Source organism: Gallaecimonas pentaromativorans (assembly GCF_003751625.1).
In the GTDB taxonomy this organism is placed as follows: domain Bacteria; phylum Pseudomonadota; class Gammaproteobacteria; order Enterobacterales; family Gallaecimonadaceae; genus Gallaecimonas; species Gallaecimonas pentaromativorans.
On sequence record NZ_RJUL01000002.1, the window covers coordinates 55,412 to 282,270 of the forward strand.

Genomic DNA, 226,859 nt, shown 5'->3' on the forward strand with positions numbered 1-226,859 from the left:
CTGGTCCAGGCGCTGCACATAATCGGCCATGAAGTCGAAACGCTGGGCATGGGGGCTGGCAATGGCACGTTCGAAGCTCAGCGTCTGCACGCCTTCGAGCTTGGCTTCTAAGTAGTTATTGGCGCGAGACTGGATCACCTTGGTGACGTTGGTGTCGGCCGGGCCGCCATCAGGCGGGTTGTACTTGATGCCACCGTCTTCCGGCGGGTTATGGGAAGGGGTCAGGATCAGGCCGTCAGCATTGCCCTCGTGGGCCAAAATAGCGTGGGAGACCGCCGGGGTCGGGGTCATCTGCCGGTCTTCAAAACGCACGTTGACCGCATTGGCCACCAGTACCCTAAGCACGGTGGCAAAAGCCGGGTAAGACAAGGCGTGGGAGTCAAAGCCCAGGTACAGCGGGCCGGTGATGCCCTGCTCTTTGCGATGGTCGGCCACCGCCTGGGCCACGGCCAGCAGGTGCGCTTCGTTAAAGGCCTTGCCAAGGCTTGAGCCGCGGTGGCCCGAGGTGCCAAAGCTGACCCGCTGGGCAGGCACGGTAACGTCGGGCTTTAAGGTGAAAAAGGCGGTAACCAGCTCACTTGGGTCAATCAGGCTATCGGCTGCCGGCTTCTTGCCGGCATTGGGGTGTAACGGCATTCCTCTCTCCCTAGATCTTCTCGACAAAGTGGCTAACAGCTTCCTCGTCGTAACCTAACTCCGCCATGACTTGGGCGACGATAGCGCGCTTTTTCTCGGTGTTGTTGTTGGTAACCACCCAATAAGGGCTGCCGGTAATGGCCTTGGGATTGGTGGACTTACCGGCCTGGTTGAGCGCGTCGCTGCTGGTGGCAAAGTAGAGGCGGTCGCGGCCACGGATGTTAAGCACCACCTTGAAGGCGTCGCCATGGCGCTGGTAAAGCTCGGTGAGCGAGCCGATAAAACGGCCCACGGCGCTGTTGGCATCAATGGGCGTCAGCGGGGCCTTGGGGGCAGCAGCGGCAGTCGTTGCAGCAGCGGGCGCAGCAGGTGTAGGCTCGGCGGCTGGGGCTTCTTCGCTTACTTGGGCGGCCTCGATGGGGGCAAAACCCAGCAGGCGGCGCAAAATCTCGGAGGCGTTCTCGCCAATATTTTGGGTGTTGGACGCAATGTAATGGTACAGGTCGTCATCGACTTCGATGGTTTTCATGCCTTATCTCAAGGTCTTGTTCAACTCTCTGGCGATTATACATAGGCCGAGGTGATTTGCATGCCTGCCTCGTCCTTTGCAAAATAGGCCCCCCAACACGGAGGCAGTCATGCTCAATTACCAGCAACGGGGCCAGGGCCCGGATGTGATTTTAATTCACGGCCTGTTCGGCTCACTCGACAACCTGGGTAACCTCGCCCGCAGCCTGGAAGATGCCTTTACCGTTACCAGTGTGGATTTGCGCAACCACGGCAAGTCTTTTCACTCCGGCGACACCAGCCTTGGCGCCATGGCCGGCGACATCAACGAGCTGATGACCAGCCTCGGCATCCACAAAGCCCATCTGGTGGGCCACTCCCTGGGCGGCAAGGTGGCCATGGAGTTTGCCCTTAACTACGGGCACAAGGTCGACAAACTGGTGCTAGCCGACATTGCCCCCGTGACCTACACCCACCGCCACCACGACAACGTCTTTAACGCCCTTACCCAGGTGGACATCAGCCAGATGGCAAGCCGCAAAGAGGTAGAAGAAGCGGTTGGCGCTTATATCCTCGACCAGGGCACCCGGCTTTTTATCCTCAAAAACCTGGTCAAAACCGACACCGGCTTTAGCTGGCGCCTGAACGTGCCGGTACTGGCCGGCAAGTACGAGGAGCTCCTCAAAGCCCCTGAAGGCACGCCTTTTACCGGCCCGGCGCTCTTTATCAAAGGCGGCGAGTCGCCTTATCTGACCGAAGCCCACAGCCAGGCGGTGGCGGCGCGCTTTCCCAAGGCCCAGCTCAAGGTGATAAGCGGCACCGGCCACTGGCTCCATGCCGAGAAACCGGCGGTGTTTAACAAGCTGGTCAGGGACTTTTTGAGCTGAGTGCTCCCCTTGGGTATAATCCGCGCGTTTCTTGTAAGGGCAACGGCCGCCGATGCTGGACAAGCACCACGACACCCTGGGGTCTTTGGGCCTCAACCTGTTTTTTCTGTTTATCGTCATTGCCCTTGGCCTGGCCATCAACGACGTGCTGAAAAAGAGCCAGGTAACGGCCGCCTGGCGATTCGTGGTCTGGCTGGCGATACTGGGCGCCGTGGGTTTTGCCTTTAAAACACTCATCTGGGAAAGTTCAGGTATTGGTTAATGGCCAAAGAGAGTACCGACAGAATCACCATTGACCTGTTTGCCGAGGAAAAACGCCGGGGGCGTCCGAAAACCAATCCCCTCCCGCGTCAGGTACAACTGAAGGTCAACAAACGCAATCAGATAAAAAGAGACAAACAAAAGGGCCTCAAAAGAGTCGAACTCAAGGTAGATTCGGACCTCTTCGATACCCTGAATGATTTGGCCAAAGCGCAGAGCATGAGTCGAAGCGAACTGATCGAAAGCATATTGAAAGCCGGTGTCGAGCAGCTCGACACCACCAACAGCGAGAGGAATTGAGTCGAATGGCATCTGTAGGTCTGTTTTTCGGCAGCGATACCGGCAACACCGAAGCCGTAGCCAAGATGATCCAGAAACAGCTGGGCACCCACATGGTCGAGGTCCACGACATCGCCAAGTCCAGCAAGGAAGACATTGAGAACTTCAGCCTGCTGCTGCTGGGTATCCCCACCTGGTACTACGGTGAATCCCAGTGCGACTGGGACGACTTCTTCCCTACCCTGGAAGAGATCGACTTCACCGACAAGCTGGTGGCCATCTTCGGTTGCGGCGATCAGGAAGACTATGCCGAGTACTTCCTGGACGCCATGGGCACCCTGCGCGATATCGTTGAAGCCAAGGGTGGCATCATCATCGGCCACTGGCCTACCGAAGGGTACAACTACGTGGCCTCCAAGGCGCTGGTAGACGACAACCATTTCGTTGGCCTTGGTATCGACGAAGACCGCCAGCCCGAACTCACCGCCGAGCGGGTGGAAAAATGGGTCAAGCAGGTCTTTGACGAGATGTGCCTGGCAGAGCTGGAAGATTGAAAAAAGCCCCTCACCGAGGGGCTTTTTTATAGCTCGGGCCGGTAGTGACGCTTGAGGCGGATATAAAGCGTGCGCTCAACGCGGGCCACCAAATCGCCCTGGTTGTCCTTGATGTCGGTCACCACCTCGGGCAGGTACTTCTCGCCAGTGGCGGTGGCCTGCTCAATGTCTCGCAACAGACCTTCGGTGACATGAAACTCGGCTACCACCTTGCCTGAACCCGGCTTTTCAAAGTGCACCTTGGCGCTTCTGTCCCACACGTGAAAGCGCTTGCCCACGAGCCCCATCAGCATCAACGAATAGATAGGGTCGGTCATGGCAAACAGGCTGCCGCCAAACTGGGTACCGTTGACATTTTTGGTCCAGGGGCGGTTTTTCAGCTCCACCCGGCAATAGCGAAAATCTGCCGATAACTCGGCAACACGAATGCCGGTGAATAAAAACGGCGGCCACAAATTAAGCAGGGGCCGGATCCGCGTTCCTTTTTTAAACAACCACGATTTCATTGTTCACCTAATCGATAAAATCGAAACAATACTGCTATCATGCCTCTGGAAAAGCGAAGCCCACTTGGGTACCTTTCTCCTGATAACTAACGCGGGCTTGCCCGCCCCGACACTAAAAACAGGACCATCCATGGCGGACGAGAATCAAGCGCTCAGAGACGCTGGCCTTAAGGTCACCCTGCCCCGAGTCAAGATCCTTGAATTGTTGCAGCAGCCCGACTTCCAGCACATCAGTGCCGAGGATCTCTACAAAAAGCTCATCGAGCTGGGTGAAGAGATTGGCCTTGCCACCGTCTACCGGGTGCTGAACCAGTTTGATGATGCCGGCATCGTGACCCGCCATCATTTCGAAGGCGGCAAGTCCGTGTTCGAGCTGTCCCAAAAGCACCACCACGACCACCTGGTGTGCCTCAAGTGCGGCCTGGTAGTGGAATTCATGGACGATGTCATCGAGCAGCGCCAAAAGGCTGTTGCCAAAGACAACAAGGTCAAACTGATGCACCACAGTTTGTACCTGTACGGCGAGTGTGAAGACACTGTCGCCTGTGACAAACGCCGCCGCGGCGAAGAGTAAACAAGGCCAGGTTCTCCTGGCCTTTTTCTTTTAAAGCCTTGCCGCCAGCTCCGCGCCCTGGCGAATAGCCCGCTTGGCATCAAGCTCTGCCGCAACGAAGGCGCCGCCGATAAGGTGCGCGTTAACCCCCGCCTCACTCAATGCCTGCCAAAGCCCTTTGTTGGGCTCCTGGCCGGCGCAGATGATGACGTTGTCCACGTCCAGCACCAGGGTCTGTTCACCTTTGCTGATATGCAGACCGCTATCGTCGATGCGCTGGTAGTTGACCCCCGGCCACATCTTGACCCCAAAGTCGCTGAGCGTCTGGCGGTGCACCCAGCCGGAGGTTTTACCCAGCCCCTTGCCGACTTTGCTGTCTTTGCGTTGCAGCAGCCAAATCTCGCGGGCAGCCGCCGCCTTGTGGCCCTTATCGAGGCCACCAGCGTTATTGATGGTTTTGTCCACGCCCCAGTGGACCAGCCAGCGGTCTTTATCGAGACTGACCGAACGGCCAGGCTCGGCCAGGAACTCGGCGACATCAAAACCGATACCACCGGCACCGATAATGGCCACCTTGTCGCCCACCGGCTTGTTGTCCCGCAGCACATCAAGGTAGCTCAGCACCTTGGGATGGCTGACCCCGTCAATGGCCGGGGTGCGGGGGCTGATGCCGGTGGCTATTACCAGTTCGTCAAAGCCCTCGCCCTTGAGGCTATCAACGCTTTGCATGGCATTGAGGCGCACCTCGACGCCAAGGTCGCTCAGGCGGTTTTTAAAGTAGCGCAGGGTCTCATAGAACTCTTCTTTACCCGGAATGCGCTTGGCGTAGTTGAACTGGCCGCCCAGTTCGCCAGCACCGTCCATCAGCACCACCTTGTGGCCCTTTTCGGCGGCGTAGCAGGCAAAGGCCATACCGGCCGGGCCTGCCCCCACCACGCCGATGCGCTTGGGGCTGGCAACGGTTTTAAAAATCAGCTCGGTCTCATAGCAGGCCTGGGGGTTAACCAGGCAGCTGGCGCGTTTTTGCTCAAACACATGATCAAGGCAGGCCTGGTTACAGGCGATACAGGTGTTGATGCGATCGGCACGGCCAGCGGCGGCCTTGTTGACAAACTCGGGGTCGGCCAGCAGCGGCCGGGCCATGGACACCATGTCCGCTTCGCCAGCGGCGAGGATGGCCTCGGCGACATCCGGGGTGTTGATGCGGTTGGTGGTGATTAGCGGGATGCCAAGGCCTTCTTTTTTCATCTTGGCGGTGACCCAGGAAAAGGCGGCGCGCGGCACCGAAGTAACGATGGTGGGGATGCGCGCTTCGTGCCAGCCGATACCGGTGTTAATCAAGCTCACCCCGGCCTTTTCCAGCTCTCGGGCCAGATACACCGCGTCATCCCAGCCCATGCCCTCTTCCACCAATTCGAGCATGGACAGGCGGAAGATGATGATGAAATCGCTGCCTACCCGCTCGCGGATGGCGCGGATGATGGCCAGGGCAAAGCGGGCCCGGTTTTCGATGCTGCCGCCCCAGGCGTCGGTGCGCTTGTTGGTGCGAAGGGCCAGGAACTGGTTGATGAGGTAGCCCTCAGAGCCCATCACTTCAACGCCGTCGTAACCGGCCTTTTGGGCAAGGGCAGCGGTTTTGGCAAAGGCCTTGATGGTGCCCTTTATCTGCCGCTGTGACATGGCGCTGGGTTTGAACGGATTGATGGGCGCCTTTTTGGCGCTGGGGGCCAGGGAAAAGGGATGATAGGCGTAGCGGCCGGCGTGGAGGATTTGCAGGCAGATTTTACCGTCGGCCTGGTGCACCGCGTCGGTCACTACCTTGTGCTTTTTGGCTTGAAAACCAAAGGATAACTGGCTGCCAAAAGGCGCCAATCTGCCCCTGAAGGTGGGGGCAATGCCCCCGGTGACGATCAGCCCTACCCCGCCTTCGGCGCGGGCTTTATAAAAGGCGGCCATTTTATTGAAACCGTTCTTTTCTTCCTCAAGGCCGGTGTGCATGGAGCCCATCAACACCCGGTTCTTTAAGGTGGTGAAGCCCAAATCAAGAGGTTTCAACAAGTTAGGATATGCTGCACTCATCGCTCGACGGTTCCTTATCGTTTTGCTCAAGCGTACTCATCCGATGAGTTGGAATCAACAAACCGTTACAAATTCGGCTTCGCATTGGACAGTGATTCACTTAGCATGCGAAGTATCCCCCAATACAAGGAAGCATCCGAGATTATGCTGACCATGTTGAAGAAGGTTTTCTCCATTATCTGGAAGGCCCTGAACGGCCTGCGCCGCCTGGTGATGAGCCTTATCGTGCTGGTTCTGGTGGTGGTGCTGTTTAGCTCCATCGGTGAAGACAAAGGCCCTGAGGTGCCCAAGGGCGGCGCCTTGATGCTGAACCTTGACGGTGTGCTGGTTGAAAAGGCCAAAAACGTAGACCCGGTGAAAGCCGTGGTTCAGCAGATGCAAGGCTCAGAAGAGCCGCCGGAAATTCAGCTCTCAGACGTGTTGGATGTCATTCATAACGCCAAAGACGACAGCCGCATCAAGATGCTGGTGCTGCGCCTTGACGGCCTTTACACCACCAGCCCCGACAAGCTGATGACCATCGGCGATGCCATCGAAGACTTCAAAAAGAGCGGCAAGGAAGTGGTGGCCAAGGGCGATTACTACACCCAGGGCCAATACCTGCTGGCGGCCTACGCCGACAAGGTGTACCTCAACAAGGTGGGCTTTATGTCCATCGACGGTTTTGGCCGGTACCGCACCTACTACAAGTCGTTGCTGGACAAATTAAAAGTCACCACCCACGTGTTTCGGGTCGGGACCTTTAAATCCGCCGTTGAACCGTTCATCCGCGACGACATGTCAGAGCCCGCCAAAGACGCCAACCGCACCTTCCTGAACGCCTTGTGGCAGCAGTATCAGGACAAGGTCGTTGAGCTGCGCCACCTTAAACCCGGCGCCCTGGACGACATGCTCAACAACCTGCCTGACCGCTTTGAAGCCGCTGGCGCCGACTTTGCCCAGCTCGCCCTCAAAGAAGGCCTGGTGGACAAACTGATGTCCCGCGAGGAGATGGATCAGACCCTTATCGCCCAAGTGGGTGAAGACGACGACCACCACTATCGCCGCATCAGCTTTGACGATTATCTGTCCATCATCCATCCCAAGTTCCCGGCGCCTAAAAAAGGCCCGAAAGTCGGGGTGATCGTGGCTCAGGGTGAAATCGTTGATGGCGAGGCGCCGGTCAGCATGTCCGGTGGCGACTCCATTGCCGCCCTGCTGCGCCAGGCCCGTTTTGATAAAGACATCAAAGCGGTGGTACTGCGGGTCGATAGCCCCGGCGGCAGCGCCTTTGCCAGCGAGATCATCCGCCAGGAATTGCTGGAGCTGAAAAAGGCCGGCAAACCGGTGGTGGCCTCCATGGGCACCTATGCAGCTTCCGGTGGTTACTGGATCTCCGCCAGTGCCGATGAAATCGTGGCTCACCCCACTACCCTCACCGGCTCCATCGGCATCTTTGGCCTGCTGGCCACCTTTGAAAACAGCCTGGACGCCATCGGCGTGCACAGCGACGGTGTGGGTACCTCTGAGTACGCCGGTACCGACCTTACCCGGCCGCTGTCTGCCAACCTCAAGCGCATCATCCAGGCCAATGTCGAGAAGGGTTACGATCGCTTCCTGACCCTGGTGTCCGAGAGCCGCCACATGACCAAAGAGCAAGTGAACAAAATTGCTCAAGGCCATATCTGGATTGGCGCACAAGCCAAAGAGCTGGGTCTGGTGGACAAACTGGGTGACGAGAACCTCGCCATCAAGGACGCCGCCGCCCTCGCCGGCCTCAAGCACTACAGTGTTGAGCAGGTAGAACGGCCGCTGACTCCGCGCGAGCAGCTAGTTAAAGCCCTGTTTGGCGACGCCGCCCAACTGGCTGCCAGCGTGCAGACCCAGCAGTATCCTTGGCTCAGCAAACTGCTGGCGACCCTCGATACCGAGGTATCGCCCCTGGTGGACATGAAAGATCCCCAAGGCATGTACCTTTACTGCCGCGACTGCAACTTCCAGTAAGTCACTGCACCACAGATAAAAAACCGGGCCCAGGCCCGGTTTTTTCTTATAATGCGCGCCATAGCAGCGAAGGAGCAGTTCATGGCTAAAAAACGCATTTACGTTGCCTACACCGGCGGCACCATCGGCATGCAAAAATCCGCCAAAGGCTATGTGCCGGTGCCGGGCTTTTTGGTGCAGCACGTCAAGCAGCACCCGGATTTTCAGCGCCCGGAAATGCCCGATTTCGATATCCATGAATACCAGCCGCTGATGGACAGCTCCGACATGACCCCGGCCGACTGGCAACATATCGCCGAGGACATCCTCCAGCACTACCAACAGTACGACGGCTTCGTTATTCTCCACGGCACCGACACCATGGCCTACACCGCCTCGGCGTTGTCGTTCATGCTGGAAAACCTCGGTAAACCGGTGATAGTGACCGGCTCGCAAATTCCGCTCTCGGCGCTGCGCTCCGACGGCCAGGAAAACCTGCTTACCGCCCTGTACCTGGCCGCCGAATACCCTATTGCCGAGGTGGGCCTGTTCTTCAACAACCAGCTGTTTCGCGGCAACCGCGCCACCAAGGCCCATGCCGACGGCTTTGACGCTTTTGCCTCACCGAACTTTCCGCCGCTCCTTGAAGCCGGTATCCAGATCCGAAAAGTGCCCAACAAAGATACGCTGACCACCAAGGGCGAGCTGACCCTGCACAGCATCACCCCCCAGCCCATCGGCATGGTGCGCCTCTACCCGGGCATAGACCCGGCCATCATCAGCAACCTTATCCAGCAGCCGGTCAAAGCGCTGATATTGCAAAGCTACGGGGTGGGTAATGCGCCCAGTAACCCGCGCCTCCTTGACGCCCTCAACAAAGCCTCAGCGCAAGGCATTGTGGTGATTAACCTCAGCCAGTGCTTTAAAGGGGCGGTGAACATGAGCGGATATGCCACCGGCACCGGGCTTGCGGCAGTGGGGGTGATTTCCGGTGGTGACATGACCATGGAAGCCACCCTCACCAAGTTGCATTTCCTGTTTAGCCAAGGGCTTGGCAGCGAGGAAATTCGCCGCCAGATGACCCTAAACCTGCGCGGCGAACTCAGCGCCTGAACCCAGGCCCCGCCCCAGGCTAAAAAGTCCTGCATTTAACCGCGCAGCCCCATTGACAAGGGGTTGCCGGTCTAGGCACTGTGAGCTGACACACATTTGCCCATAGGGGATCGGTTCTCATGCACACCAAGTCAGCCAAACTCAAGCACGTCTGTTACGACATCCGCGGTCCGGTGATCGTAGAAGCGGCGCGCATGGAGGCGGCGGGTGAGCAGATCCTCAAACTCAATATCGGTAACCCGGCTCCCTTTGGCTTTACTGCGCCCAAAGCGCTACTGGATGCCATTGGCGCCAACCTGCACAGCAGCCAAGGCTATTGCGACGCCAAGGGCCTGCCGCCGGCGCGCGAGCTTATCAGCAACCACTACCAGGCCATGGGCGTTAACCGCACCTCCATCGACCATATCTTTATCGGTAACGGCGTCAGCGAGCTTATCCAGATGAGCCTGCAGGCCCTGGTAGATAACGGCGATGAGATTTTGCTGCCAGCCCCCGACTACCCGTTGTGGACAGCCTGCACCGTGCTGGCCGGCGGCAACGCCGTGCACTATCGCTGCGATGAGTCCAACGGCTGGCAACCGGACCTTGACGATATCCGCGCTAAAATCACGCCGCGCACCAAAGGGCTGGTGGTGATCAACCCCAACAACCCCACCGGCGCCGTGTACAGCAAAGAAATGCTGCTGGCCCTGGTGGATATCGCCCGCGAGCACAAGCTGGTGCTCTTTGCCGACGAGATTTACGACCAAATCCTTTATGACGACGCCGTGCACCACCCCATGGCGGCGCTGTCTGACGATGTTCTGACCCTGACCTTCAATGGCCTGTCCAAAGCCTATCTGGCAGCCGGTTTTCGCCAGGGCTGGCTGATGGTGTCTGGCGACACCAGCAAGGCCCGCGACTACCTCGAAGGCCTTAACATGCTGGCCAACATGCGCCTTTGCGCCAACGTGCCAAGCCAGCATGCACTGCTGGCGGCTCTGGGCGACCCGGCCAGCATCAAGCCGCTGCTGCTGCCCACCGGGCGCCTTTGCCAGCAGCGCGATCTGGCCTTTGATCTGCTAAGCCAAATCGAAGGGGTAAGCTGCGTAAAACCCAAAGGCGGGCTGTATCTGTTCCCTCGCCTCGACCCCAAGCGCTTTGCCATCAACAACGACGAGAGCCTGGTGCTGGATTTACTGCGTAAAGAGCGCATTTTGCTGGTGCAAGGCACCGGCTTTCACTACCCGAGCCCCGACCACGTGCGCATTGTCTTCCTGCCGCCCCCTGAGGTGCTGAGCGATGCCATTACCCGCTTTGGCCATTACCTCGATGGCTTGGCCGAGTCGGTGAAAACCTCTGCCGCATAAAAAAGGGCGCCATCTGGCGCCCTTTTTTGTTGCTCTGTTATCCCATCAGTCGTTGATGACCTGCAGCATCACCGCCGCATAGTGGCAGACACTACCCCCCAGCACAAAGCAATGCCAGATGGCATGGCCATAGGGGATGCGGCGAAACATGTAGAAGATGGTGCCGAGGGTATAAAAGAGCCCGCCCCAGACCAGCCAGCTTAGCTCCATGGAGGTTAGTGCCTCGCTCATGGGCTTGATGGCCACCAGTACCAGCCAGCCCATGGCCACGTAAATGGCGGTGGAGATACCGCGAAAACGGCCGGTAAAAAACAGCTTAAAGCCGATGCCAAGGGCCGCCAGGCCCCAGACGGTGCCAAACAGGCTCCAGCCCCATACGCCGCGAAGGGCGATCAGGGTAAAGGGGGTGTAGGTGCCGGCAATCAACACGAAAATGGCGCAGTGATCGAAAATTTTCAGCCGGGCTTTGGTGTTTTCGTGGGGAATGGCGTGATAGAGGGTGGAGGCGGTGTAGAGCATCAGCAAGGCGCTGACGAAAATAGAGGCGGAGACTATCTGCCAGGCGTCACCGTACACCGCTGCCAGGGCGATAAGCACGGCGCCGCCAGCGATGGAACAGAACACCCCCAGACCATGGGTAATAGTGTTGGCCAACTCCTCATGAAAGGGATAACGGTGACCGACGGTAATTTGCATGGGCTTTCCGAACGTACTTGTTAATAACCATTCTCAGCCTACGTGAAAAAAATGATCCGGCCAAGGGCCGGATCATGAATTATTCGCGAACCTGACCGGCCCCGGTCACCACGAATTTTTCCGTGGTCAGGGCCTCCAGCCCCATGGGCCCGTAGGCGTGCAGTTTCGAGGTGGAGATGCCGATTTCGGCCCCCAGGCCCAGCTCGCCGCCGTCGGAAAAACGGCTAGAGGCATTGGCCATCACCACGGCCGAGTCTACCTGTTGCTGAAAGGCCGTTGCGGTGTCGTTATTTTCGGTAACAATCACCTCGGTGTGCTGGCTGCCAAAGCGCTCGATATGGGCCACGGCACCGTCAAAGTCCGGCACCTGACGAATGGCGATTTCCAGCGCCAGGTATTCCTGGCCGTAGTCGTCCTCGCCCATTAGCTCGGCGCCGGCAAAATAACCGGCGGTGGCGCTGTCGGCATGCACCTTGACGCCCTTTTCACCAAAGGCCTTGGCCACTTTCGGCAAGAAAGTCTCGGCGACGTCTTGGTGTACCAACAGGCCTTCCAAGGCGTTACACACCCCGGTGCGCTGGGTTTTACCGTTCATCAGGATATTAAAGGCCTTATCGAGATCGGCCTCTTTATCCACGTACAGGTGGCAGACCCCTTTAAAGTGCTGGATAACCGGAATGCGGCTTTGCTCGGTCACAAAGCGAATAAGGCCCTCGCCGCCACGGGGAATAACCAAATCGATATCGTCGATTTGCTTTAACAGCGCCAGCAGCAGCTCGCGGTCAGGGTCGTCAATCACGGTAATGGCCGCGCCGGGAATACCATGGGCGATAAGCGCCGGGCGCATGGCCTCGGCAATGGCGAGGCTCGATTGCAGGGCCTCGCGGCCGCCGCGAAGGATAACGCCGTTACCGGATTTAAGGCACAGGGCGCCGGCATCGGCAGTGACATTGGGACGCGCTTCGTAAATCATGCACACCACGCCAAGGGGAATGCGCATCTTCTCGATTTTCAGGCCATTGGGGCGGGTTTCCACCAGGCGGCGTTCACCCACAGGGTCGGGCAGGCCCACCAGAAAATCGATGGCATCGGCCATGGCGTCGATACGGGCCGGCGTCAGTTGCAGGCGGTCGAGCATGGCGTTATCAAGGCCCTTGTCGCGGCCATTGGCCATGTCGGTCTCGTTAGCCTTGAGGATGGGACCGTGGCTTTGACGAAGGGCATTGGCCATGTCGCTCAGCACGGCGTTTTTCTGCGCTGTGGTCAGCCTCGCCAAGACCTTGGCGGCTTTGGCACAGGCGGCGGCATATTCTTTGGCTTTGGCCATCATCATGAATAGTTTTCCTCCAAAATCGTCAGGTTGTCGCGGTGGATCACTTCGTCCGGGTGGCCGGGCTCAACGGTATCGTTAATGGTGCCGGCATGGCGGCCCTTAAGATAGTTAAGCTCCCAGGAGCTGTACTGACAGATCCCCTTGGCCAGGGCCTTGTCGCCCTCTCGGATGATCACCGCATCACCCCGTTCAAACTCGCCTTCCACATCCGTTATCCCGGTGCTGAGCAGCGAGGCGCCGTCTTCCACCACCGCTTGGGCTGCACCGTGGTCAACCACCACCGCCCCTTGGGCTTTGATGGTATGGCGCAGCCAGTGCTTGCGGTTGGACAGCGGCGTATGGTGTTTGCAAAACAGCGTCCCCGGGTTGTCACCGCGCAGCAGCTGCTCAAACGTATCACCATCGCGGCCGTTAACGATATAAGTATCGATGCCGTGGCTGGAGGCCTTTTCGGCCGCCTCTACCTTGGTGCGCATACCGCCAGTGGCGATGGCGTTACGGGGCGGCCCGGCCAGGGAGAAAATGTGGTCGTCAATTTCTTCCACCACCGGCAGGCGCTTGGCGTCACTAAAGACAGTGGGGTCCTTGTCGTAGAGGCCGTCCACGTCTGAGCAAATCACCAGGGTGTCGGCATCGGCAACGGTGGCCACCATGGCTGCCAGGTTGTCGTTGTCACCCACTTTCATGGCGTCGGTTGCCACGGTGTCGTTCTCGTTGACGATGGGCAAAATTTGGTTTTCCAGCAGCGCCTCTATGGTGTTCTTGATAGAGACGTAACGCTCACGGTCACCCAAGTCGCCATGGGTCAACAAGACCTGTGCGCAGGGAAAGTCGAAGAACCGCGACCAGTTGCTCATCATTTCGTTTTGCCCCACGGCGGCCATGGCTTTTTTCAGGGCCACCGGCAAGCTTTGGTGGGAAAAATCGAAATGACTGCGCCCGGCGGCCACGCTACCGGAGGAAACCAGCACGATATCGATACCGCGCTCCCGGCACTGGGTAATAAAGCGGGCAATGGCCAACAAGTATTTGGCACTGCACCCGTTGCCATCAGGGGCGATCAGGGCACTACCAACTTTGAGAACTGCTCTTCGCCAGGTAGGCGTCGACATGAGTGAAACTCCTCGAAAAAATGAGTTAATACTCTAACATCATTCGCCTACTAATGAAAATTGGTTATATAAATGCCTGATTTACAGGTTTCGCCTTATATGCTGGCTTAAACATGATTCGTAGCCAATTAAAAAGGCTCCCGAGGGAGCCTTTAGAGGGTGTCGTTGCTGTCTTTAAGCCACGCAAAGCGCGGCTTGGGGCCGTCGGCAGTGTCCACCATCTCGGTGAACATGCCAAGGGGCCTGACCCACAGCGCCCCCTCACCGTATAAGGGCCGGTATACCACCAGCTCTTCTTCGGTTTCGCTGTGCCGGGCCACCTCATACACCTGATAGAGGTTGCCTTTGTAGTGGCGATAGATACCGGGTTTTATAGCTTGGTCCTCATGATTTCCTGCTCGTCACCACCGCTAAAGGCGGCTTTGAGCTCACGCTTGGACTTTTGCACCAGTTCGCCACCGGGGCCCATTTCCATGTGCTGGTGCTCGGTCAGGCGCAGCGATTGGTAAGCCATCACCAGTTGCAGGCAATTACCGCGCTGCTCTTCGTTAAGGGCGGTGCCATCCGGCCATTTACCGGTCTCAGCGGCGTCACGCAACCGCAGGTACGTGGCTTCGTCCATACTGGCAACCATTTGCGACAACATCATCAACCCCCTTTTCGCTTGTACCAAACCATCATTACCCGGCACACGATATAGCCGGTCAGCCCCACGGCCAGCAGCGCCTTGGCCAACCACTTGATGGTGGGCTGCAGCTCCGGCACCAATTCGGGGCGCGATGACAAAAACCACAGCACTAAAAAGCCGAGGCCAGCTGCCACCAGAGCCAGCATGGAGCCGTTATTGAACTTGGAGAGTTTTATCGACTGTTGGCGAACCCGAGCCTCGGCCACCGCCTCAGGATCTGAGCTTCGCACCGCGCCACAATGGGGGCAGGACGGCGCTTTATCGGAAATGCGTTTACCGCAGGCATAACAATGAACAATGGCCATCAGTCCTCCTTTCAGGAGCGACATGGTAACAAAAAGGGGCGCTTTTCGGCGCCCCCTTTTTTATTCCTTTTCCTTGAGATTGGCCCAGTAATCCCGGACCGTCTGCTTCATCTCCCTGGCCAGCATCATGATGCCAAAGAGGTTGGGTAGCGCCATCAATACGATGGCCACCGCCGCCAGGTTCCACACCAAGGTGGTGTCGCTGACCGCCGCCCATAAGAAGCCGAAGGCATACACCACCCGGTACGGCATCACCCACTTGTAGCCCACCAGGTAGATGATGGCCCGGTCACCATAGTAGGACCAGGCAATGGAGGTTGAGAACGCAAACAACAGCAGGCCGATGGAGACAATGTATTGGCCGTAGTCCCCAAAGTAGCCCTTGGTAAAGGCCTTGGTGGTGAGCTGCGCCGAGTGCACCAGGGATTTACCGATGACATTGACGTCCGGGTCGACAATGGCCCCTTTGCTGATATCCAACAGGCCAGTGTAAGGATGGCCCCCCACCCGAAAACGCACGTCTTCGCCCACGGAGCGGGCGTTCAGCACGGTGATGGGGTCACCGCCAACCACCTTGCCCTCTTCCACTTTCACGGCGCCGTTAAAGACTTTCACGTCGCTGGGTTTGTCGTTGAGGTAGGCGTAGAGCTGCTTGACGTCGGTGTCGTTTTTATCGGAGTAATGGCCGGCAACGATGGTCATGTCGGCGCGTTCGAACTTGTTCTCGAACTTCTCGGTCCAGACCCCGGAGCAGAGGATCACCATACCGGTGAGGGTACAGATGATGATGGTGTCGATGAAGGGCTCAAGGATGGACACCATGCCTTCAGACACCGGCTCGTCGGCACGGGCCGAGGCGTGGGCAATGGGCGCCGAGCCCTGCCCTGCTTCGTTGGAAAAGAGGCCCCGGTTTACCCCGCGGTTAAAGGCGTAGGCAAAGCTCGCCCCCAAGAAGCCCCCGGCCGCGGCGGCGCCGGTAAAGGCGTCGCTTATCACCGATTTAAAGGACGGCCAGAGGTTGTCGATGTTCATGGCGATAACCGACAGCGCTCCCAGCACGTAGAACACCGCCATAAAGGGCACCACCTTGGAGGTGACCTTGGCAATGCGGTGAATGCCGCCGAGGATAACCATGGCCAGCAAAATGGCCAGCACCGAGCCGGTGATAATGGGCTTGATGCCGAAGGTGGCCTCCATACCTTGGGCAATGTTGTTGCTCTGAGGCAAGTTGCCGGTACCGAAAGAGCTGATCACGGTAGCGATGGCGAAGATCACCGCCAGCCATTTCATGTTCAGGCGTTTGTCCATGTAGTACATGGGGCCGCCGGCCATGGTGCCGTCCGGGGCGCGGTCACGGTATTTGTGGGACAGGGTCACTTCCACAAACTTGGTGGTCATACCCAAAAAGGCGGTCATCCACATCCAAAACAGCGCCGCCGGGCCACCGAGGAAAATGGCAAAGGCGACACCGCCGATATTACCGGTACCAACGGTGCCGGAAAGCGCGGTAGACAGGGCTTGAAAGTGGGAGGTGTCTCCCTTCATGTGGGAGTGATCGTACTTGCCGGTAACCACCCGCCAGGCTTGGCGGAAATAACGAATTTGCGGGAAACCAAGATAGAGCGTGAAGAAGAGGCCAACGCCCAACAGGACGTAAGGGAACCAGGCTGAGCTGCCCAGGAAGCTGTCGAGGACGAGCAGCCAGTTATTGAATGCTTCCATGGATAAAGGGGGCTCCAAATCGTTTTTATAATGAAGCCCTTACCCTGACACAGCAACAGCTCTTTAACAAGAACAAGGGCCGCTCACGCGGCCCCTTTTATCGCAATTATTTGAGGTGTCTCCAAAGTGCGGTGAGCACGTCTTCACCCAGTTGCTGAGCCCGGCTCGGCGACCAGCCGTAGTCGGCGTCGGGCAGGTCGGCGTTGTCCTTGAACGGCATCTCAAGGGTGTAGGCCAGGGCGCCAAAACGCTCGGCTACCCAGTTGGTGCACACCGTCATGTTGGCCTCGCCTGGGGCGTCGATGTCGTAGCCATATTGGGTCTGAAATTCCGGGGTTACGCTCAGCAGCGCTTCTTTAAAGCTGTCTTGGGCGGCTTTAAGATCGTCGTTAAAGCTGGGGGTCCCTTCGGAGCCTGCCAGGAAGTTATAAGGCAGGCCTTCGTCGCCATGCACATCCAGGCACAGGTCCAGGCCCTTCTCTTCCATGGCTTTTCGCACCAAGAACACCTCGGGGCTTTGCGCCATGGAGGGGTTTTGCCATTCGCGGTTGAGGTTCACCCCCACGGCGTTGGTGCGCAGGTGGCCCCGCACGCTGCCGTCCGGGTTCATGTTGGGCACCAGGTAGAAGACGTTGTCGTTAAGCAGGGCCCGGGCCACGCCGTCTTCGTCGTCCAGCAGGCGGCCGATGAAGCCTTCCATAAACCACTCGGCCATGGTTTCGCCGGGGTGTTGGCGGGCAATGACCCAGATCTTGCGCTTGGTGGCGGCTTCATCGCCCACCACCAGCATGGTCATCTCGCGGCCATCGAGGGTTTCGCCCAGGTGCACCGGGGTGCAATCAAGGCTTTGCTGGGAGCCCGCAATCAAATCCTGATGGCGCTCCCAAGAATAGGGCGCGAAGTAGGCGTAATAGCACACCGGCTCTTCGTGAAAGTGGCGGATGGTCAGGTTCTGGCCGTCAAACTCGGTGGGGACCCGAAACCAGGTCTGGCGGTCGTAGGATGCCACCGCCTGATAGCCTTCCCAGCCTTTGGGGGCATAGGCCGCGCCACCGGCGTTGGTGATCTTCATGACATATTGCTGATCGCGCTCGCCGTGCAGGCGAAAGTGAAACCACTGGTAAAAATCGGATTGGTGGTCCTTGTGGATGGCCAGCTGGATATCGTCGCAGCTGTCGGCCTTCAGCACCTGGATGTTACCGCTGTCAAAACCGGCGGAGATATGCATGTTCTCGGGTCCTTCTTGGTGAGGATAAGGGGTAAGCTTAACACGCCAAGGCACAAAAAAAGGCGCCGCAAGGCGCCTTTGATGACCCAACTGCCTATTAACGCGGCAGGCTGGGGTAGTAAAGACCGGCCATGTCCTGGGCCACACGCACCACCTGGCAGGAGTAACCGAATTCGTTGTCGTACCACACGTACAGCACGATGTGGTTTTCCTGGGCCAAGGTGGCCTGGGAGTCCACCACGCCGGCGTAACGGGAGCCGACGAGGTCGCTTGAGACGATTTCGGTAGACGTGGTGAAATCGATTTGGTCACGCAGGTCGCTGAACAGGGAAGTCTCGCTCAGGTAGCTGTTCACTTCTTCACGGCTGACATTGTCCTTCAAGGTCAGGTTCAAAATCGCCATGGACACGTTGGGGGTCGGTACGCGGATGGCGTTGCCGGTCAGCTTGCCCTTGAGCTCAGGCAGAGCCTTGGCTACCGCCTTGGCGGCGCCGGTGCTGGTGAGCACCATGTTCAGCGGGGCGCTGCGGCCACGGCGCTCAGCCTTGTGGTAGTTGTCAATCAGGTTCTGATCGTTGGTGTAGGAGTGCACGGTTTCAACGTGGCCGTACTCGATGCCGTACTTGTCGTTGATGGCTTTGAGCACCGGGGTAATGGCGTTGGTGGTGCAGGAGGCGGCAGAGATGATTTTGTCTTCGGCCAGAATCATGTCGTTGTTGACGCCGTAGACGATGTTTTTCACGTCGCCGCCGGAGGGCGCGGTCAGCAGCACCTTGCCAGCGCCTTTGGCTTCCAGGTGACGACCCAGTTGGTCGTCTTTGAAGACACCAGTGTTGTCGATAACCAGGGCGTCTTCGATGCCGTACTGGGTGTAATCGATGTCTTCGGGCTGGTTGGCGTAAATCACCTTGATGTAGCAACCGTTGGCGACGATGGCAGAGGCTTCTTCGTCCACCCAGATGGAGCCATTGAAAGGCCCGTGGATGGAGTCGCGGCGCAGCAGGCTGGCGCGCTTTTGCAGGTCGCCGTCTTTACCGCCACGTACCACCACGGCGCGCAGGCGCAGTTTGTTCTGGGGACCGGTGCGCTCAATCAGCAGGCGCGCCAGCAGGCGGCCGATACGGCCAAAGCCGTACAGCACCACGTCTTTGGGCTTCATGTTGTCGTCGTGGTCGACGATATCGCTCAGCTCTTCGCGCAAGAAGGCGTCAACAGACTTGTCGCCGTGGTTTTTCAGGTAGTTCACCGCCAGCTTGCCGATGTCGATACGGGCCGGGGCCAACTTCATGTTGGACAGGGCTTCCACCAGCGGGAAACACTCACGCAGGCGCAATTTTTCGCCTTCAAACTGACGCACCAGGCGGTGGGCCTTGATGATCTCGATGGTAGAAGCGTTGAGCAACGGTTTACCGTATACCACCAGCTCTACGCCGTAATTGCGGTACAGACGGCCGATCAGCGGTTGCATCTGTTCTGCCAGTTCCTGACGCTCTTGCCAGCTTTTCAAATAGATATCCGGTTGCGTGTTGCTCATGGGGTTTCCTTTTGTTTCACGTCGTGGGCGCCGATTTGGTCGCTTACATCTTGTAGGGGCCTGCGGAATTTCTTGGTGGTCCCGTCAGGCGGTCGCAATTTTACCCAAGGGCAATCGCTTTCGCCACACAATGTGCGAGCACCGACAGTTTTGGTATTGTCAGCCTTAACCTGCGTTGCCAAACTGACTTCCACGAAAACAACAAAAGAAGGGCGTTCATGAAAAAGTTGCTGTGCTTGGTCCCCCTTACCTTGCTTGTCGCCTGTAAAAGTGAACCCTCTTTGCAGGAGATCTGCACCGACTACCCAGCACTGTGCGCCCGGCTCAATACCGACGGCTGGTGCCGCAACGAACGCTCCGAGCTTATCCGCCAGCGCTATGATGTCAGCCAGTTAACCGCAGATCCTGGCTACCAGGGCTACCGCTTGCTGCTCGATACCGAGGCCTACCGCGACTGCATGGCCAAGGCCTCAGGGGTGGTGCACAAGAACCTCAAAGAGCGGCAAAGCGCCCGGGGCGAGGCCTATATCGAGTCGTTAAAAGATCTCAAAGCCTTGCAAGAGCAATACAAAGGCAGCCAGGACCCCCACCTTCTTTATTACCGCTTTACCCGATTTGAAGACGAACACGCCCTGAAATTGTTCCTGCTCTTGGAAGGCACCGGCGCTTTTAACACCCTGGAACTCAAAACCATGTTGGCTGGCTACTACGCCAAAAGCGACAGGGAAAAGACCTTCAGATTACTGATAGAGGGCCTGGCCCTGCCCCGGGAGTCGAGCACCATCAACCCGGAGATCTTCCAAACCCTGGCCACCTTATCGATGCAGAGTTTTCGCTACCAGGACGCCTACCTTTGGACCCGCATTGCCCAGCGTCATGGCGTGGCTATTGACCCGCGCAACCTGGAGCAATATCTGAAGAATGACGAAAAACGCATGACCGAGCTTGATGCTCTGGCCGAAGGGGTGGACGAGGCCATCAGCGAAAACCGCTTTGACCCCAAGATGGCCGAGCTGGACCCGCAGCCCGGCCAGGATAAGGCAAGTGTTAGCTCAGCGGCTCAAAGCTCAGCGCTACCGAATTAAGGCAATAGCGCTGCCCGGTGGGGGCAGGGCCGTCGTCAAACACATGGCCCAGATGGGCATCGCAGTTACCGCAACGGATCTCGGTTCTTATCATGCCGTGGCTGGTGTCCTTGAGGTAGCGCACCGCCCCGCTCGATACCGCTTCAAAAAACGACGGCCAACCACAGCCGGCATCAAACTTGGTTTCCGACATAAACAGGGCTTGTCCGCATACCACGCAGTGATAAACCCCTGGTCTATCCTCATGCAGGTACTCGCCGGTAAAGGGTCTTTCAGTCGCACCTTGCTGGGTGACCGCTTCAGCGGCGGCGCTCAGAGGGCCTTTCCAACCTTCTTTGCTCATAAAACACTCCGTTTATGTAATTTGTTTTCATAAAGACCGGCTTTGTGGCGGATAGGACTTGATAACTGCCGGCCTTTCTGTAAATTTACTACCAATTTCTTTCAGCAATAGCAGATAAGGACACTATCATGCGGGTTGCCATTAACGGTTATGGTCGTATCGGTCGCAACATCCTGCGCGCACTTTTCGAATCCGAGAAAAGCTATGACATCGACATCGTTGCCATCAACGATCTGGGCGATGCTGCCATCAATGCTCACCTGACCCAGTACGACACCATTCACGGCCGCTTTAACGCCAAGGTCAGCCACGACGAAAAAGCGCTGTACATCAACGACAAAGCCATTGCCATTTACAGCGAGCGTGACCCGTCCAAACTGCCCTGGGGCGAGCTTGGCATTGACATCGTGTTCGAGTGTACCGGCCTTTTCACCACCGGTGAAAGCGCCAAGGCGCACCTTGGAGCCGGCGCCAAGAAGGTCTTGATCTCCGCCCCTGGCAAGAACGTGGATGCCACCGTGGTCTATGGCGTCAACCATGACGTGTTGACCAAGGACATGACCATTGTTTCCAATGCGTCCTGTACCACCAACTGTCTGGCGCCCATCGCCAAGCCCCTGAACGATACCCTGGGTATCGAAAGCGGCCTGATGACCACCATTCACTCCTACACCAACGATCAGCGCCTGACCGACGTGTACCACTCGGACTTGCACCGTGCCCGCGCCGCCGCGCTCAACATGATCCCCACCAAAACCGGCGCTGCCGCCGCGGTGGGCCTGGTGGTTCCGGCCCTCAAAGGCAAAGTGGACGGTATGGCGGTACGGGTACCCACTGCCAACGTCTCTTTGGTGGATCTGACCTTCACCGCCGGTCGCGACACCAGCATCGAAGAAGTGAACGCCATCCTCAGCGAAGCGGCCAGCCATGGCGCGCTGTCCGAAGTGCTGGCCATCAACACCGCACCGCTGGTGTCCATGGACTTCAACCACGTGGCCTTTTCATCCAACTTTGACGCCACCCAAACCCGGGTACAGGGCCGCCTGGTCAAGGTGATGAGCTGGTACGACAACGAGTGGGGTTTCTCCAACCGGATGCTCGATACCGCCACGGCCATGATGGCCGCCAAGTAAAAATGAAATGGGGCCAACGGGCCCCATTTTCAATGCTCGGCCAATAACGCCGAGGCCGGTAGCGATTGGCTCTGCCACTCATCCAAAAAAGCTTCAAACTCTTCCGCTGCCAGGGCTTTTGAGCACAAATACCCTTGGTACTGCTCCCCTTGCAGGCTACGGATAAAGTCCAGCTGCTCGCGGGTTTCTACCCCTTCTGCCACCACATCCAATTGCAGGCTATGGGCCAGGGCAATCACTGCCTGAACGATGGCGGCGTCCTGGGCATCGCGCATCACCCCGGCGGTAAAGGAGCGGTCAATCTTGAGCCGGTCGATGGGGAAGCGTTTGAGCTGGGCCAGGTTGGAATAGCCGGTGCCAAAATCGTCGATGGAGATCAAAATGCCCAGCCGCCTCAGTTCAAGCAAAATGCCACGCGCCCGGTCGGGGTTTTGCATAACCGCACTTTCGGTCAGCTCCAGCTCCAAAAAGCGCGGGTCAAGGCCGGTTTCATCCAGCACCCTTTTCACCATGTCCACAAAATCGTGCTGGTTAAGCTGCACCGGCGACAGGTTCACCGCTACCGGCACCGTAATGCGCCCTTCGGCATGCCAGCGGGCGGTTTGAATGCAAGCGGTGCGCAGCACCCATTCACCCAAGGGCAAAATAAGGCCGGTGTCTTCGGCCAGAGGAATGATTTTATCTGGCGAGACTGTGCCAAGCTCTTCGTCATGCCAGCGCAGTAGCGCCTCAAGGCCGGTCAGGGCATCGTCGCTGGTGGCAATCTTGGGTTGGTAGGCAAGGCTCAAACCGCCCTCCTCCAGCGCCAGGCGAAGGCGCCGCTCCAGCACGTTGCGCTTCTCCGCCATCGAGACCATACCGGCTTCGAAAAATTGAAAGTTATTGCGTCCACCAGCCTTGGCGTAGTACATGGCGGCATCGGCGTGGATCATCAGCTCGTGGGCGTCAGCGCCGTTCTCCGGGTAACAGCTGACACCGACGCTCGAAGAGATGCGCACTTCGTTGCCTTCCAGTTCAAAGGCGGTGGCCATGGCCTCGACGATGCGAGCAGCAATGCCCACACATTGCACCTTGTCGGTACCGGGCGGGGTTAGCACCATAAATTCGTCCCCGCCGACCCGGGCGATGAGGTCGTCTTCGCGCAGGGCTTCTCTCAGCCGAGTGGCCGCCGCCTTGATAAGGCTGTCGCCGACGTGGTGGCCAAGGGAGTCGTTGACGTTTTTAAAGCGGTCCAGGTCGACGAAAAACACCGAGAACGGCAGCAAATGGCGCTTGGCGCGGCGCAGCACCGTATCGAGGTGCTCTTCAAACAACAGCCGATTAGGCAGGCGGGTCAGCGGATCGCGCAGCACCATGGATTTAAGCTCGTCATTGGCTTGCTGCAAGGAGGCGGCCATGCGCGCGTGGTGAGAGGCCAGGTGCGCGTCGTAAACCGAGAGGATAAGGCTGGTCACCATGATGCAGCCGGCCACCAGGGCAATGGTGATAGACAACTGCGCCGGCGCCATGGCACTGGCGCCAATGCCCATGCTGTGGGGCGACATGTTGGCCGCCGCCATGCCGGTGTAGTGCATGCCACAAATGGCAATGCCCATCACCACGGCTGCCGCCAGGCGATACCAAAACGGGGTGCGCCGGCTCAGGTCATTGAGACGAAACGCCAGCCACAGCGCCGCGATAGAGGCGCTGATGGCAATCACCACCGACAGCGAGAAAAGCGCCGGATCGTAGCTGATGGCAGGCTCCATTTTCATGGCGGCCATGCCCAGATAATGCATCACGCAGATGCCGGTGCCCATGGCGAGGCCCCCGCCTCCCAAGCGCAGCCAGTTGAGGCGGCCGAGGCTGACAATCTTAAGGGCGAGCGCCGACGAGAGCACCGAGGCCACCATCGACACCAAGGTCATGGTGAGGTCGTAGCCCATTCTCACCGGCAGGGTCAGGGCCAGCATGCCGATAAAGTGCATGGCCCAAATACCGGTGCCCATGGCAAAAGCGCCGCCCCAAAGCCACAGCCTGCGGGCCAGACCTTTGCTGGCACGTACCCGGCCTGCAAGATCAAGCGCCGTATAGGAAGCCATCATGGCCACAACAAAGGACAGAGCTACCAGTGCCCAGTCATAAGAACCCTGCATCTCAGTGATTCGCCTAATGTTTTTAATAAGAAAGGGCGGATATTGTTACAGTCCGCCTAACCTGGGTACAACCACTATCGTGGCTTAAAAGACGCCGTTGTGACCTCAAAGACATTCGCACGGTAGCCGTTCATGACATTTATGGGGTGAAGCACTTAAAATGGCCTTTTCGCGCCAAGATGCCACTCATGCGTATAGCCGCCCTGCTACTTTTTCTCGCCCTGCCCTTATCTGCCAAGGAGATAGCCAGTATCGTCCCGCTGGGCCAGGTGACCCTGCCGCATCTATTTAATTACGACAACACCCCGGTGGGCGGCCTTTCCGGCCTGAGTTACGACGCCAAAACCGACACTTTCGTCGCCATCAGCGATGACCGCTCAAAAAAGGCACCGGCGCGCTATTACGTGTTGAAGGCAGAGATGGATCAGGGCCGACTAAAGAAGGTTGAGCTGGTGGCCCACCACACCCTGACCGTAAAAGGCAGGGCCTACGGCGATGGCAAAATCGACGCCGAGGGCATCGCCCTTGCCGGTAAGCGGCTTTTTATTTCATCGGAGGGCGACGCGGCCAGGGGGCTGCCGCCTTTTGTGGGAGAATACGCGGCCAGTGGCGAGCTCAAACGCTACCTGCCACTTCCTGGTGCCTTTGTCCCCAAAGGACACTTTGGCATCCGCAACAACCTGGCCTTTGAGTCGTTAACAGCCAGCCCCGATGGCCACACCCTCTATACCGCCACCGAGTCGGCCCTGGTACAAGACGGCCCCGAAGCCACCTCCCGTAATACCAGCGGGGTGCGCATCCTCAGTTACAACCTCAAAACCGGCAAGGCCGGCGCCCAGTACCGCTACGACATCGACAAAGCCCCAGAGGGGGTCTTTGCCATGAACGGCCTGGCAGACATGGAAGCGCTGGATAACCAGGGCCACCTTTTGGCCCTTGAGCGCAGTTTTAGCGTGCCAGACGGCTTTGATATCCGCCTTTATCAAGTGAGTACCCAAGGCGCCACCGACATCAGCGCCCTCACCAGCCAGCAGGGCCACCAGGTAGTGCCGGTTAAAAAGACCCTGCTGGCCAGCTTTACCGCCCTTGGAGTCCCGCTGGATAACGCCGAGGGCCTGGCCCTTGGGCCCAAACTAAAAGATGGCTCGCAACTGCTGCTGATGGTGGCCGACGATAACTTTTCTGACCTTCAGCAAAGCTGGTTCTGGGCTTTTGCGTTGCGCTTTAAGCCATGAAAAAGCCGCCCTTAGGCGGCTCTTGTTATTTCGCGCTATTGATTAGCACCACTTTGCCCACATGCACCGACGACTCCATCAAGCGGTGGGCCTGGCTGGCGTCATCCAGTGCAAAGGTTTCATAAACCTGGGGTTTCACCTTGCCTTCGCCAATAAGGTGCCCGGCCTTGGCCAGCAGATCGGCCAGAATAGCCGCTTTTTGCTCCGGGCTTTGCGGGCGCAGCAAAGAGCCCATATGTTTAAGCCTTTTGGCCAGCATCGGCCAGAGGTTTAGCTCCTTGGCCGCCCCTTGCAGCAGGCTGACCTGCACAATACGCCCGTCCATGGCCGCGACCTTGTAGTTTTTGGCCACATAATCGCCGCCGATGATATCCAGCACCACATCCACCCCTTTACCGCCGGTAAACTCAGGCACCTCATTGGCAAAGTCCTGCTCACGGTAGTTGATGGCCATGTCGGCCCCCAGCTTCAGGCTCGCCTGGCGGTGGTGCTCGGAGCCCACTGTGGTGATGATGGGGCCGGCGCCAAGGGCTTTGGCCAGCATGGTGGCGGTGGAGCCGATACCGGAGGTGCCGCCATGAATAAGCAGGCTCTCACCGGCTTTAAGCTCGCCGCGCATAAAGAGGTTAAACCACACCGTCATAAAGGTTTCCGGCAGCGCCGCCGCTTCGGCCATGGAAAGGCCCGCCGGCACCGGCGCCGTTACCAGCTCGCTGGCCGCTACGAATTCGGCATAGCCGCCGCCTTGGACCAAAGCCATAACCTTGTCACCCACCTTAAAGCGGCTCGCCCCTTCGCCAAGGGCCACCACCTCGCCTGCCACTTCCAGGCCGGGAATGTCGGTGGCGCCGGGAGGCGGGTTATAAAGCCCCTGGCGCTGCTTGAGATCCGGCCCGTTCACCCCGGCAGCGTGAATGGCGATCAGCACCTCACCGGCCGCAGGCACCGGCACCGGCCGCTCGCCCGCGACCAATACTTCCGGGCCACCCGGGGTGGTAATTTCAATCGCTTTCATCATCTTGGCCATGGTTGTGGCTCCTTGGGTTTGCATCAGAGGCCCTGAGTATACGCCGCTCAACCGCTGAAAAAGCGCAGCATCTTTCCGATATACTGATGCAAATATGCATCAAAACCCAAGAGAGCCTGATGAACTGGGACGACACCCGTATCTTTCTGGCGGTACAACGAGAACGCAGCCTGCGCGCAGCAGCAAGGATGCTGGGTATTGATCAGGCAACGGTGGGCAGGCGCCTTGCCCTCTTGGAAAAAGCCCTGGGCGCCACCCTCTTTTTACGAAGCTCCCAAGGCTACAGCCTAACCGCCGCCGGTGAGCTGGCACTGCAAGCAGCGCTGGAGATGGAAAACGCCGCCCAGGCGCTGGTGTCTCGCACCCAGGGCAGCGACCAGCGCCTAGCCGGTGAAGTGCGCCTGGCCACCACCGATTCTCTGGCACTGGGCTTGCTGCTGCCGGCGTTAAAGGTGCTAAACGGCCAGCACCCCGATATCAAGGTCAACCTCAATATCTCGCCGCAGCTGCTCAACATGGCCAAACGGGAAGCAGACATCGCGGTGCGTACCATCAAGCCCGACAACCCAGACTTACTGACCCGCCGCCTCGCCTCCTGGCCTGTGGGGCTGTATGCCTCGAAAGCATACCTGGCAAGCCGCGGCGAACCGGCCAGGGGCAGCGCCTTTGCCGGGCACGATCTGGTGGTATTTGAGCCGCATCTGCATCGCCAGGAGCCGCTGAAACTCGGCGGCGAGAGCATAGCCGCCGGGCGCATCGTCTCAAGCCACCACTCCAGCCTCACCCTTAGAAGCGCCATCAGCGCCGGTTTTGGCCTGGGGGAAGTGCCCATTGTTATCGCCGAGCGAGATGGACTGGTCAGGGTCTGGCCCGAGCGCCAGCGCGCCCGGCCTTATGAGATTTGGCTGGTTACCCACCAAGACCTTCGCCACACCGCCCGCATCGACGCGGTTATCCACCATATCGTCAGCGCCTTTGCGGCCTGGGAATGAGCGCACTAGCCTTCGAGCACAAAAGAAAACCCAGCTCAAGGCTGGGTTTCTTATTGGTTGCGGGAGCCGGATAGGAACGGGGACGCCGAGTTGGGCAGCCCTGCTGCGACGGCCGTAGGTCGTACTGGATACAGTAAAAGAAAACCCCAGCCGAGGCTGGGGTCTTTATGTGGTTGCGGGAGCCGGATTTGAACGGGGGCGCCGAGCTGGGCAGCCCTGCTGCGACGACCGAAGGTCGAAATAAATTTAAAAAAAAGGCCGACTTTGCAGTCGGCCTTTAGATTTGGTTGCGGGAGCCGGACTTTGAACGGGGACGCCCAGTCCGACGGCCGCAGGTCGTACTGGATACAGTAAAAGAAAACCCCAGCCGAGGCTGGGGTCTTTATGTGGTTGCGGGAGCCGGATTTGTACGGGGACGCCCAGTCCGACGGCCGCAGGTCGTACTGGATACAGTAAAAGAAAACCCCAGCCGAGGCTGGGGTTTTTATGTGGTTGCGGGAGCCGGATTTGTACGGGCAGCCCTGCTGCGACGACCGAAGGTCGAAATAAATTTAAAAAAGGCCGACTTTGCAGTCGGCCTTTAGATTTGGTTGCGGGAGCCGGATTTGAACCGACGACCTTCGGGTTATGAGCCCGACGAGCTACCAGACTGCTCCATCCCGCGTTAATTCTGTAGCTTGGCTCTGGTATGGCGCCTTGCGTTGTCGGTGCACCTTTATACGGTGCATCTTTCTGTTCGGATGACGACCTTGGCCGTCGGTCAGCCTTGTCGAAACTCGCTGACCTTTTTAAATTGGTTGCGGGAGCCAGATTTGTACGGGCAGTCCCACTGCGACGACCTTGGCCGTCGGTCAGCCTTGTCGAAACTCGCTGACCTTTTTAAATTGGTTGCGGGAGCCGGATTTGAACCGACGACCTTCGGGTTATGAGCCCGACGAGCTACCAGACTGCTCCATCCCGCGTTAATTCTGTAGCTTGGCTCTGGTATAGCGCCTTGCGTTGTCTCTTGTGGTTAGCCCTTTAAAAAAGCACTAACTTTCAACTGGTTGCGGGAGCCAGATTTGTACGGGCAGTCCCACTGCGACGACCTTGGTCGTCGGTCTACTTATCAAAAAATAAGGAGACATCTAAGTTGGTTGCGGGAGCCGGATTTGAACCGACGACCTTCGGGTTATGAGCCCGACGAGCTACCAGACTGCTCCATCCCGCGTCTGTGGAGGCACACTATACGGACTTTCAGCGCCGTTGCAAGCGACCTTTGCTCGGCTGCCTATAAAGCCAGCAACCTGCTGTATTAGTGCTCGCTTCCAAGGGTTTTATGCCGATTTGGACGGTACAAAAGATAAATAAAGCTAATCCCCAGGCTGGCGCAGATAACCATGGCGCCGGTCATCACCACGTCGTCATGGCCGGTAACCGCTGCCACCGCCCAGCCGGCAATGGCGCCAATGCCAAAGCGCATGCTGCCGGTAAGGGACGACGCGGTGCCCGCCATCTTGGGCACCTGCTCGAGCACCAGGGCCATGACGTTGGAGCCCACCATGGACAAACAGCCCACGTAGGTCATTACGCAGGCCACCAGCAGGGCAAAGGGGCCGTGCAGCAGTACCGTCAGCAAGGCGCCGGTGGCGGCCAGCAACTGGATGCAAAGTGCCAGTACCAGCAGGCGCTCGGCGCCCCAGCGGGTAACAAAGCGGCCGTTAAAGAAGGTCAGCGCCATCAGGGACAGGATATTGAGGCCGAAGTAGTAGCCGAAATGGGTTTCCTCGACCCCGTAGATCTGGATGTAAACAAAAGAACCGGCGGTCAGAAAGGCCATCAGGCCGCTAAAAGACAACCCCGAGCACAGCATCAACGCCAGCATCGCCGGGTTGCCAAGCAGCTGGCGATAGTTGCTCATCACCTTGCCAAGGGCCAGTTCGCTGCGCTCGGTCAGAGTCTCGGGCACCTTGGTTTTTACCAGCAGGCACGTGGCTGCCCCTACCCCGCCAAGCGCCCAAAAGATAAGGTGCCAGTCACCCAGCGTCAGCAGCCAACCGCCAATCATCGGCGCCAGCAGCGGCGCCAGAGTCACCACCAGGGTGATGGTGGAAAAAAGCTTGGCCAGTTCGTTTTTATCGTCCACCAAGTCGCGCAGCAGGGCGTAAATCACCACCGCAGCGGCGGCGCCAGCAGCCCCTTGCGCCACCCGCAGCAGCTGCAAAAAGCCGATATCGGAGGTCAGGGCGCAAAGCGGGGCGATGAGGGCGAAAAACAGCGTGCCCCACAGCAGCACCGGTTTGCGCCCCAGGCTGTCGGCCAAGGGGCCTAAAAACAACTGGCCAATGGCAAAACCCGCCACATAGGCCGACACCGTGCCCTGCACGGCGCCGTTGGCAACACCAAGATCGCGGGCAATGCGCGGCAGGCTGGGCAAATACATATCGATGGCAAAAGGGGTCAGCATGGCAACCAGACCCAGGGTCACCACCAAACTGAAAGGCACACGGGACACAAGCGCTCCGCAAGGCAGAAAAGGCGGCTTATTTTGCCACAATCAAGGCGTCGCTGCGCAGGGGCGCCTGGGCATTTTCGCCATAGCGCCTGCGCCGCAGGTCAAGGGCGCAAAACGCCGTTAATCCTTTGGGGCGCTGGCCAAGGCGGCTTGGCGAAGCTGGCTGAACAGTCGCCGCAGCAGCACCGGCACGCCCTCTTTACCCCGGCGCCCGGCCTCTTCGGCGATACGAAGGGCGAGCTCGGGCTTGGATTGGCGGGAGATGGCGGCATGAATAATGGCGCTCGGCTGCTCAACGCCGCGCCAGCGGGCAAGCTGATGAAACAGCGCTTGGTAGCCTTCTTGGTAGAAAAAGTGCTCGATATCCTTCGCTGGTAGCTGGGTGAGGCTGGCCTCGGCCGCGCCGCCCAGCAGGCCGCGCACCTGGCTGGCATAGCGGTTACCGGCCTCGTCGCCGTCGCACAATACCTGTACCGCAATGCCCATGTCTCGGGCCAGATGCACCAGAGGCTTTAAGCCGCACTGGGCAAAATCAATCACCCTTATTCCTTCTGCCGCCAGGTGCACGCCACTCAGGTGCGCCAGCTCCGACATCAGCCAGATCTCGGTTTCCCCTTCTACCAGCAGCCAGCCCCTGGCAAAGAGGCTGGCCGGGCGGTTTACCCGCAGGTGAAAGCCGATGCGCCGGTAGTCATCTTCGCGAAGCGGATGCTTGAGCTGGTAGCAGCTAAGCTCCCCCTGGCGCCGCACCAAGCGGCGAATGGCCAGCAGATCCTGGGCGCCAAGCAGCTCTGCCGATTGGGTAATGAGTAGCCGGTTAAGGGGCAACTGCACCACTAGGCTCCAAAAGGTAGCCAGCATCACCGGGTGCAACCGCGCCTCAGGCATGTCCAGCAATAGTAATGGCCGTGACAGACGCGCCACTGGCTGGGCCTCGGTGCGGGTCATTAGCACCCCAAAAAGCCCCAACAGCGCCAAACGAGTCTGGCGACTGGCCGATTGGTTGATGACTTGCTCGAGGGTACGAATAGCCTCCCAGTTGATAGGCTGGCGGGCCATGGCGAGGCGGTCGCGGGGCCGCTTGGCAGGCATTGGGTCGGTAAAATAGCGCGCTAACAACGCTTTAACGGCACCAAGCCCCTGGGTGAGAGCTTGCTCTTGAAATTGTTCGGGGTTTTCCAAAAGCGTCTTGAGCCAGGGAGATTGCTCCAGGTGTTCGGTGTCGGGAAACCCGAGGCGCAGCAGCGGGTGCAGGGTTAACAGATGCCGGGCCAGGCGCACCGCCGCCTTCCCGTTTAACAGCAACTGGCCACTGGCATCAACAAAGGTCAGCTCACTGCCCTGCCCTTTGATTGCCCGCCAACAAAGGCGCAGGCGCATATGGCCGTCGGCCCGGCCCCACATCACCGAGCGCAGCGGCCGGTAGCGCAGGCGCCGCCAGTGGCCGCCATGGCGTTCGACAAAAGTCAGGGCGATGTTCAGCTGCCGGCTTTGCTGATAAAAATCGCTGTCTTCAAAGCGGGCATCAGCGCCCTGCGGCCCCATCACCTTTTCCAGGGCGTTTAAAAACGAGCGCCGCCCCCAGGCATTTTCGCCAATCAGGGTGGTGGCCTCATCCAGCGCCAACGACAAGGTTTTAATCCCTTGAAAGCCGGTAATGTCGATATGGGCCAATCGCATACCAATCCTATTGTCAGCATTTGACTATGTTATTGAGGATACTGCGCTTTATAAAATGATGGCAGCCCTTTAACGGCGCCGTTACCTCGGCGAGATTGGCGGCTATTATCGTTGATTATCCGCTGGTTACTGGCAGCACCGGCCCATCACCACCTATATAAAATGTGAAGAAAATTCAGGGTTCGCCGATATAAGAACCAGTACGCATGAAAGAGGTGGTCCATGAAAGAAAAGTCCCTGGCATTCAAGCTGTACCTGACCACAGGCCTGTTACTGCTGTTATCCATTGGCACCCTGACCCTGGTGGTGGCCTATTTTCTTAACCAAACCGCGGCCCAGGTGCGCCAAGAAAGTACCCGCCAAGTATCAGACGAGCTGATTCGCCGCTTAGAGACCCAAGCCGGGCAGTCGGGCGAGGAGATGGGCGCTTTTATCAACGAAGCCTACCGGGTGCCCCAGTCTCTTGCCGGGCAACTGGCTGCCAGCATCACCTCCACCAACCGCCTTAACCGCAGCCAGGTGGCCGATCTAGACCGCGCCACCTTGGCCGCCAACCCTGGCATGAGCTCCATCTACAGCCAGTTTGAAGCCAACGCTTATGACGGCATGGACGACATGTACAAGCAGGGTTTTGACCACTCGGTGGCCGGGGTCGGGACGCTGGAAATTTACTTTACCCGCGACCAAAGCGGCAAGATTGAGCAGCAAGTAGTGGAAGACGCCGAGGAAAAACACGTGGCAAAAATCGGTGCCAACGGTCTTCGCGAAGCCGAGTGGTACCTGTGCGCCATGGACACCCTCAAGCCCTGCCTGATGGAGCCCTACCTCTACGAAATCACCCCCGGCAATTCCCAATTGATGACCTCGCTCACCGTGCCCGTTGTCGCCCAGAACCGCTTTCGCGGCGTGGTGGGGGTGGATGTCAACCTGCCCATCTTCCAGCAAAAAGTGGTGGCGCTGTCCCAGTCTCTTTATGGCGGCAAGTCCAAGGTCATGCTGCTGTCCAAGCTTGGGCTGCTGGTGGGCGCCAGCCAATACCCCGACAAACTGGCGCAGCCCCTTAAAACGGTGATGCCGAGCCTTGCCGACAAACTGCTGGCCATGAAAGACGCCGGGCACCTGCTGACAGACGGCGCCATTTTTGTGTCCTACCCGGTGCACATTCGCGCCGCTAACCAAACCTGGACACTGATCATCGAAGTACCCAAAGCCCTGGCCATGGCGGGCGTTAACGCCATGAATCAGCAAATGGGCGACAACTTCTCCACCCTGGTGGTGACCCAGGGCGTGATTGGCCTAGTGGTGATTGTGCTGGGGCTGCTGCTGATGGTGGTGCTGGTGCGCACCATCACCCGCCCCCTTGGCACCATGAACCAGCGCATGGCCAACCTTAATAGCAGCGAGGGGGACCTCACCCAAGACGTGCGGGTCGACACCCATCAGGAGCTGATTACCCTGGCTGGCGGCTTTAACCGCTTCTTGGGGAAACTGCGCAGTATGATTGCCCACCTCAAAGGCATCAGCGTCGAGGTCGGTAGCCAGGCTGAGAGCAGCGCCAAGGTAGCCTCCGACACCCGCGCCCTGGTGGCCAGGCAGCACGCCGAGATTGACTCGGTCGTCACCGCCATGAACGAGATGAGCGCGGCGGCAACCGAGGTGGCGCAATTTGCCGCCCAGGCCGCAGACGAAGCCAGCCAGGCCAATAACGCGGTGATGGGCTCGCGCTCGACCTTGCAACACGCGGTAACCGACGTGCAGGGCCTGGCCGACGACATGTCCACCGCTGCTACCGCCGTTAACCAGGTGGCGGCCCGCAGCAACGACATTAACAGCATCCTTGAGGTGATTCGCAACATCGCCGAGCAAACCAACCTGCTGGCGCTGAACGCCGCCATCGAAGCGGCCAGGGCCGGCGAGCAAGGCCGAGGCTTTGCGGTGGTAGCGGACGAAGTGCGGGCGCTGGCCGCCAAAACCCGCACCTCGACCGACGAGATAACCGGGGTGATAGACAACCTCAACAACGAGGTAAAAGCCACGGTACAGGTGATGGAACAAGGGGTTACCCGGGCGTCCAGCACCGTTGAGCAGGCCCACAGCGCCTTTGAAGATCTCTCCCAGGTGGTGGAGCTTATCAACACCATCAACGACCACGTCACTCAAATGGCCACCGCCGCCGAAGAGCAAAGCTCGGTGAGCGACGAGATAAACCGCAACATCACCGGCATTGGCAGCGCGGCCAGCGAGCTGGCCGGCCTTGCCGAACAAGCCGAAAGTTCAGGCCGGCGCCTGCACGATTTAGTGCGCGACCTCGACGGCGAGCTTGGTAAGCTCAAAACCTGAGACTAAAACGCCCGCCAGGGCGTTTTTTATTTCCCCTTGCCCGCCCCCCGGTGCCATGGCTTACCATGGCAGTACCGTTACCAACCCCGGTGAAGCATGAACAATTTCGCATTCTCAAGCCCCACGCATATTCTCTTCGGCCAAGGCCAGATAGCGGCCCTGGCGGGGCAAATTCCCCAAGATGCCAAGATTTTGGTGACTTATGGCGGCGGCTCTATCTTTAAAAACGGCGTGCACCAGCAGGTGAGCGAAGCCCTGGCCAACCATAGCTTCGGCGAGTTTGGCGGCATCGAGCCCAACCCCCGTTATGAAACCCTGATGGAGGCGGTAAGCCTTATTCGTAACGAAGGCTACGACTACCTGCTGGCTGTGGGTGGCGGCTCGGTGCTGGACGGCACCAAGTTTATCGCCGCCGCAGTTTGCCATACGGGCAGCGACCCTTGGGACATCCTCAGCAACGACGCCCCGGTAACAGACGCCCTGCCCATAGGCGCGGTGCTGACCCTGCCTGCCACAGGCTCTGAGACCAACGGCGCCGCCGTTATTACCCGTGGCCAGGACAAGCTGGCCTTTATCAGCCCGCGGGTCAAACCCCGCTTTGCGGTGCTCGACCCCGTCACCACCTACAGCCTGCCGCCTCGCCAGGTTGCTAACGGCGTGGTGGATGCCTTTGTCCATGTGATGGAGCAATATCTGACCAACGGCGGCGCGCCGGTGCAGGACAGGTTCAGTGAAGGCTTGCTGCTCACCCTTATCGAAGAAGGCCCCAAGGCCCTGGCCACCCCACAAGACTACCCGGTGCGTGCCAACCTGATGTGGGCCGCCACCCAGGCCCTGAGCGGTTTGATTGGCGTGGGCGTGCCCCAGGATTGGGCCACCCATGCCCTTGGCCACGAGCTGACCGCCCATTTTGGCATCGACCACGGCCGCACCCTGGCAGTGGTGTTGCCGGCCATGCTGCGGGTTCGCCGCGAGGTGAAAAAAGCCAAGTTGCTGCAATTTGCCGAGCGGGTGTGGGGTATCACCGACGGTAGCGATGAGGCACGTATCGACAGCGCCATCGCCAAGATGGAAAGCTTCTTCCGCACGTTGGATGTGGGCACCCGCTTTGGCGACTACGAGCTTGGCGCCGCAGACATCGACACCTTGGTGGCCGCCCTTGAGCGTAAAGGTATGACCGCCCTTGGCGAAGACGGCGGCGTCACCCCAGCCGTTGCCCAGGCGGTATTTGAAGCGGCGCTGTAAAAGTCGCGGCCAGCAAAAAGGCGCCTTAGGCGCCTTTTTTTATTCGCCCTTTTCGGCCGGGGCCGTGTTCATGGCCAGGCGGGTTTGCAGCATGTCACCGAGGTTGTCCCAGTTGGCGGCGTCTTGGGCCCAGTAGTTGCCGCCGGCCTCGCCCTGGCGAAGTTCAAGGCTGTTCAGCACCAGGCTCGCAAACTGGCTTTCCTTCCAAAAGGGGGTGTGCAGGTACAGCACCGGCAATGCACTTTTTTGCTTGAGGGCATTGACCAGGGTCTGGGCTTCGGCCAAATCCCCTTCGGCCCCTACCACCACCAGATCGGCGGCGCCCAGGCACTCTTTAAGCCCCAGCACGTCGCAGCGCACCAAGGCGATATCCTTCATGTTGCGGCGCAGCCAGCCGGTGACTTTTTTCTCCTGGGCGCCCAAAAAGGCGGTGGCCACCACAGCGCCCGGTTTATACACAAAGCCCGGCTCGCCAGAGAGCAGCCAGCCCACCAGCTCTTGCAGGTTGGGGAAGAAGGGTTCGAATTCGTAAGTAACAGGCACGGTGCCAAAGGCAAGGTAACGGCGGCCCTGCTCGCTTACCCCGGCCGATGCCATGGGTCTGCCGGTTTTTTTGCCCAAAAGCAGCGGGAAGCTGTCTTTACCGGCCGGCACCATAAATTGGCTGTAGCGGCCAGGCGCGTAATGGAGCGGCGCGTCCAATAAGGTCATGGCCAGCGCTTGCTGGCGCGGGCTGAGCTTGTCGCTTAAGGTCGTGGCCGGCGCTGTGGGGGCCTTGGGCGGCACCTCGGCCTTCATGGTTTGGGCCGGGGCCTTAACCGGGGCACGGACCTTGGAATTGGTATCACAGCCTGAGAGCAGCAACAGGGCCATCAGGCTCGCAAGCAAAGGTGTTTTCATGATGCCAACACTTATTCTATGGGCTGATGGCAAATTAAACGGCTTGGCGAAAGGGGGGAATGTCATCTCTACCTGAACGACGCCGCGATCTGCCAAGTAGCCTTTGTGACAAAGCTAAGCTTTTGGGTTAGCGTGAAAAAAGTAACAACAGAGGACAAGGCATGAGCACCGAAGATCTGATCCTGAAAGTCCGTGAGCTCACCAAGGACGATTTTCCCCAACTCAAGCAACTGATGGACACCGTCTACAAAGACATTGGCGGCTCCTGGCCCAAGCACACCATCGACACCCTGATAGGCCAGTTCCCCGAGGGGCAAATCTGCATTGAAGACCAAGGCCAACTGGTGGCGGTGGCGCTGACGGTGCAGGTGGATTACAAGCGGTTTTCCAACCCCCACACCTATGACGACCTCATCACCAACCGCATGACCATCGCCCACGACGACAACGGCGATGCCCTCTACGGCCTGGATGTGTTTATCGACCCCGAATACCGTGGCTATCGCCTGGGCCGGCGGCTGTACGAGGCGCGCAAAGAGCTGTGCCGCAGCCTCAACCTGCGGGCCATTCTGGCCGGCGGCCGTATCGTTAATTACTGCCACCATGCCGACGAGCTGACCCCGTCCCAGTACATCGAAGAAGTGGACCGCAAAGCTATTTACGACCCCATTCTCTCGTTCCAGCTGGCCAACGATTTCCAGGTAAAAAGGCTGCTGCGCCAATACCTGCCCGAGGATAAAAAATCCCAGGGTTACGCCACCTTGCTGGAATGGTCCAACATCCTGTTTGACCCGGAAGAAAGCACCTTCAGCCAAAAGCGCCAGGTGCGCATTGGCGCCGTACAGTGGCAGATGCGCGAATTTCACAGCGCCGAAGAAGTGCTCAAGCAGGTGGAGTATTTCGTGGACGCGGTGTCGGACTACAAGTCTGATTTTGTTGTCTTCCCGGAGTTCTTCAACGCGCCGCTGATGGGCCTTGCCAACACTGCCCAGCAGCAGGAGGCCATTCGTTACCTGGCCAGTTTCACCGAGCATTTTCGCCAGCAGCTCTCGCAGATGGCGGTGAGCTACAACATCAACATCATCACCGGCTCCATGCCGCTTTTGGAGGGTAAAGAGCTCTTTAACGTGGCGTATCTTTGCCGCCGCGACGGCTCCACCGAGGTGCAATACAAGCTGCACATCACCCCCCACGAACGGCGCGACTGGGTTATTGAAGGTGGCCACAAGGTGCAGGCCTTCGACACCGACGCCGGCAAAGTGGGCATTTTGGTGTGCTACGACGTGGAGTTCCCCGAACTTGGCCGCATCCTTGCCGACCAGGGCATGGAAATGCTGTTTGTGCCGTTCTGGACCGACACCAAAAACGCCTACCTGCGGGTGCGCCACTGCGCCCAGGCAAGAGCCATCGAGAACGAATGTTACGTGGCCATTTGCGGCTCGGTGGGCAACCTGCCCCAGGTGGAGAGCCTTGACGTGCAATATGCCCAGTCGGCGGTGTTCAGCCCGTCGGATTTTGCCTTCCCCCACGATGCGGTGATGGCCGAGGCCACCCCCAACACCGAGATGATCCTGTTCTCGGACTTGGACTTGGACAAACTCAAGGTGGTGCGCTCCGAGGGCTCGGTACGCAACCTCAAAGACAGGCGCCGCGATCTGTTCACCCTGACCCTGCACAAATAACAAGGACCAGCCATGCTTGCCATGACCTTTGCCGCCGCTGCCGCCGTTGGCGGCGCCGCTCCCGGGCCCATCATCAAAGACTTTGGCCCGGTCTATGAGGTAAAAAACGCCGCCCCCATCCCGCTAAACACCCAGTTCAAGGCGGTGTTTGACGTCACCGGCGCGCCAGACCCAGGCGCCCTTTCGCGCAAGCTCGAATCGGTGGCCCGTTACCTCAACATGCACGCCCGCGCCGGCATCAAACCCGAGCGCATGGACTTGGCCATCGTGCTGCACGGCCCAGCCACCCGCCATGCCCTCAATGAGGCGGCCCACCTCAAGCGCTTTGAAGTGGCCGACGGCTCGGCCACCTTGCTGGACGCCTTGGTCCACGCCGGGGTCAAGGTCTATGTCTGCGGCCAGTCGGTGCAGGCCTTGGGCTACCAAGCCGACGAGCTGCGCCCCGATGTCAGCCAGGCGCTGTCGGCCATGACCGAGCTCACGGTATTGCAGCAGCAAGGCTATAGCCTTATCCCCTGAAAAAGGCCGCGAAAGCGGCCTTTTTTAATGGTAAATCATTGCATTAGCGATAGCTCCAGCCAGCTGGGTTAACCAACGCCGCGTTGATAAAGAAGAAGATGGCCACAAGCCGCTTAGGTTAATCCGCGCCCTGACGCCACGGCTGCCCGCCCCTTGGAACTTGTGCTAACGTATGAATCGAACATAAGTACGATAATCGCACATAGAGGTATGCAGCATGTCCATCGTGGCCGTTATCGGCGCCGGTACCATGGGTACCGCCATTGCCGCCCTGCTGGCTGGTAGCCAGCACCAGGTTACCTTGATTGACCCCATCCCCGAGGCGTTGGCCAGGGCCAAAGCCCGCCTGCCGGATACCGTTAATTGCCAGGCGGTGCTTACGGCTGCGGCCGATGCCGAGGTGGTGATTGAAGCGGTGCCTGAGCAAATAGGCCTTAAACAGCGCATTTTTGCCGAGCTGGAAAAGGCAGTCAGCACCCAGTGCATTTTGGCTACCAACACCTCGGGGCTGTCAGTTAACGCCATCGGCGAGGCCCTTAGCCACCCCGAGCGCTTGGTGGGCATGCACTTTTTTACCCCTGCCGACATCATTCCCCTGGTGGAAGTGATTCGCCACCGGGCCACCACCGACAGCGCCGTTGAGAAGGTGCTGGCCCTGCTGCAAGGCTTGGGTAAAAAGCCGGTGGTGGTGCAAAAAGACATTCCCGGTTTTATCGGCAACCGCCTGCAACATGCCCTGGCCCGCGAGGCCATGTCGCTTTTGGAAAAAGGCGTGGCCAGCAGCGAAGACATCGACTTTGTGGCCCGCTGGGCCCTTGGGGTGCGGCTGGTACTGACCGGGCCTTTGGAGCAGCGCGACGTAAACGGCCTTGACGTGCACCACGCCATTGCCGGTTACCTCTATGAAGACCTTGAAAACACCACCTCGCCCCTTGCCATCCTCTCGGACAAAGTGGCCCGCGGCGAGCTGGGGGTAAAAAGCGGCCAGGGCTTTTACCCCTGGCCCGAGCCACAGGCCAGCGAGGCCTCTGCCACCCGCGCCAAACGGCTGGCCGCCTTGGTGCAATGGCTGGATGACCAGGGGGCCTAAGCCCCCTTTTCTTTGCCTTATAAAGACCCTTTTCGTATAGTGGGCGGGTTTTTACCGGCCCGGTTGCCGGCTCACCTACAGAGCAAGCTTGATGTTCAAAGACAATCCGCTGTTGGCCCAGCTTAAGGCCGAGATCCGCGAAAACCTCAAGACCGTGGAAGGCACAATCAAAGCCTCGGACAAAGGCTTCGGCTTTTTGGATGCAGACGGCAAAGAATCCTATTTCGTACCGCCGCCCTACATGAAAAAAGTCATCCACGGTGACCGGGTACGCGCGGTGGTGCGCAGCGAAAAAGACAAAGACGTGGCCGAACCCGAGGCCCTTATTGAGCCGTTCTTGACCCGCTTTGTAGGCCGCATTCAGCAGCGCGACGACCGCCTCTACGTGGTGCCGGACCACCCAGTTATCAAAGACCGCATCCGCTGCCGCCCCGCCAAAGGCGTGAAGGGCGAGTTCACCAACGGCGACTGGGTGGTGGCCGAGCTAAAGCGCCACCCGCTCAAGGGTGACATGGGCTTTAGCGCCGATATCATGGAAAAAATCGCCGGTACCGGCGATGGCTACGCCCCCTGGCATGTCACCCTGGCCCGCCACAATCTGCAAAAGTCCGCCCCCGAATTTAACGGCGAGCTGCACCTGATTGATGGCCTGGAACGCCAGGACATGACCCACATTCCCTTTGCCACCATCGACGCCGCCTCCACCCAGGACATGGACGATGCCCTGTGGATTGAGAAGGTCGAAGGCGGCTACCAGCTGTGGGTGGCCATTGCCGACCCAACCGCCTACGTGGTGGCAGGCTCCGAGCTCGACAAAGCCGCCGAGCTGCGCGCCTTTACCGTTTACCTGCCGGGCAAAAACGTCACCATGCTGCCAGAAGTGCTGTCTGACGATCTGTGCTCCCTCAAAGCCGGTGAAAAGCGCCCTGCCCTGGTGGCAAACCTGTTTGTGGCCGACGACGGCACCCTGGGTGACAACACCGAGTTCACCCCGGCCTGGATTGAGTCTCGCCACAAGCTCGTTTACAACAACGTGTCTGACTGGCTGGACGGCACCGGCGACTGGCAACCGGCCAATGAAGACGAAGCGGCCACCATCAAACTGCTGCGCGACTTCACCGAAGCCCGCACCGCCTGGCGCCAGGCCCACGCTCTGGTATTTGGCGACCGTCCCGATTACCGCTTCGAGCTGGACGAAAACGGCAATGTGGTGACCGTACACCGCGAAGAGCGCCGCATCGCCAACCGCATTGTTGAAGAGTCCATGATCGCCGCCAACGTGGCTTGTGGTGAATACCTGCGCCGCCACGGCGGCATCGGCGTTTACAACGTGCACAACGGCTTTGAAGACGAAAAAATCGAAGACGCCAAAGCCCTGCTGGCCCAGCATGAAGTGCCGGTTGACATCGAGCAGGTACACACCCTCGAAGGCTACAGCGCCATGCGCCGCTGGCTCGACGGCAACAAAAAGCAGTTTTTGGACGGCCGCCTGCGCCGCTTCCAAAGCTACGCCGCCATTACCCTGGAAGCCGGCCCCCACTATGGCCTGGGCCTTACCGCCTACGCCACCTGGACCAGCCCCATCCGTAAATACGGCGACATGGTTAACCACCGCATCATCAAGGCCATCCTTGAAGGCAAGCAGGTGGCTAAGCCCGACGACCGCCTGGCCGAGCATCTGTCCGAGCACCGCCGCCTCAACCGCCTGGCCGAGCGCGATATGGGCGACTGGCTGTACGTGCGCTGGCTGGCCCCGCAAGCCGGAGCTGACACCCAGTTCGACGCCGAAGTCATTGATGTAAACCGTGGCGGCATGAAGGTGCGCCTGGTGGATAACGGCGCCGTGGCCTTTATCCCCGCCTCGCAGATCCATGACGTAAAAGACGAGCTGGACGTTAACTTTGAAGCCGGTACCGTGCTTATCAAAGGTGAAGAGAGCTACAAGCTCGCCGACATCATCAAGGTGCAGCTCACCGAGGCCAACGAAGAAACCCGCTCACTGGTGGCAAAGCCCGCCAAGTAAGCAAGCCAATATGAAAAACCGGCCTTTTGGCCGGTTTTTTTGTTGCCCGAAAAGAGAAAGGGCGTTTCACAAAGACGGGGAACCCAAGCCTTTGCCCAGCGTCATAATGAGTGACCTCCATTGCCTAGGAACGCAGTATGGACAATGATGCTAACCGCCTGATTGACAGCCTTTTTAGCCGCATTAACCAGGCCGAACAACAAAGCGGCAGCCGCGACGCTGCTGCCGAGTCGCAAATCAACAAACACCTTATCGCCCAACCGGCGGCGCCCTATTACATGGCCCAGACCATCATCATGCAAGAAGCCGCCCTCAAGCAGCTCAAAGCCAAGGTTGAAGCCCTAGAGCAGCAGCAAAGCCAAAGCGCCCCCGCTTCCGGCGGCTTTCTGGCCGGGCTCTTTGGCGGCGGCCACAGCCAAAGCCAAAACGCCCCGCAGCCCCAGGCAGCATCAAGCTGGAACCAAGCCGGTAGCGGCCCGCAGCCGGGCAACAACGCCTACAGCCAGCCCCAACAGCCCGCCGCCAGTGGCTGGGGCCAACGCGCCCCCAGCTTTTTGGGTGGCGCCCTGCAAACCGCCGCAGGCGTGGCCGGTGGCGTGGTGATTGGCGACATGCTGATGAACATGTTCAGCCACCACAACCCCACCGAAATTGTCGATATCATCGATGAAAGACCTGCAAGCGACCCCAGCGCCGCCAATAACCTGGGCGGCGACGACGCCGCCACCGACCCTGGCAACAGCGGCTTTGACAACAGCTCGGACGGCTTTCAAAACCAGGATAACGGCTTTGGCCAAGACAACGGTTTTGGGAACGACGACTACGGCAACGACGACTTCGGCGGTTTTGACGACGATAGCTTCTTCTAACCCCTCCCCAAAAGGCAGCCCAGGCTGCCTTTTTCATACCCTGGTCTTTTCCCCTGTTTACCACACCACTTCAATGGGTTAGCTTATGCAAGCGCAAGGCTTTTAAGGCTTTAAGTCTATATTTATGCCTAACGCTAATTTAAATTAAATGTCTATTCCATTGAATATTTCAAGTCATCACATTTGCATCCGCATGCTAAATTGTTAGACTTCACCCTTACCAAGGGAGCTGAGGGATTAGCAAAAAATGAATAAGGAAAGTCTTCCCAAGTTGCTATCATGGGCCTCCCTATTAACCATCTTAATAGTCATATCATTTTATTCTTTAGGCTCAGATACCATGACCATCTTTGCAAAGAAAGTTCCCATAAATCTGTCACCCGAGATCAATGGCGTTATCAAAGAGAAAGGTAAGCCTGTGGCTCATATTGAGGTAGAGCGCTCAGTTTATCTCAACTTCACCGGCGACTACTATACCGATAAAGCTTTGACTGACAGCGATGGGAAATTTCACTTCCCTGAAAAAACCATCGAGTTAAAAAAGCCATCCAGCATAACTACTGTGGTTAAACGCCACGAACTTTACGTTGAATATAAAAATAAACACATTCCCATATGGTTTATGAATATTCATACGCTAAACCCAGTCAATGTTGTAAGCGAAAAACTAAAAAAATTAAATTGTGATCTGGAGAACCAAGAGCAACAGTTTGATTTTGAAGATAGTGAATATCCGGCGAGCACTTTTTCAACCCTCACCCTGTGTCGATGGAATGACAATTAATTGGCAACTAAACAAAAGGAGTTGTTATGCCCTCTGTTACCCCCAGAGTAGCCTCGCAGTTAGCTCTACTGACATACGACATTGAATCGGCAGACCGTTATGGTAACTACCGCTTTACCGTACCTCCCGAAACGGCTCGTGCATTTGAGATAGACGCTAACCCTGTACTGGGGCAGTCAGGTTTTGCACTTCTTCGCAAAAAGCTGGGATTTTGCCTGGTTGGCAAAGGCATTGGAGCCTATGAGGGCGACCATGTGATTGCCCTGCGTGGCACCAACCCTGGCAACATAGTTGACGTACTCACCGATCTTAATATCGGCGTAACCACTGCTGAGAATGGCTCATTGGCACATTATGGTTTTGTGCATACTTTTGATTCTTTCAAGGCCACCTTGAAGTCGTATTTAGATAAAAATCCTGGCCGAGGCACCATCCATTGTATTGGCCACAGCTTGGGCGGTGCCCTTGCTACCCTGACAGCCGATTGGGCAAAAAAAGAATATCGTCGCAAGGTAAAACTCTACACTTTTGGTTGTCCAAGAGTTGGCTATTCAGGCTTTGCCCGTAATGTGACTGCCAATATTGATAAAATTTATCGTTGTACTCACGGTGCCGATCCTATTACGAAGGTGCCTCTGTGGCCCTTTTATCATACGCCCTATCAAGGTAGTGAATACCGATTAGACGGCTCTACCGGCTTTCGTGGTGCCGCTCATAAAATGGCCGCCGACGGTGTGCCGGGCTACCTCAACACCGCCAATAAGAGTGATTGGGATAGTGTAAAGATAGAGGCGGATAATTTTTTAAGCCGTCCAGTACAGCTTAATTACGAGAACCGTTATCAAGCCTTTTGTAGCGGCACATGGTCAGACAAGATCTCCGCCTTTTTGTTGCAAATACTGAAAGCTGCGGGTGTTACTTTCCAGTTTGCTTTAACCTCTGGCTTCTCAATTTATGATTTCCTTGCTCAACGCCTAGAAGATATTGCCAAGCTGTCAGCCAAATTTGCAAAAGATGTAAAAGCCCTACTTGGTCATATGTTGGCATTTGCTGGCCGCTTCGTGGATATCACTATCGAATTCACCAGCAAATTTATCCGTTGGGTGTTCGACATTATGCTCAAATCTCTTGGCCGTTTGGTCAAGCAAGCTCTGAAATAACCACAATAAAAAGAGTATCTACCCGCCTGATAGCCAGTGGCGGTGACCAGGGCGCCCCGTCTTATAAATGCGAGCTGGGGCCAACGCGCGCCCAGCTTTTTGGGCGGCGCCCTGCAAACTGCCGCAGGGGTGGCCGGTGGCGTGGTGATTGGCGACATGCTGATGAACATGTTCAGCCACCACAACCCCACCGAAATTGTCGATATCATCGATGAAAGGCCCGCAAGCGACCCCAGCGCCGCCAATAACCTGGGCGGCAACGACGCCGCCACCGACCCTGGCAACAGCGGCTTTGACAACAGCTCCGACGGCTTTCAAAACCAGGATAACGGCGTTGGCCAAGACAACGGTTTTGGGAACGACGACTACGGCAACGACGACTTCGGCGGTTTTGACGACGACAGCTTCTTCTAACCCCTTCCCCAAAGGCAGCCCAGGCTGCCTTTTTCATACCCTGCTCTTTTCCCCTGTTTACCACACCACTTCAATGGGTTAGCTTATTCAAGCGCAAGGCATATATGGTCGTTTTATTTGGGCATGTGCCAAGCAAAGCGCCATGTAGGGAAGACGGGGACAAGTGATAACAAGGACGCTATCAGCATGTGGGGGCTGTAACCCAGGGGCGGTAGCGTGTCTTGGATGTGTCTGGCGGCACGACTGATTGTTAGCGGGGGCGCCCAGCAGGCACGGTACTTTTACTCGGCCCATCTTTGGGCCTAGCCCTAACGGGCCATCGTCGCAGCACGCCGATATTCAAAATCGTTCCAGACGCTTTTGTGAGGACAAAAGTACCCAAAACCCAGCCCCACGCTTCGCTTTTCCTTCGCCTCTGGTCGTTCTCAGGACATCGGGCTCGTTTATCTCGGCCAGAGATAGTTAACTCACTCAGAATAAGTGATTTATCAGATGGTCCGACTTCAACATAAGACGCCGGTCCGATTAGCAAAAGGAGCCAGCGCGTTTTTTGCGCAGCCGCTTTGAAAGGGACTGATACATTCGTCCTGTAAAAGAACGAATTGCACTTATTCGGAACAGTGGCCTAATGATTGAAAACGAGCCGGCTTCATAACTATTGTTATATTTCATAGAGGTTTAGCTTGAATATCGACAAAGCTATCGAATTGGCACTGGAGAATGTCCGAAAAGAAGGGCTTACGGATATTTTTCCCACACCTTTCGAGGTGTCACTGCTGAAGAATGAACAGTTTCGGGCATTTTTATCTACTCAGGTTAAGTCTCGAATAAATTCAAACTCTTTGTCTGGCTTGAAGGTGCATCCAATTAGTCACGTCCTTTTTCCGAAGAAGGATGCCTATGACTTTCGTCGCGCAGCTCTAATTCAACCTGTCGATACAATCGCATATCTCGCACTAGTCCTGATGTACGCTGATGTTATCGAAAAAAATCGTATAGAAAAACGAAATAAGGTTGTCTTTTCATACAGATTTAAACCCAAGGGCGGCTACCTATTCGATCCGAAATTCAACTACACATCTTTTCAAGCACATGTTGCAGATCGGCAAAAAAGCCGTAGGGCAAAAGTTCTTGTTAAATGTGATATTTCAAATTTTTATGATCGACTTAATCTTCATCGGCTTGAATCAACACTGCTAAGCCTTCCCATTGATACTAAGCTTGTTAAGCTAACTAACGAATTACTGTCGTTTTGGGCAAATCGAGATTCATACAGTCTGCCAATTGGCGGCAACGCAAGTAGAATATTAGCCGAAGCTTCTTTGATCGCAGTAGATGACTATTTACGGTCGTTAAAAGTAAAATTTTGCAGGTTTGTAGATGATTATCGTCTTTTTGCCCCTGACGCGAAAACGGCCCATGCTTGGTTAACCATTCTAGTAGAAAGGTTATATTTAGAGGGGCTAACTGTAAATCCATCAAAAACGGTTATCGAAGATGTTTCGAAAAAAACGAGATCTTCATTTGCTATCGCCGAGGAAGCTAGGCAGGTTGCCAATGAATTGCGTCAAGGGCGCATAATTGTCGGTTATTCTGGAACTATTCCTACAAAATTCAGAGAGCTATCTGATCGAGAAACTACAGAATTAAAAGAGGCAGCAACCGAAGAATTAGAAGGGAAAATTACAAAAAACCAGATCTTGCAGCCTGATGATGTTAGAAGATTCCTCCGAATTGTTGTTGCTAGCGGTGACTACAGTAAATTATTCTTATATCAATCATTGGTTGAAAAGTTTCCTCAGTTTACTCCCTTGCTTATCGACCTTCTTATCAAAAAAGAGAACCTTATTCCTGACATACTAAAAGAATCAATAAAAACATATTTCTCTGATGTATTGTCAGAAGGTGTTAAATATCCGGAGTACATGCTGATTTCTATAGTTAGGCTTTTGGGTACAAAAGGGTTTTCAAATACTGCTGCGTTAATGGAGTTGTTTCGCAGCTTAAGAAGAAATTCTGGGGCTTATATTGGCCGCGCGGTGTTAGATGCTCTTTCCGGAAACACAATAAGAACCGATGTGCTGGAAATAAGGCAATACTACCCGAGGGCTGATCTGTGGGAGAAAAGGGCGATTATTCGAATAGTTGATTCCACACTTCCCGAGGAAGAAAAGCGTCCTTGGCTCAAGAACGTGAAAGTACATACATCTGAAGACTATTTTGCCATTGAGTCGTTCGATCCGAAGAAGGCAAAAAAATGAAAGAAAAAGAAAGGACATCCATCTTCTATCTTCTATCTTCTATCTTCTATCTTCTGAGTGTTGAAGCATAAGGATTTACTTATCATCCGATGTGATGATAACGAGCGCATGTCTCGCATAAAAAAGACCGCTCGCTTTTGTGGTGCCTTTCTTGGTGTTTACAAACTATCTAAAGGAGGATCAGTAGGTTAATCTTTTAATGCCGACTGATCATATGAGTGAAAGCGAGCACGTTCGCTAATAAAACTGTTATACGCATATCAAATGTCGGAGTAATAAATCATGGGAGTATATTTGCAAAATATATCTCAACTAAGTTTTTGGCTAACTGTTTTTACAACTGCAACATTCGGTATATTTTTAAAATGGTTTTTTATTCACGTAAAAGATTCATTCTTAAATATGATCAAGCGAATAAAAATTAAAGAGTTAAAAAAAATTAAAAGCATTAGGTTTAATTACAGTGCAGTTACTTACCAAATTTCTAAAACACATAGCTTAATGCTTCTTTTTTCTGGCTTATGCATATTGTATTTTTACATTCTGGGAAGTTCCCAAAATAACAGTGCAAGTGTGATAGTGATTTTAATAAAAACACTGCCATTGTATATTATTGAAATTTGGTATATTAACCAAATTTCCTTTACCAAAAAGCTAATGGTTAAAGTTGGTAAAATACGTATAGCTAAGCGCTGAAAATACGGACAAAAAAGCTGATTTGTGCTCGTTCCTCGCAAAATTTAGCCAATAATTTTATGCCGTTTAACGCGGCGCTGGGGGATCCCCTCATAAATCCACCCTGCCAGCCTGATGTACCCAGAGAATATAGTGGCGTATTGCCCAGTGGATTTGCTTGGCCGAGATAGCGTAATCGTTCGGTCTTTTCCGCACTTCACGGCCCAAGCGCAGCAGCGATAATACCGGTCGGTGGCGCAAGGTATTGCGCCTGAAAAAATAACACGGGACACCCATCTTCTGAGCAACCAAAAGTCTAAATAGCTGTGCCGAATAGTAGATCACCTTGGGCAGCCTACGAAGCCCCTGTTTTCGCGGGCTGTAGCGATATAGGGTGGCTCACAATTAGGAACAGTTATTTAGCTCTTCACATTGCATCGACAGTGCGGTATTCATCAGCCTTAGAAGGTATTTCCTTCATCCGGCAGCGTGTTTTTCTATTAAGGATACTTTTATTTTTACAGCCACTTAAAAAACTACATAGCAGTTTTATCGGGTGAAAATCAACTAAAAAATGTGGGAACGAAATGACCATTTTGACAACTCCAGAGCTTGCTGAAAAATTGGCAGGTGGAGATTCTTATATTCGAACAAAGGACAAGATCGTGAAAGGTTTAGCTATTACCACAGAGCTAAACCCCGAAGCACCTGAAATTATTGTTGTGGGAGATGGCACTCGTATCAAAGCAAATGCCAGGTTATTTTTAGAACAACAAGAATATGTACCTGTTTATCTGAAGCAGGCTGTGAATGCTTGGAAGTTCTTGGGAAAATATAAGGCAGATAGATATTCTCAAGATCCAAAAGTCATCGAAAAGCACCGACAGCATCGCCCAACTGAAAAAGTAGACGGGATACTATTTCTTTCTGCTGAGGTTAGTTATGAAGTCGATGTAACATCCGGCCGTTTTCCTGATCCAGAGAAACGTAAAAAGGTTGAGCTTGCAGCGATTGAGCATGTCGTAACCCACTATGAGAGCCAGGGTTATTCTGTCTCTGACCGCCAGAGTGACAATTGCGGTTATGACTTGTTTGTCGAAAAGGGTAAAACTGTTCTAAAAGTTGAAGTCAAAGGTACATCACTTGATGAGCAACGCTTTTTCCTTTCCAGAAATGAGCGCGTAAAGTCAGTTGATCCACAGTGGCGTTTAGCTATTGTTTCGAATGCTTTAGATAGTCCAGAGTTATCCGTATATAACACTGAAGAAATGGAAAAGGCTTTCGATTTCGAGCCTTTATGCTGGGAATGTAGAAAACCGAAAACATAACAATCGCATTAAGGGTGGACTGGACCTTACCCGCTTCACCAAACACGCATCACTCACTCACTGAGAGTAAGTCGCTGCCCGTCTATAAAAAACCCAGCAACACACCCTTAAACTCAACAATTTGGTAAGCACGGTTTTTTAAATCACTGCAGACCTAAACTGAAATTGGCCAAGGCAGACATAAGAAAGCCCCTTTACGGGGCTTTTTTATTTACCGGCTACCTACCGGCACCATGATGTGGGCGTAGGGGGTGCCCTTCCACATCACATAGGGGCCGCCGTTTGCCGGATCTGTGGGTAGGGCGTCCAGCATGGCCTTGTCAGGGGTGATGATCATCAGGTGCGGCCCTTCCTTGATCCATTGATTGTCGGCCGTTGGCCCTTCGGCGAAAGGGTCGGTGTTACTGGCACCGCCGTCACCGGCCAGCATGTAGGAAATGCCGATGGCTTTGGCGGTAAAGGGCTTTTTATTCATCCAGGCGTCCGCCCATTCCATCCAGGGGGCGTCCATGCACATGGGGGCGGTTCCCTGCAATTGCGGCGGCGTGGGGAAGCAGGTGTAGCCGCTATCTCCCTTTTGCAGCACGTTTTTGTTCCAATCCACCACCGTGACCTTATCGCGAAGGGTGGGCGGCGCCGCGCTAAGGGCGTCTTGCAGTAGGCTGGCGCTGTCGTCGCCGGCATAAACCGGCAGCAGACAACCACTGGCGACCAGGGTGGAAGTAAGCAAAATCATTTTAGTATTCATGGTGTTGCCCCAATTATTCCAACCGGAAAATGGCGCAACTAAGTGTAGTTAAGGAAATTTTAGCGATTTATAATATAAGCCTTCTAGCGCGCCGCTTTTTAGCGCAGAAGCCTCTATTGACTGGTCGCCTTTCACCCCTTTGCCGCTGGCTCCCCCCTACACTCAACCCGCTATGCTTGGCTCAGATTTGGTGACATTTATGGATTCTCTCAAAATGCCCTCATTACTGACGCTACAAGGCAGCTGTCTGTGCGGCGCCATTGGCTTTGAGGCAAAAGGCGCCTTCACCGGCTTTTATCTTTGCCATTGCCAGCATTGCCAAAAAGACACCGGCTCGGCCCATGGCGCAAACGTGTTTTTGGAGGGTGCCACCATAGAGTGGCTAAAAGGCGTGGCGGCGCTCACCACTTATACCCTGCCCGGCACTCGCCACAGCAAAAGCTTCTGCCAGCATTGCGGCTCGGCGCTCCCCACCCTTAATGGCAGTGATTTACGGGTACCTGCCGGTTGTTTGGATAAGGCCCCGCCCCTTACCCCCAGCGCCCATCTTTTTACCGCCAGCATGGCTCAATGGGAGCCGGCCCTTGGCGACATACCGCGCTTTAAGGCGCTGCCTTAATAGGGCGCGGCCCGCCTTGCATTTCACGGCCCATCTACGGTTAGATAACAAAAACGCTAATCCAAGGGTTTGTTATGGCAATCAACGCGACGCTTCTTGGCCAGTTTCTGGCGGTATTCGTTCTGGTGATGGGAGTGCTCTGCTACTGGGTTGCCCGTGGCAAGGTTAAAAACCCGGTGGTTGCTGGAATCCTTGGGGCCATTGCATCGGTATTACCGGCCGCTGGCCTGGTGTATTTGGCCATCTTATTGTTCAAAAAAGACCTGCCCCGCGCTGAGGCTGCCCAATGAAGACCATCGGCCTGATTGGCGGCATGAGCTGGGAGTCTACCGCCAGCTATTACCGCGCCATCAACGAAGGCGTAAAAGAGCGCCTTGGCGGGCTGCATTCAGCCAAAATCGCCCTCTACAGCCTGGACTTTGCCGACATTGAATCGCGCCAGCACCAAGGGGATTGGGCCGGTACCGCTACCTTGCTGCAAGATGCGGCCAGCAAGGTGCAAGCCGCTGGCGCCGAACTGGTGCTGATTTGCACCAACACCATGCACAAGGTGGCAAGCGACATAGAAGCGGTGCTTGACGTGCCACTGCTGCATATCGCCGATGCCACGGCAAAAGTGTTAAAGGCCAAAGGCATCAGCAAGGTGGGCCTGTTGGGCACCGCCTTTACTATGGAGCAGGATTTTTACCGCGCCAGGCTGACCGAAGGCTTTGGTATAGAGGTGCTGACCCCACCGGCGCCGGAGCGCGCCCTGGTGCACCAGGTTATCTACCAAGAGCTTTGCCAGGGCACCATTAACCCAGACTCCAAAGCCCAGTACTTTGGCATTATCGAGGCCCTGGCCGCCCAAGGGGCCGAAGGGGTGATCCTTGGCTGCACCGAGATTGGCCTCTTGGTAAACCAGGCCGACACCCAGGTGGCCCTTTTTGACACCGCCCTTATCCACGCCCAGGCGGCCGTTGACGCAGCCCTTGGCTGACACCAAATCTCGACACTTTGTTAAACAAAAAGCCCGTATTCAGCAGCCGGAGCTGTGGCTATACTGCCTGCCTTGTTGATTGACCCCCTGAACTATGGCGCATTCAAAAAAAGGGCTGCGAGCGGTAGCCATGCTGGAAGCCTCCAAAGGCATACTGGCGTTGTTGGTGGCCATCGGCCTGCATACCCTGGCCGGTAAAGACGTGGCCGGGCTGATGGAAACCCTGGTGCATCGCATGCACCTGAGCCCCGACGACAAAATCACCTCCCTCTTTATGGACCACCAAGGCTGGCTGACCGGCCCCAATGTCAGCCTGTTTGCCCTGGCCGCCTTTGGCTATAGCCTTATCCGCTTTGTGGAAGCCTATGGCCTGTGGCGCAGCTACACCTGGACCGAATGGTTTGCCCTGTTGAGCGGCGCCATTTACCTGCCCTTTGAGATTTACGAGCTGTGCACCCGCCCCGGCTGGCTGAGCCTGGTGGTGTTTTTAATCAACATCGTGGTGGTGAGCTACATGGCGTTTGTGCTTAGGGAAAACAAGAAAGGCCATGACAAAACAATGCCTTGATGATAAAGGTGCCAGTAAAATCCTGGCGCTTTCAAGGACGGTTTCCCATGCCCTACCCCCTGTTTGTGGTCGATGCCTTTACCCGCAGCCGCTTTGGCGGTAACCAGGCCGCGGTAATGCCCCTGGCGGCCTGGCTGCCAGAGGCGCTGATGCAGGCCATCGCCACCGAGAACAACCTCTCCGAGACCGCCTTTGTCGTCAAAGACGATAACGGCGTTTTTCATATCCGCTGGTTCTCGCCCCTGGCCGAAATCGACTTTTGCGGCCACGCCACCCTCGCCAGCGCCCATGTGCTGTTTGGCGAGAACCCACAGGCAAGCCGCTTGCGGTTCTATGCCAAGGCTGTGGGGGAGCTGGTGGTCACCAAGGGTGACGAGGGGCTGATTGAGATGTCCTTTCCCAACCGGGCGCCCCAAGCTTGCGAGGCGCCGGCGGCACTTCTGGCCGGCCTTGAGCCAAAGCCCCGGCAGGTGCTTAAAAGCGCCCAGGCCTATTTTGCGGTGTACGGCAGCGAAGCTGAGGTACGCGCTTTAAAACCCGACCTTGAGGCCCTTAAGACCCTGGCCCCTTTTGATGTGGTGGCCACCGCCCCAGGCGATAGCCACGATTTTGTCTCCCGCTATTTTTGGCCCGCCAATGGCGGCGCAGAAGACCCGGTAACCGGCTCCATTCACGCCGGGCTCACCCCTTACTGGGCCGAGCGCCTGAGTAAAGCGGCGCTGCACGCCTTTCAAGCCTCGGCGCGGGGCGGCGAGCTTTTTTGCCGCCTTGAGGGCGAACGGGTGCTGGTGGCGGGTTATTGCGTCAGTTACCTCAAAGGCAGCGTAGAGCTGGGAGAGGCGCTGTGAACAAGGTGGCCATTGTTACCGGTGCCAGCCGCGGCATTGGCGCCGCTACCGCCAAATTGCTGGCAGCCCAGGGCTACAAGGTGTGCGTTAACTACCTGAAAAACCAAGCCTCCGCCGACGCCGTAGTCGAGGCTATTCACGCCCAAGGGGGCGAAGCCATCTGCTGCCAGGCCGATGTGGCCGAGGCCAGCGAGGTCAAGCGCCTTTTTGACCAAACCGAAGCCCAGCTTGGCGCCGTTACCCATCTGGTGAATAACGTTGGGGTGCTGTTCGAGCAGGCGGCCTTTAAAGACATTTCCCTGGCGCGCTTTGAAAGGGTGCTCAAAAGCAACCTGGTGAGCTGCTTTTTGTGTTGCCAAGAAGCCATCAAGCGCATGCAAACAGGGGCTATCGTCAATGTCTCGTCGCTCGCCGCCCGCAGCGGTTCGCCCTTTGAATACGTTGATTACGCCGCCTCCAAAGGCGCCATGGATACCCTTACCCGAGGCTTGGCCCTGGAGCTTGCCGGTAGCGGCATTCGCGTAAACGGGGTGCGCCCGGGCTCTATCGACACCGACATCCACAGCGACGGCGGCGAGCCGGGCCGGGTTGCGCGCCTGGCGCCGCAGATCCCACTTCAGCGTGGCGGCACCGCCGAGGAAGTCGCAGAGGCCATAGCCTGGCTGCTTGGCGAGCAATCCCGTTATATCACCGGCACCTTTATCGACGTGGCAGGCGGCCGCTAGCCCCCTGCCATAAGCCATCAACGAAGGATTACCGTATGGCCGTTATCACCTGTATCGAGGACTTAAAACGCATCTACCGGCGCCGCGTGCCCAAGATGTTTTATGACTACGCCGAGTCCGGCAGCTACACCGAGCAGACCTTTCGCGACAACTGTGATGATTTCGCCCGCATTCGCCTCAAGCAAAAGGTGGCGGTGGATATGTCTGGGCGCAGCACCCAAAGCCAGATGCTGGGCCAAAAGGTAACCATGCCGCTGGCGCTAAGCCCAGTGGGCATGACCGGCATGCAGTGCGCCGACGGCGAGATAAAAGCGGCGCGCGCCGCCGAAACATTTGGCGTGCCCTACACCCTCTCCACCATGTCGATTTGCTCCATCGAAGACGTGGCAGCCCACACCCAGCAGCCGTTTTGGTTTCAGCTTTACGTAATGCGCGACCAGGACTTTTTGGCAGCCATTATCGAGCGCGCCAAAAAGGCCGGTTGCTCGGCGCTGGTGCTGACCCTTGATTTACAGATCCTCGGCCAGCGCCACAAAGACCTTAAAAATGGCCTCTCGGCGCCGCCCAAACTCACCCTGCCGACCATGCTCAACCTCGCCACCAAATGGGGCTGGGGCTTACAAATGCTGCAAACCAAGCGGCGCTTTTTCGGCAATATCGTCGGCCACGCCAAAGGGGTAACCGATGCCTCATCCCTGATGAGCTGGACCGCCGAGCAGTTCGACCTCAAGCTCGACTGGGACAAAATTGCCGCCATCCGCGACATGTGGGGCGGCAAGCTCATTCTCAAGGGCATCCTTGATGAAGAAGACGCCCGCCGCGCCGCCGATTTTGGCGCCGATGCCATCATCGTTTCCAACCACGGCGGCCGCCAGTTGGACGGGGCGCTGTCCAGTATTCGCATGTTGCCAGCCATCATCGAGGCGGTGGGCGGCAAAACCGAGGTGTATCTCGATTCCGGCATTCGCTCCGGCCAGGACATCCTCAAGGCCATGGCCCTGGGGGCCGACGGCTGCATGGCCGGGCGCGCCTACATCTACGGCCTGGGAGCCATGGGCGAAGCGGGGGTCAGCAAGGCGCTTGAGGTAATGCACAAGGAACTGGATATCTCCATGGCCCTTTGCGGCGAGCGCCAGCTAAGCGAGATTGGCCGCAAAAACCTGTTGATACCCAAAGGCTTTTTTAACGCTTACGAGTAACAAGGATAAATGCAGTGAAAAGGATATTACTGCCGGCCTTACTGGCCCTTGCCGGGTGCAGCGAGCAGCCCGAGCCCCAAGCCTGCCAGGGATTGGCAGCCTGCGCCGCCCAAATGCAGCAACGGGTGGTAAGCCACGCCGACTGGGTTTGCCACCCGGAGCTGGCCCAATACCTAGTAGTGGTGACGGTGCGCCTTGATCGCCAGGGCCAGGCTCTCGGCCTTGGTGTCAGCCACAGTAGCGGCAACAGCATGGTGGATAACCAATCGCTAGAAGCGGTGCAGCAAAGCCTGCCACTTTATGAGGTCAGTAGCCTAAGCGATGCCGATTTTGCTGAGGCGTCCGAGATAAACTTCACTTTTGCCGGTCTCGACAGATAAGGACTTGCGCCAGATCAGCACCTTGCCTGACAGGCTATGCTGAACTGGCGTTTTCAAGGAGCCAAGCCATGCAAACCGCCGCCGACATCATGACCAAAAACTTGGTCACCCTGCCGCTCACCGCCAGCCTCAAAGACGCTCACGCCATTACCCGCGACAAAGGCATTCGCCACCTGCCCATCATGGAGGGCGAGCAGTTCGTGGGTATGCTCACCCAAAAGCGGATGATGGGCGCCGTTATCAACCTGCTGGCTACCTATGGCGCCAACGCCCTGGAGCGCCGCGAGGGGCAAACCCCGGTACGCGAGTTGGTGGAGGTGGATTGTGCCACCGTTACCCCCGACACCCCGCTGCTGGCGGTCACCGATTTTTTTCTCAAGCACCGCCACGGCTGCCTGCCGGTGGTCGATGAAAACGGCAAGCTGGTGGGCATGCTCACCTCGTCGGATTTTGTGCGCCTGTGCCGAAACTTACTGGCAAGCCTTGCCTGACTTTACCCAAAAAGCCCTGGGCGCTAGGGTAGAAGTCTTTGATTTGGCAAGGGAGCGCCCGTGTTTGAGAAGCTGGCCTTTTTAAAACATTCCTTCCTCGGCAACCCCCTTTACGACTGGGCCGCCGCACTGACCATGGCACTTTTGGTGTTACTGGTGGCGATGGTCGTCAAATGGGTTATCAAGTCTCGCCTCGGCAAGGCGCTGGGGCATTTTGACAACCGCTTTGCCCGCATTCTGTACCGGGTGCTGGCCGCCACGCGCTTTACCCTGGTGCTGCTCTTTGCGCTGAGTTTTGCCCTGCATTATTTGGAGTTTCCCAAACGGGTTGAGGGCATTCTCAAAGGCGTTACCGCCCTTACCGCCTTTATCCAGCTCGGCATGTGGCTGACCTCGGCCCTTTATGCCGCCGTTGAGTCTACCCGCAGCTCCGGCCGCTTTGACAACAACCCCGGCGCCATGACCAACGTGGCGGCGTTTCGCTTTATCGGCGCCATGGTGGTGTGGACGCTACTGCTGCTGTTTATGCTCGACAACCTTGGTGTCAACATCTCGGCGCTGGTGGCGGGCCTGGGGGTGGGCGGCATTGCCGTGGGCCTGGCGGTGCAAAATATCCTGGGCGATCTTTTTGCCTCGGTCTCCATCGTGGTGGATAAACCCTTTGTGCTGGGGGATTTCATCGTGGTGGACCAATTTAGCGGCACGGTGGAGAGCATCGGCCTGAAAACCACCCGCATCCGCAGTTTGTCGGGGGAGCAGATTGTCTTTTCCAACAACAAGCTGCTGGGCATGGAGATCCGCAATTACAAAAGGATGCGCGAGCGGCGCATTTTGTTTCGGTTTGGGGTGACCTACCAAACCCCCGCCGATCAGCTGGAGATGCTGCCAGGGATGGTCAAAGACATTATCGAAGCCATCGACACCCTGCGCTTTGACCGCGCCCACTTTTGCAACTTTGGCGACAGCTCGTACGACTTCGAAGTGGTGTACTGGGTCACCCTGGCCGACTACGCCAGTTACATGGACGCCCAGCAACGCATCAACCTACAGATGGTGCGCCGCTTTGCCGAGCACGGCATCGACTTTGCCTACCCCACCCGCACCCTTTTTATCACCCAAGAGCCGCCGCCAGACACCGAGCAGGCGCCGCCCAATCCATCCTGACTTTACCCCGGCCACACCAAGGCGTTAGGGTGTGGCCACCTTTGACATAAGGAGCATGCCATGCTGCGTTTCGGCGTTCTCAGCACTGCCAAGATTGGCCATAAATTCGTGCTGCCGGCCATTCACAAATCCCCCCTTTGCACCCTGATGGCCGTTGCCAGCCGCGATATGGGCAAAGCCCAGCAATACGCGGCCCAGCAGGGTGCCCGCTTTGCCTTTGACAGCTACCAAGCGCTGCTGGCAAGCCCCGAGGTAGATGCGGTTTACATTCCCCTGCCCACCCATATGCACGTTGAGTGGACCTTAAAAGCCCTGGCCGCCGGCAAGCATGTGCTGGTGGAAAAACCCATGGCCCTTAAAGCCGAAGAAATTGACGCCATCATGGACGCCGCCGAGAAGGCCGGTAAACAGGTGATGGAAGCCTTTATGATTGCCTTTCACCCCCAATGGGACTGGGTAAAAGAGCTGCTGGCCGCCAACAAGCTTGGCCGCATTTACAAAGCCAGCGGCCACTTCACCTACTTCAACAAAAAAGACGGGGATTTTCGTAACAACCCAGAAATGGGCGGCGGCGGCCTGCGCGATGTAGGGGTCTACCCCATCATTGCCGGGCGCATGGCGCTGGGCGAGCCAAGGCTTATCGATGCCCATATGGAGCTGGACCCAAGCTACGGCATCGACCGCTTTGTGGATTTCAACCTGGATTTTGACGGCGCCCGGGCCAACTTTTACTGCGGCACCCAGTTGGAGCGCTGCCAGGGCATGAGCATTCACGGCGAGCTTGGCCGCATCGAGATGAACGCGCCTTTTAACCCCATGGACGGCCCCCACGGCGCCAAGGTGGATTTTTACACCGACAAAGCCAGCCATTGCGAGACCCGCTTTTTTGGCAACAGCGACCATTACCTCAATATGATCAATCACTTTTGTGAGGTCATTAGCGGCGAAGCCGCGCCCCGGCTGACCCTGGCCGACTCCCGCGCCAACCAGCAGGTGGTAGACACCATTTTTGCCCAGGCCAAAAGGTGCTAAGCCTGGCGCTGGCCGCTGCCCTTAGCCTCGATGGCGGCCCCCGGCCTTTTGCCGGGGTGGTGCTGGTGGCCAAGGGCCGGGACATAACCTTTAGCCAGGGCGATATCGACCGCCCCTATGTGGTGGGCTCGGTCAGCAAGCAGCTCACCGCCGCCCTGGTGCTGCAAGGGGTAGACGACGGCCTTTGGCAGTTGGACGACCCCATAGGCCGCTATCTCCCAACTCTCGCGCCCTGGAAGGCGCAAGTCACCTTAAAGATGTTGCTAAGCCACAGCAGCGGCGTGGTGGCGCCAGACAAACCCCTGGCCTTTACCCCCGGCAGCCAGTTTCGCTACTCAAACCTGGGTTACCAGTTGCTGGCCAAAGCCCTGGCCCGGGTGCGCGCCAAACCCTTTAGCACTTTGCTTGCCGGCCTTTACCGCCAGTGCGCCATGCTGGGCGGCAAGCCAATTGAAGGCTTTGAGGAGCAACCAGGCGGCTCGCTGACGCCGGTTGATACCCTGGCCCTGATGCCAAACGACCTTGCCTCAGGCACCATGGTGGCCAGCGCTCGCGATTTATGGCACTGGAACCTGTGCCTGCACCAGTCGCCGCTGTTGAGCCGCGCCAGCTACGCCGCCATGACCACCGCCTGGCAGCAGCGCCCCTATCGCTGGGGGCCCATGGGTTACGGTTTTGGCTTGCAGCTTAAGGGCAGCGAAGCCAGCCACAGCGGTTATCTGCCGGGGTACGAGTCATTGCTGAGCTTCGACAAGGGCCAGACCCTGGTGGTGCTGGAGAATGTCTCCTGGCAGCTCGGCGATATCGGCAGGGCTTTTTATTACGAAGATGCGCTAAGAAATGCGCTCAGCGCCGAGGACAATCATGGAACTTAACAGCCGCTGGCTAAAACGCTTCCCAGAGGGTCAAGGGGCCTTTGACGCGCTTTTGGCCCACTACAACGAGCCCCATCGCGCCTACCACAACCTGGAGCATATCCGCCATTGCCTGGCGCTTTTTGACGAGGTGAAAGCGCAGCTCGACGACCCGGACGCCATTGAGCTGGCGCTGTGGTTTCATGACGTAATTTACGACCCCAAAGCCGGTGACAACGAAGCCCAAAGCGCGCTGTGGGCCAAGGCCTGTTTGGCAAAATTGGGGGAAGAGGAAGCGCTTGGCGACAAGGTGGCGGCGCTGGTGCAGCTCACCGCGCACCCGGCGGCGGCGCAAAGCCCGGACGAAGGCCTGCTGCTGGACATCGATTTGGCCATCCTTGGCGCAGCGCCAGCCGCCTTTGAGCGCTACGAGCAGCAAATTCGCCAGGAATACCGGCATGTGCCGAGCCTGTTGTACAAGGTGGGCCGCAGCAAGGTGCTTAAATCCATCGCCCGGGCCCCGAGGCTTTATCACAGTGAGGTGTTTTACCAGCGCTTTGAAAAGCAGGCCCGGGCCAATCTGGCCAAGGCCATCAAGCGGTCGTGGCAATAACGGCGCCGCTGGCACCGCCATTATTTTTGCGGTTTAGCTCGGCCAGTTGGTTGTAGGCGTCCATCAGGGCGCCTTGCACTTGGCTAAGCTGCTGGCTTAGCGCATCCAATTGCTGGGCCTTGGCGTCAGGGTCCATGTCTTTGCTTTGCAACTCCTGGATCTGCTGTTGCAGTTCCTTGGCCTTTTTTTGCAGCTCTTTGATGTGCTGCTTGAGCTGCGCCAGAGGATCGTTGGCGTCAGCCTCGTTTTTTGCTTCTTGCTGCGCCCGAGCCTTGGCGGTGGTTTTCGCCATGGGGTTATCAAGGTGCACCTCGTCAGACCCGTTGCTTTGGCTGGTGCTCTCGCTGGCACTGCCGGTCAGATTGAGGTTGCTGTTGAGGCGGTCGGAAATGGAGAGCATCAGACAACTCCTGTTAGCTGCGCTGCCCTTGGTATCGACCCGCGGGCGCAATCCTTTAGCGTGATGCCAGCACCCGCTCAACGGTATCCACTATGGCCTGGGTTTGCGGATCAATCTCGATGTTAATGGCATCGCCCACCCCCTTGGCGCCGAGGGTGGTGCGGGCCAGGGTTTCAGGAATGAGGTTGACCTCGAAGCCGTCGGGGTGCAGATCGCCTACCGTCAACGAAATGCCGTCTATCCCGATATAGCCCTTGTGCAGCACGTACTTTCGCCAAGGCGCCGGCAGCACAAAACGCAGGGTGCGGTTATCGGGGCTGTCTTTTATCTCAGCCAGTTCTGCCACGCAGTGGATATGGCCCGACATATTGTGCCCGCCTATCTCGTCGCCAAAACGGGCAGCCCGCTCTAGGTTGACCTCGCTGCCTGGGCTTAGCTCACCCAGGTTGGTGACCTTGAGGGTTTCTTTGATGAGGTCGAACGACACTTCGTTACCCTTCACCTCGGTGACCGTCAGGCAGCAGCCGTTGTGGGCCACCGAGGCGCCCAGCTCCAGGCCGCCCAGCAGCTCGTCAGGAAAGCGCACCACGTGGGTGCGAAAATCAGTTTTGTCGGTAACCGCCACCAGTTGGCCTTTACCTTGAACAATGCCGGTAAACATTCAGGCTCCTTTGCCACGCAGCCGCGCCAGTTGCTCAAAGGCGCGGCGGATACGGATAAAGTCCTGGCAATTACCGCCCTTGTCGGGGTGATGCTGCGCTGCCAGGGACCGGTACTGGCGCCTGATCATACGCCAGTCGGCGTTTTCATCCAGCCCTAAATCCTCAAGGGCCTGCGACTGGTGCTCAAGGGCGTCGTAGCGGCGCCAAAAGCCGGTAAGCAGCGCTTCTACTTCCTCAGCGCCGGTGTTGTCGAATTCCTGCCAGTCGAGGTAATAGCTGGCCAAAGGGTCGCTAAGGGTCAGCCCTTGGCCCTCGCCTTGGCCAAGGCTTGGTTGCAATTGAATGTGCATGGCGCTGATGCCAAGGCCCCAGCCGTCTTCGGCCAGTTGCTGGCGAAGGCCATAGAGGCAATTCATCAATGCAAAGTGGCGGCGAAAAAGGCCCAAGTCTCCCCCCACATCGATTTGCACCAGGAAGGGATGTTCGGCCAGGGATTTGAGTAGCTCGTACTCGCTGATGCCCTCGGGGTGTTCGGACAGGCGGGCCAGTACGTCGCTGTTCAGGGGATTATCCATGGCGCCAGATTACCATGAGGGCTTTTAACATGGCATCATGGCCCGGCACCCAAAAGGATTGATTATTCATGCGTTATTGCCTGCCCTTTCTGTTAGGTCTGCTCTCCTTTCAAAGCCTGTCGGCCGACTGGCAAAGCCTTTTGAACCAGCGCCCTGCCGGCAGCCAGGTGGCACTTATCGTCAAACCATTGGGGCAGGGTCATTTGAGCATAGAGCACAATGCCGACCTGCTGCTGCCCCCGGCCAGTACCCAAAAACTGTTCACGGCGCTGGCCGCCGAGCTGACCTTGGGGGACGATTTTCGCTTCGACACCCGCCTTGAAGGCCGTGGCCAACGGGTAAGCGGCGCCTGGCAAGGGGATCTGCGCCTGGTGTTTAGCGGCGCCCCGGATTTAAGCCGCGCCCAGTTGGTAGAGATGCTCCAGGCGCTCAAGGGCCAAGGCATTGGCAAGATAAGCGGCGACCTGATTTTGGACGGCAGCGCCTTTGGCGGCTACGAGCGCGGCCCCGGCTGGCCCTGGGACAACCTGGGGGTGTGCTACAGCGCTCCGGCCTCCAGCCTGACCCTGGCCCACAACTGTGTGGCGGCAAGCCTTAGCGTGCAAAAGCCAGGAGAGGCCGCCCGCTTTTACGTGCCGCCCTTCCAACCGGTGCAGGTGAGCAGCGAGGTTGAGGTGGTAAGCCCATCCCAGCAGCAGCAAAGCCTTTGCCAGTTGGAGTTGCAGCGCGGCCCACAAAACCACTACCAGCTAAGCGGCTGCGTCACTGACGAGCGCGAGGTCTGGCCGCTCAATTTCGCTGTGAACGACACCAGCGCCTACATCATCGATGTGCTCAAAGACGAGCTAAAACGCAACGGCATCCACCTTGGCGGCCAGATAAAACGCCAAGATGGCGCCAACGGCCACTGGCTGCCGTTGGCGGTGGTGCATTCCAAAGCCCTGCCCAAATTGCTCGAACATATGCTGCGGGCCTCTGACAACCTCTACGCCGACAACTTCGCCAAGACCCTTGGCCGTGCTCCCGGCCAGCCAGGCAGCTTTGCCCTTGGAGTGCGGGCGGTGAAAAAGGCCCTGGCCGAGCACCTGGGGCTGAGCTTGCAACCGGCGACATTGGTGGATGGCTCGGGGCTCTCAAGGGACAATCTGGTGAGTGCCAGAGAGCTGGCCGGCGCCCTTCAGTACCTGGCCAGCCACCCGCAACTGGCGGTGTACCAAGGGCTGCCGGTGGCCGGTGTCAGCGGCACCTTGAAGTTTCGCCACAGCCTCACCCGCCCGCCCCTTAAAGGCAATATCAAGGCCAAAAGTGGCACCCTTAACGGCGCCAGCAACCTGGCCGGCTTTTTTACCGGTGCCTCCGGCGAGCGCTATTTGTTTGTGCTGATGAGCGCCAGCCTGTCGCTGGGCGACGACAGCGAAGCGGCAAAGGACACCATGACCCGCTATGAAAGAGCCCTGTTGGAAGGGCTCTACCAGGCCGGTTAAAACAATCTGCCATTGGCGGCATTTGCGCCGCCAATGGCATACAATGCCCGCCAGTTTGTTCTACCGGTCCGGATATCCCTTTTTATGTTCAAAGAAATGGGGCGCTTAACCCGTCTTGCCTCACCCATTCTGATTGCCCAGCTGTCCCAAACCCTGATGAGCTTTGTCGATACGGTGATGGCCGGCCAAGTAAGCGCCGACGACATGGCCTCTGTTGCGGTGGGCGCCAGCCTGTGGTGGCCGATGGCGCTCTTTGTGCTGGGTATATGCATGGCCCTGACCCCCATGGTGGCCAACCACCACGGCGCCAAGGACGACGGCGCCATCGCCCCCATAGTGCAGCAAGGGGCCTGGCTGACCCTTGGCATTACTGCGCTCATTATCCTGCTGGCGCCGCTCACCCCCTGGATACTGGAGCGCATGGCGGTAGCGCCGGTCCTTGCCGAAAAAACCACGCTCTATATCTATTTTGTCTGCGCCGGCCTGCCGGCCTTTGCGCTCTACAACAGCCTTCGCAACTTTGTCGAAGGCATGAGCCACACCATTCCCACCATGGTCATTGGCTTTTTAGGGCTGTTGGTGAACATTCCTGCCAATTATGTGTTTATCCACGGCCTCTTTGGCCTGCCGGCCCTGGGCGGCGCCGGCTGTGGCCTGGCCACGGCGCTGGTGATGTGGTTTATGCTGCTGGCGCTTTGGCTCTACACCGTTATCACCCAGCGCTTTAACCACATTGGCCTTTATAAAAAGCTCTATTGGCCGGATTTTTCGGTGATCCTGCACCTGGCCAAAATAGGTATTCCCATTGCATTGGCCTTCTTTTTCGAGGTGAGCTTGTTTGCTTTGGTTGCGTTGCTCATCGCCCCGTTGGGCAGCGTGGTGGTGGCCGGTCATCAAATCGCCATCAACTTCAGCTCGATGATCTTCATGTTCCCCATGAGCCTGGCCCTGGCGGTCACCATTCGGGTGGGCCACACCATGGGCGAAGGCCACCCGGCGGCGGCCCGCACCAGTTGTTACGCCGGTTTTGTGCTGGGGGTACTGGTGGCCCTGACCACCTGCGTGCTGACGGTGCTGTTCTCCAAGTACATCATCACCATCTACTCTGACGACGCGGCGGTGCTGGCCCTGGCCGGGCACCTGATATTGCTGGCCGCCATCTATCAAATTCCCGATGCCTTCCAGGTGGTAGCCGGTGGCGCCCTTCGCGGCTACAAGGACACCAAGGCGTTGTTTTTCATCACCTTTGTGGCTTACTGGGTGATAGGGCTGCCGCTCGGTTACACCCTGGGCCTGACCGACTTTCTCTTCCCGGCCATGGGCGCTTCTGGCTTTTGGATAGGCTTTATCGCCGGTTTGAGCTCTGCCGCCATCATGCTGGTGCTGCGGGTAAGGGTGCTGCACCGCCGTAACGCCCAGGCCCAGATCCCCCTTGAGGTGGTCACGTGAAATGGCTCGGGTTGTTAGCAGCGCTGCTGCTGGCAGCCTGCTCGCCACGCCCCGATGTGCTGGCCCAGTACCCGGCGCGCTTGGCGCGGGTGCTGGGCACAGATGCCCCCCAAATCACCCCGCCGCTGCTGGCAAAAGGCGGTGGCCGCCAATGGGCATTGGCGGTGCCGGAAGTAACGGTCAATCTCAAGCAGGGTTATGCCCTTCGCCACTGCGATGTCTTAGGGCTGATTGGCGAGCGCAACGCTCCTTTGGGGAAAACCGCGCCGCCGTCCCAGCGCTTTTTGTATGAGCTCAAGTTGCTAAGCGCCCTGAGCCAGTGCCACAGCGACGACCCAGAACTGACCGCCTTGGTTAGCCAACTGGTGGCCGAGAAAAAAGCCAGCCTGCCGCTGGTGGCCTGGCGCCTTGTCAGCGACGACCAGGCTTTTCTCGCCAACTGGCGCTTTGACCACAGCGCCATGGACTTTGCCGGTACCGCATCGGCCCAAACCCTCTTTTTGGATATCAGCGCCTTGCTGCAGGCGCCGGATGAAAAGCGTATGGCCCGCCTCGAAGAGGCCCTTGGCCAGTTTGAGAATGACCGCATCCTGGCCCGCCTTAACCAGCACTTGAGCGATGCCACCCTGTATCTTGATAGCGTCAGCGACCTGATTGAGCGCCACGGTAACAAACTGGTGTGCGTGAATGGCCGGCCCGGCAGCCAGGCCAAAGCGGTGCGGGATTTTTTCTTCAGCTATTACGGCAAGCAGGTTCAGCCCTATCTGGGTGAGCTGGTGGCGGCAGATCGCGCCCTAAAAGGCGCCTTGTGGCCGCTTATCAGCGCCCTGCCCCACCCGGCCGACCCCAACATTGCCTACCTGGCCGCCGACACGCCGCAAAGTTTAAGTGGCCAGTTTCACCAGGCCCTTAGGCGCCACACCCAGGCCTGGCAGCAGCTCTTGGGTCGCTGCGGCTTAAGGCCGGGGCAATAAAAAAACGCCACCCGAAGGTGGCGTTTTACCGTCGCGGCTGGTGTTATTTTTTGCCGCCTTTACCGCCGCCCTTGCCGCCGCCGGGGGTGCCGCCGGTGTCGCCACCGGTGCCGCTACCGCCACAGGCGTTGGCTTCCAAGTAATCGTATGCCGCCTTAGCCTGCACCAGGCCGTAACCGAAGTAATCGTCGCGCCCGGCCGCGCCCAGGTCTTCAGCGGTTGCGTCCAGGGCGTTACGAATGTCGGCGGCGGTGCAGCTCGGATAATGGCTCCACACCAAGGCCGCCACCCCAACCACGTGAGGCGTGGCCATGGAGGTGCCGTCGTAGTAGGCGTAGTTGCCAGGCTCGATGGCAACGGTGGCGCTCTGGCCAAGCTTGGCCAGCATGGCAGCGCCGTCGGCGGCGCTTACCCCCACAGACGGAATGCTGGTGGTGACATCGCCCAAGGTGCCGCTCAGGGCGCCCGGCTCGTTGTTGTAGATGATGGCGCCAACGCCGCCGCCGTTTTCACAGGCCAGGACCTTATCGGCAAAGCTGATGGTGCCGCGCGCAATAAGGCAAACCTGGCCAGGCGCGTTACAGGTGCTCTCGCCGGTGCCGCAATCACTAAGGGCAGCGGTAACACTGGCAACGGGCGAACCTTCCATGCCGAGGGCAGCAAAATCACTGCCGCCAACGGTGGTGCTGGCCACCAGGGCGGTGCCCATGGGCACGGTTGAGAGCACGCCAACGCCGGGAGCCGACAGCTCAACCTGGCTGGTGCGCTGGGAGAAATCGGCGTGGGCCTTGTTCTCGTCAATGGCGGCAACCGAGATAACCGAGTCGTAGGAAGCCGGATAAGAGTGGCGGGTGTTGCCGTCGTTACCGGCGGCGGCCACGCTCAGCACGCCATTGGCGTAGGCACTGGCAAAGGCCCTGTCTTCGGTGCGGCTTTTCACGCTGCCGCCAAGGCTCATGTTGATGACGTTGGCGCCTGCCGCCACGCATTTATTCAAGGCGGTGACCAGGGAAGACGAATAGGCCCAACCGTCGGCGCCGAACACTTTGACAATGTGCAGTTTGAGGGTGGCGCTGGGGTTGACCCCCACCACTCCGACGCTGTTACCGCCATAGCCGGCAATGGTGCCGGCAACGTGGGTGCCGTGGTGGTTTTCGTCGGTGTACCACCAGCCGGTGCCAGAGTCATACTCGCCGTCCACATCGTTCTGGGACAAGTCTTCATGGGAGACATCGTAGCCGGAGTCGATGATGCAGACGGTGCGGTTGCTGGCCATGGCGTCGGTCACCAGGGGCGCCTGCACCATGTCGATGCCGTAAGGCACCACCTGGGCCAGCGGGTAGCGCTTGGCGTCCGGTTCGACAAAGTCCACGTTAGGGTTGTTTTGAATGCCTTTTAAGGCCTGGGCCGGTAGCTCCATGGCTACGGCGTTTTGGGCGCTAAGTTGCAGTTTGACTTTACCGCCAAGGCCCTTGGCGGCAGACATCACCTGCGGGCCTTTGCCTTCTTTGAAGGTGACGATATAGCGCTCGTCGCCGTGGGCGGCCCCCATCAGGGCCAGAGAGACGGCAACCGCAAGCGGCGCGACATGATTGCTCTTCATGAAATGGCTTCCTCGTTATGGTTTTATAAGCCAGTCCTTTGGCGCCCCTCTTCCTTGTGCAAGCAGTATGGCATTAACCAAAATAAACTTTTAGTTAACATTTAAAAAACAAATAGCGCATTTACGGGACGCCCGCGATGCTGCTGAAGAACTTTTGCCAAGGCCGCTGCATAAAAGCTCGCCAAACAACCGCTTGGCTACGCTTTTGCACTTGCCGCCACCCGGGGGCATCGCTATTATTGGCGTCCGTTCCAGCCTGTGGCTGGCAGTACACCCGTAGCTCAGTTGGTTAGAGCACTACCTTGACATGGTAGGGGTCGGTGGTTCGAGTCCACTCGGGTGTACCAAAATTCAGACGTGTACACCCGTAGCTCAGTTGGTTAGAGCACTACCTTGACATGGTAGGGGTCGGTGGTTCGAGTCCACTCGGGTGTACCAAAAATTCAGATGTATACACCCGTAGCTCAGTTGGTTAGAGCACTACCTTGACATGGTAGGGGTCGGTGGTTCGAGTCCACTCGGGTGTACCAGATCGCAAAAGCCCCGCTCACTGAGCGGGGCTTTTTGTTTGCCTGCACCTCAGGCCGGGGATCAGGAACCTGGGCAACTCAAGGTCTTGGCTTCCTTGCCCTGGGGTTCGCCAATGGTGATGTCAGCCAGGCTCAATCTGGCGCCTTTACTGACTTCAAGGGTAAAGGGGCTGGTGACCTTGCCCCATTGGGCGGCGCTTAGACCAAAACAGGACAAGGGTATCTGATAACGCTGCCAGCCTCCTTGATGCAATTGCCCTTGCAGGCTGACGGCCTTGGTGCAGTTTTCCTGACAGATCATGGCCAGAGCCAGCTCGCCGTCTTTGGGCAAGGTTTCGAGATTGGCGGCAAAGGTCAGTACCGTCTTGGCCGGGTCGAAACGGCGCAGATCTTCGACGAAAGTGGTGCGGATACTGATCTTGCTATCGCCCGCCAGGACAAACTGCCGGGCATCTTCCTGCACGCGCCAATCAATGTTGCGTACCTCAAGGCCCCCGTCCTGCCAGACCGAGCCGGTTACCGGGTAGCTTTTGCCACCTTTGACCAACACCAGCTGCCAGGGGTGTTTGATGATCCGGTCAAACAGCGCCAGCCGCGCCGGCGGAGCGTGGCGGCTGGGCAAGTCTTCAGGCAAGCGGGCCAAGTGGCCATCGTCCTCAAAACTCAGGCCCGCGCCCATGGCAAAGAGCGCCTTGGGGCCGGGGCTGCCCTGATCGGCCGGATCGGCCGGCCAGGCAAAGGGCAGACGCCCGGTAACATCAAACCTCGGCTTGGCGTCGTGGGTCCCCACCAGCACATCGGCCACCCCCTCACCTTCGGTGCCGGGCAACCAAGCGGCCACAAAGGCGTCGGAGGCGTTGAGTTCGGGGTTGACCCAGAGCGGGCGGCCACTGAGGAACACCGACACCACCTTGAAACCTTGGGCCTTGAGGCCCTTAAGCAAGGCCAAGTCCCGCTTGCCACCACGCTGGTATTCGAGGTTGTCGATATCTCCTATGCCCTCGGCATAGGGATCTTCCCCGTACACCGCCACCACCAGATCCGGTTTGAAACCGGCCGGCAGCGCGCCGTCAACGCTGAGCCGGGCTTCACCGCCGCCGGCTTTAAGGGCCGATGCCAGGCCGGCGTAGATACTGGTGGCACCGGGAAAGTCGGCGGCGGTGGTGTCATTGCCCTGCCAGGTAACGGACCAACCACCGGCCTGTTTGGCAAGATTGTCGGCGCCATCGCCCACCACCAGCACCTTGGCGTTGGCCGCCAGAGGCAGCAGGCCCCCTTCGTTTTTCAAGAGCACCAGGGATTCGCGTACCGCGCGCCGGGCCAAAGCGCGGTGTGCGGGGCTGGCAACGCTTTTGGCCTTGGGATCTTCACCGGCCATCGGGGTGTTGCCATCGAAAAGGCCGGCTCTGAGCTTGACCCTCAGGATGCGGCGCACCGCGTCGTCAAGGCGCGCTTGGGGGATCTGCCCGGCCTGAACCTGGGCCAGAGTGTTGTCGTAAAGGGGCTGCCAGTGGCCCATTGCACTCATCAAAATATCGACCCCGGCGTTAATCGCCGCCGGGCAGCTTTCATTAGAGCAACCCGGTACCTGGCCGTGGCCATTCCAATCTCCCACCACCAAGCCGTCAAAGCCCATGCGGTCTTTAAGCACCTCAGTCAATAGGTAGTGGTCGCCGTGCAGCTTTTCCCCCTGCCAGCTGCTAAAGGAAGCCATGATGGTCTGCACCCCGGCTTGGATGGCACCGATGTAGCCCTGGGCATGCAATGCCACCAGCGTCGCTTCACTCACCGGATTGTCACCCTGGTCCTCGCCGCCCAAGGTGCCACCGTCACCGATAAAGTGTTTGGCAGTGGCCAGGGTGTGAGTCGATGACAGCCAGCCTTTGCCCAGCTCGCCCTGCATCCCGTTGACATAGGCTTTCGCATAACGGCGGATAAGGTTCGGGTCCTGACCAAAGGATTCGTAGCTGCGGCCCCAGCGGGTGTTACTGACCAGCGCTACTGTGGGGGCGAACACCCAATTGATGCCGGAGTTTCGCACTTCCCTGGCGGTCAGGGCCGCCAGCTGCTCCACCAGTTGCGGATCGTGCGTGGCTCCCAGGGCAATGTTGTGGGGAAAGAGGGTTGCCCCCACCACATTGCCGTGGCCATGCACCGCATCCGTTCCCCACAGCGGCGGGATGGCGGCGCCGTCCAGGCTGTCGTCCAGGCCGGCCCGGTAGAGCTTCTCGGCGAGATCTCGCCAGTCCTTGAGCGAGGCATTCCTGTTGCCGTCAGGAAAAGAGCCGCCGCCGTTGAGGAAGGAGCCAAAACCGTAGCGACGCATGTCCTCCACCGTGATGTCACGGATCTCCGGCTGGATCAGTTGCGCCACTTTCTGGGCCGCCGTCATCTTCGCCAACATGGCATCGATGCGCCCTTCCAGCACCGGGTCCCTTTTAAAAGGGCTGATATGCGCGGGCCAGCGCTCGATGTCGCGGCTGTTGTCCACATTGGTGGATTGGGCCAGGGCTTGGCCTGCGGTCATGAGCACCGCCAAGGCGCTAAGTTTCCATACTTTCATCAATGATCCCCTGCTGCTGGCATGACGGCGGGCCGCTGCACAAGGCCTATGGCGATGTGCCTCAATGACCGCCCCGCTGTCGTTGCTGACTTCACTGCGCGTTGACATTTTACGTCAACGTCATTAGATTTGTGTAAGCGCTTTCATTTTTAACAACAATTTAACTGTCGTCAACTGGTTTTACGCCCTGCCAGTTGGGTCCGAAGCGTCCCCAGAGGATGGGCGACAAGGTGATTCAGGATGATATTTATGTCCACTATTCAATCTCTTAGCCTACCTGCTCACTCCCCTATGCGACACCGGGATTTCTTGTTTGGGGTGGCCACTGCCTCCTTTCAAATTGAGGGTGACGCCGGCAGTCGGTTGCCCTGCATTTGGGACACCTTCTGCGCCACCCCCGGCAAGATAGCCGATGGCAGCAATGGTTTGACCGCCTGCAACCATGTGCAGCATTGGTATGACGACGTGGCCCTGATTGAACAGCTGGGCGTGGGCGGCTATCGCCTGTCCATTGCCTGGGGCCGGGTCATGAACCGGGATGGTAGCGTCAACGACGCCGGCATGGCCTTTTACATCCGGCTGCTCGATGAGCTCAATCGCCGCGGCATTAAGCCCTTTGTCACCCTCTACCACTGGGATCTGCCCCAGTACCTGGAAGACGCCGGCGGCTGGCTAAACCGCGATACCTGTTACGCCTTCAAAGACTACGCCCGGGCCGTGGCCGAGCATCTGGGGGACAGGGTTCATGCCTACGCCACCCTCAACGAGCCGTTCTGCAGCTCCTTTCTCGGCTACGAAGCCGGCATTCATGCACCGGGCCACGCCAGCCGGGCCAAAGGCCGCACCGCCGCCCATCACCTGTTGCTGGCCCATGGCCTGGCGATGAAAGAACTGCGTGCCGTGCTGCCGAACACCAAAGCCGGCATCGTGCTGAACTTCACCCCGGCCTACCCACTCACCGCCAGCAGCGCAGACGCCAACGCCGCCAAGCTGGCCAACCAGTATTTCAATCTGTGGTACCTGCAACCGCTGATGACGGGCCAATATCCGGCCATCATTGACGCCCTCAAGGCCGACGAGCGGCCGCCGGTGCAAGCTGGCGACATGGACATTATCCAGGCCCCCCTGGACTACCTGGGCGTGAACTATTACACCCGCGCCATGTACCAGGCCGGTGGCGATCTTGGCTTTGAAGAAGTGCGTGTGCCAGGGGTGCCTCGCACCGACATTGGCTGGGAAATAAGGCCCCAGGCCTTTACCGAGCTGCTGGTTGATCTGCACCAGCAGTTCAGGCTGCCGCCGATTTACATCACCGAAAACGGCGCCGCCCAAGACGATGTGCCGGTTGATGGCAAGGTCCACGACGCCATGCGTCTTGACTATCTGCAACAGCACTTGTTGGCAGTGCACGACGCCATAACTCAGGGTGTTGATGTAAAAGGATATTTTGCCTGGAGCCTGATGGACAACTTCGAATGGGCAGAGGGCTATTCCAAACGCTTCGGCATTGTCTACGTGGACTACCAAACCCAGCAGCGTATTCCCAAATCCAGCGCGATGGCCTATCGCGGGCTCCTGGGAGAGATAAAGGCACAGGGTGCAAATTAAGCACAAGGAGTCAGTTATGTTGAGCGTAAGAGAAAAGATCGCCTACGGCCTTGGCGATACCGCCAGCAACTTCATTTTCCAGACCGTGATGCTGTTTTTGACCTTCTTCTACACCGACATCTTCGGCATTTCGCCGGCCTTTGTCGGCACCATGTTCCTGCTGGTACGGGTGATGGATGCGGTCACCGATCCGCTGATGGGGTATCTGTCTGATCGCACCCAAAGCCGCTTTGGTCGCTACCGCCCTTACCTGTTGTGGTTTGCCCTGCCCTTTGCGGCCATCAGCGTGCTGGCCTTTACTACGCCGGACTTGAGCCAGGGGGGCAAACAGCTTTATGCACTGGGTACCTATGCGCTGCTGATGCTGGCCTATACCGCCATCAACATCCCCTACTGCGCCCTGGGCTCGGCCCTGACCACCAACCCGGCAGAGCGGGTGTCGGTACAGTCCTACCGCTTCGTGTTTGCCATGCTCGGCGGCCTTATCGTCAGCTCCCTGACTCTGCCGCTGGTGGATTATTTTGGCCATGGCGACAAAGCCAAGGGCTACCAGATGGCCATGGTGCTGATGAGTATTGCCGGCGCCGTGATGTTCCTGCTGTGCTTTGCCGGTACCCGCGAGCGGGACCAGACGCCCCGCCAAGAGGGGATGAATTTTGGTAAAGCTTTCAAATCGTTATGGGCCAACGACCAATGGCGGGTATTGGCCGGCGCTGCCATCTTTTTGCTGACCGGCCAGGTGCTGAAAAACACCCTGACCATCTATTACGTCAAGTACTGCCTGAATCTGCCGGACATGATCAGCCTCTTTGTGACCTGCGGCATGGTGGGCAATATCCTGGGGGTCGCCCTGGCCAAGAAAGTGGCCGATAGGGTCTGCAAGGTCAAAGCCTACATCGTGCTGCAACTGCTGGCGGCGCTACTTAGCCTGGTTGCCTGGTTGGTACCGACGGGGGCCACGGCATTGGCACTGGTGCTCTATGTGGGTTGGTGCTTTACCATCAACATGGGTACCCCCATGCTGTGGGCCAAAATGGCCGATACCGTGGATTATGGTGAATTCAAGACTGGGGTGCGCAGCACCGGCATGGTCTATTCCTCGGTGATCTTCTTTATCAAACTGGGCTTGGCCCTGGGTGGCGCCCTGGCCGGTTGGCTGCTGGCGGCCTACGGCTACCAGGCCGATGTTCCCCAGCATGACGATACCCGTCAAGGCATCTTGCTGAGCTTTACCCTCTGCCCGGCTATCGCCTCTGTGCTGGTGGCGCTGGTGATGCGATACTATCGCCTGGATAACCGCCGCGTCAGCGAGATCAGCATGGCGCTAAAGGAACAGCACTCCGGTACCTGAGGATCGCGACGACATGGCCACCATCTACGACGTTTCCAATCTGGCGAGGGTATCGCTGGCCACCGTTTCCAGGGTGATCAACGATACCGGCAAGGTCAGTGACAAGACCCGCCAGAAAGTCCATGAGGCCATGGAGCAGCTCGGTTACCGGCCCAATACCATCGCCCAGTCTCTAGCCTCTAACCGCTCCAACAGCGTTGGCGTGCTGGTGTCGCAGCTGGATGGCCCCTTCTACGGGCCCATGATGCGGGAAATAGAGTCGGTGCTGCGCGCCGCCAACAAGCACGTGATCATCGCCGCCGGGCATTCCGACGCCATCCAAGAGCAAGAAGCCGTAGAATTTTTGGTTTCTCGGGGCTGTGACGCCCTGATCGTCGATGCCGAAATGCTGGCCAACGAATATCTGGTTGCCCTTGGCAAGGGAAAGACCCCGGTGGTGTTCATCAACCGCCATGTCGAAGGCATAGACGACAGATGCGTCCATATGGACAACCTCCAAGGCGGCTATCTGGCCAGTCGCCACGTGCTGGAGCGGGGCCACCGCCAGGTGGGTTATATCTCGGGGCCCCTCTTCAAACAGGATGCCAGGGAACGCCTGGCAGGTTATATCCAGGCCCTGGCCGAGTTCGGCGTGCCTTTTGACCCGGACTTTTTCCACGAAGGGGATTTTCTGGAAGAAAGCGGTGCCGACGGCATGGCCAAGTTGCTGCAAAGCGGCAAACCGCTGACTGCCGTGGTCTGCGCCAACGACCATATGGCATCAGGCGCCATCGCCCTGTGCCTTGAGCGCGGCATGCGGGTCCCGGAAGACATGTCTTTTGTCGGTTTTGATAACATCCCCTTCCCCAAATACATCTCACCCAAGCTGACCACGGTGTCCAACCCCATCCAAGCTATGGGCAAGATGGCGGCCAATTGGGTGCTGCAACAAGTTTACGACGCCAAAGATATCCCCTTCGCCCACAGGTTCGCGCCCGAACTCATAGTCCGCGAATCAGTCACCGATCTCAACGTATAGAAAAAAGCGAATAAAAACGGGCCGTTATGGCCCGTTTTTTGTTTCCCACGCCGAGCAAATTCCCAACAATGTGACGCCAGCGTCAATATTGACGTTAACGACAACGACACAAAGGATTGACAGTATTTTCACCCTACCCTACATTATGAAAGCGCTTACATTTTATGCCTAAAGGAGCGGTACACCGGCATGAGTGAGGCTTGACAATAGGATTGGCTGACCGGCTAACGCGGCAGCAGCCAAAGGGAGAAAATTAAAAATGCAGCATAAAAAATTCAGAAAAACCCAGCTGGCCACCAGCCTGTCACTGGCTTTGGGCCTGGGCCTGTTCAATGCCCTGCCCAGTTGGGCCGACGAAGGGGAACAGGCCGACCAGCCAAACAACGATATCGAAGTCATTGAAGTGACAGGGATCCGCTCCAGCCTGGTGCGATCCATGGATGTCAAACGCAGCGCCAACGGCGTGGTGGACTCCATTTCCGCCACCGACATCGGCAAGTTCCCAGACACCAACCTGGCCGAATCCCTGCAGCGTATTAGCGGCGTATCCATTGACCGGGTCAATGGTGAAGGGAGCAAGGTGACGGTCCGCGGCTTCGGCCCCGAATTCAACCTAGTGACCCTCAATGGCCGCCAGATGCCCGTGACCACCGGCAGCCGCTCCTTTGATTTTGCCAATTTGGCCTCCGAGAGTGTCAGCGGCGTCGAAGTCTACAAAACCAGTGTGGCTTCCCAGCCCTCCGGCGGTATCGGGGCGACCGTCAACATCCTGACCCACAAGCCCTTGAGCACGCCGGGCTTGGTGGCCTCCTTCAGCGCCAAGGCCCTGGACGATAAAAGTACCGACAAGGGCAACACCACCCCCGAGTTCTCCGGCCTTTACTCCAACACCTTTGCCGACGACAAGTTCGGGATCTCCATCTCCGGCAGCTATCAAAAACGCGAAAGCGGTAACCGCCAGGCCATGGTGGGCACCGGCTGGCGCAGCTTTCCCGGCTCGGTGGACAACAGCGTTGTCGACGGTAACTCCGAGTGGGGCGCTGTTCCCCGCGACAACCAGGTGAATCGTCCCGGCGACGACGACATCTACTCGGTTCCCCAGACCACCATCTACCGCTTCGAAGAGCAGCAGCGTAAGCGCACCAACGGCCAACTGGTGCTGCAATACCAACCGGCAGACAACCTGCGTACCACCCTCGATTACACCTATATGCGTAACGACGTGGATACCCAGTACCATGACATCTCGGCCTGGTATACCTTCGTGCCCTCCGAGAACGTCTGGTCAGACGGCCCCATCGCCTCGCCGCTGATTTACTCCGAGGCCTATGACACCCCGCAGGACTTGTCCATGGCCGCAGGGGATTACGGGGTGCGCAACCAAAGCGGTTCTTTGGGCTTTAACGCCAAGTGGGACGTTAACGACAGCCTGACCCTGTCCTTTGACGCCCATCACTCTTATGCCGAGTACAAACCCAACAATCCTCTGGGTTCAAGCAACACCCTGTCCACCGCGGCCTTCATCCGCACCAGCGCCGCCACCGATTTCACCGGCGACTTGCCAGTACTGGCGGTAGGAGGCGGCAACGACGTAAAACCTTCCGACATGCGGGTCACCGGCAGCCATTTCACCAACACCCGTAACCGTTCCGAAATTCACCAATACCAGTTCAGCGGCCAGTACCTGTTCGACATGCCGGCCAGCATTGATTTCGGGGTGTCTTTCCTGGAAGTGGAGAACCGCTCTCAGGAACGCACCGTGCAGCGTAACGACTGGGGCGGTGTCGGCCAGGCCGGCGACCTAGACGATGCCTGGTTCCCAACCGAGTCGGTAATAGACAAGTTCGACAGCCACGGCGGCAACTTCTTGGGCAACAACGCCTTTGACCCGCTCAACACCATGTTCTTCTGGGACTTCCACAAGGTACGTGACAGGGCCGAACAGCTCTATTCCAACGGCCCTGGCGCCGGCGACTGCGGCAGCAACTTCTGCCCGGCCTCGGACTACAACAACGAGATAAACCGCTACACCAAAGAAAAATCCACCGCCGCTTACGGCCAGTTCAACTACAACGGCGAACTGGGTAGCATGACCTATGATCTGCACCTGGGTATGCGTTACGAGAAGACCGATGTGGATTCGGTCTCGGCAGTCGTGGACTACGGCAGTGCCAGTTGGATAGCCGACACCGAAGTCGAGCTGGAATCGGCAGGCCAGATCTTCGGTAGCCAAAAAGGCAGTTACGATTACTGGCTGCCCAGCGTCAACTTCAACCTGGATGTCACCGACGACATTAAGATGCGTTTGGCGTACAGCAAAACCATCGGTCGGCCCGATTATGTCTCCATCCAGGGCGGTACCGTACTGGCCCCTCTGGCCAACAAGGCCGGTGGTACCGGTACCGCAGGTAACCCCAGCCTGCTGCCGCTCGAGTCCAACAACTACGACTTCTCGCTGGAGTGGTACTACGACGAGGGCAGTTACGCTTCCGTGGGTTACTTCCGTAAGGACACCAAAAACTGGATCACCAACGAGCTGCGTAAGGTCACCGTCGACGGCCTGGCCAACCCTATCGGTGGTAAGCGCTACCGCGAGGCCGTGGCTGCCCTGGGCGACACCGACTCGGCCAAGGTTCGCCAGTGGATCTTCGACAACTACGGCTCCGACCCCTATGTCGACGCTGCCAATGGTGCTATTACCGGCAACCCGAATGAAGATCCGCTGATGTCGTTCAACGTCGACACCCCCGTCAACAGTAGCCGCAAGGACACCATCGACGGTTGGGAGTTTGCGGTGCAGCACTTCTTCGGGGAAAGCGGCTTTGGCATCATCGCCAACTACACCCTGGTGGACAGCAATACCAGCTACGACAACTTTATCCTGATGGACCAGCCGGCCCTGGTGGGTCTGTCCGATACCGCCAATGCCGTGTTGGTCTATGAGAACTACGGTTTTCAGGCCCGTGTTGCATACAACTGGCGTGATCAGTTCCTCAGCTCACGAACACAGGAAGACACCGGGGCCAACCCTCAGTACGTGGAGGCCTACCACCAGGTGGACTTTTCTATCAGCTACGATATCGAAGCCATCGAAGGGCTGACGGTGTCCCTCGAAGGCATCAATGTCACCAACGAACCGACCCGTGTGCATGGCCGCGCCAAGGAGCAGGTACTGAACCTGACCGAAACCGGCGAGCGCTACGCCCTGGGTGTGCATTACAGCTTCTAAAGCCAACCAAGGGCCGGGTGTGTCCCGGCCCTTGCCTTGGTGGCGCCCTAACCGTTAGCTTTAAATCATGGGTCTGGACTGCACCCTCCCGCCTTCTATCGCTCGGCAAGGACCGTTCAGCCGCCCTCCCTTTTCGCCCGCCAGTTCGGGCCTTTTGGACATAACAACAAGCAGCAGGAAGCCGACATGAGTCAGCATGCGTTATTGAACAGCGTCGAGCATAGCGATCTGAAAGTCATCACCCAGGCGGGGGCCGAGTACGGTGACAACCTCTGGTTCACTCCCACCTTCCCCCAAGAATTTCGCGCCGTTAGCGCCTATTACCCGATTTTTTTCCACAAGGATCCGGCCACCGATACCTTCCACGCCGTGGCCCTCTTTGGCTTTACCCACAACGACAACCTCTTTTTGGACGGTGACCACTGGCAGGCCGGCTACATTCCGCTGAGCCTGCGCCGCCAACCCTTCCTCATTGGCCGCCAGCGTTTCAAAGAAGATGGCATGGACAAGGAGCAGCGGGTCATCCATATCGACCTCGCCCACCCCAGGGTTAGCCGCAGCCAGGGCGAACCGCTGTTTTTGCCGCTGGGTGGCAACAGCGATTATCTCGACCACATGGCCGAGTTACTGGAAACCCTGCATCTGGGCATGGAAGATGGCCAAGATTTTGTGGAAAACCTTAAGCGCCTGGCGTTGCTGGAAGTGGTGACCCTGGAACTGACCCTCAATGACGGCAGCCAGCACCAGATGGTGGGCTTTTACACCATCGACGAGGCGCGTCTGGCCCAGCTTGACGGCGAGACCTTGGCCGAGCTCAACCGCCGCGGCCATTTGCTGGCGATCTACCTGGCCATCGCATCCCAGTCTCGGATGCGCGATCTGCTGGCCCGCAAAAACCAGAGGCTGGGGCTATGACCGCTGGGCCGGCCCAGATTGAAGAGTGCGTGGCACCGGGGCCAGAGGCGATACTGGCCGCCATCGCCGGCCGCGACCAGCCCCTGGTGTTTCGCGCCGGCGCCCGCCATTGGCCGCTCACTCAACAGGGCCTGGACTCCGACCAGGCCGCCCTCACTTATCTGAGTGGCTTTGCCGCCCAGCCGGTCGCAGTGTGCGAGCTGCCCCCCGAGGCCAAAGGCCGGGTCTTTTTCAACGACCAGATGGACGGTTTTAACTTCCGGGGTTACCGCCAGCACTTTGCCGAGCTGGCCGAGCGCCTGGCTGGCGGCGACCTGGCGGCGGGTCTTTATATGGGCTCGACCGAGACCACACAGTTTTTCCCCGGCTTTGCCGAGCAGCACGGCCAGGATTTTGCCGCCCTGGGGGCGCTGACCAGCCTTTGGGTGGGCAACGCCTCGCGTATTGCCGCCCATTTCGATTTCCCCCATAACCTGGCCTGCAACCTGGTGGGGCAGCGCACCTTTACCCTGTTCCCGCCCCAAGAAGTGGGCAATCTCTACGTCGGCCCCCTAGGCTTGGCGCCGGGCGGCCAGGACATCAGCCTGGTCAACTTCGACGAGCCCGACTTTGACCGCTTTCCCAAGGCCGCCGAGGCGTTGGCGGCGGCCCAACAGGCTACCCTCGAGCCAGGGGACATCCTCTTTATTCCCTCCCTGTGGTGGCATCAGGTGGTGGCCAAGGCGAGCCTCAACGTGCTGATGACCTTCTGGTGGCGCGACAGCCCGGCCTGGCTCGGCCGCCCCACCAACGCCCTGCTCCACGCCGTGCTGAGCCTGCGCGATCTCCCCAAGGCCCAGCGCCAGGCCTGGAAGGCGCTGTTTGACCATTACGTATTCGACCACGACGGTGCCCCGGCGCATCTCCCCGAGCAGGCCCAGGGGCCCCTGGCCAGCCCCATGACCGAGCAGGCCGCCCGGCTGCTGCGCGCCGAGCTGATGGCCAAGTTCAAACGCTGATAACAACCAGATAAGAGGCTGACAATGGACAACAAGATAACCAAAGTGGTGATAGCCGGGGGCGGTACCGCCGGCTGGATGGCGGCGGCGGCCTTTGGCAAACTGATGGGCAAACGCCTGGATATCACCTTGGTGGAGTCAGACGACATCGGCACTGTTGGTGTCGGCGAGGCCACCATCCCTACCCTGCAACTTTTCCACCGACTGCTGGGCATCAAGGAGCCGGAGCTGATGGCGGCTACCAACGCCACCTTCAAGCTCGGTATCCAGTTTGAAAACTGGTACCAACAAGGCCAGAACTACCTGCATTCCTTCGGCTTTTTGGGCCAAGGCTGCTGGGCCTGCGGCTTTCACCATTTTTGGAAAAAAGGCCAAGAGCTGGCGCTGGTGAGCGAGATTGGCGACTACTGCGCCGAGCACCTGGCCGCCCGCCAGGGCCGCTTTGCGGTACTGCCGGGGCAAGACGCCAATCATGCCTACCATTTTGACGCCGCTCTCTATGCCCGCTTTTTGCGCCAATTGGCCGAAAACCATGGCGTGAAACGGCTAGAAGGGAAAATTGCCAAGGTTCGCCAATGCCCACAAAGCGGCAACCTTCAGGCCCTGCAACTTGAAAGTGGCGAGCAGGTTGCAGGGGACTTCTTTCTCGATTGCACCGGCTTTCGGGCGCTGCTTATCGAGCAGACCCTCCATGCCGGCTTTGACGATTGGACCCATTACCTGCCCTGTGACAGCGCCATTGCGGTGCAGACCGAGAACATCGGCGCGCCGCTGCCTTACACTCGCGCCATTGCCCACCACAGCGGCTGGCAATGGCGCATCCCGCTGCAAAGTCGCACCGGCAATGGCCTGGTCTTTTGCAGCAGTTACATGACCGACGACGACGCCATCAAGCTGCTGCTGGAGAACATCAAAGGCGCACCTATCAACGCGCCGCGGGTTATCAAATTCCGCACCGGCAGCCGCCGCGCCCACTGGAAGAAAAACTGCGTGGCGTTGGGCCTTGCCAGCGGCTTTTTGGAACCGTTGGAGTCCACCAGCATCCACCTTATCCAACGCTCCATTATCCGCTTGTTGCAGATGTTCCCAAGCCAGGGCCTGATAGAGGCAGACATGCTTGAGTTCAACCGCCAGACCATGGAGGAGATGACCAACATCCGCGATTTTCTGGTGCTGCACTACCGGGCCACGGCCCGCACCGACAGCCCCTTTTGGCGCCACTGCGCGGCCATGGACATCCCCGATAGCCTGGCCCGGCGCATCAGCCTCTTTCGCGAGTCCGGCGCCGTCTACAAGTACAGCCAGGATCTGTTCGGCGAAAGCTCCTGGGTACAGGTGATGATGGGCCAGGGCATAGTACCTGCGCGCTACCACCCCATAGTGGACATGCTCGACATCAAGGAACTGGGGGACATGCTGGACAAGCTGCGCGCCAAGGCCCGCCATGAGGCAGGGCGCTTCCCGCCTCACCAGGACTTTATCAACCACTACTGCAAAGCCGCGCCTTGAAAGGCAGCGCCGCCGCCGGCGCTGCCATCAGCTTGCCGCCTCGGCGCTTTAGGGAAAATTCCTTTGTTTTTCTAACTGTTGCAGTACCTCTGCCCATGGCCCAAGATAGGCCGGTAGCCCTGCCGGAGGTTGGCACATGGAAGAGACAATCACATCGACGCGGCCTGTTGCCAGCGCCAAGCCCACCTTGGTGTTCGCCCTGGCCTTTACCAGCGGCTTTTCCATCATGGCGGTGGAACTGCTGGGGGGACGTATCCTTGCCCCCTACTTTGGCTCCAGCATCTATGTGTGGGGGTCGATTATCACCGTCTTTATGGTGGCGCTCTCCCTTGGTTACCTGATTGGCGGCAGGCTGTCGCTGCACCGGCCAAGCTTTGGCCGCTACAGCCTTTTCTATGCCCTCTCGGCCCTGGCACTGCTGCCCATCGTACTGTTTGGCGAGGCCATCATGGCGGCGGTGTTCCTCAAGGTCACCGATCCGCGCTACGGCTCGCTGTTGGCAGCAACGGCGCTTTTTTTACTGCCCACCATCCTGTTAGGCATGATTGCCCCCTACTCGGTGCGCCTCTTGGTGCAGCACCAGCAGCACAGCGGCCAAGTGGCAGGCTTTTTGTATTTTATCTCCACCCTCGGCAGCGCCCTTGGCACCTTGGCCACCTCCTTTTACCTGGTGTTGTGGTTTGAGGTAGACACCATCATGCTGACCCTGGTGGCCATGTTGCTGCTGGGGGCCCTTGCCGCCTTTGCCGGGCACCTGCGTTTTAAGAGAGTGTTGTCATGAAACTGCTGCCCTTGCTGCTGTCCGCCTTTGCCGCCAGCACCTCTGCCAAAACAGTGCATCAGGAACGTTCCTTGTACCAAAACATCTCGGTGGTAGAGCAAAACGGCCGCCGCTGCCTGGTGTTTGCGGCGGTGCGCGGTGACCAAAACCAAACCTGCCAGTATCTGGACCACAGCCAGAAACTGGTGTTTCCCTATGTGCGCATGGTGCTGGCCGGGTTACTGGTTAACCCAGAGCCTCAAAAAATCTTGATGGTGGGCCTTGGCGGCGGCTCGGTGCCGACGGTGCTGCGCCGGCTCTACCCCGATGCCAGCATCGATATCGTCGAGATAGACCCGGCGGTTGAGAAAGTGGCCAAAACCTATTTCGGTTTTGAAGAAGACCCAAAAATGCAGGTCAAGGTGAGCGATGCCCGGGTCTTTATCAAAAGGGCGCAGCTGCAAAAGGCCCAATATGACTTGGTGATCCTCGACGCCTTTAACGGCGATTACATCCCCGAGCACCTGATGACCCAGGAGTTTTTACAAGAAACCCGCACCCTTTTGGGCAAGAGCGGCGTGCTGGTGGCCAACACCTTTTCAACCAGCAAGCTCTACGACCATGAATCGGCCACCTACCGCCAGGTATTCGGGCCCTTTTTTAACTTCAAGATGGAAAACACCCAAAACCGGGTGGTGATCGCCACTGCTGCCCCTTTGCCCAGTGAAGCCACCTTGCAGCAGCGGGCGGCGGCCCTGGCCGAGCGCCTGGCCCCTTTTGGGGTGGCTATCGAGGAATACCCGCCAGCCCTTAGCACCGCCACCGACTGGGATACCGGCGCCCGTATCCTCACCGATCAGTACTCGCCGGCCAATTTGTTGCAGCGCCAGGAATAGTATTGTGCCGGGTGAATTGGGTTTTGCTGATATTTGGTCGCCTATTTGCTTGGCAGGGCACGGTATACTGCAACTAACACCACCGCGCGCAAGCCGGCGTCACCATCCAAGGGCACTTTTACCATGAAAAATGGCAGCAAACAGTCGCAAGGGCTTCTTCTTTTCAATCTCAACGAGCGTCAGACCTTTGCCCTGGGCACCCTCAAGGTGCGGGAGATTGTGCCCTACCAGCCGCTGACCATCATTCCCAAGTCCCACCCCACGGTGCTGGGCTCGGCCCCTATTCGCGGCAACCCCATTCCGGTTATCGACATGGCCGGCGCCGTGGGTTACCGGCCCATCCAGCCGGATGAGCAGCAGCGCTGCTTTATCATCGTTACCGATTGCCAGCGCCAAACCGTGGGCTTTATGGTGCGCAAGGTCGATAGGATCATGGAGAGCAACTGGAAGGAAATTTCCCCGGCGCCCAAGTCAGCCGGCAAGAATATTTTCGTCTCGGGGGTGACCCATTTTGAAGGCAAGATGGTGCAGCTATTGGATATTGAGATGCTGCTGTCGCACATTTTCCCGCCGCCGGCCGACCATCTCTACGCCCAGATAAGCGCGGCCGAGCAGGCCCAGCTTCGTAGCCACCGCATCCTGGTGGTGGACGACTCGGCCGTGGCCCGCAAGCAGCTGAGCGATGCCCTTCGCCACGTGGATGTGCCCTTCGAGTTTTGTGGTGACGGCGCCCATGCCTTGCAGCTGATGCGCGAGGCGGCGGCGGCTGGCAACCCCTTTGAGATCCTGGTGAGCGACATCGAAATGCCGGGCCTTGATGGCTACGAGCTGACCTTCGAGGTCAGGGACGATAGCAAACTCAAGGGCTGCTACATCATCCTGCACACCTCGCTTTCCAGCGACATCAGTGTCGACAAAGCCCACCAGGTGGGCGCCAACGAGGCACTGACCAAGTTTGAAGCCGCCGGGCTTATTCATGGCATGCTGCGCGGCGCCCAGCACGTAGAAGACGGCGATGTCACCCCCGGCGTTGCCAGCAAGCTGGTGACCTAATCCCCGTTACCGCTCCTTGAGGTATGCCAAGTGCCTGGCCTCGGTATCGCGCCCCGGCGCAAGCCGGGCTGAGGCCAGGGTTTGGCACATGGCTTGTACCTGCTCTGGCCCATAACGATGCTCGCTAAAACGGCGGATATACATCAGCGCCGCCGCCCCATGGCAAACATTGTCTGGCAGCGCGGTTTTAAAGGTTGCCTCGCCGACAAAAGCCACCAGTGAAATTGCCTCCCCCTTGGCCAGCCCCAACAAGGCTTCAACCGCCAGGCAGTGCTTGTAGTTTTGATAGAGCGGGTTTTGAAAGCGGGTCTTGGTGCGATACAGCGACTGGGTCCAGTAACGCTGCTTTTCGCCGCCGAAGATCCAGCCCTGGTAATTTTTGGTCTCGATGACAAAGACCCCAAAGGGTGAAACAAGCAGGTGATCTATCTGGGTGGTGCCGTCGCCAAAGCGCAGGGTTACGTCATGAAATTGCCGGTATGGCTGGCCAAGCTTTTGTAGCCGCGAAGCAAGCCGCGCCTCACCGCGCCGGCCCTTGGCCGAGGGCGAGTTGTATTGGCGTTTGATAAAGGCCAGCGCAAACAGCAGCAGCCAAAGCCACCAAAAAGACAACACGCCTGAAAGTAGCGGCGCCAGCAAGGTCGTCACATCCATGTTTGGGTACCTTAAAAAGCCCTAGTTTCGAAAAGCGCCGCAGCCGGGCAGACGGCGTTTGGGGACCAAGGCGCCCAGCAGCTCGGTTAGCTGCGGCGTCGGCCCCGGGTACGGCGGGTTGATAGGGGTTTGCAGCCAACTGGCAAATCGGGGGCTGCATTGCTGGAGGTTGACTATCGCTTCCCTGAACTCCGGATACTGCGAGACTAACTGCATAACGGCCATCCTTCTCTGGTTATGCATACACTGTAGCCCGTAAACGGGCCCTTGGGGCCCGCTGCCTGTCAGCTACGGTGCGCCATTTTATAGTGCTTGTCATTGCGCTTTAGGCGCCGCACCGGGCGGTCGTGGTACAGGCTAAAGAGCAGCGCAAAAGGCTCGTCGGGGCGCCACTGGCGAGGTGGCTGGCTGCGAAAGGAACGTGACATCATTGATCCCTTATCCGTCTGACTTCCCGCCCAGAGTACAAATATCGGCCAGGCCGGTCTTTGACCCAGGTCATACCCGGCAAAAAAAAGCCCGGCTTAGCCGGGCAACTGTTTTGAACGAGTCCATTTAAAACAGAGAATCAACATGTCGAACGGCCAAGGCCGCGCAGTAAAGAGATGGTTGCAGAGGTACCCTTTACTGGGGGGAGACTCTACACAACAGCGCGGCAAGGTTTTTTGATGCAGGTCATGTCCGCTCGTGCTTTGTTCTCAGCGCTAATGGGCGCAGTTGGGAGCACGACGCCCTTCTATTAACAATCACCCCGAAAAGTTGTTAAGCCATGGATAAATCAAGCCAGGGCGCAAAATCACTTCGTTTATTCCTTTCTATAAAAACCTCGCCTGTCAGCCGGCAGGCAGCCATGCCCTCCCCCTGGCGCCAAAGCCGCTTAAAAGCTGGCCTTACAAGGGTCAAACGGCTCTCTATCCGGGTTCAGCGGAGATTGTTGCGCCGCTACCGGCCTTGCTATGGTTACAGGCTGACTTGAGACCGGTTTTTGAAAACAATTCAAAAACAAACCGGCAACCCACACCTCATAGGAGAGGGAGACACTTTTATGCGCAAGACCCTTGTCGCCATTGCCATCGGCGCGTCACTGAGCCTGGCCGCCTGTTCCGACAACAAAGAGCAGGCACCACAGGCCGCCCAGGCCGACACCGTCAAGGCGCCGCAGACCGCAGCAGCCGAAGCCACCAATCCGTTGTTCCAAAAATCCAGCCTGCAATACGAAGCGCCGGAGTTCGACAAAATCAAACTGTCTGACTACACCCCGGCCTTTGAAAAAGGCATGGCCGAACAAAGCGCCGAAGTCGACGCCATCGCCAATAACCCAGAGCCCGCCACCTTCGACAACACCATTGTCGCCATGGAAAAAACCGGCGAGCTACTGAACCGCACCGCCAGCACCTTCTTTAACCTGACCGGCACCATCTCCAACGATGAGATCCGTGCCATCCAGTCAGACATGGCGCCCAAACTCTCGGCCCACCAGGACAACATCAACCTCAACCCCAAGCTGTTTGCCCGTGTTGAGGCGATTTATAACGATCGCGCCAGCCTCAGCGCCGAAGACCAGCGCCTGGTGGAGATCTACTACAAGCAGTTTGTCCGCGCCGGCGCCAAGCTCACCGACGAGCAAAAAGCCAAGGTGCGTGAGCTGAACGGCGAAATGGCCAAGCTCACCAACGACTTTGCCCAAAACGTCCTCAAAGCCACCAAAGACGCCGCCATCGTCGTTGATGACAAAGCCGAGCTGGCCGGGCTTTCCGACGGGGAAATAGCCTCACTGGCCGCAGCTGGCAAGGCCGCTGGCCTTGAGGGCAAGTACGTCATCAACCTGATGAACACCACCCGCCAGCCCATCCTGACCAACCTGGATAACCGCGCCCTTCGCGAGAAGATTTGGAAAGCCTCTGCCGGCCGCGCCCTGGATCTCAACGGCCCGGTGGTGAAACGCCTGACCGAACTTCGCGCCGAAAAAGCCAAACTGATGGGTTTTGATACCTGGGCCGATTACGTGCTGGACAACCAGATGGCCAAGACCCCGGCGGCGGTTTACCAGATGTTGGACGACTTGGCCCCCAAAGTGGTGGCCAAGACCCAAGCCGAAGCGGCGGATATCCAGCAGGAGATCAAAGCCGCTGGTGGCGATTTCGAGCTGGCGCCCTGGGACTGGGCCTTCTACGCCGAGAAGGTGCGTAAGGCCAAGTACGACCTGGATGAGAACCAAATCAAGCCCTACTTTGAGCTCGACAACGTGCTCAAAAACGGCATTTTCTTCACCATGCAAAACCTCTTTGGCATCACCTTCAAAGAGCGCCACGATCTGCCGGTTTACCACCCTGACGTGCGCACCTTCGAGGTGTTCGACGCCGACGGCAGCTCCATCGGTTTCTTCTACGCCGACTACTTTGCCCGTGACGGCAAACGTGGCGGCGCCTGGATGAACGCCATGGTCAGCCAGAACAACCTGCTGGGCAAACACCCGGTGGTGGTCAACGTGCTGAACATTCCCAAGCCCGCCGAAGGCCAGCCGGCGCTGCTGACCTTTGACGAAGCCACCACCATGTTCCACGAGATGGGCCACGCCCTGCACGGCCTGTTCTCCAACGTCAAATACCCCACTTTGGCCGGTACCAGCGTACCTCGCGACTTCGTGGAGTTCCCGTCGCAGTTTGAAGAAGACTGGGCCATCAACCCCAAAGTCATCGCCAACTACGCCAAGAACTACCAGACCGGCGAGCCTATTCCGGCGGAGCTGCTGAAAAAGGTGCTCGATTCGCGCAAATTCAACCAAGGCTTTGACAGCCTTGAGTACATCGAAGCGGCGCTGCTGGACATGGAATGGCACAGCTTCCCGGCGGGCACCGATACCGGCGCCGTGCAGGCCTTTGAAGACAAAGCCCTGGAAAAACATGGCGTGAAGATGGCAGTGGTACCGCCTCGCTATAAAACCCCGTACTTCAGCCACACCTTTGCCGGTGGCTACAGCGCCGGTTACTACGCCTACCTGTGGACCGAAGTGTTCGCGGCCGACGCCTTCCAATATATGAAGGACAACGGCGGCCTGACCCGCGAAAACGGCGATAAATTCCGTAAGGAAATTCTCTCCAAGGGCAACAGCATCGACCCGATGCAGCAGTACATTAACTTCAAGGGTTCCAAGCCCACCGTTGATGCCCTGCTCAAGCGTCGCGGCCTGGTGGACTAACCCGCCGCCCATTAAAAAACCCGCCAGATGGCGGGTTTTTTATTATCCAAACGAACACTCAGCCCCCAAGCGCCTGGCGGTAGGCGTAAAGCCCAGGGGTGCCGCCAGTCATCACAAACAGCAGGCTTTGGCCGTCGAACTGCCCGGCGCGGATACCGGCTAACATACCGGCAAAGGCTTTGCCGCTGTACACCGGGTCCAAAAGCAGGCCCTGGGTCTGGGCCATCAGTTTGAGCGCCGCTTTCATCTCATCGGTTTCGATACCGTAGCCGGGGCCGCGATGTTCGCCGTTAATGGCAATGTCGGCCTCATCAACCTCAATGCCCAGCAGCGCCCCCACTTCCCGGGCCTTGGCGAGGGTCTGGGCTTTGGCCTCAGCCAGCGGCGCCAGCACCGTGTACCCTAGTACCTTGCCGCCAAGGCCCTGGGCCTTAAAACCGGCCACCAACCCGGCCTGGGTGCCGTGGCTGCCGTTAGCCAGCAAGACCTTGTCAAAGCGCCGGCCAAGGGCCACCTCCTGCTGGGCGATTTCGGCGGCCGCGCCAGCGTAGCCCAGCATGCCGATGGCGCTGGAGCCACCAGCTGGGATAACCAGGGCCCGCCCACCCAAAGCCTCGGCCCGCTGCTGGGCAAAGGCCAGGGTATCGGCGTCGCCAGGCAGGTCGTGCACCGTGGCGCCAAAGAGCCCATCGAGAAGGGGGTTGCCGTTAAAGAGGTAATCGTCGTCGGTTTTGGGCACCAGCCGCGCCAGCACCAACTCGGCGCCAAGGCCAGCAACGGCGGCGCTGGCCGCGGTAAGGCGGGCGTGGTTGGACTGGCGGGCGCCAACCGTTATCAGGGTGTCTTTGCCTTCGCTTTTGGCCTGGCCAATCAGAAATTCGAGCTTTCGCAGTTTATTGCCGCCACCACCTATACCCATCAGGTCATCCCTTTTGACAAAAATGGCGCAGCGCTCACCCAGCGCCTTTTCAAGACTCACCAGGCGCTGGATGGGTGTCATGCCCTCAAGCAGGCAAAAACGGGGGAATGGGCGCAGCACGGGCAGTGATGAATACAAGGCAGCTCTCCTTACCGACAAATAGGGTTACCAGGAAGTAACCAAAGAAAACATGAAGTTAAAATTCGGAAAAGCGGAACATTTCGTTACCAAAAACCTCGGTGAACCGTATCCCATTATGGTTTAGCGATCATTGTAAGACGCTGAATGCTCTTGCTATGGTGCCTTGGCTAACCACAGTGATCGCGTACCTTCAAGCACAAGAACGGGCGCGTAAACACCCAAGGGAGAATCTAATGCGCAAGACCCTTATCGCCAGCGCCATTGGCGCGGCCCTGGCACTGAGTGCCTGTTCCGACGACCATAAAGCCGAGCAAACCAGCACGGCTGCCGCCCCGGCCAAAGAGCAAACCGCTGCCGCCATGCCTGCCGCTCAAGACAACGTGCTGCTGCAAAAAAGCCCGCTGCAATACCAAGCGCCGCAGTTTGACAAAATCACCACCGCTGATTACCTGCCGGCCTTCGAGCAAGGTATCAAAGAACACAACAGCGAGATTGAGGCCATCGCCAACAACAGCGAAGCCCCGACCTTCGACAACACCATTGTCGCCATGGAGAAATCCGGCGCCCTGCTGACCCGGGTTTCCACCGTGTTCGGCAACCTCTCTGGCCTGGTCTCTAACGATAAGTACCAGAAAATCGAAGAAGAAATGGCACCCAAGCTGGCTGCCCACAGCGACAACATCTACATGAACCCCAAGCTGTTCGCCCGGGTTCAGGCCATCTACAACAACAAAGACAGCCTGAGCAAGGAAGACCAGCGTCTGGCCCAGTTCTACTACACCAACTTTGTGCGCGCCGGTGCCAAGCTGTCCGACCAGGACAAAGCCAAGCTGCGTGACATCAACGGTGAGCTGGCCAAGCTGTCCAGTCAGTTCAACACCAACATCCTCAACTCCTTCAAGAATGAAACCATTCTGGTCAAGGACAAGAGCGAGCTGGCTGGTCTTTCCGACAGCGAAATTGCCTCCCTGGCCGCTGCCGCCAAGGCCGACGGCAAAGACGGCTACCTCATCACCCTGGTTAACACCACTCGCCAGCCCATCCTTGGCAGCCTGGAAAACCGCGAGCTTCGCAAGAAAATTTGGGAAACCTCCGCGCACCGCGCCAAAGACAACGATCCGGTGGTGCTGAAAACCGTTGAGCTGCGCGCCGAGAAGGCCAAGCTGCTGGGCTACCCCAACTGGGCCGCCTATGTGCTGGAAGACCAAATGGCCAAGACCCCCGAAGCGGTCTTTGACATCCTCGACAAGCTGGCTCCCAAAGCCGTGGCCAAGGCCAAGTCTGAAGCGGCTGATATTCAAGCCGAGATCAAAAAAGACGGCGGCGATTTCGAGCTGCAGCCCTGGGACTGGGCCTTCTATGCCGAGAAAGTCCGCAAGGCCAAGTACGACCTGGATGAAAGCCAGGTGAAGCCCTACTTCGAGTTCAACACCGTGCTGCACGACGGCCTGTTCTACGCCATGAACAAGCTCTACGGCATCACCTTCAAAGAACGTAAAGACCTGCCGGTCTGGAACAGCAACGTCATGCCGTTCGAGGTGTTCGACGCCGACGGCAAATCCATTGGCCTGTTCTATGAAGACCCCTACGCCCGTACCGGCAAAAACGGCGGCGCCTGGATGTCCGAGTGGGTTACCCAATCTGGCCTGTTGGGCACTCACCCGGTGATTTACAACGCCCTGAACATTCCCAAGCCCGCCGAAGGCCAGCCTACCCTGCTGACCTTTGACGAAGTGACCACCATGTTCCATGAGTTCGGTCACGCCCTGCACGGCATGTTCTCCAACGTCAAATACCCGAGCCTGGCGGGCACCGCCACCGCCCGCGACTTCGTGGAGTTCCCGTCGCAGTTCAACGAAGACTGGGACATCAACCCCGAAGTCATCGCCCATTACGCCAAGAACTACAAAACCGGTGAGCCCATTCCCAAAGAGCTGCTGGACAAAGTGCTGGCGGCCCACAAGTTCAACCAGGGCTTTGACACCACCGAGTACCTGGCCGCGGCGCTTTTGGACATGGAATGGCACAGCCTGCCGGCCGGCACCGAAGTCAAAGACATCGAGAGCTTCGAGCACCAGGCCCTGGCCAAGCACGGCATCGACTACGCGCCGGTACCGCCTCGCTATAAAACCGACTACTTCAGCCACATCTTCTCCGGTGGCTACAGCGCCGGTTATTACGCCTACCTGTGGACCGAAGTGTTCGCGGCCGATGCCTTCCAGTACATGAAGGACAACGGCGGCCTGACCCGTGAAAACGGCGACAAGTTCCGCGAAAACGTACTGTCCAAGGGCAACAGCCAGGATTTGATGCAAGACTACATCAACTTTCGCGGCCAAAAGCCCACCATCGACGCGCTGCTCAAACGCCGCGGTCTGAACTGATAAAAGGGCGCCGAAAGGCGCCCTTTTTCGTTAAGATGGGCCAGGTTCTCTGACTACCAACGCCCATGACCCCTGCCATTCTTCTGCTGCAAAAGCAAAACGTTGCCCATCAGGTACTGAGCTACGAGCACGACCCCAAAGCCCCTGCCTACGGGCTGGAGGCGGCCGACGTGCTGGGCTTGCCCTACAACCAGGTCTTTAAAACCCTGCTGGCCAAACTCGACAGCGGCAAGCTGGTGGTGGCGCTGGTGCCGGTAGACAAGCAGCTTGACCTCAAACACCTGGCCAAGGCCGCTGGCGCCAAAAAAGCCGAGATGGCGCCGCCCGCGGAGGCAGAAAAGGCTACCGGTTATGTGGTGGGTGGCATCAGCCCCTTGGGGCAGAAAAAGCGCTTGGCGCTCTTTATCGATGCCAGTGCCAGCGCCTTGGCGCTTATCCATGTCAGCGCCGGGCGGCGCGGCCTGGAAGTGGCCCTTTCGCCAACTGCGCTGTGCCAACTGACCCAGGGCAGCTTTGCCGATATCGCCCGCTGAACAACCAAAATCCCTTCAAGCAGCCCGCTGCATTAGCAAAGGCCGATCCGCTCAGGTAGCGGATGAGACCACTGAGCTCATCCATACTTCGTTTACGTAAAAGGCAGTTTGACACCCCAAGGGCGGCCTCACAGAATGCCGCCATCAAGCTTGTGCCTATGGCACCGGGGGCGGGCCGGGTTCGGTCCGTATCGAGAACAACACCAATAACGAGGTTTGCACACCATGGCTGGAGCAACACCCCAGAGCACTGCCCACAGCAGCGCCACCCGCAGCACCCAAGGCTACAATTTTGCCCTGGTTGCCCTGACATCCCTGTTTTTCATGTGGGGCTTTATCACCTGCCTGAACGACATCCTGATCCCGCACCTCAAGAACGTGTTCTCGCTGAGCTACACCCAGGCGATGCTCATTCAGTTCTGCTTCTTTGGCGCCTATTTTGTGGTGTCGCTGCCGGCCGGTAACCTGGTCAAGCGCATCGGCTACAAAGGCGGCCTGGTGGTTGGCCTGGTTACCGCAGCCATTGGCTGTTTGCTGTTTATCCCGGCGGCGAGCTTTCGCGTATACGGCATCTTCCTTGGCGCCCTATTTATCCTGGCCAGCGGCGTCACCATCTTGCAGGTGGCGGCCAACCCCTATGTGACCATCCTCGGTAAGCCCGAGACCGCCTCCATGCGCCTTAACCTGACCCAGGCCTTCAACTCCCTGGGCACCACCGTTGCCCCCTGGTTCGGTGGCCTGTTGATCCTCGGCGCCGCTACCATGGCCACCGAAGGCCTGACCCCAGACCAGCTGCACCTGCAAGAAGCCAACGCCGTTAAATTCCCCTACATGCTGCTGGCCATTGCCTTTGGCCTGCTGGCGGCGATTTTTGCAGTGCTCAAACTCCCTGACATGCGTCAGGAAGAAGAGCAGCAAGCCCTGGGCGACGCTGCCGCCGCCGGCTCTGCCTGGCAGTTCCGCCACCTGGTACTGGGCGCGCTGGGCATCTTTGCCTATGTGGGCGCCGAGGTGTCCATCGGCTCTTTGCTGGTCAACTTCATGGGCGAAAGCTCCATCGCCGGCCTGCCAGAAGCCCAAGCGGCCAACTACGTGGCCTTCTATTGGGGCGGCGCCATGGTTGGCCGTTTTGTCGGCTCGGCCCTGATGCGCGCCATCAGCCCCGGCAAACTGCTGGCCTTCAATGCCTTGGTTAACGTGCTGCTGCTGGTGGTGACCGTACTGACCAGCGGCCACCTGGCCATGTGGGCGGTACTGGCGATTGGCCTGTTTAACTCCATCATGTTCCCCACCATTTTCAGCCTGGCGCTGCAAGGCCTTGGCCACCACACCTCGCAAGGCTCCGGCATTTTGTGCCAGGCCATTGTCGGTGGCGCCCTGGTGCCGGTGATTGTGGGTAAAGCAGCGGATATGTTCGGTATCCAGATGGCCTTTGCCCTGCCCATCATCTGCTACCTGTACATCGCCTACTACGGCGCCAAAGGCTCAGTACCCCGCCACTGATACCCTTCTGGACGGAAAAAGCCGGCAGCTTGCCGGCTTTTTTATTGCCTGGCGATTAGCAGTTCAGATATCAAACAGTTACAGTGGTTACCTTGCGCTTTTGCCGGGTATTTTTGACAGCAGGGGGCAATACCGACAAAAATGCCCTGTTTTTGGCGCCCAACGAGCGCCGGCCGCCATCTGGCCCGCAGAACAACGATAAGAGGTCAACACCCATGGCTGTAACGGCCAGCACTTTCCCGCAGCAGACTTCCCGGTACGGCTTTGCGCTAACGGCGCTGGCGTCGTTGTTTTTCATGTGGGGCTTTATTACCTGCCTTAACGACATCCTGATCCCACATCTCAAAAACGTGTTCGCTTTGAATTACACCCAGGCGATGCTCATTCAGTTTTGCTTTTTTGCCGCCTATTTCGTGGTGTCCCTGCCAGCCGGTACCCTCATTACCCGCATCGGCTACAAATGGGGGCTGGTGGTGGGCTTGGTCACCGCCGCCATCGGTTGCTTCTTGTTTATTCCGGCGGCCAGTTACCGCATCTATGCCCTGTTTTTAGGGGCACTTTTTATCATGGCAAGCGGCGTGACCATCTTGCAGGTGGCGGCCAACCCTTATGTGACGGTACTGGGCTCGTCGCAAACCGCTTCATCAAGGCTCACCCTCACCCATTCGTTCAATTCCCTTGGCACCGCGGTAGCCCCCTGGTTTGGCGGCTTTTTGATCCTCGGTGGCGCCATGACGGTGGCTGACAACCTGACCCCGGCCCAACTGGCGGCCATGCACCTGCATGAAGCCGACGCCGTGAAATTGCCCTACCTGATGCTGGCCATCACCTTCTCGGTGCTGGCCGTGGTGTTTGCGCTACTTAAATTACCCGATGTGCGAGAGCGCCAGGACAGCCAGGCGTTGAAAGACACCACCGCCATGGGTTCTGCCTGGCATTTCCCGCATCTGGTGCTGGGGGCGGTGGGGATCTTTACCTACGTGGGGGCCGAGGTGTCTATCGGTTCGCTGTTGGTTAACTTCCTGGGTGAAGACCACATCGCTGGCCTGCCTGAAGCCCAAGCGGCTTACTATGTGTCTTTTTACTGGGGCGGGGCCATGGTAGGCCGCTTTATTGGCTTTTTCGTGATGCGCTATGTCAGTGCCGGCAAGGTGCTGACCTTCAACGCCATGATGGCCACCGCGCTGCTGGTGGTAACGGTGCTCTACTCCGGCCAGGTCGCCATGTGGGCGGTTTTGGCGGTGGGGCTCTTTAACTCCATCATGTTCCCCACCATTTTCTCCCTGGCGCTGCGCGGCCTTGGCCGCTTTACCTCCCAGGGCTCGGGGATCCTCTGTTTGGCGATTGTCGGCGGCGCCATTTTACCGCCACTGGTCGGCGCCGTGGCCGACACCCTGGGGCTGCAAATGGCCTTTGCCCTGCCCATTATCTGTTACGTCTACATCGCCTTTTACGGCCTCAAAGGCTCGGTGCCCCGGCTCTAAAGCCGGGCCTCTGTTGCCTGCATTGTTTGTTTGGCAAGCAACTGTTGTTTGCTTTCATCAACCCCCCTTAAAAAGCGCGATCCGCTCAGGCCCCTCACAAGACCACTGGCGTATTTATTCGTAGGTTTACGTCAAAGTCACTTTGACTCCCCCGCCGTCCTCAACAAGAATCCAATCGCCAGTAATGGCGCTACCGATAAAAGGGCCAGCAGCAGGCCCGATACAACAATGACATCACACGAGGAATGCACACATGGCTGGAGCCATTTCACCCGCCGCTGTGACCAGCACGTCACAGCAGGGAAACCAGAGCTACTCCTTTGCCCTGGCTTCCATGACCTTTCTGTTCTTCATCATGGGCTTTATCACCTGTCTTAATGACATCCTGATCCCGCACCTGAAGAACGTGTTCTCCCTGAACTACACCCAGGCCATGCTGATCCAGCTGTGCTTCTTCGGCGCCTATTTTGTGGTGTCCTACCCGGCCGGCATGCTGGTCAAAAAAGTGGGCTACAAGTGGGCCCTGGTGGTGAGCCTGATAGTGTCCGCCATCGGCTGTTTGCTGTTTATTCCGGCGGCCAGTTACCGGGTATACGGCCTGTTTTTGGGCGCACTCTTTATTCTGGCAAGTGGCGTAACCACCTTGCAGGTGGCGGTAAACCCCTATGTCACCATGCTGGGTAACCCCGATACCGCCTCTGCCCGCCTGACCTTAAACCAGGCCTTTAACTCCCTTGGCACCACCATTGCCCCTTGGTTTGGCGCCCTATTGATCCTCGGCGCCGCCACCGTGGCCGCCGACGGCATGAGCCCTGATCAAGTAGCGGCCCTGCGCCTGGAAGAAGCCGATTCGGTGAAATTCCCCTATCTGCTGCTGGCCATTGCCTTTGGCCTGTTGGCCGCCATTCTGGCCGTGCTGAAGCTGCCCGACCTTCGTGACCAGGAACAGGCCACCCAGGAAGATGCCACCACCGGCTCTGCCTGGCAGTACCGCCATCTGGTACTGGGCGCCCTGGGTATCTTTGTCTACGTTGGCGCCGAGGTATCCATCGGTTCCTTCCTGGTGAACTTCATCAGCGAAAGCAACATCGCCAACCTGCCTGAAGCCCAGGCGGCCCATTACGTGTCCTTCTATTGGGGCGGCGCCATGGTTGGCCGCTTCATCGGCTCGGCGGTGATGCGCTATATCGGCGCTGGCAAGGTACTGGCCTTCAACGCTCTGGCGGCCATCGTACTGCTGCTGGTGACCATCTTCGGCAACGGCCACCTGGCCATGTGGGCAGTGCTGGCAGTGGGGCTTTGCAACTCCATCATGTTCCCCACCATCTTCAGCCTGGCAGTGCATGGCCTTGGCAAACATACCGCCCAAGGCTCCGGCATCCTGTGCATGGCCATTGTTGGCGGCGCCCTGGTACCGGTACTGATGGGGGTAACCGCCGACAGCATGGGTATCCAACTGGCTTTTGCCCTGCCCATCGTCTGCTACCTGTACATTGCCTTCTACGGCGCCAAAGGCTCGGTGCCTCGCCACTAAAGCCATTGTTGCAAAAGAAGACCGGCGCTGTTGCGCCGGTTTTTTTTGCCTCTAGATTGTAGTCATTCTCAATTGCGTATACATTGTTTCCCATGTTTACGGAGGTGCTATGAAAGAAGACAACCGTTCTCAGGTGGTGTCGGTTCGCCTTAATGCCGAGCAGCTCGAGTTCCTCAACCGCATGAAGGCGGAGATGGAAAACGACATGGAAACCGAAGTGGCCATGGCCACGGTGATACGGCGCATCCTCAGCCGCTATATCAGCAAGCATCAGCAAGGGGGTGGCGATCGGCTGCGCCGGTTCATGGAACTGGAAGCCCGGGTCGCGACCCTGGAAAGCAAACTGGCAACCTTGGAGAAGTCCTGATGGCCGAGCGTCCTGCCCCCAGGCTGGTAGAAGTGCATTCCAGCCAGCGTCTTACCCCCCATATGCAGCGCGTGGTACTGACCGGCGAGGCCCTTAAAGGGTTCCCGGTGGGCCAGGAAGGGGCCAATCTCAAGCTGCTGCTGCCCCACCCGGGCGATGCCCTGCCCGACCTTGCCGCCTTTCCCCATGGCGCGGGTAAAAGGCCGGTTGTGCGCACCTACACGGTTCGCCACTACCACCAGGCCAGCAACCAGCTGACCATCGACTTTGCCCTCCATGGCGACGAGCACATGGGCCCGGCCAGCCGCTTTGCCGTTAACGCCAAGCCCGGCGACAAAGTCGGCATTGCCGGCCCCGGCCCGAAAAAACTGGAAAACCTCGATGCCGAGTGGTTCTTGTTTGCCGCTGACATGAGCGCCATTCCTGCTGCGGCCGGCATTATCGAGTCTCTGCCGAGGGATGCCATGGGCCACGCCTTTTTCGAGATCACCAGCAAGGCTGACCGCCAGCCGGTGATGGCGCCCCCCGGTATCACCCTTCATTGGCTGGTACACGGCGATGCGCAGCAGCCCAGCACCCAGTTGGTTGATGCCATCAGCCGCCTCGACTGGCCGCAAAGCGCCCCTTGCGTCTTTGTGGCCGGTGAAGGCAGTGCGGTCCGGGCTATTCGCCGCTACCTGATTGACCAGCACGACATCCCCCGTAAGGGCATGTATGCCAGCGCCTACTGGAAGATTGGCCTTAGCGAAGATGAGCACCAAGTTCAAAAGCGCAGCGAACAGGAATAAAAAAACCGGCCTTGGCCGGTTTTTTTATTTCTTAAAGCGGGTCACCAACTCGTGCATGCCGCCAGCCACCTGTTTTAGCCGGCCAATACTGCTGGCGGCCGCCTCGGATTTGCCAAGGCTTTGGCGCGCCAGGGTGGAGATGGTGTTTACCTGGCGGTTGACCTCTTCGGCCACATGGGATTGCTCTTCAACGGCGGTGGCCATTTGCATGGACATGTTGGCAATGGCGCCCACCACATCAGCGATGTTGTCCAGCACACCTTCGGCTTCACGCACATGCTCAAGGCCCGACTCGGCGCCGTCGCGGCCATGGCCGGCCACCCGCACCGCGTTTTGGGCGCGACGGCTCAGCTCATCAATGATTTGGTGAATTTCCTGGGTGGAATCCTGGGTGCGCTTGGCCAGTTGGCGCACTTCATCGGCCACCACCGCAAAGCCCCTGCCCTGCTCCCCGGCCCTGGCCGCTTCAATAGCGGCATTAAGGGCCAGCAGGTTGGTCTGCTCGGCAATTTGCTCGATGATTTGCGCCGCCTGGGCAATGCGGCCGCTTTGGTCAGACAACGCCGCCACCGATTCGCTGATGTTATCGACAGTGTCTTTAAGCTGCTCGATGGCCTGGCGGGTGGTCTGGGCGGTAGTGCGCCCCTCCCGCGCCAGCTGATTGGACTCTTCGGCCTTGGTGGCGGTCTCCTGCACATGCTGGGAAACCTCGGCGATGGTGGTGGTCATCTGATGCATGGCGGTGGCCACCTGCTCGGTCTCGCCCTGTTGGCGCTGCATCTGGGCGCTGGCTTGCTGGGCTTGGTCCAGGCCGTTGTTGCACTGGCGGGCCACCTCCCCTGAGGCGTCTTCGATACGCGACAGCACCGTATCCAAATGGGCCTGGGCACTTAAAATGCGCACCTTAAGCTCACCGAGAAGGTTATGACTGTCGGTGTAGCTTTTTACCGCCAAAGGGTCTGAGAAGTAACCGCTTAGCAAGGCATTAAGGGTGCTTAGGGTGCGCTGGCGGCTGGCGCTGACCCAGGAGCCGTAAAGCAGCAAGGTAATAACAAGCGCCAGTTCCGACGCCCCGTCAAAGCCCAGCAGATACAAACCACCAGCCACAGCCAGGGCCAACCCCAAGGCCAGATATTGAGGCGGAAGGCGCAGCCTGGGCTCGGTGCGCTTACCGGTGTTTATCTTTTGGTACAACAGCTCGGCCCGGGCGACGTCTTCCCGGGAGGGGCAACTTCGAACCGACTCAAAGCCCACCACCTTGCCCTGCTCGGTTACCGGCGTAACGTAGGCATTTACCCAGTAGTGATCGCCGTTTTTACAGCGGTTTTTAACCAGCCCCATCCAGGGTTTGCCGGCCTTGATATGCGCCCACATCACCTTAAAAGCCGCCGCCGGCATGTCGGGGTGGCGCACCAGGTTGTGGGGCTGGCCGATCAGTTCATCCCGGCTATAGCCACTGACCTCCACAAAGGCGTTGTTACAGTGGGTGATGGTCCCTTTGAGATCGGTGGCGGAAATGAGCTTCACCCGGTCTGAATAAGTGCGTTCGCGGTTGGTTATCGGCAAGTTCTTTCGCATAGCATGGCCGCCTTGTTGACTTACGGTCACTTTATCGGCACCAGCAAGGGCAAATTGACTGTGCTGGGCCCTTTTTCATCGAAAGGGGCGTCAAATGGCTAACCACAAAAAAGCCCGCCGATGGCGGGCCTTATAACTTTTCCCTATCAATCAAAGTTATAGCACAGCTTTCCAGGCCGACTCTGGCAGCAGGTACAGGCCGGGTTCGGCCTGTTGGCCGGCGCCGACAATATGACCGATGCCGCTTGCCATCACCGCCAGGGTGACATCAAAGGCATTGAGGCTGTCGCCGTAACCGGCGGTGAGGTTGAACATGGAACCGTCGGCCAGCAGGTACAACGTGCGCCCGGGCAGCGCATAGGCGTTAACGTGGGGCATAGGCTGGCTATGAGGATGTTTTTTGAGGAAAGGTACGTCGATTTCCTGGGCCACGTGGCCGACGTTGAGAATAAAGGCGCCGTCTTTCATCACCGCCAAGTGGCGCTCACTCAGTACCCCTTTGGCGCCGGTAGCGGTGGCAATCACGTCGGCCCCTTTCACGGCCTCGGCCAAATCCACCACCGGCCAACCGTCATATTTGGCCTGCAGGGCGCGGGCCGGGTCCAGCTCCGCTACCTGAACCTGGGCGCCATAGGCCTTGGCAGACGCCGCGACCCCTTGGCCCACCAGGCCATAGCCAATGACGATCACCGTTTTTTCGTGCAGGGTCAGGTGGGTGGTCTGGAAGAAGGTGTGCCAGGCGGTCAGGCCCACCATATGGCGGTTGTGCAGGCCTTCTTTGACCGGCAGATCGTCCCAGTTGAAGATGGGGTAACGTGGGCTGACCCCGCCCAGGCGGCTGATGCCGGAGCCGGTGGCCTCCAGGCCGGCAACGATGGCCGGGCCCTGCTCGCTTTGGTGCAGGCGGGTGGTGAGGTCGGCGCCCATCTCACAAAGGTGGGTGGGACCCCAGGCCAGGGCCTTGTCGAACGAATCTGACCAATCCTGCTCGCTCATGTCGCGCCAGGCATGGGCCTCGGCGCCTTTACTGACCAGATAGGCCACCACATCGTCTTGCACCGTGGTGGGGTTGCAGGTGGTCAGAAAGACCTTGGCGCCCTTATCCAGCAGGCCCGTCACCAGCGGCGCCATTTTCAGATCCAGGTGCATGTTGCAGGCCAGGCGCACCTGGCTGAGGTCGGTCAGTGCCGCCACGGCAGCATTGGTACGAGGCATATGCAAGCTTGCCCAGGCAAGTTCGGCGGCAAAATCTTGGTACATAATCGGGTCCGGCAGACGAAAAGCGCTATTGTCGCCCATAACCCCGGCCCTGTTAACTGCTTTGCCAAGGCGGCAATGTTCAATGAGGAAAGAATGTGCACCGCCCATAACTGGCCCCAGCCTTGCGTGTCTTTTAGGGCATTCAACTCAATGTATTAAGGAGCACATTCATGATTAACCTCAATCACGCGCTGCACTCTTCCACCACCCACTCCCCCTTGCAGCTCGAGCAAAACCAGGGCCAAAGCCAACCCCTGGACACCAAAACCCCCGGCATTGGCCCCGGTACCGACACCGCTGCCGCCGGTAGCGCCGACACCCTTACCCTGTCCGGTGATGCCCTGGCGCTGTCGCAAGACCCCAAAGCCGGCCAGCAGCAAGCACCTTCAACCAATCTGTCCAAGGCGCTCAGCACCTACCGGCAGTTTTCGCGCTAAGTCGATGGCGGGCACGGTTTTTTGACGCGCCCGCCTTCTTTTTGCCAAGCGGCAAACTATTGCCAGCTATCGGCAAAGGTTGACAGTTAAATCCTTGACCTCTCAGCTATTTACAATTTGACAACGCGCCATACTCCGGGCAGTATCCTTGCGCCTTCTTTTACAATGGACTGTGTCTATGGAAATCAGCGTTTTTGATCGCCAGGGATCCCGCGAAGATGTCATCAGCGCTCCGCTTTATAACCTCACCATCGGCCTGACCTTGGCCTGGGGCTTTCTCGCCAACTGGTGGATGGTCACCCATATCAACCCCTACGCCATTCTCTCCATCCACCCCATGGTGCTCTTTATCGGCTATTTTGCCTGCTGTTTTGGCGGGATCTATATCATTGAAAAGTCAGACAAACCCTGGATAAGCTTCCTTGGCTACAACTTAGTGGTGGTGCCCTTTGGCTTTGTTATCAACCTGGTGGTGGCCCAGTACCAACCCGAACTAGTGGCAGAAGCCATACGCGTCACAGGCCTGGTGACCGTCGGCATGATGGCGCTGAGCACCCTCTACCCCGCCTTTTTCGCCCGCATCGGCGGCGCCCTGACCGCAGCATTACTGCTGGTTATCATCGTCGAAGTGGTGGAAGTGTTCGTCTTCAACACCCACCACGGCATTCTGGACTGGATTGTGGCCGCGATATTTTGTGGTTACATCGGTTACGACTGGGGCCGCGCCAACGCCATTCCCAAGACCGTCGACAACGCCATCGACAGCGCTGCCGCCCTCTATATCGACATCATCAACCTGTTCCTGCGGGTGCTGAAGATCCTCGGCCGCCGCTAAAAGGCAGGCACAAAAAAGCCCGGCCAATGCCGGGCTTTTTTAATGGCGGAATCTCGCCACCATCTCTTGGAGCTGCCCGGCTATCTGGTGCAGCTTGCCGACGTTATCCGACGAGGCCTGGGCCTGGCCAACGCTGTCTTTGGCAAGGTCGGCAATGGTCACCACCTGGCGGTTTATCTCTTCGGCCACATGGGCTTGCTCTTCCACGGCGGCGGCCATTTGCAACGACATGTCGGCAATACTGCCCACCTCGTCGGAAATGCCGCCAAGCATGGTTTCGGCCCGGCGCACCTGCGCCAGGCCCTGCTCGGCGTCGCTGCGGCCGGTATCGGCAATTTTCACCGCCGCATCGGCCTGGCGAGTAAGACGCTCTATTATCTGATGGATTTGCTGGGTGGACTCTTGAGTGCGGCTGGCGAGCTTACGCACCTCATCGGCCACCACCGCAAAGCCGCGGCCCTGCTCGCCAGCGCGGGCCGCCTCAATAGCGGCGTTAAGAGCCAACAGATTGGTCTGTTCGGCAATTTGCTCAATCATCATCGCCGCCTGGGCAATGCTGTGGCTCTCTGCCGAGAGGCTTTGTACCGACTGGCCAATGGCATCGACGGTGTCTTTAAGCTGTTCGATGGCGCTGCGGGTATCCCCGGCCACTTGGCGGCCATCGCGGGCCAGGCTGTTGGCACTGTCGGCCTTGCCGGCAGTGGCCTGAACATGCTCGGAAACCTCACTGATGGTGGAAGTCATCTGCTGCATGGCGGTGGCCACCTGTTCGGTTTCTTGCTGCTGGCGATGCATTTGGCTGGCCGCCTGCCGGCTCTGGTTAAGGCCGTCTTTGGCGCCAGTGGAAACGCTTTTGGCTGCATCGTCGATGCGGGTCATCACCATGTCCAGATGGGCACGGGTGGAGAGAATTTTAACCTTCAAAAGGCCCAGCTGATCGTTGTTGTCGGTAAAGCTTTTTACCGCCAGCTCATCGGCAAAGGCCCTGGGCAGGAGATCGCTTAAGCCTTCAAAAATGGCGTTGCGTTTGATACGGCTCCAGATGCTGTAAATGCCGAATACCACCATCACCCAAATCTCGGCCGCCAGGCGCCAACCGAGAGCATAAAAAAGCCCCATGATGGCAGCGCCAAGGGCAATACCCACCAGTTGCGGCTCAAGCTTGGACAATTTGGCGCCTTTGCCTTGGTTGATAAGGCCATAAAGCGCCTCGGCGCGGGCGACATCACTGCGGCTTGGGCAGCTTCTAACCGACTCATAGCCCACCATTTTGCCCTTTTCAGTGATGGGAGTGATGTAGGCCTGTACCCAGTAGTGATCGCCGTTTTTGCAGCGGTTTTTTACCAGGCCCATCCAGGGTTTGCCGGCTTTGAGGTGCTCCCACATGTTTTGAAAGGCGGCCGCCGGCATGTCTGGATGGCGCACGATATTCTGGGGCTGACCGAGCAGTTCGTCGCGGCTAAAACCGCTGATGTCGACAAACGCATCGTTGCAGTAGGAGATATTGCCCTGGAGATCGGTAATGGAAACCAAGCGCTGCTCGGCACTGAAGGTGCGCTCGCGGCCGGTTACCGGCAGGTTTTTTCGCATAGATGAGATCCGCACTGAAGCCACAGGGATATATCGGCAGCTTCATAAAAACATTAACAAAAAGCAGTTTACGTCAGCGTAATACGAACACTGTTTTGTATCAATGCTGGCGGCAGCGGGCGCACAGGCCGTGGATCTCGAGGCCTTTGTCGGCCATGGCAAATTCCAGCCGCGCCGATTGCTCTTCAAGGGCGGCCAGCAACTTGGCGGCAACCGGCACTTCGTCTACATGGCCACAACTGTCGCAGATAAGAAACTGGGCACGATGCTCTTCGTGCTGGTGGCTGCAAAGTACAAAGCGGTTGGCCGAATCGAGCTTGTGTACCAGGCCCAGCTCCATAAAGAACTCCAGGGCGCGGTAAACGGTGGCGGGTTTGGGGTTGGGATGCACGGATTTAATGGCGTCTAACAGCTCATAGGCCGTTACCGGGCCCTGTTGGTCGGCCAATACGCTCAGCACATCAGCCCGCTGGCTGGTCCACTGGCGGCCTGACTGGCGGCAACGCTCTTCTGCTTCACGCAGTAACTGGCTGTTTTGACGCTTCATGTGACCCGTTATTCGGCAATAAAGGACGGCCATTATCAGCCTTAAGCCAAAGGCACACAACCACAACGCGTTTGGCTAGTGCGATCAAGCATTTAGGGCACGCTGTATGGGTTTAACGCCCTGTCTTGAGCGGCCAATGGCTTTTACATTGCTCTGACACCTTTCTCCCTGGTGTAGGGATTTTCCGTCAGCCATGGATGGCGTTTTACGCCCTGACGCCGCTACCAGGCGCTAAATGTTCTGCGCCCCCGCCCAAAGTGCGAGACAATAGCCCCGCTGACAAAGAGGAGCTGTTATGTCCATTGACGATGCCATCGACTGGGGTTACGAGTTGTTTCTGGCCCAGGCCGCCGACCATCTCAGCGCAGAAGATCTGGTGGATATCACCCTGGAATTTGAAGAACGGGGCGCCGTGGACGCCGTGATTCCCGGTGCCGACTGGGCCAAGGATATCGTGGTGCCCCTGGCCACCGAGAATTTCACCGAAATTCAGGTTGGCCTTTTGGGCGAAAACGACGATTTCGACACCATCCATTGCCGCATCCTGCTCTCCCTCGACGGTAGCCAGCCCCCTCGTTATCTGTGGAAGTCATGAAGTTTCAAAGCCCCATCAAGACCCATATCATCACCGGCTTTCTGGGTACCGGTAAAACCACCACCTTGCTGCACCTGCTGGCCCATAAGCCGCAGCAGCAAAAATGGGCGGTGCTGGTAAACGAGTTTGGCGAAGTGGGCATCGACGGCGCCTTGCTGTCACAAAGCGGCGCCGCCATCCGCGAAGTGCCGGGCGGCTGCATCTGCTGCGCCCAGGGCCTGCCGATGCAGGTGGCCCTTAATCAGCTAATTCGCGAGCAAAACCCCGATGTGCTGCTGATTGAGCCCACCGGCCTTGGCCACCCGGCAAGCCTCCTTGAGCAGCTGAGCGCCAGCCAATACCAGGGCGTGTTGGCTCTGGGCGCTACTCTGACCCTGGTTAACCCCCAGGCGCTTTTTAACGAGCGATATCTGAGCCACGACACCTATCGCCAGCAGCTGGCTCTGGCCGACGTGTTGGTTTTTAACAAAACCGATATGCCCGGCTGCCCGGCCAAAGACGCCGTTTTTGCCAAGGCCGATGGGCTGGGGCTCACCGATAACCGCCTCTGGTTAAGCCAGGGCCAGGTGCCCCTTGAGGCCCTCAATGCCCCTACCCGGCCGCTCATCCAAAAGTTTGCCAAGGCCCAGCAGCCCGCCCTTGATACCGTGCTGCCCGCCACCTTGAGCGTGCCCCCTGGCGCGCTTTTTGAGCGCCGGGCCCAGCACCAGGACGGCATGCACAGCCTGGGCTTTTTGTTTGCGCCCGGCTGCCGTTTTGATTTTCGCGAGCTGTGGTTTTTGTTCAGCGCCTGCGACGTGCTGCGCTTAAAAGCGGTGATGATGACCGACAAGGGCATGATGGCCTTTAACGCCGTAGATGGCGCGCTTGCCATTACCGAGCTGGGGGTCGATGGCGACAGCAAGGTCGAGCTGATTGACCACGAAGCCCTGGACGGCGATTTTTTGGAAGCCGGCCTTAAAGCGGCGCTGCTGGCATAAAAAAGCCGGCCACTGGGGCCGGCTCTCAAAGGGCCTGTTAGGCGCCCTGCGTTAAGGCTTTTTTGGCGCGCCGCCTTTCTACCAGGCGGCGAATAACCACGTAGAACACTGGGGTTAGCAGCAGGCCGAAGAAGGTCACCCCAATCATCCCTGCAAACACCGCCACCCCCATGGCCTGGCGCATTTCGGCGCCGGCGCCGGTGGACAGCACCAGCGGCACTACCCCCATGATAAAGGCCATGGACGTCATCAAGATGGGGCGAAGACGCAGCCTACAGGCTTCCAGCACCGCCTCGACGATACCTTTGCCCTGCAGCTCTTCTTGCTCCTTGGCAAACTCGACGATAAGGATGGCGTTTTTACAGGCCAGCCCCACCAGCACGATAAGCCCTATCTGGGTGAAGATGTTGTTGTCACCGCCCTGGATCATTACCCCGACCATGGCGCTTAACAGCGTCATCGGCACAATCAGCACGATGGCCAGCGGCAGCGACCAGCTCTCATAGAGCGCGGCCAGCACCAGCAGCACCAGGATTATCACCAGCGGGAACACCAGGTAGCTGGTATTGCCAGCCAGAATTTGCTGGTAGGTGAGCTCGGTCCACTCGAAGGTCATGCCGTTGGGCAGGTTCTGGTTAAGGATGCGGGTAATGGCGTCCTGGGCCTGGCCGGTACTGAAACCCGGCGCCGGCGCGGCGTTGATCTCCGCAGTTGGGTAGCCGTTGTAGTGCATCACCCGGTCCGGCCCGGAGCTTTGGGTCAGGGTGACAAAACTGCCCAGCGGCACCATGTCGCCGTCGCGGTTACGCACCTTAAACAGGCGAATTTGCTCGGGATCTTGACGGAACTCGGGGCCAGCCTGGGCGTTCACCTGGAAGGTGCGGCCAAAGCGGTTGAAGTCGTTCACGTACAAGGAACCGAGGTACACCTGCAAGGTGTCGAAAATCGACGGCAGTGATACCCCTTGCATCATCGCTTTCTCGCGGTTCACGTCCACATCCAGCTGCGGCACGCTCACCTGGAAGCTCGAGAAGACGCCGGTCAGTTGTGGGTCTTGCCAGGCTTTTTGAATAACGTTTTGAGTCTGCTTGTAAAGCTCCTCAAAGCCGAGGCTGCCGCGGTCTTCCACCTGCAGGCGGAAGCCGCCAATGGTACCCAGGCCCATCACCGGCGGCGGCGGGAAGATAGCGGTGTAGGCTTCCTGCACGCTGGCAAACTGGGCGTTAAGGTCGGCGGCAATGGCGCCCGCTGACAAATCAGGCGTGGTGCGCTCATCAAAGGGCTTGAGGGTCACAAACAGCACGCCGCTGTTGGAGCTGTTGGTAAAGCCATTGATGGACAGCCCCGGGAAGGCCACGGCGTGCTCGACACCGGGGTGCTTGAGGGCAATCTCGCTCATCTTGCGAATAACGGCTTCGGTGCGGTCCAAAGTGGCAGCATCGGGGAGCTGCGCAAAGGACACCAGGTATTGCTTGTCCTGGCTTGGCACAAAGCCGCTGGGCACCTTGTTGAAGCTAAAGCCGGTCAGGGCCAGGAGGCCCGCGTACAGCACCAGGGTAATGGCCGAGCCGCGGATGATTTTACGCACCCCGAACACGTAGCCATCTGAGGCGCGGTTGAAAAAGCGATTAAACGGCTTGAACAACCAGCCACCCAGCAGCTTATCAAGGATGCGGGTCAGGCGGTCTTTGGGCGCGTCATGGCCTTTGAGCAAAATGGCTGCCAGGGCCGGGCTCAGGGTCAGGGAGTTGAACGCCGAGATAAAGGTGGAGATGGCGATGGTCAGCGCAAACTGGCGGTAGAACTGGCCAGTCAGCCCGGAGATGAAGGCGGTAGGCACAAACACCGCCGCCAGCACCAAGGCGGTGGCAATGATGGGGCCTGTGACTTCGCGCATGGCCTGGGTGGTGGCCTCGAAGGGGGTCTTGCCCAGGGCAATGTTCCGCTCGACGTTCTCCACCACTACTATGGCGTCGTCCACCACGATACCGATGGCCAGCACCATGCCAAAAAGGCTCAGGGCGTTAAGGGAGAAGCCAAACAGGTACATCACCGCGAAGGTACCCACCAGGGATACCGGCACCGCCACCAGCGGAATGATGGAGGCGCGCCAGGTTTGCAGGAACAATACCACCACCAGCACCACCAGCACGATGGCTTCCAACAGGGTATGGGCTACCGCTTCGATGGAGCCGCGCACAAAGACGGTGGGGTCGTAGACGATGGAGTAATCCACGCCTTCGGGGAATTTCTTCTTCAGCTCGGCCATCTTGGCCCGCACGGCGTCGGAGATGGCAATGGCATTGGAGCCGGGGCGCTGGAAGATGGGAATGGCCACCGCTTGTTTGTTGTCCAGCAAGGAGCGCAGCGCGTAGTTGTCGGCGCCAAGGGCAACCCGGCCGATATCGCGGATGCGGGTGACTTCGCCGTTTTTACCCACATGCACCACGATGTTGGCAAATTCCTGCTCGTCGGCCAGGCGGCCTTTGACGTTGATCAGCAGCTGGAAATCGGAATGGTTGGCATCGGGCGGCGCGCCAAGGGAGCCTGCCGCCACCTGGGTGTTTTGGGCGCGGATGGCGTCTACCACGTCAGACGCGGTGAGGTTACGGGCCGCCAGTTTGTCTGGGTCCAGCCAAACCCGCATGGCGTACTCGCCAGCGCCAAACATCCGCACCTGCCCTACCCCGTCCAGGCGCGCCAGCTCGTCTTTGACGTTCAGCAGCGCATAGTTGGACAGGTACAGCATGTCGTAGCGGTTATTGGGGGAGGTCAGGTGCACCACCATGGTCAGATCGGGCGAGGATTTCTCCGACACCACCCCAAGGCGCTGCACTTCTTCGGGCAGGCGCGGCAGGGCCTGGGCCACCCGGTTTTGCACTTCCACCTGGGCATCGTTGAGATCGGTACCCAAGGCAAAGGTGACGGTCAGGGTCATGCGGCCATCGGAGGTAGACTGCGAAGACATATACAGCATGCCTTCAACACCGTTAATGGCCTGCTCCAGTGGCGTGGCCACGGTTTCCCCTATCACCTTGGGGTTGGCGCCGGGGTAATTGGCGGTCACCACCACGGTGGGGGGCACCACTTCCGGGTATTCGCTGATCGGCAGCTTGAACACCGCCAGCAAGCCGGCGATGAGCAAAATGAGCGATAGCACGGCCGCAAAGATTGGCCGCTTGATAAAAAACTGGGAGAAATTCACTTAACCCTTCCTCAACGTGCAGCCAGGGTGTTGGCTTGCGCTGTGCCAGATGGCACCTTGGGCGCCTTGGTGGCAGCCAGCAGTTGCAGTTCGCTGTCGGTGGCCATGGGTACCACATCGGGGCTGATGGTGGCGCCGGGGCGCACCCTTTGCAGACCGTTAACCACGATGGTGTCGGTGGCTTTAAGGCCGTCACGGACGATGCGCAGGCCACCTTCCAGCCGTGGTCCCAGGGTCACGGTGCGGTAATTGAGCTGGTGCTTGTCGTCCATCACCAACACGAACTTCTTGCCAAGGTCAGTGCCGATGGCGGTGTCTTTTATCAAGAGCGCCGGGTAGGTGTTGCTGGCCACCCACTTGATGCGGGCAAACATGCCGGGGGTCAGGCGGCCGTCGTCATTGTTAAACACCGCCCGCACCCGGATAGTGCCGGTATCGGGGTTGACCTGGTTATCCAGAAAGTCGATATGGCCGGTAAAGGGGAAGCCCTGTTGCCCGGCCAGCCCCATCAGCACCACCTGGTTCGGGTCGCGGGCGCCTTGGCGCAGGCCTTGGCGAGCCAGATCGTTGTATTGGATAAAGCGCTGCTCGTCGGCATCGAAGTAGGCATAAATCGCCTTGGTGGACACCACTGAGGTGAGCAGGCTGGAGCCGGCGTTCACCAGGTTGCCAGCGGTGATATAGGCGCGAGACACCCGGCCTGATACCGGCGCCCGCACCTCGGTGTACTCGAGGTTGAGGCGAGCGGCATCAAGGGCCGCGGCGGTGGCGTTAACCGTGGCTTCGGCGGCCAGCGCCGTGGTTTCCCGGGCGTCGGCCTGCTCGGTGCTCATGGCGTTGCCTTTGAGGCGCTTGGCGCGCTGGGCTTCCATGCGAGCCTGATGCGCTTTGGCGGTGGCGCTTTGCAGCTCCGCTTCCAGGCGTTTAACCTCGGCCGCAAAAGGGCGAGGGTCGATTTGGAACAGCAGATCGCCTTTTTGCACCAGGCTACCTTCGGTGAAGGCAACCTTGTCGATGTAGCCTGAAACCCGCGGGCGAATTTCAACCTGCTCAGGAGATTGCAGGCGGCCGGTGAACTGGTCCCATTCGTTGATGGGGACCTTGACCACCTTGGCCACCGAGACAACGGGGGCCTGGGCCTGGGCGGCACTGTGCTCGGCTTTGGGCGAGCAGCCCGTCAGCACCAGCAGGCCCAGAACAGCCAGTCGAGAACGAATAGACATGAGTGGCTCCGAGAAACGTGATTGACGTCACGTATTCTCAGGGCGCAAAATCATATCGTCTAATTTATATATTGAATAGCTAACATTGATTATGGTGATGATATGAAACAGTTGGATCTAAACCTGCTGGTGATCTTCGATGCCATCATGCGCGAAGGCTCCGTATCCCGGGCCGCCAGTGTGCTGGCCATGACCCAGCCGGCGGTGTCCAATGCCATATCGAGGATGCGGGTCAGCTTTGGCGACCCGGTATTCGTCAAAGAAGGCCGCGGCGTGGTGGCTACGCCTTTTGCCCAGTCCCTGTGGCAACAGACCCGCAAACACCTGCAATCACTTAAAGATGCGGTGGACCCTCAGCCCTTCGATCCGGTCAGTACCCGCCAGGAGTTTCGCATCGGGGTCTCGGATCTGACCGTCGACATTTACTGGAGCAAGCTGCGCCAGAAAATAGAGCAAGGGGCGGCCGGGGTTGATGTACTGGCGGTGCCTTTCACCTTGGCCACCATGGAGAACATGCTGCTCAACGCTGAAGTGGACTTTGTGATAAGTCAGGCGTCGCCCACCATGGCGCCGCAGCTGCGCCACATGCACCTGTTTGACTCCTATTACGCCTGCACCATGGGCAACCACCATCCGCTGGCCCACAAGCCGCTACTGTTGGAAGACTTCATCAAGGCCGACCACCTGATGGTATCCCTGTCTGGTGACCGCCAGGGCATTGTCGATTGCATGCTGAGCGATCTTGGCCTTGAGCGGCGAGTGGCCATGACCACCAATCACTTCTCGGTGGTGCCCAAGCTGCTGCGTGAGAACAACCTTATTGCCACCCTGCCCTTTGGCGCCATTTTTGAGTACACCAGCTGTGGCGAGCTGTGGGTAACCAAGCCTCCCATCGACATTCCCATCAAGCCGGTATCCCTTATCTGGCATGAGCGCAATGAACGCAACCCGGCGCACCGCTGGCTGCGCGAGGCCATTGCCGACATTACCCAAAAGCTCAAAGACGAAAACCCGCTACCTAAGTGCCTTCTGGCTGGCTAATGCCAAAGGGCCGTATTACCATGCCGTGGCCCAATAAAGGAGTGTGCACATGCTTTACGTGGTGATGCTTGGGGGACGGCACCCCAAGGCCAAGATCGAAGTACACGATGTGGTTTTTGCCGTTGCGGATTCTTTTGAAGACAGTTTTGAGCAGTTAAAAAGCCAGTGGTTTGGCGACCGCCAAGGGCTGCATATCGACTCCTGGATGGCGGTAGACGGGGTCGAGCAATATCAGGTTACCTTGGCCGACAGCGCACCCGGCCCCGATGACCCCCGCCTCTTTTTCATCAACCTTGGCGGTTACCTTGAAGGCGGCTTTGGTGAAGTACACGACTACCTGTTGGTGGTGGCGGGCGATAAGGCCGAGGCCAAACAAAAAGGTAAGGCAATGATGGACAGCCGCTGGGACAAACCCCACACCGACGCCCTTTTAGACGTGGACGACTGTATTCCCATCGATTGCGTGCAGGGCCGCTATATCAGCCTGGAGCCCGGGCCGCACAACGGCGTGATAGCCCAAAGCGATTACATCATTCTTTAAAAAGGCCCCAAGGGGCCTTTTTTGTCAGCCGAAAAAGGCCACCGTCTGGCGCGATGACGCCACCAGCTTGCCACTTTTATCGCGAAGCCTTGCACTGATGATGCCGTAGCCGTCTTCAGCCATTACCACCTCGGCCAGATAATGCCACCAGTCGTCGCCGCAAAAAGCCGGCAGCGGCTCAACAAAATCAATGGTCCAGGCAAGGAGGCTGGCTGGCGCCGGGGCGTTAAGCATCGGCAGCACCGCCGGTGGCCAGGCATCAAGCAGCGCCAGAATATGGCCGATGGACACCGGCTCAGGCGCGTTTTTAAAGCGCACCCAGCCGCCCAGCTCCCGGCTGCGGCTACCGGCAAAAGGCAGGGCGCCGGTGGCAATGCACAGGTCAAAATGCGCTGCGAACTCGGGGCCAGGCTCGATAAAAGCCGGCATCGGCTGGCACTGCACCGGCTCGGTAAAATGCCGGGGCTCCGGGGGTGCAATGGACACTGCTGAAGGCCTGGCCTGGCCAAAACTCGCCAAGACCGACAACACACAATCGCCATGCTGGCAAAGCTCGCCTTGCACCTGAGTCACATAACGCCCGGCTCTAAGCTCCTCGGCATGCACCTCAACCCGCCCCGGTGTCGCCGGTGCCACGAAAGCAAAATGAAGGGAACGTACCGGCAAGTCAGGCTCCACTTTGGCCTTTATATGCTCAAAGAGCATGGCCGCCGTTAACCCGCCAAACACCGCCCGGCCACGCAGCCAGCCTGTGGGAATAGTCTGCACCGCTGCCAAAGCGCGCCAAGGGCTCAGTAATTGCGAAAACGCCGCCATAAAATGCACCTAATACAACTAAGACCCAGCCAGCCTACTCCCGGCTGCAAGGGCGAACGTTGATCTGCATCGGTTTCATGGCGGCCTTGGCATCAAGGCCAACAGCAGGCATGCTGTGGCCAGCTAAAAAGGAGAGACTCAGATGTCCAAGAAGGTTTATTGCATTGCCAGCTTCGAACCCAAGGCCGGCAAAGAAAAGGCACTGTTTAGAGTGCTGCAGGCCCTTGAGGCCGACACCCTGCGCGAAGACGGCTGCCTGCAATACAAGGTCACCCGCCACATCCCCAGCCCTTTTGCCGGTGGCCAAAGTTTTCCGCTGGTGTTCAACGAAATTTGGGCGGACATGGCAAGCTTTGAAGCCCACTGCCAGCGCAGCGCCATCAGCGCCTTTTTCGAAGCCCACTGCGTTGCCCCCGACGGGCTGGTGGCCAAGCACAATGTCTGTATCTATACCGACCAGCCGGAAGATTTCGACGCCCCGGTATTTAACTAAAAGCCCAAGACAGGACCAACACTGCACAAGGAATCCATTATGAGTGCATTACTGCCGCTACTTTTCAGCATCAACATCTATGCCGATGTTGCCGTCAGCTACCCTCAAACCGCTAACCCCGCGTGGGTGCATGACACCACAAAAATGGTGCCCTATCCCCTGGAGATGGCCAAAAGCCAGATAACGGGCTGCGCGGTTTATCAAGTCGATATCGACCAGGACGGCAATACCACCGCCGTTCGCCTGGTAAGCGCCGCACCGAAAGCCGCCGCCTTTGCCGCGGCTACCAAGGCGCTAAAAACCTGGCATTGGCAACCCAGTTCGGCGGCCAGCCAAGCCGGTTCGCAATGGGTGAGAATGGATTTTTGTCTTAGTCAGACAGGCAACGACGCTGTGAAAAAGCAATGCGCTATCCAGTCGCAGATCAGTTGCCAGGCAAAGGGATAGACCATTAAAAAACGCCGCAGAAGCGGCGTTTTTATCAGGCGGCGTAGGCGTTTTTTCGCTGGTAGTAAAAGGCCACCATCTTGTCCATCTCGGCTTGGTCGTAGGGGACCAGCCCCGACAGCACCATCACCTTCTCGCCGCTGCCCACCACCTGGCCGTTCTCCACAAAGTCAAACCGCAGATGGGCGGTGCCGCGCTTGCCTTCTACATCGAGGTTGGCGCCGGAGAACACAATCTCTGGCGCGCCCAAAGCCACGGTTTTGAGGTCGATGGCCATGCTCTGGTACATCACCAGGGGCCGGGCGGGGTTGACCATCACCGCCTTTTCTTTCATCAGCGGCAGCAAGATGGGCGGGAAGTTCTGGCCGGAGAAACGCACATAACCTTTGACCAAGTGCTCAATCAGCGCCAGATCTGGGTTGTTGTCGCCGCTGTAGGCCAAGTCGAGGTATTCCTTGCCGGCGCCGTCAAGAATACGGGCGTGGCTGTCTTGGTCGGCCAAGTGTAGGGAAATGTCGCCGCCCACCATGCCGGAGAAGGTGCAGCGCATTTTCTGGCGAAGGCCGATGCGGCTAAGCAGCATTGCGAACAACAGATCGCCCGGCACACAAAAACGCTTGGCGTCTTCGTCGTGAATAGGGTTGAAATCGGCCGCTACACCCTTGGCAAAACGGCTGGCCTGGGCCCGGCTGAAGGCAAAACCCTCGGGGGTGATCTGGTGATAATCATTCAAAAACATAGGCTTGGAAAAAGACCTCTTTTTTAACTGGCGCCAGTCTACTCCTTAATTCTGGCAGATATGGTCTAGCCAGATAAATGATCAGACCACTGATACTGTGTTGAAACAAACTTATACCGATGGCTAGTTTACATTCTGAACAGATGGCGACATCATTGCTCATAAGCGTGGATAGGACCATGCTAAAGCCTAAGCATATTATTGTTTTACTTAGGTTTGTGTTTTCGCAAATCGGAAATAGAGTTTATGTCAAATCAAGTGAAAGGTACCGTAAAGTGGTTCAATGACGAGAAGGGTTTCGGGTTCATTGAGCAAGAAGGCGGTAAAGACGTATTCGTACACTTCAGTGCCATCAACGGTAACGGTCGCCGTTCCCTGTCAGAGGGCCAGCAAGTGACCATGGTAGTAACCCAGGGTCAAAAAGGCCCACAAGCGGAAAACGTGACCCCGGTTTGAGGGCCTGCCTGACGCTTGTTTTACCGGCGCCTTTATGGCGCCGGCATTGTTTTAGGCCCCATCTGGCCTGACCCGCAAAAAGCGAGCAAAGCGCGGTTTGCCGTTTTTGGTAAAGCCGTGATGGCTAAAGGTAACCCGCGCTCCTACTGGCGGCGGCTGCGCGCGTTGCGCATCAGTAAAGCCGGTGCCCAGGCGAAAGCGTTGGCCGTTATCCAGCTCCAGCAGCAACGACCCCATCATGCCTTGGTATTTGCCCTGCCCCGGCAATATCGCCACCACTGTGCCTTCCATGTCGTCGGCTTTTTTCAACTTTAACAAGTCATCGCTGCGGCCATGTTGGTAAAGGGCATCCATACGGTGCAGCATCAGCCCTTCGCCGCCTCCCGCCACCACCTGTTCTAGCCATGCCATCAGCGCATCTTCGCTGGCAAGCTGGCGCTGGGGTATCACTTGCAACCAGGGCTTGGCCGTGGCCTTAACCAGCGACGTCATGGCCGCAAGCCGCTCCACAAAGCGCCCTTGGGCATCTGGCATGTCAAACAGCATGTAATGGACTTGGCGCCAGGCGGCATCATCCGGTTCGCGGTCCAAGACCACGGCCGCCACCTCGCTAAAGGCGCCGCGCCTTATCCAAAGCTCACCGTCCAGGGCCGTGGGAGGAAGCGCTTCGGTAAACCAGTGAGGGGCTTGTATCGGGTTGCCGGTTTTAGTGAGCAGCCTTTGGCCGGTCCAGCGGCCGCGCACCCCGTCGAGCTTTTCGCTGACAAGGTATTGGCTGACATCAATGCCTCCTTCATAGCGATTGGCCAGCAGCGGCGGCAGCTTGGCAAAACAAGGCGGGATAAAAAGGCACAGGGCCAAGAGCAGGGTCTTCATCTGATCAGTCCTTTGAAGCAGAGTAAGACCTTAACTAAAGCCCATTACAGCCCCCGTTGCCATTCGGCGCGAAGCGGCACAAGGCCAGCCCGGGCTTTGTCGATTTGCGACAAGAGCGCGGCCTTGTCTTTACCCAGGGTGCCTTTTAACACCAGGTAGTTGGAGGCATGGTCGGAGCGAAACACGGTGCACTCTAACGCCAGCTCGCCAATAAGCCAGCCCTGCTCGTCAATCAAATGGGGCACTTCGAGGGGGGTAAAGCGCCCATCAAAACCTGCCACTACCCGCGCCATCCCCAGGGGAAAGGACACCACCAGGGTGGAGAGAAACTCGGGCTGGGTGGCATTCATCAGCCGGGCCGAATGAATGGCGTGCTGGTGGGAGCGCTCGACGCCGCCCATGCCGTTTAAGATCATCACCGAGCGCTTGATACCGGCCTCACCAAGCTTTAACAGCGCCGCTTGGGAGCTTTCAAAGGTTTCGCCTTTGTTGATGCCGGCCAGCACCTCGTCGTCACCGCTTTCGCAGCCCACATACACCAGGGTCAGCCCCAGTTCGGCCAGGGTACGAAGCTCGGCTACGGATTTATTCTTGACGTTGCGCGGCAGGCAATAACTGCTGATGCGCCGCACGCTGGGCAGGTACTGGCGGATAAGCTCGCAAATCTCCACCAGCCGCCGGGTGGGCAGGGTCATGGCGTCGCCGTCGGCCAAAAAGACCTTCTGCACCGAGACGCCGGTGGCCGCCACCGCTTTTAACTCTTCGGCGATGTCTTCCCGTTTTTTAGCGCGAAACTTCTTCTGCGGCGCCGTGTACATGTCGCAAAAGGTGCACTGGTTGTAACTGCAGCCGTTGGTGACCTGCAAAATAAGGGACTGCCACTCCGAAGGTGGCCGGAACAGGGGCTGGATATAGGGCAGGTTGAACATTGTCTGCTTAACTGGTCTTATGAGTTGAGCTAACTTCGCATAATCAGCCGCAGGAGGCCAGATGCTGGACTTGTTACCCGACCTTTGCGATGCCCATGGCGACCAGTTGCACTGGCTAGAAGCGCCGTTGCAAGACTGGGGTGGCAAGGCCCTTTTCTTCGGCCAGGTGGTGACGGTGAAATGCTTTGAGGACAATTCCCGGGTCAAGGAGCTGCTGGCAACCCCTGGCCAGGGCAAGGTGCTGGTGGTCGATGGCGGCGGCTCCACGCGCCAGGCACTGATGGGGGATTTGATTGCCAAAAGCGCCGTGGATAACGGCTGGGCCGGGGTGGTTATCTTCGGCGCCATCCGCGATGCCGGCGAGATTGCCACCCTAGCTCTTGGGGTTAAAGCCCTGGGAGTGACGCCCTTTAAAACCGAGCGCAAGGGCCATGGGGAAACCGGCATCGCCCTTCGCTTAGGGGGCGTTAACATCCGCCCCGGCATGTGGCTTTATGCCGATAAAAATGGCGTGGTGTTAAGCGACAACCCCATCCACTGAGCGGCGTTTTTTCAGCTCGCGGCTGTAGCGAAACGCCATCACCCACAACCAAGCCGCGCCCAGGGGAATGGTCCAAAAGGCCGTTGCCAAGGGCGCAAAGTTGGCCCAGAGGCCAGTCCCGAAGGACGCCAGCTGCACGCCGATGGACGAGCCAATCACGCAAAGGCCCGACAGCACCGGCCCCTTGTCGCTGTCGATATCCATGGCGGCCGACAGCATTAGCGGGAACAAACCGCCCAGCCCCAGCCCTACCAGCAGGTTGCCCATAGACATGATCTGCGGGTCGCTGGTGAGCTTGATGGTAAAGGCCCCCACCACCATGATACTGGCCAGGATCACCATCAGCCGGTGGTTACTGAACCAGCGCAGCAGCAGGGCAAACCCCAAGCGGCTTAGCACCATGCCGGCGGTAAAAAAGGCAAACACAAAGCGCGCCTCGTCACCGTCAAAACCGCGGCCGTTCTGGGCGTAGCTGACAAACCAGTTACCGTTGCCAAACTCCACGGCGCCATAGCCAAGCCCGGCCAGGGCCAGGAACAAAAACACCGGCTGTTTGATAACCTCGCCGTAGGAAAGGCTTTGCTTGTGCTGGGCCTCGCCCACCGGCGCCAGCTTTTTACCCTGGCGCGCGGTATACCAGGCGTAAGCGGCCAGGCCCAACAGCCCCAGGGCCAGCACCCGTAGCGGCCAGCGCCAACTGTGCTCCAGCGCATAAAGCCCCGACACATAAAAAGGCGCCGCCAAGGTGCCGAGGCTGAACATAAAATCCATCAGCCCCATCATGGCCGAACGGCGCGCCACGTGCAGCCGAGCGATAAGGGTATGGCCGATGGTGAACAGGCTGGAGCTGACAATGCCCAAGGTGAAGGCCCCGGCCAGCAGCCAGGCCCAGTGGTTAACCATCGACAAAGCCACCAGCAGTGCTACCACCAGCACCGCCAGGGTGGAAAACAGCGACAGAAAATCGAACTTCTGGACGTATTTGCCGCCGATAAAGGCGCCGACAATCATGCCAAGGGAGATCAGGGTAAAAAAGGCGCCGCTCACCACTTCACTCATGGCCAGAGAACGGGCCAAATCGGGCAGCAAGATGCCCCAGAGGATGAACACCATCCCCAGTAAGAAAAATCCAATGAAAATAACGGCGGTAGCGGCACGGCGGTTCATAAAAGCTCCTTCAAGGCGCTGCGCATTGTAAGGCCTATCCCTAGCGACCAAAAGCCGGGCGCCGTGAACAAAATGAACAAAAGCGCAATCGCCGGTCAACCCGCCTTAAGGCCGCTGGCCACCCAGCCAAGACAGGCGCACTGGGTTACAAACCGATAACAGCGTATTAATAGGGCTTACCTGACTTGCCTGCCGATACCATGAAAAAAAGCCTCTGTTGTTTAGTGCTGCTGTTGAGCGGCTGTGCCCAGCACCATGAAAGTGCCGGCCCCAAACCCCTTAGCCCCTTGACCAAAGAGTCTGGTGGCCTGATGCCGCCCAGCCAGCAATATTTGCATTTTACCAAGGCCGAGTTGCACTTTAAGGTCGAGCCCCAGCAGCAAGCCATTGAAGGTGAGGCCAAGCTCACCTTTAGTGCCAAAGCGCCGCTGCAAACCCTGTCTGTGGACTTGGACCCGTCCTTTGCCATCAGCGCCATCACTTTCAATGGCCAGATGCTTGCCGCAAGCGCCTGGCACAATCCCGAGGGGCGGCTTTTTATCACGCTACCCAAGGAAGTGGCCAAAGGCGCCCGCTTTACCCTTGGCATCCATTACGCTGGCAAACCCCACGTGGCCAAACACGCCCCCTGGGACGGCGGCTTTGTCTGGGCTAAAACTGCCGAGGGTGAGCCGTGGATAGCCACGGCGGTGCAAGGTGAAGGCTGCGATCTGTTCTGGCCCTGTATCGACCACCCCATGGGAGAGCCGGATGTGGCGGAGCTTTTCATCACGGTGCCGGCGCCCTTGGTGGCGCCCAGTAACGGCGCCTTCTTGGGGATGGAAGAAAAAGACGGCTGGCGCACCTACCACTGGCAGGTGGCGCACCCCAACACCTACGCCATTGCCCTTAACATCGGCCCTTATGAAAAACTTGAAGCCACCTACCACAGCCGCTTTGGCAACAGCTTTCCCATGGATTACTGGTACCTAAAGGGCCAAAAGGCCCAGGCCGAGCAGCTTTTTGCCGAGTTTCCCCGCCAGTTGGACTTTTTTGAGCAAACCATCGGCCCCTACCCTTTTGGGAACGAGAAAATGGGCGTGGTCCACACCCCGCACAAAGGCATGGAGCACCAAACCATCAATGCCTACGGCAACGGCTATGCCCAGAACATTTATGGTTATGACGATCTGCTGCAACACGAACTGGCCCACGAGTGGTTTGGTAACCAACTGACCAACACCGATTGGGACGACTTTTGGCTCCACGAGGGCTTTGGCACCTATATGCAGCCGCTCTATGCCCAGTACCTGCGCGGCGATATGGCCTATGACGCCAGCCTCTACCGAGTTCGCGGCGCCATTAAAAACAAGCGGCCGCTGGTGTCGGGCCATTCCCAAACCGAAGAAGGGGTGTACGACGAAAAACGCGGCCCCGGCCAGGATATCTACGTCAAAGGCGCCTTTATGCTGCACAGCCTGCGCAGTTACCTGGGGGATAAAGGTTTCTTCACGGCGGTGCGGGAGCTGGTGTACGGCACCAAAGACCCTCGTCCCGGCCACTTTGCCCCGCGCTATGGCACATCCAAGGAATTTATCGCCATCGTCAGCCGCCTGGCAGGAGAGGATATGCAGTGGTTCTTTGACGCCTACCTCTACCAGGCTCCCTTGCCAAAGCTGGTGGCTAACCGGGACGGCAACACCCTGCACCTTAGCTGGCAAGGCACTAAAAGCGCCTTTTTGATGCCGGTGGAGGTGGCCCTGGACGGCAAGGTTTACAAAGTGGCCATGGCCGGGGGCAAGGGGAGCCTCAAGGTCGGCAAGGCTGAGCATATATTGCTGGACCCGCACCAAAAACTGCTGCGCGATGAGCCGCACTTTGCCGCCTTCCAGGCCTGGGAGCAGCTTAAGCGAGAAAAGGCCCGCAACGCCAAAAAGTAAAAACGCGCCCCGAGGGGCGCGTTTTTATCAGGCAGGCATCGGCAGTTTGCCGTCAACCCAAAACATATCAGCGGGAAAGAGGTACAGATCGTTTCCCTCCCCGCCTAAAAAGCTCACCCCATGGGGCCCGACTTCACAAAGCCAGCGGCTTAGGCGCCGCGGCCTGTTGCTCAGCAGCGCCTTGGGGGTAAAGAGCGCCACGTTGACTTCGGCTTCCAGGCAGCGGGCCGAGCGGTACTCAAAGGCTTCGACATCACGCTCGCGAAGGCGGCTACCCAGCTCCTGGCAATATCCGTAATGCACCGGATCGGTAAGCTTCTGCTGCTCCGGCCATTCCTGAAGCTTCTCGCCTTTGTGGGTGCGGTAGTAAAAGGCAAAGAGGCTGTGCTGGGTGCGAAGGTGCACGCCGGGCGGCGGCTCGGCCATGGAATGGTAAAACACCAGCCGGTAGTAGGCGCCTTCGGTGAGGGTAACGTTGATGGTTTTGCCGCCATAAAACAGGCTTGGCTCAAAGGCCCGGCCAAAACGCGAGCCCCACAACAAGGGCGGGTAACGAAAAGGGGTAGCCAGCAGGTAATGCAGGTGTTCGGTGCCGGCTAGGCGGGGCGGTTTGGAGTAATCCAGCAAGTCTTCCAGTAATTGCTGCTCGGCGAGGTTATCGACCAGTTGCGAGGTGGCAACCTGCTCCTGGGATTCGACCAATCGCCATCCCATTCCCTGGATGGCCTGCATCAGATCTTGCCTCGCAAGCCGTCCAGCAGGTTAACCAGTTTAACCAGGCCTTGCACCGTGCCTATCTGCTCTTTGGGCACACCAAGGCTAAGGTGATTGCGGGTGGCCATAAAGTGCTTCATGTCGGCGCCCTGGCCGCCGGTCAGGGCAAAGAGGCTACGGTGCAGGCGAATTAGCAGCAGTGCCAGCTCGCCCTCTTTACTGGCCGGCTCTATGCCGTCACGCAGCCGGGTGCGGTTACGGCCAATGACATTGCCTATCTCTACCTGGGTTAGCCCCAGATCCTTGCCTGCATTAAGCAGTGCCTTGCTGAGCACTGCCTTGGCATCCAGTTGCGCCACTGCTTGCATGAAAGCCTCCACCAACCTTTTGAGACATTATACAAGTAATTGGCGCAAAAGCTACACAGCAAGCACCGCCGGCCTTTGCCGCCAGCACCAAGCCCCCACCACCATGGTTACCAAAGCGATCAGGGTAAAAAGGCCACTGTCGCTGAACCTGTCCATCAGCACCGCTGCCAGTGCCGGCCCGGCCAGGCTGCCAAGGCAATAAGACAGCAGCAACGCCTGGTTCATGGCCACCAGTTGTTCACTGCTGACCTGCTCGCAGGCCCAGGCCATGGCCACCGGATACAAGGTAAAAGCCACCACCCCAAGGCCCACCAACGACAGCGCAAAGCCGTGGCGCGAGCCCATCACCGAGAGCCAAAGGGCGGACAGGGTCATAATGACCATCTGCCCCAACACCACAGGCCGGCGCCCGAAGCGGTCTGCCAGGCGGCCGGTTGGCCATTGGCCCATGATACCGGCCGCCACCAGCACCGCCATCCAGCGCCCCACTTGGGCATCATCAAAATGTTGGCGGGCCAGAAAAACCGGCAGCAGCCCGTAAAGGCAGCCCAGCACCACACCGGCCAGCACGCAGCCCAGCACGCCGCTGCGCGCCGATTTCAGGCGGATCATGGCCAGCAAAGGGCTGCGCTGGCGCACGATTTGGTGGCGGCTGTGGCCGGCCAGGGCCACCGGCACCATGGCCACGCCAATCAGAGCCGCCACCCACACCAGTACCGCCGCCATTTCGGTGTTGGTCACCGTCAGCAGCATTTGCCCCACCACAGTGCCGAGGTAATACACCACCATGTAAGCCGCCAACAGTTGGCTGCGCTGGGTGGCCTCACCCTTGAGCATCAGCCAGGATTCCACCACTACCCAGATACAGGCGCAGGCCACACCGGCCAAAAAGCGCCACCCCAGCCAGCCGGCAAGACTGTGGCTGAGCCAAAGTCCGGACACCGCCAGCACAAAAACCAGGCACACCAGCTGATAAGTCACAGCAAAGCCCAGGCGGTTTATCAGGCGCCCGGCCAACAAGGTGCCCACCAGGTTGCCGACAAAATACAGCGAGGTGACGCTGCCGATACCAGCCGTAGACACCTGCGCCTTGGTCAGCCAAAGAGGCACCAGGGTATTTTGGACCGCAATGGAAATGGTGAGCAGCAGCAGGCCCAACAGCAGCAGCACCACAGGACGGGAGAACATCATTAAACCGAGGGGGGAAGAGAAAGTGGCGCGATTTTGCGCTTCTGTCAGGGCAGGGACAATGCGGTTTGATTATCGTCAGGACAAGAAAAATTAATCATCGACATCGAGGCCGCCACGCACAATAACCGCGTCGCCATGGAGTACCGCTATGCCCCCTATTGCCATCACCGTCGTACTGCTTTGCCTGTCCAATATCTTCATGACTTTTGCCTGGTACGGGCACCTTAAAAGCTTATCAACCAAGCCTTGGATAGTGGCGGCCCTGCTGAGCTGGGGCATTGCCTTATTCGAGTACCTGTTGCAGGTGCCGGCCAACCGCATCGGCTATCAGGTGGCAAGCGCCGCCCAACTGAAAATCATCCAAGAGTGCATCACCCTCTTTATTTTCGTGCCCTTTGCCGTGTTCTACCTCAAAGAGCCGTTTCGCTGGGATTATGTCTGGGCCGGGCTTTGTATCCTGGGCGCAGTGTTTTTTATCTTCCGCCAACAGCTGATGTCATGAAAAAGCCCCTGGCGGGGCTTTCAAAAGTGGCTGACAAAGGCGCTGCTGTCGGGCCTTGGGACCTTGAACTTGGTTGGCACCGGCGTGCCAAGATACAAAAAGCCCAGAATCTCATCCTCGCCCGACACCCCCAGCGCCTCGCGCACCAGCGGCGCCGTGGCATAAGCGCCAGTGCGCCAGATACCGCCAAAACCCTGGGCTACCGCCGCCATCTGCATGGCATGGGCGGCAAGGCCGGCGGTCACCAACTGCTCGAAGGCCGGTACCTTGGGGTGGTCTTGTACCTTGGACACCACCGCCACCACCATGGGCGCGCGCTCCAAAAGGTGCAGGGCCTTATCACGGGCCTTGTCATCCGCCTCGGGGTCGGCGGCCAGTAGCGCCGCAAGGCACACCTCGCCGAGCTTTTGGCGGCCCTCGCCTTCAATCACCACAAAACGATAAGGGTGCAGCATGCCGTGGTCCGGCACCCGAAAGGCCGCTTGAAAGAGGTTTTCCAGGGCTTGCCCCTGAGGCGCCGGCGCCTCCAGCTTGGGCTCGGAAGTGCGGTTAAGTAACAGGTCCAGTGCGTCCATAAAGGCCTCTTGCTGCCGGTAAAAGGCCTAGCCTAACCCAAAGCCTGCGCGCTGACAGCCCCAGCCTTGGCTGACCGGCGCTCAAGGTAGCGGCAAAACCAATGGTCAAGGGAGAGGTAACGGCCGGCGCCAGAGAAAAACAGCGACAGCAGCATGATGAAATAGGTTGCGGCAAACTCGTAGCCGTTATTGAGGATAACCAGGGGCCCGGAGCTGGTCAGCCAATCGTAGTGGCCATGTTCTTGCAGCAGCTCCCGCGCCTTAGCGAGCTTATCTGCCGATGCCAGCACCTGGGCATTGGCAAAAGGGGCGCTGGGATCGGCAATAGCCTGCCAGCCGTTAGGCCAATGTACGGTAACAATGGCCACCGCCATGGTGACCATCAGCGGCACCGACACCCACCGCACGCCCAATCCCACCAGCAACAATACCGCCCCGCCAAGTTCGCTGGCGGTTGCCAAAAAGGCCATTAACCAGGGAAAAGGCAGGCCAAGGCCCCATTCGCTGTTGCCAAACCAGGCAACGGTGTCGTCAAAGCCTTGGAGCTTGTTGATGCCCGCCATCCAAAACACCGGCACCAGATAGAGGCGAAAGGCCAAGGGCGCCAGCCAATCGAAAAGGCGGCTGCGGTTAACAAGCTGTTGCGGTAATAAAAGGCGCTGCATGGGACTCTCCTGTGTTAGTCCCACTTAAGACCTGCCGGCCCTTGCCAATCTTTCGCAAAAAAAACGCCACCCGAAGGTGGCGCTTTTTTATCAGGCTTAGGCGTCTTCGCCACCACCGCCCCAGGTGTCACGCAGACCCACAGTGCGGTTGAAGACTAACGTCTGGCTATTATCACGGCAGAAATAGCCGATACGTTCGAACTGGTAGCCTTTTTGCGGCTCGGCTTCGGCCAAGGACGGCTCCACCAGGCCTTGCACCACGGTTAAAGACTCGGGGTTGATGGTGGCCAGAAAGTCCTCGGCGTTGCCGGGGTTCGGCACGTTGAAGAGGCGATCGTAGAGGCGCACTTCGGCTGGCAGGCCATGGTTTTTGCTGACCCAGTGGATAACACCTTTGACCTTGCGGCCATCCGCCGGATCTTTACCCAAGGTGTCAGGATCGTAGCTGCAGAAGATGGTGGTGATATTACCGGCAGCGTCTTTTTCAACGCGCTCGGCTTTGACCACATAGGCGTTACGCAGCCGCACTTCTTTACCCAGCACCAAGCGCTTGTACTTCTTGTTGGCTTCTTCGCGAAAATCTTCGCCTTCAATCACCAACTCACGGCTAAAAGGCACCTTGCGCGAGCCCATGTCGGGATTGTTGGGATGGTTAGGCGCTTCCAGCCATTCCACTTCGCCTTCGGGGAAGTTCTCAATGACCAGGCGCACTGGGTCCAGCACCGCCATGGCGCGCGGGGCGTTGTCGTTAAGGTCGTCCCGAATACAAGCTTCGAGCATGGCCATCTCGACGGTGTTATCCATCTTGGTCACGCCGATACGCTTACAGAACTCGCGAATGCTGCCCGAGGTATAGCCACGGCGGCGAAGGCCAGCGATGGTGGGCATGCGCGGGTCGTCCCAGCCAGCCACGTGGTGCTCGGTCACCAACTGGTTGAGCTTGCGCTTGGAGGTGACGGTGTACTCGAGGTTCAGGCGCGAAAACTCGTACTGATGGGGCTGCACATCGATGGTGATGTTTTCCAGCACCCAGTCGTACAGGCGGCGGTTGTCCTGGAATTCCAGGGTACAGAGGCTGTGGGTGATGCCTTCGATGGCGTCAGAGATACAGTGGGTAAAGTCGTACATCGGGTAGATGCACCACTTGTCGCCGGTTTGGTGGTGATGGGCAAATTTCACCCGGTAGAGCACCGGGTCGCGCATCACGATAAAGCTTGACGCCATATCGATTTTGGCGCGAAGGCAAGCTTTGCCCTCTTCAAAACCGCCGTCACGCATCTTGTTAAAGAGCGCGAGGTTTTCTTCAACGCTGCGGTCGCGGTAAGGGCTGTTCTTACCCGGCTCTTTAAGGGTGCCGCGGTATTCGCGAATTTGCTCGGGGCTCAGCTCGTCCACATAGGCCAGGCCCTTTTGGATAAGCTCGACGGCATAGCCAAAGAGTTGGTCAAAATAATCGGAGGAATGGCGCACCTCGCCAGACCACTCAAACCCCAGCCAATGCACGTCTTGCTTGATGGAATCGACGTACTCCTGGTCTTCTTTTACCGGGTTGGTGTCGTCGAAACGCAGGTTGCAAAAACCTTTGTAATCCTCGGCCAGCCCGAAGTTCAGGCAGATGGATTTGGCATGACCTATGTGCAGGTAACCGTTAGGTTCAGGTGGAAAGCGGGTATGAACGCTATGATGTTTACCGCTCTGAAGATCCGCATCAATAATTTGGCGGATAAAGTTGCTGGGACGGTTTTCGCCCGCATTGCTCATAGCGAGTCCTCTGATACTTTTTAGGGAGTGAAATTACCCCTATGATCCATGAAACAAGGCAGTGAAACAATAGAGCCATGGCCCATTGCAAATACAGCCTCACCGGCGCCCGAATTCTGACCCGTCAAGGGTTTACCTGCGGCCATCTGGTTATCGCTGACGGCGTTCTCGAGGCCTGGTTGCCTTATAACCAATCGCCGCCACGGCCCTGGGTGGATTGCTCCGAACTGACCATCGCCCCCGGCTTTGTGGATCTGCAGCAAAACGGCGGTTACGGGTTGCTGTTTAACGACACCCCCGACGTACAAACCCTTGAAAAGCTTAACGAAGGCAATCTCCACCACGGCACCACCGGCTTTTTGGCCACCCTCATTACCGACGAAGACGCCAAAGTTGGCGCCGCCATCGATGCCGCCCGCCGTTACCAGGGCCAGGGGCTGATTGGCCTGCACCTGGAAGGCCCCTGGCTTAATCCCAACCGTGGCGGCATTCACGATAGCGACCTGATCCGCCCGGTGAGCAACGATTTGCTCAACACCATCATCGAAGCCAAAGACGTGGTCAAACTGGTGACCTTGGCCCCCGAAGTGGTGGATGAAGAGGTTATTCGCACCTTGGCCAATGCCGGTATTAAGGTCTCAGGCGGCCATACCCTCGCCAGTGAGGCGCAAAGCCTGGGCGCCATTGGCGCCGGGATGGATATGGCGACCCACCTTTTTAACGCCATGCCGCCCATCAGCGCCCGCAGCCCCGGCTTTACCGCCACTGCCCTTGACCGCCAGCTTTACTGCGGGTTGGTGGGCGATGGCATCCATGTCAGCAGTGCCAATGTGCGGCTGGCCCATCGCCTCCTGGCTGACAAATTGTTCCTGGTTACCGACGCCACCCCAGCCAGCGGCGCCGATGTCAGGGAGTTTGAATTTGCCGGCAAATCCATCAGTGTCGAGAATGACCGCTGCCTGGGCCCAGATGGCACCATAGGCGGTTCCAACCTCACCATGGACAAAGGCGTACAACGGCTGGTAGCCATGGATATTCCCCTGGCAGATGCCCTGGCCATGGCTGGCGTCACCCCAAGGTTGGCCCTTGGGCTGCCGCGCATTCAACCGGGTATGAAGGCCGAATTGGTGGGGTTGTGCCCGGGCCTCGAAGTCAGAGGCACAGTGCAAGGCCGCCAATTGCTGGAAGTGGCCCGATAAAAAAAGCCGCAAGATGCGGCTTTTTTTATCGGGTTAGGCATCAGAACAGATGATGGCCGAAGCCCCAAATCACTACGCTTACCCCAATCCAGAACTCGGTCACCAACACGCCAATGGCGAAGATGGAGCCAGATACCCTGAGCCCTTCCTCCTTACCGATATTCAGAAAACACGGCACGGCCAGGAACAACAGATACCCGGAATACAGGTAACCCATTGCCGCTACCAGGATGCACAACCACACCAAAGGGTAGAGGGCAATGATGCCGCTTAAGAACATCGGCGTGGCAATGTAACCGGCAAACACCATGCAGCGTTGCAGGCTTGGCCGCTGCGGGTAATCCCGCGCCAGCCAGTGGATAACGGCACCCATAATGGCTACCGCGCCAAGGATGGCGCCATAAAACAGCACCCCCAGCAAAAAGGCCGTCACATGGTCCAGCACGATAGGCCCACTGCCTAAATCCCAACCGAACAGGGTGGTGCCGATAAAGGTACACACCACCGGAATAGCAGCCAGCAACAGTACGTGGTGGCCAAAGTGGTCGGAAATGGACTCGTTTTCCTTGGTGATATCGTGCATCTCACGATCAGGATGTGTAAGAAGCCCCCATATATGACTCATAAAATCACTCCTCTGACACGACCGAAACAGTAGCGGCTCGACGTGGGCCGCTTTAACTCCAAGTATAGTGAGTGATTTTAAAGGGGCGTTTTTAATCCCTTTTCATACAGCATCATGCAAGCCAAAAGCTCTGATACTATGCTGGCAGCCTTCAAAAACACGGAGTCCGGTTATGAGAAACCACATCGACTACATCGAGTTTCCCGCCAAGGATCTGAAAAAAATCAAAGCCTTCTATAGCCAGGTCTTCCAATGGGAATTTACCGATCACGGCCCCGATTACAGCAGTTTTGACGACGGCAAGCTCAAAGGCGGTTTTGCCCGTCAGGACAACTTCATTCCCGCCGGGCGCCCCTTGGTAGTGATCTACCACCCCGAGCTGGAAGCCAAATTGCAGCAGATTGAAGCCGAAGGGGGCCGCATTATTGCGCCTATCTTCAGCTTCCCTGGCGGCCGGCGTTTTCACTTTGCCGACCCGGACGGCAATATGTTGGCGGTATGGAGCGATAAATAAACCATCAACCATGAATAGCCATCTAAAAGGCGGTAAGGGCGAGGCGTGCTGTGGCCTTGGATAACGCCAAAGACAAACCGACCTCGGATATCAGCGAGCCGGCCCGCCAGCGGCAATCCAAAAGCATGGTTATCCATGTTGTCGCCCTTTCCTTGACCAAAACCGCCGACGGCCTTGTTGACCCCAAGCTCACCCTGACCTGGCTACTGGGCGCACTCGGCGCGCCGGCGGCCATGGTGGCCTGGCTGGTACCCATTCGCGAGTCCTTGTCGCTGTTGCCACAAATGTTCGTGGCCAGCCGGATGAGAAAACACGCCATCCGCAAAACCTTCTGGAGCGCAGGCTCGCTACTGCAAGGCCTGGCGGTGCTGGCCATGGGTATCGTAGCCCTGAGCTGTAAAGGCATCCTGGCTGGCGGCCTTATTCTTGCCTTGCTGGCGCTTTTTAGCCTGGCAAGGGGCGTTTGCTCGGTGGCCATTAAGGATGTGCAGGGCAAAACCATTGCCAAAAGCCGAAGGGGTAAAGTCTCAGGCCTGGCAGCCAGTGTCGGCGGGGTCAGTTTGCTGGTCTTTGGCGCGGCCCTGAGCTTGGGTCTTTTAGATAACGCCGAGCAGCAGCTCCTCGGCACGTTGCTGATTGCTGGTGCTGGCCTTTGGCTACTGGCAGCGGCTATTTACCAGCAACTGCCTGAACTTGAAGGGGATGTAGAGAGCGGCGCGCAAGAACACGTCGATATTCGCCACGCCTTTCGAGCGGCCCTTAAGATGGGCAAGTTTCGCCGCTTTTTGCTGACCCGCACCTTGCTGCTGTCGAGCGCGTTGATGACGCCTTTTCTGGTTAGCTTGAGCTTTCAATCGCCCCATCAGCTACGCACCCTGGGCGCTTTATTGCTGGCCTCCGGGCTGGCCGGGTTTATCAGCGGGCCCATCTGGGGCCACCTTGCAGACAAATCCAGCCGCACCGTGCTGTATCTGGCGCCCCTCATCACCGCTGCCACCGGCCTTGGCGCCTGGTGGTTTGGGGGGGCTAGCAGCCTTGGATTTGCATTGCTGATTTTTACCACCAACCTTGCCCACGCGGGCATCCGGCTGGGGCGAAAAACCTATGTCATCGACATGGCCAACCAACACAACAGGGCGGTACTGGTTTCACTAAGCAACACCTTGATTGGTATGATGCTGCTGTTGGCCGGTGCACTCAGCGCATTGCTGGCGAGCATTATCGATACTCGCTGGCTAGTGCTGGGGCTAAGCCTGATTGCCCTCTTGGCAGCCTGGTCGGCATGGACAATGGAAGAAGCTTGATAATGAAGGACAACAACATGGACGCAGAAACAAAAAACTGGGCTATTGCCTGCCACGCCCTGGCATTTGCCGGTTACGTGATCCCCTTTGGTAATCTCATTGGACCGCTGCTGGTCTGGGCCCTCAAAAAAGACAGCTCTCCTTATATCGACCAGCAAGGCCGGGAATCAGTCAATTTCCAAATCACCATGCTGATCGCTTACCTCATCTCCGGCATTCTGGTGCTGGTCTTTGTCGGCATCTTGCTGCTGGCGGTCTGCGCCTTGTTCAACGTCGTGATGGTGGTACTGGCTATTATAAAAACCGCCGATGGCCAGGATTTTCGCTACCCCTTTGCCATACGCTTTCTCTAAACCGTTAAGGAGTCGCCATGAAAGGCCCGGGTATTCCCTTTGTTCCGCCCCTGATACTGATCGCCGGCTTTGGCATTGGCTTGGGCCTTGACCAGCTCTACCCTACTCCCTTAAAACCCCTGGCCTGGCTGCTTATCGGTTTTGGGCTGCTGCTCAGCCTGTGGGCCGTTGCCACCCTGCTGCTGGCCAAAACCCCAGTCATGCCTGGCAAAGCACCCACCCAACTGGTGGTAAAAGGGCCCTATCGGTTTTCAAGAAACCCTCTGTACCTGGGCCTTGCCATTGCCTATCTGGGGCTGGCGCTGTGGCTTGCCAGCCCCTTCGCCCTGGTGATGTTGCCAGTAACCCTTTATATGCTGTGGCTGTTGGTTATCCGTAGCGAAGAGAAGTACCTAGCCGAAAAATTTGGCCAGCAGTACCAGGATTACAAAGCCCGCGTGCGCCGCTGGTACTAAGTCTAACCATTTGTTTTAGAAGAGATCATTTTTCTTCACGTTGTTTAAAGCTCCTTTGAGTCCGCCCTGGGTTATAGCAGAGGCTTCAGGACACACTATCCCACAGGGAGCTTTCATGAAAACACGCGAATGGGCTAGCGGCCTCTGCTTAGCCACCTTGTTAACCGCCTGCGGCGGCAGCGACGGTGACGATACTCCGGTATCTGCCAACCCACCCCCAACACCTGCCCCCGTGGTGAGTGTTGGGGTCTTTGTCGACAGCCCAGTGGCCGGTATCGGTTATCGCACCGCCAGCCAGGAAGGCACCACCAACAGCGCCGGCGAATTTGCCTACGTAGAAGGGGAAAGCGTGACCTTTTTCCTGGGTGATTTGGCTTTCCCGGCAGTGTTGGCCAGCGGCCAGGTGACACCGGCAGATATCGCTGGCGGCGACGACACTACCGCCACCAATATCCTGCAATTGCTGCAAACCCTTGATATGGATGGCAACCCTGCCAACGGCATCAACATCAGTCCGGATGTGGCGGCCACCTTTGCCGGCACCACCCTGGACCTGGCATCAGCCAGCTTCGATATCGAGGTGGGGTCGGTGCTGGCCAGCATCGACCCCGCGCTAACACTGGTATCGGAAAACGCCGCCAAGAGCCACTTCCAAGACAGCCTGCAAAGCCAATTGCGAGGCAGCTGGCTATTTAGCGAAGGGGAAGGCAAACGTAACGTGATGACCTTCCTCGAGGATGGCCTGTACATCATGATCCACGAACACGCCGACGAGCCGGACGAACCCAACGGCCAGACCGCCGGCTCGGTAGAGTTTGGGGAGTATGACTGGGACCCACAAAGCGGTGAGATAACCGTGGTGGCCATCGCCGAGTCCGATGGTTGGGGCGGCCTTTACGACCCCGACGAAGGCAGCTCGGTCAGCACCCTGGTACTAAGCGGCGACAGCTTTCAACTGCAGTTCACCGACGATGCCAGCGATCTTGTCACCTTTACCCGCATCAAAGACCACCAAGATCCCTTGGTTGGCGCCTGGCTCCTCTATGAATACGAAGACGACAACACCAATGTGCTGACCTTCCTACCAGGGGGTGAATACGTCATCGCCCACACCAATAACCAGGAAGACGAGCCGCTTTCAGGGGAGTTTGGTACCTATACCCTGGTAGACGGCATGCTGATGGTCACCGGCGCCAGTGTCGACAGCGACGGGGCCGGCGGCCTTTACAACGCTGAAGATGGTAGCGATCAGTTCAACGAGTTCTTGCAGCGCCACCCTTGGGGCGAACTGACCTTTACCGACGATAACGAAGGCAGCTTTGGCTTTGCCCGCATCGGCACCTTTAGCGCCGAACTGTTCAGCGACGACAACACCGCCACCAAAGACGTGCAGCTAGAGCGCTATCAGGGTTTTGACAACAACAGCGCCTTGGGGGATTGGACGTTGAGCCTGCCGGCCTTGACCGATGAGTCCAGCGCCGTGGAAGCCCGGCTGGTGCTAAATGACAATGGTGTCGGCACCCTGGCGTTAGGAGAAGAGACGACTCAGGAGATATCCTGGCGCATTACCAGCAGTGCCACCCTCTACCTTGAAAGCGGCGGTGACAGCCAGGTATGGCAGTGGACCATAACCAGCATTCGCGGCCCGGCTGGCGCGGTATTGGTTAGCCTTACCGATGCCAATGATGCCGACAACCCAGCCAGTTTCCTGTTGGAAGGGACTCTGGTTGCAACCCTTCCCTGACCCTTGCCATGGCAGGGTGTTTATGGGGGGCTAAATGCCCCCCCTTTTCACGCCGCCCCGCCGTAAGCCTTGCAATCGGCCCACATCATCAAATCTTAAGGAGGTAAGGGCTACTCTTCTTGCAATAAAACAGGCCTTAGTGAAAGCGGTCCCTTAAGCGCCAAGGCCAAAGGCAAAGACCTTGGTGCTATCAACGCGGCCAAGCTTGCCTTATTGAACGTCCCTTTTTTGTGATTAGGGCCGCCGCCAGCCAGGCGCTGGCAGCAAATTCACTTTCTTTCACGTTGATTCAAGACCCTTTTATCCAGCCTTGCGATATAGCTAAGGCAACAAAAACAAGTTGTTAGGGATAGAGGGTGAGAAATGCTTGCAGATGCTCTTGAGCCTCAGGGGCATCAACCAGTTGGCGTAAATGCCTTTCCCGCAAGGCAGGCCAGGGGGCGAAAGCCCTCTTTTTTATCCATGAAAAAAGGCGCCAACTGGCGCCTTTTTCTTTTGGCTAGGGTTAAACCTCGAGGGTTACCACCGGCGCCAGGCTGGCATCGTGCATGAACTCGTTGAGCACGATGATCTGCGCCTTTCTGAAGAAGTTGAACTCGGTGGCGGTGGCCGAGGTGTAGGCCCCCATCATCCGGCCAACAATCAAGTCGCCATTGTTGAGCTTGGGCAGCATGATTTTCTCGGCGATCACATCGATGCTGTCGCAGGTGGGGCCGGCCAGCACCGAGGGGAAACGCTCCCCTTGCCAGTACAGGGCGTCCACCGGGTAGTGGCCGTGGTCAAACAAAATGCCGCTAAACGAGCCGTAGATGCCGTCGTCCAGGTAATACCAGGTTTCGCCATCACGCTCGGCCTGGCCCATCACGGAGGCCACCGAGGTCATGGCCGGGGCCACGATAAAGCGGCCAGGCTCGGCAATTACAGCCACCGCCGCCGGCAGTTCGGCCAGGGCGCTGCGGATAGGCGCGCAAAAACTGTCGATGTCGACGGTGTTGTCGTCATAGCTGACCGGGAAGCCGCCACCGATATCCAGTACCTTCAAGACCGGCAAGCCGCGCTCGGCCACACCGCGGATAACGGCGTTGCAGCGGTTGATGGCGTGCACGTATTTATCGGCGTCCAGGGTTTGTGAGCCGACGTGGAACGACAGGCCGCGAATAGTAATGCCAAGCTCGGCGGCGCGGGTCACGATGGCGTAGGCGCCCTCTTCAGAGCAGCCGAACTTTTTGGACAGATCCGACACCGCATTGGGGTTACGAAAGCTCAGGCGCACCAGCAGCTCGGCTTCATCACGGTAAGGGATGAATTTTTCCAGCTCGTTGATGTTGTCCACCACAAATACCTTGCAGCCATATTCCAGGGCGTCGCGGATGTCGCGGTCGCGCTTGATGGGGTGGGTGTGGATGGTCTTATCAGCCGGCACGCCAAGGTCGCGCACCAGTTCCACTTCACCGGTGGTGGCCAGGTCGAAGCAGGCGCCTTCGGCCAGCAGGGTGCTCACCACAGCCGGGTGCGGCAGGGGTTTGAGGGCAAAGTGCAGCTCAACGCCGGGCAGCGCCGCTTTAAGGGCCTGGTATTGGTGGCGGACGATGTCGCAGTCGAGCATCAGAAAAGGCGCACCGTAGCGGCGGGCCAGAGACTCGATAAGCTCGATTTCGGTGGTGTTTGAGGTAGTTTGTGCGCCGAATGCGTCAGCAACGGATGGAGCAAAGCCTGAGACGGACATAGGGCCTCCCAACAAGAATAAAGACAACAAAAACCACGCTGGGTCGAGCGTTTGTGAGTGCTCTTAGCTAGCAGCCAACAATCACTCCTGGGTAGTTGCTCTTTTGCCTTGTCGTCGAAGCACGATGTACTTGGATTGGCTATCTCCAGAAAGCTGCGCGAATATTAGGGCAAAAAAATTCACACGCAACCGTTTTTTCCTCTACGCAGGCACTTTTTTCATAACCTCAAAATAAGCCTTTGTTTTTAAATGAAATAACAAACAAACCACACTATAAACACAGCAATAAAACAGGGCCGAACCCCCAACCAAGCCAAGCATAACAAGCCACCCAAATCGGATGGATACCCAGCGCGCAGCTTTGCTGAACCTGCCAGGCGATGTCGTTTACAATGGCGTTTTGATTTCACGGCCCAGTAAAACCCATGCAAGGAACCTTACGCTCTCAGATCCACATCGGTGCCAAGGTGTCGGTGGTGCTTAAAGAAGACCAAGGCAGTGGCGCCCTGACCCAAGGGGTGGTGGCGCGCATCCTCACCAACTCGGCCCGCCATCCCCATGGCATCAAAGTGCGCCTCGAAGACGGCCAGGTTGGCCGGGTCAAGGTCATTCACGACTGAGCCCTTGCCCGCCAACCCACCCGTGGTAGGCTGAGCCTTCGTCTTTAAAAATGACACCACACATGGACCCAACCCGTGCGCTGGTGCTGGCCCGCCAGCACCTTTATCAGCCCTGGCAGCAAGGCCTGGCTGGGCTGATTGCCAACCTCGGCGCCCTGCAACTTGATGCCATCCAGGTGATCTGCCGCGCCCATCACCACCAGCTCTATAACCGCCTGCCCCGCTACCAAGAAAGCGCGCTGGCCAGCGCCGAGCAGCGCCGGGAGATATTCGAGTATTGGTCTCACGCCGCTGCCTACCTGCCCATGAGCAGCTACCGTTTTGCCCGGATACGGATGGACCGCATTCGCGAGGGCCAGCGCCACTGGTTTGAAAAAAACGCCAAGCTGTGCCGCTTTGTACTGGATAGAGTGCGCGCCGAAGGCCCGCTCAAAGCCTCGGATTTTGTTAAAGCCAAAGGCGGCTGGTGGCAATGGTCGGACGAAAAAAAGGCCCTTGAGCAACTCTTCCACGAAGGGGAGCTGATGGTCAGCCACAGGGACGGCTTTCAAAAGGTGTTTGACCTGCCTGAGCGCCTACTCCCAAGCTCGGTGGAAACTTGCCGCGCCAGCGACCTCGACTACGGCCGCCATCTGGTGCACTGCTTTATGGCAAGCCAGGGGCTGGGGCGGGTAGAAGAGATAGCCTACCTTCGCCGGGGCGACGGCCCCTTGGTGAAAGCGGCGGTAGCGGCCATGCGCCAAAGTGGCGAGTTGGTGGAAAAGGCCGGCGAGCTGATGCTGGCCAGTGACGCCCAACACGAGCCGCCACCAGCGCCTCGCAAGGTGCGGCTACTCTCCCCTTTTGACCCTTTGGTGCTGCAGCGAAAACGCCTTAACCGCCTCTTTGGCTTTGACTACCAGTTGGAGTGCTACCTGCCCGAAGCCAAGCGCCGCTACGGCTACTTTGGCCTGCCCATTCTCTATGGCGACGCCCTGGTGGGCGTCACCGATCTCAAAGCCGACCGGCCAGCCGGGGTGCTGCGGGTAAAAGCCCTGCACTGGCAGCAAAAGCCCGGCGCCGCCCTTGAGGCCAGCTTTCACAAGGCGCTCAAGGACTTTGCCCGTTTTCATCAATTACCGGAGGTGGCTTTTGTTTGAGCTGATTTACGACTGTCCGCGCTTTGTCATCGTCAACAAGACCCAAGCGGCCAGTTTTCATGCCGAACAAGGGCCGGGATTTTTCGTCGAGGTGGAATCCACCCTCGGCTGCAAGCTCTGGCCGGTGCACCGCCTGGACAAAGTCACCACCGGCCTGGTGCTCTTCGCCAAAGACAGCGACGCCGCCGCCGAACTGGGCCGCCTCTTTGAAGCGCGGCAGATAAACAAGTGTTATCTCGCCCTTTCCGACAAAAAGCCCGGCAAGAAGCAAGGCCTTATTAAAGGCGACATGACCAAGGCCCGCCGCGGAGCCTGGCGCTTGCTGCGCACCCAAGCGAACCCTGCCATCACCCGCTTTGACTCCACGGCCCTTGGCGACGGCCGCCGCCTCTACCGATTGTGGCCGCAAACCGGCAAGACCCACCAGCTGCGGGTGGCCATGAAGAGCCTGGGCGCGCCGATTTTGGGGGACGACTTGTACGGCGGTAGCGCCTTTGAGCGGGTGTGTCTCCACGCCTATGCCCTGTCTTTTGAAGCTTTTGGCGAGCAAGTCACCATTACCGCCGCGCCAGATTTCATTACCCAGGCGCCGCTGCCTTTTGGAGAAGCGCCATGAATCTGCTGGCCGCCATGCAGGCCTTTGTCAAAGTGGCCGAGTTGGAAAGCTACACCCGCGCCGCCGAGCAGTTGGAGATGTCTCGCACCCAGTTGTCAAAACTGGTGAAGCAACTGGAGGCACACCTCAAGGTGCGGCTGTTGCAGCGCACCACCCGGCGCCTACACCTTACCGAAGCCGGCGAGCGCTACCTTGCCCGGGCCCAGGCCATTTTGCAGCAGCTCGATGACGCCGAAACCGAGCTGCACCAAAGTAGCACCCAGGTGTCGGGCCGGCTCAGGGTCAACGGCCCCATGTCTTTTGGCACCCGTTATCTGGCGCCGCTGGTGGCCCAGTTTATGGTTCAGCACCCCGAGCTTGAGGTGCGGCTGGACTTGAGCGACCGCCAGGTAGACTTGCTCGAAGAAGGTTTCGATCTGGCCATCCGCATCGGCGCGTTGGAAGACTCAAGCCTGGTGGCCCGGCCACTGACAAGCTGCCGAATGCTGCTGGTGGCCTCTCCGGCCTATATTGCCGCCAATGGCGAGCCTTTAAGCATTGCCGACCTAGGCCACCACCAGGGGCTTCGCTATCGCGGCTCACGGGGCACCCACTGGCAGCTCGGTGAAACCAGCATCACCATGGCCGGCGCCCTTGAGAGCAACAACGGCGAAGTGCTTAATCACGGCGCCGAAGCCGGCCTTGGCATTGCCTACCAGCCCAGTTTTTTGGTGGATGACAGTATCCGCAGTGGTCGGCTCAAGGTACTGTTGGCCGAGCAGGTGGAGACGCAAATCGGTATTTACGGCATCTACCCGGCCCGCCATCACCTGCCGGCTAAGGTGAGCGTGTTTTTAGACTTCCTGGCGGCCGCCTGGGGCTCCCCTCCTTATTGGGAAAGGACATTGCCCGCAAATAAGAACCAATGATGTTCCGCTCATGGTGATTATCTTCAAATCAATCACACCTAAAGTGAACACCATCTTCCTGACACGAATTTGGAGTGACACCATGAACAGTTACGCCGCATCTCTGCTTCGCATCGCCCTTGGGGTGATGGCCCTGGCCCACGGCTTGATGAAAATCTTTGTCTTCACCCTTCCCGGTACCGTGGGGTACTTCGAATCGGTGGGCTTTCCCGGCTTTTTCGCCTACCTGACCATCTTTGCCGAAGTGGCCGGCGGTAGCGCCCTTATCCTCGGCATTTACACCCGCTGGGTGAGCCTGGCCTTTATCCCGCTGCTGCTGGGCGCCTTGTCAGTGCACGCCGCTAACGGCTGGGTGTTCTCAAACACCGGTGGCGGCTGGGAATTCCCTGCCTTCTGGGCCCTGGCTCTGCTGGTGCAAGCCGGTCTTGGCGGCGGCGCCCTGGTCCTTAACAAGCGTTTCGCCTGAGGCACATACCATGTTACCGAGCCTTTTTATCTCCCATGGCTCCCCGATGCTGGCCCTGACCCCAGGGCCCGCTCGGGATTTTTTAATTGAGCTGGGAACGCGTTATCAGCCTGATGCCATCTTGGTGGTGTCAGCCCATTGGGCCACCCGGGGCCTGGCGGTAAGCCACAGCCAAAAGCCGGAAACCATCCACGATTTTTACGGCTTTCCGCCCATCCTCTATCAGCAGCAATACCCGGCCCAAGGGGCGCCGGCCCTGGCCGAAGAATTGGCCCAAACCCTGGGCGCCACCTCGGTAGAAAGAGGCATGGACCACGGCGCCTGGGTGCCGCTGTCGTTGCTCTACCCCAACGCCGACATCCCGGTGCTGAGCCTGTCTCTGCCCCTTAACTGGAGCAACAGCGAGCTTTACGCCCTTGGCCAGAAGCTCAAGAACCTCAAGGAAAAAAACGTGCTGGTTATCGGCTCGGGCAGCCTCACCCACAACCTTCGCGCCTTGCAACAAGACGGCAGCGCGGCGCCTCCTTGGGTGACGGCCTTTAGCGATTGGGTTGGCGAGCGCCTGGCACAGGGGGATAACGACGCACTGCTCAATTGGCAACAAGGCCCACAAGCCCTTGCCAACCACCCTACCCCAGAGCATTTCCTGCCGCTGTTAGTGGCCATGGGCGCAGGGGGCAAAGCTGAGCTGTTACATCACTCCATCAGCCACGGCATCCTTGCCATGGACTGCTACGCCTTTTCCTGAGCGTCGGCAAAGGCAGCGCGGATTTGCGGCACCTTGTCCACCACTTGGTCAAAGGCCGCCACCACTTGCGGGTCAAAATGCCGGCCCGCTTCTTCTTTGAGAAGAGCCATGGCCTCTTCGATAGACCAGGCCTTTTTGTAGGGGCGCTCTGAGGTCAGGGCGTCAAAGACATCGGCTACCGCCACTATCCGCCCCTCCAGAGGGATTTGCTCCCCCTTGAGCCGGTTGGGGTAGCCGCTGCCGTCGAACTTTTCATGGTGGGTCAGGGCGATTTTGCAGGCCATGGTCATCAGCGGCGAGGTGTCGTCTTTTAAAATCTCGGCGCCAATGGCCGGGTGGGTGCGCATCACCAGCCACTCGCTGTCATCGAGCTTGCCCGGCTTTTGCAAGATGGCATCGGGGATACCAATCTTGCCCACATCATGCATGGGCGCGGCCATGCGCAGCAGCACCGCCCAGTCCTCTGGCATGCCCAGCACCCGCGCCAGCTCATAGGCGTAGTGGCTCATGCGCTGCACGTGCATGCCGGTTTCGTTGTCTTTGTACTCCGCCGCTCGGCCCAAGCGCACGATGATCGCTTCGCGGGTTTCTTCAAGCTCACGGGTGCGCTCACGCACCAGGGCTTCGAGGTTTTTCTCCTGCTGATAAAGCCGCAGGTGGGTGGCCACCCTGGCCCGCACTATGGCCGGGCTGATGGGTTTGGTGATGTAGTCAACCGCCCCCACCGAGAGCCCTCTGGCCTCGTCTTCCACCTCGCCCATGGCGGTGACGAAAATAACCGGCACCCTGTGGGTCAAGGGATCGGCCTTGAGGGCCTGGCAAACGGCGATGCCGTCCATGTCAGGCATCATGATGTCCAACAGGATAAGGTCGGGCCGAGGCTCGGCCTTGGCCAAAGCCAGGGCCTTGGTGCCCTGGGTCGCCACCTTGATGTGGTACAGATCCTTTAACGACTCGCGAAGGATATGCAGGTTCTCCGGCACATCGTCCACCAGCAACAACGTGGCTTCTTTCATGCCTCCTCCAGCAAGGTATCCAGTTCGGCCAGCGCTAGGTCAAAATCAAAACGCTCAAGCCTTGCGCGCAGTTCACTCAGGGTAGCCCCCAGCTCTGGCCGCTCAGCCAAGAGCTGCTCCAAGAGGTCAAGGGCGCTGGCATCGGCCGCTTGCAGGGCCGGGCGCAAAGCGCCAAGGCGCGTTTTGATATGGTCATCAAGGGCGACCAGCATAGCTTGCGGCGGCACCTCGGGCAGCCAAGCGTCAATGGCGGTCAGCAGCCCCGCCATCTCTTCATTAAGGCTGGCCAGAAGCGGCGCCGTGGGTTCGCCGCCTCTGGCGCGGCCTTCAAGCTGGCGCGCCGTTTCAGCCAGGGCGTTGGCGCCGAGACTGCCCAGCAAGCCCTTGAGGGTGTGGAGCTGGCGAAGGTCGCTTTGTGGGTCGGTTGAGGTCAGCATAGCGGGCGCCTGGCTGGCAAAGCGGCTCAGCACTTTGGTGTAAAGCCCGGCATCGTTCATCACCCGCCTTAACCCCTCGCTGACATTTAGCTGTGGATGCTGCGGCCAGTCGGGGGCGGCAACCGGCGCGGCTGGCGCCTCCACTTCGGCCTCCACCCCCAGCCAGCGGGCGATCACCTCGAACATCACCGGCACGTCCAGCGGTTTACCGATATGGTCGTTCATGCCCGCCGCCAGACAGAGGTTCTTGTCGCTGTCCATGACGTTGGCGGTCATGGCGATCACCGGCAAGTCTTGCCACTTGGGCGATTGGCGCAGCCGGCGGGTCGCCTCATAGCCGTCCATGATCGGCATCTGGCAATCCATCAGCACCAGGTCGACGTCGCGGTTGGTCAGGCGATCCAGGGCGTCCTGGCCGTCTTTGGCCACCAGCACCTGAATGCCGGCCTTGGTCAGGAAGCTTTGGGCCACTTCCCGGTTGAGATCGTTATCGTCCACCAGCAGCACCTTCTTACCGGCCAGGGCCGGGTAGCGCAGGCTGTTGCCGTCCGGGGCCCGGCGCACCGGCAAGCGGCCGGTGCCTTCGCCAAGAGCCTCGCAGACCGCATCAAACAAGGTGGAGGGGCTGACCGGTTTAAGCAGCACTTCCTTGACCCCAAGGGGCGTGGCCTTTTGCACCAGGGCGTCGTCGGTAAAGGCCGACACCATCAACATCGCCTTGGGCTGCGTGGGCAGCGCTTTAACCTTCTCGATAAGCTCGATGCCATCCATGCCCGGCATTTGCCAGTCCACCAGCAGCAGCTGCGGCATGGACTGGGTCATCATCTGCAAGGCGCTCTCACCATCAAGGGCGCTACGCACAACAAAACCATAAGCGCTCAGCAGTCCTTCGAGCACTGCCAACTGGGTTTCGTTATCATCCACCACCAGGGCCTGGCAGCCCTGCAAGGCCGCCACCTGGGTCAAGTCGCTCTGGCTGCCTTCGGGCACCAAAGGCAGGGAAAAGCCAAACAGCGTGCCGCGGCCAAACTCGGAGCGCACTTCTATCTCGCCCCCCATCAGTTGGCAAAGCCGTTGGCAGATGGCAAGCCCCAGCCCAGTGCCGCCATAGCGGCGGGTGGTAGAGCTGTCGGCCTGGCTAAAGGCGCCAAAGAGCCGGCTTATCTGATCCGGGGTCATGCCGATGCCGGTGTCGCGCACGCTAAATTGCAGCCAGCCGGGCTTGCTTTGCTGCACCCCGATAACGATCTCCCCCTTTTCGGTGAACTTAAGGGCGTTGGACACCAGATTCATCAGGATCTGGGTCAGCCGGTGGGGGTCGCCCTTAAGCTGATTGGGGCAATCTGGCATCAGATTCAGCACCAGTTCGATATGCTTTTGGGCGGCGGTATCGGCAAAGATGTCCCGCAGGTTGGCCAGGGTATCGTCCAGGCGGAAATCGACATTCTCAATGGACATCTTGCCCGCTTCAATCTTGGAGAAATCCAGGATGTCGTTGAGGATCCGCAGCAGGGTTTTCGAGGCCTGCTGAATTTTCCCCAGGTAGGGGCTGGCCCCTTCTTGCTCTTGGGCCAGTTGTGCAAAGCCGAGGATGGCGTTCATGGGGGTGCGAATTTCGTGGCTCATATTGGCCAGGAAGTCGCTTTTGGCTTTAGAAGCTTGGTCGGCCTCTTCTTTGGCCTCTTGAATTTGCTTCTCCATGGCGCGGCGGGTGTCCATGTCGGTCACCACCAGCACGCTGCGGCCAAGGCTCAGGCTGCGCCACGCCAGCTGCACCCAACGGCCCTTGCCTTGGGCACTGATAAGCTCGCCTTCCCAGGTAAAATCCCCTTCCCCTTTTTGCAACAGCTCCAACTGGCCGCGGATAAAGTGCATGTCTTTAGGCCGGAAAAAGGCGCTGATAAGAGCCCCTTTCAATTGACTGCCAGACAGGCCCAGCAGGTCTGCCAAGGCCGGGTTGGACTCTGCGATTTTGCCGTCTTCACTGACCATGGCAAGGCCGGTAGGCACCTCCTTAAAAATGGCAGTCAGCAGTTGCTCACGCCGTTCCAGGCGTTCTCGTGCCGACTGCCTATCGGCAATATCAAAAATGGCGCCGTCCCATCCCAGCAGCTGGCCGTCGTCGCCTATAACCGGGTCGCCCCGCTCCGCTACCCAGCGCTGGGAGCCAAGGCGGTGCTCAAGACGATACTCAACGGCATAAGGCACCCGGCGCTTGATGGCCTCATCGATGGTCTCTTGGACACGAGCCCTGTCGTCGCTGTGCACAAGGGATAGCAACAAGCGCTCACCTTTAAGAAATTCGTCTTCGCCAAAGCCCGTTAAATCAAAGATATAAGGGTTAATAAACTGGATCTGCCCGCTACCATCAGCGCGGTAGGCCACCCCGGGGAGATGCTCGATAAAGGCGCTAGCAATGGTGGCCTTATCGGAGATTTGTGCGCCTCCCTGCAAGCGGTTAAAGCTCACCGCCAGCTCTTTTAGCTCAGGGGCGCCATGAGGCACCAAGGGCAAGGTCGGCTTGCCTTTTTGCAACTGGCGAAAGCCCCAGGCCAGGGAATAAAGCGGCTTGGTATGAACGCGAATTAACAGCCGCATCGCCAGCAGCGCCAAGCCCAGACAAACCAGCAGGCTAGCCAGATAGGCCCAGAGATTGCGCTGCTGCTCAGGCCCTTGCCAGCGCATGGAAATACCAGTGTGACCGATAGGCAGCGCCGGGCCACTTAACTCTTCATTGAGCTGGTTAAGGGGGTTGCCCTTGGGGCCCAGCAGCTCAGTCTTGCCGTCGCCATTGGCCGCCGCCAACTCGTCGATAGCGATATCGATGGTCATCACTCCCAGTACCGTCTCGCCCCGGAAAATGGGCACCGAGTAAGTGATCATCCAGATGTTGCCGCCGCCGTCGTCAAAATACGGCGTCGACCATCTTGGCTGGCGCACCCTAACCGGCTCGATAAACCATTGGGAGCCGAGGGTGAAGTCGTAGGCTTCACGAAGATCGGTCAGCAATATCTTGTTGCCACTGCGATAGGCGTAGGGAGCCTTGATGGGGCCGGGGGGCTGAAATTCCGGTAAAAAGGCCAGGGCCGAGCCAAACACCATTTTATGGCTGTCGACGTTCTGTTTGACCAAACCGCTGCGAAAGGAAGGGCTGCCAAGGTCGGCCAGCTCCAGGATACGGGCGCTATCTTCGGCTACCCTGGCGGCTTGCTCAATCAGTTCGGTCAGGTGCTCGGCCTTGTGCTCTATGGCCGAGGTGCTTTGGTCGGGGCGACCCAGGGCGACAATCAAGACGGCACACACCGCCAGCACCATCACCACCACCGCAAGGTGACTGGCTAACAAGCGCTGCCTTAACGTTAAGTTCTTTATTGTCATCGTTTTTCCCTGCCGACGGCGATTCAATCAGAATTTAGCAGCAGAAAAATTAAGGGGAAGCAAAAGTGCATAAAAAGTCGGCATGGCGCCGACTTTTTTCAATGAGCGTCCAGTTGATGCTCGGGGGCAGCGGCAATGAAAGCGTCCAGGGCCTCAAGCCGGGCACAGACGGCATTGAGGGTCGGGTACGGCGCCATGTCCACCTTGAAGCGGCGAGCGTTATACACCTGGGGCACCAGGCAGCAATCGGCCAGGGTCAGGGTATCGCCAAAGGCGTAGCGCCCGGCGCTGGCCTCAAGGCGCTGTTCTAAAGCCCTAAAACCGACGGCCAGCCAGTGGCGATACCAGTCGTCTTTTTGGCCGTCGCTCAGCCCCAGCTCCCCTTGCAGGTATTGCAGAACCCGCAAGTTGTTGACCGGGTGGATATCGCAGGCGATGTCCTGGCAAAAGGCCCGCACCCGGGCCCGCTCGGCAGGATTACTTGGCAACAATGCCGGGCCGCCTTGGGTTTCTTCCAGGTACTCCATGATGGCAAGGGACTGGCTCAGCACCAGTTCGCCGTCCACCAGGGTGGGCACCAGTTCGGCAGGGTTTAAGGCCCGGTAAACCGGGCCATGTTGCTCGCCGCCATCTTTGACCAGATGCACGGCGCGCTGCTCGCAGTCAATGCCCTTGATGGCCATGGCGATCCGCACCCGGTAGGCGGCCGATGACCGCCAGTAACCGTAGAGGGTCATCCCTTAACCACCTGCTGGTCGATGGCGCCAAAGAGGCTCTGGCCGCGGGCGTCCAGCATTTCGATACGCACCCGGTCACCAAATTTCATAAAGGGCGTCTTGGGGGCGCCAAATTCCAACGTTTCGAGCATCCGCACTTCGGCCAGGCAAGACGATCCCTTGCTGCGGTCGTAGTTGGAGATGGTGCCGGAGCCGACAATGGCGCCAGCGCCCAGCGGCCGGGTTTTGGCGGCGTGGGCCACCAGAGTGTCGAAGTTGAAGGTCATATCGACCCCGCACTGAGGCTCGCCAAACAGCTTGCCGTTAAGGTGGCTAACCAGCGGCAGCTGCACCTTGCCGCCCTGCCAGGCATCGCCCAGCTCGTCGGGGGTGATGGCCACCGGCGAGAAGCTGCTGGAGGGTTTGGACTGGAAAAAGCCAAAACCCTTGGCAAGCTCGCCGGGGATAAGGCCGCGCAGCGACACATCGTTAACCAGCATGATGAGCTTGATGTGCTGGCCGGCGTCCTCGGCGCTGACGCCCATGGGCACGTCGTCGGTAATGACCGCCACTTCCGCTTCAAAATCAATGCCCCAGTCTTCGCTACCAAGGGCAATGTCGTCACGGGGGCCGATGAAACTGTCAGAACCCCCCTGGTACATCAAGGGATCGGTCCAGAAGGTTGCCGGCATCTCGGCGCCACGGGCCTTTCGCACCAGCTCCACGTGGTTCACATAGGCCGAGCCGTCGGCCCATTGGTAGGCGCGCGGCAGCGGCGAGTGGCACTGGGTTTCGTCAAAGGCAAAAGCGCCGGCCAGCGCGCCCTGGTTAAGGGCGAGGTACATCTCGCTTAGGCGCGGCGCCAGAGCTTGCCAGTTATCCAGGGCATATTGCAGGGTCGGGGCGATGTCTGCCACCTTCACCGCTTTATTGAGGGCCTTGTTGACCACCACCAGGCAGCCGTCGCGGCTGCCGTCCTTGATTGTTGCCAGCTTCACTTGGCCTCTCCCTTCCAGCTGTTCACGTAATTGGCGTTCTCGGTGACCGATGCGGCGTCGCCCACGTCCAGGGCGTCGCGGGTATCGAGCATCACCGCTACCTCGTCGGTGGCCTTTTTCTTGTACTCCATGCCAGCTTTAAAGGCTTTGGGATGCGGCCCGTGGGTAAAACCGGCTGGGTGGAAGGTCATCATGCCGCGCTCGATGTTGTCGCGGCTGAAAAAATCCCCGGCGTGGTAGAACAGCACTTCGTCATAGTCGTCATTGGAGTGGTAGAAGGGCACCTTGAGGGCGCCGGGGTCCGACTCAATAGGCCTTGGCACAAAGGTACAAACCACAAAGCGCGGCGCCACAAAAGTGGTGTGGGCGCTTGGCGGCAGGTGATAGCGGTGGCTCATCAGCGGCCGGATATCGCGCCAGTTAAGGCGCAGCACGCACAGCTCGCCATGCCAGCCGATGGCATCCAAGGGGTTGAACGGGTAGGTAATAACGCTCACTTGGTTGTGGCGTTTCACCTCCAGCTGCCAGCTCTCCTCGCCCTGCTGGGCCTTGAAGGCCTCGTCCATGGCCGGCACATCCAGCACCGCCGGGTCGAAGATGGCTTGCGGCCCCACTAGGCCCTTGTCGGGCAGCTGATAGCTGCCGTTGGTGGCTTCTATCATCAGCACCGTCATCGGGGCCTTGGGCTCAAGGCGCCACATGGTGCCACGGGGGATCATCAGGTAATCGCCGTCACGAAGCGTCAGGTGGCCAAAGTCGCAGAAAAATTCCGCTTCGCCGTCATGAACAAACAGCAGATCGTCGCCGTCGGCGTTACGGGCCAGGCGCTCCATCTTGCCGCTTGGGCGCCACAGCCGGTAACGGCAATGGGCGTTGTGCAAAATTAAATCGGCATGCCAGGGGGAGTTGCCCTCCCCCTTCACTTGGTTGAGATCAAAAAGCCGCGGCCGCAGCGGCCCTTCCCAGCTCACCCAACCGGTGGGGGCATGGCGATGGTGCAAATGGGCGGTGGGGCCGAAAAAGCCCTCTTTTCCCATCTCCCGCTCATAGAGGCCCTCTTCGGGCAGGTCCGCATGGGCCTGGCGCGAATGAATACCCTCACGGTGAGGAATGGACGCCCATTTACGCATCGCTCAGCACTCCGCGGCGAATTTGGTCTTCTTCGATGGACTCGAACAGGGCCTTGAAGTTGCCCTCGCCAAAGCCTTCGTTGCCCTTGCGCTGGATGATCTCGAAGAACACCGGGCCAATCACGGTTTCGGTGAAAATTTGCAGCAAGATGCCGTCTTTGCTGGGCATGCCGTCAATCAGGATGTTGAGCTCCTGCAGGCGAGCCAAGTCTTCGCCGTGGCCGGGCACCCGGTCGTTTACCCGCTCGTAGTAGGTTACCGGGGTGGTCATGAACTTGGTGCCGCGAGCCTGCAGATCGGCCACGGTCTTGTAGATGTTGTCGGTGGTCAGGGCGATATGCTGGATGCCTTCACCGTTGTATTCGCGCAAAAACTCTTCGATTTGCGACTTGTCGTCGGACGATTCGTTGATGGGAATACGAATTTTGCCGCACGGGGCGGTCATGGCCTTGGACACCAATCCGGTGAGCTTGCCTTCGATGTCAAAATAGCGAATTTCGCGGAAATTACCGATGCGCTCGTAAAAATCAGCCCACACCGCCATGTTGCCCTGGTGCACGTTGTGGGTCAGGTGGTCCACTTCGAAAAGGCCGGCATTGGCACGGGCCATGCGCGCCTTGTAGTCGTCGTAGAAATCAAAATCGATGCGGTAGATGTCTTTCTCGCCGTACATGTCCACAAAGAACAGCAAGGACTCGCCGATACCGTAAACCGCCGGGATGTTGAGCTCCATCGGCCCTACCGGGTTGGGGTAGGCTTTGGCGCCGCTGGCCACCGCGTGTTCGAAGGCTTTCTTGGCGTCAGCAACCCGAAACGCCATGGCGCACACCGAGGGACCGTGCTTTTTGGCAAATTCCAGGGCGTGGCTGTGGGGCTGGCCGTTAACGATGAAGTTGATGTCTCCCTGGCGATACAGCCAGGCATCCTTGTGCTTGTGCTTGGCCACTTCGGCAAAGCCAAGGGAGGTAAAGAGGGCTTTGAGCTTCTCAATGCCCTCGGCGTCGGCGGCGGTGTATTCGACAAACTCGAAGCCGTCTGTGCCAAGGGGGTTGTAGGTGGTATCGACTGACATGCTGCATTCCTCGTTGAGTTCAGGTCTTTGCCTTTTCTTTGGTATAACGCGCCGCTCAGCCTGGGGGAACCCCGTGCTTTACGTGCGCGTCAACCAGCAATGCGTCAACTTAGAAATACAGCCGTCAAAACCCCAGCCAGCAGGCCCTGGGGAGCCTCTTGGGGTGGCAACTTTACGCTACAGGGGGTTAGAAACGGTACTGCCAGGTCAGCTCGAGGAAGTCTTCGTCTTCGGCATCCCCAAGGGCGGGGCCCGGAAAAGAGTGGCCGTAGATCGCAGTCAGTAAATGGCCGCGAAGGGGCGTCCAGGTGAAATTGGCAGCAAACTCGGTGCCCACGTAACGCGAACCCGACGAATAAGCGGGGCGCAGCAACTGGCCGGCTGGACCATAGATGCCGTCGCCCTTTTCAAGGCGCCAAAAGAAATCGAGCTCGGTGGTCAGCACCAGAGTCGGGGTCAGGTTCAACCCAAGATAAGGGTGCAAGTTATAGAAGTTGCGCGGCCCCAAGAGCGCCATTTCCGAAAAGTAATTGCCTCTTGGGAACAAGGCGTTAAAAGAACCCAGCTTGTTATCGTTAGGGTTTTTATCGCCGCTGGCAACGTTGGCAGAGAGGCCAAGCTCGGGGGCAAGTGGCGCGCTAAAGCGATAGCGGGTATCGCTGGCAAGGCTCCAGGCGCGAATGTCGCCGCCGTCAAAGCGGCCGAACTGGTAGATAAACTCCCAGTTCCATGACCAGGGGCCAGCGTCGCCAAAAACCCGGGTGCCGAGGGTGTGGCGAAGCTCAACCCCTTGCCCCTGGGCATAGCGGGCATGCTCGTTGCGATAGCCAAGGTAATAAAGGTCAAGGTTGCCGGATAGTGGCCCGCGAGTTGTGCCGTAAAAGCCCCACAGCCCCTGACTGTGATCAACCCGGTCGTCAAAATTGCCGGTTTTAAAGCGCCAAGGCCTTGCCACCAAGCCCTGCCACTGCCAATCGCCGAGCTGCCAGTTCACCACGCCGGCGTCAAAGCGGCGCCGGACATTAGGGCCTTCACGCACATCCAAGAGCCGGCCCGAGCCAAGGTTTAGCTCTTGGCGGCCAAGGGTCAGGCGATAATCCTTCGCCGCATATTGCACAAAAGATTGCTGCACGCTCAGGCGGTTTTGGTCAGGTATCGAAGGCCCGGCCGCCCTGCCGTCGGCAATGGCGCTGGTTACTTGGCCAAAGAGGCGCCAACGGGAGCCAAGGTGCCAATCGGCAAAGCCCACGTAACGCTGCATAAAAACGCCGTGGTCATCCTGCGGATCGCCACCCCAAACAGGATCGTCAGTAAATTCATAGCGATAGCGCACTTCACCGCCCAGGCTCAATAGGCTGTCGGCGGTAGGTCTGAGGCACTTATGGGGGTAACCCTGCGGTTTATCGGCGCACCAGACCGACCAATCCTCGTCTTGGCGCAGCTTTGTCAGCGCCGGTGGCGATAGGATTTGGGCGGCCAATAGCAGGGATACCAGCAGCATCAGCGTCTGCCATCCAGCGCCAAGGTGCCTGGGCCGGTCACCATCAGCAGCACAAAACCGCCAATAATGGCCAGGTGCTCAAGGCTGGTGGTGAGCGCCATGGTGGGGTTGGGCGCGCCCACAGGCCAATGCACCAGCAGCGTCGCCGCGGCGGTAAAGGCCATCAGCAGCAAGCTGCCAAGGCGGGTATAAAAGCCCAGCAACACACTCAAACCGCCGCCCAGCTGCACCACGATGGTGGCGGCGGCAAAAAAAGCCGGCATCGGCAGGCCAAAGCCCACCACTTCCCGCTGGGCTTCGGCCCAGTCAAAGAGCTTGTCAAAACCGCTGAATAAAAACACGGCGCTCATCAAGACGCGCACTAAAAGCAGATAACCGTTCACCGCAAATCCTCGTTTAAGAAAAAGGCCCTGTGTGACAGGGCCTTGGCAAGATTAAAATGCGAAACAAGAGCAACCGAAAGCACCCCAGAAGCCTTGATAATCGCTGACCGGGACATCAGAGAACCGCGCCTTGTTGTGATCATGGCCGTGCACGGAACAAGAGCCGCAACACTGGTGCATGGTGGCTTGGATCTCGGCCAGGTTGGGGCGCCAGTGGCCCGGCACCATGGCCACCGGGGACCAGTCCGGCAGCACCGGCACCACTGGCGGCGCCAGTTTGTTGAACTCGTCAGAGCCGTGCACCACTTTGCCGCCGACAACCGTCAACACCGACTCAATCCACTTGATCTCTTCCTCGTCGATACGGAAGTAATCGCTGGACAGCGCCACCATATCGGCCAGTTGCCCCACCTTGATTTGGCCCTTCTTGCCTTGCTCGGAGGAGAACCAGGCGCTGCCATGGGTAAAGAGCGCCAGGGCTTGTTCGCGGTCCAAGCCTTCGGGGTAGAGGTTGAGGCCACCCACGGTTTTGCCTGACACCAGCCAGTAAAGGGAAGTCCAGGGGTTGTAACTAGACACCCGGGTGGCGTCGGTACCGGCGCCTACCGGCACCCCTTCGGCCAGCATCCGTTTGATGGGCGGCGTCTGCTCGGCGGCTTTAGGGCCGTAACGGTCAACAAAGTACTCGCCCTGGAAGGCCATGCGGTCTTGGATGGCAATGCCGCCGCCCAAGGCGCGAACCCGTTCAATGTTCTGGGGGCTGATGGTTTCAGCGTGGTCAAAGAACCAGGGCAAACCGTCGAAGGGAATGTCGCGGTTCACCTTCTCGAATACATCCAGCATCCGCGAGATGGACTCGTCGTAGGTGGCATGCAGGCGAAACGGCCAGCGCTCGGCCACCAGGTGGCGCACCACGGGCTCCAGCTCTGCTTCCATGCTGGGGGCCAAGTCCGGCCTTGGCTCGAGGAAGTCTTCAAAGTCGGCGGCGGAGAACACCAGCATTTCGCCAGCACCGTTATGGCGCAAAAAGTCGGTACCTTGGCCCGGCTTAACCTGCTTGGACCAGTTTTGAAAATCCGCCAGCTCTTCCTTGGGCTTTTGGGTAAAGAGGTTGTAGGCAATGCGGATGGTCAGTTGATCGGCATCGGCCAACTCTTGGATAACCTGGTAGTCGTCGGGGTAGTTTTGAAAACCGCCCCCGGCATCAATGGCGCTGGTCACCCCGAGACGGTTTAGCTCGCGCATAAACTGGCGGGTGGAGTTGACCTGGTATTCCAGCGGCAGCTTGGGCCCCATGGCCAGGGTGGCGTAGAGGATCATGGCGTTGGGCCGCGCGATCAGCATACCGGTGGGGTTACCACTGGCATCACGGACAATTTCACCGCCCGGCGGGTTGGGGGTGTTTTTGTCGTAACCCACCACCTTAAGGGCGGCGCGGTTCAGTAGCGCCCGGTCATAAAGGTGCAGCACAAACACCGGGGTGTCGGGCGCGGCGCGGTTAAGCTCGTCAATGGTTGGCATACGGCGCTCGGCGAACTGGAACTCGTTCCAGCCCCCTACCACCCGCACCCATTGGGGCGTGGGGGTGCGGTCGGCCTGGGCTTTGAGCATGGCCAAGGCGTCGCTCAAAGACGGCACGCCCTCCCAGCGCAGCTCCAGGTTGTAATTGAGGCCACCGCGAATAAGGTGCAAGTGCGAGTCGTTAAGGCCGGGAATGACGGTTCTGCCTTGCAAGTCCACCACTTCGGTTTCCTTGCCGCAGAACATCATGGCATCGGCGTCATTGCCCACCGCCAGGAAGCGCCCGTCTTTGATGGCAACAGCGCTGGCCTGGGGTTTTTCCCTATCCACGGTATGGATGCGGCCATTTTTAAAAATTACATCAGCATTCATCGAACATTCCTCTTCAACGCACCTGGCTAACCAGGAAAAGTAAAATACAACCAGGGAAGGACCGCCTTTAACGCGGCGGCTTTTCTGAGGCGATGGGGTATGGGGTGTGCCCGCAGCAGAGAAGACACAAAGAGAAAGCCGGCGCGGCAAGCACTCGAAAAGTTAAAGGGGCGAAAACGGCCCGTTAAAATCATCACCACTCCAGCTCAGTTCAAAAACCATCTTGCTACAGCTTGAGCTTGACCCATCGATGGATTAAGTACCGTTATTTGTGGTTAACGAGGATCAACCACCACGGCAAAAAACGCCGCTAACTATTTGATATTAAAAGAGGCCTGCGATTAACGGACATGGGGCGGGATTAAAGACAAAAAAGACCGGCAAAGGCCGGCCTTAAAAAAAAATTACAAATCAGCCAGTTACCCCTCGGCCAGCTCCCGCTGTTTAAGCTTGTCCAAGGCGTAACTGCGGGTGGTGTCCAGCAGGCGGTAACGCACCTCCTCGCGGCCGCGTTCAACCTCCACCAGGGACTTGGTCACCAGTTGGGTAACCGCCTCCAACAGCCTCGCTCGGGAGCGCGAGCCACAATCCAGGGCATCGAGCAGCTCCAGCGCTTGTTCCAGTGAAAACGAGCCGTTGAGGATAGACAAGGTGCGAAAGCAGGACTGCTCGCACGCTTCAAGCATGCCATAGCTCCAGTCCAAGGCCGCTTGCAGGGTTTGGTGGCGCTTCATGGCCGTGCGCTTACCTTGGCTAAGGACCTTAACCCCCTCTTCCAATTGCATGGCAATACCTCTGAGCCCCAATACATCGATGTGCACCGCCGCTAGCTCCAGCGCCAGCGGCAAGCCGTCTAAACGGCGACAAATGGCGCAGATATCGGCAACATTGTCGTCGTTGAGCACAAAGTCTGGCAGCCTAGATTGGCAGCGGTAGACAAACAAGCGCACTGCCGCATAACCCTGGGCTTCTTGCGCCGTAAGGACGTCTGAGGCAACCGGATAAGGCAGTGGGCCTAAGTGCATTACGCTCTCGCCATCGGCTCTGAAGGGCTCTCGGCTGGTGGCAACGATGGTGAGGTTATCAGCGCTTCCCAGCAGGGATTCGGCCAGTAAAGCTGACTCACTGACCAGGTGCTCACAGTTATCCAGCACCAACAGCATGTGCTGCTTTGCCAAATGCCCCGGCAAGGTGCTTTTTTCCACCCGCAACAGCTCGCAAAGGCTTTGGGAGAGATCGTCATTGCTGTCAAGGCAGGCCAAATCGAGGAAATGGATGCCATCACTGAAGAAATCCTTAAGGCGCTGCGCCGCCCGAATAGCCACCGTAGTTTTACCTATGCCGCCAGGGCCGGTAATGGTTAGCAGGCGGCGCTGGGTAAGCAAGTTAGCCACTTTGTCTATCTCGACTTCCCGGCCTTCGGTGGTACTGAGCAGGGCCGGCAGGTTGCACTTGCGGGGCCCGGCAGGGGGCTCTGCAGCGGCGACGAGAGTAACATCGCGGCTAAAACGGTAGCCTTTTTGCGGCAAGGTGGTGATATAGAGCTCTTTGCGGTGGCTGTCTCCCAGAGCCCGGCGTAGCGCCGCGATATGGACCCTGACACTGATCTCGTCCACCACGGAGGTGGGCCAAACAGCCTTCATCAACTCTTCTTTGCTGACCGTCTCGCCGCGGCGCTCAAGCAGCACCAGCAGCATATCCATAGCCCGTCCCCCCAGGCTAAGGGCACGGCCGTCTTCGGTCAGGAGGCGCTGCTCGGGATAGAACAAAAAGGGCCCGAAACGCAGCGCCAAGTTGTCAGTTGGGGTTTTAATTTGCATTGTCATCTAACGCAATCAGCTTCCTGGCCACCGAAACCAAGGGTGGCAATCCTTGAACCTTGTTAAAGGTCACAAGTAATGATTGCTGATCTCAGCTGAGAAATGACGACGAATAAAGGGCAATTACGGCCATCCTAGGTCAGTTAACGGCCAGTTAACCAAATTGGCGCCGATATTGGGCAGGGGTAACCCCCAGCTTGTCATTAAATTGCTGACGCATCTGGCGGCTATTGGCAAAGCCGCTTTGATAGGCGATTGTTTTTAGCGGCAACGCGCTGTTTTCTAACATTTTCCTTGCTGAATCCACCCTAGCTGCTCGCACAAACTCCATGGGCGTCATTTTGACTTCCTGGACAAAACTGCGGGCAAAATGGCGCTGACTCATGGCGGCCAGGTCCGCCAGCCGCTCGACGGTGAAGTCTTCATGGAGATTGTCCAGCACGTAGCGCTGTACCTTGGCGATGGGGGATTCGTCAGTATTAACCTCGGCATGGAGCGGGCTGAACTGTACCTGCCCGCCCTGGCGGCGCATCACCACCAGCAGCACCTTGGCCACCTGCAAGGCGACTTGCCGACCATGATCGCTCTCAATAAGCGACAGGGCCAAATCGATACCGGCGGTAATGCCGCCACTGCTCACTAGCCCCTGTTCGTCATTGATGAAAATTTGGTTTTGTTCGACTTTGGCCTTGGGGTAGGCCTGAGCCAGCCTTTCGGTATAGCTCCAGTGGGTGGTCACCCGGTGTCCATCCAAAAGCCCGGCTTCTCCCAGTAAAAAAGCGCCGGTACAGACCGACACCAGACGCCCTACCCGCCCAGACATATCCCGAAGCCAGGTGCAAAGATTGGGATGGGCGCCGCTGTATGCGCCAGGGCCACCAACAACCAGCAAGAAATCAAAGGGTTCAGTGGTATCCAAAATGGTGGTATCGGCCTTGACCCTGATGCCGTTGGAGGCCTGCACGTCAAGCTCACCGGTGCTGACCAGCACGATACGGTAGCGCTCATCGGCCGGCAGGTAGCGGTTCGCCACCGTGAAGGTTTCAGCTGGGCCCGACATGTCGAGCATTAAAAAGTCAGGGAATACAACGATAGCCACCGTCTTCATCTATCCAAGAACTCCGGGCTGGGTTTAACGAAACTACGGGCCAATTACCGGCCAAACTCGCAATTCCCTGTGCATTTCACAGCTGAATTGTAGTATCGAATTAAAACAAAACAGTTATCGCAATATCAATTATTTATTTCAATCCAACCCCATAAAAATAAACCCTTGCACCAAAGAGAACGATCGTTCTACCATAAGAAACATGAAAAGCATCGACACCCCAGACTCAATAAGCCGTCTTTTAGACGCCACCGAAACCCTTATCTACCGGGGCGGCATCTGTGCCACCGGGATGGACGCCATCGTTAAGGCCAGTGGGGTTTCCCGAAAAACCATCTACAAGCACTTCGGCACCAAAGATGCCTTGGTTGCCGCCGCTCTTAGGCGCCGCGACGACAAATGGATGGCCTGGTTTGAAGCGGGCCTTGCCGCCTATGACGGCCCAAGAGCCCAGCTGCTTGGCGCTTTTGAGGTATTGGCCGACTGGTTTGCCAGCGAGGATTTTTGCGGCTGCGCCTTTATCAACGGCGCCGGAGAAGTGGCGGACCATGACGATCCGGTGCGCCAAGAGGCGCGGTTTCACAAGGGGCGGTTGCACCAGAGCCTGATGCAGCGCTGTGAGGCGCTGGGCGCCAAAGAGCCAGCGGTGATGGCCGATCAGCTACTGCTGCTTATCGATGGCGCCATCACTCAGGCCCTTATTTTTTCCCGCCCGGCCAGTGCCGGTGCAGCTGCCCAATTGGCCGAACTGTTACTTATGCGCCATGGGCTTTAACTGACTGCCGGGTCTCGGTCCGGTTTGCTTGTCCCACTTGACCGCCAAGCGGCCCTATTATCCTTGGAGTTTGTTATGTCAGAAGTGCGCCACCCTCTGCCCCCCTTTACCCGCGAAAGCGCCACTGAAAAAGTACGCCTGGCCGAAGATGGCTGGAACAGCCGTGACGCAGCCAAGGTCGCCAAGGCCTACAGCCTCGACACCCGTTGGCGCAACCGCGCCGAGTTTGTGGTGGGCCGCGACCAAGCCGAGGCCTTTTTAAGCCGAAAATGGCACAAGGAACTGGAATATCGCCTGATAAAGGAGCTTTGGGCTTTTGACGGTAACCGTATCGCGGTGCGCTACGCCTATGAATGGCGCGACGACAGCGGCCACTGGTTTCGCTCCTACGGCAATGAGAACTGGGAGTTTGACGACAACGGCTTGATGATTAACCGCTACGCCAGCATCAACGATTTGCCCATCACCGAGGCCGAGCGTAAGTTCCATTGGCCCCAGGGTCGTCGCCCGGACGACCATCCAGGCCTCAGCGAACTGGGTTTGTAAGAAAAGGCGGCCCGAGGCCGCCTTACTTTTTCTTGTTGATGGCGTAATCGCGTAGCTTGTTGGCAATGGCGGTATGGGACACCCCCAGTTTTTTCGCCAACTGGCGCGACGAGGGGTAAGCCGGATAAAGCCGCTCCAAGAGGCTTTTTTCAAAGCGCTTCATCACCTCATCCAAGGTGCCTTCCAGGGCTGCGTCCCCCAGGCTCACCGATGGGGTTTGGCTCGGCAGCTCAAGGTGCTTGGGCTCAATCTGGCCGCCGTCCAGCAAAGAGACTGCCCTTAGCAGGCTGTTCTCCAACTGGCGCACGTTACCGGGCCAGGGGTAGTTGACCAAGAGATTCTGGGTGGCTTGCGACAACTGCGCTTTTTCGCGGCCAAGGGCGGCGCAGTGGCGGTCCAGGAACAAGTCTGCCAGCGGTAGGATATCATCCGGGCGCTCCCGAAGCGGCGGCAAGCTCAGGCTCAGCACGTTAAGGCGATAGTACAAATCCTGGCGAAACTGCCCGGTTTGGCAAAGGGCGCCCAGGTCGCGCTGGGTCGAGCAAATAATGCGCACATTAACCTTGCGCTCCGCTTCGTCCCCGACCCGCCGGAAGGTGCCGTCTTGCAAAAGACGCAGCAATTTAACCTGAATGGCCGGCGCCAAATCCCCCACTTCATCCAAAAACACCGTGCCGCCGTCCGCGACTTCAAAGACCCCGCGCTTGCCGGTGGCATTGGCGCCGGAAAAGGCATTGGGGCCGTAACCGAACAGCTCGGTTTCGGCGACGTTATCCGGCAAGGAGGCGCAGTTAAGGGCCAAAAACGGCTTTTGGTGGCGCAAGGAGCTGTCATGACAAGCCCGGGCCAGCAGTTCTTTGCCGGTGCCGGTTTCACCTTGAATAAGCAAAGGTGCGTCCAGTTGCGCCAGCTTTTTGGCCTGGCGAATAAGGCGTTTGGCCTGGGCCGACTCGGCCAGGATCGCATCCAAAGACGCCGTGCCTTCCCGAGCCTGATTAAGCTGGGTGGTGAGGCGATGAGGAGTCTTGGCGGTGACCACGGCGCCTGCCAAGGTACGGCGCTCAAGCTCGTCACTGACCCAAACCGGCAGAAAATCGGTCAGCAATCGCTGGCCGCCCAATTTCACCAGCATGCTGATGGGCGCCGGTTCGTCTTCTTCGAGCCAGCGCGGCAGGTTGAAGCCGCCAAGCCACAGGGATAACTGCTGGCCAGGCAAGGCCTCGACATCGCCCTTGAGCAGCCGCGCCGCCGCCGGGTTGATGATAAGAATGCGGCCCTTGTTATCTACCGAGATCACCGGATCGGGCAGGGTTTGCAGCAAGGTGGCCAGCTCGTAGTGGTCGCGCTCGGTGGGCATGAAGGCAGTGGTGCGCACATCTTCAACCCCCTTGATGCGGCGAATGGCCGGCAGCAGGGTTTTGAGTTCGTCAAAGCTCAAGTCCGGCAGATGCAGATACATCTTGCCTACCGGATCGACTTCGATACCGCGCAAATCGATGTGCCTTTCGGCAAGGATGTCGAGGACCTCCCGGGCGATACCCGGCCTGTCTTCGCAAAAAATCTCCAGACGCATGGTGCTCACAAAGGGCTTTTCCCAAGACGGCGATAATATAACGCTATGGGGAATAAAGAAAATGCCGCACTGAGTGCGGCATTTTCAGGGCCAAAAAACCGGCTCAAAGCAGCTGATCGGTCTTGGCGGCCATGATGAAATCGTTGCGGTGCAGGCCGCCGATGGCGTGGGTCCACCAGGTAACGGTGACCTTGCCCCACTCCATCAAAATGCCCGGATGGTGAAACTCTGCTTCGGCAAGCTCAGCCACCTTGTTGGCAAAGGCCCAAGCCTGCTTGAAGTTCTTGAACTTATACACCCGCTCCAGTTGCAGCACGCCGTCGCGGGCCATGGGCGCCCAATCGGGAATTTCGCGCATCAGGGTTTTGAGCTCGTCATCGCTGACCTTGGGCGCGCCGGCCTGGCAGGCCTCACATTGTTGGTTGGCAAGTGCCGTCACTTGTCTCTCCTTAACTGGCTTTCTTTTCTTTAGGGGCAAAACGGGGCTCGAACAGGCCCAGTTGCCGGGCCTCGCTCACCAGCGCCATGATATCGAGCTGGGCAATATCAAACAGCTGATGCACGTTCTCGAGCACATAATAGACCGGCTGCATGATATCGATGCGATAAGGGGTACGCAGGGCATCCAAGGCGCTAAACGGTTTGCGCAGCGGTTTGTCCGATTCCAGAGCGTAGCGGGTTTCCCCAGGCGAGGAGAGGACGCCGCCGCCGTAGATGCGAAGACCCTTTTCGGTATTGACCAGGCCAAACTCCACGGTAAACCAGTAAAGCCGTGCCAGGAACACCCTGTCTTCTTTGCTGGCCTTAAGCCCAAGCTGCCCGTACAGGTGGGTAAAGTGGGCAAAGTCGGGGTTGGTCAGCAAGGGGCAGTGGCCAAAAATCTCGTGGAAGATATCGGGCTCTTGCAGGTAGTCGAGCTCTTCTTCGGTGCGGATAAAGGTGGCCACCGGAAACGCTTTGTTGGCCAGCAACCGGAAGAACTCGTCAAAAGGAATAAGGGCCGGAACCTGAGCCACCTGCCAGCCGGTGGTGCGCCCCAGCACAGCGTTGATCTCCCCAAGCTGGGGAATACGGTCGGTGGGAAGGTCCAAAAGCGCCAAGCCGTCGATGTATTCCTGGCAGGCGCGCCCTTGTACACAGGCCATCTGGCGAGTGATAAGGGTCTGCCACACGGCGTTTTCTTCGGCGCTGTAGTGGATAACGCCCGCTGCATCGGGCATTTTCGAGGTGTATTTAGTGCCTTTAGCCATAACGTACTTCAATCTCTGAATCTTCCCCGAGAGTACGCAGCCCCCCTTGCCGGCAAAAGCCCCCGCCACTGGTCAGATGGCTTTACAGCCGTAAACAATTAAATACACAGCCACCCCAAACCAATGAAATAGCAGAGAAAGCTGGCAAAACCACAGCTCGCGCCCACCTTGGTACTGCTGTTTAAACCAGCAACAAAGAATTACTAATGAGAAACATTCTTGATTGCATGTTAAATCCTGATTATCATCCGCCCACTTTCACCGTAAATGCACATTATTTTCATTTAGAATCACGGATGGGTTTCGCATGACCAAGTCTTGCAACAACAAACTGCAATTTAATAGCCGTTCCCTTGCCTCCATCGCCCTTGGCATGTCGGTGGTTGCCGCCCCGGCTATGGCCGACGAGGCCACCAAGCCGGTCGAGCATATCGAGGTAAAAGGCCAGCAAGACGGGTACAACATCAACAGGGTGCAATCGTCCAAGTTCACCGAATCCCTGTCCGATACCGCGAAATCCGTTACCGTCATCGGCAGCGACCTTATCAAAGACATGGGCGCCCTGACCTTCAGCGACACCCTGCGCGCCACCCCCGGCATTACCCTGGGTAGCGGTGAAGGTGGCAACCCTTACGGCGACCGCCCCTTTATCCGTGGTTACGACGCCCAGTCATCCACCTTTGTAGACGGCCTGCGCGATGTGGGCTCCCAAAGCCGCGAAGTGTTCAATATCGAGCAGGTTGAAGTACTTAAAGGCCCAGGTTCCACCTATGCCGGGCGCGGCGCCGTGGGCGGCTCCATTAACATCGTCACCAAAACCCCGGGCATGCAGGACTTTAACCACCTGACCCTGACCGCCGGCACCGACGACATGAAGCGCGCCACCCTGGACGTTAACAAGGTGATCTCAGACGAAGCGGCTGTGCGCCTTAACCTGATGAGCCACGACGCCGACATGCCGGGCCGTAATGGCGTTGACGGTGACCGCTGGGGTATCGCCCCTTCCATCGCCCTGGGGCTCACCACCCGCACCCGCGCCAAGCTGGCCTATTACCACTTTGAAAGCCACGACATGCCCGACTACGGCATTCCCTACGATCAGGCCACCGGCAAGCCGGCCGACGTGGATAAAGACAGCTTCTACGGCCTCAAAGACCGCGATTTTCGCCGTAACGAGGTCGACAGTGGCCTTATCAAGATTGAGCACGACCTCACCCCGAACCTGCTCTTTACCAACACCACCGTCTATGGCCGCTCCACCAACGATTATGTGGTCACCAACCCAGACGACTCCAAAGGCAACGTGGCCAACGGCTTTGTGTATCGCGGCGTAAAATCCCGCTACTCGGTCACCGATAACCTGGCCACCCAGTTTGACCTTTCCGGCTCCTACCAACTGGCCGGTATCACCAACCGCTTTGCCACCGGCATCGAGCTTTCGCACGAGAAAACCGACGCTGACGGCTACAACGTCACCACCGGCGTTACCTTGCCAAGCGGCTCCATGTCCACTAGTTGCAGTGACGCCGGCATGCTCGAAGGCTACTTCTGTGCGCCGCTGGTCAACCCCAACCCCAACGACCCCTGGGTGGGCAGCATTGAGCGCCGTAACACCCCGACGCTGACCAAAACCACCACCCGCTCGGTGTACGGCTTTAACACCACCGAATTTAACGACGCCTGGCTGCTGAGCCTTGGCCTGCGCTGGGACGATTACGACACCCAAAGCGACAGCGCCACCGCCAGCCTCTCCAACAGCGACGACTTCCTGAACTACCAGTTGGGCCTGGTGTACAAGCCAGCCAGTAACGGCAGCGTTTATATCTCCTGGGGCACCTCTTCCAACCCCCCTGGCACCTCCAACGGTGACGGCGCCGACCGCCTTTCCACCAGCAATGACGACCTCAAGCCAGAAGACACCGACAGCCTGGAGCTGGGCACCAAGTGGGATCTGATGGGCGAGCGCCTGTCCTTGACCGCGGCAGTGTTCAAAATCAACAAGGACAACGCCCGTGTCTCTACCGAAGCCGGCCGCGGCGCGCCGCAAGAGAACGTAGGCAAACAGAAGGTGCAGGGTATCGAGCTGGGAATTTCCGGCAAAATTACCGACAACTGGCAGGCCTTTGGTGGTTACACCTACCTGGACAGCGAACTTGAAAGCAACGGCATCAACAGCCAATACGACGGTAACCGCTTCCCCAATACCGCCAAGCAGAGCCTGAGCCTGTTCACCAACTACGCCATCACCGAGGCCTTTAAAGTGGGCGGCGGCGCCTATTACATGTCCAAGGTGTACGGCAACACCGCCAACACCCTGTACGTGCCCTCCTACTGGCGCTTTGATGCCATGGCAAGCTACGAAGTGAACAACTGGGTGACCCTGCGCCTAAACGTGCAGAACCTCACCGACGAGCGTTACTTCGACAAAGCCTATGCCGCGCACTTTGCCACCGTAGCCCCGGGCCGCTTTGCGAGCCTGAGCGCTGACTTTAGCTTCTAAGCCAGGCACACTGACCAAAAAACACCGCCATCGGGCGGTGTTTTCCTGTAAGGAGACATCATGCTGCTCGCGATCGACAACGTGCTCAGTAAAGAAGAAGTGGCCCAGTGCCGGGCCATTATCGACGGCCTTGAATGGATTGACGGCAACCAGACCTCAGGCCCCCTGGCCGCCAGCCAAAAACGCAACCAGCAACTGCCCCGAGACGACGCCAGCGCCAACGAAGTGGGCCAGGCCATTGTTGATAGGCTGCTGAGCGACGCCCGCTTTATCTCGGCAGCGCTGCCGTTAAAATTCTACCCGCCGCTTTTTAACCGCTACCAGGCCGGCCAGACCTTTGGCAACCATATCGACAACGCCATTCGCCACACCCCAGACGGCATGGTGCGCACCGACCTCTCCGCCACCTTGTTCCTGACCGAGCCGGACCAATACGACGGTGGCGAGCTGGTAGTGGAAGACACCTACGGCAGTCACAGCGTCAAACTGGCCGCCGGCTCCCTGGTGCTCTACCCCTCCACCAGTTTGCACCGGGTGGAGCCGGTTACCCGAGGCGCCCGTACCAGCGCCTTTATGTGGCTGCAAAGCATGGTCCGCGACGAAGGCCAGCGCCGGCTGCTGTATCAGTTGGACAACAGCATTCAGCGCCTGGCCGGCGAGCAGCACGGCGAAGTGACCGAGCTGACTGGCATCTACCACAACCTTATCCGCCGCTGGGCCGATAGCTAAAACCAAGGGCGCCATCGGCGCCCTTGGTTTTTTACTCGTCTTCCACCATCACCGAGGTCTTTTTGCGGCTCAGCATCATGCCGGGCAGCTTCATCAGATCTTTGCCCATATCCACCAGCAGCCGGGCCCGGGCTTTGCCAAGGCGCTTGTTTTCGGTCTCATTCATGGGCAGTGGGCGACTAAGGCGCATGGCCTGCCAGCCAAGGCGCGCCGTTAATAGCCCGGCCCCCAGCCCCTGGGCGGCGCGGCCCGAGAGCTTGCCCAATAAATCGGCGCCGACCGTGCTCATGCCGATATCCATCACCAGTTCGGAAGCGCCGGCATAAAGCAGGTTGATAAACACCTGGCGCACCAGCCGCACCCGGCTCCAATAGCCAAGGGGCAGGCCGTACACCTTAGCCACCTCGCGGATAAGGCGCAGGTTGCGCCAGGCGATAATGGCCATGTCGGTCAGTGCCAAAGGACTTACCGCCACCATGACCGTGGCCTCCAAGGCATAGCGGCGCACCAGCAGCTGGGCTTTGTCGTCAAGCTCGGTCAGCACCCGCTGGCGAAAGCGCCCTTGCACTTCCTCGCCGCTGTCATGGCTGCCCACCTCACTTAAAAACTGCTCCATGGCGGCGCTTTGGTTAAGGCCCCGCATCTTCATGCTGTGCTCAAGGACGGTGAGAGCGTCATCGCCGGTGGCGGCATTGGCGGCGCGGGCGCTGTCTCGCTCCAGGCGTTTTAAGCGCCTAAGCGCCCGCCATTCGCGAAAAAGTGCCCGCAGGGCACCGGCGCCAAGGAGCGCTGTTGCCAGGGTAAAAAGGAGCGCCAGCACCGGCACCGTTTGCCACAGCTCATAGAGCCAGAGCCCGGTCTGACCAAGGGCGCCCAGCAGTAAAAACACCAAGCCCCAGGCAAGCCAGGGGCGGCGCTTGGTGCGGATGGCCTGGGTCAGTTGCTGCTCCACCGCGCCGTCTTGGTCCGGCACAAAATCGTCGCCGGTGAGCTCTGCGGCCTCGCGAAGCACCGGGCCCTTTGGGGCATCGTCAATCAGGCGGCTCGGTCTTAAGGTCATTTGAGCTTGTCTCCCAAAACAAAGGCCAAGGCTTTATCCATGCGAAGGTGCGGCAGCGGCGAGGTGAGCCCCAAGGGCGGCGCGAATGATGGAAAAGCAAAGCCTTGGCTTTCCCAAAAATAGGACTGTGGCAGGCTGGCCGGAATATCGCCGGGAAAGAGCGTGACCTGGCGGTTATCGACCAGGCGGCCGCGCAGGCAAGGCAGGGTCTCGCCGTCCAACTGGCCACTGCCGGCCTGGGTGGCGCAAATAGCTGCCAGGGTCTCAACGCCAACCTCGATACCGGCAAAACGAATGGGCTCAAGGGCCGGGTTTATCAGCTCCGAGAGCAGGCTGGAGAGCGCCGGGCGCTGATCGGGCGTTAAGCGGTCGGCCTGGGTGGCGGCAAACAGCACCTTGTCGATGCGGGGCGAAAAGAGCCTTGAGAGCAGGCCGCTTTGGCCGTACTGAAAGCTTTTCAGCACCTCGGTCAGGGCCAGTTGCAAGTCTAAAAACGCTGCTCGTGAATGATTGAGGGCGGCCAGGGTGTCAATCAGCACCACCTGGCGGTCCATGCTGGCAAAGTGGTCGCGGTAAAAGCGTTTGACCACCTCACTTTTGTATTGCTCGAATACCTTTTCAAGCTGCCGGTACAGCGCCGAGTCGCTGCCGGCCTCTCCTTGCCAAGGGAAAAAGCCCAGCACCGGGGCGCCTTTCAGCTCGCCGGGCAGCAAAAAGCGCCCCGGCTGCAGGAAATAAAGGCCCAGACTTTCGCGAAAATCTTGCAGTAGCGCCGCGTAACGCTCTGCCAGTTGCTCGGTTTTAAGCTCGTCTTGCTCCCCTTGCTCGCAATAAGCACGGGCATCCTGGCACCAACTGGCGGCAAGGTCGGCCCGTGGTTTTTGGCTAAGGAGCTGTTGCTGCTGGGCGCTCCACTGGCCGTAGCTTTGCTCGAGCATGGCAAGGTCCAGTAGCCACTCGCCGGGGTAGTCGACAATATCGAGCACCAAGGTGACCGGCTCGCCTAAAAAGCTGCGAAGGCCACTATCTGGCTTGTATTTAAGGTGCAGGCGCAGCTCGCTGATACCGTGGGTGGACGGCGCCCAGCGCGGCGGCTCGGCCTGCAAGGTGGCGAGGTTGTCGCGGTAACGAAACCGGGGCACCAGGGGGTGGGGCTGGGGCATTTCCCTTGCCCCCAGGAAGCGCCCTTCGGCCTGCACCGGGAAAAACGGCAGGTGGCGAGGGCTGCCGTGCAGCAGTTGGTCGGTAAGGGAGGTGATAAATGCGGTCTTTCCGGCCTGGGACAGGCCCGTTACCGCCAGCCGAACCTGCTGGTCCAGGCCCCTTTTGAGGGTGTCGGTGGCGGTTCTGGCGAGGTTTTTAAACAATGTGCTGCCTTGCATCCCTTTCCCCAATAACAAGAAGGCGCCGGTGGGCGCCTCATTACCTTACAAGCGGCTTATCTGCCGGTTGAGCTGGAACTCCGTCGAGGTGACGTGACCTTCCAGGCTTCTGAGCCTTTTTTCAAGGCGGGAGAACTGTTCGTTCAGGTCTCTCATGGCCTGGCGGGGCGGCTCTCCGGCCTGCCAAATTTGGCTTTTCAGTTGTACCGACTTCTCGGCGCTATTCGCGCTGGCCGGGGCCTTATCGAGGATAAACCACAGGGCCACGTAGCCGACGATGAAGAACGAGCCTGACAGTATCGCCCCGGCTACCACCAACACCCGCACCAACCAGGGTTCGAGGTTGAAGTGGTGGGCGATGCCGGCGCAGACGCCGGCCACTTTGCCTTCTTCGGGGTAACGGTACAGGGTGCCTCGTGAACTGTTCATCAGATGCTCCTTACGCCTTGTTACGCCACTGGGGGCTTTCTTCGTCCAACAGCCTCTCGAGGGTGGCGATACGCTCGGCCATTTTCTCGGCGGTCTGGGACAATGCGACCAGTTGTGCCCTTTCGGTTTCACTCAAGCCCTGCCCTACCTGCCGTTTGCTGCGATAGTGCAGGACGAGCCAGATGGGCGCCACTATCACCATGAACACGATCAATGGCGCGATAATCAATTGCAGCACGTCCTCCATCATTTACTCCTGTGTTATTTCTTTTTGGCCATCTTGGCCTTGAGGGCGTCCAGTTCCTGGTTGACCTTTTCATCGGCGGCCAGGGCAGCAAACTCGGCGTCCAGGGATTTACCTTTACCTAAATCATAAGCTTCGACCTGGGCTTCGATATCGTCAATACGGCGCTCGTATTGGTCGAACTTGGCCATGGTGTCTTCCACCTTGGAGCCGTCGAAGCGCTTGCGCACATCCAGGCGGGTCTGAGCGGACTGCTTGCGCAGGATAATGCTCTTTTGACGGGCCCGGGCGTCGGTCAGCTTTTCGTTGATCTGCGCCACTTCCTCGCTGAGTTTGGCGATGGACTCTTCCACGTGCACCAACTCGGCCTGCAGGGTGGTCATGGCCTCTTCGGCGCGGCTTTTTTCAATCAGTGCGCCTTTGGCCAAGTCTTCACGGTCTTTGGTCAGGGCCAGTTCGGCCTTGGCTTGCCAGTCGTGGGCCTTCTCGGCCAGCTTGGCGATGCGGCGTTCCAGATCCTTGCGCTCGGCCAGGGCCTTGGCAGACAGGGAGCGGACCTCCACCAGGGTGTCTTCCATTTCCTGAATGATCAGGCGCACCATTTTTTCGGGGTCTTCGGCCTTGTCCAACAAGGCATTCAGGTTGGCATTCACGATGTCAGTGAAGCGAGAGAAAATACCCATATCATGTTCCTCGTCTGATCTAAGGGAGTTCCTTGTTTTCCCTTATCCGAAAAGCGTGCCACTTTGGCAAAAAATATAACACACTGAATTTAAATAGAAAATTATGTTTGAATACTGTTAACCAAATTGGCTTATCATAGGTTCAACCACTATTTGGCGAAAATCACCACTCATGGCATCCAGAAAACACGACAACCTGCTCGGTCAGGCCAATAGCTTCCTTGAGGTAATAGAACAGGTGTCCAGGGCCGCGCCCCTCAATAAGCCGGTGCTCATCATAGGGGAAAGGGGTACCGGTAAGGAACTCATTGCCGAGCGTTTGCACTTTTTGTCGAGCCGTTGGGACCAGAGCTACCTCAAGCTCAACTGCGCCGCCTTGAATGAAAACCTGCTGGAATCCGAATTATTCGGGTACGAGCAAGGGGCCTTTACCGGCGCCGCCAAACGCCACAGCGGCCGCTTTGAACGGGCCGACGGCGGCACCTTGTTTCTGGACGAATTGGCCAACACCTCGGGGCTTATTCAGGAAAAACTGCTGCGGGTCATCGAATACGGTGAGTACGAGCGGGTTGGCGGCAGCCAAACCTTAAAATCCGACGTGCGCCTAGTGTGTGCCACCAACGAAGATTTACCCACCCTGGCCGAGCGCGGCGCCTTTCGGGCCGACCTTTTAGACCGGCTGGCCTTTGACGTTATTACCCTGCCTCCCCTTCGGGAGCGGCGCGAAGACATCATGGTGCTGGCCGAGCACTTCGCCATCAACATGGCTCGCCAGTTGGATCAGCCGCTGTTCTCGGGCTTTACCAAAAAGGCCCAGCAGCTGCTCCTTGATCACCACTGGCCAGGCAACATCCGGGAACTTAAAAACGTGGTAGAGCGCTCGGTCTACCGCCACAACAACCCGGATTTGCCGGTACACCAAATCATCCTTGACCCCTTCGAGTCGCCCTGGCGGCCAAAGCACCAGGTGCGCACCCAGGACAGAGCGGTGCAGGCCGCCTCCCCTTCTGCCCCCCAAAGCCAGGGCGCCAGCCATGGGGGGGCGCTGAGTTTTCCGCTGGATTTTAGAACCCTGACCCAGGAGTTTGAGGTGCAGGTGCTCACCGAGGCGCTCAAGGCCAACCAGTACAACCAAAAGCGCAGCGCCGACGCCCTGGGGCTGACCTACCACCAATTGCGGGGCATACTGCGTAAGTACGAATTACTGGGCGCAGACGAGAGCTGACAGATGACATTAAAGGTAAAGGACGCCAAGGGTTTGGAAGGAGTCAGTCAACAGTGGTAGAGTTCGCCTCCCGTTCTTTAACATCGACTGACGGCATGGGTTATGCTGGCTAACCGTATCCTGGTGTTGGGCGTGCTGGGCCTGTTGCTCAGCGGCTGCTCTGACAATCATAAAAGCCTTGTGCAACAGGGCCTTGTCTATTGTTCAGAGGGCAACCCCGAAACCTTTAATCCCCAGCTTGGCACCTCCGGCACCACCGCCGATGCCACCGCCAATCAGTTGTATGACAAGCTCATCGATATCGATCCCAAGACCGGTAAGGTCATCCCCCGGTTGGCCCAAAGCTGGCAGATGAGCCCCGATGGCCTGCGTTACACCTTTGAGCTGAGAAAGGGTGTGCAATTTCACACCACGTCTTATTTCACCCCCAGCCGCGATTTTAATGCCGACGATGTGATTTTCAGCTTCCGCCGCCAGTGGGACCAAAACGACCCTTATCACAACGTCTCGGGGGGCGATTACCCCTTCTTTGATGCCGTGGGCCTGGGGATGCAGCTGCACAGCATTATCCGCGACAACGACTATCAGGTGACCTTCGTTCTTAACCGGCCCAACGCCTCGTTTTTGTCGAATCTTGCCACCGATTACGCCGTTATTCTCTCGGCCGAATACGCCAATACCCTGTTGGCCGAAAACCACCCCGAGCAAATCGACAACGAGCCCATCGGCACCGGCCCTTTTGTTTTCGAAAGCTACCGCAAAGACAGCTTTATCCGCTTCAAGGCCAACCCCGATTACTGGGACGGCAAGGTAGCGGTGAACCCGCTTATCTTCGACATCACCAAGAAAAGCTCGCGGCGCCTGGCCAAACTGGTGACCGGCGAATGCGACGTGATGGGCTTGCCGCTGGCCTCGGAAATTGGCGAGATTCAAAAGCACAAAGAGCTGAAGTTGCAATCAGAGCCCGGCCTTAATGTGGGCTTCTGGGCCTTTAACACCGAGCGCCCGCCCCTTAACGACCCGAGGGTGCGCCAGGCGTTGTCGCTGGCCATCGACCACAACACCATCATGCAGGCGGTCTATTACGGCACCGGCTCGGCGGCCAATTCGCTGCTGCCGCCAAGCTCCTGGGCCTATGACGACAATTTGCCCCAGAACAAGCAAAACCTGGCCAAGGCCCGGGAGCTGTTAAACGACGTGGGCCTGGAAAACGGCTTTAACCTCGATGTGTGGGCGATGCCGGTATCGCGCTCCTACAACCCCAATGCCCGCAAGATGGCCGAGCTTATCCAGTCAGATTTGGCCGCCATCAACGTCAAAGTGCGCATCGTCACCTACGACTGGAACACCTTTCGCCGGCGCCTGGCCCGTGGCGAGCACGACTCGGTGCTGATTGGCTGGTCGGCCGACAACACCGACCCGGACAACTTCTTTACTCCCACCCTAAGCTGCGCCGCTATGGCCAGCGGCAACAACAGGGCCAACTGGTGCGACCCGGACTTTGACGCCATCCTGGCCAAGGCCCTGCTCACCCCGGACCGGGATAAACGCAAGGCCTACTACCTGGAGGCCCAGCAGTATCTTGCCAAGGCGGTGCCGGTGGTGCCCATCGCCCACGGCCTGCGCTTTTTGGCCAGCCGCAAAAACATCGACGGCGTGCAGCTGCATCCCTTTGGCGCCATCAGCTTTGCCAAGGCCAGGAGGGTACAATAAGTGCTGTACTACACCCTTCGCCGCCTCAACCTTTTTATCATCACCTTCCTGCTGTTGGCGGTGGTGTCGTTCAGCCTGACCCACCTGGGGCCGGGCAGCGGCCTTAGCCATCTGGCCAACACCGACGGCCTGGGGCCGGGGCAAATCGCGGCGCTGCGTACCCATTACCACCTTGACGACAACCTGGTGGTGCAGTTTGGCTATTACCTGGAGCGCATTTTCACCGGCGACTGGGGCTACTCGCTGAGTAACGGCGAGCCGGTGTTTGCGGCGCTGACCCGCACCCTGCCGGCCACCTTGGAGCTGATTTTGGCGGCCATGTTGCTGGCCTTGCTGATTGGCATTCCTACCGGCGCCTTTGCCGCCGTGTACCGAAAGTCCGGTACCGATTACGCGGTGCAGGGCCTGGCGCTGTTCGGCTATTCCATTCCCATCTACTGGTGGGCGCTGATCCTGGTGATGCTGTTCTCCCTGAAACTCGGTTGGTTGCCGGTGTCGGGAAGGCTCAGCCTTCTGTATGAAATTCCCGCCAAGACCGGCTTTTTGCTGGTGGACATTTGGCTGTCCAAGGTGCCCTATCGCCTTGAGGCCCTGCGCGACGCCCTGGCGCACCTGGTGATGCCAACCCTGGTACTGGCCACGGTGCCCACCGCCGTGGTGGCGCGCCTGACCCGCACTTCGCTTCGGGACGTGCTGAAAAAGAACTACATTCGCGCCGCCCGCGCCAGGGGCGGCTCCATGTGGCGGGTGGTGCGCCGCCACGGCCTGCATAACGCCCTGTTGCCGGTAGGGCGAATCTTGGGCCTGCAATTCTCGGCGCTTATTTCCGGCGCCATCATCACCGAGAGCATTTTCGACTGGCCTGGGGTGGGCAACTACCTTATCAACAGCATTTATTCACGGGACTACCCGGCCATCCAGGGCTGCCTGCTGATGATCTCCACTTTTGTTATCCTGGTCAGCGTGGTGAACGACATTATCTTTACCGCCATGGACCCCTTACACCGAAAACGCCTCCATGCAGAGTCCTAACCTTTACGCCGAAGAGCGCATCCCGTCGCCGCTGGTGCATACCTGGCGGGCGTTTCGTAAAAGCCCCCAGGCCATGGTGGGCCTGTACATCATTGCCGCCTTGCTGCTGGCCGCCATTTTCGGCCCCTGGCTGGCGCCCTTTGACCCTCAGGCTCAGCACCCCGACGCCCTCTTGGTGCCGCCCTCTTGGGCCCAAAACGGCCATGTGGATTACTTTGTCGGTACCGACGACCTTGGCCGGGACTTGTTGTCGCGGCTGCTGTTCGGCGCCCGCCTGACCTTCGGCTCGGCGCTGTTGGTGGTGACCGCCGCCTCGGTGCTGGGAGTAGTACTGGGGGCCATTTCCGGCACCTTGAAGGGCCTGCAGGGCTCGATACTGCACCATTTCCTCGACACCTTGCTGTCTATCCCCTCGGTGCTGCTGGCCATCTTCTTTGTGGCTATCCAGGGCCCGGGGCTGGGCTCGGCGCTGATTGCCGTATGGCTGGCACTGGTACCGCAGTTTGTGCGGGTTACCCACGACGCCGTGGCCTCGGAAATGGAAAAGGAATACGTGGTCGCGGCGCGCCTGGACGGCGTAGGCCGGTTTCGGCTCTTGTGGGACGTTATCCTCCCCAATGTGGGGGATGCCATCGTCCACCAATACGCACTTGGGCTGTCGGCAGCAGTGCTGGACATCAGCGCCCTGGGCTTTTTGAACCTGGGCGCCCAGGCGCCGCTGTCCGAATGGGGCACCATGCTGGCCGGCGCCACCGATTTGGCCTACCTCGCTCCCTGGACCATTACCCTGCCGGGGGTTGCCATCATTACCACCGTCATCGCCATCAACCTGGTGGGCGACGGCCTGCGCCAGGCCCTCAATGCCCGGATGGAGCAATAAATGAGCGCGCTGTTGGATATCCGCAACCTCACCATTTCCCTCGACACCCCCCAAGGGCGGGTTCAGGCGGTAGAGAAGGTCAACTTGCTGATCAACGAAGGCGAGATCCAGGGCCTAGTGGGCGAGTCGGGCTCGGGTAAGTCTTTGGTGGCCAAAGCCATTTTGGGCCTGCAAAGCGACAGCTGGCATGTCCATGCCGATCGCATGCACTGGAAGGGGGTGGAGCTTTCCGATCTGCCCATGGAAGACCGCCGCGAGCTGATTGGCCGCGAGCTGGGTTTTATCTTCCAAGAGCCCATGACCTGCCTCGACCCAATGCTGACCGTGGCCCAGCACCTATTTGAGGCCTTGCCCCACCACCAGTGCCCAGTACCCTTTTGGAATCTCTATGGTCGCCGTCGCTGGCGCGCCCAGGAAGCCAAGGCGCTGCTGCACCGGGTAGGCATTCCCATGCACAAAAGGGTATTGGCCAGTTACCCCCATGAGCTTTCTGAGGGCCTGTGCCAAAAGGTGATGATCGCCATGGCCATTGCCAGCGGCCCCAAGCTCATCATTGCCGACGAACCCACGGCGCAGATGGAAGTGACCACCGAGGCGCGGATCTTCGGCCTGCTGGCGAAACTCAACCAGTTGGGTAACATGTCGGTGCTACTCATTACCCATGACCTTGAGTCCATCAGTAAATGGAGCCACTCCATCACCGTGATGTACTCGGGGCAAACTGTGGAAGCGGGCCCCACCCAGAGCATTTTGACCCGACCTCATCACCCCTATACCCAGGCGCTGCTGCGCTCCATCCCCCATTTTGAAGAGGGGCTGGAGCACAAGTCGCACCTGCACACCCTGCCGGGCTCCATTCCGCCGCTCCAGCACCTGCCCATCGGCTGCCAGCTTGGGCCCCGTTGCCCAAGGGCCCAGCGAAAATGCGTGGAAAAACCTCTGGTTAAAGACCTCAAGGGCCACCGCTTTGCCTGCCACTACCCCATTAACATGGAGGACTGAGCATGGCCCTTTTGGAAGTAAACGAACTGTCCAAGACCTACGCGACCCGTGACGGCTTTTTCAAAAAAAGCCGGATCATGGCCGTTGCTCCCCTGTCCTTTACTCTGGAAGCGGGCCAGACGCTGGCCATTGTGGGTGAAACCGGTTCGGGTAAAACCACGGTGGCCAAGCTCTTGGTGGGGGCCGAAAAGGCCAGCAGCGGCGAGGTAAAACTGGGCGGCGAGCCGTTAACCCTGCACTCGCCCCAGGCCTGCCGTTCCATTCGCATGATTTTCCAAGACCCCTCCACCACCCTTAACCCCAGAGTGACCATAGGCCGGCAACTGGAAGAGCCCTTAAAGCTCAATACCGACCTGACCCCAGCCCAGCGCCAGGCCAAAATCGAAACCACCCTGGTACGGGCCGGTTTGCTGGCCGAACACGCCGACTACTACCCGCACATGATCTCCGGCGGCCAAAAGCAGCGGGTGGCTCTGGCCCGGGCGCTGATCCTCGGGCCCAAGGTGCTGGTGTGCGACGAAGCCCTGGCGGCCCTGGACGTGTCGCTTCGCGGGCAAATCCTCAACTTCATGCTCGACGAGCAGAAAAAGCACAAGCTCTCTTACGTGTTTGTGTCCCATAACATGGGCATCGTCAAACACATCTCCGATCAGGTGCTGGTGATGCATCACGGTGAGGTGGTGGAGCGCGGGCCGACAGAGGTAGTGTTTAGCGACCCCCAGCATGAGGTGACCCGCCGCATGCTGATGGCCCAGAACCTGCTGGGCAATTGAAAAAGGCCGCTGATGCGGCCTTTTTCATGCAGCGGCGCTAACCGGCGCTTTCTTTAAAAGCTCGCTAAGAAGGCCAATGCTGGTGGCCTCATCGCTGGCCAGTACCAGCGCTTTGCCAAGGCTCAGAGCCTGTTGCTCGGCCTTAGCGCGCAGTTCATCGTCAAGGCTGGTGATGTCGGCCACGTGAGCCAGGCCCAGGGTGCGGCGGATAAGCTCGGTACCGGCGTAGCCCAGGGTGTCTTGCAGCACCTTGGCCACGAAGCGGCGCTGGTAACGGGCATTAACAAGGGCCACATCCTTACTGCCCTTTAACAGCGCGCTAAAGCGGCTCTCAAAGCGCTGCCAGAACACCAGGCACTGCTCAACCAGCCAGGCGGCGTACGCCTCATTACCCAAGGTATGGTGGCGACACCAGGCCAGCAGCAGGTTGCCAATCACCGAGCCCACATCAAAACCAATGGGGCCGAAAAAGCCAAACTCGGCGTCAATCACCTTGAGCTCGCCGGGGCCGGAGAATACCGAGCCTGAGTGCACGTCACCGTGGAGCAGCGATTGCGGGCAGGACAAAAAGTGCACCTTAAGTTCGGCAACCCGGGCCAGCAGCTCGTCGTCTTGCCAGAGGGCCTCGGCGCTTTGGCGGCTGGCCGGGAAGATATCGTTGCGCTCGTGCTCGCGGTAAGGGTCGGTAAAGAACAAGTCTTCGGTAATAAGGCACAGATCGGGGTTGATAAATTGGCTGACCAGGGCCTTTTTCTGTTTCGGGTCGAGCTCGAAATCCGAGTAGGCATAGAGACTATCTGCCAGGTAATCGGCCAGATTTTGCCCCATGTTATCGACCTTTTCGGCGTTAATGAGGCGCTTTCGCAGCAGTTCAAGGTGGCTTAAATCCTCCTCGACCATGGCGTACTGCTCGAGATCAAAATCCAGCACCTTCACCACCCACTCGGGGGCCACTTTGCCATGGGCCTTGAGCACCTCGGCTTCGATACGGGCCCGCTCCAGGCTCAGCGGCCAAGATTCGCCCACGCAGCGGGCGTAAGGCAGCGCCTGTTTGACGATAAAGCTGGAATCGGCCGTTTGCAGGTGGAACACCAGGTTGAGATTGCCATCCCCTATCTCGCGGCAACTGACATCGGCATCCGCCGCGATGAGTCCACGTTGTTTGGCAAAGGCGACAGCGGCCAGGCTGTCAAAGGCCTGATAAGGCATGGCACGACTCCGGTATATCGGTATAAACACCCGGAGATTTAAACGTAAAAACGTTTAGACGTCTACACCTCTCTTTTATTCAATGGCAAAATGGCGTTTTTGTTTGCCACGGACCGACCATGACCCAACGCACAGCCACCGCCCTTCGCTACCAGAACGGTACCCTGGCCATCCTCGACCAACGCGCCCTGCCCAGCGAAACCCTTTGGGTTGAGGTAAAAGACGCCGACCATCTTGTGGCCCTTATTCAAAGCCTGGCCATTCGCGGTGCGCCCTTGATTGGCATTGCCGCGGTGTTGTTTTTGGCGGTTGCGGCCAAAGCCGGTAAGGACGCCCGAACCCTCAAGGCCATCAGTGCCCAGCTGCGGGCAAGCCGCCCCACTGCCGTCAACCTGATGAACCTCTTGGACAGGCTCAACCCGCTGCTGGATAAAGACAGCGCCACCATCGAGGCTGCCGCCGTCGCCCTTTTTGACGAAGACGTGGCCCTTTGTGAGCGCATCAGTGACGTCGGCCTGCCGCTTTTTAAAAAAGGCTGTCGGGTACTCACCCACTGCAACACCGGTGGCCTGCCCACTGCCGGGCGCGGCACCGCCCTTGGGGTGGTCACCCGTGCCCAGGAAGCAGGCCTTGCCCCTTTTGTGTGGGTCGATGAAACCCGCCCCCTGGGTCAGGGCTCGCGCCTTACCGCCTATGAGCTAAAAGAAGCCGGGGTTGCCCATAAACTGCAACCCGACAGCGCTGCCGCCAGCCTCTTTGCCGCCGGCAAGGTTGACTTGGTGGTGGTTGGCGCCGACCGCATCGCCGCCAACGGCGATACCGCCAACAAGGTCGGTACCCTGATGCTGGCCGTGCTGGCCAAGCATTTTGGCGTGCCCTTTTACATTGCCGCCCCCTGGACCACCGTTGACCCGGCCTGCCCTGGCGCGGCGGCCATTCCCATCGAGGACCGCCCGGCAGATGAATTGCTGAGCCTTGGCAACAAGCAACTGGCCCCGAGCGGCACGGCGACTTACAATCCGGGTTTTGACGTGACACCTGCTACCCTTATCAGCGGCTGGATCACCGACCGGGGGCTGATCACCAACCCCGATGCTTTTTCGCAATAAAAGAGATAGGAATCATGACCAAAGGACTCTGGCTTGCCCTTCCCTTGCTGCTGGCCGGTTGCGCCAGCACCAGCGCACCACAGCCCACCCTTGCCGACCGCTACCAGGCCGCCCTTGAAGACGCGGCGCTGATAGAGCCCGGCGAAGACGTGCCGCTGGCCACCCCGGCCAAAGGCACCATCAGGGTAGTGACCTGGACCAAGTACCCCGACAGCTTCCCAAGGGGCCGTTATGTCACCACCAACTGGGGTGACACCTGGGTCACGTTGGACGGCGACGTAAAACGCTTTTGCAAGGCTTATCAAAACAAGATTGGCCAAACCCAGGCCTTGCTGGGGCTGCCCCAGGTGGCGGGTGAGCAGCGCCAGTTTGTCACCTTGGAAGTGAAATCGGCTGAGCTGTTTCGGCCCTGCGCCAACCCTGACACCGATAAACTGCGCTGCACCGCAGGCTTCCCGGCCAAAGTCCCGGCCAGCCACCTGGCCTGGTACGCCGAGCAGGTGGCCACCGCTTATCGTGCCGACGGCTTCCCCTGGACCCGCCTGGGTTACACCTACAACTACAACATTGGCGCCAGCGAAGTGGGCCCCACCGAATTCGTGCTGCCCAAGGGCAGCCGCGCCAAGGTGGTCTCGGCCATTGCCACCGTCAGTTACTGCCAATAAAAAAGCCCCGAAAGGGGCTTTTTTCATGCGGCGTCGATAAAGTTCTCGGCCAGTTTGTCGCCGGTGTGCTGGGCTACCCAGCCATCGGGGTTGGTAAAGAGCCTCACCGCCACAAAATAGGGCTCGGTGCCCATGTCAAACCAGTGTTTGGTACCGGCCGGTACCGAGATAAAATCCCCTTCGGTGCAGGTAACCGCGTAGACGTGGTTATTGAGATGCAGGTAGAAGATGCCGCTGCCGGCGGCAAAAAAGCGCACCTCGTCTTCCACGTGGATATGCTCGTCTAAGAACTTCTTGCGAAGCTCGCCGGCATTGGGGTTGTCAGGCTGGATAGAGACCACGTCCACGCTCTGGTAGCCACTTTGTTGGCGCCAGTCGTTGATGGCGTCTTGGTAGCTGGCCATTACCGCATCGGGGCTAAGATCGTCAAGGCTGCGGGGGGGCAGGTATTGGTAGGCGATGCCAACAGCAGACAGCTTCTCGGCCACAACGGCGCGGTCGTGCCAGCTGCCCAGCTCAATGCCGTTCTCGCTGCATAAGGTCAGGGTGGTCATAGGGTCACCTCTTGGAAATGATGGGCCTGAGGATAACCCTCTGCCGCCACTGTTCCGGGTCTGACCAGTTGGCAGACCGCAAAACCGGCTGCCCTGGCCGCCGCCAGCTCTTCCTTGATATCGGACAAGAACAAGATGGCCTCGCCCGGCAAGCCCAGCGCCTTGGCGATATTGTGGTAGCTGGCCTCTTCACGCTTGTGGCCGATGCGGGTGTCGAAGTTGGCCTCGAACAGCCCTTGCAAGTCGCCAGCGTCCGAGTAGCCAAACAGCAGTTTTTGCGCCGCCACCGAGCCGGAGGAATAGACCGCCAGGCGCAGCCCTTGCTCTTGCCAGGCGTCAAGCGCCGCCGGCACTTCCGGGTAGACATGGCCGGTAAAGTCGCCATTTTGGTAGCCGTGCTGCCAAATCAGCCCTTGCAGGGTCTTAAGAGGGGTGACTTTACGGTCTTCGTCAATCCAGCTAATGAGGGCGTCAATCTGGCCTTCGGTGTCGTCAGCAGCAAGACCTGCCTCTTCGCTTACCGCCGCCAGGGCCTCGGCAACTTGCGCCTCGCCAAGGTGGCTGCGCACATAATCGGCCATCCGCGCTCGGGCGTAGGGAAACAACACCTTGTGTACAAAGGCAATATCGGTTGTGGTCCCTTCCACATCCATCACCACCGCTTTGATCATTTGCGCCACTCCCACTCGCATTGCAGCAAAAATTCCAACCCCTCTAAATGGCGCCAGGCTTCCTCGGCGCTGTCGCCGAAGGCATAAAGGCCATGGCCCTTTAGCAGCAAGCCGCCAACAAAGGGGCTGGCCGCGTAACGGGCTTTAATGTCCTGGGCCAAGGCCTGCATATCTTGAGTGTTGTCAAAGCAGGCAATGGCCAGAGGCTCGAGGTGGCTGGTCACGCCGCGAATGGCCTTTTGCATCTCATAGCCTTCGAGCCACAGGGTATCGCCGGGGGTCTTTCGGGATAACAGCGTGGAGGCCACCGAGTGGGTGTGAAACACCGCCTTGATGGCCGGATCGCTGGCATATAACGCGCAGTGCACCAGGGTTTCGGCGCTGGGTTTAGGGCCTTCGACCACCTTGCCATCGAGGTCTACTTTAACCAGGTCGGCTTCGCTTAGGTTGGCCTTATCGACACCGGAGGCGGTGATCAGGCAGTGGCGCTCATCAAGGCGCAGTGACAAATTGCCGCCGGTGGCAGGCAGCCAGTGGCGGCGGGCCGCCTCGTTGCAATGACGCAGCAGGGTTTGGACAAGTCCCGGGCGGGACATAGGCACTCCGTTTGGGCATATAGACGTCTAAGTTGCCAAATCCTAGCATTCTGCTACCCTGTCGCCAAACTCTTTAGGCTGGAATTGCCGTGACCCCAAGCTCTAAACTGCCCCAGGTTGGCACCACCATTTTCACCCGAATGTCGGCCCTGGCCGCCGAAAAAGGCGCATTGAACCTGTCCCAGGGGTTCCCGGACTTTGCTCCCGACCAGCGCCTGCTGCAGCGCGCCGCAGACGCGGTGCTCCATGGCAACAACCAGTACGCCCCCATGACCGGCCTGCCGGCCCTGCGCGGCGCCATTGCCGCCCTCATTGAGCGCCATTATCAGCGCGAGGTGGACGCAGCAAGCGAAATTACCGTTACCAGCGGCGCCTCGGAAGCGATATTCGATGCCATTGCCGCCCTGGTGCGCCCAGGCGATGAAGTGGTGCTGTTTGACCCCGCCTACGACCTTTACGAGCCTGCGGTAACCCTCGCCGGAGGCCAGTGCCAGCGGCTGGTGCTGACCGCGCCGGATTTTCGCCCCGACTGGCAGGCGTTTGAAGCCTTGCTGTCCGAGAAAACCCGGTTGGTGCTCATCAACAGCCCCCACAACCCCACCGGCAGCTGCTGGCAGAGCGCCGACCTTGACGCGCTATGGCAGGCCATCGCCAGCCGCGACATTTACGTGCTGTCGGACGAGGTGTACGAGTTCATCCACTTTGGCCAGGAGGCGCTGAGCGTCCATAGCCATAGCGAGCTTCGTGAGCGCAGCCTGGTGGTCTCTTCCTTTGGTAAAAGCTTTCACCTCACCGGCTGGAAACTTGGCTACGCGGTGGCGCCGGCCGCCATCAGCGCCGAGCTTCGCAAGGTGCACCAGTTCGTGACCTTTTGCACCGTCAACCCGCTGCAACAGGCCATCGCCGGCCACCTGACAGCCCTGCCGGAAGAAACCTTTGCGCTGGGGCCTTTTTACCGGCAAAAGCGCGACGTGCTGCGCGCGGCGCTCACCAAAAGCCGCTTCAAGCTGCTCCCTTGCGAGGGCACCTATTTTCAGCTGCTCGACTACAGCGCCATCAGCGATGAAGACGACGTGAGCTTTTGCGAGCGCCTGGTGGATGAAGTGGGGGTGGCGGCCATTCCGGTCAGCGTTTTCTACCAAAACCCGCCTAAGGGCCAACGCCTTATTCGGCTTTGTTTTGCCAAGGAAGAAGCCACCTTGATTGAAGCCGCACAAAGGCTTTCACAGCTCTAACGAGAAAGGCCGCAAACGCGGCCTTTTTTCATCGCTATCGAGGTACAGGGTAGCGTCAGCCCGGCTTTTGCCAGGCCTCGGTGCCATAGAGTGGCACCGTGGAGATGGCATGGTGGGTGCTGCCCTGGGTTTCCTTGGTGGAGTAGGAAAGGTAAATCAGGGTTTGGTGCTCACCGTCCCAAATCCGCCGTACCTTCAAGGATTTGAACAGTACCGATAAAGACTCTTTAAAGACCGACTCGCCGGATTTGGACTTGTCTATTCCCTTGAGCATCTCGGCGGTGATGGGGCCGGTCTGGCGACAAGCGATGGACATATCCGAGGGATCGGAAAAGCTCAAATCGTCTTCCACATGGGCCACATGGCAGGTCACGCCGGGGATCTTCGGGTCGGTAAAGCCTTTGACCACCACATCCTTGGTGGTAAACCAGCCCAGGGACACCCTGGCGCTGTCGTCGCCACAGCCGCTCAGCAGCAACAGCACCAACAAGGTAAGTTTCTTCATAAAGCCTCCTTAAAAAAACCCCGGCAAGCCGGGGTTTTCACATTATCAGCCGTTGTTGCTGATATTGAAGTACTTCACTTTCGCCGTTTCCCTCAGGGCATCAATGAACTGCTTGTTGGCTTCATTGCTGCGCTGCTGGGCCAGCTGCTTTTGCCACATCTCGATAACCGGTTTGTCGGCATCGGTAGGCTGGTAAGCATGGATGGCATCAACCTTCACCACGGCGCTGTCGCCGTTAGCCAGGGCCACCAGTTCCTTGCCACCTTTTTCCTGCTCAAAAGCGCTGTGAACAATCGCCTGGGCCAGTTTTTGGTCCTGGCGGTTCACGCCTTTGCTGGTTTCAAGGGTCAAGCCTTGCTCGGTGAGCCAAGCGCTAACGTCGTCACCGGCGTTGAGTTTATCCAGCAGGGTTTGAGCGATTGCCTTGGCCTTAGCCTCGGCTTTCTCGGTGCGCAGGGTCTTGGCGATGGCGTCTTTGACTTCATCCAGAGACTTGCGATGGGCCTCTTTGTAGTCACTGGCGCGGACCACGAACACGTGCTCTTTACCGGCTTCGATGACTTCCGAGTTCACCTTGTCGAGCTTGACGCTGTCAGAGAAGGCGGCGTCCAGCACCTTGGGATAGTTCACATCGGCCGGGACTTGGTCACGGGCAAAGAGGGCCACGTGCTTGACGGTAAGACCTGCCGCCTTGGCGGCGCCTTGCAGGCTGTCCGGGTTCTCGAAGGCCAGTTTCTCCAGCTTGTCCTGCTTGTCGTAGAACAGATCGTCAGCCTTCTTCTTGGCGATGTCGGCCTTGATTTGGTCCTTCACCTCAGCCAGCGGCTTAACAGCCTCTGGGCGAACGCCAGTCAGTTCAATCAGGTGATAGCCGAAGGAAGACTTGATGGGGCCCACCACGTCACCTTCTTTTTTGATGCCGAACAGGGCAGTGTCGAAAGCCGGGTCGTAAACACCCTTTTCGTTCCAGCCAAGATCGCCGCCTTTTTCAGCGCTGAACTTGTCGGCAGAATCGGCTTTGGCCACATCGGCAAAGCTTTTACCTGCTTCGATTTCCTTCAGCGCGGCCTTGGCTTTGGCCTCGGCATCGTCGCCGGTGAACAGGATGTGCGACGCGCGGCGCTGCTCGGGGCGCTTGAACTGGTTGGGATTGTCGTTGTAGTAAGCGCCAATCTCGTCGTCGCTGACCTGAATGTCTTTGGCCAGGTTGTCGGCAGACAGCTCTACGTAATCCAGCGCCACCTTCTCAGGGGCCATGTAGCCTTGCGGATCGCTCTCATAACGGGCCTTGATTTCGTCGTCGCTGACCGCAACCTTGTCCAGGTAGCTGGCTGCTTTGACGGTGACACTATCGATATCACGGGTCTGGCGGCTGGCAGCGTACAGGGCTTTGGCTTCATCGGGCAGCACAAAAGAGGTGGCGAGAATGCCTTCAACAAACTGTTGACGGGCAAGGTCGGCACGCATCATTTCGGAAAACTTGCTGGGGTTTAGCCCTTGGTTGCGAAGCACCGCAAGATAACGCTCGTTATCAAATTTGCCGTTGTCTTGGAAGGCTTCGATGCCACGAATGGCCTCTTTGACTTGGTCGTCAGAAACCCTAAGGCCCATCTGGCTGATGGCGTCGGCCACCAAGTGCTGGTTGACCAACTGCTCCAGGGCACCGCGGCGCAGCTGCTGCATAAAGGCTTCATTGCCGGACAGCTGCTTGAACATGTCACCGCTTTGGGCTTCCATGCGGGCGCGCTCGTTCTGGTAGGCTCTCTCCAGATCGGTGCGGCTGATGGATTGACCATTGACCTCAGCTGCAGCATTGGCGCCAGGACCGCCTCTGAGATAGGAATAAACACCGGTCAGGGCGAAGGAAAGGATGATGAGCCCGAGGATAATTTTCACTACCCAGCTCTGCGATCCTTCCCGCTTCTGTTCCATCATGTTGTGTTTTCTCTCTTGTATAAAAAAAGCGCATCACCTTGATGATGCGCCCTTTGGCTTTGGCGGAGTGGACGGGACTCGAACCCGCGACCCCCGGCGTGACAGGCCGGTATTCTAACCGACTGAACTACCACTCCTCACATCCTTGGGCGCCAAGGCGAAACCTTGAGGCGCGCCCTGCAAGGCGTCTTAGTTTACGGAGTCTTTCAGCGCTTTACCGGCCTTGAAGGACGGGATTTTAGCAGCGGCGATATTGATGGTAGCGCCGGTCTGAGGGTTGCGGCCAGAACGGGCAGCACGCTCACGAACAGCGAAAGTACCGAAACCGACCAGAGCAACAGAATCACCGTCTTTCAGAGATTCAGTTACAGCGTCAGTGAACGCGTCCAGTGCACGAGCAGCAGCAGCTTTGGAAATGTCAGCACCTGCGGCAATTTTATCGATCAGTTGTGATTTATTCACAATATCATCCCCTTCAATTGTTATTTTTGCTCCGCAGTTAAGATCTCCCAGAAACTGCGGCCTAGCGGAGGTTTTTATATCAAGCCTGTCTGTCTAGTGCAAGCATACAAAAGTATGCTTGTTGAGTCGGCAAACCCTGACAGGACAGGCCCTCCAGCCTAGCGACCAAACCTAGGCTATACCAGAGCGGACACCAGTGGAAAGCCCTCTGACGCAAAAAGTCATCATCAGGCCGCACTTTGTGGTGAAAAGCCCGCCGGATCCTCGGCCAACGCCAGTTTCAGCACCTCGTCAATCCATTTTACCGGATGAATAACCAGGTCCTGCTTGACGTTTTCCGGGATTTCTTCAAGGTCCCGTTCATTTTCAAACGGGATCAGGACATGCTTGATACCACCGCGGTGGGCAGCAAGCAGTTTTTCTTTCAGGCCACCGATGCGCAGCACTTCACCGCGCAGGGTAATTTCCCCGGTCATGGCCACATCGGCACGCACCGGGTTACCGGTCAGGCTGGAAACCAGCGCGGTGCACATGGCGATACCGGCAGAAGGACCATCTTTTGGCGTGGCACCTTCGGGCACGTGAATGTGAATATCACGCTTCTCGTTAAAGTCGCCGTTGATACGCAGCTTCTCTGCCCGGGCCCGCACCACCGTCATGGCTGCCTGGATGGACTCTTTCATCACATCCCCCAGCGAGCCGGTGTAGGTAAGCTTACCTTTGCCGGGTACGCTGGCCGCCTCAATGGTCAGCAAGTCGCCGCCCACTTCGGTCCAGGCCAGGCCGGTAACCTGCCCTACCCGGTTTTCGTCGTCGGCGCGGCCATAATCAAAGCGCATCACGCCCAGGAAGTTGTGCAGGTTGTCACCGTCGATGAGTACCTTGGTGGTGTCCTTTTCCAGCAGCAGCTTCTTCACGGCCTTGCGGCACAGGGTGGAAAGCTCACGCTCGAGGTTACGAACACCGGCTTCGCGGGTGTAGTAGCGAATGATGCCGATAATGGCACTATCAGCGACTTCCAATTCGCCTTTCTTTAACCCATTGCGGCCAATTTGTTTGGGCAGCAGGTGGTTACGGGCGATGTTAAGCTTCTCGTCCTCGGTGTAACCAGACAGGCGAATCACTTCCATACGGTCCAGCAAGGGGCCTGGAATATTCATGGAGTTGGAGGTGGCCACGAACATCACGTCGGACAAGTCGTAATCCACTTCCAGATAGTGGTCGGCAAAGGTGCCGTTTTGCTCCGGATCCAGCACCTCGAGGAGGGCAGAAGCCGGGTCGCCGCGCATGTCAGACGCCATTTTGTCGATTTCATCGAGCAAAAACAGCGGGTTACGCACGCCAACCTTAGCCATTTTCTGGATGAGCTTACCGGGCATGGAGCCAATATAGGTACGGCGGTGACCGCGAATTTCCGCTTCGTCACGCACCCCGCCCAAGGCCACGCGTACGTATTTGCGGCCGGTGGCTTTGGCGATGGATTGGCCCAGGGAGGTTTTACCTACCCCCGGCGGCCCCACCAGGCACAGGATAGGCCCTTTTAACTTGGCGGAGCGAGCTTGCACCGCCAAGTACTCGAGGATCCGTTCCTTGACCTTCTCCAGGCCAAAGTGGTCGGCATCCAGCACTTCTTCGGCCTTGGCAATGTTCTTTTTGACCTTGGTCTTTTTGGACCAGGGCACCGACACCAGCCAGTCGATGTAGGACCGCACCACGGTGGCTTCGGCCGACATCGGCGACATCATCTTGAGCTTGGACAGCTCGCTGGTGGCCTTGGTTTTGACTTCGTCGGGCATGCCCGCTTCGTCAATCTTGGTTTGCAGGCCTTCAAATTCGTCCGGCGCGTCTTCCAGCTCACCCAGTTCTTTCTGGATGGCCTTCATCTGCTCGTTGAGGTAGTACTCGCGCTGGCTCTTTTCCATCTGCTTTTTGACGCGGCCACGGATGCGCTTTTCGATCTGCAGCAGGTCGATTTCGCTTTCCATTAGCCCAAGCAGATACTCGATGCGTTCACCCAACGGGATGATCTCCAGCACCTTCTGCTTGTCTTCAAGCTTGATGGGCATGTGGGCGGCCATAGTGTCGGCCAGGCGCGCCGGCTCATCGATACCGCTCAAAGAGGTGAGCACCTCGGGCGGGATCTTCTTATTGAGCTTGATGTAGCCTTCAAACTGGTTGATGGCGGTGCGCATCAGCACTTCCTGTTCTTCATCCTCGATGGGCGTGGATTCCAGGAAGGTGACTTCGCCGTGCAGGTAGTCGTCGGCGGTTTCCAGGCTGTTGATCTGGGCCCGCTGGTTGCCCTCCACCAACACCTTGACGGTGCCGTCGGGGAGTTTGAGCATCTGCAAAATGGTGGCGACAGTGCCTACGGGGTAGATGTCGTCCAGTTCGGGGTCGTCCTGTTCAGCGTCTTTTTGCGCGACCAAGAACACTTGTTTGTCCTGGGCCATGGCAGCTTCCAGGCAGTTCACAGACTTGTCGCGGCCCACGAAAAGGGGGATCACCATGTAGGGATAGACCACCACGTCTCGCAGTGGCAGTACGGGAATTTCAATGCGTTCTGAACGCTCTAGAGTCATGCGGATCTCCAGGGGAGGCTGATAGGCTCAAGATGGGGATGCCGTTCACTAATTTCAAGAAAAAAACGAGGCAAAAGCCTCGTTTTTTTCTGATAGCGCCCAATCAGTTAGATGAGGCGACTTTATCTTCGGAACGGTAAATCAAGATAGGTTTGGACTCGCCGCGGATAACCGCTTCGTCCACCACCACCTTGTCTACGTTGTCGAGGCTGGGCAGCTCGTACATGGTATCGAGCAACACCCCCTCAACGATGGAGCGCAGGCCCCGGGCACCGGTTTTGCGGTCCATGGCCTTGTGGGCAATGGCTTTGAGCGCATCGTCACGGAACTCCAGCTCCGACCCTTCTAGGGAGAACAGGGCTTGATACTGCTTGGTGAGCGCGTTTTTCGGCTCAGACAAGATTTGCACCAGCGCCGCTTCGTCCAGTTCGTCCAGGGTGGCAACCACCGGCAGACGACCGATGAACTCGGGAATAAGGCCGTATTTGACCAGATCTTCGGGCTCAACCTTACGGAACAGCTCGGAGATGGAAGCCTTGTCTTTATCCCCTTTCACCTCGGCACCAAAACCGATGCCTTTGGAGGTGGCGGTACGGGCATCAACAACCTTATCGAGGCCAGCAAAAGCGCCACCGCAGATAAAGAGGATCTTGGAGGTATCAACCTGCAAGAACTCCTGCTGCGGATGCTTACGGCCGCCTTGAGGGGGAACCGCAGCCACGGTGCCTTCAATCAGTTTCAAAAGCGCCTGCTGCACCCCTTCACCGGACACGTCGCGAGTGATGGAGGGGTTGTCCGACTTGCGGGAGATCTTGTCAATCTCGTCGATATAAACAATGCCGCGCTGGGCTTTGTCGATATCGTAATCGCACTTTTGCAGCAGTTTCTGGATGATGTTTTCAACATCCTCACCCACATAACCAGCTTCGGTCAGGGTGGTGGCATCGGCCATGGTAAAAGGCACGTCCAGCAAACGGGCCAGGGTTTCGGCCAGCAGCGTTTTACCGGAGCCGGTCGGGCCTATCAGCAGGATGTTGCTCTTACCCAGCTCCACGTCGTCGTGGCTGGGATTACGCAACCTTTTGTAGTGGTTGTAGACGGCAACGGACAGCACCTTTTTGGCGTGCTCCTGGCCAATCACGAAATCATCCAGGTGATTACGGATCTCTTTTGGCACAGGCAGGCTGTCCTTGGCCTGGCGTGGGGCGATTTCCTTTATCTCTTCGCGAATGATGTCATTACACAAGTCCACGCATTCGTCACAGATAAAAACCGACGGGCCCGCAATCAGCTTGCGGACTTCGTGTTGGCTCTTACCGCAAAAGGAGCAGTACAACAGTTTGCCGTCGCCACCACCTTTAGTGCTTTCAGTCATTGGTTACCTCTTGCTGTGCAGGTTTCAAGGTCGTCCCTGCCCGGCTTTCACTTAATTGTAGGATACGACCGAATCAGCGGCTGGCAAGCACAGAATCAATAAGACCGTACTCTTTGGCCTGCTCGGCGGTCATGAAACGATCGCGGTCAGTATCCTGAGTGATGGTGTCCAGCGGCTGGCCGGTGTGGTCTGCCAGCAGGCGGTTTAAGCGATCTTTGATAAACAGAATTTCCTTGGCGTGGATCTCGATATCTGACGCTTGGCCCTGAAAACCGCCCAGCGGCTGGTGGATCATCACCCTGGCATTGGGCAGGCAGTGACGCTTGCCCTTGGCACCGCCAGCTAGCAGGAAGGCGCCCATGGAGGCGGCCTGACCGATACAAACGGTGCTGACGTCGGCCTTGATGAACTGCATGGTGTCGTAAATCGCCATGCCGGCCGTAACAGAGCCACCCGGAGAGTTGATGTAGATATGGATATCTTTCTCAGGGTTCTCTGACTCCAGGAACAGGAGCTGGGCCACGATAAGGTTGGCCATGTGATCTTCAACCTGGCCGGTCAGGAAGATCACCCGCTCTTTCAACAAGCGGGAGTAAATATCAAAGGAGCGCTCCCCACGTGCGGTCTGTTCGATGACCATGGGCACCAGGGCGTTCATGATGTCGTTCTCGGCGGTTAGCTTCATTAAGGTTCCTGAAATGAAAAATGGCTCGAGGGTTGCTCGAGCCATTATAACGTCGCTTTGTTAAAGCAAGTCAACGGACGGGGATTAGCCCTGGTTTCCGTTGTTCATGATTTCATCAAAAGCGGCCGCTTTTTCGGAAACCTTGGCCTTGGCCAGGATGGCGTCAACGGCTTGCTCTTCCAGAGCCAGGTTACGCATCTGCTCGATGGTTTCCTTGTTCTCGTTGAAGTACTTGATCACTTCAGCCGGATCTTCGTAGGCAGAAGCCTGGTTGGCGATCAGCTCTTGAACGCGGGCATCGTCAACTTTGATGTCTTCGCTGCGGATAACTTCACCCAGCAGCAGGCCAACCTGGACGCGGCGGCGAGCTTGTTCTTCGAACAGCTCAGCCGGCAGCTCGGGCAGGTTGTTGGCGTTAACGTTACCACCGAAGCGAGACAGGGCCTGGCGACGCAGGTTGTCAACTTCCTGGGCAACCAGAGCGGCAGGCACTTCTACGTCGTTAGCCTTGATAAGGCCGTCGAGAACCTGCTCTTTTACCTTGTTGCGCAGAACGTTGTTCAGCTCGCGCTCCATGTTTTTGAGCACTTCGGCTTTGAGCGCATCGATGCCGCCTTCGGCGATACCAAAGCGGGTAGCGAACTCGTCGGTCAGCTCAGGCAGTTCCTGAACCTCAACGGCACTGACCTTGATGGCGAAGCTGGCGGCTTTGCCTTTGAGGTTTTCAGCGTGGTAGTCCTCGGGGAAAGTCACCTCGGAAACCAGCTCTTCACCGGCTTTTTTGCCAATGATGCCGTCTTCAAAACCGGGGATCATGCGGCCTTGGCCCAGTTGCAGCTGGAAGCCTTCGGCTTTGCCACCTTCGAACTCTTCGCCGTCGATGCTGCCAACGAAATCAATGGTCACGCGGTCGCCGTCAGCGGCGGCTTTGTCGGATTCAACCCAGCTGGCGTGCTGCTTTTGCAGGGTTTCCAGCATTTTGGCCATGTCTTCGTCTTTGATCTCAACGGCCGGCTTTTCTACTTCTACCGTGTCCAGGCCTTTGAGTTCTACCTCTGGGTAGACTTCGAAAGTGGCGGTGAACTCGAAATCGCTGCCGGTTTCGTCTTTGGTGATTTCAAAGCGGGGGGCTCCAGCCGGGTTCAGTTTTTCTTTGACGATGGCGTCGATGAAATGACGCTCAACAACGCGCTGGGTTACGTCACCACGTACGGCGGCACCGTAACGTTTTTTGATGATGCTGACCGGTACTTTGCCTTTACGGAAGCCATCAACCTTGGCGCGTTTGGCTTCTTCACGCAGGCCGGCTTCAACGGCGCTGTCAATGGTGTCAGCCGGCACAGTGATGGTCAGGCGGCGCTCCAGGCCTTTAATCGTTTCAACAGAAACTTGCATCGTTTTACCTCGATAATGTGATCATCGGCGCAGCCGGTGCAGCGCCTTTTCTAGCTAAAAAGCACGGTCTTTGCCCTGCTTCAATGTTCGTGCGGCCCAGGCAAATCAAGGCCTGGCCGACATCTGGCATACAGAATGACGCGCCATTATAGCGGCGGTTTTCGGGAGAGTCGAGGAAGGGGCAACAAAGCTGGTCAATTCTGCAACAATGCAGGGTTTCAGGGCTCTGGCTGGCGATAAGGCAGCTGTTCTGTGAGGGCGTCGCGATACTCGGCAAGGGCCGCTTTTTCTTCTGCCACAAAATCGCCGACCGCCTCAAAAAAGCCCGGGTGGGCCAGCCAATGCTGTGACTGGGTCACCACAGGTTCAAAGCCGCGCGCCACCTTATGCTCGCCCTGGGCGCCGGCATCAAAGCGGACAAGGCCGTGGCGGATACAATATTCAATGCCTCGGTAATAGCAGCATTCGAAATGCAGCCGGTCAAAATCGCCTAGGGCGCCCCAATAGCGGCCATAAAGGGTGGTGCTGTCTTTTAAGAACAAGGACGCCGCTACCATTTCTTCGTCGTCAAAAGCCGCCATTAACAGTAACTGCGCGGGGAGCGCCGCCCCCAATTGGTGGAAAAAGGTGTCGCTTAAGTAGCCACCGTGGCCGCTTCGAATAAGGTAAGTGCGCTGGTAGAAAAGGTAGAACCGCTGCCAGAGCGCCGGGGTGATATCGCTTCCTTCAAGGGTGCGAACCTCAAGCCCTTCACAGGCAAGCTGGCGTTCTTTATTGACCGCTTTGCGCTTTCTGGACTTAAAGTTAGCCAGAAAATCCTCAAAGCTTTGGTAGCCCCGGTTAAACCAGTGAAACTGCACCCCTTCGCGGGTCTGGCTCCCCTCACCTGCCAGCCGCGCTTCTTTATCAAAAAGCACATGCCAGGACGAGGCGCCCAGGCGCCGGGCTTCAGTAACCAGCCCCTGATGAATAACCTCAGCAAGCTCGGCGGACCAATGCCTTGTGAGCACCCTTGGGCCGACCGCTGGGGTAAAAGGAATGGCGGCCACCAGCTTGGGGTAATAGCTCAGGCCATGTTGCTGGTAGGCCTGGGCCCAGCCTTGGTCAAAGACGTATTCGCCGTAGCTGTGGCTTTTAAGATAAAGGGGCATGGCGGCCACCAGCGACTCGCCGTCCAACACCAACAGATGATGAGGCTGCCAGCCGGTGCCCTCGCCTACGGCGCCACTTTGCTCCAGCGCCGATAAAAAACCGTGCTGAATAAAGGGGTAGTCGGTGTCGCCAAGCAAGGCATTCCACTGCTCGGCAGGAAGCTGGTTTATGGCATTGATAAAACGAATATGCAGCATGGCAGGCCGGCGTCAGGGCAACAGCCGAAGAGCTTACCAAGGATCGTTTAAGGAGGAAAAACAAAGCAAAGAAAGAATGGGGTGGACGATGGGACTTGAACCCACGACAACCGGAATCACAATCCGGGGCTCTACCAACTGAGCTACGCCCACCATAGATACCTAAATGGCACGCCCTACAGGATTCGAACCTGTGACCCACGGCTTAGAAGGCCGTTGCTCTATCCAACTGAGCTAAGGGCGCAAATCCTTCAGACACACAGTACAAGGCCTGAAAAGCGGAGCGCATCATACAAATATGCCAGGGCCCGGTCAACCGCCACGAGAGCATGGCCTAAGCCCCTATTCTTTGAGACAATAGCGCCGCCCAAGCCCACTAAAACGATTTCCTCAAGGATTATTGCTGCATGTCTGCTCAAATCATCGATGGCAAAGCGGTTGCTGCTTCTGTTCGTGAAAAGGTAAAAAATGCCGTAGCCCAGCGCCTGGCTCAGGGAAAACGTCAGCCCGGCCTGGCGGTGGTATTGGTTGGCTCCGACCCCGCCTCCGAAGTCTATGTGGGTTCCAAACGCCGCGCCTGTGAAGAAGTGGGCTTTTTATCCAAATCCTTTGACCTGCCGGCCACCACCACCGAAACCGAACTGCTGGCCCTGATTGACGAGCTCAACAGTGACGCCAGCATTGACGGCATCCTGGTACAGCTGCCCTTACCTGCCGGTATCGACGCCACCAAGGTGCTTGAGCAAATTCGCCCCGACAAAGACGTGGACGGCTTTCACCCTTATAACGTTGGCCGCCTGGCTCAGCGTATTCCGGTGCTGCGCCCCTGCACCCCCAAAGGCATCATCACCTTGTTGGAAGCCATCGATTACCAGCCTCATGGCAAACACGCGGTGATTGTCGGCGCCTCCAATATCGTTGGCCGCCCCGCCACCCTGGAGCTGCTGCTGGCTGGCTGCACCACCACCACCTGCCACCGCTTTACCCAAGATTTGGAAGCCCACGTGCGCCGCGCCGACATCCTGGTGGTGGCGGTGGGTAAATCCGAGTTTATTCCCGGCCACTGGGTGAAAGACGGCGCCATCGTGGTTGATGTGGGCATCAACCGCCAAAGCGACGGCAAGCTACGCGGCGACGTGGGCTATGAAGAAGCGGCCAAGCGGGCCAGTTTTATTACCCCGGTCCCCGGCGGCGTTGGCCCGATGACGGTAGCTACCCTGATGGAAAACACCCTGGAGGCGTGCGAACGTTTTCATGACGCTTAAGGAAAAGCTCAACGAAATCATCTTTGGATACAGCACGCCTGCCGGGCGTGCTTTTGATCTGTGCCTGATCCTTGCCATCGTCTTTAGCGTACTGGCGGTGATGCTCGATTCGGTGGCCGGTATTCACCAGCATTGGCGGGTGGAACTGGCCGCAGCCGAGTGGTTCTTTACCGGCCTTTTCACCCTCGAATATTTAACCCGCCTTTATTGCTGCTCCAACCGCTGGCGCTATCTGTTCAGCTTTTACGGACTGGTGGATCTGTTATCCATTACCCCCACCTATCTGGCACTGCTGATCCCCGGTGCTAACACCCTGCTTATCGTGCGCATCCTGCGGGTGCTGCGGGTGTTTCGGATCTTAAAGCTGATGGAATACTCCACCGCCTCCCAGCGACTGGTGCAGGCTCTGGTGCAATCTGGCCCCAAAATATTTGTGTTTTTTGCGTCCCTGCTCGGCACCGTCACCGTTTTTGGCGCCCTGATGTACCTTATCGAAGGACCAGAGAACGGCTTTACCAGCATCCCACGGAGCATGTATTGGGCCATCGTTACCATGACCACGGTAGGTTATGGCGATATCAGCCCGCACACGCCCCTTGGCCAGGCGCTGGCCTCCATCGTGATGTTGCTGGGGTATTCGGTGATTGCCGTGCCCACCGGCATTTTAACCAACGAGTTGGCCCGCCAGCGCTACAGCAAAACCTGCCATCAATGTGGCCGCGGCGGCCATGAGCCAGACTCGCACTTTTGCCGCCACTGCGGCGCCCGCATGTAACCATTAAAAAAGAGGCCTTGGCCTCTTTTTTAATTCAGGTCCGAAAAGGGCAAGCCCGCCGCACCACGCTTTTTCATCATAAAAGCCCATTGATGAAGGAGAGATGCAATGCACCATCACCGCCAGCAGGCCTTGGCCAACACCTTTCGCCAACATCACCAGCAGCCGCTGCTGCTACCCGGAGTGTGGGACGGTGCCAGTGCCCGGCTTTTTGAAAAAAGCGGCTACTTGGCCCTCGGAACCAGTAGCGCCGCCATGGCCTACAGCCAGGGATTACCAGACGGCCAGCAACTGACCCTTGGCACCATGCTCGCTTCCCTGGCGTCAATCATCAAAGGTACCGGCCTGCCGGTCAGCGTCGATATTGAAAGCGGCTATGCCGATCTTAAAGCAACGGTTGAGGCGGTGCTGGAGGCCGGCGCCGTTGGCATCAACCTCGAAGACAGCCTGCCAGGCCAGGGGCTGCTCAGCGCCGCGGCGCAGTGCCAGCGCCTGACCCTGACAAGAGATACCGCAGAGCGCTTTGGCCTGGCACTTTTTATCAATGCCCGCACCGACACCTACCTACTGGGCGCGAATAACGCCCTTGAAGAGACCTTTAGCCGGGCAAAAGCCTACCAACAGGCTGGCGCCGATATGCTGTTTGTGCCGGGCATGAGCAACCCGGCCGACATCAAAGCGCTGGTAGCCGCAAGCCCCTTGCCGATCAACCTGATGGCCCTGCCCGGCTGCAGTGCCGGTGATTGGTTTTCACTGGGGGTAACCCGGGTCAGCCTGGGCCTTGGGCCAATGCTCGCGGTACTGGGGCTACTTGATGCCATGGCGGCGCAGACCTTGAGCCTTGGCCGCTGGCCCTTGATGGACCAACACCATTTTGGCTTTGCCGAAGCCCAGGCCCTTTTTGCCTGAAAAAAAGCCCGGCACTGCCGGGCTTTTCTTAATGTCAGGCTTTTCGCCAACTGGTGCCCTGTGGGCCGTCTTCAAGGGTAATACCAAGAGCGGTCAGGGCGTCACGAGCGGCATCGGCGGCTGCCCAGTCACGGTCATGGCGGGCCTGGTTACGCTTGGCGATAAGGCTCTCGATATGGGCCACGTCCAAGTCGTTCTCATCCCCTTTTAAAAACGCTTCAGGGGCTTTTTGCATGATGCCAAGTAGGCTACCCAAGTGCTTGAGGGTAGCGGCCAGGGCGCCCACGTCACTACGCTCTTCCTGCTTGGCCTTGTTGAGCTCGCGAGCCAGGTCAAACAGCACCACCAGCGCTTCGGGTGTGTTGAAGTCGTCGTCCATGGCGGCATCGAACTTCTCGGTCCAGGCACTGGCCTGGGCTGCGCCCTCAGGGGTGTCGCGCAGCGCGGTATAGAGGCGCTCAAGACTGGCGTGGGCCTGGTTGAGGTTGTCTTCGGAGTAGTTGAGTTGGCTGCGGTAATGGCTGGTCAGTAGGAAATAACGCACGGTTTCGGCGTCATAGACTTTCAGCACGTCACGGACGGTAAAGAAGTTGCCAAGGGACTTGGACATCTTTTCCTTGTTGACCTGCACCATCCCCGAATGCAGCCAGTAATGGGCAAATTCCTTGCCGCTGGCGCAGCAGCTTTGAGCAATTTCGTTCTCGTGGTGCGGGAAGGTGAGATCCGAGCCGCCACCGTGGATATCAAACACCGGCCCCAAATGCCGAGATGACATGGCCGAACATTCGATGTGCCAGCCTGGGCGCCCTTCGCCCCAGGGTGAGGCCCACTTCGGCTCACCGGGCTTGGCACGCTTCCACAGCACAAAGTCCAGCGGGTCGCGTTTGGTTTCGTCCACTTCCACCCGAGCGCCGGCCTGCAGGGCATCAAGATCTTGCCGTGACAGCTGGCCGTATCGAGGAAAGGATTTGACGTTAAACAGCACATCGCCGTTGCCAGCCTCATAGGCATGACCGCGCTCGATAAGGGTACTGACCATATCGATGATGTCGTCCATGTGCGTCGTGACCTTGGGCTCGATGTCAGGCGGCAAGGTGTTGAGAGCGGCAAAGTCTTCGCGCATCAGGGCGGCGAAGCGCTCGGTCAACGCCTCGCAGCTTTCGCCGTTTTCGTTGGCACGCTTGATTATCTTGTCGTCTACGTCGGTGATGTTGCGAACATAAGTGACATCAAAGCCCTTATGACGCAGGTAACGGTTGATGACATCGAAAGCCACATAGGTGCGGGCATGGCCGATATGCATCAGATCGTAAATGGTGATCCCACAGACATAGAGAGACACCTTACCGGGAACAAGAGGTTGAAAGGTTTCTTTCTCGCGGCTTAAGGTGTTGAAGACTTTCAGCATGACAACCGTTGGTTTTGGCAAATAATGGCCACATTGTATTGCGAGTGGCTGGTTGCGTCACCGGCAAATTAGGTAGAATGCGCCTCGACAAGCCAAGAGGACAGAATTCATGGTTATTTTGCACACCAACTTTGGTGCCATCAAAATCGAACTCAATGCCGAGAAAGCCCCGGAAACCGTGGCCAACTTCGAGCAGTACGTAAAAGACGGCTTTTACGACAACACCGTTTTCCACCGGGTGATTGACGGTTTCATGATCCAAGGCGGCGGTTTTGAGCCGGGCATGAAACAAAAGTCCGCGCGTGCCCCTATCAAGAACGAAGCCGACAATGGCCTGACCAACAAGAAAGGCACCATTGCCATGGCCCGTACCCCGGACCCGCACTCCGCCACGGCCCAGTTCTTTATCAACGTCAAAGACAACGACTTCCTGAACTTCCAGTCCGCCACCAGTCAGGGCTACGGCTACTGCGTGTTTGGCGAAGTGGTTGAAGGCCAAGACGTTATCGACAAGATCAAAGACGTGGCCACCGGCTCCCATGGCTTCCATCAGGACGTGCCCCTGGAAGACGTGATCATCGAGCGTGCCGAACTGGCGTGATCCTGTTCATTGCCGATCTGCACTTAAGCCCGGAACGCCCCGATATTTTCGCGGCGTTTCGGCGCTTTATGCAAGATGATGCCCCCAAGGCCGAGCGGCTCTACGTATTGGGGGATTTGTTCGAAGCCTGGATAGGCGACGACGATAACAGCGAGTTTAACCAGGCCGTTATCGCCCTCTTTAAAGCGAACGCCGAGCGCGGCGTGGCGCAGTACTTTATCCACGGCAACCGCGATTTTCTTATCAGCCAGCGCTTTGCCCGCGCCGCCGGCATGGCGTTGCTGCCGGAAGAAACCGTCATCGATTTGTACGGCACCCCTGCCCTTATCCTCCATGGCGACAGCCTCTGCACCTTGGATGCGGACTACCAGGCTTTTCGCAAAAAAAGCCGCAGCTGGTTTTGGCAATGGCGCATGCAGCTGCTGCCGCTCTGGCTGCGCCGGCGTATTGCCAGAAAAGCCCGGGCCAAAAGCCAAGCCGCCAACGCCATGAAAAACGACGCCATCATGGACGTGACCCCCAGTGAGGTAGATAAGGTGATGGCTGCCCATCAGGTGGGGCTACTCATTCACGGCCACACCCACAGGCCCAACCGCCACCACGAGACCGGCGGCGAGCGTATTGTGCTGGGCGACTGGTACGAGCAAGGCTCGGTGCTGATAGTGACCGAAGATGAGATCCGGCTAGAAAGCCGTCCTTTTGAAAAAAGTGCCTGAATGTACAACTGCCAGCTAAAAAGCCTGCGGTCTTTTACTTGGCAACGCTAAAAAGGAGGCTTCACGCCTCCTTTTTTATTTAAAGACAATGCGTCATGCCGCAATCATCCTTATACATCCGCCAAATTTCGGCCCTTTGAATTAAGGCGCTTTTTATGCGGCGGCAGGTGCGCCGCTGTGAAAACGAAACTGGTTGTCGGGGCTTTGGATAAGCTCGGCTTCCCGTGCCCGAAAATAGGCGACCCGGTCGCTGATGTCGGTGCCGGCCACCTGCTTGGCGAGGGTCAGGTAATCTTGGTAGTGGCGCGCTTCGGAGCGCAGCAACGAGACGTAAAAGCGGCCGATGTCCTCGTCCAGCAAAGGCGCCAGCTTGGCAAAGCGCTCACAAGAGCGCGCCTCGATAAAGGCGCCAATGATGAGTTTATCTACCAGGGTCCAGGGTTCGTGGTCCCGCACCGCGCCAATAAGGCCTTTGGCGTAACGGGCTGCCGTCACCGTTTGATAGGGCACACCTCTGGCCTCCATCAGCGCCAATACTTGCTCGAAATGATGCAGCTCTTCTTTTATAAGGCGCACCATTTTGTCGAGGATATCGGCGCCATGGGCAAAGCCTTCTTTACTGGCAAGCTCGCCAACAAGGGCGTTTTTAGCGCCGCCAAAATCCCCGGGGGCCTTACGGTAGACAAAATCCTCATAAGGTTTGACCCAATCCAAGAGCGCCTTGCCACTGGCATTGTCCACGGCATAACGACGGATAAGCCAAATGGCGGTTTGAGCCGCTTTTAGCTCACAGTTGCAATGGTCCACCAGCAGCAGCGGCAGAGACTCAGGCTGCGTTGCCACGTCAAGCCAGGCCTTGGGCGTCGGGCAGCCCAAAAAGGCCTCTATGGGGCCAAGCAAGGATTGGTAGTCGTTGAGGCTGATGGCCATGGGCGCTCCTTTTTCCTGAGCGCGGATCCTAATCAAGCCTTAGCGCCGGGACAAGCTGGCTGGCCCATATCGGGGGCATTTTTCCTTGTGCCAGGCATATTCCCATTTGGCCAGCTGTTCAGCCAGTTGCCTTTTGAGCTTGCTGTAGGCCTTGGACTTTTGTTTTTTCTCTATGGCGGCCACTTCCTTGGCGATATGCCGGCAATCGGCGGCGAGCGCCTTGTCATAGCGAATATAGCGGTGCCCTTGGGCCGGGAATGTCAGCGCGCACAACAGCAGCAGCGTCACGGTTTTCATCACTTCCTCCTTGAAGTAAAAAAACAAAGCCCCTCAAAGAGGGGCTTTGACTAACCTGCCTTGTTACTGGGCAGGAGGTGCCACACAGACGGCGTAGAGATCCAGGGCCGACAAGGCTCCGACTACAGCGGCCTGCTCGATTTCGACCTCATCGAAATTCTGGGTGGTGTTGATCACAACCAACTGGCGGGAGCTGTCGTTAAGGAGCCCCAGCAGTTGCAAGCCCAGCAAGCCGCCGCTGTCGCTGGTTTCCTGGGCCACACCGTTAAGGTAGGTTGTCACACTCAGGTTGGTGAGCAGCGACAGGCTAAGCAGGCCGTTGGGCGAGCTCAACATCACCCCGACCCGCTTGGCACCGGTGTAGGTGTTGACGGTGTCTTCGGCGCTGGCATAAACCGAGGCCGAGACCCCTACCAGGGTGTTCATGCGGGCAGCATTGTCGATATTGGTGTCAGTAAAGTTGGCAAGGCTGGTAACACCGCACCCAACGCAAACCCCCAGTGCGCCAAGCCTGACACCACCGCTGCCGACGACGCCGGTGCCCACCATGGGCTCAAACAGCTTGCCTGTACCGCACTCGATATCGGCTACCGCGTCACAGGCATCCCCGATGCCGTCCAGATCCACATCGGCCTGGTCAGCGTTGGCTACCGTCGGGCAGTTGTCCGAGACATCAGCGACGCCATCACCGTCGTCGTCGGTGTCGCAAGCATCACCGATACCGTCACCGTCCAAATCAGCCTGGTCAGCGTTAACAATGGCCGGGCAGTTGTCGGTAGCATCGTCGATACCGTCACCGTCGCTGTCATTTAACGAGTCGCAGGCATCTCCCAGGCCATCACCATCGGTGTCAGCTTGGGAGGGGTTAGCGACGAACGGGCAGTTATCCACGCCATCGGCCACGCCATCGTTGTCATCGTCGCTGTCGCAGGCATCCCCCAGGCCATCACCGTCGGTGTCGGTTTGGTTGATGTTGGCAACCAGCGGGCAGTTATCGCTGATATCAGCAACGCCATCACCGTCGTCGTCGCTGTCACAGGCGTCACCTATGCCATCGCCGTCAGTGTCAGACTGGTCAACGTTGGCCAAGAGCGGGCAATTATCGACATTGTCGGCAAAGCCGTCGCCGTCATCGTCGCTGTCGCACACATCGCCTAGGCCGTCGCCGTCGGTGTCCAGTTGGTTGCCGTTAAAGATCAGCGGGCAGTTGTCAGTGGCGTCAGCAACGCCGTCACCGTCATCGTCACTGTCGCAAGCATCACCACTGCCATCACCATCGGTATCGGTCTGGTCAGCATTGGCAATGAGCGGGCAATTGTCGGTGCTGTCATCAATGCCATCTCCATCAGCGTCGGTATCACAAGCATCGCCGATGCCGTCACTATCGAGGTCGGCCTGGTCGGCATTAGCCACCAGTGGGCAGTTGTCCGAGCCATCGTCGATGCCGTCGCCGTCCGAATCGGTATTGGCGTCACAGGCATCACCTATGCCGTCACCGTCGGTGTCCAATTGCGACGCATTGGCGACCAGCGGGCAATTATCCGAGCTGTCGTCGACGCCATCGCCATCATCATCGTTACTACAGGCGTTGCCCACGCCGTCGCCGTCGGTATCGACTTGGGCAGGGTTGGCTATCAGCGGGCAGTTATCGCTGGTATCCATCACGCCGTCGCCGTCATCGTCGGTGTCGCAGGCATCTCCCAGGCCATCGCTGTCGGTGTCGAGCTGGCTGGGATTGGCAACCAGCGGGCAGTTGTCGCTGCCATCAAGGAGGCCATCGCCATCGTCGTCGGTATCACACAGATCCCCGGCGCCGTCGCCATCGGTGTCGAGCTGGGCGGGGTTGGCCGTTAGCGGGCAGTTATCGGCGATGTCGACAATACCGTCACCGTCGTCGTCGCCGTCGCAGGCGTCTCCCAGGCCGTCACTGTCGAGATCCGATTGTCCGCTGTTGGCTACCGCCGGGCAGTTGTCTACGTTGTCGGCGATGCCGTCATTATCGGAGTCGGTTAAGGGGTCGCAGGCATCACCCAGGCCATCGCCGTCGGTGTCGAGCTGACTGGCGTTGGCTACCAGCGGGCAGTTGTCGCTGCCGTCACTGATACCGTCATTATCATCGTCGCTGTCGCAAACATCGCCAGTGCCGTCGCCGTCGTTATCGAGCTGTGCCGGGTTAGAGTCGGCAGGGCAGTTGTCGGACAAGTCATCAATACCGTCACCGTCGGTATCGGTATCGCTGTCGCAGGCATCACCAAGGCCATCTGAGTCGCCATCGGCCTGACCGGGATTGCTGACTAATGGGCAATTATCGGTCGCGTCCAGCACGCCGTCGCCATCGTCGTCGGTGTCGCAGGCGTTCCCGATGTTGTCACCGTCGGTATCAGCCTGACCGGGGTTGGCCACCAGCGGGCAGTTATCGCTGCCGTCACTGATACCGTCACCGTCGTCGTCGCTGTCACAGGCGTCACCCAGGCCATCACCGTCGGTGTCCAGTTGGCTGGCATTGGCGACAAGTGGGCAGTTATCGGCCCCGTCGATAATGCCGTCGTTGTCGTCGTCGTTGTCACAGGCGTTGCCGATGCCGTCACCGTCGCTATCGAGCTGGCTGGGGTTGATGGTCATCGGGCAGTTGTCGGTCGCATCCAGCACTCCGTCGCCATCGTCATCGCTGTCACAGGCATCACCTACGCCATCGCCGTCGCTATCCAATTGGCTGGCGTTGGCGATAAGCGGGCAGTTGTCGGCATCGTCCTGAACGCCGTCGCCGTCGTCATCTTCGTCGCAGGCATCGCCCAAGGCGTCACCGTCGCTGTTGAGCTGCGACGCGTTGGCTATCAGCGGGCAGTTGTCAGTGGCGTTGGCAACGCCGTCACCATCTAAGTCGGTATCGCAGGCATCCCCTACGCCGTCGCTATCGAGGTCCGCCTGGTTGGCGTTGGCCACCGCCGGGCAGTTATCACTGGCATCAGACAGGCCGTCACCGTCGCTGTCGATGTTGCTGTCACAGGCATCGCCTATGCCGTCACCGTCGGTGTCGGTTTGGGCGGCATTGGCAATCAGCGGGCAGTTATCCGCGCTGTCATCGACGCCATCGCCGTCGTCGTCGCTGTCGCAGGCATTGCCGGCGCCGTCACCGTCGGTGTCGGTCTGGGCGGCGTTGGCAACCAATGGGCAGTTGTCGGTGGCATCCGCCACACCGTCGTTGTCGTCGTCGCTGTCGCAGGCATCGCCGACACCGTCGCCATCGGTGTCCAACTGGTTGGTATTGGCCACCAGGGGGCAGTTGTCGCTGGCATCGAGCACGGTGTCGTTGTCGTCGTCAGCGTCACAGACATCACCGCTGCCGTCACCGTCGGTGTCTACCTGCCCGGCGTTACTGTTGATGGGGCAGTTATCCGAGCCATTGGCGATACCGTCGCCGTCCAAGTCGGTGTCACAAGCATCACCGACACCATCGCCGTCAAGGTCGGCTTGGTCGCTGTTGGCAATGGCCGGGCAGTTATCGGCGCCGTCATCCACACCATCGCCATCGGTATCGGTGTTGTCATCACAAGCATCACCAATGCCATCGCTGTCACTGTCTAACTGATCGGCATTGGCTGCCAGCGGGCAGTTGTCGGTGCCGTCCAACACCCCATCACCGTCGTCATCAGGGTCACAGACGTCGCCAATACCATCACCATCGGTGTCCAGTTGGGACGCATTAGCAGCCAGAGGGCAGTTGTCAGCGCCATCGTCGATGCCATCACCGTCATCGTCGGCGTCACAGGCGTCACCTACCCCATCACCGTCGGTATCCAGTTGGTTGGCGTTACCGGTTGAAGGGCAGTTGTCAACGGCGTCACCTACACCGTCACCGTCGGAGTCAGAGTCGTTGTCGCAGGCATCGCCGATACCGTCGCCATCGCTATCTGCCTGGGTGGGGTTGGCCACCATGGCGCAGTTGTCGACATCATCGGTGATGCCGTCGCCGTCGTCGTCGGTATCGCAGGCATCGCCCAGGCCATCGCCGTCGGTATCCAGTTGATCCGGGTTGGCGGCAAGTGGGCAGTTGTCGCTGGTGTCTGCAACGTTATCGCCGTCATCGTCGGTATCACAGGCGTTACCTTGGCCATCGCCATCGGTGTCTAGCTGATCCGGGTTGGCTACCGCCGGGCAGTTGTCGGCAGCATCGGCCACACCGTCGGCGTCAGTATCGGTGCCAGAATCACAGGCATCGCCAATGCCGTCGCCATCAGTATCAAGCTGGTCCGGGTTAGCCACCGCCGGGCAGTTGTCGACACTGTTGGCAATGTCGTCGCCATCAAGGTCGTTGTCACAGACATCCCCCAGGCCATCGCCATCGCTGTCCAGTTGGTCCGGGTTGGCGACATTGGTGCAGTTATCCAGGTTATCCGGTACGCCGTCACCGTCGGCGTCAATACCCGGAGAAGGCGAGCTACTGTCGCAGGCATCCCCCAGGCCATCGCCATCGGTGTCCTGCTGATCAGGGTTGGCTACATTGGTGCAGTTATCGAGGTTGTCGGGTACGCCGTCACCGTCGGTGTCCAGGGTTGGCGCGGGATTACCACCGCCGTCTGCGCCGTCACTACCACCACCGCCGGCACTGCAGGCGCTCAAGAGTGCTAAGCACAGGGCAAAAATAAGGCTTTTGAGGAGCAACGGCTCCCTTTGGGTATATTGCATGGTAGCTCTCCTTAGCGCAGCGGGAACTCGAAGCCGAGGCCCAGTTGCCAGTCGAGGTAGTTGTCTTGGAAGGTGTCGTACAAGAAGCGGAACTCGGTCCTGACCTTGATTCGGGTGTCGCCAAATTCCTTGAACACCAGGCCAACCCCGGCGTTGCCAAAGACTGCGGTTTTATCGTTGCTGTCGGGCACTACGTCATTGCGTGTCAGCCCAAGACCAGCCAGCACGTAGGGGGTGGCGCCGTAGTCGGAGCTGAAGTTGTAGCGGAGATCCAGGCCAAGGCCGGATTGGTAGAAATCGGTGAAGTCGTCTTGGTCTGTTTCCAGCACGTTGTAGAAGGCCTGTGCCTCCCACACCCAGTGCTCGTCACTGGACCAACCGTATATCGCTCTGACCCCGAAACCACTGTTGTCGGTGCCGCGGTCAGTATCGGCGCCGATAAAGGTGGGCAGGACACTGACATGAAGAGATTCACCGTAACTGGCTGTGGAGAGGGAAGCTAAAACAAGGAGGGTTGCTGCGGGTACTGCGCGGACGTTGACCATAATACTCACTCCATCGAGACTCGACCTATTAGCTCTCTGGCAAAGCTAGTTAGCGAGTGACGAAAAAGAGGTATCAACCGACAAATGTTTTTTTATTGTTTTGATTTGGATAGCAGATTTAACAACCAAAGTGGCAGTTACCGCTCCTTAATCTAGAGTTAAAGGTTTAAAGATGCGCCGCCTTCCACTGCAAAATACGCTCGTGGACTTGAGGAGTGCTGGCCAACAGCAGTGCTTTGTCAACAAACCTCAGGGCCAACTGAGCTTGCCCCGACAAGTAGTAACACTTGGCCATACCCCACAGTGCTTCTTCGTTGATGTCGTCGATTTCCAAGGCTTTTTCATACAGGGTTTTGGCTTTGGCCACATGGCCATCGGCCAGCAGCAATTCGGCTTGGTCGATAAAATCAAAGGGGTTGTCTGGCATCAGCCGCGCTGCTTTCACCTTGGCATTGGCCGCTTCCAGTGGGCGCCCTTGGGCATTAAGCAACACTGAAAGGTTTTGCCACACTGATGCGTCGGTTTCATCGAAGGCAAGTACGTACTGGTATACCGCTTCTGCCGCCTTGGGCAGGCCAGCGCGGCGATAGATCACCCCCAGAAGATTGAACGTCTCGCTTTCAGGGTGGGTCATCAGTGAGGTTTTGGCAGCCCAGTAAGCCTCGGAATAATGCCCCTCGACAAGCCAATTAACCGATTGATTATGATAAAAAAGAGCAGCTGCTTGACGGTCACTTATCGGTTGCGCGCGAAAGCGATACCGCTCATAACCCTGCTGGAAATCCACCACCCGGTAACCGTTCTCGCCAATGACGTTGTTATCCCCCAAGTCCTGGGTTTTCACCCTGACATTAACGTGTTTTGACAGGGTCACTAGGTCGCCATTTCGCATCCATCTGGGCGCAATGGCCACACTTTGCACTTGGGCTGGCAATTGCCAGTAGCGCGCCGCCACGGCCGTAAAAATTGCCAACGACAAACAGTTACCCAGGCGCTGTTGCAGAGTTTCGGAGGGCGTAAGGTTCATGTCGGCGTGGTAGCGAATAGGTGTATCGAGATCGTGGAAAAGTAGTGCAAGCAAGGCTTGTAGCCGCTTTGCCCTGTCAATATCTTGCCGGTTTTTGTCAAGCAAGGCCGCTAATGCCGGGGGCACGTCAAACAGCATCTGAGGAGAAACAAGCTCAGGCCTGACACCAAAGGCATCATCCTGCCAAAGCACGTGTGGCACTTCCCTGGGCCGCTCTTGCATTGTGCTCTGGCATCCGGCGAGCACCATAAAAACAAGAACCCAAAGACGCATTAATATCACCAAAAATAAACATTTTTGTTACAATCAAGTCTAACGTCATGTCGGCCAATTTGCGCCAACAGGGCAACTCCTCCGGCCAGCTTACCCAAAGGGCCCAGACTGCATGTTCTTCCGTTATATTTGGGGGTTTTACGCCCATCCCAAGGACCAGTGGCATCAACTGGACCAGCAACAAACTGGCCCTGTCCGCAGCCTGTTACACCTGCTATTGATGGCGTTGATCCCCGCCAGCAGTGCCTTTTACTCGGTCAGTGAAATCGGCTGGCAGCGTTGGGATGGGGGACAAGTTCGGCTATTGAAAAGCCATGCCCTTTTGATGACCAGCAGCATCTATTTGCTACTCATCGGCACGGTGTTGCTGCAAGCCTGGCTGGCCAAATGGATGGCGAGCAACCTACACGCCCAAGCGTCATTCCTGCAAACCCTGGAACTGGTCGTTTTTACCGTCACCCCGCTGTTCATGGTGGGGCTGGCACTGCTCTACCCTGCGCCCTGGTTTGTTATCTTGGCGGGTTTGGCTGGCGCGGTGTACGCCATTTACCTGATGTATCTGGGCGTGCCCATCATGATGCGTATTCCGCACGAGCGAGGGGTTATCTTCGCCAATGCCCTGGTAACGTTGGGGCTGGTATTACTGGTGACCTTACTTGGGGTTATGGGGCTCATTTGGGGGCTGGGATTTGCATCGATATACGGATAAAAAAAGCGGCCCGCAGGCCGCTTTTTCTTAGGCATCTTCGTTATGAAGCTCGAGGTTGGGGTCCTCGACATTGGCCTGCTTGATTTTGGCTTTCTCTGAGCGTGCTTTGTCCAGCGCGTCCAGATAGGCCTGGTCGACATCACCGGTAATGTAGGCACCGTCAAACACCGAGGTCTCGAACTGCTGCACGGCCGGGTTTTCCTGGCGCACCGCATCAATCAAGTCGGGAATGGACTGGAAGATAAGGCCATCGGCACCGATTTGGTCGCAAATGTTATCTACTTCGCGGCCATGGGCGATGAGCTCATTGGCCGACGGCATGTCGATACCGTACACGTTGGGAAAGCGGATCTCAGGCGCCGCCGAGGCAAAGTACACCTTATTGGCACCGGCATCGCGAGCCATCTGGATGATCTGCTCGGAGGTGGTGCCACGCACGATGGAGTCGTCCACCAGCAGCACGTTTTTGCCTTTAAATTCGGCGTTGATGGCGTTGAGCTTACGGCGCACCGACTTACGGCGAATAGTCTGGCCGGGCATGATGAAGGTACGGCCGATATAGCGGTTCTTCACAAAGCCCTGGCGGTACGGCAGGTTCAAAATGCTGGCTATCTCCAGGGCGATGTCACAGGAAGTCTCCGGGATGGGGATCACCACGTCGATATCCAAATCGCTCCAGTCTTTCTTGATTTTCTCGCCCAGTTTGCGGCCCATGTGCACCCGCGCGGCGTACACGGAAATGCCGTCGATGGTAGAGTCAGGGCGGGCAAAGTACACGTATTCAAAGATACAGGGGCAGTGAACCGGGTTGTCGGCGCATTGCTGGGTAAAGAGCTCGCCGTCTTCGGTGATGTACACCGCTTCACCGGGAGCCACGTCACGCATGAATTCAAAACCTACGACGTCCAGCGCCACGGACTCTGACGCCACCATGTACTCAACCCCATCGGCACCTTCACGGCGGCCCAGTACCAGCGGACGAATACCGTAAGGGTCGCGAAAGGCCACTAGGCCGTGGCCGATGATAAGGGACATCACCGCATAGGCGCCGCGGCAGCGGCGGTGGGTTTCGCTAACGGCCTTAAAGATGTCTTCAGGCTGCAAGGAAATGGCGGTACAGGAAGTCAGGGCGTGGGCGAATACGTTCAGCAGCACCTCGGAGTCGGAGGTGGTGTTGATATGGCGGCGCGCTTCCTTAAAGAGGCTTTCCTGCAACTCTTTGGCGTTGGTCAGGTTGCCGTTGTGGGCAGCAGCAATACCAAAGGGAGAGTTGACATAAAAAGGCTGGGCTTCAGCACTGGAAGACGAGCCAGCAGTGGGATAGCGCACATGTCCAAGGCCAATATTGCCGGACAAACGCTCCATATGGCGGCGCTCAAAGACATCCTTAACCAGTCCGTTGGCTTTGCGCAGACGGAAGGTATTGTTTGAAATGGTCACAATACCAGCAGCATCCTGTCCGCGGTGTTGGAGTACGGTCAGGCCATCGTAGATGGATTGGTTGACCGGGGACTTACCAACGATACCGACGATACCACACATGTTTCGTTCCTCTCGGTTAAGGCGTTAGCCTTTGGGCAAAAAGCTGGAGCTTGCTTGCAGGTACTCAAAAAACCACTGCACCACCACCCCAAACTCGGGAATGAGTTTGGATGACTTCCACCAGGTGGAGTCGGATAACGTGGTGAAGCTGTCTACGGCAAACAGTAAGGCGGCGACAACCAGCACTCCGCGCAAGGCTCCGAAGATCATGCCCAGCAGCCGATCAAAACCTGTCAGGCCGGTTTTATCTACCAGTTGTCCAATAATGTAGGTCAAGAGGCTCCCCAAGAGCAGGGTCACCACAAACAGCAGCACGATAGCTACTGCGTTTCGAATAAGGGGGTCGTCCAGGCTGGTGAAAAGCACGGCCAGTTTGCTGTAAAAAGCGCTGGCGACGAAAAATGCCGCTACCCATACCACCAGCGACATGGCCTCCCGCACAAAGCCCCTAACCAGGCTTATCAATACAGAAAGGCCAATGATGACCAAAATCGCGATGTCGACCCAATTCATCCAGTCACGCAAACGTTTAGATTTGAAAGGCGGCGTATTCTAACCCAGACCAAGGGCCTGTGGTCAATTTACTGAAGCGGGTCATATTGGAATATGCGCCCCTTAAGGCCACTGGCGGCATTGAGCTTGGCCAGCTGCCCTTCCAGACGGCTGCGGTCGGCTTCCGGCCCCACCAGCACTTTGGACAAACCGTTCTCCTGGACCAAAAACGCCTTAAAGCCACTGTTTCTGAGCTTTTCAACGAGGTCCAGGGCCGATTGGTGATTACCAAAAGCCCCCAGTTGCACCACATAAGCAACCCCTTGCACCTTGGGCTGAGCCGGCGCTGGCGCCGCCGTTGCTGTTTTTGGTACGTTTGGTTCAATCGCTTTCTTGGCAGCTGCGGTTTGAGGTTTGTCGGTTTCGGCCGGCTCAGCGGCTTTGGGGTTATCGTCAGGCAACGGCGCGGCCTTGGGCACCTCTTGGGTGGTTGCCAGTGCATCGGCCGGATAAGTGGCAGGCTTTGGCGCCTCGCCCAGCTCCGGGCGCAGCGGTATCACCTCGAACTTTTCAGGCGTCGGCGTTTGGGGCTCTTTTAACAGCTCCGGCACGATAAGAGCGGCCAGAGCCAAAAGCACCACGGTGCCAACAATGCGGTTGGTAATCGAACTTGCCACTTCACTCCCCCACGGGCAAAACCTGAGCCACAGTGTAAAAGGAACCAAACACAATGACCACGCTGTCGGGCCCGGCCACCTTAATGGCAGCTTGCAGGGCCGTTTTTACATCGGCAAAGGTCTTGTCCTTACCCAGCAGCTTGCCAAGGGTTGCCGCAGGGGCGGCGCGGCCAACTCCGGGCAACTCGGCCGGATACCAGCAGCTTATCGCACTCATTTCGGCCAGGGTGCCGGCAATGTCTTTATCCGAGAGCATGGCGCACACCCCATGAATAACCTTACCGGGGTAGCGGCGCTCAAGCTCGGCGTTGAGATAACGAGCGGCGTGAGGATTGTGGGCCACATCGGCCAGCACCAGCGGCGAGCGGCCCAGCACCTGCATTCGCCCTGGCAACCGGGCCTGGGACAGCCCTTGGTTGATAGCATCAACCGATACCTCAAGGCCCAGCAGCGAAAGGGTTTGCAGCGCCGTTGCCGCATTGGGTAGCGGCAGCGAGGGCCTGGCATAGTCCTGGCCGTTAAAGGTCCAGCTAAGGCCTTGGTCCTCATAATGAAAATCGCGACCCACCCATTTTAGGCGAGCGCCGATACGCAGCACTTCTTCCAAAAAGACCGCGGTTGGTTGCGGCTCGCCGCACACCAGCGGCTTGCCGTGGCGGGCAATACCTACCTTTTCACGGGCCACCGACTCGCGGGTGTTGCCCAAAAAGGCCTGGTGGTCCAGGTCAATGCTGGTTACCACTGCCACGTCAGCATCGACGATATTGGTCGCGTCCAGGCGCCCACCAAGGCCCACTTCCAAAATCACCACATCAAGGGAGTGCTGGTGGCATAGCCACAGGGCGGCCAGGGTGGAGAACTCGAAGTAGGTCAGGCTGGTTTGGCCGCGCGCCTGCTCAATGGCGGCAAAGGCCTGGCAATGCTCGGCTTCGCTGAGCATTTTGCCATTGACCCTCAGCCTTTCGCGGTAATCGATAAGGTGCGGCGAGCTGTACACCGCCACCGAGTAACCTGCCGCCATCAACATGGATTCGAGCATGGCACAGGTGGTGCCTTTGCCGTTGGTGCCGCCCACCAGCAAGGTTTTGGCCGGCAGAGGCAGCAGTTTTGCGTCGTCGGCGACGCTGCGTACCCGTTCCAGCCCCATATCGATGGCGCTTTGGTGCAGGTTCTCTAAATGAAAAAGCCAGTCCGCAAGGGACTGGCCAGAAAAGATGGTCATTCTTTCAATGCCCTCAGGCAGCCGACTCGGTGCTGGGCTGCCCCATCAACTTGGCCAGCAGACGGGCGATTGTATCACGCATCTGACGGCGGTCGACGATCATGTCGATAGCGCCCTTTTCCACCAGGAATTCAGAACGTTGGAAGCCTTCAGGCAAGTCTTCACGCACCGTCTGTTTAATAACCCGGGGGCCGGCAAAACCGATAAGGGCTTTGGGCTCGGCCACGTGGATATCACCCAGCATGGCAAAAGACGCCGACACGCCGCCCATGGTGGGATCGGTCAGCACCGAGATAAAGGGCAAGCCTTTGTCGGTCAGGCGCGCCAGGGCAGCGGAGGTTTTGGCCATTTGCATCAGCGACATCAGTGCTTCTTGCATACGGGCGCCACCGGAAGCCGAGAAGCACACCATGGCACGGTTTTCCTTGATACAGGTTTCCACGGCGCGCACGAAACGTGCACCCACCACAGAACCCATAGAGCCGCCCATAAAGTCGAATTCAAAGCTCGCCGCAACCACCGGCAGGCCTTTGAGCTGCCCTTTCATGACGATAAGAGCGTCTTTCTCGCCGGTTTTTTTCTGGGCTTCGACGATGCGGTCTTTGTACTTTTTGGAGTCGCGAAACTTCAATACGTCCTGCGGCTCAAGATCACCTGCCAGCTCTTCACGGCCATCTTGGTCGAGGAAGCTGTCCAGGCGAGCGCGGGCCTTGATGCGCATGTGATGGTCGCATTTGGGGCACACTTCGAGGTTACGCTCGAGCTCGGCGCGGTAGAGAATTTGGTCGCACGAATCGCATTTGGTCCACACCCCTTCCGGGATGTTTTTGCGATCTTGGGAAACATTTTTGGTTTTATTGAGGATCTTTTCAATCCAGCTCATAAGACACCTGTAAGAGCCACGGAAACCTTATAACTCACGGCATTAAATCATAGATAAGCCGCAGGTTTTAGCAAAAACTGGTCAGCTGAGGGGGTCGGGCAGGAACAGCGGACCCGGCTGAGCCGCTGGCAGGCCAAATTGCGCCGGGTAGCTCACTTCCACTAGATACAAGCCGTTGGACGGCGCCGTGGCCGGTGCCAGGTTGCGGTCTTTGAGCGCCAGCAGTTCGGCAATGGCCGACTCAGGCAATTCGCCGTCACCCACTTTCAGCAAAGTGCCGACGATATTGCGCACCATATGGTGCAAGAAGGCGTTGGCCTGGATATCCACCACCACGTAATGATTAAAGCGGCCCACCGAAACCTTCATCACGTTACGAAAAGGGGTGTTGGACTGGCACTGAATGGCGCGAAAGCTGGTGAAATCCTGCTCTCCCAGCAGCGCCTGGGCGGCGCGGTGCATGGCCTTTTCATCCAGCGGCCGGTGGTAATGGGTCACCCCGTGGCGCAACAGGCCTGGACGATAAGGCTGGTTGACGATGATATAGCGATAACGCCGGGCGGTGGCCGAGAAGCGGGCATGAAAATCGTCCCTGACCGGCATCGCCCAGCGCACGGCGATATCGTCCGGCAGGTTGGAGTTGAGCCCCAGGGTCCAGGCGCCCTCGCCTCGCACGGCGTTGGTATCAAAATGCACCACCTGCCCGGTGCCATGGACACCGGCATCGGTACGGCCGGCGCAGAAGATCTCTACCGGCTCATTGGCAACCTTACTGATGGCCGCTTCCAGCTGTGCTTGCACGCTGTCTACTTCCTGCTGGCGTTGCCAACCGTAGTAACGGCTACCGTCATACTCGATGCCAAGGGCGATGCGCATAGTTGTTCTCGTGCTTAAATCAGGCCGGGCATTATAGCCATAAACAAAAAGCGGTGGCATCGGCCACCGCTTTTTCTAGGTCAGCTGCACTCAGCTAAGGCGCCCCAGCAGTTTAACGGCTTCGGCTTTCTCGTCCTCGGAGCCTTTGGACTGCACTTCGTCCAGCAGTTCCCGGGCCGAGGCCTGGTCGTCAATCTCCATGTAGGCGCGGGCCAGGTCGAGCTTGGAGGCCATCAGGCCGTCTTCGGCGTCGTCGCCTTTCCCCACCAGGCCTTCATAGCCCTGCATGTCGAGATCCAAAGACCACTCGTTGTAAGGGTCGTCTTCGGACAAGTCCCCTTCGCTGTCTTTCATCAGCTCGTCGATGTCGATGAACTCGTCCTTGCCGCCGGCTTTGGCGTCACTGCCTTGCCATTCCAGGCCATTGCCTTGGAAGGCGCTTTCGGCCGGTTTGGTTTGGGGGGCATCCACCTTGGGCGCTTCCCAGCTCAGGGAGTTCTCGGCAGACCATTTGTCATCGGCTTCAAGGGAAGGAAGCTCGTCTGACACGTCGTCCAACCCTGCAAAGCTCAGTTCCTCGTCTTCCAGGGTATCGTCACCAAGAACCAATTCGTCCTCGTCGGCAATATCCATGTTTGAGAAGTCGAAGTCGTCGTCATCCAGGCCTTCCAGCGCGGCTTCTTCGCCGGCCAGCAGGGCCGCGTCACTCAAGGTGACGTCTTTGCCGTCAAGTTCGGCTTCATCGAGGACGAGGCTATCCTCATCGGCACCTTCGGCCAGCGGCAGCTCGCCCGGCAACACATCGTCTTCACCGACGGCAGACTCAGCCAGCAGCAAGTCGCTGTCGCCTTCATCATCGGCCTCGAAATCGGAGAAATCGAAATCCCCTTCCAGCTCTGCGGTGTTGGCGTCGGCATCGGCGGCGCTGAGGCCATCTTCGCTCAGGCTGACATCGTCATCGCCCAGCTCAAGGTCGCCAAAGTGCAGGGCTTCTTCTTCCGGCGCGTGCGGCTCGTCTTCGAGACTACCGATAAGCTCGTCGTCTTCGGTCTCAAATTCCGGCTCGTTATCCGCGGCAGTGGCGGTGGGCTCGGCTTCGGCTTCGGCTTCGGCTTCGGCTTCGGCTTCGGCTTCGGCTTCGGCTTCGGCTTCGGCTTCGGCTTCGGCTTCGGCTTCGGCAATCAGGGGAGCATCAACGGCATCCGAGGTCAACTGATCATCGAGGCTGTTAGCAGGCGCGGCTTCTTGCTCTGGCTCAGCGTCAAAATCAGACGCTTGCTCGGCATCGTCAAAGGCCAATGCTTCCACGTCATCCATGGCGTCATCGTCGGCCAGCAGCGCTTCGGCCTCGTCAAGGGCGCTTTCAACGTCGCTGTCGTTTTGCTCATCCAGCTCCTCAGCCATTGCCGGCGTTTTATCGCCGCCCAGGGTGAGGTCGTCTCCGCTTAACAGGGATTCGGCTTCGGCAAGGGCGCTGTCGAGGTCGTCATCGCCGGCTTCATCTACCAGCATTGCCTCGGCTTCATCCAGGTGCTGCTGGGTGGCCTCTTCTTCTTTGGCCAGCCAGTCGTCCAGGTCGCCCTCTTCATCCAGGCGGATGGCAAAGTCGTCTTCTTCTTCGAAGGCATCGCCACTTGCCAGGGTGGCGCCGTCGTCAAAGGCGGGCTCATCTTCCGGCAGAGACTGGAGCATGTCATCGAGAGAAGCATCGGCCAGCGGGTCGTCTTCAATTTCGTTGTCTTGCGCCGAAGCGGCGCCCACAGCCGCACCGGCAAGGGCTGCAGCGGCGGCAATTTCCGCCTCTTCAGGCTCAGGCTGGGGCCGCTGGCGCTCAGAGAAATGACGCTCTTCACTGGCAACCGCAGGCTCTACCTTGCCACGGCGGCGCAGCACTAGGATCAGCACCGCAACCAGCAGCGCGATAACGGCGCCGATAAGACCCAGGCCAAGAGGCGAGCCCAGCAGCTGCTCAAGGGCGCTCTTTTCAACCGGCTTGGGCTGGTTGAGCTGGCTGTTTTGTTTGGCAATAACCTGGCGCAGCTCGTCTTGCAACTTGGCCTCGTCGGCCAGCTGTTGTTGCAAACTCTTGAGCTCTTCCATCATTTGGTTGACGCGGGTCTTGAGTTGCTGGTTTTCAGCCAGGACCTGCTCAAGGTTGTCGGTGCTGGAAGAAAGCTCTTTACGCAGCTGCTCCATTTCGTCGGCATGGCGCTGGGCCTGCTCGTTGAGCTTGGTTTGCACCAAAGACTCGTCCACCTTGGGCCCTTTGCTGGCCGCCTTGACCACAGCTGGCGCCGTGTCGGCAGCAGCGGCGGTTTTGACAGGCGCCTTGGCTACCGGCGCTTTGGCCGTGGTGGTGGCTGGCGCTGGCTCGTCGTGGGTGCCTTTGACAAAGCGGCTACGGGCCTCGCCGGCGTCGACCGCCTCGACTTCTCTAAGGGTCGGCACCCGCAGGATGGAGCCTTTGACCAGACGGTTGATGTCACCATCCAAGAAGGCTTCGGGGTTTTTACGCTGGATGGCGATCATCACCTGATAAACCGACACACTGGTGCCGGGGCGCAGCCGGTTGGCGATGCTCCACAGGGTATCGGTGGGTGAAATAGGCCCGTAAATCTTGCCGCCAGCGCCCTTGGTGGTGCTGGCTGGGGCGTTACTGCCAGTCAGTTGGCTGGCCGTGGCCGGGGCATTGACGGTAACGGACGGCGTGCTTTGCACCGCGCCTTGCGGGCTGCTGGCGATCGCCGTGTCGTCTTGCGGCAATACCGGCATGTTATTGCCAGGTTTGTCGTCCAGCAGCAGATCGTAATCATTACTGACACTGCCTTGCGGCAAGCCGCCCACTTGGACCTGCAACGACACAAAAGGCGCCGAGATGGCGTCATTGGAGCTCAGCACCAGATAGCGCCGGCCCTTTTCGGAGACCACGTTGGTCACCCGCAGTTGTACCCGCTGGCCTTTGGGCTCAAAAGCCTGGCGGGCTGACAAGCCGATACTGACGTTGGCCGGGTCTACCGCTTCCGGGCCAACCAGTTCGAGCCTGGCGGAAAATGGTTGATTCAAGGCGGAGCTAACCTTCAGCTCCCCCAATTCCAGTGCAAGCGCTTGGGTGCTAAGTCCAGCAGCCAAGACCAAGGCAGCAGTCCTTGATAGTTTCATGCCGATCCCCGGGACTCCTTCTGAGCCCTTCATTGTAATTGTCAGAACGAAGCTATCATAAACAAGGCTGTAACAGTCCGCCAATAACAAAAAACCGCCCCTGGGGGCGGTTTTGCCTATCGGTAGTTAGCCAGCCAGTATTCGGCTATCTGCACACTGTTGGTGGCCGCCCCTTTGCGGACGTTATCGGCCACCACCCACAGGTTCAAACCATTAGGGTGAGTGAAGTCGGCTCGCACCCGGCTGACAAACACCGTGTCCTGGCCGGCAGCATGGGTGACCTGGGTGGGATAATCGGCATCCGGCACCAATTCGACCCCAGGTGCCTGCACCAGCAACTCTTTAACTTCGTCAACATCCACCGGCTGAGCAGTTTCCAGGTGTATCGCTTCGGCATGGCCGTAAAACGCTGGTACCCGCACGCAGGTGGCGTTTACCGCGACGTTGTCGTCACCCAGAATTTTTTGGGTCTCCCAGTGCATCTTCATCTCTTCCTTGGTGAAACCGTTGTCTTGGAAGACATCGATTTGCGGCAGGCAGTTAAAGGCGATTTGCTTGGGAAACTTGCTGGGCTCAACCGGGCGGCCGCTCAGCACATCAGCGGTCTGCTTGGCCAGCTCTTCCATGGCGCTGTGGCCTGCGCCGGAGGTGGCCTGGTAAGTGGAGACGTTAATGCGGGTGATCTGATAGCGGTCGTGAATAGGCTTTAACGCCACCAGCATCTGGATGGTGGAGCAATTGGGGTTGGCAATGATGTTGCGGTTGCGATAGTCGGCAATGGCTTCGGGGTTCACTTCCGGCACCACCAGCGGGATCTCCGGCTGATAGCGGAACTCGGAGGTGTTATCCACCACCAGCACACCGGCATCGGCGGCAATGGGCGCCCAGCGTTTTGACACGCTGCCGCCAGCAGAGAAAAACGCCAGCTCCACCTGGGACCAGTCGAAGTTCTCAACATCTTCGATGATAAGGCTCTTGCCCTTGAATTGACGAGTCTGGCCAGCAGAGCGGCTGGAGGCCAGCAGGAACAGTTCGCCGACCGGGAAATCGCGCTCTTCCAGCAGTTCCAGCAGGGTGTCACCGACGGCGCCCGAGGCGCCCAGGATTGCCACGTTGATTGTCATCATTACCTCGTCAATGGGACGCCAAGGCCCACACCTTGGCGCCGTCTTCTACAAATGTGGTGTCAAGGCTGCCCCACTCCCGGCGTTTCGGGTAGCTGCGGCGCAGCACGTCAAAGGTTTTACCGGCCAACAGGCCTTGTCGAAACCAGGCGTCATCGTCGCGGATGTCATACACCAAGTTGCCCAGGCGCCGCACCTCGGCCAAGGTGCCGGTCACATGCGTGACCGCCGGGGCCGGCAGCCAGTTGCCAAAGTGGCCGCTGGGCGAAAGGCCCTGATGGCGACACAGCGCTTCGTAGAGCATCCAGGTGCCGCGGCGCTTGCCTTCGATGCTGTGCCCGGCGATATGCGGGGTCAGCCAGCGAGCAAGGCCTAGCAGCCTTGTATCAAAATCGGGCTCGGTTTCATATACGTCCAGCACCGCTTCACCACGGCCCGCTTCAAGCCAGCTCACCAGAGCGGCGTTATCCACCACGCTGCCACGGCAGCTGTTGATGAGCAGCGCCCCGTTCTTCATGGCCGCAAGGGTATCGGCACCCAGCATCTTGTGGGTGGCGCTCCCTCCCGGCACATGCAGGGTCAGCACGTCCACCTGCGGCAGCATCTGGGCCAGGGAGATAAAGCCTGGCTCAGCCTTTGGCGGGTCGCAGCACAGCACCTTAACACCCAGCGCATTTAGCCGTCTAGACAGCCGAGAGCCAATATTTCCGACACCGACAATACCGACGGTCAAGGCCGGCAGGTCCCGGCCGGTCATCGTCTGCCAGTTCAGCACCGCCGACAGCACGTAGTCGGCCACGGCATCGGCGTTACAGCCGGGGGCCGCCGTCCAAAAAATGCCTTTTTCTTCAATGGTTTTAATATCGAGATGGTCGGTTCCTATGGTGGCGGAGCCAATAAAGCGCAGCTTGGGCGCTTGGGCCAGCAAGGCGGCATCGACTTGGGTGACAGAGCGCACCAGCAGCACATCGGCCTGGGCAAGCTGCTCGGGGCTGGGCATTCGCCCATCAAAACGCAGGATGGTACCGAATTCTAAGAAGAGTTCGTCAACCAACGGCATCAGGCCGTCAGCAAGGATAGTGAGCATAATCGAGGCATAAAAAAACCGGTTTGAGGTGAGTCTACCCCAAACCGGCCTGTTAGGGAGCCTTAGCCCTGGTAGCGTTTCATCACCAAAGAGGCGTTGGTGCCGCCAAAGCCGAAGCTGTTGGACATTACCACATCCAGTTTGGCGTCGGTGGCTGCGCGGATAACCGGCATGCCGTCGGCTTTCTCGTCGAGGTTCTCGATGTTGACGGACGGGGCGATAAAGCCGTGCTCCATCATCAGCAGCGAGTAAATAGCCTCGTGCACACCGGCGGCGCCCAGGGCGTGGCCGGTCATAGCCTTGGTGGCGGAGATGGCCGGCACTTTGTCACCAAAGAGGGTGCGGATGGCTTCCAGCTCTTTAACGTCACCCACCGGGGTGGAGGTGCCGTGGGTGTTGATGTAGTCGATAGCGCCGTCCACGCCTTGCATGGCCATCTGCATGCAGCGAAGGGCGCCTTCGCCGCTGGGGGCAACCATGTCGTAGCCGTCGGAGGTGGCGCCATAGCCAACGATCTCAGCGTAAATCTTGGCGCCGCGAGCCAGGGCGTGTTCCAGCTCTTCCACCACCACCATGCCGCCGCCGCCGGAAATCACGAAACCGTCACGGTCGGCGTCATAGGTGCGGGAGGCTTTGTCTGGGGTGTCGTTGTATTTGGTAGACAGGGCGCCCATGGCGTCGAACATCATGGCCAGGGTCCAATCCACTTCTTCACCGCCACCGGCAAACACCACGTCCTGTTTACCCAGTTGGATAAGCTCGGCGGCGTGGCCGATACAGTGGGCAGAGGTGGAGCAGGCGGAGCTGATGGAGTAGTTCACGCCCTTGATTTTAAAGGGCGTAGCCAGGCAGGCAGAGACGGTAGACGACATGGTGCGCGGCACCATGTAGGGGCCAACACGCTTGACGCCTTTTTCGCGCAGGGTGTCGATGGCCAGGCTCTGGTTCTTGCTGGAGGCGCCACCGGAGCCGGCAACGATACCGGTACGGATATTGGACACCTGCTCTTCAGCAAGGCCTGCGTCCGCGATGGCTTGCTCCATGGCAATGTAGGCATAACCGGCGGCTTCACCCATAAAGCGGATGGCTTTACGGTCGATGTGCTCGCTGATATCCAGCTTCACATCACCCCAAACCTGGGACCGCAGCCCCTGCTCAACAAACTGCTGGGAATGGGTAATACCGCTCTTACCGGCTTTCAGGGACGCCAGCACTTCCTCTGCGTTGTTGCCGATGCTGGACACAACGCCCAGACCGGTGATCACGACGCGCTTCATCATGCCTCACTTAATTAATTGCATTAACCCTATGGTACGCAAAGGAACCTGGGGAAGTGGTCGGCTTTCCCCATGGCCCAACATCCATGCCGAGGGTAGAATACGCCACCCTAAGCTCTGGGAATGACAACAATGCGACAGGCCGCCATACATTTCAATGAACAGGGTACTCCGGTAGCCCAAGACTTTGATGACGTTTACTTTTCCAACGCATCGGGCCTTGAAGAAAGTCGCTTCGTGTTCCTGCGCAATAACGGCCTGCCCCAGCGCTTTAGCGATCACCAAGGGGCCTTTGTTATCGCCGAAACCGGCTTTGGCACCGGCCTTAATTTCCTGGCCGCCTGGCAGGCTTTTAATGAACACGCCGGCCCCAAGGCCAGGCTGCACTTTATCTCCACCGAGAAATTCCCCCTAAGCCGCAGCGATTTAACCGCTGCCCTTAATGCCTGGCCCGAACTTGCCGCGCTCTCAGGGCAGCTTATCGAGCAATACCCCGACGCCGTGGAAGGCTGCCATCGCCTGCTGTTTGGCAAGGTCACCCTGGACTTGTGGCTGGGGGACATCAAAGATCTGCTGCCAAGCTGGCAGCGCCCCCAAGGGGGCCTGGTAGACGCCTGGTTTTTAGACGGCTTTGCCCCGGCTAAAAACCCCGAGATGTGGCAGCAAAGCCTGTTTGATGCCATGGCCAAGCTTGCCAAACCCGGGGGCACCTTTGCCACCTTTACCGCCGCCGGTTTTGTGCGCCGGGGCCTGAGTGCCGCCGGCTTTGCCGCCAACAAAGTGCCGGGCTTTGGCAGCAAAAGGGAGATGCTGGCAGGGTGCCTGGCAGCGCCCAGCACCGAGCCTGCAGCCACTATTTATCAAAGGCGCCCGGCGAAGAAGCTTGGCAAGGTGGCCATTATTGGTGCGGGTATTGCTGGCGCTGCCTGCGCCTGGCAGCTAAAGCGCCGGGGCATCGAAGCAACACTTTTTTGTAAAGACAATCGGGCCGCCGTCGGCGCCTCAGGTAACCCCCAAGGGGCGCTCTACCCGCTGTTAAACATTGACCAAGACGCCGTCAGCCAGCTTTTTGCCAGCGCCTTTGGCTACAGCCGCCGCATTGCCATTAAAAGCGGCATTCCCCAAGGTCTCGACGGCCTGCTGCAACTGGCGCTGGACGACAAGCTCAAGGCCCGCTACCCGCGCTTGGCCGAAGGCTATCCGGCCCTTTGCCGCTATGTGAACGAGGAAGAGGCCAGCACTCTGGCCGGGGTATCCCTGCCCTACCCTGGCCTTTACTTTGAAAAGGCGGGCTGGCTGAAGCCGCCGGCGCTGGTGGACTGGCTGCTAGCGGGCAGCAAGGTGCAGTTTGATGTCGAGGTCACCGGCTTTAGCCAAAGCGCCGAGGGTTGGCAGCTTTTGGCCGGGGATACCGTGCTGGGCACTTTTGATAACCTTATCCTCGCCGCCGGCCCCGGCAATATTGCCCTTGCCGACAAGCTGCCGCTTACCGCCGTGCGCGGGCAAATCAGCCAGGTCAAAGCCGAAGGCTCCCTTGCCAGCCTTAACACCGTGCTGTGCCACAACGGCTATATGACGCCGCCCGAGGCAGGGGCCCTTTGTATCGGCGCCAGCTTTGTACGCCAGGATTTGGATATCGCCGTGCGGGATGAAGAGCACCAAGAGAATCTCGCCAAGATGCAGCAAAGCTTCCCAGGTGCCGATTGGCTGCCGGAGGAGGTGGTGGGCGGTAATGCCGGCACCCGGGTGGTACTGCGGGACCACCTGCCGGTAGTGGGCGCCCTGCCCGATCCGGCCGGTTTTGAGGGCAAGAGTGAATGCGAGATGGCGGCTACCGAATATGAAGGAGTCTGGCTACTGGGTGGCCTTGGCGCCCGCGGCGTCACCTCGGGGCTTTTGTGCGCCGATGTACTGGTGTCGCAAATGCTGGCCGAGCCGCTGCCGCTGCCTAAGCCGGTGCTGGATGCCATCATGCCCAATCGGTTTTGGGTTCGCAGGCTTAAGAAGGGCCTTGCTTTCTAAACGCAGGCGCATAGCGAGGGAAGCCAATAAAACCAAAAAGGCCCGGGTTAGTGCAGTGCAGACCTGCGTCAAACCCGGGCCTTTTTATTCGCAAGCGCAGTAGCGCCTTTACTGGCTCACCCGCTCCCAAAGACCCACTACCAGCGCCTGATCCTGAGGGTTCAACTCGCCCGCTTCGATGGCTTTATTGAGGCTGGCTTTTACCCGCACTTTCAGCTCTGCCACTTGCGGCTCAGCCTCTTCCAGCTCGTATTGGCCAGCCGAAAGGCTAACGTGGCCTTGCAGGTAGCCACTGGCGAACAGATCGTCGTCGCTGCCGGTTACGACCAAATCGTCAAGCTGGGTTTGGATATTGTCTAGAAACTGCTGGTAAGCCATATCAGTCCGTCGGGTTGGCGGCCCGGTACATAACGCTGTCCCGATAGCCGGTAATGATGGGGTAAATACCGGTGAGCTCTCGGTCTAGCGCCGCGTCGCCGGTATCGATGATAAGGGGGCGCCCATCCAGGGCTTGTAATTTGCGCTTGGTGGCCACCACCAGGATGTTATCGCGGCCGATGGCGCGAATGACCCTGGGGCTCAGCTGCTGGTTGCCGCGGCCAAAAAGATGGCCCTGGCCACCAATCAGGGTGATCACCAGCTTGGTGCCGGGAGTAATGGCCTCAAAGAGCTGCGCTTCGGTGAGATCGCTCGCCAAAAGCTGCTCGTCCTCGATAAGGTCGACCCCCAGCAGGGTGTTGTGAAGGCCCAGTTCTTCCATGATAAAGGCCACTGTGCTGCCCGAGCCCATCACAAAGCGCGCTCCAGGCTCCATGCGGCTGATAACCTCGCTGGCGATATCGTGCAGCACCAGTTCGTCCGATTCCTTGCCGCCCTGCTTGACCGCCTGCACGTAACGCAAGGAGCTGGGTATGCGCATCTCGCCAAAACGTTTGGCACGCACCACCCCTTGGCGAAACTGGCTCTCGTCGATGTCCATCACATCGGCGTCCACCAGGCTCAAAAGCTCGCCCCGGTGCAAGGAGGCAATCAGCTCTCCGGCCGCCTTGGGGGTAACGGCGTAAACGCCAGAATGGATTTTGCAGCCGGCGGGTACCCCCAGTACCGGCAGTGTTTCTTCCACTACCGCGCAGATATCCCGCGCCGTGCCGTCGCCGCCGGCAAACAGCAACAGCTCAACATGACTATCCAGTAGCGCCTTGGCGGCCGCTTTGGAGTCTTCGGCAGAGGTGAGTTCAGGCGCCTGGTAGGCCACCTCAAAGGTAAAGCCCATCTCGCTCAGGAGATCGGCGCCCATCTCCCCGGAGGCGGTGATAAAAGACAGCTTATCTTTTACCGCCACTAAGGGCTCCAGGGCGATGCGGGTGCGGTTATTGGCCTGCTTGACGGCGCCGCGCGCCAGGGCTTCTTCAACGACACCGTCGCTACCCTTAAGGGCAACACTGCCACCGACGCCTGCCACTGGGTTGATGATAAGGCCAAGCTTCATAGCGCCTCCGGCAAAGGAAAATCTGCCGCCACCGGCGGCTTTTGGCCATAGAACGTCGCCAGAGCCGCCATAAAGCGGGCGGCGCGGGGAGGGAAACCATCTTCTGCGTAGCGCAGCACCTGGCCGTGCACCTTGCGCTGAAAGCCGGCCCGGTCCGGCTCGGCGCTACCGCTTAGGTTGTCGGTGCTGACGTTAAAGCGAAAACCGGCTGCCGCGCACAGGCCCCATTCGATGGCCTGAGGCTTGACTTCAACGGCTTCAAAGGCCTGTTGCTGGGCGTCGTCGCGGCCGTCGGGGCAGTACCAGTAGCCATAATCCACCTGCTGGCGGCGCTTTTCCCCGGCCAGGCACCAATGGGCGATCTCATGAAGGCCAGAAGCGTAGTAGCCGTGTGCAAACACCACCCGGTGATGGGGGTTGTCGCTGTCTGCCGGCAGATAAATAGGCTCGTCGTCGCCTCTGACCAGCACCGTGTTGTGGCTGGCCAGGAAGCAATCGTTAAAGAGCATGATGAGGTCGGAATATTGGTGCATACGGCTTAAATGCGTCCGGTTTGTCCTCGGTGGCGCAGCCAGTGGTCCATCAGGGTCAACGCCAGCATGGCTTCGGCGATGGGAACAGCGCGAATGCCTACACAAGGGTCGTGGCGGCCTTTGGTAACCACTTCCACGGCGTTGCCGTCTACATCAATGCTGCGCCCCGGCACCTTGATGCTGGAGGTTGGCTTGAGAGCGATGTTGACGCTGATGCTCTGGCCGGTGCTGATACCGCCCAAAATGCCACCGGCATGGTTGGTGAGGAACCCCTCGTCCGGGGTTATCTCGTCGCGGTGCTCGGAGCCGCGCTGGCGGGCCGCTTCAAAGCCGTCGCCAATTTCCACGCCCTTGACGGCGTTGATGCACATCATTGCCTTGGCGATATCGGCATCGAGACGGTCAAACACCGGCTCGCCGAGGCCCACCGGCACGCCGCTGGCTTCGACCATGATTTTGGCGCCAACCGAATCCCCTTCTTTTTTGATGGCCCGCAGCAACTCGTCCAAATCGTCCAGTTTGTCGGGGTTACCGCAGAAAAAGGGGTTTTGCTCCACCTGGCTCCAATCGGTAACCGGGCAGTCCACCTCGCCCATGGCCACCAGGGCGCCGCGGATGGTCACGCCAAATTGCGCCAGCCATTTTTTGGCGATGGCACCGGCCGCTACCCGCATCGCGGTTTCGCGGGCGCTGGAACGGCCACCGCCGCGATAATCGCGCAGGCCGTACTTGTGGTGATAGCCGTAGTCGGCATGGCCGGGGCGAAACTGGCGGGCTATTTCGGAGTAATCCTGAGAGCGCTGATCGGTGTTTTCAATCAGCAGACCAATGGGGGTACCGGTGGTTTTGCCCTCAAAGGTGCCAGAGAGGATTTTGACTTGATCGGGCTCCTGGCGCGGCGTGGTGTAGCGTGAAGTGCCGGGGCGGCGGCGGTCTAAATCGTGCTGGAGATCCGCCTCGGTCAGCTCAAGCCCAGGGGGGCAGCCGTCAACAATGGCGCCCAGGGCCAGGCCGTGGCTTTCGCCAAAGGTGGTGACGGTAAAGATGGTGCCAAAGGTGTTGCCGGCCATGGTTAATCCTTGTAGAGGCTGAACAGGTCAGCGTGCTGGTCCAGATCTTCCTTGGTAATAAGGAATACGCCACTGCCACCGCGCTCGAACTCCAGCCAGACGATGGGCAGTTCGGGGTACTGGTGGTTCATGTGCACTTCGCTGTTGCCCACTTCGCAAATCAAAATGCCGCCCTCTTTGAGGTGCTTGCCGGCATTGGCGAGGATGCGGTTCACCAATTTGAGGCCATCGGTGCCGGCAGCCAGAGCCACAGCGGGCTCGTGCTGGTATTCACCGGGCAAGTCCGACATGTCTTCGGCGTCAACATAAGGGGGGTTGGTAACGATAAGGTCGTACTTTTCACCCTCGGGAATGGCGCGGAACAGATCCGAGTGAATGGGGGTGACCTGGTGCAACATGCCATGTTCTTCGATGTTGCGCTCAGCGACCGCCAGGGCGTCTTTGGACAGATCGGTGATGTCCACTTCCGCTTCGGGGAAGTAATGGGCGCAAGCGATACCGATGCAGCCAGAGCCGGTGCAAAGGTCGAGAATACGGGTGACATCGCGACCATCCAGCCAGGGTGAGAAGCGCTGCTCAATCAGCTCGCCGATGGGGGAGCGGGGAATAAGCACCCGCTCGTCCACATAAAAGGGCATGTGGCAGAACCAGGCCTGGTTGGTAATGTAAGGCACCGGCTTGCGCTCTTGGATGCGCACCATGATGCGCTCAACAATGCGCTGGCGCTCAGACACGGTCAGGCGGGCATGGCGGGTGTCATTGTCGATATCAATGGGCAAGTAGAGGGTAGCCAGGACCAGGGCTACAGCTTCGTCCCAGGGGTTGTCGGTACCGTGGCCATAATAGATGTTGGCGGCGCTAAAGCGGCTGACGGCCCAGCGGATCATGTCCTGGATACTGTGAAGCTCGGCGACGGCTTCATCTAAAAAAATCTTGTCCAATGCTACCTCCCATTTCAGCCCGGCACCGCGCTGGGCTACACTATGGCCCCATGAAAAAGCCCCCCATCGACAACGACGAACTGGCACTTTTCCGTGAAGCCATGGCCGGTACCCGGCCGCTGGCGCAGGATACCATAGGCCATGACCGCCCGCGACGCCCCAAGCGCCGCCAATTAGCCGATCAAAAGACCGCCCGGGAGGCGAGCTTTTACTTTTCTGACAGCTACCAGCCCCACTTCGGCGAAAGCTGGCCCAATTACGTGCGAGATGGGGTGTCGGCCGGGGAGCTGAAAAAGTTGCGCCGGGGCGACTATGCCCCGGAAATGACCCTGGACCTGCACGGCATGACCCGCGAAAGTGCCAAGCTCGAATTGGTGGCGTTAATTGACCGGGCCATCAAAGATCAGGTGTTTTGCCTGTGCATATTGCATGGCATCGGCACTGGCGCGCTGAAAAAGCAGGTACCCAGTTGGCTGGCGCAGCACCCCAAGGTGCTGGCAATGCATTCGGCCACGAGGGAATACGGGGGCCAGGGGGCGCTGCTGGTACTGGTGGACTCAGTCCACTGAGGACAGTTGACGAAGGCTCACTTTGGCCTTGCCGTCTTCGATATCAATCACCACGATCTGTGCCGTAGCAAAGGCCATGGGCACTTCGCCGGGCACTAACTTCTCCACTAGGTAACAGACCAGCGGCATGTGGGAAACGATAAGCAGCCGCTCAATTTCTGGGGACGCCGCCACCAAATCTGCCACCGCCTGGGCATTGCCGTCAGGAGTAAGCTCGCTCAGCACCAAACGTTTAGGGCTGGCGCCTAGGGCGCGCAGGGCCTGGTCAGCAGTCTGCTGGGCACGCAAGTAGGTACTGACCCACAGTGCATCGGGTTGCCAATCCTGGCTCTTTAACCACTCTCCCTGAGCCTTGGCCTGTTGCTGGCCATGGAGGGTTAGCCGACGCTCGGCATCGTGGGTGATTTGCCCCTCGGCTTCGCCGTGGCGCATTACCAGGATCTGCATGGTAAAACTCCAAAATAGATTGGTCGCGCAGTGTACAGAAAGGCGCTGGCGTTTCCAATCTTACCAAGGATGGTCATAATGTAGGTTCTACCTCCCAACAGGGGCCATTGTGCGCAAAAGTCCTTTTGATCACCGTACTTACCGACACATCACCCTGGCCAACGGCCTGCCTGTACTGGTGGTTGAGGACGCCAAGAGCCACAGAGCCGCCGCTGCGGTTGCGGTGCGCGTGGGGCACTTTTTTGACCCGCCTCACCGCGAAGGCCTGGCCCATTTTGTGGAACATTTACTGTTCCTGGGTACTGATACGCACCCGGGGGACGGTGAGTATCAAAGTTTTATTCAGCGCGCCGGCGGCTACCATAACGCCTGGACCGGCACTGAGCATTCCAGCTACTTTTTTGACGTTCAGCCCAACCATTTTTCCGAGGCGCTGTGGCGATTCTCGCGGTTCTTCGTGTGCCCGCTGCTACAACCGGAATCGGTAGATAACGAGCGCCACGCCATCGAGGCCGAATATCGCCTCAAGCTGCAAGACGACACCCGCCGTCTCTATCAGGTGCACAAAGCGGTGGTTAACCCCGAGCACCCTTTTAGCAAGTTTTCGGTAGGTAACCTCGAAACCCTGGCTGGCGACCCGGTGGAGCTGGCCAGTGAGGCCCGCGCCCTTTATGAGCGCCACTACCACGCCGGTAACATGACCCTGGTGCTCTACGGCCCGCAGTCGGTAGCCGAGTTGTCGTCCTGGGCGCACAGTTACTTCTCAGACATCCGCCGCGGCGACAAAGTGCCGGCCTTTTGGGAAGGCACCCGCCTTTATCAAAACCTGCCGTTTCAAGTGTCGGCCAAACCGCTAAAAGATCAGCGTCGCCTTGCCATCAACTTCCCGCTGCCGTCGGTGCAAAGCGAATACCGGCAAAAGCCCCTGACCTTTATCAGCCACCTGCTGGGCCATGAAGGGGAAGGCAGCCTGCTGGCCTATCTCAAGGATAAAAACTGGGTTGAGGCGCTGTCGGCCGGCGGCGGCATCAGCGGCAGTGGCTTTCGTGAATACACGGTGCAATTCCTGCTCACCCCCTTGGGCGAGCAGCACCAGGTAGAGATTGTCGAAGCCTTGTTCGCCATGCTCACCCTTATCAGAACAGAAGGGCTGGAAGGCTGGCGCTTTGCCGAGCGCCAACGCCTTGCCGAGCAATCCTTCCGGCTGATGGAAGTGACCGAACCCATGGATTATTGCAGCCACCTGGCGGTCAACCTGCTGCAATACCCGCCCGATGACGTGCTCTACGGCGATTTTGTGATGAGCGACTTCAACCCGGAGCGCATTCGTTACTGGCTGGATTTTTTAACGCCAGACAACCTGCGCTTGGGCCTGGTTTCCCCCGATGTGGAAGGGGAAGCCGAAGCCCCCTGGTACCACACGCCCTTCTTTACCCGGCCCATCAGCAAGGAATGGCTAAGCCGCTGGCACAGCCCTGCCCTGCTGCCCCAGTTGCATCTGCCGACCCCCAACCTGTTCTTGGGCGACGCCCCAGAGCCGGCGCCGCTTAAACAGGTTAAGCAGCGGCCCGATAAGGTCAGGGAAAGCCCTCACCTGCGGCTTTGGCACTGGCAGGACCCTGACTTCAGGTTGCCCAAGGGCCACCTTTATCTCGCCATGGAAAGCCCCCATGCCATGGCGAGCCCCAAACACATTGCCCTGACCCGGTTGTGGCTGGACATGGTGTCTGAATCCCTCACCGGTGAGCTTTACGACGCCGAGCTGGCTGGGCTCAGCTGGCAGCTCTATCCCCAGCAGGCCGGTATCACCTTGCAACTGGGGGGGATCCTTGGGCGCCAGCACCGACTGTTTAGCCACATCACTCAAAGGCTGCTGGACCAGCCGCCGCCGGAGCATACCCTGGACATGTGCCGTAAGGCATTGATCCGCCAATACCATTCCTTAAAGCAGCAAAAACCGGTGCAGCAGCTGCTGGCCGAGCTCACCCGACTGCTGCAACCCAGCCACCCCGGTTATGCCAGGCTGGCGCGGGAAATGGAGCAGCTCAGTTTTGAGGATCTGGTTAACCACCAGCAACAGGTCACCCAATCGCTTTTTGTCGAAGGCCTTGTCCACGGCAGTGCGCCGCGCGAGGAAGTAACGCCTTGGCTCGAAGAAGTCTTTGTCAGGGCGAGCGGCCAGGAGCCGGTGCGCAAGGTGCTGAGTCTTTATCAGCGCGGGCCGCTGCAGCGCACCTACGCCGTTGAACACCCCGACTCGGCGCTGCTGGTGTTCTACCAAGGCCGCAGCGCCTCGGCCAGGGAGCACGTGTTTTTCATGCTGGCCCAGCAGGTGATGAGCGCCACCTATTTTGATGAGCTCAGAAACAAACAGCAGCTCGGCTACATGCTGGGGGTTAGCTTCTTCCCGATGCAGCGCCTGCCTGGCCTGCTGTTTTACGTGCAAAGCCCGGTGGCAGGCCCCGTACAATTGCTGGACGCCATCGACGACTTCATCAGCGACTTTTCCTTGCTGTTGCTGGGTCTGAGCCAAAGCCAGTGGCAAGCCACCCAGTCTGCCCTCTTGCACCAGCTCTACCAGCCGGATGCCACCCTGGCCGACCGTTCCAGTCGGTTGTGGCATGCCATAGGCCAAGGCGACCTGACCTTTGACTGGCGCCAGCGTCTGGCAGAAACAGTGAAAAACTTCAGCAAGACCGAGTTCATCAAAATGATGATGAAAAGGCTCAGGGCCAAGGCGGCCGACCGGCTGCTGCTGGCATCCGTTGGGCAGCAGCACCGCAACCTTGAGCCCCTTGAAGAAGGCCAATTCATCTGTGATGTCAGCCAATTCAAAAGCCAATCACGGCTCTATAAATCTGCTTGAAGTTGCCTTGTGACAAGCTGCCTGCCGTGCGCGAAGGGCGGCTTGTCGCACCTTGAGTAGCAAAGTGTGCAATTGCGCCTTTTGCCTTCAAGATTAGATTTAACTCTTTGATGTACTACGATATAAAGGTCTCATAAACCTAATAAAAAGTTTGCCGGAACCCCGAATGTCTCGCATTGCCTCAGGACTCTTCAGCGCATGCTTCCTCGTCCTATGCCTTCTCTCATGCCAGGCCAGTGCCTCTGACGCCCTTCCCACCGACTCCAACTACTACCTCTACAAAACCATTACCAAGGCCGATGGCCTGTCGCAGCTGTCGGTGTTTGACATAAAAAAAGATCAGGATGGCTTTTACTGGTTAGCCACCGCCGGCGGCCTGTATCGGTTTGATGGTCTGAAACTGAAAAAATTCGAGTTCGGAAATGACGAATCAGACGAATCCGCTTCCCACTTCGCCAGATGCATCCAATTAGATAATCAGGGTGGGCTCTGGGTCGGTACTCAGCGAGGGTTACTGTATAAAGAGCCACATAAGAATGCTGTTACAGCAATTCCCGCCTTTGCCGGACAAATCATCTGGTCAGTTTTTGTATATAACGAGAACGAACTATTAATATCAACTCAGGATAGTTTGTGGCGTTATGATTACGTCACTCAACAGAAGAAGAAACTGTCAAGTTTTGGTAAGATCAAATCTGTTGTCCAGTCTCATGACACCCTTATTTTGGGTACCTTTTCTGAAGGGTTGGTCTCTCTAGATATGAGTTCTTATGCCAAGAAGAAAGTATCTTCTTTTGGCATTAAAATAAATAAAATTAAAGCATTTAACGACCATATCTATATTGCATCCAGCACTGGATTGTATAAAGTCGATGACAGTCTCGATGCTTCGCCCGCTTTAGCTTCGGGAAATGTGAATGACTTCATCGTACAGCAAGATGATATTATTCTCGCCAGAGACAATGGTATATACAGCATAAAAGGCAATGCCGAGTATCAGATCTCCACAGGTAAGATATGGTCTTTAATTATCAATGACAGCCTTTTAATAGCAGGCACCCACACTGATGGCCTTAAAGAGTATCAACGCTCACCTCAGGCGTTGAGCAATATTAATCTACCACCATCCCAGCAGCTGACCTATGTTGCAGATATCGGCGTATTGGATAAAAGCATTTATTTTACTGACAATCTGCGCCACCTGTACGAATACAACAGACAGGATAAAAAAACTACTCTACTCAATAATTTAAAAGCCTCCAGCATTTTTTCATCTAATGAAACGCTTCTAATTTCGGATGAAAACAGCATAAACATTATAAATAAAGACAAGGGAGTGACAGTAGTAAATCACAAAAACAAGGTTCTTGAAGCCGATCATGATCAATACTGGTACATACTGGATGAAAATAATAACCTTTATAAGATTGACAACGACAAGTTGATATTTTTAAAAAGTCTCAGCACTTGTAATTTTGGATATCCAAATCTATTAAAAATACGTACTAACGACATTTTCGTTGGTGGCGATGCTGGCCTGTGTAAATTCGTTCTTAATAGTCCATTTTTTAAGAAAATATCTGACCAATGGACCAAGTCAGAACTGACAATTAACGACACCCCTATATTCCTCAATAAAAAAGGACAAGGTGTTGATGAAAATGGCACTATTAGGTTCGATCTTAATCTAGAAAGAGGAGAAGATGCCTATTCTTTCGCTGAGGTAAGAATAGACAATCACCTCTACATCATTTCATCAACATCTAAAGGCATCCGGATTTATAAATATGTCAATGCCAAACCGACGTTATTGGACATTTTTGACTCTCGCTATCGGATATTAAGCGAGTATGTCGCCGGTTCGGTATCGACTACAACGTCAGGACTGGCATTTTTCGGTGGTGTAGGTGGCATCTCAGCTATCGACGTAAGCAAGCTGAATGAGCAAAACTACAGTGGCAACATTCTAACGTCAGGTATCAAGATATATAACGAGCCAAAGCCGGCCTTGCAAGAGCAGTTCGCAGAGAAAAAAAGTATCACTTTAGAGAGCTATCAATATCCCCTTAGCGTGGCGGTATCACTGCTGGATTACCCCTTTCCGGGCAGAGCCAAACTTCAATACAGACTGTCCAGCTATGGTGACAACTGGTACAACTTCGACGGCTCAAGTTCAATTACCCTAAGCAGGTTGGACTCGGGCCTTTATGAAATTAACTTCAGGGCGTTAGATAAATCCAAAGTCATTGCCACGTCGCCACAATACTCAATCAACATCCTACCGCCCTGGTGGCGTAGTAACATGGCATTTTTCCTGTACTCTCTTTTTATTCTGGGCGTTATCATTCATGTGATGTCGATCATCAACAATCGCCGCCAGCAACACGTCAAATTGATTGAAAGCGAAGAACGGCTAAAGCTGGCACTCTGGGGCAGTGGTGACGAACTCTGGGACTGGGATATAAAAAGTGGAAATATCTACCGCTCCAACATCTGGAATGATTTCTTACTCCCCGAAGACGGCTTTAGAAGTAAAGATAACCAGAGCAATATTTACCCAAAAGATCTAGAGAGGGTAAAAAGCACTCTGCAGGCCTGCCTTTCTGGTGAAAAAGAAGAGTTTGAAGTGGCATACCGGGTTCATGACAAGACCATGAACTGGGTTTGGGTTCTGGACAGAGGGCGAGTAGTCGAACACGATGACAATGGCCTACCGGGCCGTATGACTGGCACCTTGAAAAACATCTCTCACTTAAAGAAAACCGAAGAGATGCTCAAACTGCTAGCGACCTCTTTTAAGAATATTTCTGATGCAATATGCATCGTGGATCAAGATTTTGTAATTCTGGATATCAACGATTCGTTTACCACCATTACTGGGCAAAGCCGTGAGGAGGCGGTGGGGCAAACTTGGAACTTCTCGCTCTACAACGATAGCTTTATTGAGCAGGTTAAGCAGACCCTAGACCGGGCAGGTCGCTGGCATGATGAAATCGAAGCCAAGCGCAAAAATGGTGTTATTTATCCCATCGAGATCACCATTGATAAAGTGTTCGATGAGGAAAAGGATTCCTACAACTTCGTTGCCGTATTCTCCGATATTTCCGAGCGAAAAGAGAAAGAAAAAGAACTGGAGAGACTGACTAACACCGATACCCTAACCGGCCTGCCTAACCGCAGTTTCTTTATGAGTACCCTGGACCGCCAGGTGAGAAAGGGCCAGCACTTTGCCCTGCTGCTACTGGATTTGAATAACTTCAAGCAGATTAATGATTCGCTTGGCCATCAGCTAGGCGATCTGCTGCTCATCGAAGTCGCAGAGCGGTTGCAAAAAGTCATGCAGAGCAATCATACCCTGTATCGCTTGGGTGGTGATGAGTTTGCGGTCATCATCGATAGCTTCAATAAGTTGGACGACCTCACCAGGCTGTCAGCCGAGCTACACCAGCAGTTACTCACGCCCTTCAATTTGCTGGGTGAAGAGCTCACCATGTCTTGTGCTATTGGAGCGGTACTTTATCCCGACGACGGTTTAAGCCCTGAGCACCTGCTGCGTAATGCTGACGCCGCCATGTATCACGCCAAACATGAAGGCAGCGAGACTTGCCAGTTTTTCTCCTCGTCCATGAACGAGCAAGCCAGCGCCCGCCTAGCCATTGAAAACCGGATCCGCAAAGCCTTAAGAGAAGATCTCTTTAGCGTTTACTATCAGCCCAAAGTCGAAACCTTAACCGGTCGCTGCACCGGCGCCGAAGCGCTGCTGCGTTTACCTGATGGTAAAGGGGGATTTATTTCTCCTGTGGAATTTATCCCCATAGCCGAAGAAAGCGGCCTGATTTTGGATGTGGGCAATTGGGTGCTGGAAGCCAGTTGTAAGCAGGTGAAGGTCTGGCATGAGCAGGGTATTTTCCCTGGCCGTATCGCCATTAACTTGTCAGCAAGGCAATTTCGCCACAGTGATTTAGTGGCGCAAATCGACAAGGTGTTGGCAGAGACGCAACTACCCGCCCATGTACTGGAAATGGAAATCACCGAGAGCACCATGATGGAAGACCCCATCCGTGCCATCGCCGTCATGGAAAGGCTTCGCTCGCGCAATATCACCCTGGCCATGGATGATTTCGGAACAGGTTATTCATCACTGTCAAACCTCCGTCAATTCCCGGTCACCAGCGTCAAAATCGACCGTGCTTTTGTCAAAGATTTGACATCTGACCAAGGTGCCAAGAACCTGACCGGCGCCATTATTTCCCTTGCCGACAGCCTGGCACTGCATGTGGTAGCAGAAGGAGTGGAAACAGCGGAACAACTGGCCATTTTGAAAGACCTCAATTGCCCGACTTGCCAGGGTTTCTTATTCGGCAGGCCGGTACCCGCCAGAGAATTTGAAGAACTGGTCACAAGAAATGGGGGCATGTTGGGGCCAGAAAACACAATC

At 58.1% G+C, this 226,859-nt stretch carries 207 protein-coding genes and 9 tRNA genes (2 of these 216 running past the window's edge); 109 read left to right on the forward strand and 107 right to left on the reverse strand.

Annotation, left to right across the window (positions count from 1 at the left end; translation table 11 throughout):
* Nucleotides 1-636, reverse strand: the beginning of a protein-coding gene (pgm, locus tag EDC28_RS03060; RefSeq protein WP_123420638.1) for a phosphoglucomutase (alpha-D-glucose-1,6-bisphosphate-dependent). Its footprint begins 993 nt before the window's first position; only the first 636 of its 1,629 coding nucleotides appear in the window; its start codon is at nt 634-636; the stop codon falls past the left edge of the window.
* 10 nt (nt 637-646) lie between these two features.
* Nucleotides 647-1,165, reverse strand: a complete 519-nt coding sequence (locus EDC28_RS03065; RefSeq protein WP_123420639.1) for a replication initiation regulator SeqA — start codon at nt 1,163-1,165, stop codon at nt 647-649.
* 109 nt (nt 1,166-1,274) lie between these two features.
* Between EDC28_RS03065 and EDC28_RS03070 the strand changes: the two genes are divergently transcribed.
* From EDC28_RS03070 to fldA, 4 genes are read left to right on the forward strand one after another with little or no spacing between them, the layout of a single operon-like run.
* Nucleotides 1,275-2,030, forward strand: coding sequence for an alpha/beta fold hydrolase (locus tag EDC28_RS03070; protein WP_123420640.1), 756 nt, complete (start codon nt 1,275-1,277; stop codon nt 2,028-2,030).
* Nucleotides 2,031-2,082: 52 nt separating this feature from the next.
* Entirely contained in the window at nt 2,083-2,292 is a 210-nt protein-coding gene (locus tag EDC28_RS03075; protein WP_050660409.1) for a DUF2788 domain-containing protein, read from the forward strand.
* Nucleotides 2,292-2,591, forward strand: a complete 300-nt coding sequence (ybfE, locus tag EDC28_RS03080; protein ID WP_050660408.1) for a LexA regulated protein — start codon at nt 2,292-2,294, stop codon at nt 2,589-2,591. The genes EDC28_RS03075 and ybfE overlap by 1 nt, the downstream gene beginning before the upstream one ends.
* Nucleotides 2,592-2,596: 5 nt before the next feature.
* Nucleotides 2,597-3,124: a flavodoxin FldA gene (gene fldA, locus EDC28_RS03085; protein WP_050660407.1), complete on the forward strand. Its 528-nt coding sequence runs from the start codon at nt 2,597-2,599 to the stop codon at nt 3,122-3,124.
* Between the two features lie 26 nt (nt 3,125-3,150).
* Here fldA and EDC28_RS03090 read toward each other — a convergent pair whose 3' ends face one another.
* Entirely contained in the window at nt 3,151-3,630 is a 480-nt protein-coding gene (locus EDC28_RS03090; RefSeq protein WP_123420641.1) for a DUF4442 domain-containing protein, read from the reverse strand.
* Nucleotides 3,631-3,760: 130 nt separating this feature from the next.
* On the opposite strand from EDC28_RS03090, the gene fur reads away from it, so the two are divergent.
* Entirely contained in the window at nt 3,761-4,204 is a 444-nt protein-coding gene (fur, locus tag EDC28_RS03095) for a ferric iron uptake transcriptional regulator (protein ID WP_050660405.1), read from the forward strand.
* 30 nt (nt 4,205-4,234) lie between these two features.
* Here the strand turns inward: fur and EDC28_RS03100 are convergent, their stop codons facing one another.
* Nucleotides 4,235-6,262 carry an oxidoreductase gene (locus EDC28_RS03100; protein WP_123420642.1) on the reverse strand — a complete coding sequence of 676 codons (2,028 nt, stop codon included), beginning with the start codon at nt 6,260-6,262 and terminating at the stop codon, nt 4,235-4,237.
* Between the two features lie 144 nt (nt 6,263-6,406).
* On the opposite strand from EDC28_RS03100, the gene sppA reads away from it, so the two are divergent.
* From sppA to EDC28_RS03115, 3 genes are all read left to right on the forward strand, one after another.
* On the forward strand, nt 6,407-8,245 hold the full coding sequence (sppA, locus tag EDC28_RS03105) for a signal peptide peptidase SppA (protein ID WP_050660403.1): 1,839 nt from the start codon (nt 6,407-6,409) through the stop codon (nt 8,243-8,245).
* Nucleotides 8,246-8,326: 81 nt separating this feature from the next.
* On the forward strand, nt 8,327-9,337 hold the full coding sequence (gene ansA / locus EDC28_RS03110; RefSeq protein WP_050660402.1) for an asparaginase: 1,011 nt from the start codon (nt 8,327-8,329) through the stop codon (nt 9,335-9,337).
* Between the two features lie 119 nt (nt 9,338-9,456).
* On the forward strand, nt 9,457-10,686 hold the full coding sequence (locus EDC28_RS03115; RefSeq protein ID WP_050660401.1) for a pyridoxal phosphate-dependent aminotransferase: 1,230 nt from the start codon (nt 9,457-9,459) through the stop codon (nt 10,684-10,686).
* 45 nt (nt 10,687-10,731) lie between these two features.
* Here EDC28_RS03115 and trhA read toward each other — a convergent pair whose 3' ends face one another.
* The 9 genes from trhA to EDC28_RS03160 form a co-directional block, all read right to left on the reverse strand.
* A complete protein-coding gene (gene trhA, locus EDC28_RS03120) occupies nt 10,732-11,382 on the reverse strand; it encodes a PAQR family membrane homeostasis protein TrhA (RefSeq protein WP_050660400.1) in 651 nt (216 codons plus the stop codon).
* 79 nt (nt 11,383-11,461) lie between these two features.
* Nucleotides 11,462-12,715, reverse strand: coding sequence for a glutamate-5-semialdehyde dehydrogenase (locus EDC28_RS03125; protein WP_336391490.1), 1,254 nt, complete (start codon nt 12,713-12,715; stop codon nt 11,462-11,464).
* The gene (gene proB / locus EDC28_RS03130) at nt 12,712-13,827 is read right to left on the reverse strand and encodes a glutamate 5-kinase (RefSeq protein ID WP_050660399.1); all 1,116 of its coding nucleotides are present in this window, start codon (nt 13,825-13,827) and stop codon (nt 12,712-12,714) included. The genes EDC28_RS03125 and proB overlap by 4 nt, the downstream gene beginning before the upstream one ends.
* A 152-nt stretch (nt 13,828-13,979) precedes the next feature.
* Nucleotides 13,980-14,201, reverse strand: coding sequence for a DUF1653 domain-containing protein (locus EDC28_RS03135; RefSeq protein WP_123420643.1), 222 nt, complete (start codon nt 14,199-14,201; stop codon nt 13,980-13,982).
* A complete protein-coding gene (locus tag EDC28_RS03140) occupies nt 14,198-14,476 on the reverse strand; it encodes a YeaC family protein (protein WP_050660397.1) in 279 nt (92 codons plus the stop codon). Before EDC28_RS03140 ends, EDC28_RS03135 begins: the two co-directional genes overlap by 4 nt.
* Nucleotides 14,476-14,820: a zinc ribbon domain-containing protein gene (locus EDC28_RS03145; protein ID WP_050660396.1), complete on the reverse strand. Its 345-nt coding sequence runs from the start codon at nt 14,818-14,820 to the stop codon at nt 14,476-14,478. The genes EDC28_RS03140 and EDC28_RS03145 overlap by 1 nt, the downstream gene beginning before the upstream one ends.
* Nucleotides 14,821-14,880: 60 nt before the next feature.
* On the reverse strand, nt 14,881-16,542 hold the full coding sequence (locus tag EDC28_RS03150) for an alanine/glycine:cation symporter family protein (protein WP_123420644.1): 1,662 nt from the start codon (nt 16,540-16,542) through the stop codon (nt 14,881-14,883).
* A 106-nt stretch (nt 16,543-16,648) separates the two neighbouring features.
* Complete coding sequence (locus EDC28_RS03155) at nt 16,649-17,770, reverse strand: M14 family metallopeptidase (RefSeq protein ID WP_123420645.1); 1,122 nt, start codon at nt 17,768-17,770, stop codon at nt 16,649-16,651.
* 97 nt (nt 17,771-17,867) lie between these two features.
* Entirely contained in the window at nt 17,868-19,304 is a 1,437-nt protein-coding gene (locus EDC28_RS03160) for a glyceraldehyde-3-phosphate dehydrogenase (protein ID WP_050660393.1), read from the reverse strand.
* A 218-nt stretch (nt 19,305-19,522) separates the two neighbouring features.
* Here EDC28_RS03160 and EDC28_RS03165 point away from each other — a divergent pair, with 218 nt between their 5' ends.
* Nucleotides 19,523-20,389, forward strand: coding sequence for a DUF2989 domain-containing protein (locus EDC28_RS03165; RefSeq protein ID WP_123420646.1), 867 nt, complete (start codon nt 19,523-19,525; stop codon nt 20,387-20,389).
* Here EDC28_RS03165 and msrB read toward each other — a convergent pair.
* A complete protein-coding gene (gene msrB / locus EDC28_RS03170; RefSeq protein ID WP_123420647.1) occupies nt 20,352-20,732 on the reverse strand; it encodes a peptide-methionine (R)-S-oxide reductase MsrB in 381 nt (126 codons plus the stop codon). The two genes, EDC28_RS03165 and msrB, sit on opposite strands and share 38 nt — an antisense overlap.
* A 128-nt stretch (nt 20,733-20,860) precedes the next feature.
* On the opposite strand from msrB, the gene gap reads away from it, so the two are divergent.
* Nucleotides 20,861-21,865 (forward strand): type I glyceraldehyde-3-phosphate dehydrogenase, encoded by a 1,005-nt coding sequence (gene gap, locus EDC28_RS03175; protein WP_123420648.1) that lies wholly within the window; start codon nt 20,861-20,863, stop codon nt 21,863-21,865.
* Between the two features lie 29 nt (nt 21,866-21,894).
* Here the strand turns inward: gap and EDC28_RS03180 are convergent, their stop codons facing one another.
* Complete coding sequence (locus tag EDC28_RS03180) at nt 21,895-24,000, reverse strand: putative bifunctional diguanylate cyclase/phosphodiesterase (protein WP_123420649.1); 2,106 nt, start codon at nt 23,998-24,000, stop codon at nt 21,895-21,897.
* A gap of 188 nt (nt 24,001-24,188) precedes the next feature.
* Between EDC28_RS03180 and EDC28_RS03185 the strand changes: the two genes are divergently transcribed.
* On the forward strand, nt 24,189-25,235 hold the full coding sequence (locus EDC28_RS03185; protein ID WP_170164010.1) for an esterase-like activity of phytase family protein: 1,047 nt from the start codon (nt 24,189-24,191) through the stop codon (nt 25,233-25,235).
* Nucleotides 25,236-25,260: 25 nt separating this feature from the next.
* Here EDC28_RS03185 and EDC28_RS03190 read toward each other — a convergent pair whose 3' ends face one another.
* On the reverse strand, nt 25,261-26,262 hold the full coding sequence (locus EDC28_RS03190) for an NAD(P)H-quinone oxidoreductase (RefSeq protein WP_123420651.1): 1,002 nt from the start codon (nt 26,260-26,262) through the stop codon (nt 25,261-25,263).
* Nucleotides 26,263-26,348: 86 nt separating this feature from the next.
* Between EDC28_RS03190 and EDC28_RS03195 the strand changes: the two genes are divergently transcribed.
* Nucleotides 26,349-27,254, forward strand: coding sequence for a LysR family transcriptional regulator (locus EDC28_RS03195; RefSeq protein WP_336391491.1), 906 nt, complete (start codon nt 26,349-26,351; stop codon nt 27,252-27,254).
* Nucleotides 27,255-27,841: 587 nt separating this feature from the next.
* Here EDC28_RS03195 and EDC28_RS03200 read toward each other — a convergent pair.
* The 5 genes from EDC28_RS03200 to EDC28_RS03220 form a co-directional block, all read right to left on the reverse strand.
* A tRNA-Met gene (locus EDC28_RS03200) sits at nt 27,842-27,918 on the reverse strand.
* A 221-nt stretch (nt 27,919-28,139) separates the two neighbouring features.
* Nucleotides 28,140-28,216: transfer RNA gene (locus tag EDC28_RS03205), tRNA-Met, on the reverse strand.
* Between the two features lie 171 nt (nt 28,217-28,387).
* A tRNA-Met gene (locus EDC28_RS03210) sits at nt 28,388-28,464 on the reverse strand.
* 84 nt (nt 28,465-28,548) lie between these two features.
* The gene (locus EDC28_RS03215; RefSeq protein WP_211355715.1) at nt 28,549-29,748 is read right to left on the reverse strand and encodes a Bcr/CflA family multidrug efflux MFS transporter; all 1,200 of its coding nucleotides are present in this window, start codon (nt 29,746-29,748) and stop codon (nt 28,549-28,551) included.
* Between the two features lie 120 nt (nt 29,749-29,868).
* Nucleotides 29,869-31,428, reverse strand: coding sequence for a DUF2813 domain-containing protein (locus EDC28_RS03220; RefSeq protein WP_123420652.1), 1,560 nt, complete (start codon nt 31,426-31,428; stop codon nt 29,869-29,871).
* A 222-nt stretch (nt 31,429-31,650) separates the two neighbouring features.
* Here EDC28_RS03220 and EDC28_RS03225 point away from each other — a divergent pair, with 222 nt between their 5' ends.
* Together EDC28_RS03225 and EDC28_RS03230 are read left to right on the forward strand one after the other, a co-directional pair.
* Nucleotides 31,651-33,768: a methyl-accepting chemotaxis protein gene (locus EDC28_RS03225; RefSeq protein ID WP_123420653.1), complete on the forward strand. Its 2,118-nt coding sequence runs from the start codon at nt 31,651-31,653 to the stop codon at nt 33,766-33,768.
* Between the two features lie 96 nt (nt 33,769-33,864).
* Nucleotides 33,865-35,013: an iron-containing alcohol dehydrogenase gene (locus EDC28_RS03230; protein ID WP_123420654.1), complete on the forward strand. Its 1,149-nt coding sequence runs from the start codon at nt 33,865-33,867 to the stop codon at nt 35,011-35,013.
* A gap of 39 nt (nt 35,014-35,052) precedes the next feature.
* Here the strand turns inward: EDC28_RS03230 and EDC28_RS03235 are convergent, their stop codons facing one another.
* Nucleotides 35,053-35,913: a hypothetical protein gene (locus tag EDC28_RS03235; RefSeq protein ID WP_123420655.1), complete on the reverse strand. Its 861-nt coding sequence runs from the start codon at nt 35,911-35,913 to the stop codon at nt 35,053-35,055.
* Between the two features lie 161 nt (nt 35,914-36,074).
* Here EDC28_RS03235 and EDC28_RS03240 point away from each other — a divergent pair, with 161 nt between their 5' ends.
* From EDC28_RS03240 to EDC28_RS03290, 11 genes are all read left to right on the forward strand, one after another.
* Nucleotides 36,075-37,595, forward strand: coding sequence for a bifunctional GNAT family N-acetyltransferase/carbon-nitrogen hydrolase family protein (locus tag EDC28_RS03240; protein ID WP_050660380.1), 1,521 nt, complete (start codon nt 36,075-36,077; stop codon nt 37,593-37,595).
* 12 nt (nt 37,596-37,607) lie between these two features.
* The gene (locus EDC28_RS03245; protein WP_050660379.1) at nt 37,608-38,114 is read left to right on the forward strand and encodes a DsrE family protein; all 507 of its coding nucleotides are present in this window, start codon (nt 37,608-37,610) and stop codon (nt 38,112-38,114) included.
* A gap of 217 nt (nt 38,115-38,331) precedes the next feature.
* Nucleotides 38,332-39,204 (forward strand): 3-hydroxyacyl-CoA dehydrogenase NAD-binding domain-containing protein, encoded by an 873-nt coding sequence (locus EDC28_RS03250; protein WP_050660376.1) that lies wholly within the window; start codon nt 38,332-38,334, stop codon nt 39,202-39,204.
* Between the two features lie 91 nt (nt 39,205-39,295).
* A complete protein-coding gene (locus EDC28_RS03255; RefSeq protein ID WP_123420656.1) occupies nt 39,296-41,227 on the forward strand; it encodes an exoribonuclease II in 1,932 nt (643 codons plus the stop codon).
* Nucleotides 41,228-41,364: 137 nt separating this feature from the next.
* Nucleotides 41,365-42,096, forward strand: a complete 732-nt coding sequence (locus tag EDC28_RS03260; protein WP_123420657.1) for a DUF2076 domain-containing protein — start codon at nt 41,365-41,367, stop codon at nt 42,094-42,096.
* A 340-nt stretch (nt 42,097-42,436) separates the two neighbouring features.
* The gene (locus EDC28_RS03265) at nt 42,437-42,880 is read left to right on the forward strand and encodes a DUF6795 domain-containing protein (RefSeq protein WP_123420658.1); all 444 of its coding nucleotides are present in this window, start codon (nt 42,437-42,439) and stop codon (nt 42,878-42,880) included.
* Between the two features lie 26 nt (nt 42,881-42,906).
* Nucleotides 42,907-44,040 carry a lipase family protein gene (locus EDC28_RS03270; RefSeq protein WP_123420659.1) on the forward strand — a complete coding sequence of 378 codons (1,134 nt, stop codon included), beginning with the start codon at nt 42,907-42,909 and terminating at the stop codon, nt 44,038-44,040.
* Between the two features lie 36 nt (nt 44,041-44,076).
* Nucleotides 44,077-44,454, forward strand: coding sequence for a DUF2076 domain-containing protein (locus EDC28_RS03275; protein WP_123420660.1), 378 nt, complete (start codon nt 44,077-44,079; stop codon nt 44,452-44,454).
* Between the two features lie 683 nt (nt 44,455-45,137).
* Nucleotides 45,138-46,715, forward strand: a complete 1,578-nt coding sequence (locus EDC28_RS03280; protein ID WP_123420661.1) for an RNA-directed DNA polymerase — start codon at nt 45,138-45,140, stop codon at nt 46,713-46,715.
* Between the two features lie 282 nt (nt 46,716-46,997).
* The gene (locus tag EDC28_RS03285) at nt 46,998-47,411 is read left to right on the forward strand and encodes a hypothetical protein (protein WP_148049797.1); all 414 of its coding nucleotides are present in this window, start codon (nt 46,998-47,000) and stop codon (nt 47,409-47,411) included.
* Nucleotides 47,412-47,977: 566 nt separating this feature from the next.
* Nucleotides 47,978-48,718, forward strand: a complete 741-nt coding sequence (locus EDC28_RS03290) for a protein NO VEIN domain-containing protein (RefSeq protein ID WP_123420663.1) — start codon at nt 47,978-47,980, stop codon at nt 48,716-48,718.
* A 211-nt stretch (nt 48,719-48,929) separates the two neighbouring features.
* Here the strand turns inward: EDC28_RS03290 and EDC28_RS03295 are convergent, their stop codons facing one another.
* The gene (locus EDC28_RS03295) at nt 48,930-49,466 is read right to left on the reverse strand and encodes a hypothetical protein (protein WP_050658535.1); all 537 of its coding nucleotides are present in this window, start codon (nt 49,464-49,466) and stop codon (nt 48,930-48,932) included.
* 199 nt (nt 49,467-49,665) lie between these two features.
* Here EDC28_RS03295 and EDC28_RS03300 point away from each other — a divergent pair, with 199 nt between their 5' ends.
* From EDC28_RS03300 to EDC28_RS03360, 13 genes are all read left to right on the forward strand, one after another.
* Nucleotides 49,666-50,085 (forward strand): GFA family protein, encoded by a 420-nt coding sequence (locus EDC28_RS03300; protein ID WP_244946532.1) that lies wholly within the window; start codon nt 49,666-49,668, stop codon nt 50,083-50,085.
* A gap of 74 nt (nt 50,086-50,159) precedes the next feature.
* A complete protein-coding gene (locus EDC28_RS03305; RefSeq protein ID WP_123420666.1) occupies nt 50,160-50,375 on the forward strand; it encodes a hypothetical protein in 216 nt (71 codons plus the stop codon).
* Complete coding sequence (locus tag EDC28_RS03310) at nt 50,372-51,064, forward strand: aspartate/glutamate racemase family protein (protein ID WP_123420667.1); 693 nt, start codon at nt 50,372-50,374, stop codon at nt 51,062-51,064. The genes EDC28_RS03305 and EDC28_RS03310 overlap by 4 nt, the downstream gene beginning before the upstream one ends.
* 94 nt (nt 51,065-51,158) lie before the next feature.
* A complete protein-coding gene (locus EDC28_RS03315) occupies nt 51,159-51,632 on the forward strand; it encodes a DUF2127 domain-containing protein (RefSeq protein ID WP_050658538.1) in 474 nt (157 codons plus the stop codon).
* 47 nt (nt 51,633-51,679) lie between these two features.
* Nucleotides 51,680-52,480, forward strand: a complete 801-nt coding sequence (locus EDC28_RS03320; RefSeq protein WP_123420668.1) for a PhzF family phenazine biosynthesis protein — start codon at nt 51,680-51,682, stop codon at nt 52,478-52,480.
* Nucleotides 52,477-53,205, forward strand: coding sequence for an SDR family oxidoreductase (locus tag EDC28_RS03325; protein WP_123420669.1), 729 nt, complete (start codon nt 52,477-52,479; stop codon nt 53,203-53,205). Before EDC28_RS03320 ends, EDC28_RS03325 begins: the two co-directional genes overlap by 4 nt.
* A gap of 35 nt (nt 53,206-53,240) precedes the next feature.
* Nucleotides 53,241-54,404, forward strand: coding sequence for an alpha-hydroxy acid oxidase (locus tag EDC28_RS03330; RefSeq protein WP_050658541.1), 1,164 nt, complete (start codon nt 53,241-53,243; stop codon nt 54,402-54,404).
* A gap of 14 nt (nt 54,405-54,418) precedes the next feature.
* Complete coding sequence (locus EDC28_RS03335; protein ID WP_123420670.1) at nt 54,419-54,784, forward strand: TonB C-terminal domain-containing protein; 366 nt, start codon at nt 54,419-54,421, stop codon at nt 54,782-54,784.
* 68 nt (nt 54,785-54,852) lie between these two features.
* Entirely contained in the window at nt 54,853-55,275 is a 423-nt protein-coding gene (locus EDC28_RS03340; protein WP_123420671.1) for a CBS domain-containing protein, read from the forward strand.
* A 60-nt stretch (nt 55,276-55,335) separates the two neighbouring features.
* Nucleotides 55,336-56,439 carry a mechanosensitive ion channel family protein gene (locus EDC28_RS03345; protein WP_244946533.1) on the forward strand — a complete coding sequence of 368 codons (1,104 nt, stop codon included), beginning with the start codon at nt 55,336-55,338 and terminating at the stop codon, nt 56,437-56,439.
* A 60-nt stretch (nt 56,440-56,499) separates the two neighbouring features.
* Nucleotides 56,500-57,471, forward strand: a complete 972-nt coding sequence (locus tag EDC28_RS03350) for a Gfo/Idh/MocA family protein (RefSeq protein WP_050658545.1) — start codon at nt 56,500-56,502, stop codon at nt 57,469-57,471.
* Nucleotides 57,465-58,346 carry a serine hydrolase domain-containing protein gene (locus EDC28_RS03355; protein WP_123420672.1) on the forward strand — a complete coding sequence of 294 codons (882 nt, stop codon included), beginning with the start codon at nt 57,465-57,467 and terminating at the stop codon, nt 58,344-58,346. Before EDC28_RS03350 ends, EDC28_RS03355 begins: the two co-directional genes overlap by 7 nt.
* Complete coding sequence (locus EDC28_RS03360) at nt 58,336-58,938, forward strand: HD domain-containing protein (RefSeq protein ID WP_123420673.1); 603 nt, start codon at nt 58,336-58,338, stop codon at nt 58,936-58,938. Before EDC28_RS03355 ends, EDC28_RS03360 begins: the two co-directional genes overlap by 11 nt.
* Here the strand turns inward: EDC28_RS03360 and EDC28_RS03365 are convergent.
* From EDC28_RS03365 to EDC28_RS03375, 3 genes are read right to left on the reverse strand one after another with little or no spacing between them, the layout of a single operon-like run.
* On the reverse strand, nt 58,919-59,338 hold the full coding sequence (locus tag EDC28_RS03365; protein WP_050658548.1) for a hypothetical protein: 420 nt from the start codon (nt 59,336-59,338) through the stop codon (nt 58,919-58,921). The genes EDC28_RS03360 and EDC28_RS03365 overlap by 20 nt on opposite strands.
* A gap of 55 nt (nt 59,339-59,393) precedes the next feature.
* On the reverse strand, nt 59,394-59,999 hold the full coding sequence (locus EDC28_RS03370; RefSeq protein WP_050658549.1) for a riboflavin synthase: 606 nt from the start codon (nt 59,997-59,999) through the stop codon (nt 59,394-59,396).
* A complete protein-coding gene (locus tag EDC28_RS03375; protein WP_050658550.1) occupies nt 60,000-60,575 on the reverse strand; it encodes a DNA-J related domain-containing protein in 576 nt (191 codons plus the stop codon).
* A gap of 68 nt (nt 60,576-60,643) precedes the next feature.
* Here EDC28_RS03375 and dacB point away from each other — a divergent pair, with 68 nt between their 5' ends.
* From dacB to EDC28_RS03390, 3 genes are all read left to right on the forward strand, one after another.
* Nucleotides 60,644-62,059, forward strand: coding sequence for a D-alanyl-D-alanine carboxypeptidase/D-alanyl-D-alanine endopeptidase (gene dacB, locus EDC28_RS03380; RefSeq protein WP_123420674.1), 1,416 nt, complete (start codon nt 60,644-60,646; stop codon nt 62,057-62,059).
* Between the two features lie 84 nt (nt 62,060-62,143).
* Nucleotides 62,144-63,508 carry an MATE family efflux transporter gene (locus tag EDC28_RS03385; RefSeq protein WP_123420675.1) on the forward strand — a complete coding sequence of 455 codons (1,365 nt, stop codon included), beginning with the start codon at nt 62,144-62,146 and terminating at the stop codon, nt 63,506-63,508.
* The gene (locus EDC28_RS03390) at nt 63,505-64,482 is read left to right on the forward strand and encodes a DUF3080 family protein (protein WP_123420676.1); all 978 of its coding nucleotides are present in this window, start codon (nt 63,505-63,507) and stop codon (nt 64,480-64,482) included. The genes EDC28_RS03385 and EDC28_RS03390 overlap by 4 nt, the downstream gene beginning before the upstream one ends.
* A 43-nt stretch (nt 64,483-64,525) precedes the next feature.
* Here the strand turns inward: EDC28_RS03390 and EDC28_RS03395 are convergent, their stop codons facing one another.
* Nucleotides 64,526-66,085, reverse strand: a complete 1,560-nt coding sequence (locus tag EDC28_RS03395; protein WP_123420677.1) for a S8 family serine peptidase — start codon at nt 66,083-66,085, stop codon at nt 64,526-64,528.
* 270 nt (nt 66,086-66,355) lie between these two features.
* Here EDC28_RS03395 and EDC28_RS03400 point away from each other — a divergent pair.
* The 3 genes from EDC28_RS03400 to EDC28_RS03410 all read left to right on the forward strand — a co-directional run bounded on the left by EDC28_RS03400 (nt 66,356) and on the right by EDC28_RS03410 (nt 66,615).
* Nucleotides 66,356-66,432, forward strand: a tRNA-Val gene (locus tag EDC28_RS03400).
* 14 nt (nt 66,433-66,446) lie between these two features.
* Nucleotides 66,447-66,523, forward strand: a tRNA-Val gene (locus tag EDC28_RS03405).
* 15 nt (nt 66,524-66,538) lie between these two features.
* A tRNA-Val gene (locus EDC28_RS03410) sits at nt 66,539-66,615 on the forward strand.
* 61 nt (nt 66,616-66,676) lie between these two features.
* Here the strand turns inward: EDC28_RS03410 and EDC28_RS03415 are convergent.
* Nucleotides 66,677-69,178, reverse strand: a complete 2,502-nt coding sequence (locus tag EDC28_RS03415) for a glycoside hydrolase family 3 protein (RefSeq protein ID WP_170164011.1) — start codon at nt 69,176-69,178, stop codon at nt 66,677-66,679.
* A gap of 249 nt (nt 69,179-69,427) precedes the next feature.
* Between EDC28_RS03415 and EDC28_RS03420 the strand changes: the two genes are divergently transcribed.
* The 10 genes from EDC28_RS03420 to EDC28_RS03465 all read left to right on the forward strand — a co-directional run bounded on the left by EDC28_RS03420 (nt 69,428) and on the right by EDC28_RS03465 (nt 82,515).
* Complete coding sequence (locus EDC28_RS03420) at nt 69,428-70,786, forward strand: GH1 family beta-glucosidase (protein WP_123420929.1); 1,359 nt, start codon at nt 69,428-69,430, stop codon at nt 70,784-70,786.
* A gap of 16 nt (nt 70,787-70,802) precedes the next feature.
* Complete coding sequence (locus EDC28_RS03425; protein ID WP_050658556.1) at nt 70,803-72,137, forward strand: glycoside-pentoside-hexuronide (GPH):cation symporter; 1,335 nt, start codon at nt 70,803-70,805, stop codon at nt 72,135-72,137.
* Between the two features lie 13 nt (nt 72,138-72,150).
* Nucleotides 72,151-73,155, forward strand: coding sequence for a LacI family DNA-binding transcriptional regulator (locus EDC28_RS03430; RefSeq protein ID WP_123420679.1), 1,005 nt, complete (start codon nt 72,151-72,153; stop codon nt 73,153-73,155).
* A 259-nt stretch (nt 73,156-73,414) separates the two neighbouring features.
* Nucleotides 73,415-76,384, forward strand: coding sequence for a TonB-dependent receptor (locus EDC28_RS03435; protein ID WP_123420680.1), 2,970 nt, complete (start codon nt 73,415-73,417; stop codon nt 76,382-76,384).
* 186 nt (nt 76,385-76,570) lie between these two features.
* Complete coding sequence (locus EDC28_RS03440) at nt 76,571-77,299, forward strand: SapC family protein (protein ID WP_050658559.1); 729 nt, start codon at nt 76,571-76,573, stop codon at nt 77,297-77,299.
* Nucleotides 77,296-78,297 (forward strand): cupin-like domain-containing protein, encoded by a 1,002-nt coding sequence (locus EDC28_RS03445; protein WP_123420681.1) that lies wholly within the window; start codon nt 77,296-77,298, stop codon nt 78,295-78,297. Before EDC28_RS03440 ends, EDC28_RS03445 begins: the two co-directional genes overlap by 4 nt.
* 24 nt (nt 78,298-78,321) lie before the next feature.
* Nucleotides 78,322-79,806 (forward strand): tryptophan halogenase family protein, encoded by a 1,485-nt coding sequence (locus EDC28_RS03450; RefSeq protein ID WP_123420682.1) that lies wholly within the window; start codon nt 78,322-78,324, stop codon nt 79,804-79,806.
* Between the two features lie 136 nt (nt 79,807-79,942).
* Nucleotides 79,943-80,587, forward strand: a complete 645-nt coding sequence (locus tag EDC28_RS03455) for a fused MFS/spermidine synthase (protein WP_123420683.1) — start codon at nt 79,943-79,945, stop codon at nt 80,585-80,587.
* Nucleotides 80,584-81,462: a spermidine synthase gene (locus tag EDC28_RS03460; protein ID WP_123420684.1), complete on the forward strand. Its 879-nt coding sequence runs from the start codon at nt 80,584-80,586 to the stop codon at nt 81,460-81,462. Before EDC28_RS03455 ends, EDC28_RS03460 begins: the two co-directional genes overlap by 4 nt.
* A gap of 123 nt (nt 81,463-81,585) precedes the next feature.
* Nucleotides 81,586-82,515 carry a chemotaxis protein gene (locus tag EDC28_RS03465; protein ID WP_123420685.1) on the forward strand — a complete coding sequence of 310 codons (930 nt, stop codon included), beginning with the start codon at nt 81,586-81,588 and terminating at the stop codon, nt 82,513-82,515.
* A 6-nt stretch (nt 82,516-82,521) separates the two neighbouring features.
* On the opposite strand, the gene EDC28_RS03470 is transcribed toward EDC28_RS03465, so the two are convergent.
* The 3 genes from EDC28_RS03470 to EDC28_RS20080 all read right to left on the reverse strand — a co-directional run bounded on the left by EDC28_RS03470 (nt 82,522) and on the right by EDC28_RS20080 (nt 83,600).
* On the reverse strand, nt 82,522-83,169 hold the full coding sequence (locus tag EDC28_RS03470) for a nuclease-related domain-containing protein (protein ID WP_123420686.1): 648 nt from the start codon (nt 83,167-83,169) through the stop codon (nt 82,522-82,524).
* Between the two features lie 21 nt (nt 83,170-83,190).
* Nucleotides 83,191-83,385, reverse strand: coding sequence for a hypothetical protein (locus tag EDC28_RS03475; RefSeq protein ID WP_123420687.1), 195 nt, complete (start codon nt 83,383-83,385; stop codon nt 83,191-83,193).
* Between the two features lie 68 nt (nt 83,386-83,453).
* On the reverse strand, nt 83,454-83,600 hold the full coding sequence (locus EDC28_RS20080) for a hypothetical protein (RefSeq protein WP_170164012.1): 147 nt from the start codon (nt 83,598-83,600) through the stop codon (nt 83,454-83,456).
* Between the two features lie 614 nt (nt 83,601-84,214).
* Here EDC28_RS20080 and EDC28_RS03480 point away from each other — a divergent pair.
* The gene (locus EDC28_RS03480; protein WP_123420688.1) at nt 84,215-86,368 is read left to right on the forward strand and encodes a M3 family metallopeptidase; all 2,154 of its coding nucleotides are present in this window, start codon (nt 84,215-84,217) and stop codon (nt 86,366-86,368) included.
* 58 nt (nt 86,369-86,426) lie between these two features.
* On the opposite strand, the gene EDC28_RS03485 is transcribed toward EDC28_RS03480, so the two are convergent.
* On the reverse strand, nt 86,427-87,425 hold the full coding sequence (locus EDC28_RS03485; RefSeq protein WP_336391493.1) for a D-cysteine desulfhydrase family protein: 999 nt from the start codon (nt 87,423-87,425) through the stop codon (nt 86,427-86,429).
* 236 nt (nt 87,426-87,661) lie between these two features.
* Between EDC28_RS03485 and EDC28_RS03490 the strand changes: the two genes are divergently transcribed.
* The 7 genes from EDC28_RS03490 (at nt 87,662) to EDC28_RS03520 (ending at nt 96,021) form a co-directional block, all read left to right on the forward strand.
* A complete protein-coding gene (locus EDC28_RS03490) occupies nt 87,662-89,812 on the forward strand; it encodes a M3 family metallopeptidase (RefSeq protein WP_123420689.1) in 2,151 nt (716 codons plus the stop codon).
* Nucleotides 89,813-89,877: 65 nt separating this feature from the next.
* Nucleotides 89,878-90,345 (forward strand): Cys-tRNA(Pro) deacylase, encoded by a 468-nt coding sequence (gene ybaK / locus EDC28_RS03495; protein WP_123420690.1) that lies wholly within the window; start codon nt 89,878-89,880, stop codon nt 90,343-90,345.
* 225 nt (nt 90,346-90,570) lie between these two features.
* A complete protein-coding gene (locus EDC28_RS03500) occupies nt 90,571-91,848 on the forward strand; it encodes a sugar MFS transporter (protein WP_050658570.1) in 1,278 nt (425 codons plus the stop codon).
* A 215-nt stretch (nt 91,849-92,063) separates the two neighbouring features.
* Nucleotides 92,064-93,332, forward strand: a complete 1,269-nt coding sequence (locus tag EDC28_RS03505; RefSeq protein ID WP_123420691.1) for a sugar MFS transporter — start codon at nt 92,064-92,066, stop codon at nt 93,330-93,332.
* Between the two features lie 253 nt (nt 93,333-93,585).
* Nucleotides 93,586-94,866, forward strand: a complete 1,281-nt coding sequence (locus tag EDC28_RS03510) for a sugar MFS transporter (RefSeq protein WP_050658571.1) — start codon at nt 93,586-93,588, stop codon at nt 94,864-94,866.
* 109 nt (nt 94,867-94,975) lie between these two features.
* Nucleotides 94,976-95,233, forward strand: coding sequence for a hypothetical protein (locus tag EDC28_RS03515; protein ID WP_050658572.1), 258 nt, complete (start codon nt 94,976-94,978; stop codon nt 95,231-95,233).
* Nucleotides 95,233-96,021, forward strand: a complete 789-nt coding sequence (locus EDC28_RS03520) for a siderophore-interacting protein (RefSeq protein ID WP_123420692.1) — start codon at nt 95,233-95,235, stop codon at nt 96,019-96,021. Before EDC28_RS03515 ends, EDC28_RS03520 begins: the two co-directional genes overlap by 1 nt.
* Nucleotides 96,022-96,045: 24 nt before the next feature.
* On the opposite strand, the gene EDC28_RS03525 is transcribed toward EDC28_RS03520, so the two are convergent.
* Both EDC28_RS03525 and EDC28_RS03530 read right to left on the reverse strand, forming a co-directional pair.
* On the reverse strand, nt 96,046-97,599 hold the full coding sequence (locus EDC28_RS03525) for a methyl-accepting chemotaxis protein (RefSeq protein WP_123420693.1): 1,554 nt from the start codon (nt 97,597-97,599) through the stop codon (nt 96,046-96,048).
* A gap of 156 nt (nt 97,600-97,755) precedes the next feature.
* Complete coding sequence (locus tag EDC28_RS03530) at nt 97,756-98,859, reverse strand: adenosylhomocysteinase (RefSeq protein ID WP_123420931.1); 1,104 nt, start codon at nt 98,857-98,859, stop codon at nt 97,756-97,758.
* A 170-nt stretch (nt 98,860-99,029) separates the two neighbouring features.
* On the opposite strand from EDC28_RS03530, the gene EDC28_RS03535 reads away from it, so the two are divergent.
* Nucleotides 99,030-99,296 (forward strand): hypothetical protein, encoded by a 267-nt coding sequence (locus EDC28_RS03535; protein WP_050658575.1) that lies wholly within the window; start codon nt 99,030-99,032, stop codon nt 99,294-99,296.
* Between the two features lie 178 nt (nt 99,297-99,474).
* A complete protein-coding gene (locus EDC28_RS03540) occupies nt 99,475-100,131 on the forward strand; it encodes a Bax inhibitor-1 family protein (protein ID WP_123420694.1) in 657 nt (218 codons plus the stop codon).
* A 39-nt stretch (nt 100,132-100,170) separates the two neighbouring features.
* Here EDC28_RS03540 and EDC28_RS03545 read toward each other — a convergent pair whose 3' ends face one another.
* Together EDC28_RS03545 and EDC28_RS03550 are read right to left on the reverse strand one after the other, a co-directional pair.
* On the reverse strand, nt 100,171-101,721 hold the full coding sequence (locus tag EDC28_RS03545; RefSeq protein ID WP_123420695.1) for a methyl-accepting chemotaxis protein: 1,551 nt from the start codon (nt 101,719-101,721) through the stop codon (nt 100,171-100,173).
* A gap of 100 nt (nt 101,722-101,821) precedes the next feature.
* Nucleotides 101,822-102,268: a Fur family transcriptional regulator gene (locus tag EDC28_RS03550; RefSeq protein ID WP_050658578.1), complete on the reverse strand. Its 447-nt coding sequence runs from the start codon at nt 102,266-102,268 to the stop codon at nt 101,822-101,824.
* A gap of 295 nt (nt 102,269-102,563) precedes the next feature.
* Between EDC28_RS03550 and EDC28_RS03555 the strand changes: the two genes are divergently transcribed.
* Together EDC28_RS03555 and EDC28_RS03560 are read left to right on the forward strand one after the other, a co-directional pair.
* Nucleotides 102,564-102,863: a DUF440 family protein gene (locus EDC28_RS03555; protein ID WP_050658579.1), complete on the forward strand. Its 300-nt coding sequence runs from the start codon at nt 102,564-102,566 to the stop codon at nt 102,861-102,863.
* Nucleotides 102,860-103,843: a CobW family GTP-binding protein gene (locus EDC28_RS03560; protein ID WP_123420696.1), complete on the forward strand. Its 984-nt coding sequence runs from the start codon at nt 102,860-102,862 to the stop codon at nt 103,841-103,843. Before EDC28_RS03555 ends, EDC28_RS03560 begins: the two co-directional genes overlap by 4 nt.
* A 37-nt stretch (nt 103,844-103,880) precedes the next feature.
* On the opposite strand, the gene EDC28_RS03565 is transcribed toward EDC28_RS03560, so the two are convergent.
* Entirely contained in the window at nt 103,881-107,048 is a 3,168-nt protein-coding gene (locus EDC28_RS03565) for an efflux RND transporter permease subunit (RefSeq protein WP_123420697.1), read from the reverse strand.
* A gap of 11 nt (nt 107,049-107,059) precedes the next feature.
* Entirely contained in the window at nt 107,060-108,271 is a 1,212-nt protein-coding gene (locus EDC28_RS03570; protein WP_123420698.1) for an efflux RND transporter periplasmic adaptor subunit, read from the reverse strand.
* A 102-nt stretch (nt 108,272-108,373) separates the two neighbouring features.
* Between EDC28_RS03570 and EDC28_RS03575 the strand changes: the two genes are divergently transcribed.
* The gene (locus tag EDC28_RS03575; protein ID WP_123420699.1) at nt 108,374-109,312 is read left to right on the forward strand and encodes a LysR family transcriptional regulator; all 939 of its coding nucleotides are present in this window, start codon (nt 108,374-108,376) and stop codon (nt 109,310-109,312) included.
* 49 nt (nt 109,313-109,361) lie between these two features.
* Entirely contained in the window at nt 109,362-109,853 is a 492-nt protein-coding gene (locus EDC28_RS03580) for a DUF1543 domain-containing protein (RefSeq protein WP_123420700.1), read from the forward strand.
* 24 nt (nt 109,854-109,877) lie between these two features.
* Here the strand turns inward: EDC28_RS03580 and EDC28_RS03585 are convergent, their stop codons facing one another.
* A complete protein-coding gene (locus tag EDC28_RS03585; protein WP_050658585.1) occupies nt 109,878-110,669 on the reverse strand; it encodes an acyl-CoA thioesterase in 792 nt (263 codons plus the stop codon).
* 142 nt (nt 110,670-110,811) lie between these two features.
* Here EDC28_RS03585 and EDC28_RS03590 point away from each other — a divergent pair, with 142 nt between their 5' ends.
* Together EDC28_RS03590 and EDC28_RS03595 are read left to right on the forward strand one after the other, a co-directional pair.
* Nucleotides 110,812-111,162 carry a putative quinol monooxygenase gene (locus EDC28_RS03590; RefSeq protein WP_050658586.1) on the forward strand — a complete coding sequence of 117 codons (351 nt, stop codon included), beginning with the start codon at nt 110,812-110,814 and terminating at the stop codon, nt 111,160-111,162.
* A 39-nt stretch (nt 111,163-111,201) separates the two neighbouring features.
* On the forward strand, nt 111,202-111,609 hold the full coding sequence (locus tag EDC28_RS03595) for a TonB family protein (RefSeq protein WP_123420701.1): 408 nt from the start codon (nt 111,202-111,204) through the stop codon (nt 111,607-111,609).
* A 34-nt stretch (nt 111,610-111,643) separates the two neighbouring features.
* On the opposite strand, the gene EDC28_RS03600 is transcribed toward EDC28_RS03595, so the two are convergent.
* A complete protein-coding gene (locus tag EDC28_RS03600; protein WP_050658588.1) occupies nt 111,644-112,348 on the reverse strand; it encodes a DUF3581 family protein in 705 nt (234 codons plus the stop codon).
* Nucleotides 112,349-112,594: 246 nt separating this feature from the next.
* On the opposite strand from EDC28_RS03600, the gene EDC28_RS03605 reads away from it, so the two are divergent.
* Nucleotides 112,595-112,804: a cold-shock protein gene (locus tag EDC28_RS03605; RefSeq protein WP_050658589.1), complete on the forward strand. Its 210-nt coding sequence runs from the start codon at nt 112,595-112,597 to the stop codon at nt 112,802-112,804.
* A 51-nt stretch (nt 112,805-112,855) separates the two neighbouring features.
* Here EDC28_RS03605 and EDC28_RS03610 read toward each other — a convergent pair whose 3' ends face one another.
* Together EDC28_RS03610 and EDC28_RS03615 are read right to left on the reverse strand one after the other, a co-directional pair.
* Nucleotides 112,856-113,680, reverse strand: a complete 825-nt coding sequence (locus EDC28_RS03610) for a DNA ligase (protein ID WP_123420702.1) — start codon at nt 113,678-113,680, stop codon at nt 112,856-112,858.
* A 44-nt stretch (nt 113,681-113,724) separates the two neighbouring features.
* Nucleotides 113,725-114,609, reverse strand: a complete 885-nt coding sequence (locus EDC28_RS03615) for a radical SAM protein (protein ID WP_123420703.1) — start codon at nt 114,607-114,609, stop codon at nt 113,725-113,727.
* A 61-nt stretch (nt 114,610-114,670) separates the two neighbouring features.
* Here EDC28_RS03615 and EDC28_RS03620 point away from each other — a divergent pair, with 61 nt between their 5' ends.
* Nucleotides 114,671-115,150: a putative 4-hydroxy-4-methyl-2-oxoglutarate aldolase gene (locus EDC28_RS03620; RefSeq protein ID WP_123420704.1), complete on the forward strand. Its 480-nt coding sequence runs from the start codon at nt 114,671-114,673 to the stop codon at nt 115,148-115,150.
* On the opposite strand, the gene EDC28_RS03625 is transcribed toward EDC28_RS03620, so the two are convergent.
* The gene (locus EDC28_RS03625; protein WP_123420705.1) at nt 115,127-116,416 is read right to left on the reverse strand and encodes an MFS transporter; all 1,290 of its coding nucleotides are present in this window, start codon (nt 116,414-116,416) and stop codon (nt 115,127-115,129) included. The two genes, EDC28_RS03620 and EDC28_RS03625, sit on opposite strands and share 24 nt — an antisense overlap.
* A gap of 101 nt (nt 116,417-116,517) precedes the next feature.
* On the opposite strand from EDC28_RS03625, the gene EDC28_RS03630 reads away from it, so the two are divergent.
* On the forward strand, nt 116,518-118,236 hold the full coding sequence (locus EDC28_RS03630; RefSeq protein WP_123420706.1) for a M1 family metallopeptidase: 1,719 nt from the start codon (nt 116,518-116,520) through the stop codon (nt 118,234-118,236).
* 27 nt (nt 118,237-118,263) lie between these two features.
* On the opposite strand, the gene EDC28_RS03635 is transcribed toward EDC28_RS03630, so the two are convergent.
* The 3 genes from EDC28_RS03635 to EDC28_RS03645 are packed head-to-tail and all read right to left on the reverse strand — an operon-like array spanning nt 118,264 to nt 120,506.
* Entirely contained in the window at nt 118,264-118,950 is a 687-nt protein-coding gene (locus EDC28_RS03635) for an RES family NAD+ phosphorylase (RefSeq protein ID WP_232338703.1), read from the reverse strand.
* A 17-nt stretch (nt 118,951-118,967) separates the two neighbouring features.
* Nucleotides 118,968-119,318 carry an antitoxin Xre/MbcA/ParS toxin-binding domain-containing protein gene (locus EDC28_RS03640; RefSeq protein WP_050658596.1) on the reverse strand — a complete coding sequence of 117 codons (351 nt, stop codon included), beginning with the start codon at nt 119,316-119,318 and terminating at the stop codon, nt 118,968-118,970.
* A gap of 51 nt (nt 119,319-119,369) precedes the next feature.
* Nucleotides 119,370-120,506, reverse strand: a complete 1,137-nt coding sequence (locus EDC28_RS03645) for an MFS transporter (RefSeq protein WP_123420707.1) — start codon at nt 120,504-120,506, stop codon at nt 119,370-119,372.
* Nucleotides 120,507-120,657: 151 nt separating this feature from the next.
* Between EDC28_RS03645 and EDC28_RS03650 the strand changes: the two genes are divergently transcribed.
* The gene (locus tag EDC28_RS03650; protein ID WP_050658598.1) at nt 120,658-121,011 is read left to right on the forward strand and encodes a DMT family protein; all 354 of its coding nucleotides are present in this window, start codon (nt 120,658-120,660) and stop codon (nt 121,009-121,011) included.
* Between the two features lie 20 nt (nt 121,012-121,031).
* Here EDC28_RS03650 and EDC28_RS03655 read toward each other — a convergent pair whose 3' ends face one another.
* From EDC28_RS03655 to glnS, 3 genes are all read right to left on the reverse strand, one after another.
* A complete protein-coding gene (locus tag EDC28_RS03655; RefSeq protein ID WP_123420708.1) occupies nt 121,032-121,586 on the reverse strand; it encodes an NAD(P)H nitroreductase in 555 nt (184 codons plus the stop codon).
* 32 nt (nt 121,587-121,618) lie between these two features.
* Entirely contained in the window at nt 121,619-122,251 is a 633-nt protein-coding gene (locus tag EDC28_RS03660) for an HvfX family Cu-binding RiPP maturation protein (protein ID WP_123420709.1), read from the reverse strand.
* Nucleotides 122,252-122,347: 96 nt separating this feature from the next.
* The gene (gene glnS / locus EDC28_RS03665; protein ID WP_123420710.1) at nt 122,348-124,012 is read right to left on the reverse strand and encodes a glutamine--tRNA ligase; all 1,665 of its coding nucleotides are present in this window, start codon (nt 124,010-124,012) and stop codon (nt 122,348-122,350) included.
* A 77-nt stretch (nt 124,013-124,089) separates the two neighbouring features.
* Between glnS and nagA the strand changes: the two genes are divergently transcribed.
* Nucleotides 124,090-125,211, forward strand: coding sequence for an N-acetylglucosamine-6-phosphate deacetylase (gene nagA / locus EDC28_RS03670; protein WP_123420711.1), 1,122 nt, complete (start codon nt 124,090-124,092; stop codon nt 125,209-125,211).
* 40 nt (nt 125,212-125,251) lie between these two features.
* On the opposite strand, the gene EDC28_RS03675 is transcribed toward nagA, so the two are convergent.
* A complete protein-coding gene (locus tag EDC28_RS03675) occupies nt 125,252-125,836 on the reverse strand; it encodes a Yip1 family protein (RefSeq protein WP_050658603.1) in 585 nt (194 codons plus the stop codon).
* A 172-nt stretch (nt 125,837-126,008) separates the two neighbouring features.
* On the opposite strand from EDC28_RS03675, the gene EDC28_RS03680 reads away from it, so the two are divergent.
* The 5 genes from EDC28_RS03680 to EDC28_RS03700 all read left to right on the forward strand — a co-directional run bounded on the left by EDC28_RS03680 (nt 126,009) and on the right by EDC28_RS03700 (nt 130,206).
* Nucleotides 126,009-126,350, forward strand: a complete 342-nt coding sequence (locus tag EDC28_RS03680) for a VOC family protein (RefSeq protein ID WP_050658604.1) — start codon at nt 126,009-126,011, stop codon at nt 126,348-126,350.
* Between the two features lie 56 nt (nt 126,351-126,406).
* Nucleotides 126,407-127,654: an MFS transporter gene (locus tag EDC28_RS03685; RefSeq protein WP_148049798.1), complete on the forward strand. Its 1,248-nt coding sequence runs from the start codon at nt 126,407-126,409 to the stop codon at nt 127,652-127,654.
* Nucleotides 127,655-127,671: 17 nt separating this feature from the next.
* Complete coding sequence (locus EDC28_RS03690) at nt 127,672-128,007, forward strand: DUF4870 domain-containing protein (protein ID WP_244946534.1); 336 nt, start codon at nt 127,672-127,674, stop codon at nt 128,005-128,007.
* 17 nt (nt 128,008-128,024) lie between these two features.
* Nucleotides 128,025-128,462, forward strand: a complete 438-nt coding sequence (locus tag EDC28_RS03695) for a methyltransferase family protein (protein ID WP_123420714.1) — start codon at nt 128,025-128,027, stop codon at nt 128,460-128,462.
* A 115-nt stretch (nt 128,463-128,577) separates the two neighbouring features.
* Entirely contained in the window at nt 128,578-130,206 is a 1,629-nt protein-coding gene (locus tag EDC28_RS03700) for an adhesin (protein WP_123420715.1), read from the forward strand.
* A 505-nt stretch (nt 130,207-130,711) separates the two neighbouring features.
* Here EDC28_RS03700 and EDC28_RS03705 read toward each other — a convergent pair.
* A complete protein-coding gene (locus EDC28_RS03705) occupies nt 130,712-131,932 on the reverse strand; it encodes a type III PLP-dependent enzyme (RefSeq protein WP_123420716.1) in 1,221 nt (406 codons plus the stop codon).
* 425 nt (nt 131,933-132,357) lie between these two features.
* Between EDC28_RS03705 and EDC28_RS03710 the strand changes: the two genes are divergently transcribed.
* The 6 genes from EDC28_RS03710 (at nt 132,358) to EDC28_RS03735 (ending at nt 136,429) form a co-directional block, all read left to right on the forward strand.
* The gene (locus tag EDC28_RS03710) at nt 132,358-132,552 is read left to right on the forward strand and encodes a YwbE family protein (protein WP_050658609.1); all 195 of its coding nucleotides are present in this window, start codon (nt 132,358-132,360) and stop codon (nt 132,550-132,552) included.
* Between the two features lie 62 nt (nt 132,553-132,614).
* Nucleotides 132,615-133,691 (forward strand): winged helix-turn-helix domain-containing protein, encoded by a 1,077-nt coding sequence (locus EDC28_RS03715; protein ID WP_244946535.1) that lies wholly within the window; start codon nt 132,615-132,617, stop codon nt 133,689-133,691.
* On the forward strand, nt 133,684-134,307 hold the full coding sequence (locus EDC28_RS03720) for a TIGR01621 family pseudouridine synthase (RefSeq protein WP_123420718.1): 624 nt from the start codon (nt 133,684-133,686) through the stop codon (nt 134,305-134,307). The genes EDC28_RS03715 and EDC28_RS03720 overlap by 8 nt, the downstream gene beginning before the upstream one ends.
* Entirely contained in the window at nt 134,304-135,215 is a 912-nt protein-coding gene (locus EDC28_RS03725; RefSeq protein ID WP_123420719.1) for a LysR family transcriptional regulator, read from the forward strand. The genes EDC28_RS03720 and EDC28_RS03725 overlap by 4 nt, the downstream gene beginning before the upstream one ends.
* Before the next feature lie 82 nt (nt 135,216-135,297).
* Nucleotides 135,298-135,681 carry a DoxX family protein gene (locus EDC28_RS03730; RefSeq protein ID WP_050658613.1) on the forward strand — a complete coding sequence of 128 codons (384 nt, stop codon included), beginning with the start codon at nt 135,298-135,300 and terminating at the stop codon, nt 135,679-135,681.
* A gap of 10 nt (nt 135,682-135,691) precedes the next feature.
* Nucleotides 135,692-136,429, forward strand: coding sequence for a dioxygenase family protein (locus EDC28_RS03735; protein ID WP_123420720.1), 738 nt, complete (start codon nt 135,692-135,694; stop codon nt 136,427-136,429).
* Here EDC28_RS03735 and EDC28_RS03740 read toward each other — a convergent pair.
* The 11 genes from EDC28_RS03740 to EDC28_RS03790 form a co-directional block, all read right to left on the reverse strand.
* Nucleotides 136,414-137,445 (reverse strand): HD-GYP domain-containing protein, encoded by a 1,032-nt coding sequence (locus EDC28_RS03740; protein WP_123420721.1) that lies wholly within the window; start codon nt 137,443-137,445, stop codon nt 136,414-136,416. The genes EDC28_RS03735 and EDC28_RS03740 overlap by 16 nt on opposite strands.
* Nucleotides 137,442-141,227: a response regulator gene (locus EDC28_RS03745; protein ID WP_170164014.1), complete on the reverse strand. Its 3,786-nt coding sequence runs from the start codon at nt 141,225-141,227 to the stop codon at nt 137,442-137,444. The genes EDC28_RS03740 and EDC28_RS03745 overlap by 4 nt, the downstream gene beginning before the upstream one ends.
* A gap of 131 nt (nt 141,228-141,358) precedes the next feature.
* Nucleotides 141,359-141,997 (reverse strand): maleylacetoacetate isomerase, encoded by a 639-nt coding sequence (maiA, locus tag EDC28_RS03750; protein ID WP_050658617.1) that lies wholly within the window; start codon nt 141,995-141,997, stop codon nt 141,359-141,361.
* A complete protein-coding gene (locus EDC28_RS03755; protein WP_050658618.1) occupies nt 141,994-142,974 on the reverse strand; it encodes a fumarylacetoacetate hydrolase family protein in 981 nt (326 codons plus the stop codon). The genes maiA and EDC28_RS03755 overlap by 4 nt, the downstream gene beginning before the upstream one ends.
* Nucleotides 142,971-144,104 (reverse strand): homogentisate 1,2-dioxygenase, encoded by a 1,134-nt coding sequence (locus EDC28_RS03760; protein ID WP_123420723.1) that lies wholly within the window; start codon nt 144,102-144,104, stop codon nt 142,971-142,973. Before EDC28_RS03760 ends, EDC28_RS03755 begins: the two co-directional genes overlap by 4 nt.
* Nucleotides 144,097-145,176: a 4-hydroxyphenylpyruvate dioxygenase gene (gene hppD / locus EDC28_RS03765; protein ID WP_050658620.1), complete on the reverse strand. Its 1,080-nt coding sequence runs from the start codon at nt 145,174-145,176 to the stop codon at nt 144,097-144,099. Before hppD ends, EDC28_RS03760 begins: the two co-directional genes overlap by 8 nt.
* Before the next feature lie 187 nt (nt 145,177-145,363).
* Nucleotides 145,364-146,677 carry an alginate export family protein gene (locus EDC28_RS03770; RefSeq protein WP_123420724.1) on the reverse strand — a complete coding sequence of 438 codons (1,314 nt, stop codon included), beginning with the start codon at nt 146,675-146,677 and terminating at the stop codon, nt 145,364-145,366.
* Nucleotides 146,677-147,060, reverse strand: coding sequence for a DoxX family protein (locus tag EDC28_RS03775; RefSeq protein WP_123420725.1), 384 nt, complete (start codon nt 147,058-147,060; stop codon nt 146,677-146,679). The genes EDC28_RS03770 and EDC28_RS03775 overlap by 1 nt, the downstream gene beginning before the upstream one ends.
* 51 nt (nt 147,061-147,111) lie before the next feature.
* The gene (locus EDC28_RS03780; RefSeq protein ID WP_050658623.1) at nt 147,112-148,953 is read right to left on the reverse strand and encodes an amidohydrolase; all 1,842 of its coding nucleotides are present in this window, start codon (nt 148,951-148,953) and stop codon (nt 147,112-147,114) included.
* A gap of 419 nt (nt 148,954-149,372) precedes the next feature.
* A complete protein-coding gene (locus EDC28_RS03785; protein ID WP_123420726.1) occupies nt 149,373-150,779 on the reverse strand; it encodes an ATP-binding protein in 1,407 nt (468 codons plus the stop codon).
* 148 nt (nt 150,780-150,927) lie between these two features.
* Nucleotides 150,928-151,881 (reverse strand): GlxA family transcriptional regulator, encoded by a 954-nt coding sequence (locus EDC28_RS03790; RefSeq protein WP_050658625.1) that lies wholly within the window; start codon nt 151,879-151,881, stop codon nt 150,928-150,930.
* A gap of 202 nt (nt 151,882-152,083) precedes the next feature.
* Here EDC28_RS03790 and EDC28_RS03795 point away from each other — a divergent pair, with 202 nt between their 5' ends.
* Both EDC28_RS03795 and EDC28_RS03800 read left to right on the forward strand, forming a co-directional pair.
* Nucleotides 152,084-152,656 carry a TetR/AcrR family transcriptional regulator gene (locus EDC28_RS03795; RefSeq protein ID WP_123420727.1) on the forward strand — a complete coding sequence of 191 codons (573 nt, stop codon included), beginning with the start codon at nt 152,084-152,086 and terminating at the stop codon, nt 152,654-152,656.
* Nucleotides 152,657-152,731: 75 nt separating this feature from the next.
* Entirely contained in the window at nt 152,732-153,202 is a 471-nt protein-coding gene (locus EDC28_RS03800; protein WP_050658627.1) for a nuclear transport factor 2 family protein, read from the forward strand.
* A 22-nt stretch (nt 153,203-153,224) separates the two neighbouring features.
* Here EDC28_RS03800 and tyrR read toward each other — a convergent pair whose 3' ends face one another.
* The 3 genes from tyrR to phhA form a co-directional block, all read right to left on the reverse strand.
* The gene (tyrR, locus tag EDC28_RS03805) at nt 153,225-154,775 is read right to left on the reverse strand and encodes a transcriptional regulator TyrR (RefSeq protein WP_050658775.1); all 1,551 of its coding nucleotides are present in this window, start codon (nt 154,773-154,775) and stop codon (nt 153,225-153,227) included.
* Nucleotides 154,776-154,878: 103 nt separating this feature from the next.
* Entirely contained in the window at nt 154,879-155,214 is a 336-nt protein-coding gene (locus EDC28_RS03810; RefSeq protein WP_050658628.1) for a 4a-hydroxytetrahydrobiopterin dehydratase, read from the reverse strand.
* Between the two features lie 10 nt (nt 155,215-155,224).
* Entirely contained in the window at nt 155,225-156,025 is an 801-nt protein-coding gene (gene phhA, locus EDC28_RS03815; protein WP_050658629.1) for a phenylalanine 4-monooxygenase, read from the reverse strand.
* Between the two features lie 307 nt (nt 156,026-156,332).
* Between phhA and EDC28_RS03820 the strand changes: the two genes are divergently transcribed.
* Both EDC28_RS03820 and EDC28_RS03825 read left to right on the forward strand, forming a co-directional pair.
* Nucleotides 156,333-158,525, forward strand: a complete 2,193-nt coding sequence (locus EDC28_RS03820) for a TonB-dependent receptor (protein WP_123420728.1) — start codon at nt 156,333-156,335, stop codon at nt 158,523-158,525.
* 60 nt (nt 158,526-158,585) lie between these two features.
* On the forward strand, nt 158,586-159,254 hold the full coding sequence (locus EDC28_RS03825; protein WP_050658631.1) for a Fe2+-dependent dioxygenase: 669 nt from the start codon (nt 158,586-158,588) through the stop codon (nt 159,252-159,254).
* Between the two features lie 31 nt (nt 159,255-159,285).
* Here the strand turns inward: EDC28_RS03825 and EDC28_RS03830 are convergent, their stop codons facing one another.
* Genes EDC28_RS03830 through pspA form a run of 5 tightly spaced genes read right to left on the reverse strand, consistent with a single transcriptional unit; the run spans nt 159,286 to nt 163,052 of the window.
* Nucleotides 159,286-160,314: a TIGR01620 family protein gene (locus EDC28_RS03830; protein WP_050658632.1), complete on the reverse strand. Its 1,029-nt coding sequence runs from the start codon at nt 160,312-160,314 to the stop codon at nt 159,286-159,288.
* Complete coding sequence (locus EDC28_RS03835; protein WP_123420729.1) at nt 160,311-161,696, reverse strand: YcjX family GTP-binding protein; 1,386 nt, start codon at nt 161,694-161,696, stop codon at nt 160,311-160,313. The genes EDC28_RS03830 and EDC28_RS03835 overlap by 4 nt, the downstream gene beginning before the upstream one ends.
* Before the next feature lie 45 nt (nt 161,697-161,741).
* The gene (pspC, locus tag EDC28_RS03840; protein ID WP_170164017.1) at nt 161,742-162,125 is read right to left on the reverse strand and encodes an envelope stress response membrane protein PspC; all 384 of its coding nucleotides are present in this window, start codon (nt 162,123-162,125) and stop codon (nt 161,742-161,744) included.
* A 10-nt stretch (nt 162,126-162,135) separates the two neighbouring features.
* Nucleotides 162,136-162,372 carry an envelope stress response membrane protein PspB gene (pspB, locus tag EDC28_RS03845; RefSeq protein WP_050658635.1) on the reverse strand — a complete coding sequence of 79 codons (237 nt, stop codon included), beginning with the start codon at nt 162,370-162,372 and terminating at the stop codon, nt 162,136-162,138.
* A 14-nt stretch (nt 162,373-162,386) separates the two neighbouring features.
* Nucleotides 162,387-163,052: a phage shock protein PspA gene (gene pspA, locus EDC28_RS03850; protein WP_050658636.1), complete on the reverse strand. Its 666-nt coding sequence runs from the start codon at nt 163,050-163,052 to the stop codon at nt 162,387-162,389.
* A gap of 172 nt (nt 163,053-163,224) precedes the next feature.
* Between pspA and pspF the strand changes: the two genes are divergently transcribed.
* The 6 genes from pspF (at nt 163,225) to EDC28_RS03880 (ending at nt 169,677) form a co-directional block, all read left to right on the forward strand.
* Complete coding sequence (gene pspF, locus EDC28_RS03855) at nt 163,225-164,277, forward strand: phage shock protein operon transcriptional activator (protein ID WP_123420730.1); 1,053 nt, start codon at nt 163,225-163,227, stop codon at nt 164,275-164,277.
* 102 nt (nt 164,278-164,379) lie between these two features.
* Nucleotides 164,380-165,990, forward strand: a complete 1,611-nt coding sequence (sapA, locus tag EDC28_RS03860) for an ABC transporter substrate-binding protein SapA (protein ID WP_123420731.1) — start codon at nt 164,380-164,382, stop codon at nt 165,988-165,990.
* On the forward strand, nt 165,991-167,022 hold the full coding sequence (locus tag EDC28_RS03865; protein ID WP_050658638.1) for an ABC transporter permease: 1,032 nt from the start codon (nt 165,991-165,993) through the stop codon (nt 167,020-167,022). It begins immediately after the preceding gene.
* On the forward strand, nt 167,009-167,902 hold the full coding sequence (locus EDC28_RS03870) for an ABC transporter permease subunit (RefSeq protein WP_050658639.1): 894 nt from the start codon (nt 167,009-167,011) through the stop codon (nt 167,900-167,902). Before EDC28_RS03865 ends, EDC28_RS03870 begins: the two co-directional genes overlap by 14 nt.
* A complete protein-coding gene (locus EDC28_RS03875) occupies nt 167,903-168,904 on the forward strand; it encodes a peptide ABC transporter ATP-binding protein (protein ID WP_123420732.1) in 1,002 nt (333 codons plus the stop codon).
* Nucleotides 168,905-168,906: 2 nt separating this feature from the next.
* A complete protein-coding gene (locus EDC28_RS03880) occupies nt 168,907-169,677 on the forward strand; it encodes a peptide ABC transporter ATP-binding protein (protein WP_417356255.1) in 771 nt (256 codons plus the stop codon).
* Nucleotides 169,678-169,701: 24 nt separating this feature from the next.
* Here EDC28_RS03880 and mtnK read toward each other — a convergent pair whose 3' ends face one another.
* Nucleotides 169,702-170,886, reverse strand: coding sequence for an S-methyl-5-thioribose kinase (mtnK, locus tag EDC28_RS03885; RefSeq protein ID WP_123420733.1), 1,185 nt, complete (start codon nt 170,884-170,886; stop codon nt 169,702-169,704).
* A gap of 119 nt (nt 170,887-171,005) precedes the next feature.
* On the opposite strand from mtnK, the gene mtnA reads away from it, so the two are divergent.
* On the forward strand, nt 171,006-171,995 hold the full coding sequence (gene mtnA, locus EDC28_RS03890) for an S-methyl-5-thioribose-1-phosphate isomerase (RefSeq protein ID WP_123420734.1): 990 nt from the start codon (nt 171,006-171,008) through the stop codon (nt 171,993-171,995).
* 14 nt (nt 171,996-172,009) lie between these two features.
* Nucleotides 172,010-172,660, forward strand: coding sequence for a hypothetical protein (locus EDC28_RS03895; RefSeq protein WP_123420735.1), 651 nt, complete (start codon nt 172,010-172,012; stop codon nt 172,658-172,660).
* Nucleotides 172,661-172,683: 23 nt separating this feature from the next.
* Here the strand turns inward: EDC28_RS03895 and EDC28_RS03900 are convergent, their stop codons facing one another.
* Genes EDC28_RS03900 through EDC28_RS03910 form a run of 3 tightly spaced genes read right to left on the reverse strand, consistent with a single transcriptional unit; the run spans nt 172,684 to nt 174,481 of the window.
* A complete protein-coding gene (locus tag EDC28_RS03900; RefSeq protein ID WP_123420736.1) occupies nt 172,684-173,214 on the reverse strand; it encodes a 1,2-dihydroxy-3-keto-5-methylthiopentene dioxygenase in 531 nt (176 codons plus the stop codon).
* Nucleotides 173,211-173,885 carry an acireductone synthase gene (gene mtnC / locus EDC28_RS03905; RefSeq protein WP_123420737.1) on the reverse strand — a complete coding sequence of 225 codons (675 nt, stop codon included), beginning with the start codon at nt 173,883-173,885 and terminating at the stop codon, nt 173,211-173,213. The genes EDC28_RS03900 and mtnC overlap by 4 nt, the downstream gene beginning before the upstream one ends.
* Entirely contained in the window at nt 173,882-174,481 is a 600-nt protein-coding gene (locus EDC28_RS03910) for a methylthioribulose 1-phosphate dehydratase (protein WP_123420738.1), read from the reverse strand. The genes mtnC and EDC28_RS03910 overlap by 4 nt, the downstream gene beginning before the upstream one ends.
* Nucleotides 174,482-174,570: 89 nt before the next feature.
* Here EDC28_RS03910 and EDC28_RS03915 point away from each other — a divergent pair, with 89 nt between their 5' ends.
* On the forward strand, nt 174,571-175,716 hold the full coding sequence (locus EDC28_RS03915) for a methionine aminotransferase (protein WP_123420739.1): 1,146 nt from the start codon (nt 174,571-174,573) through the stop codon (nt 175,714-175,716).
* Between the two features lie 55 nt (nt 175,717-175,771).
* Here the strand turns inward: EDC28_RS03915 and EDC28_RS03920 are convergent, their stop codons facing one another.
* The 11 genes from EDC28_RS03920 to EDC28_RS03970 form a co-directional block, all read right to left on the reverse strand.
* Nucleotides 175,772-176,221 (reverse strand): CreA family protein, encoded by a 450-nt coding sequence (locus EDC28_RS03920; protein ID WP_123420740.1) that lies wholly within the window; start codon nt 176,219-176,221, stop codon nt 175,772-175,774.
* Nucleotides 176,222-176,266: 45 nt separating this feature from the next.
* Nucleotides 176,267-178,156 (reverse strand): peptidylprolyl isomerase, encoded by a 1,890-nt coding sequence (ppiD, locus tag EDC28_RS03925; protein WP_123420741.1) that lies wholly within the window; start codon nt 178,154-178,156, stop codon nt 176,267-176,269.
* A gap of 60 nt (nt 178,157-178,216) precedes the next feature.
* Nucleotides 178,217-178,293, reverse strand: a tRNA-Asp gene (locus EDC28_RS03930).
* A 52-nt stretch (nt 178,294-178,345) separates the two neighbouring features.
* A complete protein-coding gene (gene hupB / locus EDC28_RS03935) occupies nt 178,346-178,618 on the reverse strand; it encodes a nucleoid-associated protein HU-beta (protein WP_050658651.1) in 273 nt (90 codons plus the stop codon).
* Nucleotides 178,619-178,845: 227 nt separating this feature from the next.
* Complete coding sequence (lon, locus tag EDC28_RS03940) at nt 178,846-181,200, reverse strand: endopeptidase La (protein WP_050658652.1); 2,355 nt, start codon at nt 181,198-181,200, stop codon at nt 178,846-178,848.
* A 103-nt stretch (nt 181,201-181,303) separates the two neighbouring features.
* The gene (clpX, locus tag EDC28_RS03945; RefSeq protein WP_123420742.1) at nt 181,304-182,575 is read right to left on the reverse strand and encodes an ATP-dependent protease ATP-binding subunit ClpX; all 1,272 of its coding nucleotides are present in this window, start codon (nt 182,573-182,575) and stop codon (nt 181,304-181,306) included.
* A gap of 73 nt (nt 182,576-182,648) precedes the next feature.
* Complete coding sequence (gene clpP / locus EDC28_RS03950; RefSeq protein ID WP_050658654.1) at nt 182,649-183,260, reverse strand: ATP-dependent Clp endopeptidase proteolytic subunit ClpP; 612 nt, start codon at nt 183,258-183,260, stop codon at nt 182,649-182,651.
* Nucleotides 183,261-183,344: 84 nt separating this feature from the next.
* Entirely contained in the window at nt 183,345-184,655 is a 1,311-nt protein-coding gene (tig, locus tag EDC28_RS03955; protein ID WP_050658655.1) for a trigger factor, read from the reverse strand.
* A gap of 218 nt (nt 184,656-184,873) precedes the next feature.
* The gene (locus EDC28_RS03960; RefSeq protein WP_123420743.1) at nt 184,874-186,004 is read right to left on the reverse strand and encodes a GNAT family N-acetyltransferase; all 1,131 of its coding nucleotides are present in this window, start codon (nt 186,002-186,004) and stop codon (nt 184,874-184,876) included.
* Between the two features lie 77 nt (nt 186,005-186,081).
* Nucleotides 186,082-186,157: transfer RNA gene (locus EDC28_RS03965), tRNA-His, on the reverse strand.
* Between the two features lie 14 nt (nt 186,158-186,171).
* A tRNA-Arg gene (locus EDC28_RS03970) sits at nt 186,172-186,248 on the reverse strand.
* 163 nt (nt 186,249-186,411) lie between these two features.
* Here EDC28_RS03970 and folD point away from each other — a divergent pair.
* The 3 genes from folD to EDC28_RS03985 all read left to right on the forward strand — a co-directional run bounded on the left by folD (nt 186,412) and on the right by EDC28_RS03985 (nt 188,953).
* Nucleotides 186,412-187,269, forward strand: a complete 858-nt coding sequence (folD, locus tag EDC28_RS03975) for a bifunctional methylenetetrahydrofolate dehydrogenase/methenyltetrahydrofolate cyclohydrolase FolD (RefSeq protein ID WP_050658657.1) — start codon at nt 186,412-186,414, stop codon at nt 187,267-187,269.
* The gene (locus EDC28_RS03980; protein ID WP_050658658.1) at nt 187,259-188,044 is read left to right on the forward strand and encodes an ion transporter; all 786 of its coding nucleotides are present in this window, start codon (nt 187,259-187,261) and stop codon (nt 188,042-188,044) included. The genes folD and EDC28_RS03980 overlap by 11 nt, the downstream gene beginning before the upstream one ends.
* Before the next feature lie 108 nt (nt 188,045-188,152).
* Nucleotides 188,153-188,953, forward strand: coding sequence for an isocitrate lyase/PEP mutase family protein (locus tag EDC28_RS03985; protein ID WP_123420744.1), 801 nt, complete (start codon nt 188,153-188,155; stop codon nt 188,951-188,953).
* Nucleotides 188,954-188,987: 34 nt separating this feature from the next.
* Here EDC28_RS03985 and cysS read toward each other — a convergent pair whose 3' ends face one another.
* Nucleotides 188,988-190,361: a cysteine--tRNA ligase gene (cysS, locus tag EDC28_RS03990; RefSeq protein ID WP_123420745.1), complete on the reverse strand. Its 1,374-nt coding sequence runs from the start codon at nt 190,359-190,361 to the stop codon at nt 188,988-188,990.
* Nucleotides 190,362-190,470: 109 nt separating this feature from the next.
* On the opposite strand from cysS, the gene EDC28_RS03995 reads away from it, so the two are divergent.
* Nucleotides 190,471-190,962, forward strand: a complete 492-nt coding sequence (locus EDC28_RS03995) for a peptidylprolyl isomerase (RefSeq protein ID WP_050658661.1) — start codon at nt 190,471-190,473, stop codon at nt 190,960-190,962.
* Complete coding sequence (locus EDC28_RS04000) at nt 190,959-191,678, forward strand: UDP-2,3-diacylglucosamine diphosphatase (RefSeq protein WP_123420746.1); 720 nt, start codon at nt 190,959-190,961, stop codon at nt 191,676-191,678. The genes EDC28_RS03995 and EDC28_RS04000 overlap by 4 nt, the downstream gene beginning before the upstream one ends.
* A 153-nt stretch (nt 191,679-191,831) precedes the next feature.
* Here the strand turns inward: EDC28_RS04000 and miaE are convergent, their stop codons facing one another.
* The 5 genes from miaE to EDC28_RS04025 all read right to left on the reverse strand — a co-directional run bounded on the left by miaE (nt 191,832) and on the right by EDC28_RS04025 (nt 199,217).
* Complete coding sequence (gene miaE, locus EDC28_RS04005) at nt 191,832-192,608, reverse strand: tRNA isopentenyl-2-thiomethyl-A-37 hydroxylase MiaE (protein WP_123420747.1); 777 nt, start codon at nt 192,606-192,608, stop codon at nt 191,832-191,834.
* A 39-nt stretch (nt 192,609-192,647) separates the two neighbouring features.
* Nucleotides 192,648-192,905 carry a hypothetical protein gene (locus tag EDC28_RS04010; RefSeq protein WP_050658664.1) on the reverse strand — a complete coding sequence of 86 codons (258 nt, stop codon included), beginning with the start codon at nt 192,903-192,905 and terminating at the stop codon, nt 192,648-192,650.
* 63 nt (nt 192,906-192,968) lie between these two features.
* Entirely contained in the window at nt 192,969-197,591 is a 4,623-nt protein-coding gene (locus tag EDC28_RS04015; RefSeq protein ID WP_123420748.1) for a thrombospondin type 3 repeat-containing protein, read from the reverse strand.
* Between the two features lie 11 nt (nt 197,592-197,602).
* Nucleotides 197,603-198,136 (reverse strand): outer membrane beta-barrel protein, encoded by a 534-nt coding sequence (locus EDC28_RS04020; protein ID WP_050658666.1) that lies wholly within the window; start codon nt 198,134-198,136, stop codon nt 197,603-197,605.
* 166 nt (nt 198,137-198,302) lie between these two features.
* Nucleotides 198,303-199,217: a tetratricopeptide repeat protein gene (locus EDC28_RS04025; RefSeq protein WP_170164019.1), complete on the reverse strand. Its 915-nt coding sequence runs from the start codon at nt 199,215-199,217 to the stop codon at nt 198,303-198,305.
* Between the two features lie 331 nt (nt 199,218-199,548).
* Here EDC28_RS04025 and EDC28_RS04030 point away from each other — a divergent pair, with 331 nt between their 5' ends.
* The gene (locus EDC28_RS04030; protein WP_050658668.1) at nt 199,549-200,145 is read left to right on the forward strand and encodes a Yip1 family protein; all 597 of its coding nucleotides are present in this window, start codon (nt 199,549-199,551) and stop codon (nt 200,143-200,145) included.
* Between the two features lie 27 nt (nt 200,146-200,172).
* Here EDC28_RS04030 and purF read toward each other — a convergent pair whose 3' ends face one another.
* From purF to fabB, 10 genes are all read right to left on the reverse strand, one after another.
* Nucleotides 200,173-201,687, reverse strand: a complete 1,515-nt coding sequence (gene purF / locus EDC28_RS04035; RefSeq protein WP_050658669.1) for an amidophosphoribosyltransferase — start codon at nt 201,685-201,687, stop codon at nt 200,173-200,175.
* 24 nt (nt 201,688-201,711) lie between these two features.
* On the reverse strand, nt 201,712-202,200 hold the full coding sequence (locus EDC28_RS04040; protein WP_050658670.1) for a CvpA family protein: 489 nt from the start codon (nt 202,198-202,200) through the stop codon (nt 201,712-201,714).
* 68 nt (nt 202,201-202,268) lie between these two features.
* Nucleotides 202,269-202,856 (reverse strand): SPOR domain-containing protein, encoded by a 588-nt coding sequence (locus EDC28_RS04045; protein ID WP_170164021.1) that lies wholly within the window; start codon nt 202,854-202,856, stop codon nt 202,269-202,271.
* Nucleotide 202,857: 1 nt separating this feature from the next.
* Nucleotides 202,858-204,078 carry a bifunctional tetrahydrofolate synthase/dihydrofolate synthase gene (gene folC / locus EDC28_RS04050; protein ID WP_123420750.1) on the reverse strand — a complete coding sequence of 407 codons (1,221 nt, stop codon included), beginning with the start codon at nt 204,076-204,078 and terminating at the stop codon, nt 202,858-202,860.
* 13 nt (nt 204,079-204,091) lie between these two features.
* Entirely contained in the window at nt 204,092-204,961 is an 870-nt protein-coding gene (gene accD / locus EDC28_RS04055) for an acetyl-CoA carboxylase, carboxyltransferase subunit beta (RefSeq protein WP_050658673.1), read from the reverse strand.
* A gap of 81 nt (nt 204,962-205,042) precedes the next feature.
* Nucleotides 205,043-205,897, reverse strand: coding sequence for a tRNA pseudouridine(38-40) synthase TruA (gene truA / locus EDC28_RS04060; RefSeq protein WP_419179023.1), 855 nt, complete (start codon nt 205,895-205,897; stop codon nt 205,043-205,045).
* 30 nt (nt 205,898-205,927) lie between these two features.
* Nucleotides 205,928-209,029, reverse strand: coding sequence for a FimV/HubP family polar landmark protein (locus tag EDC28_RS20090; RefSeq protein WP_473087106.1), 3,102 nt, complete (start codon nt 209,027-209,029; stop codon nt 205,928-205,930).
* A gap of 83 nt (nt 209,030-209,112) precedes the next feature.
* Nucleotides 209,113-210,123, reverse strand: coding sequence for an aspartate-semialdehyde dehydrogenase (locus EDC28_RS04075; RefSeq protein WP_050658676.1), 1,011 nt, complete (start codon nt 210,121-210,123; stop codon nt 209,113-209,115).
* Nucleotides 210,124-210,130: 7 nt separating this feature from the next.
* Nucleotides 210,131-211,207, reverse strand: coding sequence for a 4-phosphoerythronate dehydrogenase (locus EDC28_RS04080; protein ID WP_123420753.1), 1,077 nt, complete (start codon nt 211,205-211,207; stop codon nt 210,131-210,133).
* 62 nt (nt 211,208-211,269) lie between these two features.
* Nucleotides 211,270-212,484, reverse strand: a complete 1,215-nt coding sequence (gene fabB / locus EDC28_RS04085; protein ID WP_123420754.1) for a beta-ketoacyl-ACP synthase I — start codon at nt 212,482-212,484, stop codon at nt 211,270-211,272.
* A gap of 132 nt (nt 212,485-212,616) precedes the next feature.
* Here fabB and mnmC point away from each other — a divergent pair, with 132 nt between their 5' ends.
* Nucleotides 212,617-214,506: a bifunctional tRNA (5-methylaminomethyl-2-thiouridine)(34)-methyltransferase MnmC2/FAD-dependent 5-carboxymethylaminomethyl-2-thiouridine(34) oxidoreductase MnmC1 gene (gene mnmC, locus EDC28_RS04090; RefSeq protein ID WP_170164023.1), complete on the forward strand. Its 1,890-nt coding sequence runs from the start codon at nt 212,617-212,619 to the stop codon at nt 214,504-214,506.
* 108 nt (nt 214,507-214,614) lie between these two features.
* Here mnmC and EDC28_RS04095 read toward each other — a convergent pair whose 3' ends face one another.
* Genes EDC28_RS04095 through prmB form a run of 5 tightly spaced genes read right to left on the reverse strand, consistent with a single transcriptional unit; the run spans nt 214,615 to nt 218,539 of the window.
* On the reverse strand, nt 214,615-214,884 hold the full coding sequence (locus EDC28_RS04095; RefSeq protein WP_123420756.1) for a YfcL family protein: 270 nt from the start codon (nt 214,882-214,884) through the stop codon (nt 214,615-214,617).
* Nucleotide 214,885: 1 nt separating this feature from the next.
* Nucleotides 214,886-215,995, reverse strand: a complete 1,110-nt coding sequence (locus EDC28_RS04100) for an ATP-NAD kinase family protein (RefSeq protein ID WP_123420757.1) — start codon at nt 215,993-215,995, stop codon at nt 214,886-214,888.
* Nucleotides 215,992-216,528, reverse strand: coding sequence for an elongation factor P hydroxylase (locus EDC28_RS04105; protein WP_123420758.1), 537 nt, complete (start codon nt 216,526-216,528; stop codon nt 215,992-215,994). Before EDC28_RS04105 ends, EDC28_RS04100 begins: the two co-directional genes overlap by 4 nt.
* Before the next feature lie 5 nt (nt 216,529-216,533).
* Nucleotides 216,534-217,598, reverse strand: a complete 1,065-nt coding sequence (aroC, locus tag EDC28_RS04110) for a chorismate synthase (RefSeq protein ID WP_050658683.1) — start codon at nt 217,596-217,598, stop codon at nt 216,534-216,536.
* A 2-nt stretch (nt 217,599-217,600) separates the two neighbouring features.
* Nucleotides 217,601-218,539 carry a 50S ribosomal protein L3 N(5)-glutamine methyltransferase gene (gene prmB, locus EDC28_RS04115; RefSeq protein ID WP_050658684.1) on the reverse strand — a complete coding sequence of 313 codons (939 nt, stop codon included), beginning with the start codon at nt 218,537-218,539 and terminating at the stop codon, nt 217,601-217,603.
* A gap of 50 nt (nt 218,540-218,589) precedes the next feature.
* Here prmB and smrB point away from each other — a divergent pair, with 50 nt between their 5' ends.
* Entirely contained in the window at nt 218,590-219,108 is a 519-nt protein-coding gene (gene smrB / locus EDC28_RS04120) for an endonuclease SmrB (protein WP_123420759.1), read from the forward strand.
* Here smrB and sixA read toward each other — a convergent pair.
* Nucleotides 219,097-219,555 carry a phosphohistidine phosphatase SixA gene (gene sixA / locus EDC28_RS04125; RefSeq protein ID WP_050658686.1) on the reverse strand — a complete coding sequence of 153 codons (459 nt, stop codon included), beginning with the start codon at nt 219,553-219,555 and terminating at the stop codon, nt 219,097-219,099. The two genes, smrB and sixA, sit on opposite strands and share 12 nt — an antisense overlap.
* A 109-nt stretch (nt 219,556-219,664) precedes the next feature.
* Between sixA and EDC28_RS04130 the strand changes: the two genes are divergently transcribed.
* Nucleotides 219,665-222,421, forward strand: coding sequence for an insulinase family protein (locus EDC28_RS04130; RefSeq protein ID WP_123420760.1), 2,757 nt, complete (start codon nt 219,665-219,667; stop codon nt 222,419-222,421).
* 166 nt (nt 222,422-222,587) lie between these two features.
* Nucleotides 222,588-226,859: the 5' portion of an EAL domain-containing protein gene (locus tag EDC28_RS04135; RefSeq protein ID WP_123420761.1), read on the forward strand. It continues 6 nt past the right edge of the window; only the first 4,272 of its 4,278 coding nucleotides appear in the window; the start codon lies at nt 222,588-222,590; the stop codon falls past the right edge of the window.

What these genes read in the sequence shown, in the direction of transcription:
- EDC28_RS03065 (WP_123420639.1), bottom strand. Translation starts at nt 1,165, where the DNA reads ATGAAAACCATCGAAGTCGATGACGACCTGTACCATTACATTGCGTCC.
- EDC28_RS03070 (WP_123420640.1), top strand. Translation starts at nt 1,275, where the DNA reads ATGCTCAATTACCAGCAACGGGGCCAGGGCCCGGATGTGATTTTAATT.
- EDC28_RS03075 (WP_050660409.1), top strand. Translation starts at nt 2,083, where the DNA reads ATGCTGGACAAGCACCACGACACCCTGGGGTCTTTGGGCCTCAACCTG.
- ybfE (WP_050660408.1), top strand. Translation starts at nt 2,292, where the DNA reads ATGGCCAAAGAGAGTACCGACAGAATCACCATTGACCTGTTTGCCGAG.
- fldA (WP_050660407.1), top strand. Translation starts at nt 2,597, where the DNA reads ATGGCATCTGTAGGTCTGTTTTTCGGCAGCGATACCGGCAACACCGAA.
- EDC28_RS03090 (WP_123420641.1), bottom strand. Translation starts at nt 3,630, where the DNA reads ATGAAATCGTGGTTGTTTAAAAAAGGAACGCGGATCCGGCCCCTGCTT.
- fur (WP_050660405.1), top strand. Translation starts at nt 3,761, where the DNA reads ATGGCGGACGAGAATCAAGCGCTCAGAGACGCTGGCCTTAAGGTCACC.
- EDC28_RS03100 (WP_123420642.1), bottom strand. Translation starts at nt 6,262, where the DNA reads ATGAGTGCAGCATATCCTAACTTGTTGAAACCTCTTGATTTGGGCTTC.
- sppA (WP_050660403.1), top strand. Translation starts at nt 6,407, where the DNA reads ATGCTGACCATGTTGAAGAAGGTTTTCTCCATTATCTGGAAGGCCCTG.
- ansA (WP_050660402.1), top strand. Translation starts at nt 8,327, where the DNA reads ATGGCTAAAAAACGCATTTACGTTGCCTACACCGGCGGCACCATCGGC.
- EDC28_RS03115 (WP_050660401.1), top strand. Translation starts at nt 9,457, where the DNA reads ATGCACACCAAGTCAGCCAAACTCAAGCACGTCTGTTACGACATCCGC.
- trhA (WP_050660400.1), bottom strand. Translation starts at nt 11,382, where the DNA reads ATGCAAATTACCGTCGGTCACCGTTATCCCTTTCATGAGGAGTTGGCC.
- EDC28_RS03125 (WP_336391490.1), bottom strand. Translation starts at nt 12,715, where the DNA reads ATGATGATGGCCAAAGCCAAAGAATATGCCGCCGCCTGTGCCAAAGCC.
- proB (WP_050660399.1), bottom strand. Translation starts at nt 13,827, where the DNA reads ATGTCGACGCCTACCTGGCGAAGAGCAGTTCTCAAAGTTGGTAGTGCC.
- EDC28_RS03140 (WP_050660397.1), bottom strand. Translation starts at nt 14,476, where the DNA reads ATGATGTTGTCGCAAATGGTTGCCAGTATGGACGAAGCCACGTACCTG.
- EDC28_RS03145 (WP_050660396.1), bottom strand. Translation starts at nt 14,820, where the DNA reads ATGGCCATTGTTCATTGTTATGCCTGCGGTAAACGCATTTCCGATAAA.
- EDC28_RS03150 (WP_123420644.1), bottom strand. Translation starts at nt 16,542, where the DNA reads ATGGAAGCATTCAATAACTGGCTGCTCGTCCTCGACAGCTTCCTGGGC.
- EDC28_RS03155 (WP_123420645.1), bottom strand. Translation starts at nt 17,770, where the DNA reads ATGCATATCTCCGCCGGTTTTGACAGCGGTAACATCCAGGTGCTGAAG.
- EDC28_RS03160 (WP_050660393.1), bottom strand. Translation starts at nt 19,304, where the DNA reads ATGAGCAACACGCAACCGGATATCTATTTGAAAAGCTGGCAAGAGCGT.
- EDC28_RS03165 (WP_123420646.1), top strand. Translation starts at nt 19,523, where the DNA reads ATGAAAAAGTTGCTGTGCTTGGTCCCCCTTACCTTGCTTGTCGCCTGT.
- msrB (WP_123420647.1), bottom strand. Translation starts at nt 20,732, where the DNA reads ATGAGCAAAGAAGGTTGGAAAGGCCCTCTGAGCGCCGCCGCTGAAGCG.
- gap (WP_123420648.1), top strand. Translation starts at nt 20,861, where the DNA reads ATGCGGGTTGCCATTAACGGTTATGGTCGTATCGGTCGCAACATCCTG.
- EDC28_RS03180 (WP_123420649.1), bottom strand. Translation starts at nt 24,000, where the DNA reads ATGCAGGGTTCTTATGACTGGGCACTGGTAGCTCTGTCCTTTGTTGTG.
- EDC28_RS03185 (WP_170164010.1), top strand. Translation starts at nt 24,189, where the DNA reads ATGCGTATAGCCGCCCTGCTACTTTTTCTCGCCCTGCCCTTATCTGCC.
- EDC28_RS03190 (WP_123420651.1), bottom strand. Translation starts at nt 26,262, where the DNA reads ATGGCCAAGATGATGAAAGCGATTGAAATTACCACCCCGGGTGGCCCG.
- EDC28_RS03195 (WP_336391491.1), top strand. Translation starts at nt 26,349, where the DNA reads ATGCAAATATGCATCAAAACCCAAGAGAGCCTGATGAACTGGGACGAC.
- EDC28_RS03220 (WP_123420652.1), bottom strand. Translation starts at nt 31,428, where the DNA reads ATGCGATTGGCCCATATCGACATTACCGGCTTTCAAGGGATTAAAACC.
- EDC28_RS03225 (WP_123420653.1), top strand. Translation starts at nt 31,651, where the DNA reads ATGAAAGAAAAGTCCCTGGCATTCAAGCTGTACCTGACCACAGGCCTG.
- EDC28_RS03230 (WP_123420654.1), top strand. Translation starts at nt 33,865, where the DNA reads ATGAACAATTTCGCATTCTCAAGCCCCACGCATATTCTCTTCGGCCAA.
- EDC28_RS03235 (WP_123420655.1), bottom strand. Translation starts at nt 35,913, where the DNA reads ATGAAAACACCTTTGCTTGCGAGCCTGATGGCCCTGTTGCTGCTCTCA.
- EDC28_RS03240 (WP_050660380.1), top strand. Translation starts at nt 36,075, where the DNA reads ATGAGCACCGAAGATCTGATCCTGAAAGTCCGTGAGCTCACCAAGGAC.
- EDC28_RS03245 (WP_050660379.1), top strand. Translation starts at nt 37,608, where the DNA reads ATGCTTGCCATGACCTTTGCCGCCGCTGCCGCCGTTGGCGGCGCCGCT.
- EDC28_RS03250 (WP_050660376.1), top strand. Translation starts at nt 38,332, where the DNA reads ATGTCCATCGTGGCCGTTATCGGCGCCGGTACCATGGGTACCGCCATT.
- EDC28_RS03255 (WP_123420656.1), top strand. Translation starts at nt 39,296, where the DNA reads ATGTTCAAAGACAATCCGCTGTTGGCCCAGCTTAAGGCCGAGATCCGC.
- EDC28_RS03260 (WP_123420657.1), top strand. Translation starts at nt 41,365, where the DNA reads ATGGACAATGATGCTAACCGCCTGATTGACAGCCTTTTTAGCCGCATT.
- EDC28_RS03265 (WP_123420658.1), top strand. Translation starts at nt 42,437, where the DNA reads ATGACCATCTTTGCAAAGAAAGTTCCCATAAATCTGTCACCCGAGATC.
- EDC28_RS03270 (WP_123420659.1), top strand. Translation starts at nt 42,907, where the DNA reads ATGCCCTCTGTTACCCCCAGAGTAGCCTCGCAGTTAGCTCTACTGACA.
- EDC28_RS03285 (WP_148049797.1), top strand. Translation starts at nt 46,998, where the DNA reads ATGGGAGTATATTTGCAAAATATATCTCAACTAAGTTTTTGGCTAACT.
- EDC28_RS03290 (WP_123420663.1), top strand. Translation starts at nt 47,978, where the DNA reads ATGACCATTTTGACAACTCCAGAGCTTGCTGAAAAATTGGCAGGTGGA.
- EDC28_RS03295 (WP_050658535.1), bottom strand. Translation starts at nt 49,466, where the DNA reads ATGAATACTAAAATGATTTTGCTTACTTCCACCCTGGTCGCCAGTGGT.
- EDC28_RS03300 (WP_244946532.1), top strand. Translation starts at nt 49,666, where the DNA reads ATGGATTCTCTCAAAATGCCCTCATTACTGACGCTACAAGGCAGCTGT.
- EDC28_RS03305 (WP_123420666.1), top strand. Translation starts at nt 50,160, where the DNA reads ATGGCAATCAACGCGACGCTTCTTGGCCAGTTTCTGGCGGTATTCGTT.
- EDC28_RS03310 (WP_123420667.1), top strand. Translation starts at nt 50,372, where the DNA reads ATGAAGACCATCGGCCTGATTGGCGGCATGAGCTGGGAGTCTACCGCC.
- EDC28_RS03315 (WP_050658538.1), top strand. Translation starts at nt 51,159, where the DNA reads ATGGCGCATTCAAAAAAAGGGCTGCGAGCGGTAGCCATGCTGGAAGCC.
- EDC28_RS03320 (WP_123420668.1), top strand. Translation starts at nt 51,680, where the DNA reads ATGCCCTACCCCCTGTTTGTGGTCGATGCCTTTACCCGCAGCCGCTTT.
- EDC28_RS03330 (WP_050658541.1), top strand. Translation starts at nt 53,241, where the DNA reads ATGGCCGTTATCACCTGTATCGAGGACTTAAAACGCATCTACCGGCGC.
- EDC28_RS03340 (WP_123420671.1), top strand. Translation starts at nt 54,853, where the DNA reads ATGCAAACCGCCGCCGACATCATGACCAAAAACTTGGTCACCCTGCCG.
- EDC28_RS03350 (WP_050658545.1), top strand. Translation starts at nt 56,500, where the DNA reads ATGCTGCGTTTCGGCGTTCTCAGCACTGCCAAGATTGGCCATAAATTC.
- EDC28_RS03360 (WP_123420673.1), top strand. Translation starts at nt 58,336, where the DNA reads ATGGAACTTAACAGCCGCTGGCTAAAACGCTTCCCAGAGGGTCAAGGG.
- EDC28_RS03365 (WP_050658548.1), bottom strand. Translation starts at nt 59,338, where the DNA reads ATGCTCTCCATTTCCGACCGCCTCAACAGCAACCTCAATCTGACCGGC.
- EDC28_RS03370 (WP_050658549.1), bottom strand. Translation starts at nt 59,999, where the DNA reads ATGTTTACCGGCATTGTTCAAGGTAAAGGCCAACTGGTGGCGGTTACC.
- EDC28_RS03375 (WP_050658550.1), bottom strand. Translation starts at nt 60,575, where the DNA reads ATGGATAATCCCCTGAACAGCGACGTACTGGCCCGCCTGTCCGAACAC.
- dacB (WP_123420674.1), top strand. Translation starts at nt 60,644, where the DNA reads ATGCGTTATTGCCTGCCCTTTCTGTTAGGTCTGCTCTCCTTTCAAAGC.
- EDC28_RS03385 (WP_123420675.1), top strand. Translation starts at nt 62,144, where the DNA reads ATGTTCAAAGAAATGGGGCGCTTAACCCGTCTTGCCTCACCCATTCTG.
- EDC28_RS03395 (WP_123420677.1), bottom strand. Translation starts at nt 66,085, where the DNA reads ATGAAGAGCAATCATGTCGCGCCGCTTGCGGTTGCCGTCTCTCTGGCC.
- EDC28_RS03415 (WP_170164011.1), bottom strand. Translation starts at nt 69,178, where the DNA reads ATGAAAGTATGGAAACTTAGCGCCTTGGCGGTGCTCATGACCGCAGGC.
- EDC28_RS03420 (WP_123420929.1), top strand. Translation starts at nt 69,428, where the DNA reads ATGTCCACTATTCAATCTCTTAGCCTACCTGCTCACTCCCCTATGCGA.
- EDC28_RS03425 (WP_050658556.1), top strand. Translation starts at nt 70,803, where the DNA reads ATGTTGAGCGTAAGAGAAAAGATCGCCTACGGCCTTGGCGATACCGCC.
- EDC28_RS03430 (WP_123420679.1), top strand. Translation starts at nt 72,151, where the DNA reads ATGGCCACCATCTACGACGTTTCCAATCTGGCGAGGGTATCGCTGGCC.
- EDC28_RS03435 (WP_123420680.1), top strand. Translation starts at nt 73,415, where the DNA reads ATGCAGCATAAAAAATTCAGAAAAACCCAGCTGGCCACCAGCCTGTCA.
- EDC28_RS03440 (WP_050658559.1), top strand. Translation starts at nt 76,571, where the DNA reads ATGAGTCAGCATGCGTTATTGAACAGCGTCGAGCATAGCGATCTGAAA.
- EDC28_RS03445 (WP_123420681.1), top strand. Translation starts at nt 77,296, where the DNA reads ATGACCGCTGGGCCGGCCCAGATTGAAGAGTGCGTGGCACCGGGGCCA.
- EDC28_RS03450 (WP_123420682.1), top strand. Translation starts at nt 78,322, where the DNA reads ATGGACAACAAGATAACCAAAGTGGTGATAGCCGGGGGCGGTACCGCC.
- EDC28_RS03455 (WP_123420683.1), top strand. Translation starts at nt 79,943, where the DNA reads ATGGAAGAGACAATCACATCGACGCGGCCTGTTGCCAGCGCCAAGCCC.
- EDC28_RS03460 (WP_123420684.1), top strand. Translation starts at nt 80,584, where the DNA reads ATGAAACTGCTGCCCTTGCTGCTGTCCGCCTTTGCCGCCAGCACCTCT.
- EDC28_RS03465 (WP_123420685.1), top strand. Translation starts at nt 81,586, where the DNA reads ATGAAAAATGGCAGCAAACAGTCGCAAGGGCTTCTTCTTTTCAATCTC.
- EDC28_RS03470 (WP_123420686.1), bottom strand. Translation starts at nt 83,169, where the DNA reads ATGGATGTGACGACCTTGCTGGCGCCGCTACTTTCAGGCGTGTTGTCT.
- EDC28_RS03475 (WP_123420687.1), bottom strand. Translation starts at nt 83,385, where the DNA reads ATGCAGTTAGTCTCGCAGTATCCGGAGTTCAGGGAAGCGATAGTCAAC.
- EDC28_RS20080 (WP_170164012.1), bottom strand. Translation starts at nt 83,600, where the DNA reads ATGATGTCACGTTCCTTTCGCAGCCAGCCACCTCGCCAGTGGCGCCCC.
- EDC28_RS03480 (WP_123420688.1), top strand. Translation starts at nt 84,215, where the DNA reads ATGCGCAAGACCCTTGTCGCCATTGCCATCGGCGCGTCACTGAGCCTG.
- EDC28_RS03490 (WP_123420689.1), top strand. Translation starts at nt 87,662, where the DNA reads ATGCGCAAGACCCTTATCGCCAGCGCCATTGGCGCGGCCCTGGCACTG.
- ybaK (WP_123420690.1), top strand. Translation starts at nt 89,878, where the DNA reads ATGACCCCTGCCATTCTTCTGCTGCAAAAGCAAAACGTTGCCCATCAG.
- EDC28_RS03500 (WP_050658570.1), top strand. Translation starts at nt 90,571, where the DNA reads ATGGCTGGAGCAACACCCCAGAGCACTGCCCACAGCAGCGCCACCCGC.
- EDC28_RS03505 (WP_123420691.1), top strand. Translation starts at nt 92,064, where the DNA reads ATGGCTGTAACGGCCAGCACTTTCCCGCAGCAGACTTCCCGGTACGGC.
- EDC28_RS03510 (WP_050658571.1), top strand. Translation starts at nt 93,586, where the DNA reads ATGGCTGGAGCCATTTCACCCGCCGCTGTGACCAGCACGTCACAGCAG.
- EDC28_RS03515 (WP_050658572.1), top strand. Translation starts at nt 94,976, where the DNA reads ATGAAAGAAGACAACCGTTCTCAGGTGGTGTCGGTTCGCCTTAATGCC.
- EDC28_RS03520 (WP_123420692.1), top strand. Translation starts at nt 95,233, where the DNA reads ATGGCCGAGCGTCCTGCCCCCAGGCTGGTAGAAGTGCATTCCAGCCAG.
- EDC28_RS03525 (WP_123420693.1), bottom strand. Translation starts at nt 97,599, where the DNA reads ATGCGAAAGAACTTGCCGATAACCAACCGCGAACGCACTTATTCAGAC.
- EDC28_RS03530 (WP_123420931.1), bottom strand. Translation starts at nt 98,859, where the DNA reads ATGTACCAAGATTTTGCCGCCGAACTTGCCTGGGCAAGCTTGCATATG.
- EDC28_RS03535 (WP_050658575.1), top strand. Translation starts at nt 99,030, where the DNA reads ATGATTAACCTCAATCACGCGCTGCACTCTTCCACCACCCACTCCCCC.
- EDC28_RS03540 (WP_123420694.1), top strand. Translation starts at nt 99,475, where the DNA reads ATGGAAATCAGCGTTTTTGATCGCCAGGGATCCCGCGAAGATGTCATC.
- EDC28_RS03545 (WP_123420695.1), bottom strand. Translation starts at nt 101,721, where the DNA reads ATGCGAAAAAACCTGCCGGTAACCGGCCGCGAGCGCACCTTCAGTGCC.
- EDC28_RS03550 (WP_050658578.1), bottom strand. Translation starts at nt 102,268, where the DNA reads ATGAAGCGTCAAAACAGCCAGTTACTGCGTGAAGCAGAAGAGCGTTGC.
- EDC28_RS03555 (WP_050658579.1), top strand. Translation starts at nt 102,564, where the DNA reads ATGTCCATTGACGATGCCATCGACTGGGGTTACGAGTTGTTTCTGGCC.
- EDC28_RS03560 (WP_123420696.1), top strand. Translation starts at nt 102,860, where the DNA reads ATGAAGTTTCAAAGCCCCATCAAGACCCATATCATCACCGGCTTTCTG.
- EDC28_RS03570 (WP_123420698.1), bottom strand. Translation starts at nt 108,271, where the DNA reads ATGTCTATTCGTTCTCGACTGGCTGTTCTGGGCCTGCTGGTGCTGACG.
- EDC28_RS03575 (WP_123420699.1), top strand. Translation starts at nt 108,374, where the DNA reads ATGAAACAGTTGGATCTAAACCTGCTGGTGATCTTCGATGCCATCATG.
- EDC28_RS03580 (WP_123420700.1), top strand. Translation starts at nt 109,362, where the DNA reads ATGCTTTACGTGGTGATGCTTGGGGGACGGCACCCCAAGGCCAAGATC.
- EDC28_RS03585 (WP_050658585.1), bottom strand. Translation starts at nt 110,669, where the DNA reads ATGGCGGCGTTTTCGCAATTACTGAGCCCTTGGCGCGCTTTGGCAGCG.
- EDC28_RS03590 (WP_050658586.1), top strand. Translation starts at nt 110,812, where the DNA reads ATGTCCAAGAAGGTTTATTGCATTGCCAGCTTCGAACCCAAGGCCGGC.
- EDC28_RS03595 (WP_123420701.1), top strand. Translation starts at nt 111,202, where the DNA reads ATGAGTGCATTACTGCCGCTACTTTTCAGCATCAACATCTATGCCGAT.
- EDC28_RS03600 (WP_050658588.1), bottom strand. Translation starts at nt 112,348, where the DNA reads ATGTTTTTGAATGATTATCACCAGATCACCCCCGAGGGTTTTGCCTTC.
- EDC28_RS03605 (WP_050658589.1), top strand. Translation starts at nt 112,595, where the DNA reads ATGTCAAATCAAGTGAAAGGTACCGTAAAGTGGTTCAATGACGAGAAG.
- EDC28_RS03610 (WP_123420702.1), bottom strand. Translation starts at nt 113,680, where the DNA reads ATGAAGACCCTGCTCTTGGCCCTGTGCCTTTTTATCCCGCCTTGTTTT.
- EDC28_RS03615 (WP_123420703.1), bottom strand. Translation starts at nt 114,609, where the DNA reads ATGTTCAACCTGCCCTATATCCAGCCCCTGTTCCGGCCACCTTCGGAG.
- EDC28_RS03620 (WP_123420704.1), top strand. Translation starts at nt 114,671, where the DNA reads ATGCTGGACTTGTTACCCGACCTTTGCGATGCCCATGGCGACCAGTTG.
- EDC28_RS03630 (WP_123420706.1), top strand. Translation starts at nt 116,518, where the DNA reads ATGAAAAAAAGCCTCTGTTGTTTAGTGCTGCTGTTGAGCGGCTGTGCC.
- EDC28_RS03635 (WP_232338703.1), bottom strand. Translation starts at nt 118,950, where the DNA reads ATGGGATGGCGATTGGTCGAATCCCAGGAGCAGGTTGCCACCTCGCAA.
- EDC28_RS03640 (WP_050658596.1), bottom strand. Translation starts at nt 119,318, where the DNA reads ATGCAAGCAGTGGCGCAACTGGATGCCAAGGCAGTGCTCAGCAAGGCA.
- EDC28_RS03645 (WP_123420707.1), bottom strand. Translation starts at nt 120,506, where the DNA reads ATGTTCTCCCGTCCTGTGGTGCTGCTGCTGTTGGGCCTGCTGCTGCTC.
- EDC28_RS03650 (WP_050658598.1), top strand. Translation starts at nt 120,658, where the DNA reads ATGCCCCCTATTGCCATCACCGTCGTACTGCTTTGCCTGTCCAATATC.
- EDC28_RS03655 (WP_123420708.1), bottom strand. Translation starts at nt 121,586, where the DNA reads ATGGACGCACTGGACCTGTTACTTAACCGCACTTCCGAGCCCAAGCTG.
- EDC28_RS03660 (WP_123420709.1), bottom strand. Translation starts at nt 122,251, where the DNA reads ATGCAGCGCCTTTTATTACCGCAACAGCTTGTTAACCGCAGCCGCCTT.
- glnS (WP_123420710.1), bottom strand. Translation starts at nt 124,012, where the DNA reads ATGAGCAATGCGGGCGAAAACCGTCCCAGCAACTTTATCCGCCAAATT.
- nagA (WP_123420711.1), top strand. Translation starts at nt 124,090, where the DNA reads ATGGCCCATTGCAAATACAGCCTCACCGGCGCCCGAATTCTGACCCGT.
- EDC28_RS03675 (WP_050658603.1), bottom strand. Translation starts at nt 125,836, where the DNA reads ATGAGTCATATATGGGGGCTTCTTACACATCCTGATCGTGAGATGCAC.
- EDC28_RS03680 (WP_050658604.1), top strand. Translation starts at nt 126,009, where the DNA reads ATGAGAAACCACATCGACTACATCGAGTTTCCCGCCAAGGATCTGAAA.
- EDC28_RS03690 (WP_244946534.1), top strand. Translation starts at nt 127,672, where the DNA reads ATGGACGCAGAAACAAAAAACTGGGCTATTGCCTGCCACGCCCTGGCA.
- EDC28_RS03695 (WP_123420714.1), top strand. Translation starts at nt 128,025, where the DNA reads ATGAAAGGCCCGGGTATTCCCTTTGTTCCGCCCCTGATACTGATCGCC.
- EDC28_RS03700 (WP_123420715.1), top strand. Translation starts at nt 128,578, where the DNA reads ATGAAAACACGCGAATGGGCTAGCGGCCTCTGCTTAGCCACCTTGTTA.
- EDC28_RS03705 (WP_123420716.1), bottom strand. Translation starts at nt 131,932, where the DNA reads ATGTCCGTCTCAGGCTTTGCTCCATCCGTTGCTGACGCATTCGGCGCA.
- EDC28_RS03710 (WP_050658609.1), top strand. Translation starts at nt 132,358, where the DNA reads ATGCAAGGAACCTTACGCTCTCAGATCCACATCGGTGCCAAGGTGTCG.
- EDC28_RS03715 (WP_244946535.1), top strand. Translation starts at nt 132,615, where the DNA reads ATGGACCCAACCCGTGCGCTGGTGCTGGCCCGCCAGCACCTTTATCAG.
- EDC28_RS03725 (WP_123420719.1), top strand. Translation starts at nt 134,304, where the DNA reads ATGAATCTGCTGGCCGCCATGCAGGCCTTTGTCAAAGTGGCCGAGTTG.
- EDC28_RS03730 (WP_050658613.1), top strand. Translation starts at nt 135,298, where the DNA reads ATGAACAGTTACGCCGCATCTCTGCTTCGCATCGCCCTTGGGGTGATG.
- EDC28_RS03735 (WP_123420720.1), top strand. Translation starts at nt 135,692, where the DNA reads ATGTTACCGAGCCTTTTTATCTCCCATGGCTCCCCGATGCTGGCCCTG.
- EDC28_RS03740 (WP_123420721.1), bottom strand. Translation starts at nt 137,445, where the DNA reads ATGAAAGAAGCCACGTTGTTGCTGGTGGACGATGTGCCGGAGAACCTG.
- maiA (WP_050658617.1), bottom strand. Translation starts at nt 141,997, where the DNA reads ATGACCCTCTACGGTTACTGGCGGTCATCGGCCGCCTACCGGGTGCGG.
- EDC28_RS03760 (WP_123420723.1), bottom strand. Translation starts at nt 144,104, where the DNA reads ATGCGTAAATGGGCGTCCATTCCTCACCGTGAGGGTATTCATTCGCGC.
- hppD (WP_050658620.1), bottom strand. Translation starts at nt 145,176, where the DNA reads ATGTCAGTCGATACCACCTACAACCCCCTTGGCACAGACGGCTTCGAG.
- EDC28_RS03770 (WP_123420724.1), bottom strand. Translation starts at nt 146,677, where the DNA reads ATGCTGCTGGTATCCCTGCTATTGGCCGCCCAAATCCTATCGCCACCG.
- EDC28_RS03780 (WP_050658623.1), bottom strand. Translation starts at nt 148,953, where the DNA reads ATGAATGCTGATGTAATTTTTAAAAATGGCCGCATCCATACCGTGGAT.
- EDC28_RS03785 (WP_123420726.1), bottom strand. Translation starts at nt 150,779, where the DNA reads ATGACAATGCAAATTAAAACCCCAACTGACAACTTGGCGCTGCGTTTC.
- EDC28_RS03790 (WP_050658625.1), bottom strand. Translation starts at nt 151,881, where the DNA reads ATGAAGACGGTGGCTATCGTTGTATTCCCTGACTTTTTAATGCTCGAC.
- EDC28_RS03795 (WP_123420727.1), top strand. Translation starts at nt 152,084, where the DNA reads ATGAAAAGCATCGACACCCCAGACTCAATAAGCCGTCTTTTAGACGCC.
- EDC28_RS03800 (WP_050658627.1), top strand. Translation starts at nt 152,732, where the DNA reads ATGTCAGAAGTGCGCCACCCTCTGCCCCCCTTTACCCGCGAAAGCGCC.
- tyrR (WP_050658775.1), bottom strand. Translation starts at nt 154,775, where the DNA reads ATGCGTCTGGAGATTTTTTGCGAAGACAGGCCGGGTATCGCCCGGGAG.
- phhA (WP_050658629.1), bottom strand. Translation starts at nt 156,025, where the DNA reads ATGGCTAAAGGCACTAAATACACCTCGAAAATGCCCGATGCAGCGGGC.
- EDC28_RS03820 (WP_123420728.1), top strand. Translation starts at nt 156,333, where the DNA reads ATGACCAAGTCTTGCAACAACAAACTGCAATTTAATAGCCGTTCCCTT.
- EDC28_RS03825 (WP_050658631.1), top strand. Translation starts at nt 158,586, where the DNA reads ATGCTGCTCGCGATCGACAACGTGCTCAGTAAAGAAGAAGTGGCCCAG.
- EDC28_RS03830 (WP_050658632.1), bottom strand. Translation starts at nt 160,314, where the DNA reads ATGACCTTAAGACCGAGCCGCCTGATTGACGATGCCCCAAAGGGCCCG.
- EDC28_RS03835 (WP_123420729.1), bottom strand. Translation starts at nt 161,696, where the DNA reads ATGCAAGGCAGCACATTGTTTAAAAACCTCGCCAGAACCGCCACCGAC.
- pspC (WP_170164017.1), bottom strand. Translation starts at nt 162,125, where the DNA reads ATGAACAGTTCACGAGGCACCCTGTACCGTTACCCCGAAGAAGGCAAA.
- pspB (WP_050658635.1), bottom strand. Translation starts at nt 162,372, where the DNA reads ATGGAGGACGTGCTGCAATTGATTATCGCGCCATTGATCGTGTTCATG.
- pspA (WP_050658636.1), bottom strand. Translation starts at nt 163,052, where the DNA reads ATGGGTATTTTCTCTCGCTTCACTGACATCGTGAATGCCAACCTGAAT.
- pspF (WP_123420730.1), top strand. Translation starts at nt 163,225, where the DNA reads ATGGCATCCAGAAAACACGACAACCTGCTCGGTCAGGCCAATAGCTTC.
- sapA (WP_123420731.1), top strand. Translation starts at nt 164,380, where the DNA reads ATGCTGGCTAACCGTATCCTGGTGTTGGGCGTGCTGGGCCTGTTGCTC.
- EDC28_RS03870 (WP_050658639.1), top strand. Translation starts at nt 167,009, where the DNA reads ATGCAGAGTCCTAACCTTTACGCCGAAGAGCGCATCCCGTCGCCGCTG.
- EDC28_RS03875 (WP_123420732.1), top strand. Translation starts at nt 167,903, where the DNA reads ATGAGCGCGCTGTTGGATATCCGCAACCTCACCATTTCCCTCGACACC.
- EDC28_RS03880 (WP_417356255.1), top strand. Translation starts at nt 168,907, where the DNA reads ATGGCCCTTTTGGAAGTAAACGAACTGTCCAAGACCTACGCGACCCGT.
- mtnK (WP_123420733.1), bottom strand. Translation starts at nt 170,886, where the DNA reads ATGCCTTATCAGGCCTTTGACAGCCTGGCCGCTGTCGCCTTTGCCAAA.
- mtnA (WP_123420734.1), top strand. Translation starts at nt 171,006, where the DNA reads ATGACCCAACGCACAGCCACCGCCCTTCGCTACCAGAACGGTACCCTG.
- EDC28_RS03895 (WP_123420735.1), top strand. Translation starts at nt 172,010, where the DNA reads ATGACCAAAGGACTCTGGCTTGCCCTTCCCTTGCTGCTGGCCGGTTGC.
- EDC28_RS03900 (WP_123420736.1), bottom strand. Translation starts at nt 173,214, where the DNA reads ATGACCACCCTGACCTTATGCAGCGAGAACGGCATTGAGCTGGGCAGC.
- mtnC (WP_123420737.1), bottom strand. Translation starts at nt 173,885, where the DNA reads ATGATCAAAGCGGTGGTGATGGATGTGGAAGGGACCACAACCGATATT.
- EDC28_RS03910 (WP_123420738.1), bottom strand. Translation starts at nt 174,481, where the DNA reads ATGTCCCGCCCGGGACTTGTCCAAACCCTGCTGCGTCATTGCAACGAG.
- EDC28_RS03920 (WP_123420740.1), bottom strand. Translation starts at nt 176,221, where the DNA reads ATGAAGAAACTTACCTTGTTGGTGCTGTTGCTGCTGAGCGGCTGTGGC.
- ppiD (WP_123420741.1), bottom strand. Translation starts at nt 178,156, where the DNA reads ATGATGGAACAGAAGCGGGAAGGATCGCAGAGCTGGGTAGTGAAAATT.
- lon (WP_050658652.1), bottom strand. Translation starts at nt 181,200, where the DNA reads ATGACTCTAGAGCGTTCAGAACGCATTGAAATTCCCGTACTGCCACTG.
- clpX (WP_123420742.1), bottom strand. Translation starts at nt 182,575, where the DNA reads ATGACTGAAAGCACTAAAGGTGGTGGCGACGGCAAACTGTTGTACTGC.
- clpP (WP_050658654.1), bottom strand. Translation starts at nt 183,260, where the DNA reads ATGAAGCTAACCGCCGAGAACGACATCATGAACGCCCTGGTGCCCATG.
- tig (WP_050658655.1), bottom strand. Translation starts at nt 184,655, where the DNA reads ATGCAAGTTTCTGTTGAAACGATTAAAGGCCTGGAGCGCCGCCTGACC.
- EDC28_RS03960 (WP_123420743.1), bottom strand. Translation starts at nt 186,004, where the DNA reads ATGCTGCATATTCGTTTTATCAATGCCATAAACCAGCTTCCTGCCGAG.
- folD (WP_050658657.1), top strand. Translation starts at nt 186,412, where the DNA reads ATGTCTGCTCAAATCATCGATGGCAAAGCGGTTGCTGCTTCTGTTCGT.
- EDC28_RS03980 (WP_050658658.1), top strand. Translation starts at nt 187,259, where the DNA reads ATGACGCTTAAGGAAAAGCTCAACGAAATCATCTTTGGATACAGCACG.
- EDC28_RS03985 (WP_123420744.1), top strand. Translation starts at nt 188,153, where the DNA reads ATGCACCATCACCGCCAGCAGGCCTTGGCCAACACCTTTCGCCAACAT.
- cysS (WP_123420745.1), bottom strand. Translation starts at nt 190,361, where the DNA reads ATGCTGAAAGTCTTCAACACCTTAAGCCGCGAGAAAGAAACCTTTCAA.
- EDC28_RS03995 (WP_050658661.1), top strand. Translation starts at nt 190,471, where the DNA reads ATGGTTATTTTGCACACCAACTTTGGTGCCATCAAAATCGAACTCAAT.
- miaE (WP_123420747.1), bottom strand. Translation starts at nt 192,608, where the DNA reads ATGGCCATCAGCCTCAACGACTACCAATCCTTGCTTGGCCCCATAGAG.
- EDC28_RS04010 (WP_050658664.1), bottom strand. Translation starts at nt 192,905, where the DNA reads ATGAAAACCGTGACGCTGCTGCTGTTGTGCGCGCTGACATTCCCGGCC.
- EDC28_RS04015 (WP_123420748.1), bottom strand. Translation starts at nt 197,591, where the DNA reads ATGCAATATACCCAAAGGGAGCCGTTGCTCCTCAAAAGCCTTATTTTT.
- EDC28_RS04020 (WP_050658666.1), bottom strand. Translation starts at nt 198,136, where the DNA reads ATGGTCAACGTCCGCGCAGTACCCGCAGCAACCCTCCTTGTTTTAGCT.
- EDC28_RS04030 (WP_050658668.1), top strand. Translation starts at nt 199,549, where the DNA reads ATGTTCTTCCGTTATATTTGGGGGTTTTACGCCCATCCCAAGGACCAG.
- purF (WP_050658669.1), bottom strand. Translation starts at nt 201,687, where the DNA reads ATGTGTGGTATCGTCGGTATCGTTGGTAAGTCCCCGGTCAACCAATCC.
- EDC28_RS04040 (WP_050658670.1), bottom strand. Translation starts at nt 202,200, where the DNA reads ATGAATTGGGTCGACATCGCGATTTTGGTCATCATTGGCCTTTCTGTA.
- folC (WP_123420750.1), bottom strand. Translation starts at nt 204,078, where the DNA reads ATGACCATCTTTTCTGGCCAGTCCCTTGCGGACTGGCTTTTTCATTTA.
- accD (WP_050658673.1), bottom strand. Translation starts at nt 204,961, where the DNA reads ATGAGCTGGATTGAAAAGATCCTCAATAAAACCAAAAATGTTTCCCAA.
- truA (WP_419179023.1), bottom strand. Translation starts at nt 205,897, where the DNA reads ATGCCACCGCTTTTTGTTTATGGCTATAATGCCCGGCCTGATTTAAGC.
- EDC28_RS20090 (WP_473087106.1), bottom strand. Translation starts at nt 209,029, where the DNA reads ATGAAGGGCTCAGAAGGAGTCCCGGGGATCGGCATGAAACTATCAAGG.
- EDC28_RS04075 (WP_050658676.1), bottom strand. Translation starts at nt 210,123, where the DNA reads ATGATGACAATCAACGTGGCAATCCTGGGCGCCTCGGGCGCCGTCGGT.
- EDC28_RS04080 (WP_123420753.1), bottom strand. Translation starts at nt 211,207, where the DNA reads ATGCTCACTATCCTTGCTGACGGCCTGATGCCGTTGGTTGACGAACTC.
- fabB (WP_123420754.1), bottom strand. Translation starts at nt 212,484, where the DNA reads ATGAAGCGCGTCGTGATCACCGGTCTGGGCGTTGTGTCCAGCATCGGC.
- mnmC (WP_170164023.1), top strand. Translation starts at nt 212,617, where the DNA reads ATGCGACAGGCCGCCATACATTTCAATGAACAGGGTACTCCGGTAGCC.
- EDC28_RS04095 (WP_123420756.1), bottom strand. Translation starts at nt 214,884, where the DNA reads ATGGCTTACCAGCAGTTTCTAGACAATATCCAAACCCAGCTTGACGAT.
- EDC28_RS04100 (WP_123420757.1), bottom strand. Translation starts at nt 215,995, where the DNA reads ATGAAGCTTGGCCTTATCATCAACCCAGTGGCAGGCGTCGGTGGCAGT.
- EDC28_RS04105 (WP_123420758.1), bottom strand. Translation starts at nt 216,528, where the DNA reads ATGCACCAATATTCCGACCTCATCATGCTCTTTAACGATTGCTTCCTG.
- aroC (WP_050658683.1), bottom strand. Translation starts at nt 217,598, where the DNA reads ATGGCCGGCAACACCTTTGGCACCATCTTTACCGTCACCACCTTTGGC.
- smrB (WP_123420759.1), top strand. Translation starts at nt 218,590, where the DNA reads ATGAAAAAGCCCCCCATCGACAACGACGAACTGGCACTTTTCCGTGAA.
- sixA (WP_050658686.1), bottom strand. Translation starts at nt 219,555, where the DNA reads ATGCAGATCCTGGTAATGCGCCACGGCGAAGCCGAGGGGCAAATCACC.